This is a genomic window from Pandoraea sp. NE5 (genome assembly GCF_024363545.1).
Taxonomy (GTDB): Bacteria; Pseudomonadota; Gammaproteobacteria; order Burkholderiales; family Burkholderiaceae; genus Pandoraea; species Pandoraea cepalis.
Window position 1 is genome coordinate 4,632,244 of record NZ_AP025517.1, and the last position, 228,015, is coordinate 4,860,258.

General features: G+C 64.2%; 211 protein-coding genes, 2 tRNA genes and 3 pseudogenes (1 of these 216 only partly in view). 68 read left to right on the top strand and 148 right to left on the bottom strand.

The window, feature by feature from the left end; translation table 11 throughout:
* Positions 1 to 2: 2 nt before the first annotated feature.
* Positions 3 to 1,058 (bottom strand): extracellular solute-binding protein, encoded by a 1,056-nt coding sequence (locus PanNE5_RS20955; protein ID WP_410007549.1) that lies wholly within the window; start codon positions 1,056 to 1,058, stop codon positions 3 to 5.
* A gap of 596 nt (positions 1,059 to 1,654) precedes the next feature.
* Between PanNE5_RS20955 and PanNE5_RS20960 the strand changes: the two genes are divergently transcribed.
* Positions 1,655 to 2,605, top strand: a complete 951-nt coding sequence (locus PanNE5_RS20960; RefSeq protein ID WP_017234715.1) for a patatin-like phospholipase family protein — start codon at positions 1,655 to 1,657, stop codon at positions 2,603 to 2,605.
* Positions 2,606 to 2,743: 138 nt separating this feature from the next.
* Here the strand turns inward: PanNE5_RS20960 and PanNE5_RS20965 are convergent, their stop codons facing one another.
* From PanNE5_RS20965 to PanNE5_RS20985, 5 genes are all read right to left on the bottom strand, one after another.
* Complete coding sequence (locus tag PanNE5_RS20965) at positions 2,744 to 3,451, bottom strand: C40 family peptidase (protein WP_017234714.1); 708 nt, start codon at positions 3,449 to 3,451, stop codon at positions 2,744 to 2,746.
* A gap of 311 nt (positions 3,452 to 3,762) precedes the next feature.
* Positions 3,763 to 5,358, bottom strand: a complete 1,596-nt coding sequence (locus PanNE5_RS20970) for an ABC transporter ATP-binding protein (RefSeq protein ID WP_261938750.1) — start codon at positions 5,356 to 5,358, stop codon at positions 3,763 to 3,765.
* Positions 5,355 to 6,449 (bottom strand): ABC transporter permease, encoded by a 1,095-nt coding sequence (locus tag PanNE5_RS20975; RefSeq protein WP_261938751.1) that lies wholly within the window; start codon positions 6,447 to 6,449, stop codon positions 5,355 to 5,357. The genes PanNE5_RS20970 and PanNE5_RS20975 overlap by 4 nt, the downstream gene beginning before the upstream one ends.
* Position 6,450: 1 nt before the next feature.
* The gene (locus PanNE5_RS20980) at positions 6,451 to 7,506 is read right to left on the bottom strand and encodes a microcin C ABC transporter permease YejB (protein WP_017234711.1); all 1,056 of its coding nucleotides are present in this window, start codon (positions 7,504 to 7,506) and stop codon (positions 6,451 to 6,453) included.
* A gap of 41 nt (positions 7,507 to 7,547) precedes the next feature.
* Positions 7,548 to 9,503 (bottom strand): extracellular solute-binding protein, encoded by a 1,956-nt coding sequence (locus tag PanNE5_RS20985; protein ID WP_261938752.1) that lies wholly within the window; start codon positions 9,501 to 9,503, stop codon positions 7,548 to 7,550.
* Positions 9,504 to 9,779: 276 nt separating this feature from the next.
* Here PanNE5_RS20985 and PanNE5_RS20990 point away from each other — a divergent pair, with 276 nt between their 5' ends.
* Positions 9,780 to 10,628, top strand: a complete 849-nt coding sequence (locus PanNE5_RS20990; RefSeq protein WP_261938753.1) for an aspartyl/asparaginyl beta-hydroxylase domain-containing protein — start codon at positions 9,780 to 9,782, stop codon at positions 10,626 to 10,628.
* A gap of 61 nt (positions 10,629 to 10,689) precedes the next feature.
* On the opposite strand, the gene PanNE5_RS20995 is transcribed toward PanNE5_RS20990, so the two are convergent.
* The 8 genes from PanNE5_RS20995 to cysS form a co-directional block, all read right to left on the bottom strand.
* On the bottom strand, positions 10,690 to 11,922 hold the full coding sequence (locus tag PanNE5_RS20995) for an MFS transporter (RefSeq protein ID WP_150563017.1): 1,233 nt from the start codon (positions 11,920 to 11,922) through the stop codon (positions 10,690 to 10,692).
* A 133-nt stretch (positions 11,923 to 12,055) separates the two neighbouring features.
* Positions 12,056 to 12,397, bottom strand: a complete 342-nt coding sequence (locus PanNE5_RS21000) for an FKBP-type peptidyl-prolyl cis-trans isomerase (protein WP_017234707.1) — start codon at positions 12,395 to 12,397, stop codon at positions 12,056 to 12,058.
* 121 nt (positions 12,398 to 12,518) lie between these two features.
* Positions 12,519 to 12,612, bottom strand: a tRNA-Ser gene (locus tag PanNE5_RS21005).
* Positions 12,613 to 12,835: 223 nt separating this feature from the next.
* Positions 12,836 to 14,086, bottom strand: coding sequence for an aspartate kinase (locus tag PanNE5_RS21010; protein ID WP_130025635.1), 1,251 nt, complete (start codon positions 14,084 to 14,086; stop codon positions 12,836 to 12,838).
* 197 nt (positions 14,087 to 14,283) lie between these two features.
* A complete protein-coding gene (gene tilS / locus PanNE5_RS21015) occupies positions 14,284 to 15,798 on the bottom strand; it encodes a tRNA lysidine(34) synthetase TilS (protein WP_261938754.1) in 1,515 nt (504 codons plus the stop codon).
* 49 nt (positions 15,799 to 15,847) lie between these two features.
* Positions 15,848 to 16,816, bottom strand: a complete 969-nt coding sequence (locus tag PanNE5_RS21020) for an acetyl-CoA carboxylase carboxyltransferase subunit alpha (RefSeq protein WP_017234704.1) — start codon at positions 16,814 to 16,816, stop codon at positions 15,848 to 15,850.
* A gap of 155 nt (positions 16,817 to 16,971) precedes the next feature.
* Positions 16,972 to 17,847 carry a DNA-3-methyladenine glycosylase gene (locus PanNE5_RS21025; RefSeq protein ID WP_315973497.1) on the bottom strand — a complete coding sequence of 292 codons (876 nt, stop codon included), beginning with the start codon at positions 17,845 to 17,847 and terminating at the stop codon, positions 16,972 to 16,974.
* Positions 17,848 to 18,201: 354 nt separating this feature from the next.
* The gene (gene cysS / locus PanNE5_RS21030) at positions 18,202 to 19,605 is read right to left on the bottom strand and encodes a cysteine--tRNA ligase (RefSeq protein ID WP_017234702.1); all 1,404 of its coding nucleotides are present in this window, start codon (positions 19,603 to 19,605) and stop codon (positions 18,202 to 18,204) included.
* Positions 19,606 to 19,875: 270 nt separating this feature from the next.
* Between cysS and PanNE5_RS21035 the strand changes: the two genes are divergently transcribed.
* The 4 genes from PanNE5_RS21035 (at position 19,876) to PanNE5_RS21050 (ending at position 22,652) form a co-directional block, all read left to right on the top strand.
* A complete protein-coding gene (locus PanNE5_RS21035) occupies positions 19,876 to 20,580 on the top strand; it encodes a tetratricopeptide repeat protein (protein WP_261938756.1) in 705 nt (234 codons plus the stop codon).
* A 71-nt stretch (positions 20,581 to 20,651) separates the two neighbouring features.
* On the top strand, positions 20,652 to 21,230 hold the full coding sequence (locus tag PanNE5_RS21040; protein ID WP_026132098.1) for a peptidylprolyl isomerase: 579 nt from the start codon (positions 20,652 to 20,654) through the stop codon (positions 21,228 to 21,230).
* A gap of 44 nt (positions 21,231 to 21,274) precedes the next feature.
* Positions 21,275 to 21,769: a peptidylprolyl isomerase gene (locus PanNE5_RS21045; protein WP_017234700.1), complete on the top strand. Its 495-nt coding sequence runs from the start codon at positions 21,275 to 21,277 to the stop codon at positions 21,767 to 21,769.
* A 64-nt stretch (positions 21,770 to 21,833) separates the two neighbouring features.
* Entirely contained in the window at positions 21,834 to 22,652 is an 819-nt protein-coding gene (locus tag PanNE5_RS21050; RefSeq protein WP_017234699.1) for a UDP-2,3-diacylglucosamine diphosphatase, read from the top strand.
* Between the two features lie 83 nt (positions 22,653 to 22,735).
* Here the strand turns inward: PanNE5_RS21050 and cysE are convergent, their stop codons facing one another.
* Both cysE and PanNE5_RS21060 read right to left on the bottom strand, forming a co-directional pair.
* Entirely contained in the window at positions 22,736 to 23,515 is a 780-nt protein-coding gene (cysE, locus tag PanNE5_RS21055; protein ID WP_017234698.1) for a serine O-acetyltransferase, read from the bottom strand.
* A gap of 147 nt (positions 23,516 to 23,662) precedes the next feature.
* Positions 23,663 to 24,481 (bottom strand): RNA methyltransferase, encoded by an 819-nt coding sequence (locus PanNE5_RS21060; RefSeq protein ID WP_051060230.1) that lies wholly within the window; start codon positions 24,479 to 24,481, stop codon positions 23,663 to 23,665.
* Positions 24,482 to 24,913: 432 nt separating this feature from the next.
* On the opposite strand from PanNE5_RS21060, the gene PanNE5_RS21065 reads away from it, so the two are divergent.
* Positions 24,914 to 25,780 carry an inositol monophosphatase family protein gene (locus PanNE5_RS21065; RefSeq protein ID WP_017234696.1) on the top strand — a complete coding sequence of 289 codons (867 nt, stop codon included), beginning with the start codon at positions 24,914 to 24,916 and terminating at the stop codon, positions 25,778 to 25,780.
* Between the two features lie 131 nt (positions 25,781 to 25,911).
* Here PanNE5_RS21065 and gltX read toward each other — a convergent pair whose 3' ends face one another.
* Positions 25,912 to 27,306, bottom strand: coding sequence for a glutamate--tRNA ligase (gene gltX / locus PanNE5_RS21070; RefSeq protein WP_150563115.1), 1,395 nt, complete (start codon positions 27,304 to 27,306; stop codon positions 25,912 to 25,914).
* A gap of 221 nt (positions 27,307 to 27,527) precedes the next feature.
* Between gltX and PanNE5_RS21075 the strand changes: the two genes are divergently transcribed.
* Positions 27,528 to 28,304, top strand: a complete 777-nt coding sequence (locus tag PanNE5_RS21075) for an AraC family transcriptional regulator (protein ID WP_261938757.1) — start codon at positions 27,528 to 27,530, stop codon at positions 28,302 to 28,304.
* A 228-nt stretch (positions 28,305 to 28,532) separates the two neighbouring features.
* Positions 28,533 to 30,197, top strand: a complete 1,665-nt coding sequence (locus tag PanNE5_RS21080) for a phosphoethanolamine transferase (protein ID WP_261938758.1) — start codon at positions 28,533 to 28,535, stop codon at positions 30,195 to 30,197.
* Positions 30,198 to 30,263: 66 nt separating this feature from the next.
* Here PanNE5_RS21080 and PanNE5_RS21085 read toward each other — a convergent pair whose 3' ends face one another.
* From PanNE5_RS21085 to PanNE5_RS21210, 26 genes are all read right to left on the bottom strand, one after another.
* Complete coding sequence (locus tag PanNE5_RS21085) at positions 30,264 to 31,697, bottom strand: NAD-dependent succinate-semialdehyde dehydrogenase (protein ID WP_026132096.1); 1,434 nt, start codon at positions 31,695 to 31,697, stop codon at positions 30,264 to 30,266.
* A 236-nt stretch (positions 31,698 to 31,933) separates the two neighbouring features.
* Complete coding sequence (hisC, locus tag PanNE5_RS21090) at positions 31,934 to 33,004, bottom strand: histidinol-phosphate transaminase (protein WP_017234691.1); 1,071 nt, start codon at positions 33,002 to 33,004, stop codon at positions 31,934 to 31,936.
* Between the two features lie 14 nt (positions 33,005 to 33,018).
* A complete protein-coding gene (locus PanNE5_RS21095) occupies positions 33,019 to 34,206 on the bottom strand; it encodes an O-succinylhomoserine sulfhydrylase (protein WP_130025622.1) in 1,188 nt (395 codons plus the stop codon).
* A gap of 225 nt (positions 34,207 to 34,431) precedes the next feature.
* On the bottom strand, positions 34,432 to 35,952 hold the full coding sequence (gene purF, locus PanNE5_RS21100) for an amidophosphoribosyltransferase (RefSeq protein WP_017234689.1): 1,521 nt from the start codon (positions 35,950 to 35,952) through the stop codon (positions 34,432 to 34,434).
* A gap of 55 nt (positions 35,953 to 36,007) precedes the next feature.
* Positions 36,008 to 36,889 (bottom strand): CvpA family protein, encoded by an 882-nt coding sequence (locus PanNE5_RS21105; protein WP_261938759.1) that lies wholly within the window; start codon positions 36,887 to 36,889, stop codon positions 36,008 to 36,010.
* A 1-nt stretch (position 36,890) separates the two neighbouring features.
* Positions 36,891 to 37,916, bottom strand: coding sequence for an SPOR domain-containing protein (locus PanNE5_RS21110; RefSeq protein ID WP_261938760.1), 1,026 nt, complete (start codon positions 37,914 to 37,916; stop codon positions 36,891 to 36,893).
* A gap of 45 nt (positions 37,917 to 37,961) precedes the next feature.
* Positions 37,962 to 39,260, bottom strand: coding sequence for a bifunctional tetrahydrofolate synthase/dihydrofolate synthase (folC, locus tag PanNE5_RS21115; protein ID WP_026132093.1), 1,299 nt, complete (start codon positions 39,258 to 39,260; stop codon positions 37,962 to 37,964).
* Positions 39,261 to 39,449: 189 nt separating this feature from the next.
* Positions 39,450 to 40,325 (bottom strand): acetyl-CoA carboxylase, carboxyltransferase subunit beta, encoded by an 876-nt coding sequence (gene accD / locus PanNE5_RS21120; RefSeq protein WP_017234685.1) that lies wholly within the window; start codon positions 40,323 to 40,325, stop codon positions 39,450 to 39,452.
* 129 nt (positions 40,326 to 40,454) lie between these two features.
* Positions 40,455 to 41,279: a tryptophan synthase subunit alpha gene (gene trpA, locus PanNE5_RS21125; protein WP_017234684.1), complete on the bottom strand. Its 825-nt coding sequence runs from the start codon at positions 41,277 to 41,279 to the stop codon at positions 40,455 to 40,457.
* A complete protein-coding gene (locus PanNE5_RS21130; RefSeq protein ID WP_051060234.1) occupies positions 41,233 to 42,105 on the bottom strand; it encodes a DNA-methyltransferase in 873 nt (290 codons plus the stop codon). Before PanNE5_RS21130 ends, trpA begins: the two co-directional genes overlap by 47 nt.
* Positions 42,106 to 42,276: 171 nt before the next feature.
* A complete protein-coding gene (gene trpB, locus PanNE5_RS21135) occupies positions 42,277 to 43,479 on the bottom strand; it encodes a tryptophan synthase subunit beta (RefSeq protein WP_017234682.1) in 1,203 nt (400 codons plus the stop codon).
* A 57-nt stretch (positions 43,480 to 43,536) separates the two neighbouring features.
* Positions 43,537 to 44,193: a phosphoribosylanthranilate isomerase gene (locus PanNE5_RS21140; RefSeq protein WP_039830481.1), complete on the bottom strand. Its 657-nt coding sequence runs from the start codon at positions 44,191 to 44,193 to the stop codon at positions 43,537 to 43,539.
* Positions 44,190 to 44,990, bottom strand: a complete 801-nt coding sequence (gene truA / locus PanNE5_RS21145; RefSeq protein WP_017234680.1) for a tRNA pseudouridine(38-40) synthase TruA — start codon at positions 44,988 to 44,990, stop codon at positions 44,190 to 44,192. Before truA ends, PanNE5_RS21140 begins: the two co-directional genes overlap by 4 nt.
* A gap of 97 nt (positions 44,991 to 45,087) precedes the next feature.
* The gene (locus PanNE5_RS21150) at positions 45,088 to 48,144 is read right to left on the bottom strand and encodes a FimV/HubP family polar landmark protein (protein WP_261938761.1); all 3,057 of its coding nucleotides are present in this window, start codon (positions 48,142 to 48,144) and stop codon (positions 45,088 to 45,090) included.
* Positions 48,145 to 48,269: 125 nt separating this feature from the next.
* On the bottom strand, positions 48,270 to 49,400 hold the full coding sequence (gene asd, locus PanNE5_RS21155) for an aspartate-semialdehyde dehydrogenase (RefSeq protein ID WP_083902239.1): 1,131 nt from the start codon (positions 49,398 to 49,400) through the stop codon (positions 48,270 to 48,272).
* A gap of 60 nt (positions 49,401 to 49,460) precedes the next feature.
* On the bottom strand, positions 49,461 to 50,528 hold the full coding sequence (gene leuB, locus PanNE5_RS21160; RefSeq protein WP_017233063.1) for a 3-isopropylmalate dehydrogenase: 1,068 nt from the start codon (positions 50,526 to 50,528) through the stop codon (positions 49,461 to 49,463).
* A gap of 24 nt (positions 50,529 to 50,552) precedes the next feature.
* Positions 50,553 to 51,203, bottom strand: a complete 651-nt coding sequence (gene leuD, locus PanNE5_RS21165; RefSeq protein ID WP_026131785.1) for a 3-isopropylmalate dehydratase small subunit — start codon at positions 51,201 to 51,203, stop codon at positions 50,553 to 50,555.
* A gap of 121 nt (positions 51,204 to 51,324) precedes the next feature.
* A complete protein-coding gene (locus PanNE5_RS21170; protein ID WP_017233060.1) occupies positions 51,325 to 51,453 on the bottom strand; it encodes an entericidin A/B family lipoprotein in 129 nt (42 codons plus the stop codon).
* A 55-nt stretch (positions 51,454 to 51,508) separates the two neighbouring features.
* Positions 51,509 to 52,918, bottom strand: coding sequence for a 3-isopropylmalate dehydratase large subunit (gene leuC / locus PanNE5_RS21175; RefSeq protein WP_150563034.1), 1,410 nt, complete (start codon positions 52,916 to 52,918; stop codon positions 51,509 to 51,511).
* Positions 52,919 to 53,199: 281 nt separating this feature from the next.
* Entirely contained in the window at positions 53,200 to 54,501 is a 1,302-nt protein-coding gene (gene gltA / locus PanNE5_RS21180) for a citrate synthase (protein WP_026131784.1), read from the bottom strand.
* A 29-nt stretch (positions 54,502 to 54,530) separates the two neighbouring features.
* On the bottom strand, positions 54,531 to 54,803 hold the full coding sequence (locus PanNE5_RS21185) for a succinate dehydrogenase assembly factor 2 (RefSeq protein ID WP_150563035.1): 273 nt from the start codon (positions 54,801 to 54,803) through the stop codon (positions 54,531 to 54,533).
* 10 nt (positions 54,804 to 54,813) lie between these two features.
* Positions 54,814 to 55,518, bottom strand: coding sequence for a succinate dehydrogenase iron-sulfur subunit (locus tag PanNE5_RS21190; protein WP_026131782.1), 705 nt, complete (start codon positions 55,516 to 55,518; stop codon positions 54,814 to 54,816).
* A gap of 12 nt (positions 55,519 to 55,530) precedes the next feature.
* Positions 55,531 to 57,306, bottom strand: a complete 1,776-nt coding sequence (gene sdhA, locus PanNE5_RS21195) for a succinate dehydrogenase flavoprotein subunit (RefSeq protein WP_017233055.1) — start codon at positions 57,304 to 57,306, stop codon at positions 55,531 to 55,533.
* A gap of 3 nt (positions 57,307 to 57,309) precedes the next feature.
* Positions 57,310 to 57,675, bottom strand: a complete 366-nt coding sequence (sdhD, locus tag PanNE5_RS21200) for a succinate dehydrogenase, hydrophobic membrane anchor protein (protein WP_017233054.1) — start codon at positions 57,673 to 57,675, stop codon at positions 57,310 to 57,312.
* Between the two features lies 1 nt (position 57,676).
* Positions 57,677 to 58,090, bottom strand: a complete 414-nt coding sequence (sdhC, locus tag PanNE5_RS21205; RefSeq protein WP_026131781.1) for a succinate dehydrogenase, cytochrome b556 subunit — start codon at positions 58,088 to 58,090, stop codon at positions 57,677 to 57,679.
* Between the two features lie 190 nt (positions 58,091 to 58,280).
* A complete protein-coding gene (locus PanNE5_RS21210; RefSeq protein ID WP_017233052.1) occupies positions 58,281 to 59,123 on the bottom strand; it encodes a UTRA domain-containing protein in 843 nt (280 codons plus the stop codon).
* Positions 59,124 to 59,463: 340 nt separating this feature from the next.
* Here PanNE5_RS21210 and PanNE5_RS21215 point away from each other — a divergent pair, with 340 nt between their 5' ends.
* From PanNE5_RS21215 to PanNE5_RS21245, 7 genes are all read left to right on the top strand, one after another.
* A complete protein-coding gene (locus tag PanNE5_RS21215; protein WP_026131780.1) occupies positions 59,464 to 60,447 on the top strand; it encodes a malate dehydrogenase in 984 nt (327 codons plus the stop codon).
* 346 nt (positions 60,448 to 60,793) lie between these two features.
* Complete coding sequence (locus PanNE5_RS21220) at positions 60,794 to 60,976, top strand: hypothetical protein (protein ID WP_261938762.1); 183 nt, start codon at positions 60,794 to 60,796, stop codon at positions 60,974 to 60,976.
* Between the two features lie 43 nt (positions 60,977 to 61,019).
* Positions 61,020 to 61,517, top strand: coding sequence for a hypothetical protein (locus PanNE5_RS21225; protein ID WP_017233049.1), 498 nt, complete (start codon positions 61,020 to 61,022; stop codon positions 61,515 to 61,517).
* A gap of 210 nt (positions 61,518 to 61,727) precedes the next feature.
* Positions 61,728 to 64,436, top strand: coding sequence for an aconitate hydratase AcnA (gene acnA, locus PanNE5_RS21230; protein ID WP_261938763.1), 2,709 nt, complete (start codon positions 61,728 to 61,730; stop codon positions 64,434 to 64,436).
* 206 nt (positions 64,437 to 64,642) lie between these two features.
* Positions 64,643 to 66,130, top strand: coding sequence for a DNA-3-methyladenine glycosylase 2 family protein (locus PanNE5_RS21235; RefSeq protein ID WP_261939885.1), 1,488 nt, complete (start codon positions 64,643 to 64,645; stop codon positions 66,128 to 66,130).
* Entirely contained in the window at positions 66,127 to 66,690 is a 564-nt protein-coding gene (locus tag PanNE5_RS21240) for a methylated-DNA--[protein]-cysteine S-methyltransferase (RefSeq protein WP_017233046.1), read from the top strand. The genes PanNE5_RS21235 and PanNE5_RS21240 overlap by 4 nt, the downstream gene beginning before the upstream one ends.
* A gap of 135 nt (positions 66,691 to 66,825) precedes the next feature.
* On the top strand, positions 66,826 to 68,004 hold the full coding sequence (locus tag PanNE5_RS21245; protein WP_017233045.1) for a DUF2863 family protein: 1,179 nt from the start codon (positions 66,826 to 66,828) through the stop codon (positions 68,002 to 68,004).
* A 101-nt stretch (positions 68,005 to 68,105) separates the two neighbouring features.
* Here the strand turns inward: PanNE5_RS21245 and PanNE5_RS21250 are convergent, their stop codons facing one another.
* The gene (locus tag PanNE5_RS21250) at positions 68,106 to 68,819 is read right to left on the bottom strand and encodes a tRNA (guanine(46)-N(7))-methyltransferase TrmB (protein ID WP_261938764.1); all 714 of its coding nucleotides are present in this window, start codon (positions 68,817 to 68,819) and stop codon (positions 68,106 to 68,108) included.
* Positions 68,820 to 69,133: 314 nt separating this feature from the next.
* Here PanNE5_RS21250 and PanNE5_RS21255 point away from each other — a divergent pair, with 314 nt between their 5' ends.
* Positions 69,134 to 69,796 carry a BspC domain-containing protein gene (locus tag PanNE5_RS21255; protein WP_017233043.1) on the top strand — a complete coding sequence of 221 codons (663 nt, stop codon included), beginning with the start codon at positions 69,134 to 69,136 and terminating at the stop codon, positions 69,794 to 69,796.
* A gap of 44 nt (positions 69,797 to 69,840) precedes the next feature.
* Here the strand turns inward: PanNE5_RS21255 and PanNE5_RS21260 are convergent, their stop codons facing one another.
* Positions 69,841 to 70,989 carry a M14-type cytosolic carboxypeptidase gene (locus PanNE5_RS21260; RefSeq protein WP_017233042.1) on the bottom strand — a complete coding sequence of 383 codons (1,149 nt, stop codon included), beginning with the start codon at positions 70,987 to 70,989 and terminating at the stop codon, positions 69,841 to 69,843.
* A gap of 65 nt (positions 70,990 to 71,054) precedes the next feature.
* Positions 71,055 to 71,834 carry a peroxide stress protein YaaA gene (yaaA, locus tag PanNE5_RS21265; protein ID WP_261938765.1) on the bottom strand — a complete coding sequence of 260 codons (780 nt, stop codon included), beginning with the start codon at positions 71,832 to 71,834 and terminating at the stop codon, positions 71,055 to 71,057.
* A gap of 47 nt (positions 71,835 to 71,881) precedes the next feature.
* Between yaaA and PanNE5_RS21270 the strand changes: the two genes are divergently transcribed.
* Positions 71,882 to 72,394 carry a putative toxin-antitoxin system toxin component, PIN family gene (locus PanNE5_RS21270; RefSeq protein ID WP_261938766.1) on the top strand — a complete coding sequence of 171 codons (513 nt, stop codon included), beginning with the start codon at positions 71,882 to 71,884 and terminating at the stop codon, positions 72,392 to 72,394.
* A gap of 139 nt (positions 72,395 to 72,533) precedes the next feature.
* Entirely contained in the window at positions 72,534 to 73,730 is a 1,197-nt protein-coding gene (locus PanNE5_RS21275) for a pyridoxal phosphate-dependent aminotransferase (RefSeq protein WP_017233039.1), read from the top strand.
* A gap of 108 nt (positions 73,731 to 73,838) precedes the next feature.
* Here the strand turns inward: PanNE5_RS21275 and PanNE5_RS21280 are convergent, their stop codons facing one another.
* Positions 73,839 to 74,495, bottom strand: a complete 657-nt coding sequence (locus PanNE5_RS21280) for a glutathione S-transferase (RefSeq protein WP_017233038.1) — start codon at positions 74,493 to 74,495, stop codon at positions 73,839 to 73,841.
* Between the two features lie 600 nt (positions 74,496 to 75,095).
* Between PanNE5_RS21280 and PanNE5_RS21285 the strand changes: the two genes are divergently transcribed.
* From PanNE5_RS21285 to PanNE5_RS21315, 7 genes are all read left to right on the top strand, one after another.
* Positions 75,096 to 76,652, top strand: coding sequence for a 3-hydroxyacyl-CoA dehydrogenase (locus PanNE5_RS21285; RefSeq protein WP_017233037.1), 1,557 nt, complete (start codon positions 75,096 to 75,098; stop codon positions 76,650 to 76,652).
* Positions 76,653 to 76,668: 16 nt separating this feature from the next.
* Positions 76,669 to 77,448, top strand: coding sequence for an oxepin-CoA hydrolase, alternative type (locus PanNE5_RS21290; protein ID WP_017233036.1), 780 nt, complete (start codon positions 76,669 to 76,671; stop codon positions 77,446 to 77,448).
* Between the two features lie 103 nt (positions 77,449 to 77,551).
* A complete protein-coding gene (locus PanNE5_RS21295; protein WP_150563043.1) occupies positions 77,552 to 78,310 on the top strand; it encodes a histidine phosphatase family protein in 759 nt (252 codons plus the stop codon).
* A gap of 124 nt (positions 78,311 to 78,434) precedes the next feature.
* Positions 78,435 to 79,583, top strand: a complete 1,149-nt coding sequence (locus tag PanNE5_RS21300) for a phosphotransferase (RefSeq protein WP_017233034.1) — start codon at positions 78,435 to 78,437, stop codon at positions 79,581 to 79,583.
* Positions 79,580 to 80,854, top strand: coding sequence for an acyl-CoA dehydrogenase family protein (locus PanNE5_RS21305; protein ID WP_017233033.1), 1,275 nt, complete (start codon positions 79,580 to 79,582; stop codon positions 80,852 to 80,854). Before PanNE5_RS21300 ends, PanNE5_RS21305 begins: the two co-directional genes overlap by 4 nt.
* Complete coding sequence (locus PanNE5_RS21310) at positions 80,851 to 81,543, top strand: glutathione S-transferase C-terminal domain-containing protein (protein ID WP_261938767.1); 693 nt, start codon at positions 80,851 to 80,853, stop codon at positions 81,541 to 81,543. Before PanNE5_RS21305 ends, PanNE5_RS21310 begins: the two co-directional genes overlap by 4 nt.
* A gap of 253 nt (positions 81,544 to 81,796) precedes the next feature.
* The gene (locus PanNE5_RS21315; protein ID WP_017233030.1) at positions 81,797 to 82,132 is read left to right on the top strand and encodes a YegP family protein; all 336 of its coding nucleotides are present in this window, start codon (positions 81,797 to 81,799) and stop codon (positions 82,130 to 82,132) included.
* Between the two features lie 52 nt (positions 82,133 to 82,184).
* Here PanNE5_RS21315 and PanNE5_RS21320 read toward each other — a convergent pair whose 3' ends face one another.
* The 22 genes from PanNE5_RS21320 to PanNE5_RS21425 form a co-directional block, all read right to left on the bottom strand.
* Entirely contained in the window at positions 82,185 to 82,640 is a 456-nt protein-coding gene (locus PanNE5_RS21320; protein ID WP_017233029.1) for a MaoC family dehydratase, read from the bottom strand.
* Positions 82,641 to 82,692: 52 nt separating this feature from the next.
* Entirely contained in the window at positions 82,693 to 83,166 is a 474-nt protein-coding gene (locus tag PanNE5_RS21325) for a DUF1178 family protein (protein ID WP_261938768.1), read from the bottom strand.
* Between the two features lie 65 nt (positions 83,167 to 83,231).
* Positions 83,232 to 83,825 carry an NUDIX domain-containing protein gene (locus PanNE5_RS21330; RefSeq protein WP_017233027.1) on the bottom strand — a complete coding sequence of 198 codons (594 nt, stop codon included), beginning with the start codon at positions 83,823 to 83,825 and terminating at the stop codon, positions 83,232 to 83,234.
* 76 nt (positions 83,826 to 83,901) lie between these two features.
* On the bottom strand, positions 83,902 to 84,216 hold the full coding sequence (locus PanNE5_RS21335) for a DUF2818 family protein (protein WP_017233026.1): 315 nt from the start codon (positions 84,214 to 84,216) through the stop codon (positions 83,902 to 83,904).
* Between the two features lie 90 nt (positions 84,217 to 84,306).
* The gene (gene nuoN, locus PanNE5_RS21340) at positions 84,307 to 85,776 is read right to left on the bottom strand and encodes an NADH-quinone oxidoreductase subunit NuoN (RefSeq protein ID WP_017233025.1); all 1,470 of its coding nucleotides are present in this window, start codon (positions 85,774 to 85,776) and stop codon (positions 84,307 to 84,309) included.
* Positions 85,777 to 85,796: 20 nt separating this feature from the next.
* A complete protein-coding gene (locus tag PanNE5_RS21345; protein ID WP_017233024.1) occupies positions 85,797 to 87,278 on the bottom strand; it encodes an NADH-quinone oxidoreductase subunit M in 1,482 nt (493 codons plus the stop codon).
* A gap of 18 nt (positions 87,279 to 87,296) precedes the next feature.
* Positions 87,297 to 89,342 (bottom strand): NADH-quinone oxidoreductase subunit L, encoded by a 2,046-nt coding sequence (nuoL, locus tag PanNE5_RS21350; protein WP_017233023.1) that lies wholly within the window; start codon positions 89,340 to 89,342, stop codon positions 87,297 to 87,299.
* A gap of 17 nt (positions 89,343 to 89,359) precedes the next feature.
* Positions 89,360 to 89,671 carry an NADH-quinone oxidoreductase subunit NuoK gene (nuoK, locus tag PanNE5_RS21355; RefSeq protein WP_017233022.1) on the bottom strand — a complete coding sequence of 104 codons (312 nt, stop codon included), beginning with the start codon at positions 89,669 to 89,671 and terminating at the stop codon, positions 89,360 to 89,362.
* A gap of 9 nt (positions 89,672 to 89,680) precedes the next feature.
* The gene (locus PanNE5_RS21360) at positions 89,681 to 90,316 is read right to left on the bottom strand and encodes an NADH-quinone oxidoreductase subunit J (protein WP_017233021.1); all 636 of its coding nucleotides are present in this window, start codon (positions 90,314 to 90,316) and stop codon (positions 89,681 to 89,683) included.
* Positions 90,317 to 90,395: 79 nt separating this feature from the next.
* Positions 90,396 to 90,887, bottom strand: coding sequence for an NADH-quinone oxidoreductase subunit NuoI (nuoI, locus tag PanNE5_RS21365; RefSeq protein ID WP_017233020.1), 492 nt, complete (start codon positions 90,885 to 90,887; stop codon positions 90,396 to 90,398).
* A 23-nt stretch (positions 90,888 to 90,910) separates the two neighbouring features.
* Positions 90,911 to 91,975 carry an NADH-quinone oxidoreductase subunit NuoH gene (nuoH, locus tag PanNE5_RS21370; RefSeq protein WP_017233019.1) on the bottom strand — a complete coding sequence of 355 codons (1,065 nt, stop codon included), beginning with the start codon at positions 91,973 to 91,975 and terminating at the stop codon, positions 90,911 to 90,913.
* Positions 91,976 to 94,288, bottom strand: a complete 2,313-nt coding sequence (gene nuoG / locus PanNE5_RS21375) for an NADH-quinone oxidoreductase subunit NuoG (RefSeq protein WP_261938769.1) — start codon at positions 94,286 to 94,288, stop codon at positions 91,976 to 91,978.
* 29 nt (positions 94,289 to 94,317) lie between these two features.
* On the bottom strand, positions 94,318 to 95,610 hold the full coding sequence (gene nuoF / locus PanNE5_RS21380) for an NADH-quinone oxidoreductase subunit NuoF (RefSeq protein ID WP_017233017.1): 1,293 nt from the start codon (positions 95,608 to 95,610) through the stop codon (positions 94,318 to 94,320).
* Complete coding sequence (nuoE, locus tag PanNE5_RS21385; RefSeq protein ID WP_017233016.1) at positions 95,607 to 96,107, bottom strand: NADH-quinone oxidoreductase subunit NuoE; 501 nt, start codon at positions 96,105 to 96,107, stop codon at positions 95,607 to 95,609. The genes nuoF and nuoE overlap by 4 nt, the downstream gene beginning before the upstream one ends.
* A gap of 171 nt (positions 96,108 to 96,278) precedes the next feature.
* Positions 96,279 to 97,532 carry an NADH-quinone oxidoreductase subunit D gene (locus tag PanNE5_RS21390; RefSeq protein ID WP_017233015.1) on the bottom strand — a complete coding sequence of 418 codons (1,254 nt, stop codon included), beginning with the start codon at positions 97,530 to 97,532 and terminating at the stop codon, positions 96,279 to 96,281.
* 9 nt (positions 97,533 to 97,541) lie between these two features.
* Entirely contained in the window at positions 97,542 to 98,141 is a 600-nt protein-coding gene (locus PanNE5_RS21395) for an NADH-quinone oxidoreductase subunit C (RefSeq protein ID WP_017233014.1), read from the bottom strand.
* A gap of 12 nt (positions 98,142 to 98,153) precedes the next feature.
* The gene (locus PanNE5_RS21400; protein WP_010807413.1) at positions 98,154 to 98,633 is read right to left on the bottom strand and encodes a NuoB/complex I 20 kDa subunit family protein; all 480 of its coding nucleotides are present in this window, start codon (positions 98,631 to 98,633) and stop codon (positions 98,154 to 98,156) included.
* Between the two features lie 47 nt (positions 98,634 to 98,680).
* Complete coding sequence (locus PanNE5_RS21405; RefSeq protein WP_017233013.1) at positions 98,681 to 99,040, bottom strand: NADH-quinone oxidoreductase subunit A; 360 nt, start codon at positions 99,038 to 99,040, stop codon at positions 98,681 to 98,683.
* A 130-nt stretch (positions 99,041 to 99,170) separates the two neighbouring features.
* A tRNA-Leu gene (locus PanNE5_RS21410) sits at positions 99,171 to 99,255 on the bottom strand.
* Between the two features lie 143 nt (positions 99,256 to 99,398).
* Positions 99,399 to 99,767, bottom strand: a complete 369-nt coding sequence (secG, locus tag PanNE5_RS21415) for a preprotein translocase subunit SecG (RefSeq protein WP_026131777.1) — start codon at positions 99,765 to 99,767, stop codon at positions 99,399 to 99,401.
* Positions 99,768 to 99,860: 93 nt separating this feature from the next.
* Complete coding sequence (tpiA, locus tag PanNE5_RS21420) at positions 99,861 to 100,670, bottom strand: triose-phosphate isomerase (protein ID WP_017233011.1); 810 nt, start codon at positions 100,668 to 100,670, stop codon at positions 99,861 to 99,863.
* A 148-nt stretch (positions 100,671 to 100,818) separates the two neighbouring features.
* Complete coding sequence (locus PanNE5_RS21425; RefSeq protein ID WP_261938770.1) at positions 100,819 to 101,823, bottom strand: NAD(P)H-quinone oxidoreductase; 1,005 nt, start codon at positions 101,821 to 101,823, stop codon at positions 100,819 to 100,821.
* 128 nt (positions 101,824 to 101,951) lie between these two features.
* Here PanNE5_RS21425 and PanNE5_RS21430 point away from each other — a divergent pair, with 128 nt between their 5' ends.
* A complete protein-coding gene (locus PanNE5_RS21430; protein ID WP_261938771.1) occupies positions 101,952 to 102,182 on the top strand; it encodes a hypothetical protein in 231 nt (76 codons plus the stop codon).
* Between the two features lie 63 nt (positions 102,183 to 102,245).
* Here the strand turns inward: PanNE5_RS21430 and PanNE5_RS21435 are convergent, their stop codons facing one another.
* A complete protein-coding gene (locus PanNE5_RS21435) occupies positions 102,246 to 102,617 on the bottom strand; it encodes a response regulator transcription factor (protein WP_150563050.1) in 372 nt (123 codons plus the stop codon).
* A gap of 146 nt (positions 102,618 to 102,763) precedes the next feature.
* Positions 102,764 to 104,734: a diguanylate cyclase domain-containing protein gene (locus tag PanNE5_RS21440; protein ID WP_261938772.1), complete on the bottom strand. Its 1,971-nt coding sequence runs from the start codon at positions 104,732 to 104,734 to the stop codon at positions 102,764 to 102,766.
* A gap of 308 nt (positions 104,735 to 105,042) precedes the next feature.
* On the opposite strand from PanNE5_RS21440, the gene mutS reads away from it, so the two are divergent.
* Both mutS and PanNE5_RS21450 read left to right on the top strand, forming a co-directional pair.
* Positions 105,043 to 107,766 (top strand): DNA mismatch repair protein MutS, encoded by a 2,724-nt coding sequence (gene mutS / locus PanNE5_RS21445; protein ID WP_261938773.1) that lies wholly within the window; start codon positions 105,043 to 105,045, stop codon positions 107,764 to 107,766.
* An 11-nt stretch (positions 107,767 to 107,777) separates the two neighbouring features.
* Complete coding sequence (locus PanNE5_RS21450; protein ID WP_261938774.1) at positions 107,778 to 109,154, top strand: hypothetical protein; 1,377 nt, start codon at positions 107,778 to 107,780, stop codon at positions 109,152 to 109,154.
* A gap of 151 nt (positions 109,155 to 109,305) precedes the next feature.
* On the opposite strand, the gene PanNE5_RS21455 is transcribed toward PanNE5_RS21450, so the two are convergent.
* Complete coding sequence (locus PanNE5_RS21455; protein ID WP_017233004.1) at positions 109,306 to 109,839, bottom strand: peptidylprolyl isomerase; 534 nt, start codon at positions 109,837 to 109,839, stop codon at positions 109,306 to 109,308.
* A 130-nt stretch (positions 109,840 to 109,969) separates the two neighbouring features.
* Between PanNE5_RS21455 and PanNE5_RS21460 the strand changes: the two genes are divergently transcribed.
* Entirely contained in the window at positions 109,970 to 111,193 is a 1,224-nt protein-coding gene (locus PanNE5_RS21460; protein ID WP_410007550.1) for a JmjC domain-containing protein, read from the top strand.
* A 175-nt stretch (positions 111,194 to 111,368) separates the two neighbouring features.
* Entirely contained in the window at positions 111,369 to 111,605 is a 237-nt protein-coding gene (locus PanNE5_RS21465) for a hypothetical protein (RefSeq protein ID WP_083902237.1), read from the top strand.
* 120 nt (positions 111,606 to 111,725) lie between these two features.
* On the opposite strand, the gene PanNE5_RS21470 is transcribed toward PanNE5_RS21465, so the two are convergent.
* The 10 genes from PanNE5_RS21470 to PanNE5_RS21515 all read right to left on the bottom strand — a co-directional run bounded on the left by PanNE5_RS21470 (position 111,726) and on the right by PanNE5_RS21515 (position 120,756).
* Entirely contained in the window at positions 111,726 to 112,517 is a 792-nt protein-coding gene (locus tag PanNE5_RS21470; RefSeq protein WP_017233001.1) for an MBL fold metallo-hydrolase, read from the bottom strand.
* A gap of 8 nt (positions 112,518 to 112,525) precedes the next feature.
* Complete coding sequence (gene bamC / locus PanNE5_RS21475) at positions 112,526 to 113,668, bottom strand: outer membrane protein assembly factor BamC (protein ID WP_026131774.1); 1,143 nt, start codon at positions 113,666 to 113,668, stop codon at positions 112,526 to 112,528.
* A gap of 51 nt (positions 113,669 to 113,719) precedes the next feature.
* Entirely contained in the window at positions 113,720 to 114,637 is a 918-nt protein-coding gene (dapA, locus tag PanNE5_RS21480; protein WP_150551442.1) for a 4-hydroxy-tetrahydrodipicolinate synthase, read from the bottom strand.
* 15 nt (positions 114,638 to 114,652) lie between these two features.
* Positions 114,653 to 115,291 (bottom strand): class I SAM-dependent methyltransferase, encoded by a 639-nt coding sequence (locus PanNE5_RS21485; protein ID WP_017232998.1) that lies wholly within the window; start codon positions 115,289 to 115,291, stop codon positions 114,653 to 114,655.
* A complete protein-coding gene (locus PanNE5_RS21490; RefSeq protein ID WP_017232997.1) occupies positions 115,288 to 116,490 on the bottom strand; it encodes a tryptophan--tRNA ligase in 1,203 nt (400 codons plus the stop codon). Before PanNE5_RS21490 ends, PanNE5_RS21485 begins: the two co-directional genes overlap by 4 nt.
* 25 nt (positions 116,491 to 116,515) lie before the next feature.
* Entirely contained in the window at positions 116,516 to 117,181 is a 666-nt protein-coding gene (locus PanNE5_RS21495; RefSeq protein WP_017232996.1) for a site-2 protease family protein, read from the bottom strand.
* 73 nt (positions 117,182 to 117,254) lie between these two features.
* Positions 117,255 to 117,881, bottom strand: coding sequence for an L-threonylcarbamoyladenylate synthase (locus PanNE5_RS21500; RefSeq protein ID WP_017232995.1), 627 nt, complete (start codon positions 117,879 to 117,881; stop codon positions 117,255 to 117,257).
* A gap of 12 nt (positions 117,882 to 117,893) precedes the next feature.
* Positions 117,894 to 118,727: a 3',5'-nucleoside bisphosphate phosphatase gene (locus PanNE5_RS21505; protein ID WP_026131773.1), complete on the bottom strand. Its 834-nt coding sequence runs from the start codon at positions 118,725 to 118,727 to the stop codon at positions 117,894 to 117,896.
* 112 nt (positions 118,728 to 118,839) lie between these two features.
* Positions 118,840 to 119,730 (bottom strand): alpha/beta fold hydrolase, encoded by an 891-nt coding sequence (locus PanNE5_RS21510; protein WP_261938775.1) that lies wholly within the window; start codon positions 119,728 to 119,730, stop codon positions 118,840 to 118,842.
* An 81-nt stretch (positions 119,731 to 119,811) separates the two neighbouring features.
* Positions 119,812 to 120,756 (bottom strand): ferritin-like domain-containing protein, encoded by a 945-nt coding sequence (locus PanNE5_RS21515; protein ID WP_261938776.1) that lies wholly within the window; start codon positions 120,754 to 120,756, stop codon positions 119,812 to 119,814.
* 49 nt (positions 120,757 to 120,805) lie between these two features.
* Between PanNE5_RS21515 and PanNE5_RS21520 the strand changes: the two genes are divergently transcribed.
* The 3 genes from PanNE5_RS21520 to PanNE5_RS21530 all read left to right on the top strand — a co-directional run bounded on the left by PanNE5_RS21520 (position 120,806) and on the right by PanNE5_RS21530 (position 122,991).
* Positions 120,806 to 121,330 carry a gamma carbonic anhydrase family protein gene (locus PanNE5_RS21520; protein ID WP_017233773.1) on the top strand — a complete coding sequence of 175 codons (525 nt, stop codon included), beginning with the start codon at positions 120,806 to 120,808 and terminating at the stop codon, positions 121,328 to 121,330.
* A gap of 168 nt (positions 121,331 to 121,498) precedes the next feature.
* Entirely contained in the window at positions 121,499 to 122,434 is a 936-nt protein-coding gene (gene hslO, locus PanNE5_RS21525) for an Hsp33 family molecular chaperone HslO (protein WP_017233774.1), read from the top strand.
* 20 nt (positions 122,435 to 122,454) lie between these two features.
* Positions 122,455 to 122,991: a hypothetical protein gene (locus PanNE5_RS21530; protein ID WP_261938777.1), complete on the top strand. Its 537-nt coding sequence runs from the start codon at positions 122,455 to 122,457 to the stop codon at positions 122,989 to 122,991.
* A gap of 88 nt (positions 122,992 to 123,079) precedes the next feature.
* Here the strand turns inward: PanNE5_RS21530 and ftsB are convergent, their stop codons facing one another.
* The 9 genes and pseudogenes from ftsB to PanNE5_RS21575 all read right to left on the bottom strand — a co-directional run bounded on the left by ftsB (position 123,080) and on the right by PanNE5_RS21575 (position 135,160).
* Positions 123,080 to 123,511: a cell division protein FtsB gene (gene ftsB / locus PanNE5_RS22995; RefSeq protein ID WP_315973446.1), complete on the bottom strand. Its 432-nt coding sequence runs from the start codon at positions 123,509 to 123,511 to the stop codon at positions 123,080 to 123,082.
* A gap of 72 nt (positions 123,512 to 123,583) precedes the next feature.
* The gene (gene eno, locus PanNE5_RS21540; protein ID WP_017233777.1) at positions 123,584 to 124,867 is read right to left on the bottom strand and encodes a phosphopyruvate hydratase; all 1,284 of its coding nucleotides are present in this window, start codon (positions 124,865 to 124,867) and stop codon (positions 123,584 to 123,586) included.
* 390 nt (positions 124,868 to 125,257) lie between these two features.
* Positions 125,258 to 126,112, bottom strand: a complete 855-nt coding sequence (kdsA, locus tag PanNE5_RS21545) for a 3-deoxy-8-phosphooctulonate synthase (protein ID WP_261938778.1) — start codon at positions 126,110 to 126,112, stop codon at positions 125,258 to 125,260.
* Between the two features lie 37 nt (positions 126,113 to 126,149).
* Entirely contained in the window at positions 126,150 to 127,808 is a 1,659-nt protein-coding gene (locus PanNE5_RS21550) for a CTP synthase (protein WP_261938779.1), read from the bottom strand.
* Between the two features lie 186 nt (positions 127,809 to 127,994).
* Complete coding sequence (locus PanNE5_RS21555) at positions 127,995 to 128,825, bottom strand: alpha/beta fold hydrolase (protein ID WP_150563060.1); 831 nt, start codon at positions 128,823 to 128,825, stop codon at positions 127,995 to 127,997.
* A gap of 304 nt (positions 128,826 to 129,129) precedes the next feature.
* Complete coding sequence (locus PanNE5_RS21560; protein ID WP_261938780.1) at positions 129,130 to 132,066, bottom strand: DNA internalization-related competence protein ComEC/Rec2; 2,937 nt, start codon at positions 132,064 to 132,066, stop codon at positions 129,130 to 129,132.
* A 44-nt stretch (positions 132,067 to 132,110) separates the two neighbouring features.
* Positions 132,111 to 132,968 (bottom strand): TatD family hydrolase, encoded by an 858-nt coding sequence (locus PanNE5_RS21565; RefSeq protein ID WP_261938781.1) that lies wholly within the window; start codon positions 132,966 to 132,968, stop codon positions 132,111 to 132,113.
* Positions 132,969 to 133,177: 209 nt separating this feature from the next.
* Positions 133,178 to 133,914: pseudogene (gene lolD, locus PanNE5_RS21570) on the bottom strand (lipoprotein-releasing ABC transporter ATP-binding protein LolD).
* Positions 133,907 to 135,160: a lipoprotein-releasing ABC transporter permease subunit gene (locus tag PanNE5_RS21575; RefSeq protein ID WP_130025562.1), complete on the bottom strand. Its 1,254-nt coding sequence runs from the start codon at positions 135,158 to 135,160 to the stop codon at positions 133,907 to 133,909. Before PanNE5_RS21575 ends, lolD begins: the two are co-directional and overlap by 8 nt.
* Positions 135,161 to 135,376: 216 nt before the next feature.
* Here PanNE5_RS21575 and PanNE5_RS21580 point away from each other — a divergent pair, with 216 nt between their 5' ends.
* From PanNE5_RS21580 to lysS, 5 genes are all read left to right on the top strand, one after another.
* The gene (locus PanNE5_RS21580; protein WP_261938782.1) at positions 135,377 to 136,456 is read left to right on the top strand and encodes a regulator; all 1,080 of its coding nucleotides are present in this window, start codon (positions 135,377 to 135,379) and stop codon (positions 136,454 to 136,456) included.
* Entirely contained in the window at positions 136,453 to 138,150 is a 1,698-nt protein-coding gene (gene recJ, locus PanNE5_RS21585; RefSeq protein WP_261938783.1) for a single-stranded-DNA-specific exonuclease RecJ, read from the top strand. Before PanNE5_RS21580 ends, recJ begins: the two co-directional genes overlap by 4 nt.
* 148 nt (positions 138,151 to 138,298) lie before the next feature.
* Positions 138,299 to 139,403 (top strand): peptide chain release factor 2 gene (prfB, locus tag PanNE5_RS21590; RefSeq protein WP_174975058.1). Its coding sequence is split into 2 segments (ribosomal slippage): positions 138,299 to 138,370 and positions 138,372 to 139,403, totalling 1,104 coding nucleotides; the frame shifts between segments, so codons are not numbered across the junction.
* Positions 139,404 to 139,406: 3 nt separating this feature from the next.
* Positions 139,407 to 139,886, top strand: coding sequence for an Ivy family c-type lysozyme inhibitor (locus PanNE5_RS21595; RefSeq protein ID WP_017234973.1), 480 nt, complete (start codon positions 139,407 to 139,409; stop codon positions 139,884 to 139,886).
* Positions 139,887 to 139,902: 16 nt separating this feature from the next.
* Positions 139,903 to 141,447: a lysine--tRNA ligase gene (gene lysS / locus PanNE5_RS21600; protein WP_261938784.1), complete on the top strand. Its 1,545-nt coding sequence runs from the start codon at positions 139,903 to 139,905 to the stop codon at positions 141,445 to 141,447.
* 23 nt (positions 141,448 to 141,470) lie between these two features.
* Here lysS and PanNE5_RS21605 read toward each other — a convergent pair whose 3' ends face one another.
* Positions 141,471 to 142,073 carry a hypothetical protein gene (locus tag PanNE5_RS21605; RefSeq protein ID WP_261938785.1) on the bottom strand — a complete coding sequence of 201 codons (603 nt, stop codon included), beginning with the start codon at positions 142,071 to 142,073 and terminating at the stop codon, positions 141,471 to 141,473.
* Between the two features lie 328 nt (positions 142,074 to 142,401).
* On the opposite strand from PanNE5_RS21605, the gene PanNE5_RS21610 reads away from it, so the two are divergent.
* A complete protein-coding gene (locus PanNE5_RS21610) occupies positions 142,402 to 143,109 on the top strand; it encodes a glycine zipper 2TM domain-containing protein (RefSeq protein ID WP_261938786.1) in 708 nt (235 codons plus the stop codon).
* A 121-nt stretch (positions 143,110 to 143,230) separates the two neighbouring features.
* Here PanNE5_RS21610 and iscX read toward each other — a convergent pair whose 3' ends face one another.
* The 12 genes from iscX to uvrB all read right to left on the bottom strand — a co-directional run bounded on the left by iscX (position 143,231) and on the right by uvrB (position 154,171).
* Positions 143,231 to 143,422 carry a Fe-S cluster assembly protein IscX gene (iscX, locus tag PanNE5_RS21615; protein ID WP_017234969.1) on the bottom strand — a complete coding sequence of 64 codons (192 nt, stop codon included), beginning with the start codon at positions 143,420 to 143,422 and terminating at the stop codon, positions 143,231 to 143,233.
* Positions 143,423 to 143,475: 53 nt separating this feature from the next.
* Positions 143,476 to 143,817, bottom strand: a complete 342-nt coding sequence (gene fdx, locus PanNE5_RS21620; RefSeq protein ID WP_017234968.1) for an ISC system 2Fe-2S type ferredoxin — start codon at positions 143,815 to 143,817, stop codon at positions 143,476 to 143,478.
* Positions 143,818 to 143,840: 23 nt separating this feature from the next.
* Positions 143,841 to 145,718 carry a Fe-S protein assembly chaperone HscA gene (gene hscA / locus PanNE5_RS21625; RefSeq protein WP_261938787.1) on the bottom strand — a complete coding sequence of 626 codons (1,878 nt, stop codon included), beginning with the start codon at positions 145,716 to 145,718 and terminating at the stop codon, positions 143,841 to 143,843.
* A gap of 86 nt (positions 145,719 to 145,804) precedes the next feature.
* Positions 145,805 to 146,335 carry a Fe-S protein assembly co-chaperone HscB gene (gene hscB / locus PanNE5_RS21630; RefSeq protein ID WP_017234966.1) on the bottom strand — a complete coding sequence of 177 codons (531 nt, stop codon included), beginning with the start codon at positions 146,333 to 146,335 and terminating at the stop codon, positions 145,805 to 145,807.
* A 198-nt stretch (positions 146,336 to 146,533) separates the two neighbouring features.
* The gene (locus PanNE5_RS21635) at positions 146,534 to 146,779 is read right to left on the bottom strand and encodes a DUF3565 domain-containing protein (protein WP_150563069.1); all 246 of its coding nucleotides are present in this window, start codon (positions 146,777 to 146,779) and stop codon (positions 146,534 to 146,536) included.
* Positions 146,745 to 147,068, bottom strand: a complete 324-nt coding sequence (gene iscA / locus PanNE5_RS21640; RefSeq protein WP_017234965.1) for an iron-sulfur cluster assembly protein IscA — start codon at positions 147,066 to 147,068, stop codon at positions 146,745 to 146,747. The genes PanNE5_RS21635 and iscA overlap by 35 nt, the downstream gene beginning before the upstream one ends.
* 31 nt (positions 147,069 to 147,099) lie before the next feature.
* Entirely contained in the window at positions 147,100 to 147,507 is a 408-nt protein-coding gene (iscU, locus tag PanNE5_RS21645) for a Fe-S cluster assembly scaffold IscU (RefSeq protein ID WP_017234964.1), read from the bottom strand.
* Between the two features lie 18 nt (positions 147,508 to 147,525).
* Entirely contained in the window at positions 147,526 to 148,749 is a 1,224-nt protein-coding gene (locus PanNE5_RS21650; RefSeq protein ID WP_017234963.1) for an IscS subfamily cysteine desulfurase, read from the bottom strand.
* Positions 148,750 to 148,779: 30 nt separating this feature from the next.
* Positions 148,780 to 149,307 (bottom strand): Fe-S cluster assembly transcriptional regulator IscR, encoded by a 528-nt coding sequence (gene iscR, locus PanNE5_RS21655; RefSeq protein WP_017234962.1) that lies wholly within the window; start codon positions 149,305 to 149,307, stop codon positions 148,780 to 148,782.
* Positions 149,308 to 149,423: 116 nt separating this feature from the next.
* On the bottom strand, positions 149,424 to 151,532 hold the full coding sequence (locus PanNE5_RS21660; RefSeq protein ID WP_261938788.1) for a site-specific recombinase: 2,109 nt from the start codon (positions 151,530 to 151,532) through the stop codon (positions 149,424 to 149,426).
* Between the two features lie 78 nt (positions 151,533 to 151,610).
* A complete protein-coding gene (locus PanNE5_RS21665) occupies positions 151,611 to 152,087 on the bottom strand; it encodes a low molecular weight protein-tyrosine-phosphatase (RefSeq protein ID WP_261938789.1) in 477 nt (158 codons plus the stop codon).
* Positions 152,084 to 154,171 (bottom strand): excinuclease ABC subunit UvrB, encoded by a 2,088-nt coding sequence (uvrB, locus tag PanNE5_RS21670; RefSeq protein ID WP_261938790.1) that lies wholly within the window; start codon positions 154,169 to 154,171, stop codon positions 152,084 to 152,086. The genes PanNE5_RS21665 and uvrB overlap by 4 nt, the downstream gene beginning before the upstream one ends.
* Positions 154,172 to 154,490: 319 nt before the next feature.
* On the opposite strand from uvrB, the gene PanNE5_RS21675 reads away from it, so the two are divergent.
* Together PanNE5_RS21675 and PanNE5_RS21680 are read left to right on the top strand one after the other, a co-directional pair.
* Positions 154,491 to 155,690, top strand: coding sequence for an amino acid aminotransferase (locus tag PanNE5_RS21675; protein ID WP_261938791.1), 1,200 nt, complete (start codon positions 154,491 to 154,493; stop codon positions 155,688 to 155,690).
* Between the two features lie 218 nt (positions 155,691 to 155,908).
* Positions 155,909 to 157,150, top strand: coding sequence for a polyhydroxyalkanoate depolymerase (locus PanNE5_RS21680; RefSeq protein WP_051060260.1), 1,242 nt, complete (start codon positions 155,909 to 155,911; stop codon positions 157,148 to 157,150).
* 107 nt (positions 157,151 to 157,257) lie between these two features.
* Here PanNE5_RS21680 and PanNE5_RS21685 read toward each other — a convergent pair whose 3' ends face one another.
* A complete protein-coding gene (locus PanNE5_RS21685) occupies positions 157,258 to 157,896 on the bottom strand; it encodes a TetR/AcrR family transcriptional regulator (RefSeq protein ID WP_017234934.1) in 639 nt (212 codons plus the stop codon).
* 104 nt (positions 157,897 to 158,000) lie between these two features.
* Here PanNE5_RS21685 and rsxB point away from each other — a divergent pair, with 104 nt between their 5' ends.
* Complete coding sequence (rsxB, locus tag PanNE5_RS21690; RefSeq protein ID WP_261938792.1) at positions 158,001 to 158,894, top strand: electron transport complex subunit RsxB; 894 nt, start codon at positions 158,001 to 158,003, stop codon at positions 158,892 to 158,894.
* 65 nt (positions 158,895 to 158,959) lie between these two features.
* Positions 158,960 to 159,604: an endonuclease III gene (nth, locus tag PanNE5_RS21695; RefSeq protein ID WP_017234932.1), complete on the top strand. Its 645-nt coding sequence runs from the start codon at positions 158,960 to 158,962 to the stop codon at positions 159,602 to 159,604.
* 130 nt (positions 159,605 to 159,734) lie between these two features.
* Here nth and PanNE5_RS21700 read toward each other — a convergent pair whose 3' ends face one another.
* Together PanNE5_RS21700 and PanNE5_RS21705 are read right to left on the bottom strand one after the other, a co-directional pair.
* The gene (locus PanNE5_RS21700; RefSeq protein WP_261938793.1) at positions 159,735 to 160,328 is read right to left on the bottom strand and encodes a malonic semialdehyde reductase; all 594 of its coding nucleotides are present in this window, start codon (positions 160,326 to 160,328) and stop codon (positions 159,735 to 159,737) included.
* A 91-nt stretch (positions 160,329 to 160,419) separates the two neighbouring features.
* Positions 160,420 to 161,316: a DMT family transporter gene (locus PanNE5_RS21705; RefSeq protein WP_261939887.1), complete on the bottom strand. Its 897-nt coding sequence runs from the start codon at positions 161,314 to 161,316 to the stop codon at positions 160,420 to 160,422.
* Positions 161,317 to 161,519: 203 nt separating this feature from the next.
* On the opposite strand from PanNE5_RS21705, the gene PanNE5_RS21710 reads away from it, so the two are divergent.
* Positions 161,520 to 161,951: a DUF1841 family protein gene (locus PanNE5_RS21710; RefSeq protein ID WP_017234930.1), complete on the top strand. Its 432-nt coding sequence runs from the start codon at positions 161,520 to 161,522 to the stop codon at positions 161,949 to 161,951.
* Between the two features lie 74 nt (positions 161,952 to 162,025).
* On the opposite strand, the gene PanNE5_RS21715 is transcribed toward PanNE5_RS21710, so the two are convergent.
* Positions 162,026 to 162,439: a c-type cytochrome gene (locus PanNE5_RS21715; RefSeq protein WP_017234929.1), complete on the bottom strand. Its 414-nt coding sequence runs from the start codon at positions 162,437 to 162,439 to the stop codon at positions 162,026 to 162,028.
* A 25-nt stretch (positions 162,440 to 162,464) separates the two neighbouring features.
* The gene (locus PanNE5_RS21720; protein ID WP_017234928.1) at positions 162,465 to 162,830 is read right to left on the bottom strand and encodes a c-type cytochrome; all 366 of its coding nucleotides are present in this window, start codon (positions 162,828 to 162,830) and stop codon (positions 162,465 to 162,467) included.
* A 281-nt stretch (positions 162,831 to 163,111) separates the two neighbouring features.
* Here PanNE5_RS21720 and PanNE5_RS21725 point away from each other — a divergent pair, with 281 nt between their 5' ends.
* The 4 genes from PanNE5_RS21725 (at position 163,112) to PanNE5_RS21740 (ending at position 166,852) form a co-directional block, all read left to right on the top strand.
* A complete protein-coding gene (locus tag PanNE5_RS21725; RefSeq protein WP_130025543.1) occupies positions 163,112 to 163,954 on the top strand; it encodes an AAA family ATPase in 843 nt (280 codons plus the stop codon).
* Positions 163,955 to 163,967: 13 nt separating this feature from the next.
* Positions 163,968 to 165,143 (top strand): vWA domain-containing protein, encoded by a 1,176-nt coding sequence (locus tag PanNE5_RS21730; RefSeq protein ID WP_150563072.1) that lies wholly within the window; start codon positions 163,968 to 163,970, stop codon positions 165,141 to 165,143.
* 79 nt (positions 165,144 to 165,222) lie between these two features.
* Positions 165,223 to 166,419 (top strand): benzoate/H(+) symporter BenE family transporter, encoded by a 1,197-nt coding sequence (locus PanNE5_RS21735; RefSeq protein WP_261938794.1) that lies wholly within the window; start codon positions 165,223 to 165,225, stop codon positions 166,417 to 166,419.
* A 94-nt stretch (positions 166,420 to 166,513) separates the two neighbouring features.
* Positions 166,514 to 166,852, top strand: coding sequence for a DUF2322 family protein (locus PanNE5_RS21740; RefSeq protein ID WP_261939888.1), 339 nt, complete (start codon positions 166,514 to 166,516; stop codon positions 166,850 to 166,852).
* A gap of 102 nt (positions 166,853 to 166,954) precedes the next feature.
* Here the strand turns inward: PanNE5_RS21740 and PanNE5_RS21745 are convergent, their stop codons facing one another.
* Positions 166,955 to 167,797 (bottom strand): hypothetical protein, encoded by an 843-nt coding sequence (locus PanNE5_RS21745; RefSeq protein ID WP_017234923.1) that lies wholly within the window; start codon positions 167,795 to 167,797, stop codon positions 166,955 to 166,957.
* Between the two features lie 409 nt (positions 167,798 to 168,206).
* Between PanNE5_RS21745 and PanNE5_RS21750 the strand changes: the two genes are divergently transcribed.
* Positions 168,207 to 168,887, top strand: coding sequence for a methyl-accepting chemotaxis protein (locus PanNE5_RS21750; protein WP_261939889.1), 681 nt, complete (start codon positions 168,207 to 168,209; stop codon positions 168,885 to 168,887).
* A gap of 103 nt (positions 168,888 to 168,990) precedes the next feature.
* On the opposite strand, the gene PanNE5_RS21755 is transcribed toward PanNE5_RS21750, so the two are convergent.
* The 4 genes from PanNE5_RS21755 to PanNE5_RS21770 all read right to left on the bottom strand — a co-directional run bounded on the left by PanNE5_RS21755 (position 168,991) and on the right by PanNE5_RS21770 (position 173,897).
* A complete protein-coding gene (locus PanNE5_RS21755) occupies positions 168,991 to 169,503 on the bottom strand; it encodes a DNA-deoxyinosine glycosylase (protein WP_261938795.1) in 513 nt (170 codons plus the stop codon).
* The gene (locus PanNE5_RS21760; RefSeq protein WP_017234920.1) at positions 169,491 to 170,099 is read right to left on the bottom strand and encodes a chorismate--pyruvate lyase family protein; all 609 of its coding nucleotides are present in this window, start codon (positions 170,097 to 170,099) and stop codon (positions 169,491 to 169,493) included. Before PanNE5_RS21760 ends, PanNE5_RS21755 begins: the two co-directional genes overlap by 13 nt.
* 211 nt (positions 170,100 to 170,310) lie before the next feature.
* Positions 170,311 to 172,197, bottom strand: coding sequence for a molecular chaperone HtpG (htpG, locus tag PanNE5_RS21765; RefSeq protein WP_261938796.1), 1,887 nt, complete (start codon positions 172,195 to 172,197; stop codon positions 170,311 to 170,313).
* 254 nt (positions 172,198 to 172,451) lie between these two features.
* A complete protein-coding gene (locus PanNE5_RS21770) occupies positions 172,452 to 173,897 on the bottom strand; it encodes a PLP-dependent aminotransferase family protein (RefSeq protein WP_130025537.1) in 1,446 nt (481 codons plus the stop codon).
* Between the two features lie 211 nt (positions 173,898 to 174,108).
* Here PanNE5_RS21770 and PanNE5_RS21775 point away from each other — a divergent pair, with 211 nt between their 5' ends.
* The 5 genes from PanNE5_RS21775 to PanNE5_RS21795 all read left to right on the top strand — a co-directional run bounded on the left by PanNE5_RS21775 (position 174,109) and on the right by PanNE5_RS21795 (position 178,093).
* Positions 174,109 to 174,462 carry a DUF2917 domain-containing protein gene (locus PanNE5_RS21775; protein ID WP_017234917.1) on the top strand — a complete coding sequence of 118 codons (354 nt, stop codon included), beginning with the start codon at positions 174,109 to 174,111 and terminating at the stop codon, positions 174,460 to 174,462.
* A gap of 54 nt (positions 174,463 to 174,516) precedes the next feature.
* Positions 174,517 to 175,203, top strand: a complete 687-nt coding sequence (locus PanNE5_RS21780; RefSeq protein WP_261938797.1) for a VOC family protein — start codon at positions 174,517 to 174,519, stop codon at positions 175,201 to 175,203.
* 73 nt (positions 175,204 to 175,276) lie between these two features.
* Entirely contained in the window at positions 175,277 to 176,173 is an 897-nt protein-coding gene (locus PanNE5_RS21785; RefSeq protein ID WP_150563076.1) for a DMT family transporter, read from the top strand.
* A 141-nt stretch (positions 176,174 to 176,314) separates the two neighbouring features.
* A complete protein-coding gene (locus PanNE5_RS21790) occupies positions 176,315 to 177,505 on the top strand; it encodes a PLP-dependent aminotransferase family protein (RefSeq protein WP_261938798.1) in 1,191 nt (396 codons plus the stop codon).
* A 132-nt stretch (positions 177,506 to 177,637) separates the two neighbouring features.
* Positions 177,638 to 178,093, top strand: coding sequence for a RidA family protein (locus tag PanNE5_RS21795; RefSeq protein ID WP_261938799.1), 456 nt, complete (start codon positions 177,638 to 177,640; stop codon positions 178,091 to 178,093).
* 152 nt (positions 178,094 to 178,245) lie between these two features.
* Here PanNE5_RS21795 and PanNE5_RS21800 read toward each other — a convergent pair whose 3' ends face one another.
* Both PanNE5_RS21800 and PanNE5_RS21805 read right to left on the bottom strand, forming a co-directional pair.
* Positions 178,246 to 179,037, bottom strand: a complete 792-nt coding sequence (locus PanNE5_RS21800) for an SDR family NAD(P)-dependent oxidoreductase (RefSeq protein ID WP_261938800.1) — start codon at positions 179,035 to 179,037, stop codon at positions 178,246 to 178,248.
* 35 nt (positions 179,038 to 179,072) lie between these two features.
* Positions 179,073 to 179,276 (bottom strand): annotated as a pseudogene (locus tag PanNE5_RS21805) (SDR family oxidoreductase); the annotation flags it as partial.
* A gap of 1 nt (position 179,277) precedes the next feature.
* Here PanNE5_RS21805 and PanNE5_RS21810 point away from each other — a divergent pair.
* Positions 179,278 to 179,703, top strand: a pseudogene (locus PanNE5_RS21810) (LysR substrate-binding domain-containing protein); the annotation flags it as partial.
* Positions 179,704 to 179,797: 94 nt separating this feature from the next.
* Here PanNE5_RS21810 and PanNE5_RS21815 read toward each other — a convergent pair.
* A complete protein-coding gene (locus PanNE5_RS21815) occupies positions 179,798 to 181,066 on the bottom strand; it encodes an MFS transporter (protein ID WP_017234910.1) in 1,269 nt (422 codons plus the stop codon).
* Positions 181,067 to 181,198: 132 nt separating this feature from the next.
* On the opposite strand from PanNE5_RS21815, the gene PanNE5_RS21820 reads away from it, so the two are divergent.
* Complete coding sequence (locus PanNE5_RS21820; protein WP_017234909.1) at positions 181,199 to 182,122, top strand: LysR substrate-binding domain-containing protein; 924 nt, start codon at positions 181,199 to 181,201, stop codon at positions 182,120 to 182,122.
* Between the two features lie 19 nt (positions 182,123 to 182,141).
* Here PanNE5_RS21820 and PanNE5_RS21825 read toward each other — a convergent pair whose 3' ends face one another.
* From PanNE5_RS21825 to PanNE5_RS21865, 9 genes are all read right to left on the bottom strand, one after another.
* On the bottom strand, positions 182,142 to 182,594 hold the full coding sequence (locus PanNE5_RS21825) for a CopD family protein (RefSeq protein ID WP_017234908.1): 453 nt from the start codon (positions 182,592 to 182,594) through the stop codon (positions 182,142 to 182,144).
* Between the two features lie 12 nt (positions 182,595 to 182,606).
* A complete protein-coding gene (gene parC, locus PanNE5_RS21830) occupies positions 182,607 to 184,943 on the bottom strand; it encodes a DNA topoisomerase IV subunit A (protein ID WP_261938801.1) in 2,337 nt (778 codons plus the stop codon).
* 262 nt (positions 184,944 to 185,205) lie between these two features.
* Positions 185,206 to 186,168 (bottom strand): lytic transglycosylase domain-containing protein, encoded by a 963-nt coding sequence (locus tag PanNE5_RS21835; RefSeq protein ID WP_017234906.1) that lies wholly within the window; start codon positions 186,166 to 186,168, stop codon positions 185,206 to 185,208.
* A complete protein-coding gene (locus PanNE5_RS21840) occupies positions 186,152 to 186,568 on the bottom strand; it encodes a DUF4399 domain-containing protein (RefSeq protein ID WP_017234905.1) in 417 nt (138 codons plus the stop codon). The genes PanNE5_RS21835 and PanNE5_RS21840 overlap by 17 nt, the downstream gene beginning before the upstream one ends.
* A 108-nt stretch (positions 186,569 to 186,676) precedes the next feature.
* Positions 186,677 to 188,656 carry a DNA topoisomerase IV subunit B gene (locus PanNE5_RS21845; RefSeq protein WP_017234904.1) on the bottom strand — a complete coding sequence of 660 codons (1,980 nt, stop codon included), beginning with the start codon at positions 188,654 to 188,656 and terminating at the stop codon, positions 186,677 to 186,679.
* A 310-nt stretch (positions 188,657 to 188,966) separates the two neighbouring features.
* Positions 188,967 to 190,898 (bottom strand): ATP-binding cassette domain-containing protein, encoded by a 1,932-nt coding sequence (locus PanNE5_RS21850; protein WP_261938802.1) that lies wholly within the window; start codon positions 190,896 to 190,898, stop codon positions 188,967 to 188,969.
* Between the two features lie 86 nt (positions 190,899 to 190,984).
* Entirely contained in the window at positions 190,985 to 191,473 is a 489-nt protein-coding gene (locus PanNE5_RS21855; RefSeq protein WP_261938803.1) for a GNAT family N-acetyltransferase, read from the bottom strand.
* 101 nt (positions 191,474 to 191,574) lie between these two features.
* Positions 191,575 to 191,808, bottom strand: coding sequence for a hypothetical protein (locus tag PanNE5_RS21860; RefSeq protein ID WP_017234901.1), 234 nt, complete (start codon positions 191,806 to 191,808; stop codon positions 191,575 to 191,577).
* Between the two features lie 558 nt (positions 191,809 to 192,366).
* Positions 192,367 to 192,882: a hypothetical protein gene (locus PanNE5_RS21865; protein WP_150563082.1), complete on the bottom strand. Its 516-nt coding sequence runs from the start codon at positions 192,880 to 192,882 to the stop codon at positions 192,367 to 192,369.
* A 154-nt stretch (positions 192,883 to 193,036) separates the two neighbouring features.
* Between PanNE5_RS21865 and PanNE5_RS21870 the strand changes: the two genes are divergently transcribed.
* From PanNE5_RS21870 to PanNE5_RS21880, 3 genes are all read left to right on the top strand, one after another.
* Positions 193,037 to 193,234: a hypothetical protein gene (locus PanNE5_RS21870; protein WP_017234899.1), complete on the top strand. Its 198-nt coding sequence runs from the start codon at positions 193,037 to 193,039 to the stop codon at positions 193,232 to 193,234.
* A gap of 109 nt (positions 193,235 to 193,343) precedes the next feature.
* On the top strand, positions 193,344 to 195,062 hold the full coding sequence (locus PanNE5_RS21875) for a glutamine--tRNA ligase/YqeY domain fusion protein (RefSeq protein ID WP_261938804.1): 1,719 nt from the start codon (positions 193,344 to 193,346) through the stop codon (positions 195,060 to 195,062).
* 276 nt (positions 195,063 to 195,338) lie between these two features.
* Positions 195,339 to 196,277, top strand: a complete 939-nt coding sequence (locus PanNE5_RS21880; protein ID WP_083902364.1) for an urea transporter — start codon at positions 195,339 to 195,341, stop codon at positions 196,275 to 196,277.
* Between the two features lie 290 nt (positions 196,278 to 196,567).
* Here PanNE5_RS21880 and PanNE5_RS21885 read toward each other — a convergent pair whose 3' ends face one another.
* Positions 196,568 to 198,064 (bottom strand): cryptochrome/photolyase family protein, encoded by a 1,497-nt coding sequence (locus tag PanNE5_RS21885; protein WP_017234896.1) that lies wholly within the window; start codon positions 198,062 to 198,064, stop codon positions 196,568 to 196,570.
* A 97-nt stretch (positions 198,065 to 198,161) separates the two neighbouring features.
* Here PanNE5_RS21885 and PanNE5_RS21890 point away from each other — a divergent pair, with 97 nt between their 5' ends.
* Positions 198,162 to 198,617, top strand: coding sequence for a hypothetical protein (locus PanNE5_RS21890; protein WP_261938805.1), 456 nt, complete (start codon positions 198,162 to 198,164; stop codon positions 198,615 to 198,617).
* Between the two features lie 251 nt (positions 198,618 to 198,868).
* On the opposite strand, the gene PanNE5_RS21895 is transcribed toward PanNE5_RS21890, so the two are convergent.
* From PanNE5_RS21895 to PanNE5_RS21940, 10 genes are all read right to left on the bottom strand, one after another.
* Positions 198,869 to 199,378 carry an MgtC/SapB family protein gene (locus PanNE5_RS21895; protein ID WP_261938806.1) on the bottom strand — a complete coding sequence of 170 codons (510 nt, stop codon included), beginning with the start codon at positions 199,376 to 199,378 and terminating at the stop codon, positions 198,869 to 198,871.
* 71 nt (positions 199,379 to 199,449) lie between these two features.
* Positions 199,450 to 200,556 (bottom strand): DNA polymerase IV, encoded by a 1,107-nt coding sequence (gene dinB / locus PanNE5_RS21900; RefSeq protein ID WP_261938807.1) that lies wholly within the window; start codon positions 200,554 to 200,556, stop codon positions 199,450 to 199,452.
* Positions 200,557 to 200,635: 79 nt separating this feature from the next.
* The gene (locus PanNE5_RS21905; RefSeq protein WP_157211515.1) at positions 200,636 to 201,349 is read right to left on the bottom strand and encodes a hypothetical protein; all 714 of its coding nucleotides are present in this window, start codon (positions 201,347 to 201,349) and stop codon (positions 200,636 to 200,638) included.
* Positions 201,350 to 201,545: 196 nt separating this feature from the next.
* Positions 201,546 to 202,628 carry a CaiB/BaiF CoA transferase family protein gene (locus PanNE5_RS21910; RefSeq protein WP_017234891.1) on the bottom strand — a complete coding sequence of 361 codons (1,083 nt, stop codon included), beginning with the start codon at positions 202,626 to 202,628 and terminating at the stop codon, positions 201,546 to 201,548.
* Between the two features lie 102 nt (positions 202,629 to 202,730).
* On the bottom strand, positions 202,731 to 204,014 hold the full coding sequence (locus PanNE5_RS21915) for a CaiB/BaiF CoA transferase family protein (RefSeq protein ID WP_150563089.1): 1,284 nt from the start codon (positions 204,012 to 204,014) through the stop codon (positions 202,731 to 202,733).
* A gap of 12 nt (positions 204,015 to 204,026) precedes the next feature.
* Entirely contained in the window at positions 204,027 to 206,045 is a 2,019-nt protein-coding gene (locus tag PanNE5_RS21920) for an aconitase family protein (protein ID WP_261938808.1), read from the bottom strand.
* A gap of 129 nt (positions 206,046 to 206,174) precedes the next feature.
* Positions 206,175 to 207,251 (bottom strand): ABC transporter substrate-binding protein, encoded by a 1,077-nt coding sequence (locus tag PanNE5_RS21925; protein WP_017234889.1) that lies wholly within the window; start codon positions 207,249 to 207,251, stop codon positions 206,175 to 206,177.
* A 180-nt stretch (positions 207,252 to 207,431) separates the two neighbouring features.
* Complete coding sequence (locus tag PanNE5_RS21930; protein ID WP_017234888.1) at positions 207,432 to 208,343, bottom strand: LysR substrate-binding domain-containing protein; 912 nt, start codon at positions 208,341 to 208,343, stop codon at positions 207,432 to 207,434.
* Between the two features lie 365 nt (positions 208,344 to 208,708).
* Positions 208,709 to 208,864, bottom strand: a complete 156-nt coding sequence (locus PanNE5_RS21935; protein WP_157211514.1) for a hypothetical protein — start codon at positions 208,862 to 208,864, stop codon at positions 208,709 to 208,711.
* Positions 208,865 to 208,929: 65 nt separating this feature from the next.
* A complete protein-coding gene (locus PanNE5_RS21940) occupies positions 208,930 to 210,651 on the bottom strand; it encodes an ABC transporter permease (RefSeq protein ID WP_261938809.1) in 1,722 nt (573 codons plus the stop codon).
* A 299-nt stretch (positions 210,652 to 210,950) separates the two neighbouring features.
* On the opposite strand from PanNE5_RS21940, the gene PanNE5_RS21945 reads away from it, so the two are divergent.
* The 3 genes from PanNE5_RS21945 to PanNE5_RS21955 are packed head-to-tail and all read left to right on the top strand — an operon-like array spanning position 210,951 to position 213,399.
* Positions 210,951 to 212,060 carry an ABC transporter ATP-binding protein gene (locus PanNE5_RS21945; protein WP_261938810.1) on the top strand — a complete coding sequence of 370 codons (1,110 nt, stop codon included), beginning with the start codon at positions 210,951 to 210,953 and terminating at the stop codon, positions 212,058 to 212,060.
* A 59-nt stretch (positions 212,061 to 212,119) separates the two neighbouring features.
* Positions 212,120 to 212,914: a thymidylate synthase gene (locus PanNE5_RS21950; RefSeq protein WP_017234884.1), complete on the top strand. Its 795-nt coding sequence runs from the start codon at positions 212,120 to 212,122 to the stop codon at positions 212,912 to 212,914.
* Positions 212,911 to 213,399 carry a dihydrofolate reductase gene (locus PanNE5_RS21955; RefSeq protein WP_017234883.1) on the top strand — a complete coding sequence of 163 codons (489 nt, stop codon included), beginning with the start codon at positions 212,911 to 212,913 and terminating at the stop codon, positions 213,397 to 213,399. The genes PanNE5_RS21950 and PanNE5_RS21955 overlap by 4 nt, the downstream gene beginning before the upstream one ends.
* 46 nt (positions 213,400 to 213,445) lie before the next feature.
* Here PanNE5_RS21955 and PanNE5_RS21960 read toward each other — a convergent pair whose 3' ends face one another.
* From PanNE5_RS21960 to pmbA, 7 genes are all read right to left on the bottom strand, one after another.
* Positions 213,446 to 214,885 (bottom strand): GGDEF domain-containing protein, encoded by a 1,440-nt coding sequence (locus PanNE5_RS21960; RefSeq protein ID WP_017234882.1) that lies wholly within the window; start codon positions 214,883 to 214,885, stop codon positions 213,446 to 213,448.
* A 204-nt stretch (positions 214,886 to 215,089) separates the two neighbouring features.
* On the bottom strand, positions 215,090 to 215,803 hold the full coding sequence (locus tag PanNE5_RS21965) for an ABC transporter ATP-binding protein (RefSeq protein ID WP_017234881.1): 714 nt from the start codon (positions 215,801 to 215,803) through the stop codon (positions 215,090 to 215,092).
* Positions 215,800 to 216,603, bottom strand: a complete 804-nt coding sequence (locus tag PanNE5_RS21970; protein ID WP_017234880.1) for an ABC transporter ATP-binding protein — start codon at positions 216,601 to 216,603, stop codon at positions 215,800 to 215,802. The genes PanNE5_RS21965 and PanNE5_RS21970 overlap by 4 nt, the downstream gene beginning before the upstream one ends.
* An 18-nt stretch (positions 216,604 to 216,621) precedes the next feature.
* Positions 216,622 to 217,497 carry a branched-chain amino acid ABC transporter permease gene (locus PanNE5_RS21975; RefSeq protein ID WP_017234879.1) on the bottom strand — a complete coding sequence of 292 codons (876 nt, stop codon included), beginning with the start codon at positions 217,495 to 217,497 and terminating at the stop codon, positions 216,622 to 216,624.
* Positions 217,498 to 217,510: 13 nt separating this feature from the next.
* The gene (locus tag PanNE5_RS21980) at positions 217,511 to 218,392 is read right to left on the bottom strand and encodes a branched-chain amino acid ABC transporter permease (RefSeq protein WP_017234878.1); all 882 of its coding nucleotides are present in this window, start codon (positions 218,390 to 218,392) and stop codon (positions 217,511 to 217,513) included.
* Between the two features lie 130 nt (positions 218,393 to 218,522).
* Positions 218,523 to 219,674, bottom strand: a complete 1,152-nt coding sequence (locus PanNE5_RS21985) for an ABC transporter substrate-binding protein (RefSeq protein WP_017234877.1) — start codon at positions 219,672 to 219,674, stop codon at positions 218,523 to 218,525.
* A gap of 218 nt (positions 219,675 to 219,892) precedes the next feature.
* Positions 219,893 to 221,251 (bottom strand): metalloprotease PmbA, encoded by a 1,359-nt coding sequence (pmbA, locus tag PanNE5_RS21990; RefSeq protein ID WP_017234876.1) that lies wholly within the window; start codon positions 221,249 to 221,251, stop codon positions 219,893 to 219,895.
* A gap of 115 nt (positions 221,252 to 221,366) precedes the next feature.
* Here pmbA and yjgA point away from each other — a divergent pair, with 115 nt between their 5' ends.
* Both yjgA and mog read left to right on the top strand, forming a co-directional pair.
* Complete coding sequence (gene yjgA / locus PanNE5_RS21995; protein ID WP_017234875.1) at positions 221,367 to 221,972, top strand: ribosome biogenesis factor YjgA; 606 nt, start codon at positions 221,367 to 221,369, stop codon at positions 221,970 to 221,972.
* The gene (gene mog, locus PanNE5_RS22000; protein WP_017234874.1) at positions 221,972 to 222,592 is read left to right on the top strand and encodes a molybdopterin adenylyltransferase; all 621 of its coding nucleotides are present in this window, start codon (positions 221,972 to 221,974) and stop codon (positions 222,590 to 222,592) included. Before yjgA ends, mog begins: the two co-directional genes overlap by 1 nt.
* Positions 222,593 to 222,688: 96 nt before the next feature.
* Here mog and orn read toward each other — a convergent pair whose 3' ends face one another.
* A complete protein-coding gene (gene orn / locus PanNE5_RS22005; RefSeq protein ID WP_017234873.1) occupies positions 222,689 to 223,327 on the bottom strand; it encodes an oligoribonuclease in 639 nt (212 codons plus the stop codon).
* Between the two features lie 103 nt (positions 223,328 to 223,430).
* Between orn and PanNE5_RS22010 the strand changes: the two genes are divergently transcribed.
* Both PanNE5_RS22010 and rsgA read left to right on the top strand, forming a co-directional pair.
* On the top strand, positions 223,431 to 224,678 hold the full coding sequence (locus tag PanNE5_RS22010) for a M48 family metallopeptidase (RefSeq protein WP_130025503.1): 1,248 nt from the start codon (positions 223,431 to 223,433) through the stop codon (positions 224,676 to 224,678).
* Positions 224,675 to 225,616: a ribosome small subunit-dependent GTPase A gene (rsgA, locus tag PanNE5_RS22015; RefSeq protein ID WP_261938811.1), complete on the top strand. Its 942-nt coding sequence runs from the start codon at positions 224,675 to 224,677 to the stop codon at positions 225,614 to 225,616. Before PanNE5_RS22010 ends, rsgA begins: the two co-directional genes overlap by 4 nt.
* Before the next feature lie 88 nt (positions 225,617 to 225,704).
* Here the strand turns inward: rsgA and PanNE5_RS22020 are convergent, their stop codons facing one another.
* The 3 genes from PanNE5_RS22020 to rplS form a co-directional block, all read right to left on the bottom strand.
* A complete protein-coding gene (locus PanNE5_RS22020; protein ID WP_261938812.1) occupies positions 225,705 to 226,643 on the bottom strand; it encodes a CobD/CbiB family protein in 939 nt (312 codons plus the stop codon).
* Between the two features lie 135 nt (positions 226,644 to 226,778).
* Complete coding sequence (locus PanNE5_RS22025) at positions 226,779 to 227,465, bottom strand: CoA pyrophosphatase (RefSeq protein WP_026132134.1); 687 nt, start codon at positions 227,463 to 227,465, stop codon at positions 226,779 to 226,781.
* 232 nt (positions 227,466 to 227,697) lie between these two features.
* On the bottom strand, positions 227,698 to 228,015 hold the 3' portion of the coding sequence (gene rplS / locus PanNE5_RS22030; RefSeq protein WP_017234868.1) for a 50S ribosomal protein L19. Its footprint extends 69 nt past the window's final position; 318 of the gene's 387 nt are visible here — the last part of the coding sequence; its start codon lies beyond the right edge, outside the window; its stop codon occupies positions 227,698 to 227,700.

Here is a 228,015-nt window from a genome sequence, read left to right on the forward strand (position 1 = left end):
GTTTATTTATAGCCCGCTCGATCGAGAATACGCTGCGCTTCCGGCAGGCTTTTCGCGATGGTGCCGATGGGCACGTCTTCCGCCTTGAATGAGCCCAGCGCGGCGAGTGCGGGGTTGTCGACGCGAGTCGTCGGCACGGCGGGCCACTCGTTGTTGCCGTTCGCGAAGTACCGCTGCGCGTCGTCGCTCGCGAGATATTCCAGGAACTTCACGGCGTTGGCATGGTTCGGTGCATGCTTGGCAATGCCCGCCCCCGCCACATTCACGTGGGTGCCCTTGCCCGCCTGATCCGGCCAGATCAACCCCACCTTGGTCATCAGCGCTTTGTCCTCAGGCTTCTCCGAACGCGCCATGCGCACGTAATAGTAAGAGTTCGCGAGCGCCACGCTGCACTCCCCTGTCGCCACCGCCTTGATCTGGTCGGTATCTCCCCCGCGCGGTGCACGCGCAAAGTTCGCCACCATGCCTTCGGCCCATTTCTGCGTCGCCGGCGCGCCTTCACGCGCGATCAGCGCGCCCACCAGCGAGAGCATGTACGGATGCGAGCCCGACCGGGTGCAGACTTGCCCCTTGTGCGACGGATCGGCCAGCGAGGTGTAGGTCTGCACCGTCTTCGGGTCGACCTTGTCCTTGTTGTAGACAATCACGCGCGCCCGCGTCGAAAAGCCGTACCAGTCCGTGCCGACCGTCGTGCCCGCGGCGTGCAGCTTGGCTGGAATGCGCGCATCGAGCGTCGTCGACCGGGTCGGCTGGAACAGCCCTGCCTCGTCGGCCTTCGCCAGACGCGCCGCGTCGACCATCAGAATGACGTCCGCCGGACTCTTCGCTCCCTCGCTCTTCAACCGCTCCAGTAGCGCCGCGTCGTCCGCTTCGATCCGATTGATCTTGATGCCGGTCTGTCGTGTGAACTCACCGAAAAGCTGTTCGTCGGTCTGGTAATGACGCGCCGAATACAGGTTCAGCACGCCACCGGTGTCGGCCTGCGCGCCGAGTGTCGCGCCCATCAACGTGCCGAGTACCGTCAGTCGCGCCAGTTTGCCGATCGTCTTCGCCTTCATGGGCCATTCCCCCGCTGTCGTGGTTTCGTAGAGAGGAACAGGATAATGAATGATGCCCAATATTGCAAATGATTCCCATTATCATTAATTCACATCTTCATTATGGGAAACGTGCAGGGGGATGCGCGGAGGGGCGCTGGTGCGGTCGGCGAATCGCCAAGGCCGCCGCGACTGGGAACAGAAGGCACCCGAACCTGGTGCGCTCCGTCGGTTGCGGCTGATAAGACGAAGCACCCCGTCAAAGGTTCCGGTCAGGTGCGCGCCTCTCGACGATCTCCTCGAAAAGTGAACCGAATTGCGCCCGGGCGGCTCCAACCGCCGTAAAATTGCGCGTCGACGCGCGCCAGTCGCCTGCCATCCCCCTCTGATCGAAGGCGCCACGCGCGTTTGTCCTGCCCTGCCGGAGTTTCCCTTTGTTGTCGTCGATTCGAAAACTACGCCGCCCTGTCACACCGACAGCCCACGGCGCCCCCGCCCTTGCGCGGCCCCACTCGCACTCGCTTTTGCATCCTCTTTTGCGTCCCTTCCTGCCCTTCCTCGCCAGCGCGCGCGTCCCGCTCGCCGCCTCATCCCGCACGGCCTTGAGCGCACTCGCCATGGCCGCCGTGTTGGCCGGGTGCGCGAGCGCGCCAGGGGGCAATGCGCCCGTGACCTCTGCCGACAGCACGTCGTCGACCGCGCAGACACCGACGGTACCCGCCACCCCGGCGGCGCCGCCGAAGGTGGTCCGGCCGCTGAAGATCGGGCTTGCGCTCGGCGGCGGCGCGGCGCGCGGGTTCGCGCATGTGGGCGTCATCAAGGCGCTGGAGGCCCGCGGCATACACGCGGACATCGTGGTCGGCACCAGTGCGGGGAGCGTCGTCGGCGCGATGTACGCCTCCGGTCTGAACGGCTTCCAGCTCAACCGCCTGGCGTCGACGATGGATGAAGCATCCATCAGCGACTGGACGATGCCATTCCGCTCTCGCGGCATGCTGCGCGGCGAAGCCCTGCAGTCCTACGTCAACAAGATCCTCAAGGATCGCCCGATCGAGCAGATGCCGCGCCAGTTGGGCATCGTGGCCACCGACTTGCAGAGCGGCGCACCGATCCTTTTCCGTCGCGGCAATACCGGACAGGCCGTACGCGCGTCGAGCAGCGTGCCAGGCGTGTTCGAGCCCGTGCATATCGGCACGCGCGATTACGTCGATGGCGGCCTGGTCGCGCCGGTGCCCGCCGAATACGCCCGCCAGATGGGGGCCGACTTTGTGATTGCCGTCGACATTTCGGCCAACCCGACCGCACAGGCCACGCAAGGCCAGTTCGACATCCTCATGCAGACGTTCACGATCATGGGGCAGTCGATCAAGCAGTACGAGTTGGAAAAGAATGCGGACGTGGTGATTCGTCCGTCGCTGGCAAAGATGGGGGCCTCGGACTTCCAGGGCCGCAATCGCGCCATCCTGGCTGGCGAAGAAGCGGTTGCCGCGATGTGGCCGCAGATCCAGCGCAAGCTGGCCGAAGCGCAGACGGACGCCACGCGCGGCATGCCGCAAGCCTCGCGCTGAGCGAAGCCGCACCGGGCACGCCAAGCGCTCTGACGAGCGCCGTAATCCACCCCCTGAAATACGAAATGCCGCCCACTGGGCGGCATTTCGTTTTGTTGTCTCGTCTAGTTATCCGCCAACGCCGCGGACATCAAACGCCTACATCGGGTGGTCGTTCTTGAAGAGCTGCTCAACGCGCGTCAGTTCGGCGCTGGCCTTGAGCGTTTCGACACGGCGGGCGCCGTTGTAGCGGGCCGACCAGTATGACTCGCGCAGGTCCTCCACACGAATCTTGCCGCCGGTGGCCGGGGCATGCACGAACTTGTCGCCGCCAATATAGATGCCGACGTGCGAGAAGCTTCTCCGCATCGTATTGAAGAACACCAGATCGCCCGGCTTCAGATCGGTCTTGGCGATACGCTCGCCCACCTGGCTCATTTCTTCCGAGCGGCGCGGCAGCATGAAGTTAAGCGTGTCTTGGAACACGTAACGCACGAAGCCGCTGCAATCCAGACCGCTGTCCGGCGTATTGCCACCGTACTTGTAGCGCACGCCGATGTAGTTCAACGCACCCAGCACCACGTCCGAGGCCTTGTCCGTCACGTTCGAGAGCAGCTTCTGCGCACGTTGCACACGCGATTCTTCGACAGGCGCTTGCGGCACATCAGATGCCGCGGCAGTGGTCGCCGCGCTCTGGGCAGCGCTGAAACTACCGCCGGCCTGGAGGGTGGCAGCGGCCGCTCGGGCGGCGGCGGTCGGACCGTTATTGTAGTCGTCAGCCTGCGCCGACAACGAGGCGGTAACGAGGCCAGCGGCAGTGAACGCGAGAAGGAGTGTCTTGCGGATGCGCGGAGGGATCGTCTGCATTAGTCGCCGGGTTGAGTGTGTCGGATGGCCGATGAGTAGCTCGTCAGGTGCAACAGGATGCTGCCGTGTCGAACGCCTTCGAGTTACGCCCGGCTGACCCACCGCCGAACCTGTCGTCTTGACTGACTGTTAACTCGTTGAATATTCAACTTAATTGGTACGCGATAGTAATGTGAACGTCACATGATGTCAAAAGGTAATAGAAAAAAACAATCAGTGCAATCGGAAAATTTTTATTAACAATCAAGCCTTTGCGATTTAGACGATGTTCCGCGACGTTGCGTGATATTTCACCGGGGCGTCATGAGGCCCTACCCCATGGCCGCCGCGATCAGCGTTCTCGTGTAATCGTTTTGCGGATCGAAAAATACCGACTCCGTGTCCCCCTGCTCGACCAGTCGCCCGTCCTTGAAGACCAGAACACGATGTGCCATCGCACGCATGACGGCCAGATCGTGACTGATGAAGAGGTAGCTCAGGTTGTACTTGATCTGCAACTGCGCGAGCAAATGGAGCACTTGCTGTTGAATGGACACGTCGAGCGCGCTGGTCGGTTCGTCGAGCACGATCACCTGCGGATCGACCACGAGCGCGCGCGCAATCGCAATGCGCTGACGTTGACCGCCCGAGAACTCGTGCGGATAGCGCGACATGGCACGCGCATCGATTCCCACCTCGCGCAACACGTCCGCCACACGGGCTCGTCGCTCGTCTTCCGTCTGTTGCGGCCGATGCAGCGCGAGCCCCTCGCCCACGATCTCCTCGATCGTCATGCGCGGCGACAACGAGCCGAACGGGTCCTGGAACACGATCTGCATGCGAGAGCGCAGCGTGCGCTGCGCCTTGCCACGATAGGCGGCGAGCGGCTCGCCCTGGAATTCAACCTGCCCGGCACTCGTGCGCTGAAGTCCCAGCAACGCCATCGCGAGCGTCGATTTGCCGGAGCCCGACTCGCCCACCACGCCCAACGTCTCGCCCTGGCGCAATGCCAGATCGACCGGATGCACCGCGCGGAATCGTCCGCGTTGAAACCAGCCGCGCATGCCGGGCTGCGAGGTCGGGTAGTCGACCGCGATCCCGCGCGCCTCGAGCAACACCGGCGCAATGGGCAACACCGGATGAATCTCGCGCTGCGGACGACTATCGAGCAGCTTGCGCGTGTACGGATGTTGCGGATCGGTGAAGAGCGTCTCGGTGTCCGCACATTCGACGAGAACGCCTTTCTCCATCACCGCGACGCGTTGCGCGAAACGCCGCACCAGATTCAGATCGTGCGTGATGAGCAGCACCGCCATGCCACGCGTCTCGGCGGCTTCGCGTTGCAGCGCCAGCAACAGTTCAACGATCTGGGCACGAATGGTGACGTCGAGCGCCGTGGTCGGCTCGTCGGCCAGCAGCAACTTGGGCCGGCACGCGAGCGCCATGGCGATCATGGCACGCTGGCGTTGCCCGCCTGACAGCTCGTGCGGGAAGTGCGACACACGGCGCTCCGGCTCGGGAATGCCCGTGCGGCGCAGCAGCTCCACCGCGCGCGCCTTCGCCTCCTTGGCAAAAAGCCCTTCGTGCAGCTCAAGCGCCTCGGCAATCTGGTCGCCGATCGAATAAAGCGGATTGAGCGCGGTCATCGGCTCCTGAAAAATCATGGCGACGTCGTTGCCGCGGATACCTCGCATCTCGCGCTCGCTCATGCTGGCCAGGTCGACGCCGTCGAGCATGATCCGTCCCTGTACCTGCGCGTCCTGCAGCAGGCGCAGGATGGCCAATGCCGTCACGCTCTTGCCGGAGCCCGACTCGCCGACCAGCGCGACGCGCTCGCCCCGCCCAATGGCAAGACTCACGTCCTTCACGGCTTCGGTGTCGCCGAAGTACACCGACAGGTTTTCGATACTGAGTAGCGGCGCGCTCACATTGCCCCCCCGGCGGCGGCCTGCTTGTCCGCGACACGCGTGTCGAGCGCATTGCGCAAGGCGTCGCCCATGAACGTGAGCAGCAACAGCGTGAGCACGAGCACCACGAACGTGGCCAGCGAAATCCACCATGCATCGAGATTCGCCTTGCCTTGATTGAGCAACTCGCCCAGGCTGGGCGTCGGCGGCGGCACGCCGAGGCCCAGGAAGTCGAGACTCGTCAGCGCAAGAATCGCGCCGCTCATGCGGAACGGCAGGAACGTGATGACCGGCGTCATGCTGTTGGGCAGCACGTGACGCCGGATGATCTGCCAGTTCGAGAGTCCCATCGCCCGCGCAGCGCGAACGTAATCGAGCTGACGATTGCGCAGGAACTCGGCGCGCACGTAGTCGGACAAGCCGATCCAGCCGAACAGCGAGAGCAGCACGAAAAGCAGCCACAGATGAGGCTCGAAGATCGACGCAAAAATGATGAGCAGGTACAGCTCCGGCAACGAGCCCCAGATTTCGATCAGGCGCTGCAGCGTCAGGTCGATGCGCCCGCCGTAGAAACCCTGCACGGCGCCGGCCAGCACGCCGAGCAGCGTGCCGGAGACCGTCAGCGCCAGCGCGAAGATCACCGACAACCGGAACCCGTAGAGCAACCGTGAGAACACGTCTCTGCCGCGATCGTCCGTGCCCAGCCAGTTCTCCGACGACGGCGGCGCGGGATTGGGCGTGGTCGAGAAATAGTTGATGGTGTCGTAGTGGTAACGCACCGGCGGATAGATCGCGAAGTTATCGCCCGCGCGGATGCGCTTCTCGATGAACGGGTCGAGGTAATCGGTCGGCGTCGGAAAATCGCCGCCGAAGGTCAACTCGGGATAGGTCTCCACAAGTGGGAAATACCAGTGCCCGTCGTAGCGAACGACCCACGGCTTGTCGTTGGCGATCACCTCGGCAAAGAGACTGATGCCGAACAACACGACGAACACGATGAGACTCCAATACCCCAGTCGCTGATTGCGAAAGCGCCGCCAGACACGCCAACGCGGCGAACGCGATGGGGCGAACGACGACGGGCGTGGCGATGGCGTGGCGGATCGGGTCACGTCAGTGCTCCAGTCGATCGAATTGAATACGCGGGTCGACCAGGACGTAGCACAGGTCGGAGATGAGCTTGGTCACCAGGCCAATGAGCGTGAACAGATACAACGAGCCGAGCACGACCGGATAGTCGCGCCGCTGCACCGATTCGTACGAGAGACGCCCCAGCCCATCGAGCGAGAACAGCGTCTCGATCAGCAGGCTGCCCGCGAAGAACGCGCCAATGAAGGCCGATGGGAAACCAGTGATCAGCGGAATCAACGCGTTGCGAAAGATGTGCTTGAACAGCACCTTGCGCTCGGAGAGTCCCTTGGCGCGCGCGGTGAGCACGTACTGGCGGCGAATTTCGTCGAGGAACGCGTTCTTCGTGAGCATCGTGACGACCGCGAAACTCCCCACGACCGACGCCGTCACCGGCAGCGTGATGTGCCACAGGTAGTCGGTGATCTTCGCCGGCCACGATAAATCGCTCCAATTATCGGAGACGAGTTCGCGCAACGGGAACAACTGCCAGAACGTGCCGCCGCCGAAGAGCACCAGCAGCAACACCCCGAGCACGAAGCCCGGGATCGCGTAGCCGACGAGCACCACCAGACTCGTGAGCGTGTCGAATCGGGAGCCGTTGCGCACCGCCTTGGCGATACCCAACGGCACCGATATCAGGTATGTGAGGAAAAACGTCCACAGGCCCAGGGAGATCGATACGGGCAACTTCGAGACGATCAGCGACCACACGCTCTGGTGATGGAAGTAACTCTGGCCGAGATCGAATTTCGCGAAGCGCTTGAGCATGAGCCAGTAACGCTGCGCCGGCGTCTTGTCGAACCCGTACAACGCCTTGATCTGGGCCAGTTGTTGCGGGTCGATGCCGCGCCGTCCGCGATAGTCGCTCGCGGCGCCGCCACCGCTCGCTTCCCCGCCGCCACCGCGCCCCTTGAGTTCGAGCATGACCTGCTCGACCGGACCGCCGGGCACAAATTGGATGACCACGAAGGTCAGCGTGATCACACCGAGCAGCGTCGGGATCATGATCAGCAGGCGTTTGAGAATGTAGGACCACATGGTTGGGGGCAGCTCCTGTCGGTTCCTGACTCGGTGACGTGCTATCGGGACGCGGCGGACGCCGGAGACGGCGCAGCGGACATCGACGCCCCGGGCGTCGCCGCCTGCGTCTGCCCCACACGCGAATCCCACCACGTCGACACGAGCCAGCCTTCGGCGGTGTAGTACTTCGGCAACTTGTCCGGGAAGTGCAGATATTGCTTGTAGGCCATGCGGTGCGTCGACGAGAACCAGTGCGGCACGATGTAGTAGCCATGCATCAGCACGCGGTCGAGCGCGCGCGCCGCGGCCACGAGGTCGTCGTAGGTATGCGCACGCACGAGATCGGCCATGAGCGCATCGACGGCCGGATCTTTCAGACCGATGGCGTTATCGGAGCCTTCCACGTCGGCCGAGTGGCTGCCAAAGCGGTCGAGCAATTCGGTGCCGGGAATCTGCGAGTCGGGATAGCGCAGCGAAATCATGTCGAAGTCGAACGCCTCCAGACGCTTCTGATACAACGCGAAGTCGCTCGTGCGAAAGTTCAGCGTAATACCCAGCTTGGCGAGGTTGCGTGCGTAAGCCGAGGCGACCGGCCCCATCGCACCGCCATCATCTAGAAACTCGAAGACGAACGGCTCGCCTTTCGCGTTACGCAGTGCACCGTCGCGATAAGTCCAGCCGGCCTGCGCCAACAGCTCGCGCGCCTGGCGCAGGTTCTCACGCAGACTGGCGGGCGGGGTCGTCGTCGGCTGCACGACCATCGGCCCGAACACGGCCGGATCGAGCGATTTGCGCAGCGGTTCGAGCAGCTTGCGCTCCGCCTCGCTCGGCAGGCCGCGTGCGGCGAGATCGCTGTTGGTGAAATAGCTGTCGATGCGCTGATACTGGTTGTAGAACAGCTGACGGTTAAGCCACTGATAATCGAGCGCAAGATCCAGCGCCCGGCGCACGCGCACATCGCGAAATTTGTCGCGTCGCAGGTTCAGGATGAAGCCCTGCATGCCCGCCGTGTTGTGGTGCGCGAACTCACGCTTGATCAGTTCGCCATCGCGAAAGCGCTTCCCCACATAGCTGCGCACCCAGCTTCTCGCACGGTATTCGGTAATGGCGTCGAACTCGCCCGCCTTGAAGCCTTCGAGCCGCACGATGTCGTCGGAGTACAGCTTGTAGACGATGCGCTCGAAGTTATAGGTGCCGCGTCGCACGGGCAACGCGTTGCCCCAGTACTCAGGGTTGCGCCGGAAGGTGATGCGCCTTCCGCCGTCATACGACTCGATGAGATACGGACCACTGGCGATGGGCGTCTCGAACGTCAGCGCGTCGAAGGCCTTGCGCTTGCCGTTCGCGCCGGCCCCCCACTTGGGCGAAAACACCGGCACCGTTGCCACGAGCAGCGGCAGGTCGGGACTCTCGCGACGGAAGTCGAAGCGCACACGACGCGCGTCGAGCACGCTCACACTTTTCACGTCCGCGAACATCACCTTAAAGCCCGGCGAGGCCTGCGGGCTCATCAGCGTATCGAACGAATACTTGACGTCTTGCGCCGTCACCGCGTCGCCGTTGTTGAAGCGTGCGGCCGGATTGAGGTGGAACGTGACCGACGCGCCATCGGGGGCCACCGCGATGTCGTCGGCGAGCAGGCCATAGACGGTGGCAGGTTCGTCGGCGCTGCCAATGCCGAGCGTCTCGAACATGAGGCCGAGCACGCCCGGGGCCGACGTGCCGCGCAGCGTGAATGGATTGAACTTGTCGAAGCTGGTGCGGCGGTCGGGGTTCGCCAGCGTCAGCGTGCCGCCACGCGGCGCATCGGGATTGACGTAGTCGAAGTGTGTGAACCCTTGCGGATACTTCGGTTCGCCGTATTGGGCAATGGCGTACTTCGCCTGCGCCGACGGCGCCAGCAACAGGGCGACGGCGAGGGCGGGAACGACGGTCAGCACGCGGACCAGAGAAGTCACGAAGCGGCTGAGCGGGCCGCGTGTCGTGTATGGGTGCCGTGAAGTGGGCGCTTTCATGCGTCTCCTGTGTTGGTCGGCCAGCACCAGCCTGCCGGGGCCCGGACGCATCCAGCCCCCCTCCCCTTCGCCCCGCCACCGTGTTTGGCGACGTGGCATAACGGCGCGTAACATCTCGTCATGGCGCATCCCTGTGCCGTCACGCACAATTCCCGCACGAGGCTTGGCGACATGGCCGGACCGCGCGACAATTGTACCCAAAAGCCCGGCGGTTACCGCACTGAAAGACACAATCTCGCCGGCCCGGTTCCCCTGTTTCCGCCCTGGAGGCCGACGTTGAGTGCTACACGATCGCCCGCGCAGAACCCCAACCGTACCCTGCCTCGCTGGCTCGCCCGATTTTTCTTTCAATGCGTGGAAGCGGCGCAACGTCGTATTGCGCGTGGGTCATTGGTCGGCGACCGACCCATTTTCGACAACGCGCAGTTCCCGTGGGTCGAAGCCCTCGAAGCGCAGGCGCCGGCCATCGCCGCGGAACTCGACGCCGTCCTCGCCACGCCCGGGCGTTTGCCGGCGTTTCACGAAATCTCGCCCGACGTCGCCACCATCACGCAGGATCATCAGTGGCAGACCTTCGTGTTTCTCGGCTACGGCATGCGCGCCGAGCGCAATCTCGCGCGCTGCCCGGCCACCGCGGCCGCCCTCGACGGCATTCCCGGGTTGCGCACCGCGTTCTTCTCGATCCTCGCGCCGGGCAAGCAGATCCCGCTGCATCGAGGTCCTTACAACGGGGTGCTGCGCCTGCATCTTGCACTGAAGGTGCCGCGCGAGCGGGAGCACTGCTGGATCGAAGTCGACGCTCAGCGTTACGCCTGGCAAGCGAACCGCGCCGTGATCTTCGACGACGCCTATCCCCATCAGGTGCACAACGATACGCCCGAGACACGCGTGGTGCTGTTCGTCGACTTCGAGCGCCCATGCAAAGTCCCGGAATCGTGGCTCAACAAGTTGCTGCTGGCCTTCGCACCGCTCACGCCGGAGTTGCAGCAGGCGAAGGCAAATCACGAACAGTGGGAGCGCGATTATTACGCGGCGCCCGCGCCGGCCGCCAACCCGGCAACGCCCCCTGAGAATGCGGACTCGCCGACCACGAAGGCCGTGGCCGACGACCACGCACACGGCTGACGCGACGCATAAAAAAAACGCCAGCGACGTTTTCGCTGGCGTTTCAGTGGGGTAGCCGGACCTACGAAGGCCGGCCGGGCTGCGCGAGCGCGTCCTGCGCGGGCGGTGGGACGAAGTTCGCCGCAAGCACCGCGACCAGCGCCGCCGCCATCATCGCGCCGATGCCGAGCGCGGCATCGCCGAAGTGGAGGTACGCCACCTTCATCGTCTCGATCACGGCCACGGCCACAACGATGGTGATCATGCTGAGCATGCCGGCCACCGTCGCACGATTGGGACTCTCGACAGCGAACAACGACTGCCGATACACCACCCCGTAACACAGGCCCATGCCGAACGCATGCAACGACGTGCCAACAAGCAGGGCCGGATAGCCCGGCGCTAGAATCGCCGTACCGATGAGCGACACCGCCGCGCCAATCAGCATCGCCGCCACGCCCGTCGCCAGCAATCGGCCATTCGACCAGCGCCCGACCTGACGCGCGAGCAACACATTGCCGAGAATCAGCGCCGCGAAGACCGGCACTTGCAGCAACGCGTATTGCATCTGCGACAAACCGGCGCGCTCGATCAGGAACACCGGGCCGAGGGCGATCCATGTCAGCAGCGGCGTGATGGCAAGCCCCGTGAGCACGGCACCGCGCCAGAACCGCGCGCTCGAGAGCGGCAGCTTGTAGCCCGTCCAGAGCTGCTTCGCGTTCAGCGCCGTGCGGTCATGGCGCGACAGTTCCGGCATGGTGCGATACAGCCCCACGAACGAAAACACCGCCACGATGGCGATGAGCCAGAAGATGCTGCGCCATGGCCAGTACGACACCACGGCCGCACCCGCGAGCGGACCGAACAACGGCGAGAGCAGCGAAACGTTCGCCATGAGCGCCATCACGCGCACCGCCGTCTTCTCGTCGAACGCTTCGTGCACGGTCGGATAGCCCACCGTCAGCACGAAGCAGCACCCCATGCCCTGGAGGAAGCGCAGCGCAATGAACTGCGGCATCGTCTGCACGTAGTGCGTGGCCAGACAGGCGACGATGAACATCACGAGACCGCCGAGCAGCACGCGACGGCGTCCGAAGCGATCGGCGAGCGGTCCGAGCAGCCATTGCAGGCTGGCGTTGCCGAGCATGGCCGCAGTGAGCGCCAGCGTGGTCATGTCCGCCGACGCCCCGAATTCGCGCGTGACCATCGGCATGCCGGGCATGATCATGTCATTCGAGATATAGACGGCAAACTCGAAGAGCACGAGCGAGAACGGAAACCAGAATCGGGAAACAGACAGGGTGGGGTGAGACACCTAAAGAAGGCTCCTTTGTTCAGCCATCGCGCATGGCGAAGGCCCACGTAAAAAGACAACACCCCCGGTACCTGCGAGGCACCGGGGGTGTCGTTTGCATCGATGATGCCGCTTGGTGACGGCTTTCGATCGCTCAGACGTCCAGAAGTTCGACCTCGAAGACCAGCGTGGCGTTGGGCGGAATCACACCGCCGGCGCCGCGTGCGCCATAGCCTAGTTCGGGCGGAATGACCAGCTTGCGCTTGCCGCCGACCTTCATGCCGGCAACGCCTTCATCCCAGCCGCGAATGACCATGCCACCGCCGAGCACGAAGGCGAACGGGTCGTTGCGGTCCTTGCTGGAATCGAATTTCTTGCCATCGGTCAGCCAGCCCGTGTAGTGCACGGTGACGGTCTGACCCGGCGTGGCTTCGGCGCCATCGCCCACTTGCAGATCGTCGTATTGCAGGCCGGAATCGGTAGTGATGATCGACATCGTTGTCCTCGCTCGAAACAGAAAGAGTATCGACGCGCGAGGTATCGCCAACGCGCGAACTCGGGAAAGAAAAAACCCCCGGCTCTCCGCGAAGAGCCGGGGGTGTTCCGCCAAGGCGACTTGGCGGAGACGGAGGGATTCGAACCCTCGATCCAGGTTTTGGCCCAGATGCTCCCTTAGCAGGGGAGTGCCTTCGACCTCTCGGCCACGTCTCCCAAACTTGCCGTCACATCAGGGAGGTGATGTAACGAAGGCGTGATATTACCTACTGTTCGCGATGTCGTCAAACATTATGCGCATCGAAAACCAACAAAATTTGCGCATGTGTCATGCCTTCGACACGCTTGGGGAACATTCCCCGCACTGCCGCGCGAAAATCGCGCGTCGCGCCGCATGCCTCTTGCGCGCATGCGGCACACCGGGTGCCGTCAACGACGCTCAGGCCTGGTCGAGTTCGAACGCCTTGTGCAGCGCGCGCACGGCCAGTTCCATGTACTTCTCGTCGATCAGCACGGAGATCTTGATTTCGGACGTCGAGATCAACTGAATGTTGATGCCCTCTTCCGACAGCGTGCGGAACGCCTTGCTGGCGATACCGACGTGCGAGCGCATGCCCACGCCCACGATCGACACCTTCGAGACCTTCGGGTCGCCCACGACTTCGGCGGCACCGATGTGGCCCTGCACGTCCTTTTGCAGCAGCGTCATGGCGCGCTGGTAGTCGCCGCGCGGCACGGTGAACGTGAAGTCGGTCTTCCCCTCGATGCTCAGGTTCTGGATGATCATGTCGACATCGATGTTCGCGTCGGCGATCGGACCAAGGATCTGGTAGGCGATGCCCGGACGATCCGGCACGCCGCGCACAGTGATCTTGGCCTCGTCGCGCTGGAATGCGATACCCGAGATGATGGCCTTTTCCATTTGTTCGTCTTCCTCAAAAGTAATCAGCGTGCCCGAGCGCGCTTCTTCGTCGAGCGCGATCATCGGGTCGGTCAAGCTCGAGAGCACGCGCGTCTTGACCTGGTACTTGCCGGCAAATTCCACCGAACGGATCTGCAGCACCTTCGAGCCGAGACTGGCCATTTCCAGCATCTCTTCGAAGGTGACCTTGTCGAGGCGACGCGCGTCGTCGACCACGCGCGGGTCGGTCGTGTACACGCCATCGACGTCGGTGTAGATCAGGCACTCATCGGCCTTGAGCGCAGCGGCCACCGCCACCGCCGACGTGTCCGAGCCACCGCGACCCAGCGTGGTCACGTTGCCGTTCGGATCGATCCCCTGGAAACCCGTGATGACGACCACGCGGCCGGCATTGAGATCGGCCATCACGCGCGTGTCGTCGATCTCCGAAATACGAGCTTTGGTGAAGGCGCTGTCGGTCTTGATCGGTACTTGCCAGCCCGCATAGCTCACGGCATCGACGCCCGCTTCCTTGAGCGCCATCGCCAGCAGGGCAACGCTCACTTGCTCGCCCGTGGCGGCAATGGCGTCGAGTTCGCGCGGATCGGGATGGGCCGAAATCTCCTTGGCCAACCCCAGCAGACGATTGGTCTCGCCAGACATGGCCGACGGCACCACCACCATCTTGTAACCGGCCTTGTGCCACTTGGCCACGCGCTTGGCGACATTCTTGATGCGCTCCACCGAGCCCATCGACGTGCCGCCGTATTTGTGTACGATCAGAGCCATAACATTGCTAACACATTGATTTGAAACCGTTTATGAATCACGCACGGAGACCCGCCGAAGGGTATCGGTAGCGTTTCGATTCGCGGAACTTTTGATTATCGCACGAATGTATCGCGCCTGAGCCAGTCTGGCGCAGATTGCACTGCCCAGGACGCAGCGCGCCGCATTCGACAGCAGATTGTGCTGTTTTCGGTCGCTTACGCTTCGTCGCGCCACATCATCCGCCAGCGCACACCGCGATACTCACCGGTTTGTGCCGCCCCGTCGATCCCCAGGCGCGGCACGAACACGATGTCGCGTCCCTGCCAGACGATCGGCACATGACGCAACCACGCCGCGACGCCGCGGCTTTGATACCAGTGCTTCAGCGAACGCGAATGACCCTGCGCGTGTTCGCGCCATCGCTCCCCACCTGCGCGCGCCCTCGCCACGAGCGGCCGCGCGCGTAGCAAGCGCTCGTCGATGGATGCCTCGCCCCCCTCGTCCGCCTCGCCCTCGGCGACCGGCACGAACACAATGCTTCCCTGCCATTGCGGCAACGACCATTCGCGCTCGCCCGACCATCGCAATACGACATCGGAGGCCCCTTCGTCGTGGTGGGCCACGTCGTACGCCGCGGTCCATTGCAAGGCGTCGCGATACAGACGCAAGACCGCGCCGCCATGCGGCAATTCGAGCGATGCGTCGTCGTGCGCGTCGCGAATCTGTCGCACCCATTCGTCCAGCCGCGCTTCGGGCGGCATCGCCAATCCGCGACGCGCCGCCCAATACCGCAGAAGGTTCGCCAGTCGTGGCGTGTCCAGCGCCTGCAATCGACTGCGCTGCAAACACTCGTCGCCAGACGCCTGGCTCACGCAGGCCATGTCGAAATCCGTCTGCGCGAGCTGATAAAGCAGCGATTGCGCTTGCGCGGCATGACGCGCAAACCGCGCCAATGTTTCCCGATACGCAGGCACGTGGGCCGCGATGGCGGGCATGACATCGTGACGCAGTGCGTTGCGCAAGTAGTGGCGATCGTCGTTCGACGGATCCTCGACCCACGACAGCGAGCGCGCCCTTGCATACGCCAGCAACGTCTCACGCGAGACGTCGAGCAACGGCCGCAGCAGCCGTGCACGACTCGGCTCGCCTGCCGCGACCGGCAACACCCCCTCCACGCCCATTGCCGCCACGCCGGGCAACCCCGCACCGCGCAGCATCTGCAACAGCACGGTCTCGGCCTGATCGTTCGCGTGGTGAGCGCTCAACAGCCAGCCCACACCATGTGCGTCGCAGCACGCCGCCAGCGCTTGATAGCGCGCCGCACGCGCCGCGCCCTCGATGCCCTGCCGGGCGTCGCGCTGCACACTCACCCGTTGCGCCTCGAACCCAAAACCGCGCAGACGCGCCTCGCGCTCGCACGCGGCGAGCCACGCGTCGGCGTGCGTGGACAGTCCGTGATGGATGTGGATGGCCAGCGGTGGTGCGATCGCCTCGCCCGCGTCTCGACGCGCCTGAACCCAATACGCCAGCGCATCGAGCAGCACCATCGAGTCGAGTCCGCCGCTCAGCGCGACGGCCAGAGGCGTGGTGCCGTGGGAGGGAGGGGCTGACGCGAGGTGCGGCGTCGCGTGCGTCGCCAGGGCGAGGCGCAGCGCGACGTCCACATGGACAACTGCCGCGTCGCTTCGGGCAGAAGCGCACGCGGCAGCGGAAGCATCGTGATGAGGCATGGGATCAGGTGTCATCGCCACCACGGGCGACGACGCCGTGGCAGCCGCGTTACTTCGCGACCGCTTCCTTGTACTTGCCATAGCTCATCAGGCGCTCGAAGCGGCGCTCGAGCAGTTCCTTGTGGCTGTTGCCCTGGAACTGGCGCAGCGAATCGGCCAGCGCACGCTTGAGCATGCCGGCCATACCGAGCGGGTCGCGATGCGCGCCGCCCAGCGGTTCGTTGATGATCTTGTCGATCAGGCCCAGCGCCTTGAGGCGGTGCGCCGTCAGACCCAGCGCCTCGGCCGCCTCGGGCGCCTTGGCCGCGCTCTTCCACAGGATCGACGCGCAACCTTCCGGCGAAATCACCGAATACGTCGAGAACTGCAGCATCATGACCGTGTCGGCCACCGCCACGGCGAGTGCGCCGCCCGAGCCGCCCTCACCGATGATCGTGGTGATGATCGGCGTCTTGAGTTCGGCCATGACGAACAGGTTGTGACCGATGGCTTCGGACTGGCCGCGCTCTTCGGCGTCGATGCCCGGGTAGGCGCCCGGCGTGTCGACGAACGTGAAGATCGGCAGACCGAATTTCTCGGCGAGCTTCATCAGGCGCATGGCCTTGCGATAGCCCTCGGGACGCGGCATGCCGAAGTTGCGCAGCGCACGCTCCTTCGTGTCACGCCCCTTCTGATGACCGATCACCATGCAGGCCTGGCCGTTGAAACGCGCCATGCCCCCCACGATGGCCAGATCGTCCGAGAACGAGCGATCGCCATGCAATTCATGGAAATCGGTAAAGATGTCGCGAACGTAGTCGAGCGTGTAGGGCCGCTGCGGATGACGCGAAATTTGCGAAACCTGCCACGGCGACAGGTTCGTATAGATGTCCTTGGTGAGCTGCTGGCTCTTCTTCGAGAGGCGCTCGATCTCTTCGGAAATGTCGACGGCTGAATCGTCTTGCACGAAGCGCAGCTCTTCAATCTTCGCTTCGAGTTCGGCGATGGGCTGTTCAAAATCCAAAAAGGTGTTCTTCATCAGGCTTCCCCCGGAAATGCGGCAGCGTATTGTACCGCCGGCAACGTCTACCCGGTCGAGATAGACAACTTTCATTGCCACTCAATCCATAATAGACGTCAATAATGACTGGATGCGATGGGATGGACGCGGATTATACGTCTTTGACTGAACTTTCAGTATTCGACGGGCACCGGTTCGAGGCTTCTCCACATATACCAGGTGGCGACGGAGCGCCACGGCTCCCAATTGGCGGCCACTTCACGCGCTTCGCTGCGTGTGACGGGCTCCCCGCTGAAATAATTGACGCTGATGGCGTTGATCAGCCCGACATCGTCGAGCGGCAGGACGTCGGGGCGCAACAGGTTGAACATCAGGAACATTTCGGCGGTCCAGCGACCGATGCCGCGAATGCCGGTCAACTCCGCAATGACCGCCTCGTCGTCCATGCTGGCCCAGGCGTCGACGTGTAGCGCGCCGGATTTGAAGTGCGTTGCCAGGTCGAGAATGTACTCGGCCTTGCGGCGCGACAGCCCGCAACCGGCGAGCGCATCGTGCCCTACCTTGATGAACTGCGCTGGCGTGAGCTTCGGACAGGTGGCCTGCACGCGATCCCACACGGCCTGCGCGGCCTTCACCGAAATCTGCTGACCGACGATCGAGCGCGCCAGCGTAACGAACGGCTCGCCGCGCCCGGTCAGATGGGCCGGACCAAATTGAGGGATCAACTTCTTGAGAATACGGTCGCGCTTCATGAGGTCGGCGCAGGCCTGATCCCAGTAGAGCGGGCGCGTCGCCCCCGCCGCGACCGGTAGCGGCACCACGCCTGTCACGACCTGCTCGACGATGTCGTGGTCGATGCGCTCGATCTCGGGCGTCACGATACGCGTCTCGCCATCGCGCTTGGCGATGACCCGGCGCGCGTCGTCGGGCGTCGACGGCGCGGCCTTCACCGGCGCCTTGCGCGCGACCTTCGTTCCAGCCTTCGGTGCGGCCTTTTTTGCGACCTTGTCGGTGACCGGCGTTGCAGACTTTTCCGCGCTTTTTTGCACGCGCTTTTGTACGCGCTTTTCTACGCCCTTCTCTGCGACTTTTCTGGCGACCTTTTGCGCAACCTGCTTTGCGGTTTTTTGCGCCGGCGGCGGCGCGGCCTTGCGGGCGGCGCCGGCCTGCGTTGGCTTCGCCGCCGTGTTCCCCGTCGCGGTCTTGCGACCCGACTTGACGTTCGTCGTCGCGCGCTTGCCGGCCACCTTGGCCGGCGCACGGCGTTCGCCATCGTCGGTCGGCGCGACCGATCTGGTGGCCTTCACGGCCCCCTTCGCGCCCTTCGCTGCGGCAGTTTTGGTCGCCACCTTAGCGGCCACGGAGTTACGAGTCACCATGAAATTTGCCTCGATGCGTCGCGCTCAGGCACGACGCCATTCGGTGGCGCCTCCGGGACGGTCTTCCAGCACGATCCCTTCGGCCAGCAGTTCGGCGCGAATACGATCGGCCTCGGCGAAATTGCGTTCGCGCTTGGCTTGCGCACGGGCTTCGATGCGCGCCTCGACCGACGTGCGCAAGGCGTCGTCGTCGCCGGCCGAGTCGCTCCCCGCCGCCCCTTGCAGGAACGATTGCGGATCGCGGCCAAGCAGGCCAAGCGTAGCGGCGAGCCCCTGCAACTGACGCACGAGCACCGGATCGCGCTGCTTGTTGATTTCTCCAGCGAGATCGAACAGCACGGCGATCGCCACGGCCGTATTGAAGTCGTCGTTCATCGCCGCGGCGAAACGCTGCGCGAACGGCTCGTTCCAGTCGAGTGGCGCGCCGTCGCCCGTCGCATCCTTGAGCGCTGTATACAGTCGCGTCAGACCGCCACGCGCGTCGTCGAGATGCGCATCGCTGTAATTGAGCGGGCTGCGGTATTGCGCGCGCAGAATGAAAAAGCGCACGACTTCCGCGTCGAACTTCGCGAGCACTTCGCGAATCGTGAAGAAGTTGCCAAGCGACTTGGACATCTTCTCGTTGTCCACACGCACGAAACCGTTGTGCATCCAGTAGTTCACGAACGTTTCGCCCGTCGCGCCCTCGCTCTGGGCGATTTCGTTCTCGTGGTGCGGGAACTGCAGATCCGCCCCGCCGCCGTGAAGGTCGAAGTGATTGCCGAGCAACTGGCAGCTCATCGCCGAGCACTCGATGTGCCAGCCCGGACGGCCCGCGCCCCACGGCGAGGCCCACTTCGACTCGTCGGGCTCGGTCTCCTTAGCGCGCTTCCACAGCACGAAATCGAGCGGATCCTGCTTCGCGGCATTGGCGGCAACCCGCTCGCCAGCGCGCAGATCTTCGATGGACTTGCCCGAGAGTTGTCCGTAGCTGGCGAACTTGCGCACGGCATAATTCACGTCGCCGTCGTCGGCCTGATAGGCGTAACCGTTGCGTTGCAGCGTGCCGATCATGTCGACCATCTGTGGAATGAAGTCGGTGGCACGCGGCTCGTGATCGGGACGCTGCACACCAAGCGCATCGGCATCTTCGTGCATGGCGGCAATGAAGCGCGTCGTCAATTCGCGCATCGTTTCACCGTTCTCGACAGCACGCTTGATGATCTTGTCGTCGATATCGGTAATGTTGCGCACGTAGGTCACGCGGTAGCCGAGCGTTCGCAGCCAACGTTGCACCATATCGAACACCACCATGACGCGCGCATGGCCGATGTGACAGTAGTCGTACACCGTCATCCCGCAAACATACATGCGGACTTCGCCGGGAACGAGAGATACGAACGGCTGTTTGTCTCGCGCGAGCGAGTTGTAGACACGCAGTGAATCCATAGATAAGCGCTTGACCGGGCGGCACCAGCGCCGGGCGCTGCGACGATGTCTCCGGCGCCATCACACACGACGTGACGGGGGCGACATCGCGAGGCGGGCTGCGCGCCGTGCGGTAGAAAAAACGAACCTGCGAACCGTATCCACCGCCATAACAATAAATGGCGCGGGCCGGGCGCAGGTGTTTTGTTAGAATGCGGCCGAGTATAGCATCTCTTGCGCACCTCTCAGGTATCCCAAGCACCCACTATGACGCAACGAAGCCGGTCACTTTTGTCTCCCGCAACGCGCCTGCTCCGCGCACACCGCCCGGTCGCCGCTGCCGCTCGCAGCGCCCGCGCGCTGGCGCTTGCCGGCGTTACCCTCGGCCTCGCGGGCACGTTGTTCTCGCTCCCCGCCGGGGCACAGGCCATCATCGATCCGCCGCCGCCCGCACCGCTGCAAACACCGCAGCAGGCCAGCGAGTCGGCCATCGACAAACTGGTCGCCGCAGGCAAGTTCAACGACGCGCTCGCGAAAGCCGACGAACACCTCAAGCAATATCCGCGCGACGCGCAGGTGCGCTTCACACGCGGGCGCGTGCTCATGGAAATGGGCCGCAACGCCGAAGCCATCGACGCCTTCACCGCGCTCACGCAAGACTTCCCGGAACTGCCCGAGCCGTTCAACAACCTCGCGGCGCTCTACGCGCAGGTCGGTGAGTACGACAAGGCACGCGCGGCCCTCGAGAGCGCGATTCGCAACAACCCGAGTTTCGCCGTGGCGTATGCGAATCTCGGCGACATCTACGCCAAGCTCGCGCAGCAGGCGTATCAGAAATCGCTCAAGCTCGCACCGACCGCGCGCGTGTCGAACCGCGAAAAAATCCTGTCCAACATGCTCGCCCCGCAGCGCGCCGCGCCCGTGAGCCAGACCCCGTCAGCGCCCAAGTCTGGCGACGACGCCGCGCTCAAGAGCGTCGGCAAGTCGGGCAACTAAACCCCGCCCCCGTCGTCCCAAGAATCGATCCCTCATTGCCTACGGAGACATGCATGAATTTTCCGAATCGCCTGCGTCGCGCGCTGCTCGGCGGCGCACTCGCTGCGGCCGCCCTGTCGGGGACGAGCCTGAGTGCGTTCGCGCAGGACGTCCAGCCGCAAGTGTTGTTCAAAACGTCGGCCGGCAACTTCGTCGTCGAACTCAACCCGAAGGCCGCGCCGAAAACGGTCGAGAACTTCCTTCAGTACGTCAACAGCGGTTTCTATAACGGCACGATCTTCCATCGCGTGATTGGCAACTTCATGATCCAGGGCGGCGGTTTCACGCCGGAGATGAATGAAAAGCCCACTCGCGCGCCGATCCCCATCGAATCGCAGAACGGCCTGAAGAACGTGACCGGCGCCATCGCGATGGCCCGGACGTCGAACCCGAACTCCGCGACCGCGCAATTCTTCATCAATGTGAAGGATAATGCGTCACTGGACTACCCCAACCCGGACGGCTACGGCTACGCGGTCTTCGGCAAGGTGGTATCCGGCATGGATACCGTCGAGAAAATCAAGGGCGTTGCCACGACCCGCAAGGGCATGTACCAAGACGTGCCGGCCACGCCCGTCGTGATCGAATCGGCCAGCGTCGTCAAGCGCTGACATTCTCCGGCCCAACGGGACCATTTCATCTGAAGGAAAGCATCATGGTTGAACTGCACACGAATCACGGCGTCATTCGCATCGAACTCGACGCCGACAAGGCGCCGAAGTCGGTCGAGAACTTCCTGAACTACGTCAAGAACGGCTTCTATGACAACACGGTGTTCCACCGCGTGATCAATGGCTTCATGATCCAGGGCGGCGGCTTCGAGCCGGGCATGAAGCAAAAGCCCACCGAGGCGCCGATCGAGAACGAAGCCAACAACGGCCTGAAGAATGTCAAGTACACGCTGGCCATGGCCCGCACGAACGATCCGCATTCGGCCACGGCGCAGTTCTTCATCAACGTCAGCGATAACGACTTTCTGAACCACAGCGCACCGACGCCGCAAGGCTGGGGCTACGCCGTGTTCGGCAAGGTCGTCGAAGGCCAGGACATCGTCGATCAGATCAAGGGCGTGAAAACCGGCTCGAAGGGCTTCCACCAGGACGTGCCGGTGGACGACGTCGTCATCGAGAAGGCCGTGATCGTCGCGTAAGCGCGTCCACCGCCAACGCAGCCTCTCGATGCCAGCATCGACTGCGCGGTGCTCGCCATGCCCTGTGACACCACGGGGCGACGGGCCCGCGCTTTTCATTTCCGATCTTCACCTCTCGCCGGCGCTGCCGCGCACGGTGCAAGTCTTCGAGGACTTCCTGCGCGGCCCCGCGCGTGAAGCGTCCGTCCTGTTCATTCTCGGCGACCTGTTCGAATACTGGATCGGCGACGACATGCTCGACGTCGCCACGCTGACCGACACCCGCACCGAAGCCTCCACGCGCCCCCCCGAACCCCTCGGCGCGTTCGCACGTCGCATGACGGCCGCCATGGCGGAACTGTCCGCGAGCGGCGTGCCGATTGCCGTGATGCGCGGCAATCGGGACTTCCTCCTCGGCAAGCGCTTCGCACGCGCGGCCGGTGCGATCCTGCTCGACGATCCGTGCGTGTTCTCGTTTCTCGGGCAGGCGCTGGTACTCAGTCACGGCGATCAGTTGTGCACCGACGACGTGGGCTATCAGCGCTTTCGACGCGTCGCCCATTCGCCGCTCGGCAAGGCGCTCTTCCTGACGCTGCCGCTGCGCTTGCGCATGGCCATCGCGAATCGCATCCGGCGGCGCAGTGCCGCCAAGGGTGCGCATCGCATGGCCTACGCCGATGCCAACGCGCAAGCCATCGCCGCCCTGCTCGACGCCGCCGGTGAGCGCACGCTTGTGCATGGGCATACGCATCGTCCGGCACGCCATGCCGACGGCCGCCGCGTGCGCTGGGTGTTGCCCGACTGGGAGTTCGATGTGGCGACGCCGCGTGGCGGCTATCTGCAATGGGACAGCCACGGCTTACGGGCGATCGATCTTGCGGACTCCGCCCCCGGCAACCGCTAAGGCGTTGCCCCCCAAAGCAAGGCGGCCCGTGCGGATGACGGGCCGTTTTCGCAAGCACAAGCGCGACCTCGCGCCATGGCGCGTTACATGTCCTGGATTTCCTTGCCCAGCTTGCGCAGCTCCGCGGTATCGATCTTGCTCGCGCCCAACGCTTCGAGATGCGCGCCAAGCTGGTTGAGCGCCGCCACCATCACATCGATCTTGTGCGCCTGATCGGTCGCGTTCTCGATCAGTCCGTGAATGGCAAGCGAGACGGGATCGTCGGCGTTCGGCGTAATGCCATAAGCGGAGAATTCCGGCTTGCGCTCGTGGTCGTTCGGCTTGGCTTGCGTGTCCTCGCGAGGCGCGTCGGGGCGAATGATGCGCGCGGGATTGCCCACCGCCGTGCCGCCGGCGGGCACCGCCTTCACCACCACCGCGTTCGAGCCGATCTTCGCGCCCTCGCCCACGGTGAAACCGCCGAGCACTTTGGCGCCCGCGCCCACGATCACGCCGGGTGCCAGCGTCGGGTGGCGCTTCGCGCCGCGCGCAAGCGACGTGCCGCCGAGAGTGACGCCCTGGTAAATCGTGCAGTCATCGCCAATGACGGCCGTCTCGCCGATCACCACACCCATGCCGTGATCGATGAAGACGCGGCGGCCAAGCGTCGCCCCCGGGTGGATTTCGATGCCGGTGAGGAAGCGCGCATATTGCGACACGTAGCGGCCAAGCCATTTGAAGCCGGAGGTCCAGCATCCGTGGGCAACGCGATGCAGCATCACGGCATGCAGGCCCGGGTAGCACGTGAAAACTTCCCAGTTGCTGCGGGCAGCCGGGTCTTTCTGTCGAATGGCGGCGATATCTTCGCGAAGACGGGTGAACATGAGTCTGAATTCGATCCTGTGGTGGGTGTCCGGCCGTTCTGGCGCGGATCATCGCGGCGTTACCGGGGCCCGCGCCCTTCGTGAAGGTCGCGCATGGCGGGCACACTGGGTACGGTGGGTGCAAAAAGCGCGGCGAGCGGTGACCGGTCACCGCCGGTGCTTGCGCTCCAGAATGTGCTTCGCGATGCCGCGCAGGATGTTGACCTCCTCACGCTCCAGATGGCTCTTTGCGAAAAGTCTGCGCAGGCGCGTCATGAGCTTCTTCGGATTCTCGGGGTCGAGAAAATCGAGTTCGACGAGCGCACGCTCCAGATGCACGAGCATGCCTTCGACGTCATCGCGTGTCGCCAGCGACGCATGCGCGGTGGCATCGAGTTCCGAGGGCAACACGGCCACCGTCGCGGCATGCGGTCCTTCGCCGCGCTCGCGCGCCAGACAGCCCATGCGCACTTCGTAAGCGATGAGTTGCACCGCCTGCGAGAGATTGAGCGAGCTGTACACCGGGTTGGCGGGGATATGGACAAGCGCATTGCAGCGCTCGACATCGTCATTGGACAAACCCGTGCGCTCGCTACCGAACACGAACGCCACCGCCTCGCCCTGCCCCGCGTGCTGCACTGCGATTGCGGCGCTCTCGCGCGGCTCGGCATTGGGCGGCCCGTATTCACGCGAACGCGCCGACAAGGCGACGGCCCAGCTCACGCCCTGCAAGGCCGAATCGAGATCGGGCACGACCCACGCATTCGCCAGCACGTCGTCGGCGCCGCTCGCGAGCGCCACGGCTTCCGGATCGCGCAGCACGTCGGCCCCCGCGCGCGGTGCGGCCAGGACCAGCCGGCCAAACCCCATCGTCTTGATTGCACGGGCGGCCGACCCGACGTTGCCGGGATGGCTCGTCTCGTTGAGCACGAAACGCACTTGATCGAACAACGACGACGCGGGATGGGCAACAGCAGACTGTGACATGAGGCAGTGATGAGGAGTGGAAACAGAGGCATGCGAAAACACGACGCGCCGTCACCGGGATCGGAACCGGTCCCTGCTTGTCATTCGGCTCGGCCGGCCGTTCAACGGCAAACGTTGCTATTTTGCCCTGAATCGCGAACGCTGCGGGCGGTCATGGTGGCCCCGATCGCCGGACCTCGCCGGTACTGCCATGAAACCGCCGAACCCCGAAAAAGGGTCAGAAGCAGGCGCGAAACCCGAAGACGTCTCAGCGCAGGCGCCGCGTTTTTGCTAAAATGCGCGTTTTCGTCCTTGCAAACGAGCCGCCACCCGGTGCGCGGCGCTTGCGGGGCATCGCTCTTGCTCAATTTGTTCGCTTTGTCTGCCATGCCTGACGGCCGGCCCAGAGGGGGTCGCGCGTACCGACGGCAATGGCCTTAACAGGAATCTGTCATGCAGCATCCCATGCTCAATATCGCGGTGAAGGCCGCGCGCCGCGCCGGCAACATCATCAGCCGCGCCTCTCTCGACATCGACACTGTCAAGGTCACCAAAAAGCAGCACAACGACTTCGTGACGGAAGTGGACAAAGCGGCTGAGCAAGCGATCATCGAAACCCTTCTGCAAGCCTATCCGGACCACGCCATCCTCGCCGAAGAATCGGGTGAGGAACATGGCAAGTCGGGTTCCGAATACCAGTGGATCATCGATCCGCTCGACGGCACCACCAACTTCATTCACGGCCTGCAATACTACTGCACGTCGGTCGCGCTCGCCCACAAGGGTATCGTCTCGCAAGCCGTGATCTACGATCCGACCCGCAACGAACTGTTTACCGCATCGCGTGGCCGTGGCGCCTTTCTCGACGGCAAGCGCATTCGCGTGTCGCGCCGCGATCGTCTGGCCGATGGCCTGATCGGCACCGGCTTCCCGTTCCGCGACCTGCAAGGCGTTGAGAACTATCTGAAGATGTTCGGCACGATGACCGAGCATTGCGCGGGCATCCGCCGTCCGGGCGCGGCGGCACTCGATCTGGCCAACGTCGCGGCCGGCCGCATGGACGGCTTCTTCGAGCAGGGACTGAACGCGTGGGACATGGCGGCCGGCAGCCTGCTGATTACCGAAGCCGGCGGTCTGGTCGGCAACTACACCGGCGAATCGGACTTCCTGTTCGAAGGCGAAGTCCTCGCGGGCAACCCGAAGATCTACGCGCAGATGGTCAAGCTGCTCGAAGGCTATTCGCGCGCCAAGCGTCCGGTGTCGCCGGCCAGGGCCAGCGCCGCCAGCGCGGTTGCCTCGGAAGGCAACCTGCCGTCGTAAGGCGTGCGCAGGGGCGCTGGATGTGATGGCGCCCCCCTCGCAAAAAACCCCGGCGATGCTCGCGCATCCCGGGGTTTTGTGTTTCCGGCGCCGCCGCTGGCGGCCCGGAAAGCGCTCGCACGCTGTGCTCCTCAGGCGCCCAGACGCGCCAGCACCGTATCGCGGCCAAGCAGTTCGAGCACGGCGTCGATGGCCGGCGTGTGCGTCGTGCCAACCACGAGCAGACGCACCGGCATCGCGAGCTGCGGCATCTTCATGCCATGCTGGGCGAGCGTGGCCTTGAATGCCGGCGAGATGGCCGCCTTCGTCCACTCGGGCAACGCCGCCAGCGCCACGCCAAGATCCTTCACGGCCGCGCGCGCGGTATCCGTCATGTGCTGGGCCAGATCGTCGTTCGACGGTGCCGGCTTGCGATAGAACATTTCGGCGCTCGCCGCGATGTCCTTGATCGTGTTCGCCCGGTCCTTGAACAGCCCGACCACACCTGCGAGCGACGGACCGCCTTCGATCGACACGCCCGCCTTCTGCAGGAACGGCTCGGTCAGCCCGGCCAGGCGCTCGTTATCCGCCTGCTTGAGGTACTGGTTGTTCATCCACAGCAGCTTTTCGGGATTGTGCTGTGCGGGCGACTTGCCCAGATGATCGAGGTCGAACCACGTCACGAACTGCTCGCGCGAGAACACTTCGGCATCGCCGTGCGCCCAGCCCAGCCGTGCCAGATAGTTCACCACCGCCTCGGGCAGGAACCCTTCCTCGCGATACTGGACCACGCTCATGGCGCCGTTGCGCTTGGACATCTTTTCGCCCTGGTCGTTAAGCACCGTGGGCAGATGGGCGTAGATCGGCGGCTGCTTGCCGAGTGCTTCGAAGATGTTGATCTGACGCGGCGTGTTGTTCACATGGTCGTCGCCACGAATCACGTGCGTAATGTCCATGTCGATGTCATCGACAACCACACAGAAGTTGTAGGTCGGCGTGCCGTCCGGACGCGCGATCACAAGGTCGTCGAGCTCGTCGTTCGAGATTTCGATGCGGCCCTTGACGGCGTCTTCCCACACCACGCTGCCGGCGAGCGGGTTCTTGAAGCGCAACACCGGCTGCACACCGGCCGGCGGCTCGGGCAGCACCTTGCCCGGCTCCGGACGCCAGCGACCGTCGTAACGTGGCTTCTCACCGCGCTCGCGCTGCTGCTCGCGCAGCTCGTCGAGGGCTTCCATGCTCATGTAGCACGGATAGACGTGACCGGCGGCCTTCAGTTGCTCGAGCACTTCGCGATAGCGGTCCATGCGCTGCATCTGGTAGAACGGACCTTCGTCGTAATCGAGGCCGAGCCATTCCATGCCTTCGAGAATGACCTGCACGGCTTCCGGGGTCGAACGCTCGAGATCGGTGTCTTCAATGCGCAACACGAACGCGCCGTGATTGTGACGCGCGAAGGCCCACGGATAAAGAGCGGAACGGATGTTGCCCAGATGGATGAAACCGGTCGGGCTAGGCGCAAAGCGGGTGCGGACAGTGGTCATGATTTGGCGTGGGTGCATCGCGTCGGCGACAAACAAAAACGCCCGCGGCGGAGGGTCTCGCGCAGGCGGGTCGCCAACATTCGGAAGCTGGCATTATATCAGCCACGTGCGCGCACTCACCGAGAACGTGAGGTCGCCCCCCCCTTGTGCGCCTTACTTCGTCGATCGGTGATAACGTCGGATACTTCGCCATTCGATCACGGTCGTATTCTTCTTCTCCTGCCATGTCCATCCCGATCCTCGCGCTCCGCGAATACTGCCCGACCGATCGCACCGACACGCATGACTTTCATCAGGTCGTGATCGGACTGTCCGGGCGCATGTCGATGTCGCTGGACGGCAATGCAACGCAATACGGGCGTGTGGGCACGCGCAACGGCGTGGTGATTCCAGCCGGCGTGCGGCATGAGTACCGGGGCGACGGCCCCAACCGACAAGTCGTGCTGGATGTGCCGTCGCGTCTGGCGACGGCGACAGGCTCGCAGCGCGCGTTTGCGCACGAGGCTTTTTTCACGCTCGACGCGAACCTGCTGGCAATGGCCCGGCGCGTGAGCGCGCGCATGGACGGCGAGTGTCCCCTGAGCGCGAACGACCCTGTCGTGCGTGCTTGGCTGGGCGCCCTCACGGCGCGGCTGGCGTCGTCCCGCCCCGCACAGCGCCCCGTTCGGCTGGACCTGGCGTGCATCGACGCCCGACTGCGCACTGCGCTGGCAACGCCACCAGGTACGGGAACGCTGGCACGGGAAGCCGGCATGAGCGTGCGTCATTTTCACGATGCCTTTGTCGCGATCACCGGCGAGACGCCTCACCAGCATCTGATGCGCCTGCGGCTCGCACGTGCGGCCACATTGCTGAGCACTGGCGACGCAACGCTCGCCGACATCGCCCTGGAGGTCGGCTTCAACGACCAAAGCGCCTTGTCCCACGCGTTTCGCCAGCACTACGGCCAGCCCCCCGCCGCGTGGCGGCGCCAGCGCCTCGCCCGCGGCCCTTCAGGCTAAGTCGATTGGTCGGATACAGGCATATTGGTCGGAATACGCCGAATAACGAATAGAATTCGCCTAAAAATATTCGCATTCACGACACCAATCTCCCAATTTCTGGTCGAATTGCGGCGCTGACCGGTGCCAGGCGCCACGCCGCATGCCAACCGGAACTGGCCCGGCGCCGGACAAGCGGCCATCGACAGGCACGCAACGACGTGCGCGACGCATTGGGAGACACGCACCTTGAAACCACTTCTCTACCGCCTGCTCATCGGACTGGGCGGCCTGGCCCTGTTCTGGGCGTTCGGCATGCTCAGCGCCAAAGAGTACGGCAAGAGCGCGGCGCTCATGGCAACCGCCCTACCCGGGCTTACGGGCTTGTGCCTGATGCTGCGCACGCGCCCGGCATGGCTGAGCGCGACAACGCTGGGCATCGTTGCCGTCTTCTTTCTCGACGCAGCCACCAAAGGGTTTCTGCGCGACTACTTCGGTCTGCGCCCGAACCATCTGCTGGTCCTGCAAGCGGTGTTCAACACGAACCCTTCGGAAGCCAGCGAGTTCTTCCGCCACCACTGGCGCGACCTCGCCGAGGCAAGCGGGGTCTTCGCCGTGCTGATGTCGGCGGTCGTCGTGCTCGAGCGCCGCCTGTCGCGGGCGGAGGCCGCGAACGCTCTACCGCCAATGCGGCGCCGCAGCCAAATCGCCGTGACCAGCCTGCTCCTGGGCTTTTTCGCGCTGCATCTGAATCCGACGATGGCCAAGGAAAACCCGCTGCTCTACTGGCCGATCCGCTATCTCGACTACCAGCGACAACTCGCGCATGCCGACACGCTTCAACGCGAACTCGACCGCAACATGGCCCAGCGCAACGACTGGCGCGTGCAGTATCGGGGGCCCGCGCGCAAGACCGTTGTGTGGGTGATCGGCGAGAGCCTGAACCGCAACAACATGTCGCTCTACGGCTATGCGCGCAACACCACGCCGATGCTCGACGCATTGCGGCGCGAACTCACCGTCTTCCGTGACGTGGTGTCGTCCGAGCCCGCGACCATGGCCTCCCTCATCAAGATGCTCACTCCCGCAAGCCTCGCCGATCCCGACGCCTGGACGCATCAGCCCGATCTCGTCATGCTCGCCAAGGAAGCGGGATATCGCACCTACTGGATCTCGAATCAGGCGCCCAACGACGGCTGGCTGGGACTCGTCGCCAATCGCGCCGACGAGCGGGTCTTCATCAACAAGGGCTTGGGGCGCGGCGAGAACAATTACGACGGCAACCTGTTGCCGGAGGTCGAAGCCGCACTCGCGAGCGACGCCCCCCGCAAGCTTATCGTCGTGCATCTGCTCGGCGCGCATCCGACCTACGATATGCGTTACCCGGAGGCCTTTGCACGCTTCGACAACACGGACGATGCCGTCGTGCGCCAACTCGCGACGCAAGGTCGGTCGCTCTGGGTGCGTCGCTTGCGCAACGAATATGACAACGCCATCGCCTACAACGATTACGTGGTCGCCAGTCTGATCCGCAAGACTATGGCGGCCACGGCGACGTCCGACGCCAGCCTGCTGTTCAGCTCAGACCACGCCCAGGAGGTTGGTCACACCCGCAATCACACCGGACAGTCTGTCGCCGATGCCTCCGGCTACGAGATCCCGATGCTCGTCTGGACGCGAGGCAGGATCGATGCGAAGCGGCGCGCAACGCTGGAATCCCGGCCCTATCAAACCGATCAGCTCGACCACACCATGCTCGGCCTGCTCGACATCGACACGACTTACTACAATGCGTCGCACGACGTGATGAGCGACGCGTTTGCCCCGGCAGCGCGCAGCATCAACGCACGCCCGTATCGAGCATCCATGGATATGGCGTCGGCCGACGGGGCAACAAAAAAGCCGATGCGATAGCTCGCATCGGCTTGCGACCCGACCGTTATCTGCCGACTTGTCGCAGATAACCCGGGCCAGCCCGCGTCAGGCCTCCAGCCGCGACACGAACTTCGGCTGCAGGTACGCTTCGAGCGCTTCCGGGCCGCCTTCCGAACCGTAGCCGCTGTCCTTCACACCGCCGAACGGCACTTCCGGCAGGGCCAGCCCCGAATGGTTGATCGTCAGCATACCGGTCTCGACGCGCGCCGACAGGCGATGCGCCGTGCCCTGCGACGTCGTGTACGCATATGCTGCCAGGCCGTACGGCAGACGGTTCGCCTCGGCAATGGCTTCCTCTTCCGTATCGAACGGATTGACGATCGCGACGGGGCCGAACGGCTCTTCGTGCATGATCTTCGCGCTCAACGGCACGTTGCACAGCACCGTCGGCGCGTAGAAGTGACCGCCTTCAGCCGCACGCTTACCGCCGGTTTTGAGCTGAGCGCCTTGGGCCACCGCATCGTCGACGATCGCGCTGATCGCCTCGAAACGCTTGCCATTGACCAGCGGCCCCATCGTCGTTTCCGGATCCAGCCCGTTACCCACGCGCACCGCTTCGGCGGCCTTCACGAAGGCGTCGACGAACTGATCGTACACGCCGCGCTGCACGAGGAAACGAGTCGGTGCGATACACACCTGACCGGCGTTGCGGAACTTGCCGGCAGCAAGATTGCGCACGGCGGCAGCGATATCGGCATCGTTGAAAATCAGCACCGGCGCATGCCCGCCGAGTTCCATCGTCACACGCTTCATGTGCAGACCGGCCATCGCCGCCAGTTGCTTGCCCACCGGCGTGGAACCCGTGAACGACACTTTGCGGATCGTCGGATGCGGGATCAAATACGACGAAATTTCGGCAGGCACCCCATACACCAGGTTCAGAACACCGTCGGGCAGTCCGGCGTCGGCGAAGGCGCGAATCAGCCCGGCCGGCGAGGCGGGCGTTTCTTCCGGTGCCTTGACGATCACCGAGCAACCGGCGGCCAGCGCAGCCGAGACCTTGCGCACCACCTGATTGACCGGGAAGTTCCACGGCGTGAATGCCGCCACCGGACCGACCGGCGTCGGGATCACCATCTGGTAGACATTCGGCACACGGGCCGGCACCAGACGGCCGTAGGCGCGCTTGCCCTCTTCCGCGAAGAATTCGATGATGTCGGCCGCCGAGAGCAGTTCGCCCTTGGCTTCGCCGATCGGCTTGCCCTGCTCCATCGTCATCTGACGTGCGATGTCGCCGACGCGCTCGCGCAGCAGACCGGCGGCCTTGCGCATGAGCTTGGCGCGCTCGAACGGTGCGATTTCGCGCCACTTGGCAAAGCCCGCTTCCGCCGCCGCGAGGGCGGCGTCGAGATCCGGCTGGGTCGCTCGCGCGACAGTTCCGATGGTTTCGCCAGTGGCCGGGTTTTCGATCGGCAGCGTGAGACCTTCCGCGCCTCCCTTCCACTGCCCGTTAATGAAAAGCTCTACGTTGTGCGACATGCTGAAGTCTCCGGTTGGCAACACGCCCAACAGCATAACGCAGGCGGCGGATTCCTGTTGCCCTGCCAGCGCGCTCAGGCCGGTGCGTTTCCCGGCGCCCCCGGAGACATCTCATCACATGAAACAAAAGGGCCGACAGTGCTGGCAACGTTCCACGTTGCCGCACTGCCGGCCCTCAGGGGGAATGATCGTCCCCCCGCGTCGTCTTGCGCGACGTCGAGACGTCCCAAGCCTCGTCAGCCCGCCAGAATTTCCTTCAACGCGTCCGTGAACGCAACGCACTCCGCTTCCGTGCCGACCGTGATGCGAAGGAACTGCGCCACGCGCGCCTGCTTGAAGTGGCGCACGATGATCGAGCGCTCCCGCAGCGCCGACGCCAGTTGGGCTGCGTCGTGCAACGGGTGACGCGCGAACACGAAGTTCGCCGTCGACGGCAGCACCTCGAAACCCAGCGCCGACAAGCGCGTCACGAGGGCCTCACGGCTTGCGATTACCGCCCGACGCGTTGCGTCGAAATATGCCTCGTCTTCAAGGGCGGCCACGCCGGCTGCCTGCGCGAGACGGTCGAGCGGGTACGAGTTGAAGCTGTTCTTGACGCGCTCGAGCGCTTCGATCAGATCCGGATGCCCGATGGCGAAGCCCAGACGCAGCCCCGCCAGCGAGCGCGACTTCGAGAGGGTCTGAACCACGAGCAGGTTCGGATACTTCGCGATCAATTTCGCTGCGCTCTCGCCGCCGAAGTCAATGTAGGCCTCGTCGATGATGACCACCGAATCCGGATTTCCCGCCAGCAAACGCTCGATCTCGCCACCGGCCAGCAGGCGACCTGTCGGCGCGTTCGGATTCGGGAAGATGATGCCGCCGTTGGGCTTGAGGTAGTCGTCGACGCGAATCTCGAACGTGTCCGTCAGCGGCACGTTCTCGAACGCCACGCCGTACAGCCCGCAGTACACCGGGTAGAAGCTGTAGGTGATGTCCGGAAACAGAATCGGCTTGTCGTGCTTCAACAATCCCTGAAACACGTTCGCCAGCACTTCGTCGGACCCATTGCCCACATGCACGTTGGCCACTTCCAGGCCGAACCGTGTGGCGATGGCCTGCTTGAAGCGGCGGGCGTCGGGGTCCGGGTACCGCTTGAGCGCGTCCGCATCGCCGCCGAGCGCCTCGCGAATCGCGGCGAGCACGCGCGGCGACGGACCGTACGGGTTCTCATTGGTATTGAGTTTGATGAGACGCTGCATCTGCGGCTGCTCACCGGGCACATAGGGCGTCAGATCGGCAACGCCCGCGCTCCAGAATCGACTCATGACGGCCACTCCGCTCAGCTCACGAAACCGCGAGCCAAATCGGCCCGAATGTCGGCCGGCGACTCCAGACCGACCGCCAGGCGGATCAGGCCTTCGGTGATGCCCGCCGCGGCGCGCGCTTGCGGCGTGATGCGACCGTGCGTCGTGCTCGCGGGATGCGTAATCGTCGTTCGCGTATCGCCGAGGTTGCCGGTGATCGAGCACACCCGCGTGTTGTCGATCACGCGCCAAGCGTTCTCACGCTGCTCGGCCGGGGTTGCCCCCTTGAGTTCGAACGCGACGATCGCGCCGCCTGCCTTCTGCTGGCGCTGCGCGAGTTCGTATTGCGGGTGTGACGGCAGTCCCGGGTAATACACACGGGCGACCTGCGGCTGCTGCTCCAGCCACTGCGCGATCGCCAGCGCGTTCTCCGATTGCTTCTCGACACGCAGCGACAGCGTCTCCAAGCCCTTGAGCAACACCCAGGCGTTGAACGCGGACAGCGTCGGACCGGCGCTGCGCACGTACGTAAACACCTTGCCCATGATGAATTCCTTCGTGCCGACAATCGCCCCGCCCAGCACGCGGCCCTGACCGTCGAGGAACTTTGTCGCGGAATGCACGACGACGTCTGCGCCGTACTCGATGGGCCGTTGCAACGCCGGCGTACAGAAGCAATTGTCGACGACGAACAAGGCACCCGCTTCCTTCGCAATCTGGCCGATGGCGGTAATGTCGGCAATATCGGTGAGCGGGTTGGACGGCGTCTCGAGGAAGAACATCTTCGTGTTCGGACGGATCGCGGCACGCCAGGCGTCGAGATCGGTCGGGTCGACGAACGTCGTCTCGACACCGAAGCGATTGAAGATCGTGGAGAAGACGTTGAGCGTGGAGCCGAAAATGCTTTGCGAACTGACGAGGTGGTCGCCGCCCGAGAGCGCCGACATCACGACCGAGACGATGGCACTCATGCCCGACGCGGTCGCCATGCACGCCTCACCGCCTTCGAGCGCGGCCAGACGGTCCTGAAACATCGACACGGTCGGATTGGTAAAGCGCGAGTAGGTGAAGCCCTCCTCCGAATGCGCGAAGCGTTCGGCGGCCTCGGCCGCGCTCTTGAATACAAAGCTCGAGGTCAGGTAAAGCGCCTCGGAATGCTCACCAAATTCGGAGCGCTGCGTGCCAGCGCGCACCGCCAGGGTATCGAAGTCGAAGGAGTCCATCGTGTGTCTCGTCATTAGGTTGGCCCGCCCGCCGGCCGAAAAAAGAAAAGCCCGTTTCGCTGTTCAGCAAAACGGGCTCGAAATCCATCTGTCTAGGCCTCGCTTTAGCTGTTTCGGGGAAGTTCCCCCACGTCCGCAAGCTGAATTCAAATCGACGTGAAAACGAGTGTAGCACGTTGCCGACGGGGAGGGAAAATCCCCGCCGCCCGCTGCGCCAGGGTCGGCTCAGAGGCCGAGCTGCGCCCCGCGCGGCTCGTTGTCGTCGCCGTCACCGGACTCCACCACCGGGGCCTTCGGCGCCTTGCGCTGCTGCTCCAGACGCGTCAGATACTCCGGCGTGACGTCACCGGTGATGTAGTTGCCGTCGAAGCACGAGGCGTCGAAGTCGGCCAGCGCCGGGTTGATGTCACGCACGGCCGCCTTCATGTCTTCGACGTCCTGATAGATCAGGGCGTCGGCGCCGATGATGCGCGCCACTTCCTGATCGCTGCGGTCATGTGCCACCAGCTCGCTACGCGTGGGCATGTCGATGCCGTACACGTTCGGGAACTTCACGGGCGGCGCGGCCGACGCGAAGATCACCTTGCGCGCGCCGGCGTCACGTGCCATCTGCACGATTTCCTGACTGGTCGTGCCGCGCACGATCGAATCGTCGACGATCAGCACGTTCTTGTCCTTGAACTCGACCCGCATGGCGTTGAGCTTCTGGCGCACCGACTTCTTGCGCATCGCCTGACCGGGCATGATGAAGGTACGGCCGACGTAGCGGTTCTTGAAGAAGCCTTCGCGATAATTCAGGCCCAGTCGCTTGGCGACCTGCATCGCGGCCGGACGACTGGAGTCCGGAATCGGCATGACGACGTCGATGTCCTGATAGTCGATCTCGCGCCGGATCTTCTCGGCGAGGTAGTCGCCCATGCGCAGGCGCGCATCGTAGACCGGCACGCCGTCGAGCACGGAATCCGGACGCGCCAGATACACGAGTTCGAAAATGCACGGATGCAACGAGGCGGCGACGGCGCACAACTGCGACGTCAGCTCACCGTCGTTGCTGATGAAGACCGCCTCGCCCGGCTTGACGTCGCGATCGAACACGAAGCCCATGCCCTCAAGCGCCACGGACTCCGACGCCACCATCCACTCCGTGCCGTTCGGGCCATCGAAGCGTCCGATGCAAAGGGGCCGAATGCCGTGCGGGTCGCGGAAGGCGAGCAGACCGAAACCGGAGATGATGGACACGATGGCGTACGAGCCGCGCAAACGACCATGCACCTTGCCCACCGCCTCGAACAGCGACCCGACGCTCAGGCCGCTGCGCGAGCTTTCCTGCAGCTCGTGCGCGAGCACGTTGAGCAGCACTTCGGAATCGGACGTGGTGTTGATGTGGCGGCGGTCGACACGGAACATCTCGTCCTTGAGCTGTTCCCAGTTCGTCAGGTTGCCGTTGTGGGCAAGCACGATGCCGTAGGGTGCATTCACGTAGAACGGCTGGGCTTGTGCGGCGCTCGACGAGCCGGCCGTCGGGTAGCGCACCTGGCCAATACCGACGTTGCCCGGCAAGTCGCGCATGTTGCGCGTGCGGAACACGTCGCGCACCATGCCGTTGCCCTTGTGCATGTAGAAGGACTGGCCATCCGTCGTCGCGATACCGGCGGCATCCTGGCCGCGGTGCTGCAGCAGCAGCAAACTATCGTAGATGAACTGGTTGACCGGGGATTTGGAAACTACACCGACGATGCCACACATGGCATGAATCCTTCAAAAAACATCGAAATCTGCAACTAACGGACCGTATTATCCGTCATTCGGAAACCTTGTGCAGGCCGGTCGACGGCGTGGCCGATCCGCCCGCCCCGCCTGCCCCGCCGCTGCGCATGCCCCACCCCTGCGATTGACCGAGCGCGCCTTGGCCGCTCAGGCCATCGCCCGTCAGCCCCGTGCCGAGGCTACCGCCGCTACCGCCGCGAAGGGCGCCACCGCCCATTGGGGCGGACGTCCCCGAGGTCTCCGCAGCGCCGGAAGTCCCCTCGGCGCGCTCACCGTCCGAATGGCGCGGCGAACCATGCCCGCCCTGCCCGCCCGTATCCGGCGTGCCACGATACGGCGCCAACTGCGGCAACGGAATCGGCGTTCCCAGCGGATTGACGCTCGGCACCGCCGCCTCGGGATTGTGCAGATAGTGCTGCACCGGTTCGGGCAGATACGGCATGAGCCGCGACAACCCCGCCTCGACCCACGGACGCACCAGCGACTGCTGCCACACCGGTTGTTGCGGCAATGACGTTAACTTGGCGGCGACCATCAACAACATCAAGAGCAACATGCCGCGCACGATGCCGAACATCATGCCCAATCCGCGATCGGCAGGACGCAACCCGATCAGATCGGTCATGCGCCCGACGAGCGCGCTGACGATACCGGCGCCAAAAACCACCGCGACCAGCACCAGCAGGAAGCCAAGGGCGCCTTGCGTCATCTCGCCGCCGGGCAGATCGGCGGGCAACCAATGCGCTAGCGCCGGGCCGAAGGCGCGCGCCACGAAGAACGCCACGACCCAGCCCACCAGATTGAACAACTCGCGCACCAGACCGCGCAACATGCCCAGCAGCATCGAGCCGAGCAGGATGGCAATGGCCCCGTAATCCACCACGGTCAGCAGACCGCCATGCACCGGATCGCTCAACTCAGCCTGCCTCGGCGACCTGCGCCGTCAGTCCGGCGTCGCGAATCTTCTTGCCCGCCGCTTCCGCACTCGCGCGATCGGCGAACGGTCCTGCGCGCAGCAGGTAAAGTTCACGGCCCCCCACCTTGCTCTTCACCATGTAGCTCGGCACATTCACGAGCTTGAGCTTGACGAGCCAGGCCTGCGCCCGGTCTTGCGTCGAAAATGCGCCAATGCGCACCTGGTACTTGCCGCTCGATGCCGCCGGCTTCTGCGCACTGTCGTGGCTATCCGCCGATTTGGCGGGTTTGGCCGTCGTGTTGTTCTGGGCGAACTGTGCAATGGGATCGGCGACGTTGTTGTTCGGCTGCGCCTTGGCTTGCGCCTTGGCCGTGTCGTGCGACTCCGGCTTCACGGCCGGCTTCACGTCCGCGTGCTGCTCGGGTTTCTTGACTTCCGGCTTGCTCTCCGGCTTCGCTTGCGCCACCGCCGGTTCCGGCACTGTGCTCGGCACGGGGGTCATCGCGGCGGCAGGCGGCACGGCCGTCGGTGCCGGGGCGGGCGTCGAGACCGCCGGCTTGGCGGCGTTCGCGCCGGCCAGTGCATTGCTGTCGAGCGCGACTTCGCCCTTGTCGAGCGACGCGTCGGTCGGCAGCGTGGCTGCCTTCGGCTTCACGCGCACGGGCGGCGAGTTGGTGTCCTTTCCGGGAATCTGGATCGCGATGTCGTCAGCCGACGGTTTCGGCTCGGGGGCCAGCACCATCGGCAGAATGATGACGGCGGCGAGCACCAGCGCCAATGCCCCCACCAGACGGCGGCGCGCGCGTTGCTTCTCGGGCAGCAGCGGATCGAGTTGCTCGTGCTCGCTGTATTCGCCCGCTCCCGCCGCACGGGCGCCGGTTCGGCCGCTCCGGCGGCTACCGCGCTTGGGGGGAACGGCTTCGGCGTCTTTCTTGCGGAAGGAAAACAATCCCATAGGCCCTTGGCTCTGGTCGTAACTCGCGTCGTTGGACGGATGATGATCGCGCATCGGGGGCGAACCGCGCATGACATTTCTCGTAAGCAATTGTCACGGCCAACGTCCCGTCATGCCTTAATGGCGCTGTAATTTGCGGTGCGACATGACGCCGGACACCGTAAAGAACGATCCAAAAACCACAATTCTATCATTCTCCCCGCACTGCTCGAGCGCGGCGGCATAGGCTTTCTCGGGAGAGTCAAAGGTCTCGACCGAATGATCGGCATCCGGCGCGAACCCCACCGCCCGCAGACTCGCTTCCAGCTTCTGTGGACTCGCGGCACGTTCGGTCGGCAGCGCGCACAGGCGCCAGTGATCCACTTTGTCGACGAGATGCCGCAGCACCCCCTCGATATCCTTGTCGGCCATCGCCCCGAACACGGCGTATGTGTAAGGAAAGTAGCCCATGCCGTCGAGATTGTGGCCAAGCGCGGCAGCGGCGTGCGGGTTGTGCGCCACATCGAGCACCACGGCCGGACGCCCGGGGAGCACCTGGAACCGCCCCGGCAACTCGACCGACGAGAGCCCCAGCCGAATGTCCTGCGCCGACACCGGGAGCGTGTCGCGCATCGATTCGAGCGCGGCCAGCGCCGCCGACGCGTTGAGCAACTGGTTCGCGCCCCGCAAGGCTGGATACGCAAGCGACGGGCGGCGCATCTGGCGTCCGCCATAGCTCCACTGCTGCTTGTCGCCCTGATAGTTGAAATCGCGACCGAACAGCCACAGGTCCGCGCCAATGCGCTCCGCCTCGGCCAGCAACGAGGCCGGCGGCACGGGATCGCCACAGATCGCCGGCTTTCCCGTGCGGAAGATGCCCGCCTTCTCGATGGCAATCGCCTCGCGGGTGTCGCCGAGATACTGGGCGTGATCGATGTCGATGCTGGTCACGACGGCACAATCGGGGTCGATGATGTTCACCGCATCGAGACGCCCGCCCAGGCCGACTTCCAGAATCACGGCATCGAGCCCGGCGGTGGCGAACAAGTGCATGATCGCCAGCGTGGTGAACTCGAAATACGTGAGCGAGACCGGCGTTTCGAAGCTCGTGCGTGCGGCCTCGACCGCCTCGAAATGCTTCAGCAGCGTCGCGTCGTCGACGTTCTCGCCATTCAGGCGGGCGCGTTCGTTGAACGAGATCAGATGCGGCGACGTGTGACAGCCCACGCGATAACCCGCCGAGAGCAGAATGGCTTCGATGATCGCGCAGGTCGATCCCTTGCCGTTGGTACCGCCCACCGTGAAGACGGGGCACGGGAATTGCAGTCCGAGCGCCTCTTTCACGCGACCAATGCGCGTGAGGCCCATATCGATGCCCACAGGGTGAGCGGTTTCCAGATGGGCGAGCCAGGCGTCGAGAGTGGAGTAGGTCGGCATGGATGGTCGGGCAGAAAAACAAAAACGCGGACGTCACGTAACGTCCGCGCTTTCTATCCTGCTGAGTGATGCGTTCAAGCGCCGCATGAGCGGCACGGCGTGGCGTTGCGACATTCTACGCCGTTGCACCGCCCTTTGGGGCACCGCGGCAGTGCGCGCGACGCCATCGCGCCCGTGAATTTTCCGTGCTCAGGCGACGGCGTCCGCCGGCTGGCATTGCATCAGGGCGATCAGGCGAGCAATCTCCTCACGCATCTTGCGACGGTCGACGATCATGTCGATCGCGCCCTTCTGCAGCAGGAACTCCGAACGCTGGAAGCCTTCCGGCAGTTTTTCACGCACGGTCTGCTCGATCACACGCGGGCCGGCAAAGCCGATCAGCGCCTTGGGTTCGGCGATCACCACATCGCCGAGGAAGGCGAAGCTGGCCGACACACCACCCATCGTCGGATCGGTCAGTACGGAAATGAACGGCAGCTTGGCATTGGCCAGCTTGGTGAGCATGGCCGTGGTCTTGGCCATCTGCATGAGCGAGAGCAGGCTTTCCTGCATGCGCGCACCGCCCGAAGCGGTCACGCAGACGAACGGCACCCCCTGCTCCAGCGCGTTCTGCGCGCCACGCACGAAGCGCTCGCCGACCACCGACCCCATCGAGCCGCCCATGAAGGCGAACTCGAAGCAGGCGACCACGACCGGCAGCGTATGGATCGCGCCGCCCATGACCACCATTGCGTCGGTCTCGCCGGTGTCGTCCATCGCTTCCTTGATGCGGTCCGGGTACTTGCGGCTGTCCTTGAACTTCAGCGCGTCGACCGGCACGATCTCCTGGCCCAGTTCGTAACGGCCTTCCGGATCGAGCAGCGCGTCGAGACGTGCACGGGCACCGATACGCATGTGGTGATCGCACTTCGGGCAAACGTGCAGATTCGCTTCCACGTCGTTGCGATACAGCACCGCCTCACACGACGGGCACTTGATCCACAGCCCTTCCGGGATGCTCTTGTTGCGCTGCGTCGGATCGGTTTGCTTGATCTTCGGGGGCAGCAGCTTATCGAGCCAGCTCATAGTTTCTCCTTGGCAAACGCCCGCACCAGGCGGGGCGGGCGTTTCTGGCGACCGTGCAACACGGCCGTGTCAATTCAGCGTTTCACCGGGCGGTTCGACGAATCGACCCCGCGAACAAACGCCGCAAATCTACGCCGATTTGGCGCCCTCGTCGAGCGCCTGGCGAATACCGCCGATGAATTCAGCGAGCGATTTTACCGCGTTATGGCCTTCCAGATCACGCGGCGTGTTTTCCAGGCGCTGAACGATGGCGCTGCCGATGACCACGGCGTCGGCTACGCTCGCGATGGCGCGCGCCGTCGCGGCGTCGCGAATACCGAAGCCCACCCCCACGGGCAGGGGTGCGACGGCCTTGATTTCAGGAATCTTCGCGGCCACGCTTTCCAGATCCAGGCTCGCCGCCCCCGTCACGCCCTTGAGCGAGACGTAATAGAGATAACCGCTGGCCTGACGCGCCACAGCGGCAATCCGCGCTTCGGTCGAGGTCGGTGCGAGCAGGAAGATCGGATCGATGCCATGCGCACGCACGGCCCCGGCGTAGGTCTCGGCTTCCTCCGGCGGATAGTCGACGACCAGCACGCCGTCGACACCGGCCTTGGCGGCCCGCTCGGCGAAGGTGTCGAGACCCATCGCCTCGATCGGATTGGCATAGCCCATGAGCACGACCGGCGTGCGGTCGTTGGTCTGACGGAACACCGCCACGTAGCCGAGCACCTCCGCCAGGCTCACGCCGCGGGCCAGCGCACGCTCGGAGGCGCGTTGAATCACCGGGCCGTCGGCCATCGGGTCGGAGAACGGCACGCCGAGTTCGATGACGTCGGCGCCGTTGTCGGCCAGCGCATGCATCAGCTTCACCGTCCAGCCCGGTTCGGGATCGCCGGCGGTGATGAACGGGATGAGGCCCTTTTTACCCTGCGCTTGCAAGGCTTGGAACGTCGCTTGAATGCGGGACATGATCGGAAAGTCTCTGAAGTCTTTGGTGGGCGAGCGCGTGGTAATGCGCGTTCAGCTCGAAGCCGACGAAACGCCGGCCGTGCAACGCGCATGCCACGGCCGTCGTGCCGCTGCCCATGAACGGGTCGAGCACGAGACCGCCGGGCGGGCAACTGGCCAGCACCATGCGCTCGATGATATGCAGCGGTTTCTGCGTCGGATGATCGACGCGTTCGGGGTCTTGCCGGTGCAATCGCGAGATCGACCACAGATCCTTGGGGTTGTAACCCAGTTCCAGCCACTTGCTGCCCTCGAAGATACGGCGCGAGCGCGCCTTCTTCGTCGCGGCGTCGTACGGCACCCGCACCGCATCGAGGTCGAAGTAGTAATCCTTCGAGACCGCGAAAAAGCCGACGTTGTCGTGTACCGACGAGAACCGCCGGGTGCTGCCGCCCATGCTGGGCACGCGGCGATCCCAAATGATCTCGTTGATCATCAGCATGCGCCGCTTCAGGAACACGAACAGCTCGGGGGCGTACTGCCACGTACAGAACAGGTACAGCGAGCCGCGCGGCGCGAGCTTCGGTATCGCCGCTTCGAGCCAGCCATATGTCCAGTCGAGGAAATCCTCGCCGGAGCGCTTGTCGGAGTCGTTGCCGTAATCCTTGCCGAGCCCGTAAGGCGGGTCGGCCAGGATCAGATCGACGCTGCCGTCGTCCAGCTCGTGCAAGTGCTCCAGGAAGTCGGCATGACGCAAGGTGATGTCGCCCGGCGCCCAACGCGCACGCAGCTCGCCGGCCGCTTCCCTGGCCTCGAGACGCGCGGCGGCAGCTTCGGTGGCGTCCATGGGGCGCTCGGCCCCGAGGACGTCAAGTGGCGCCTTGCGATCAGTCAGATCGGTCATGCTGGTTCGGGTGTCCTTGATGGATCTTGGAATCTGAGGATTTTAGGATCTGCCATCGATGGCGTCTCGCGACGCCGCCGATCTCGCTTATGTCGCTTATGTCGCCTATGTCGCCTATGCCCCGCCCGACGCCGGCCTGGGCAGCGCCATCACGGTGTGCATGTCCTTGTCGCCGCGCCCCGAGAGATTGACCAGCACGATCTGATCGCTCGGCAGCGTCGGCGCCAGCTTGCACGCATAAGCCAGCGCGTGGCTCGACTCCAGCGCCGGAATGATGCCTTCGATCCGGCAGCAGTCATGAAACGCGCGCAGCGCCTCGGTATCGGTCACGCCCACGTACTCGGCACGCTTGATGTCATGCAGCCACGCGTGCTCCGGGCCCACCCCCGGGTAGTCCAGGCCTGCCGAGATCGAATGCGTTTCGGTGATTTGACCGTTGGCGTCCTGCAGCAGATAGGTGCGGTTGCCATGGAGCACGCCGGGCGTGCCACCGATGATCGACGCCGCATGACGGCCGGTCTCGATGCCGTCGCCCGCCGCTTCCACGCCCACCAGCTTGACGTCCGGCACATCGATATACGGGTAGAAAATACCCATGGCGTTCGAGCCGCCACCGACGCAGGCGAGCACATAATCCGGCTGACGGCCGGCCAGCTCGGGCATCTGCACCTTGCACTCCTCGCCGATCACACTCTGGAAATCGCGCACGAGCATCGGATACGGATGCGGCCCGGCCACGGTGCCGATGATGTAAAACGTGCTCTCGACGTTGGTCACCCAGTCGCGCATGGCTTCGTTGAGCGCGTCCTTGAGGGTCTTCGAGCCCGACTCCACCGGCACGACGGTCGCGCCCAACAGTTGCATGCGATAGACGTTGGCCGCCTGACGCTTGACGTCTTCCGAGCCCATGTAGACCACACACTCCATGCCGAAGCGCGCGGCAATGGTCGCCGTTGCCACGCCATGCTGACCGGCGCCGGTCTCCGCAATCACGCGGCGTTTGCCCATGCGACGCGCGAGCAGCGCCTGCCCGATCACGTTGTTCACCTTGTGCGCGCCGGTGTGATTCAGGTCTTCACGCTTGAGGTACACCTGTGCGCCGCCCAGTTCCTGGCTCCAGCGCTTGGCGTGATAGATCGGCGACGGGCGCCCGACGTAGTGCTTCAGTTCGTAATGAAATTCTTCGAGGAAGGCCGGATCGTGCTGATACTTCGCATAGGCCTCGCGCAACTCGTCGAGCGCGTGAATCAGCGTCTCGGCCACAAAGACACCGCCGTACGGACCGAAATGGCCGCGGGCGTCAGGGAAATCGTACATGGTTGTCACTCTTCGCAGTACCGGCGCGCGGCTCAGGCGGGCGTTCCGGCGGGTTGCTCATTCGGCGTCGGCGGCACGCACTGCGTGCACGAACGCCGTCATGCGGGCGTGATCCTTCACGCCACGCGACGCCTCTACACCGCTCGACACGTCGACGGCGTAAGGCGTCACCCGGCCGATGGCTTCAGCAACGTTGTGTGCGTTCAAGCCACCACTCAAAACGGCCCGACGCGCGATGTCTTTTGGAATAAGTGACCAATCGAAAACCTTTCCCCCACCGCCGTAGCCTTCGACCAGGGCATCGAGCAAGATGCCTTGCGCAGCGGTGTATGCATTGGCGAATTGTAGCAAATCGCCACTGTCTTTCGTCTCCGGGCCGATACGCATGGCGCGCATGTAAGGACGATTGCCCGCCGCGGCGGCCAACACCGCGCATTGCGCCGGCGTTTCGTCGCCATGGAACTGCAGCGTGGTCAGCGGCACAGCCTCGACCGTCCGGGCAATCTCGTCGGCCGTCGCGTTCACGAACAGGCCGACCAGACTCACATACGGCGGCACCCGGCGGGCCAGCTCGGCCGCACGCGCCAGATCCACGTAGCGCGGGCTCGGCGGGTAAAAGACGAGACCGATGGCGTCGGCGCCCAGCGCCACCGCGTGATCGATGTCGGCCGGCTGCGACAGGCCGCAGATCTTGATTCGGGTACGGGATTTCATGAACTTGCCCACGGCATCGGGAACGGCCACGCCGCCCAGTTGGGCTCGGGGACCGCGAAACGCTCAGGATACCCCACCCGCGCCAGATACAGCCCGTCCGGCATGAACGTCGGTGCCGCCTGACGACGGTCGAGACTCGCGAGCACATCCGTCATCCAGCTCGCCGGCTGGCGGCCTCGGCCCACGGCGACCAGACAGCCCATGATATTTCGCACCATGTGATGCAGGAACGCGCTCGCCCGGAAGCGGAACACAAAGAAGTGCCCATGCTGCTCGATGTCGATGGCATACAGATGTTTCACCGGCGTCTTGGCCTGACACTCGGACGAGCGGAACGCCGAGAAGTCGTGCTCGCCGACCAGCACTCGACTCGCGGCGCGCATGGCGTCGATATCGAGCGGCGTGTGCAGCCAGCCGCATCGGCCCTCGAGCAACGGTGAGCGCACGGGATGCACGTACAGCACATAGAAATACGTGCGCTCGAAGGCGGTAAATCGGGCGTGGAAATCGTCCGGCATGGCCTGCGCCCATTGCACCGCAACCGTCTTGGGCAGAAACGCGTTGACGCCGCGCACCCACGAGAACATGGCGCGGTCCAGGTCGGTGTCGAAATGTGCCACCTGACCGATGCCGTGCACACCGGTATCGGTGCGGCCCGCGACGGTCGTGGGCAGCGCAACGCCGCCGAAGTCCCGCAACGCGGCTTCGAGCGTCTGTTGCACGGTGTTGCCATGCGGCTGCGATTGCCAGCCGGAGAACGCCGTGCCGTCGTAATGGATGCCCAGTGCGATTCGCATATGAAAAAGAAAAATGGGCGCTCAACCTACGAGCGCCCCAAACTACGGTCAATCTGTGGTGGCTTCGTCAGCCTGTCGTGGCGTCAACTTCTCGGCGTCACTTGCCAAGCTCGGCGAGCCGTGTGCGGGCGACGGACTGCTGCGCGGCGTCGCCACCGGCAATCACCTCTTCGAGCAGTTCGCGTGCGCCTTCGTCGTCACCGATGGTCTGATACGCAGTGGCCAGCTCCAGCTTCGTATGGAATTCATCCGGCACGCCCGGCTCGACGGACGCAGCGGCGACGGGTGACGCCGGCACGGCGGGCACCGGCGCAACCGTTTGCGGCACTTGCGGCGCCGCAGGTTCGGCCGCATACGGCGTTTCCGGGGCCGGTGCATGCAGCACCTCGTGCTCGATCAGGGCTTCCGTTCCGATGTCGGTTGCCAGCGTCGGCGCGCTCACGAACGCCGGGCTCGCCTGCGCGTCGTCGCCCTTCAGATCGAGGCTGAAGTCCGATAGATCGAACGACAACGGCTTGAGCGAGGGTGCCTCGTGCGCGGTGTCCGTATAGCTGCGCGACGCGACCGGCGAGTGGCTGGCCTGCTGCATCGCGGCGTCGAAGTCGGCATCGCTCAGTTCGCCGTCCGGCTCGTCGAACGCTTCCTCGTCCGCGCTCGCATGCGAGCGCAGCGGATCGTCCATCGGCGCCATCTTGAACTGCACCGAACCCATCCCCTTCGAGAGCGACGGCAAGGCATCGCTCGAAATCGTGCCCACATGCGCCGCCTGTCCCGGGATCGCCAGATCCAGATCGCCCAGCATGCCGGCTACGCTGCCGTCGAGCGAAGCGTCGGCGGGCTCGGCCGGCGCGGAAATGTTTGACTCAGGCGCAGGCACCGACGTAGCGGCAGCACCGCCGACAGCGGCGGCGGCACCCAGCGCTTCCAGCGCCGACAACGTGGCAGCCGCCGAGTCGCCATGGGCGGCGGGCGCCTCGTGGGCGTCCCCGGCAGCCTTGCCAGCTTCCTCGGCAAACGCAGCACCCCAATCGATTTCCGGCTCGCTGGCGGCTTCGGCCGGCGTTTCCTGCGCAGGGGCCGCCGCATCGCCCACGAGCGGCTCAGCCACCGCTTCAGACGACGCCACGGAGGCCGACGCCACCGGCAATACATCGTGACCTTCGCCGGTTTCGTCGACGGACTCGTCGTTCAAGGGCACTGGCTCAGCGTTCCACGCATCGGGTCCACCGGCGTCGTCCACCGCGGACTCGTGCTGAATCGCGTGAACGGCGGCAACGCCTTCGTCCGACGCCGACCAGGCATCGTCGGCCGCTGGCTGCCGCGCTTCGGCTTGCGCTTGATTGGCCGCGTACAGTGCCGCGGCGCCTGCGGCACCCGCAGCCGCCACCACACCCGCCGTGGCCATGCCGTCCGACGCCGACGCAGCACCCGGTGCACCGTCATGCGGCTCATCGTGGCCCTCGTGGCCCACGTGGTCTTCGGGCATATCACGCCCGTCGTCATACGGCCCGGGCTGCCCCACCGATGCCGCCGCGCGACGGCGACGCAACAGTGCCCACAGACCGAGCAGCACCACCAGCGCGCCAGCGCCCGGCAGCACATAAGGATTCTGGCTCACGACACGCCAATTCATCGCGCCATTCGGCGCCGGCTTCGCTGGCGCAACCGCGGCGCTGGCTGCCGCCGTCGCGGCGACATCGCTTGCGGGTACTGCCACCGCAGCCGCCGCCTCCGATGCCGCCGTGCCCGCCGATGCGGCGGAGGCAGCCACCGCGGCCTCGGCCACGGCAGCCTCAGAAGCGACGCCCTTCGCAGCCGCACTGTCAGCGCGCGCAGCGGCGTCGGTTTCGTTCGTGCCATTGCCGTTGGAGGTATTCGGTGCCGTCTTGGCCGCTGCCGCCGCGGCCGTCGTCGTGCTGGCGGCCGGTTTCGCCGTCTTTTCCTGCGCAGTCGCCCCGGAAGCGGTGGCGGCCTGCTGCTCCAGGTTGGCGACGGCCTGATTCTTCATCGCCAACAACTTCTGGAGATCTGCAACGTTCTTCTGCAACTCGTTCACCCTGCCCTGAGCCTCGGCCTGCGCCTTGCCCTGGGCGATTTGTGCTTCTTCGCTGCCGCCGGTTCGACCGGCCGTGCCGCCCGCCCCTCCCTTACCGGGTCGCGACAGCTTCAATTCATCGCGTGTTGCGGGCGTGGCAGCTTCCGGTGCCTTGCCCGCTTCGATCGCGCCCTGTGCACTGCGGCCACCGGCCGGTGCTGCCTGCTGCGCCGTCGATTCGGCCAGCCGCGCGCGATACGCGTCGAACTGTTCCCGTGCAGCCGACACGAACTTGCGTGCTTGCGCGGGAGGAATACCTTGCACTTGTGCGTCGGACGGACGCGTGAGCGTCGCCCCCTGACGCAGCCGATTCGGATCGTCGCCGATGAACGCCGAGCGGTTTGCCTCGAACAGCGCGCTCATCATCTGCGCCAGCGTCACCCCGCCTTCGCCGCCCGTGAATTCACGGGCAATCGACGACAGCGATTCGCCATGCCCCACCTTGCGCTCGCCCCCAACGCCGACGGTAGACGCCTTGCCCGGCTGGGCAGATGTCGCGGACGCGGAGGTGGAGCTGGCGGTGGACGAGGGGGACGCGGTGGACGTCGCGGGCGGGGTCTGACTCGCCGCCGCTGCGGGCACGACGGCCTGGGCCTGGGCCGCGCTCGCTTCCGGGATGGCGGACAGCGTCACGGCATTGGACTGACGGCCGGTGCGCCACTCGAGCACCAGCAACAGGTCGAGGAACGACGTGCTGACCGGCTCGGCCGAATCGACATGCACGAGATACGTGCCGCTGTAACCGGGCGCGCGTCCGGCCGTCGGCGAGACCGACACGGAAAGCTTCTCGAGTGTGGGGTCGTAGCGCAGACCGGCCTGCTTGAAGGCGTCGCGCGGCGCGAGCTTCACCGACAATCCGTCGGCTTCCGCCTGCGACACGTTGCCCAGCACGATGACAGCACGCAATGGCTGGCCCGGGCCCGAGCGCACCTGCTGCGGGCCGAACTCCGCCGCACCGGCGTTGAGCAGCCCGAGGCTCCACAAGACGGCCGCTGCCGCGCTCAGGCGGAACGAATTACGGGACGAGTTTGCACGCTTGCCGATCGAGTATTTCCGCACTGTGTCTTGTCAGGCCTGTCAGTCGTTTGTCACTGGCCGCCCCGGCTACAAGGGGTGCCTCCCAAAGCGCGGACGGCGGCCTCGCGGGCCGCCGTTCTTCACGCCTTACCGATGCGCTGCGACGCTCAAGCGTCGAGCAGGATGCGCAGCATGCGGCGCAGCGGTTCCGCCGCGCCCCACAACAGTTGATCGCCGACCGTGAATGCCGACAGGTACTCCGGCCCCATCGACATCTTGCGCAGGCGACCGACCGGAATCGTCATCGTGCCGGTCACCGCCGCAGGCGTCAAATCGGTCATCGACGCTTCACGCGTGTTCGGCACCACCTTCACCCAGTCATTCGCCTGGCCGATGATGTCCGTCAGCTCGTCTAACGGCACATCTTTCGTCAACTTGATGGTCAGCGCCTGGCTGTGGCAACGCATCGCACCGATGCGCACGCACAGACCGTCCACCGGAATGGCGCGGGTGTTCGGGAAACCGTCGCCCAGCCCCAGGATCTTGTTGGTCTCGGCGCCGCCCTTCCACTCTTCCTTCGACTGACCGTTGCCCAGATCCTTGTCGATCCAGGGAATCAGGTTGCCGCCCAGCGGCACGCCGAATTGCTTGGTCTCGTCGGCCGTGAGCGCGTGCTGCTTCGCGAGCACCTTGCGGTCGATCTCGAGAATGGCCGAGTGCGGATCGTCCAGCAGCGCCTTGACTTCGGCGTTGATGCTACCGAACTGCGTGAGCAACTCGCGCATGTGCTGTGCGCCGCCGCCCGATGCCGCTTGATACGTCATCGACGTGAGCCAGTCGACCAGACCATGCTGGAACAGACCGCCCAGCCCCATCAGCATGCAGCTCACCGTGCAGTTGCCGCCGACGAAGTTCTTGGTGCCCTTGCTGAGCGAGTGCTTGATCACGTCGAGGTTGACCGGATCGAGAACGATGATCGCATCGTCCTTCATGCGCAGCGTCGAGGCCGCGTCGATCCAATAGCCGCTCCAGCCCGCCGCGCGCAGCTTCGGGAAGATCTCGGTCGTGTAATCACCGCCCTGGCAGGTAATGATGATGTCGCACTTTTTCAGCTCGTTGACATCATTGGCGTCTTTCAGCGAAGTCTCGTTCTTCGCCATCGACGGGGCTTTTCCGCCCGCGTTGCTGGTGCTGAAAAACACCGGCTCGATCAAGGCGAAGTCGTTCTCCTGTTGCATGCGCTGCATCAGAACCGAACCGACCATGCCCCGCCAACCTACCAGACCTACGGTTTTCATTTATCCACTCTCTTATCGTTGCAATTGCGCCGAGGGGCGTCTCTCGACGCCCCGTCAACGTTATAGCGCGGCAACCACTGCCGCACCCATCTCGCGCGTACCGACCTTGGTCGCGCCTTCCTGCCAGATGTCGGGCGTGCGCAGACCTTGCGCCAGCACCTTCTTCACCGCATTCTCCACGCGATCGGCCTGTTCCGCACGGCCCAGCGTGTAACGCAGCATCATGGCCGCCGACAGGATCGTGGCCAACGGATTGGCGACACCCTTGCCGGCGATATCGGGCGCCGAACCGTGCGACGGCTCGTACAGCCCCTTGTTATTCGCATCCAGCGACGCCGACGGCAGCATGCCGATCGATCCCGTGAGCATCGCGGCCTCATCCGACAGAATATCGCCGAACATGTTGCCGGTCACCACCACGTCGAAGTTCTTCGGCGCCTTGACCAGTTGCATCGCGGCGTTGTCGACGTACATGTGCGAGAGTTCGACCTCCGGATACTGCTTGGCGACCTCGATCATGGTGTCGCGCCACAGTTGCGACGTCTCGAGCACATTGGCCTTGTCCACCGAACACAAGCGCTTGTCGCGCTTGGCTGCGGCCTGAAATGCGACGTGCGCGATGCGCTCCACTTCCGGCACGCTATACCGCATGGTATCAAAACCTTCGCGCGCCCCTTCGAAAGCGCCATCGGGCGACTGGCGGAAGCCCTTCGGCTGGCCGAAGTAGATGTCGCCGTTCAGCTCACGAATGATCAGGATATCGAGCCCTGCCACGATTTCCGGCTTCAGGCTCGATGCATCGGCCAGTTCCTTGTACAGGATGGCCGGACGGAAGTTGGCGAACAGCTGCAGATGCTTGCGCAGCCCCAGAATCGCCTGCTCGGGACGCAGTGCGCGCTCGAGCGAATCGTATTTCCAGTCGCCCACGGCGCCGAACAGAATGGCATCCGCTTCCTTGGCGAGCTTGAGCGTGGCGTCCGGCAGCGGATGACCCGCCGCCTCATAGCCGGCGCCGCCCACGGGCGCTTCTTCCAGTTCAAACGTCTCGCCAAGTGCGTTCAGCACATTGACGGCTTCCGTCACGATTTCCGGACCAATGCCGTCACCCGGCAACACTGCAATTTTCATGCGATCTCCTTGTGTGCGCGGGCCTCAGCCCGGCAGGCGCGTTGCGAGCCACGGCTGCTTGGCGAGCCGCTCGGCCTCGTAGGCGCGAATCTTGTCGGCGTGACGCAGCGTCAGGCCAATGTCGTCGAAACCGTTCAACATGCAGTACTTGCGGAACGGCGCGATGTCGAACTCGTAAGCGCGACCGTCGGGCGTCATCACCGCTTGCTTGTCCAGATCGATGGTCACCTGAAAGCCGTTGAACGCGGCGGTCTCGTTGAACAGGTGATCGACCTGCATCTCCGACAACGCGATCGGCAACAGCCCGTTCTTGTAGCAGTTGTTGAAGAAGATGTCGGCGAAGCTCGGCGCGATGACCGCGCGGAAGCCGAATTGCTGCAACGCCCACGGGGCGTGCTCACGCGAGCTGCCGCAGCCGAAGTTCTTGCGTGCGAGCAGCACCGTGGCGCCCTGATAACGCGGCTGATTGAGCACGAAGTTCGGGTTGAGCGGACGCGCGCTGCAATCCTGGCCCGGCTGGCCGACATCGAGATAACGCCACTCGTCGAACAGGTTCGGACCAAAGCCCGTGCGCTTGATCGACTTCAGGAATTGCTTGGGGATGATCGCGTCGGTATCGACGTTTTCGCGATCCAGCGGCGCCACCAACCCCGTATGGACGGTAAATTTTTCCATCACGAACCACCTGATCAAAACAGTTCGGCTGCGGCCGCGCCCGGAGAGCCCTGGCCGTCAAAACCGGAAATTTCGTAGGTGCGCACGCGCGGCGATTGCCCGCGCGATACGCACCGTCGCATCACTTCTTCGCGGCGTTCTCGAGGGCCGAGCCAGCGGCTTGCGTATCCTTGCCGAGGCCCGCCATCGTGTTGCAGCCTGCCACGCCCAGCACCAGCATCGCACCGATCAGCATCCACAGTTTCTTCATGGTTTTTTCTCTGTCAAAGACGATGTCAAACGACGGTTATATCGATGCGAGCGCGTCAGACCAGACGACGCACGTCGACGAAATGGCCTTCGATGGCGGCGGCCGCGGCCATCGCCGGACTCACGAGGTGCGTACGCCCGCCCGCGCCCTGACGGCCTTCGAAGTTACGATTCGAGGTCGAGGCGCAACGCTCGCCCGGCTCCAGACGGTCGGCATTCATCGCCAGACACATCGAGCAGCCCGGCTCGCGCCATTCGAAGCCGGCGGCCTTGAAGACCTGATCCAGCCCTTCCTGCTCGGCCTGATGCTTCACCAGCCCCGACCCGGGCACGACCATCGCCAGCCGCACGTTCGGCGCCACACGGCGACCGAGCGTCTTCACAACGTATGCCGCCGCGCGGATATCTTCGATACGCGAGTTGGTGCACGAGCCAATGAACACCTTGTCGACGTTGACACTGGCCATCGGCGTGTTCGGCGTCAGCGCCATGTATTCGAGCGCGCGCTCCATGGCACTGCGCTTGACCGGGTCTTTTTCCTTCTCGGGATCCGGCACACGGTCTTCGATACTCACGACCATCTCCGGCGACGTGCCCCAGCTCACTTGCGGGCGCAACGTGTTCGCGTCGATCTCGACCACGTGGTCGAACGCGGCGCCCGGATCGGTGTGGAACGTACGCCAGTAGGCTTCGGCCTGCTGGAATTCCACGCCCGAGGGTGCGAACGGACGGCCCTTCACGTACTGGATCGTCGTGTCGTCCACCGCCACCAGACCGGCACGCGCACCGGCCTCGATGGCCATGTTGCACACGGTCATCCGGCCTTCCATCGTGAGCGAGCGGATCGCCGAGCCGGCGAATTCGATCGTGTAGCCCGTGCCGCCGGCCGTGCCGATCTTGCCGATGACGGCCAGCACGATGTCCTTGGCGGAACACCCGCGCGGCAGCGTGCCTTCGACCTTCACGAGCATGTTCTTGCTCTTCTTCATGAGGAGCGTCTGCGTGGCGAGCGTGTGCTCGACTTCAGACGTGCCGATGCCGAACGCCAGTGCACCGAACGCGCCGTGCGTGGACGTGTGCGAATCGCCGCAGACCACCGTCATGCCGGGCAGCGTGGCGCCCTGCTCCGGGCCGATCACGTGCACGATGCCCTGACGCAGGTCGTTCATCTTGAATTGGGTGATGCCGAAGCTGTCGCAGTTGTTGTCGAGCGTGTCGACCTGCAGACGCGAAATCGGATCGGCGATACCTTGCGTGCGGTCGGTGGTCGGCACATTGTGATCCGACACCGCGAGGTTGGCAGACAGTCGCCAGACCGGACGCTGCGCGAGTTTTAGCCCCTCAAACGCCTGCGGACTGGTCACCTCGTGCAACAGATGACGGTCGATGTAGAGCAACGTAGTGCCATCGTCCTCGGTATGCACGACATGTGCATCCCACAATTTGTCATACAGCGTCTTGGCCATGATAAAAACGCGGGGCTAAATATCGTTGTAGGAACAAACGTCGTTCCGTGAACTTTTGATTATGCCATAGCGCTTTCGCGCCGGCGGAATACGAAATCCCCGGGAAACCGGGCGGTAAACGCACGATCAACCGGGGATTTGTGCGAATCACGGCAGCTTGTGCCGTGGCTTCGAATATAGCGCAACGAGGGCTCGTTGCGGCGCCGCACCGCCTTGCCGTTTCGGCAAGGTTGCGGTGCCGGCACGGCAAGGAGGCGCCGTGCCGAACGCCTCCGACAGGCTTAGCGCTTGTCGATGGTCGCGACTTCGCGCGGCGTGTGGCCGATGAACAGCTGACGCGGACGACCAATCTTCTGGTCCGGCTCACCGATCATTTCGTTCCACTGCGCGATCCAGCCCACGGTACGGGCCAGTGCGAAGATGCAGGTGAACATCGACGTCGGGATGCCCAGCGCGCGCTGAACGATACCCGAATAGAAGTCGACGTTCGGATACAGCTTGCGCGACACGAAGTATTCGTCTTCCAGGGCGATTTTCTCGAGCTGCATGGCCAGCTTGAACAGCGGGTCGTCGTGCAGGCCCAGTTCGTTGAGCACTTCGTAGCACGTCTCGCGCATGAGCTTGGCGCGCGGGTCGTAGTTCTTGTACACGCGGTGACCGAAGCCCATGAGCTTTACGCCCGAGTTCTTGTCCTTCACCTGCTTGATGAATTCGGGGATCTTGTCCGGCGAACCGATCTGCTCGAGCATGTTCAGCGCGGCTTCGTTCGCACCGCCGTGTGCCGGGCCCCACAGACACGCGATACCGGCAGCGATACAGGCGAACGGGTTGGCACCCGACGAACCGGCCAGACGCACGGTCGACGTGGAGGCGTTCTGCTCGTGATCGGCGTGCAGGATCAGGATGCGGTCGAGGGCGCGCACCAGCACGTCGTTGACCTCGTACTCTTCGCACGGGTTCGCGAACATCATGCGCATGAAGTTCGCGCTGTACGACAAGTCGTTGCGCGGATACACGAACGGCTGGCCGATGCTGTACTTGTACGCCATCGCGACGAGCGTCGGCAGCTTGGCCATCAGGCGGATGGCCGAGACTTCGCGGTGCGTCGGATTGTTGATGTCCAGCGAGTCGTGATAGAACGCCGACAAGGCGCCGACCGAACCGGTCAGCACAGCCATCGGGTGCGCGTCACGACGGAAACCGCGGAAGAAGAAGTTCATCTGCTCGTGCACCATCGTGTGACGGGTCACGGTCTTGACGAATTCGTCCTTCTGCTGGGCGTTCGGCAGTTCGCCCTTGAGCAGCAGATAGGAGGTCTCGAGGAAGTCGCAGTGGGTGGCCAACTGCTCGATCGGGTAGCCGCGATACAGCAGCTCGCCCTTGTCGCCATCGATGTACGTGATGGCGGAATTGCACGACGCCGTCGACATGAAGCCCGGGTCATACGTAAACTTGCCGGTCTGGCCGTACAGCTTGCGGATATCGATTACATCCGGGCCCATCGTTCCCTGATAGATCGGCAGTTCGACGCTGGGCGAACCGTCAGAGAAAGATAGGGTGGCTTTAACATCAGACGGAGTCATATCGCTTCCTCAAAAAAATACTTAAACCCCTACACGGCACGCAAAAGCGCCAGCAGGCGCTGCACGTCCGGCCCGTCCAGATCCGCGTCGGGCTCTTTACGCGCTAGCAGCAGATCCATCAAATCGTTGTCGCTCAAATCGAGCAACCTGGTGAGGGCGCCCACATCCTCGTCGGTCATCGAGGCTTCGTACTTCGCGAAGAAGCGTTCGAGAATGAGGTCGTTTTCCAGCAAACCGCGGCGTGCCCGCCAACGCAGGCGGGCACGTTTGACCGGATCGGACTGGTGATTGGTATCCGGCATGATCGCTAGGTCAGACGGCGCGACGCACCATCAGCTCCTTGATCTTGCCGATGGCCTTCGTCGGGTTCAAACCCTTCGGGCACACATCCACGCAGTTCATGATCGTGTGGCAGCGGAACAGGCGGTACGGATCTTCCAGGTTGTCCAGACGCTCGCCGGTGGCCGTGTCGCGGCTATCCGCAATAAAGCGGTACGCCTGCAGAAGACCGGCCGGACCGACGAACTTGTCCGGGTTCCACCAGAAGCTCGGGCACGACGTGGAGCACGACGCGCACAGAATGCATTCGTACAGACCATCGAGCTCATCGCGCTGTTCGGGCGACTGCAGACGCTCTTTCTCCGGTGCCGGCTCAGGGTTGATCAGGTACGGCTTGATCGAGTGGTACTGGTTGAAGAAGTGCGTCATGTCGACGATCAGATCGCGAATGACGGGCAGCCCCGGCAGCGGCTTCAGCACGATCTTGTTCGGCAGATCGTTCATGTTGGTCAGGCAGGCCAGACCGTTCTTGCCGTTGATGTTCATCGCATCCGAACCGCACACGCCTTCGCGGCACGAGCGGCGGAACGCGATGCCTTCATCGAGCTTCTTGAGCTTGACCAGGGCGTCGAGCAGCATGCGCTCATGACCGTCGAGTTCGACCTCGTAGGTCTGCATGTACGGTGCGGCATCCTTGTCCGGATCGTAGCGGTAGACTTCAAAAATACGTTTCATGATCTTGCGAATCCCTTAGAACGTCCGCGCCTTGGGCGGAACCGAGTCGACGGTCAGCGGCTTCAACTGCACCGGCTTGTAATCCAGACGGTTGCCTTCGCTGAAGAACAGCGAGTGGCGCATCCAGTTGGCGTCGTCACGCTCCGGATAATCGCTGTGCGCGTGCGCGCCACGGCTTTCCTTGCGGGCTTCGGCTGCGATCATGGTGGCCTTGGCCACTTCGATCAGGTTGTCCACTTCCAGCGCTTCCATGCGCGCCGTGTTGAACACCTTCGACTTGTCCTTCAGGTGAACGTGCGACACGCGCTCGGCCACTTGCTTGATCTCGTCCACGCCTTCCTTGAGCAGGTCGGACGTACGGAACACGCCGGCGTGCTTCTGCATCGTCGCGCGGATGTCGTTGGCGATGTCCTGTGCGTACTCGCCCGTGCTGGAGGCTTCCAGACGGCCCAGACGCGCCATGGCGTTGTCGCCGGCATCGGCGGGCAGCGGCTTGTGCTCGCCGTGGTTCTTCACGAAGTCGACGATGTGGTTACCGGCCGCGCGGCCGAACACCACGAGGTCGAGCAGCGAGTTCGTGCCCAGACGGTTGGCACCGTGGACAGACACGCAGGAGCACTCGCCCACGGCGTAGAAGCCGTTGACCGGGGTCGATTCGCCGTTCTGCTGCACGACAACCTGGCCGTTGTAGTTCGTCGGAATGCCACCCATCTGGTAGTGGATGGTCGGCACGACGGGGATCGGTTCCTTGATCGCGTCGACGTTAGCGAACTTCAGGGCGATTTCGCGAATCGACGGCAGGCGCTTCATGATCGTCTCGGCACCGATGTGCGAGAGGTCGAGCAGCACGTAGTCGCCGTTCGGGCCGCAGCCACGGCCTTCCTTGATTTCCTGGTCCATCGAGCGCGACACGAAGTCACGCGGCGCCAGATCCTTCAGCGTCGGGGCATAGCGCTCCATGAAGCGCTCGCCGTTCGAGTTGCGCAGAATACCGCCCTCACCGCGCACGCCTTCGGTAATCAGCACGCCCGCACCGGCCACGCCAGTCGGGTGGAATTGCCAGAATTCCATGTCTTCGAGCGGAATGCCCGCACGCGCGGCCATGCCAAGACCATCACCGGTGTTGATGAACGCGTTGGTCGAGGCGGCGTACACACGGCCGGCACCGCCGGTCGCGAACAGCGTGCACTTGGCTTCGAGCAGGTAGACTTCGCCGGTTTCGAGTTCGAGCGCCGACACACCGAGCACGTCGCCGTCTTCGTTGCGAATCAGGTCGAGCGCCATCCACTCCACGAAGAAGTGCGTCTTGGCGGCCACGTTCTGTTGATACAGCGTGTGCAGCAGCGCGTGACCGGTACGGTCGGCGGCCGCGCAAGCGCGCTGGACCGGCTTCTCGCCGTAATTGGCCGTGTGACCGCCGAACGGGCGCTGGTAGATCGTGCCGTCCGCGTTACGGTCGAACGGCATGCCGAAGTGTTCCAATTCGTAGACGGCGTTCGGCGCCTGACGGCACATGAACTCGATCGCATCCTGGTCGCCGAGCCAGTCGGAGCCCTTGATGGTGTCGTAGAAGTGGTAGTGCCAGTTATCTTCGCTCATGTTGCCGAGCGAGGCGCCAATGCCGCCCTGAGCGGCCACGGTATGCGAACGGGTGGGGAACACCTTGGACAGCACGGCGACCGACAGACCGGCCTTGGCCAGTTGCAGCGACGCGCGCATGCCCGAACCACCTGCGCCCACGATGACAACGTCAAAGCGGCGGCGCGGCAGCGAATTTTTAATTGCAGCCATTCTTTACACTCTCCACAGAATCTGCGCGGCATAGCCAGCACACGCCAGCAGCCAGACGATCGTCAACGTGTACAGCGCCAGTCGCACACCGACCGGCTTGACGTAGTCCATCCAGATGTCGCGCACACCGACCCACGCGTGATAGAACACCGCGAGCAGCGTGACGAACGTCGCCAGCTTCATCCACTGATGCGAGAAGATGCTTGCCCAGCCTTCGTAGGAGAAATCCTTGGCGGTGAAGAACCACACCAGCAGGATCACGGTGTACACGGCCATGATGACCGCGGTCAGACGCTGCGCCATCCAGTCGCGCAGGCCGTAGTGGGCGCCGACGACCAGACGCTTCGAACCGATATTGTTCTGTGCCATCTTAGAACGCTCCGAACAGCTTGAGGGCGACGGCCAGCGTCAGCACCAGCGACACGACCAGCACGACCACGGCCGAATTCTTGCCGCCTTCCTTGCTCACGGCGTCGTGATTGAAGTCCATGCGCAGATGGCGCACGCCGGCGCAGAAGTGCTGCAGGAAGCCCCACGACAGTGCCAGGATGACAAGTTTGACAAACCAGTTGGAGGCGATGCTTCGCAGAACGTCGAAGCTGAGTTCCGACGTGAGGCTCTGTTCGAACAAATAAAGCGCGAACGGCAACAGAAGGAACAAGATCACACCGCTAATACGGTGCAGAATGGACACGATCCCAGCCAGCGGGAGACGGTACGAGACAATCTGTCCAATACCGATATTCCTGTAGACTGGCCGCTCTTTTTTTACCACTTCAGCCATGCTAGACCCCATGTAGTTACATCAGCCCCAGATTTTAGCGCCGATTCTAGTGCGTTGCACCATACCGGTTCCAATGCTCCGGAAATTCCTGCCGGCAGCACGCACTCCGCCGCCTCTCATGCTCGACTTTCAGGCACTCACCGGCCACGACGCCAGCTCGCCCCCGGGAAGTCACCACCCTCTCAATGCGTCAACTCAATTCGTTCTGGTAATGATGTTCCGTCGTCACGTACCAGCCCCGGCGCACTTCCACCGGCTTGTCCCCATAAGTGTAGGAAACGCGCTCGACGCTCAACAGCGGGAACCCCTTCGGCACCTTGAGCAGATCGGCGGTCATGTCGTCCGCGGCCACGGCGCGAACTTTTTCCACGGCGCGAATCATGCGTGTGCCGAATTCATCTTCGAACAGGCCGTACATCGGCCCCTTGTATTCATTCAGCCTTTCCGCCGTCAAGCCGCGGAAAAGTGCGCCCGGCAACCAGATTTCGTCGAGCACCGTGGGACGGTCCGAGAAATCCATCATGCGGCGGATCAGAATGACGCCATCGCCTGCGCGCAAATCGAGCTGGCGCGCGATTTCCGCCGGTGCACGCATACGGCGGCACTCGATCAGGCGGCTGGGCGGGTGATGGGGTTCGCCCGAATCGGGCGCGAGTCGCAGAAACCGGAACTGCACCCGGTCCTCGTGATGGGTCGCGACGAACGTGCCGCGCCCCTGACGGCGCACAAGCAGGTTTTCTGCAGCCAGCTCGTCGATGGCTTTGCGCACCGTTCCCTGGCTCACCTTGAAACGGGCGGCCAGCTCGACTTCGCTGGGAATGATTTCGCCGGGCTTCCATTCGCCGGCTTGCAGACCCTGGGTAATGAGCCCCTTGATCTGCTGGTACAGCGGGCTGAAGGTCGGCGACGCCCCTGCCGAAGCCGCACTCTGCGGGGCCTGGGAGGCCGGTGCGGCGTCACGCGCGCTGTCCGGTCGCTGCGGAGCATCGACAGGCGTCGTGGGGTTGGATGTGTCGCGAACATTCGCATTCATGGCGGCGATTTGACCACAAATCAAGACCTTCGTCTATCGAATAACAGCAATAATCCTATGTCTTATATAAGACATAAGATACAGTTGACATTCGTTGTGGTGACTCCTACACTGGCGCGGGCTAACAGGGGCCTGCAGACGCAGCACAGCTATCTTATAAGAGAGTTCGTCGCTTCGCACTTATTCACGGCAGTCGACCCCGCAGCCCGCAAGCTTCCGTAGGTCAAGGAATTTTAGGGGCTTTGTGTGACGCGGCGCTGTCAGCCTGGCGAAAATGCCACCCGGACGGCGAGCTTACTCCGAGCTTCGCAGGAATTTGTACACGTCTGGAGAGATTCTCATGGCAAAACCCGCAATGCGTGTCGCCGTCACCGGCGCCGCTGGCCAAATCGGCTACTCCCTGCTGTTCCGCATCGCCAATGGCGACATGCTCGGCAAGGATCAGCCCGTCATCCTGCAACTGCTCGACCTCCCGCAAGCTCAAGCCGCCGTCAAGGGCGTTGTGATGGAGCTGGAAGATTGCGCATTCCCGCTGCTCGCCGGCGTGGTTGTGACCGACGACCCCAAGGTCGCCTTCAAGGATGCCGACGTCGCCCTGCTGGTGGGTGCCCGTCCGCGCTCGAAGGGCATGGAGCGCAAGGATCTGCTCGAAGCCAATGGCGCAATCTTCACGGTGCAGGGCAAGGCCCTGGATGAAGTCGCCAAGCGTGACGTCAAGGTGCTGGTCGTCGGCAACCCGGCCAACACCAACGCCTATATCGCCATGAAGTCGGCACCGAACCTGCCGAAGGAAAACTTCACCGCGATGCTGCGCCTGGACCACAATCGCGCCCTCTCGCAACTCGCCGCCAAGACCGGCAAGCCGGTCGCGAGCATCGAGAAGCTGGCCGTGTGGGGCAACCACTCGCCGACGATGTACGCCGACTACCGCTTCGCCACGATCGACGGCCAGAGCGTCAAGTCGATGATCAACGACGACGTGTGGAACAACGACGTGTTCCTGCCCACGGTCGGCAAGCGCGGCGCCGCCATCATCGAAGCCCGTGGCCTGTCGTCGGCCGCTTCGGCAGCCAACGCGGCCATCGACCACATCCATGACTGGGTGCTGGGCTCGAACGGCAAGTGGGTCACGATGGGTATCCCGTCGGACGGCTCGTACGGCATTCCGCAAGACGTGATCTACGGCGTGCCGGTGATCTGCGAAAACGGCAAGTACAAGCGCGTGGAAGGCCTCGAGATCGACGCCTATTCGCGCGAAAAGATGAACTTCACGCTCAACGAACTCGAAGAAGAGCGCGCTGGCGTGGCACATCTGCTGGGCTAATCCCCCAGGGACTCGACCCCGGACGCCGTCATAAGCGTCGTCGGGGGCCGAAACTGCGCCGGCGGCTTACCCCCACTGCCGGCGCAACTCCCGCGATCGACGGAACGGCTTTAACGTCCGCAGCCCAGTGACGACATTTTGCGCAACGGTCCGCGCCATCTATCGCGCTATGACCCCGGCACGACGTCACGCAACACCGAGCGATTTCTTGGCCAAGCCAATGCCACGCCTGACTGCCGCACCCCGCGCGCCACACCGGACGACCGGTGAGCGCGCAATGCCCGCAGCGAGCGCGCCGCATGATTCCCGGCGTTGGCTTCGCCAAGCATCCCGCCCGACACCCGTCATGTCCTCGCTCGACAACGGCTTCACGCGCGAGCGCCGTCCGGCGCCGCACCCTCTCGAATTCCGCACTGCAACACCCCGTTCAACGACGCCGGTCCCTACCGCCGACGCCGATGGCGCGTGGCAGGAAGGAATTGAAAAAATTTGTATGGTGACGCCGACCAACGCAAACTTCGTACGATAATCTGCGTTTTTGTCGCACCTTACCTATTGTTTGGAGATTCACCATGAAGAAGCTTTGCCTGACCGTGTTGGTCGCCCTTTGCTCTGCCGCCATCGTGCCCGCCGCGTTTGCCACTGAACCGGCCAGCAAGACGACGGCCAAGAAGGCCGCACCGAAGAAGAAGCTCAAGCACGCGCCGGCCAAGAAGAAGGCGACCGTTGCCGCTGCGCCGGTGCAACCGGTGGACGGTTCGGAACTGTGGAGCTGCAAGGAAAACGAGAAGCTCTTTATCAAGGGCGACATGAAGCGCGACCAGGTGCTCACCATGTTCTGGGAAGGTCGCAACTACAAGCTGCCGCGTCAGCAGACGACGACCGGCGCAGACCGTTTTTACGACGCCGCCAGCGGTTTGGATCTGGTGGTGATTCCGGCCAAGGCCATGCTGTTCACGCACCGTGATGGCGGCAGCCGACTGGCCGACGAGTGTTTGACGCGCGAAATGGCGGAGCACGACAAGCTCGCCCCGACGCAATCGGTTCAACTGATCAATGTGACCAACTGAGCCACGCTCGGTTGACATCGATCGCTCGAGGCGCCGGCCGCTTTCCTGTTGCCGCCTCGGCATGACATGCAGTCCCCGGCGTACCGGTTACGCCGGTCGCTCGCCGTACCGGCATCGACACGGGCGCCCACGCCGGCGCCCCTGCGATGCCGGGTTTCATCGAATGGCATTACCACCGCTTCGTTTTTCTGTATCACTCAAGGAAAGATCATGGCCCACAACCTCCACAAAACGCTTAAAGAGTTCAAGCTCGGCGGCGACAAGAAAGGCAAGTTCTACTCGCTGCCCCAACTGGGTAAAGCCCTGGGTGTGAACGTCGAACGCCTGCCGGTGTCGATCCGCATCGTGCTCGAGTCGGTGCTGCGCAATTGCGACGGCAAGAAGGTCACCGAGGCGCACGTCCAGCAACTGGCCAACTGGAAGCCGAATGCCGAGCGCGTCGACGAAATCCCGTTCGTCGTGGCACGCGTTGTGCTGCAGGATTTCACGGGTGTACCGCTGCTGGCCGACCTGGCCGCGATGCGTAACGTTGCCGAGCGCCAGGGCAAGAACCCGAAGCGCATCGAGCCGCTCGTGCCCGTGGATCTGGTGGTTGACCACTCGGTCACGATCGATCACTTCCGCGAGAAGAAGGCGCTCGACCTGAACATGAAGCTGGAATTCCAGCGCAACAACGAACGCTATCAGTTCATGAAGTGGGGGATGCAGGCGTTCGACACATTCGGCGTCGTGCAACCGGGCTATGGCATCGTGCACCAGGTGAACCTGGAGTACCTCGCCCGTGGCGTGCACAAGAAGGACCACGTGTTCTACCCGGACACCCTGGTCGGTACCGACAGCCACACGACCATGATCAACGGTATCGGCGTGGTGGGCTGGGGCGTGGGCGGCATCGAAGCCGAAGCCGGCATGCTGGGTCAACCGGTGTACTTCCTCACGCCTGACGTTGTCGGTGTGGAGCTGACGGGCCGTCTGCGCGAAGGCGTGACCGCCACCGATCTGGTGCTGACGATCACGGAAATGCTGCGCCGCGAGAAGGTCGTCGGCAAGTTCGTCGAATTCTTCGGCGAAGGCACGACGAGCCTGGCGCTGCCGGACCGCGCCACCATCGCCAATATGGCACCGGAATATGGCGCCACGATGGGCTTCTTCCCGGTCGACGAAAAGACGATCGACTACTTCAAGGGCACGGGTCGCACGAAGTCGGAAATCGACGCCTTCGAATCGTACTTCAAGGCCCAGAAGCTGTTCGGCGTTCCGAAGAAGAACGACATCGACTACACGAAGACGCTGTCGCTGGATCTGGGCACGGTGGCACCGTCGCTGGCCGGTCCGAAGCGTCCGCAGGACCGCATCGAAATCGGCAACGTGAAGTCGACGTTCAAGGACCTGTTCACGAAGCCGGTCGCCGAGAACGGTTTCAACAAGACCGAAGCGCAGTTCGATACGACCTACAAGACCGCTGGCGGCATCGACGTGAACAACGGCGACGTGCTGATCGCGGCGATCACGTCATGCACGAACACGTCGAACCCGAGCGTGCTGCTCGCGGCCGGCCTGCTGGCCAAGAAGGCGGTGGAAGCCGGCCTGAAGGTCGCACCGCACATCAAGACGTCGCTCGCCCCGGGAAGCCGCGTGGTGACCGAGTACCTCGAAGCGGCCGGCCTGCTGCCGTACCTCGAGAAGTTGGGTTTTGGCGTGACGGCCTACGGCTGCACGACCTGTATCGGTAACGCTGGCGATCTGACGGCCGAGCTGAACGACGTGATCGTGAAGAACGACATGGTTGCCGCCGCCGTACTGTCGGGCAACCGTAACTTCGAAGCGCGCATTCACCCGAACATCCGCGCCAACTTCCTGGCGTCGCCGCCGCTGGTCGTGGCCTACGCCATCGCCGGCAACGTCACGCGCGACCTGATGACCGAGCCGGTCGGCAAGGGCCGTGGCGGAAAGGAGATCTTCCTGGGCGACATTTGGCCGACCAGCGAAGAAGTCCAGAAGCTGATGAAGTTCGCGATGAACGCGAAGACCTTCAAGGCGAACTACGACACGGTGAAGGATCCGAGCCCGCTGTGGGCCAAGGTCAAGGGTTCGAAGGGCCAGGTCTACGATTGGCCGGGTTCGACGTACATCGCCGAGCCGCCGTTCTTCGAAGGCTTCACGATGGAGCCGAACGCCGACATCAAGCCGATCCATGGCGCGCGCGCGCTGGGCGTGTTCGGCGACTCGGTCACGACCGACCACATCAGCCCGGCCGGCTCCATCAAGGAAAGCTCGCCGGCAGGCAAGTGGCTGCTCGAAAACGGCGTGCTCAAGGCCGATTTCAACAGCTACGGCTCGCGTCGTGGTAACCACGAAGTGATGATGCGCGGCACGTTCGCCAACGTGCGCATCAAGAACCTGATGATCCCGGTGCAGGCCGACGGCTCGCGCGTGGAAGGCGGCCTGACGATTCACCAGCCGAGCGGCGAACAGTTGTCGATCTACGACGCTGCGATGAAGTATGTCGGCGAGAACACCCCGACGGTGGTGTTCGGTGGCGAAGAGTACGGTACGGGTTCGTCGCGTGACTGGGCGGCCAAGGGCACGCAACTGCTGGGCGTGAAGGCGGTCATCGCGCGCTCGTTCGAGCGTATCCATCGCTCGAACCTGGTCGGCATGGGCGTGCTGCCTCTGCAGTTCAAGGGGTCGGACAGCGCCCAGTCGCTGGGCATCACGGGCGAAGAAACGTATGACATCGAAGGTCTGTCGGCCGATATCAAGCCGCAACAGGACGTCACGCTGGTGATCCATCGCAAGAACGGCGACACGCAAAAGGTGCAAGTCCTGCTGCGTATCGACACGCCGATCGAAGTGGATTACTACAAGCATGGCGGCATTCTGCCGTTCGTGCTGCGTCAGTTGTTGGCCGCTGCCTGATCAGCCACGCTGTCATGACCCACGCTGCCGGGTAACGATTCGTTGCCCGGCAGACTGCAAAACCCGGCCTCGTGCCGGGTTTTGTCTTGTTGGGAGGATGTGTGGCTGTCATGTCCGAAAATGACTGGCGCCTCATGCGCCTCGCGCGTAGAGTGGCGGGCATAGTCTCTGCCCTCTTGCCGCCGGACCCACGCCGCCCCATGTCCATGCCCCTCGATCCCGAAGTCTGCTACAAGGCCGTCAGCGCTCGCGACCGGCGCTTCGACGGCTGGTTCTTCGTCGGCGTGTCGTCGACCGGCATCTACTGCCGGCCGGTGTGCAACGTGCGCACACCCCGCTTTGAAAATTGCTCGTTCCATGGCAGCGCCGCCGCCGCAGAGAAGGCTGGCTTTCGTCCGTGCCTGAAATGCCGTCCCGAACTCGCGCCTGGCCTCGCGCGTTTCGACGCCACCCGCGAACTCGCCGACGCCGCAGCCGCCATGATCGACGAAGGCTTCCTCAATCACGCCAGCCTCCCCGCCCTCGCGGCCCGAATCGGCATCACGGAACGCCATCTGCGCCGCATCTTTGCGGACGAATTCGGCGTCTCCCCAGTCGAGTACGCGCAGACGCAACGACTTCTGCTGGCCAAGCGCCTGCTCACCGATACGGCCATGCCCGTGACCGACGTCGCCCTCGCCGCCGGCTTCGGCAGCGTTCGACGCTTCAACGGTCTCTTCAAGACCCGCTACGGCTTCGCCCCCGGCCGGCTGCGCCTGAACGCGCGCCACGATGCCCTTCCCGACAGCGATCTCGTGTTCCAGCTCGCTTATCGACCGCCCTTTGCCTGGCACGCCCTGCTCGATTTTCTCGGCAACCGTGCCATCGAAGGCGTCGAGCGGCGCGAGGGCGACGTCTATACCCGCACGCTGAGCCTCGAACGCCAGGACGGGCAGACGGCCACGGGCTGGTGTCGCGTCACCCCGCTACCGGATCGCCATGCGCTTCAGGTGACATTGCCGCCCACGCTGGCCGGCAGCGTGCCGCAGGTGCTGGCCAAGCTTCGACATTTGTTCGATCTCGGCGCGCGCCCGGACGTAATCGACGCTCACCTCGGCCCACTCGCCGCGGCGACGCCCGGCCTGCGCGTCCCGGGGGCGGTCGATGGTTTCGAGATCGCCGTGCGCGCCATCGTCGGCCAGCAGATCACCGTCAAAGGCGCCCGACGCCTGCTCGGCCGGCTCGCGCAACGCTTCGGCACGCCCCTGCCCACCCCAGCGCACGGTCTGACGCACACGTTCCCGAGCGCCGCGCAACTCCTCGCCGTGCGCCCCGACGCCCTCGGCGAAGCCGGTATCATTCGGAGTCGCATCGCCGCCATTCACGGGGTGGCGCAGGTGATCGTCGATGGCCGCTTGCGGCTGGATCCCCTCGCGCCCCTGGACGCCACAATGGCGGCTCTGCTCGCGATCAAGGGCATCGGCCCCTGGACAGCGCAATACATCGCCATGCGTGCGCTGGGCTCTCCCGATGCAATGCCCGTCGACGATCTGGTGCTGCGTCAGGCGCTTGGCGCGGCCGACGGGCGCGCCGTCGCCGCGCGGGCGGCACAATGGGCGCCATGGCGAGCGTATGCCGCGCTGCACGTCTGGCGCGCGGCAGCACAGGGACCGGCGGGCCAGCCGGTCGAGACTTTGCAGGAGGTGTGCGCATGACCCACTACGAAACGTATTACGACAGCCCGCTGGGCGACATGCTGCTCGTCGCCAACGGCGACGCCCTCACCGGCGTGTATTTCTCGCATCAGAAGTATTTTCCGCCAGCGGGCGACACGCGCCGCGATGGCGCCGACGTCGCGGTCCTGCGTGACGCGAAGCGCCAGCTCGACGAGTATTTTCACGAAGGACGACGCACCTTCGATCTGGCGCTGGCGGCGCAGGGCACGCCGTTTCAGCAAGGCGTCTGGGCCGAACTGCAACGCATTCCGTTTGGCGAGACACGCAGCTACGGCGACCTCGCGCACGCGTTGGGCGACCTCAACAAATCGCGCGCGGTCGGTGCCGCGAACGGCCGAAATCCGATTGCGATCATCGTGCCCTGCCACCGCGTGATCGGCGCAGACGGCACCCTCACCGGCTACGCCAGCGGCGTCGAGCGCAAGCTCGCCTTGCTCTCGCTGGAAGGGGCCGCGCTCGCCCCGGTAACAGGTGCCACGCTGGCGGCCACGCGTCGAACCCGACTCTCGGCGCCCGCCAATCTCGCGTTCGATTTCTGACGGCCCCGGGGCGGCAAGGCCGCGCCATGTCGTCATTTTCAGGGCCGGCACGATGCAATCGGTGCGCACGTCCCATCAATCGCGTTCACGCATGCCGTACAATCGTGAGTCCATGTATTTCTGCTTTGCACGACTATGCGCTCACGCACCGCCAAACGACTGACCCCCGACGCTGAAAAGCTGGTCGGCCACGCGCTCGCGCTCGCTGCCTCCGGCAGCCGTATCGAAGACCGCTTCTGGGAAGCCCAGCTCGACACGTTGCTCACGCGCGTGCTGCGCACCGGTAACCAACCGGCCATCGACGCCGCCCTTGACCATCTCCAGGCCAACCACAGCGAGGCCTATGGCGCGCTCGCCGATCTGATCGAGTCGCAAAGCGAATCCGCCGAACCGGAAGCCGAAGGTCAGGTGTGGGACGGTCTGCTCGTCGCCATCCCTATCCTCGCCTGGACCCGTTACGCGATTCCCTCGGGGCCGGTGAAAGCCGATGCGCTCATGCCCGTTCGCGCGCACCTGCACGCTCACGTGCTGGCCGAACCGGCGCGCGTGACCATTTCGCCGTATCTCTACAGCATCGACCAACTGCCGCGCACGCACTGCGAGTCGTGGAAGGTCACGCAGCAATTGGTACGCGCGGCGGTCGAGAACACCGAAGTCAAACAACCCGGCAGCGACCTGCCGGAAACGGCCCCGATTCTCGCCGACCCGCGCTTCCTGCTGGCGGCCGTCAGCGTACCCAAGGGCGCGCCGATGTTCCGTTGGCAGGAAGAAGGGGCGCGCCACGCCGAACGCGGTCAATGCCAGGAGGCATGGTCGACGCAGGGCGGCCCTAACCTCAATGCGCTGCTGCCTGGCTGCGAAATCGAGTGCCTGCTGCCCGACGCCTATTACGCGAGCTGCCGCGAAGCCGACGAGCGCATCCGGCCCCACACGATCCGCACGGCGCTGCGCTATCTCGAAGACGTGCTCACCCTCACGCCGGCCGAGCTGCGCGCCGTGGTGGCGGGCTTCGGCGAGCAGAACATTGACGAGTACCGCATCGGCTTCACGCAGCGGGGCAGCAACGACGTCATCTATGGGGTCGTGTGGCCGCTGTACGGTCGCGAGAATGGCGAGATCGAAGGCGGCGCGCTCGAGGAAGTCGCCGATCTGCTCAAGGCCTGCGGTGTGACCGAGATTCGCAAGCACCCTGGGCGCTTCGATCCTGAGTATTGCGACGATTGCGGCGTGCCACTGTATCCGGATCCGGTGGGCGAAATCGTGCATGCGGAAATGCCGGAGGACGCCGAACCGAGCCGTCCGCATTTCCACTGATCGGCCGCGCGTCGAAGCGACGCGCGACGACAGCAAGACAATGGCCGTGCGTGATCAGCGCACGGCCATTTTATTTGGGCGACGCGTTCGGCGTGCTCCGCCTAATCACCCGGTGCCGATGGCAATGGCAATGGCGATGGCAACGTCACGACACATCGATGCAGCCCATGTCCCGATGCAAGATACTTGCGCTCGAACGGCGTCATCGGGATGACGCCCCCCTCAGGCGCCCAGACCTCGACGACCGGCCGCACACCGCAGAGCCACTCGACGGCCAACGCCATTTCCTCGATGTAGAGATCCCAGTTGCTGCGGCACTCCAGCACGCCGCCGAGCGCCACCACCGTGGGGAACACCGCGTGCGCATGCCAGCGTCGGGCGAGTTGGCCGATCTTCGGCCACGGGTTCGGATAGAGAAGGTAATGACGTGCCGGGCGAATGCCGGCCTCGAACAGTTGCCGCCAGAAGTCGACCAGATCGGCCCGCACCCATACGAAGTTCTCGGGCCACGCACCGCCCCACCAATCCTTGCCGCGCACGATGCGGCTCTCCGATTGATCGATGCCAATGACGAAGTGATCGGGAAACTGCGTGGCCAGGCGCAACGTGCTTTCGCCGACACCGCATCCCGCATCGATGATCAGCGGTGCGGCGCCGGCGCTGCGCCACGCGACGATGGCGGCCTCGAATGCCCCCGCGCTGTAGGCGGCGAGCGGCTTGCGAAAGACCGCGTCGCGATGACGACTGACGAGCGCCGCCAGTCTGTCGTGCGGGCCGGTTTGAGCACTGGCCACGGTGCGTGAATTTGCGAACATGCTGAAATGAAGAAACGCGGGGCGAACGAAAGGCGTGCCTGCCGCATGCACGAGGTTTTCTGCGCGGCGACGCGTCGGTCAGGCCCGCATTGTAGCGCTCTGTAACTTTCGCGCTCAGTCCTGTTACGTCTGAGGACTTGCCCGGCGGGCGTCGGCGACTTTTTTTCGGTTAAGATGGGAGCCGCTTTGCCGTTGTCTATCATAATGCGGTCAAGCCTCTTCGCGAGCGGCGCGTGCCGAAGACGCCTACGATGGGTCGTCGCATGCCCGCATTGCTCTGCAATGCCTTAGCGCCCCCGAGAATACTTCAAGCAATGTCGAATCGATTTTTTCAACGCGCCGCCGGCGTCGTAATGCGCGCCGCGCGACAGGTCGTCGCAGCCGCACAGGCAGCACCCATCGCATCCGTCGTGTCCGTCGCTGTTCCGCTCTGCCTGTGCGCCGTGGCGGCCCCGGCACAGGCCTTCACCCTCGAACAACATCGCGCGCTGGTCGAGCAGTTCGTCAACACGCGTCACGCCGATCCGCTGGTGGCCGATTGCGCCGCGCACGCGAGTTTCGTCGTTGCCACGCTGCCCGGATACGAGAGCGTCGAGTATGCCGACAACGCGCTCGATTCGGAGCACGCCAAGGTCTTGCCGTGGTCAGGGCCATTTGACGAGCACAAGCAACGTGTGGACGTCACGCAGATGGTCGAACTCGACGGCATCGGCAAGCGCACCAGCGGCCAGACGGACAACATCCATATTCGCTGCGGCTACGCCGACGGTCGCATGATGGGCTTCAACTATACGTCGCCGCTATCACAGGTCGAACAGCCGGTGAAGCGCGCCAAACGCGGCAGCACACACGGCAAGGTGAAGCACGCGGCCGCGAAATCGGGCAGGCATGGCGCCTCGTCCAAGGCGTCGCGCGGCAAGTCGTCGGCAAAGTCGAGCAACACCAAGAAGACCGCGACGAAAAAGAAATCGCACTGAGCGCCGGGTGACGGCCAGCGCTCGCGCTGACCGTCCGTCCCCTCTCACGCGTTATCGGCCTGCATCTGTGCCCAGATCGCGGCAAGCATCGACGCGCCCAACGCGGCGCTTCGCGCGCCGCTCCACCCGACGTGCGGATCGGGACGGTTCGCGTTGTCCTTGAACGGCATTTCGAGCGTGAGCGACAGGCAGCCGAAGCGATGGGCGACCCACTTCGACGCGAGCTTGAGCGAGTCCGGCCCGTGTTTGCCCGGCGGATAGCCGAACTTGTCCTGGAAATCGAGGCTCGCCGCCTTCAGGCGCTCGCCGAACGCCTTCTCGCGCGCGAGTGTCTCGTCGGTCGCCCACTCCACGCCGTCGTTGCCCGCCAGGAATACGTAGGGCAGCGCCTCGTCGCCGTGAATATCGAAGAACATGTCGCAGCCGAGCGTCTCGATGGCTGCGCGCACGTGATACACCTCGGGGCTGCGCATCGGGTCCGGCGCCAGCCACTCGCGATTGAGATTCGCGCCCACCGCATTGGTACGCAGATGGCCGCGCGCCGAGCCGTCCGGATTCATGTTCGGCACGATATGCAGCACCGCTTCGTCGAGCACCGCCGTGGCGAGCGGATCGCCCGCCCAGTCGCCCGCCCCGAGCAGGCGGCGCAACAGTCCTTCCACGAACCACTCCGCCATCGTTTCGCCGGGATGCTGACGCGCGATCACCCAGAGATTGCGCTTGCCCGCGCGCGGTTCACCCACGGTGAGCAAGGTCATATCCCGCCCGTCGACGGTCTGCCCCAACGAGCGCGAACTCACCCTCTGCGAGTTCTGCGCCGTGCCGAGCAGTGCCAGGTGACGCTCCTCGGCATACGGCTCGAAATACGCGAGATACACGCTGTCGTGCGCCGGCGTGAACGACACCGTCATGACCTTCGCGTCGTACGAGGTCGGCACGCGAAACCAGTTCACGCGATCGTACGACGCCACCGCGCGGTAGTTCTCCCAGCCGCGCGGATACGACGTTTGCGCCGCGTTATCGAACATGATCCGGCACGGCGTACCGCCCACCCCCTGCACACGGAAATGGAACCACTGCGCAAATTCTGCGGCACCGTCCCGGGCAATGCGGACGTGAATGTCGTCGGCACGCTCGGCACTCACCACTTCGATGGCGCCGCTATCGAACTTGCTGCTGATCTGGACAGTCATGACTTGTCTCGCTGGCGGAAATCAAAAACCCCGGGCACTTGCCCAGGGTCGAAGGCTCACGAACGTCAGGCCACGCGACGGCGGAAGACCCAGAGCGCGTCGTTCGAGACCGTGTCGTCGAACGCGTAGCCTTCGCTGTCGAAGGCCTTGAGCTGCTGCACGTCGGTCACGCCGCGCTCGATGGCGTAACGCGCCATCAGACCGCGCGCGCGCTTGGCATAGAAGCTGATGATCTTGTACTTGCCGCTCTTCCAGTCCTCGAACACCGGCGTGATCACCGGCGCGGCCACCAGACGGCGCTTGATGACCTTGAAATACTCTTCGGACGCCAGGTTCACGAGCACGCGACGCGTCTCGGTGTGCTCCGCGAGCGACGCGTTGATCGTCTGCGTCACACGCTCGCCCCAGAACGCGTACAGATCACGCCCGCGCTTATTGGCAAAGCGAGTGCCCATCTCCAGACGATAGGGCTGCAGCAGATCGAGCGGGCGCAGCACGCCGTACAGGCCGGACAGAATGCGCAGATGTTTCTGGGCGAAGTCGAGCTGCGTGGCGCTCAGGGTGCGGGCCGCGAGGCCCTCGTAGACGTCGCCGTTGAAGGCAAGCACGGCCTGCTTCGCATTGCTCGTGTCGAAGCGGGCGTTCCAGTCGGCGTAGCGGGTAACGTTGAGCGCGGCAAGTTGATCGGAAATGCTCATGAGCGAGCCCACCTGTGCCGGACTCAGTTCGCGCAGACCGTCGATCAGTTCGGCCGCGTCGTCGACGAACTGTGGCACGGTGTGCGTGCTCACGTGCGGCGGCGTTTCGTAGTCGAGTGATTTGGCCGGCGAGAGAACAATTATCATATCGGGTGCAGCGTCCCTGCGAAAACGAGAAACCCACATTCTATCCAATGCTTCAGAACGCTGTTGCCACGCCCGCCGAACGGGCCTTCGCCGACCATCTCGATACGCTCGCCACACCACCGCGCGTGGTGCTCGACACCAATGTCTGGATCGACTTGCTCGTCTTCGACGACCCCATTGTGCGTCCGGTCCGCGATGCCCTCGTCGAGCGTCGCCTCACGGCGCTCATGGCGTCGCGCTGTCGTGACGAACTCGCCGTGGTGCTTACTTACCCGCAATTCGCGTCGCTCGAAATCGACAACGACGCCGCGCTCGCCTGGGTCGACGCCAACACGCATCGCATCGTCGTGCCGGAAGACGCCGCGCCGGGCGCCCCGCTGCCGTTGTGCCGCGACCGCGACGATCAGAAATTCCTCGAGGCCGCACGCGACGGTCATGCACACTGGCTCGTCAGCAAGGACAAAGCGGTGCTTAAGCTGCGCAGCCGGGTGGCACGCCAGTTCGGCTTTCGCATCGTGACGGCGAGCGCGTTCGCGTCGCTGCTCAACGCGAACGGGTAATGTCCGAAAGTCCGATCGGAATCGGCGAACGCATGGCCGCGGCATGTCCGAAAACGCAACCCAACCTCCGGCATCGCCCGCAGGCCGGGCGCAGCGGCGGTAGAATGGCGGCCTGATCACTGCATCGTCCACTGCCTACATGAACGCGCCCCACACCGCATCTGTCGCGCCCGCCGCTCAGGCGTTGGTCGCCCCGCCGCTTGCGTCACGTCTGCCGAACGTCGGCACCACCATTTTCACCGTGATGTCGGCGCTCGCCGCCGAGAAGCAGGCGGTGAACCTCGGGCAGGGCTTCCCCGATTTCGCGTGCGATCCGAAGATCGTCGATGCCGTCTCGCGCGCGATGCGCGACGGCCATAACCAGTACCCGCCGATGGCCGGCGTGCCGGCATTGCGCCAGGCGATCGCCGACAAGATCGGCCGGCTTTACGGGCAGCCTTACGACTGGAACACTGAAATCACGGTGACGGCCGGTGCCACGCAGGCCCTGCTCACGGCCATTCTCGCGTGCGTGCATCCGGGCGACGAGGTGATCGTGTTCGAGCCGACGTATGACAGTTACGTCCCCTCGATCGAGCTGGCCGGTGGCAAGCCTGTGTTCATCACGCTCGACGCGCCCGAGTTCCGCATTCCGTTCGACAAGCTGGCGGCGGCGATCACGCCGCGCACGCGTCTCATCCTGTTCAACACGCCGCACAATCCCAGCGGCACCGTGTGGCACGAGCAGGATCTCGCGAAGCTCGCCGAGATCGTGGCCGGCACCGACATCCTGCTGATCTCCGACGAGGTCTACGAACACATGGTGTACGACGGCAAGCGGCACGAGAGTGTGGCGCGCCATCCCGAACTCGCGCGCCGCAGCTTCATCGTGTCGAGCTTCGGCAAGACATATCACGTGACGGGCTGGAAGGTCGGATTCGTGGCGGCGCCGGCGTCACTCTCGGCCGAATTCCGCAAGGTGCATCAGTTCAACGTGTTCACGGTCAACACGCCAATGCAGGTCGGTCTGGCCGACTACATGCGCGATCCCGCCCCGTACCTCGAACTCGCAGGCTTCTACCAGAAGAAGCGCGACCTGTTCCGCGAGGGGCTTGCGGGCACGCGCTTCAAGTTGCTGCCGTGTGAAGGCACTTACTTCCAGTGCGTGGATTACAGCGCGATCAGCGACATGAGCGAAGCCGACTTCGCGCTGTGGCTGACCGGCGAGATCGGCGTGGCGGCCATTCCCGTCTCGGCGTTCTATCATGAGCCGCATGAATCCGGTGTGGTGCGCTTCTGCTTCGCCAAGCGGGACGACACGCTGCGCGAGGCGCTGGCACGACTCGCAAAGATCTGACGCGAACCGCTTCAGCAAGACGCAAAAAGGGCCGCGATCTTTTTCCAATCGCGGCCCTTTCGCTTTTGCCTCGGCGCGTGATGCGCGGCGGTGGCAGGCGCGTCGGAATTACCCCGCCTTCTTCGCCTGCTGGGCCTGCTGGTACGCCTTCTGCTCAGCGCGCATGCGCTGGAACGATTCGCGTTCGGCGAGCCCCTTGCCATACGCCTTCCAGTCGATGCCGGCCGCTTGCAGGAAATCCTCCCCATACACCGCTTGTGTGGCCATCCCCAAGATCGGCAGATGGATGCCCGCGGCGACGTCGGCCATCGAGAAGCTATCGCCGGCAAGGTAAGGCGCAAACTTCGCCAGCCGCTTGAACGCCACGATGTTCCGGCGCAGCAGCTTCTCGGTGCGTTGACGCGTGCCATCCGAGGCCGTCGCGCCAAAGAACGCCTGCCCGTAGATGTCGCGCACAACCAGCTCCAGGTGCAACTCCACCATCGTGAGCAGTTCGCGCTCCTTCGCCTGCCGCCACGGGTCTTTCGAGAAAAGCGCGGGCGACGGATGCGTCGCTTCGAGGAAATCGCAGATCACCTGTGACTCGGACAGGAACCCTTGTTCCGTCTCCAGATACGGCACCTTGCCGAGCGGCGAGCATTGCAGCAGCGACTCATCCTGGCAGGGAATCGACTCCGACTCCTCGAATGCCAAGCCCTTCTCGTACAGTACTACCTTGACCTTGTTGTAATAGTTGCTGATGGGAAAACCGTACAGCTTCAACATGATGTCTCCGATGCGTCACGGCTAGCGCCTCGGTTGTCGTCGAGGCAGCGGCGCGTGCGCAGTGTCATGATGCGTCCCTGGTGCGCTGCCGCCGATGGAGCGGTAGCGCGTCGTTGTCGGCCGATCGCGCGACGGTGGTGCGACGGTGGTGCGATGGTTGCGGCATCGTTGTCGATCCACACGCTCACTGCGTCATGCAGCGAGCGCCACGGGGTCAACCTTGGCGATGTGTGCAACCGACGCGACTGGCGGCCACCCGCAGTGTAACGGCATCGCACGATCGGTCGTGAGACGCGCACACGGGAAGATGTCCCGAAATCTGCCTCCCGGCCCAACGGCAGGTCCACGAACGGTCCGATGGACTACGCCCCCGGCCGACCGCCCAGCGGAACAAGCGCTGGCAGCCGCCGCAAGATCGGCGACAATAGCGCCAACGCGTGATGGGCACCGGTTTGCATTGCTCGGCGAGTCATCAGGAAATTCATTTCCAGACCGACCGGTCGGACGATAGAATGTTGCATCCCCTCCGTGCCAGCGCCGGGCGCGCCCACCGCGCGACTCCGATCGACGACCATCGACCCCCATTTCGAGACACTCCGAATGACTGCATCCTCCTCCCAGGCCTGCGCGAACGCCCCCGGCAAGACTATCGACGTGCTGGGCATCGTCGGCGCCGGTGCCATGGGCCGTGGCATCGCCCAGATCGCCGCGCAGGCTGGCCTGCGCGTGAAACTTTACGACACCAACGCCAGCGCCGTGCAAGCCGCACTGGGCACCCTGCGCGACACGCTGGACAAGCTCGCCGCGAAGGGCAAGATCGAAGCGTCGAGTGTCGAGGCGACGATGGGCCGTCTGCAGGCATGCGGCGTCCTTGAGGATCTGGCCGATTGCCAGCTCGTGGTCGAAGCCATTATCGAAAAACTCGACGTCAAGCGCGATCTGTTCCGCTCGCTGGAGGGCATCGTTGCGGCAGACGCGATTCTCGCGTCGAACACGTCGTCGCTATCAATCACGGCGATCGCCGCCGCGTGCGAGCGTCCAGAGCGCGTGGCCGGCTACCACTTCTTCAACCCGGTGCCGCTCATGAAGGTGGTGGAGGTGATCGACGGCCTGCGTACCGCCCCCGAGGTCGGCGATGCGCTGCTCGCGCTGGGTCAGCGCATGGGGCACACGGCCGTGCGCTGCAAGGACATGCCGGGCTTCATCGTCAACCACGCCGGGCGCGGGATGAACACCGAAGGCCTGCGCGTGGCGAGCGAAGGTGTGGCGAGTTTTGCTGACATCGACCGTATCCTGCGCGAGCAGGCGGGCTTTCGTCTTGGCACGTTCGAACTGCTCGATCTCACGGCACTCGACGTCTCGCACCCGGTGATGGAATCGATCTACCACCAGTTCTACGAAGAAGCCCGCTTCCGTCCGTCGCCGATCACGGCCGTACGCTTCGCGGGCGGCCTGCTGGGCCGCAAGGTCGGCGAAGGCTTCTATCGCTATGTCGACGGCAAACAGCAAGTGCCGCCTGAAGCCCCGGCGCCCGACACCCTGCCCGCCAGCGTCTGGGTGAGCCGCGCCGATACGCGCGGCTTCGCGGCCGTGGTCGAACTGCTCGGCGCGACGGGCGTGCCCCTCGAAAGCGGCGACAAGCCGTCAGCAACGGCGCTGATCGTTGTCACGCCGCTCGGTCTCGACGCCACGACCTGCGCCGTCGAACAGGGACTCGACGCGGCGCGCACGGTGGCCGTCGACACGCTGCTGCCGCTCGCCGGCGCGAAGCGCCACACGCTGATGACCACGCCGATCACGACGCCCGAAGCACGCAACGCCGCACACGCCCTGTTTGCGCACGGCGGCACACCCGTGACGGTGATTCGCGACTCGGCGGGCTTTGTCGCCCAGCGCGTGATCGCCACCATCGTGAACATCGGCGCCGACATCGCGCAGCAACGCATCGCAGCACCCGGCGACATCGATCGCGCCGTGACGCTGGGCCTGGGCTACGCCAAAGGGCCGCTCGCACTCGGCGATGCCGTCGGCGCTCGCCAACTGCTCACCGTGCTGCGCAATCTGCAATCGTTCTATGGCGATCAGCGCTATCGTCCGTCGCCGTGGCTCACGCGCCGCGCGCAACTGGGCGTGTCGCTGCTGACCGAAGAACAGTGATCTGGAGACTCGCCCCATGAGCGCCGAACTGCTTGCCGAACGCGTTGACCACACGCTGGTGCTGACGCTGTCGAACCCGGGGGCGCGCAATGCGCTGCACCCCGACATGTACGCCGCCGGGGTCGAAGCGCTGACCACGGCCGAGCGCGACCCGTCCGTGCGCGCCGTGGTGCTCACCGGCGCCGACAACTTCTTTTGCGCGGGCGGCAACCTGAACCGGCTGCTGGAGAATCGTCAGAAGGACCCATCGGTACAGGCGGCAAGCATCGACGCGCTCGCTGAATGGATCGAAGCGCTGCGTGCGTGTCCGAAGCCGGTCATCGCGGCCGTCGAGGGCGCCGCCGCCGGGGCGGGCTTCTCGCTCGCGCTCGCGTGCGACCTGCTCGTCGCGGCCGACAACGCCAAGTTCGTGATGGCCTACGTCAAGGTCGGCCTCACGCCCGATGGCGGCGGCTCATGGTTCCTCTCGCAAGCCCTGCCCCGCCCGCTCGCCACCGAGATCCTGCTCGAAGGCAAGCCGGTCGCGGCGGCGCGCCTGGCCGCGGCCGGTCTCGTCAACCGCGTGGTCGCGCCGGGACAAGCCCGGGCCGAGGCGCTGAACTGGGCGACCGATCTCGCGCAGCTCTCGCCGAACGCCGTCGGCCGGATCAAGTCGCTCATCGAAAGCGGTGCCAGCGAGACGCTCACCTCGCAGTTGGGCGCCGAGCGCGATAGTTTCGTCGCATCGCTTCACCATGCTGACGGTCTGGAAGGAATCAGTGCCTTCCTTGAGAAACGTCCGGCAAAATACGCCTGATGGCTTGACCGACCGCGCACGAACTTTGGACACGCGCGGTCGGTCAATGCCTTGCCGCAGCGCCCCGTTAGACTGCCGGCGCCCCTCTCAGGAGAGTTACCGCATGCGCGACTCACTCGGCCAATCCGGCTCCGCCGCCGGTCCCTTGGTATTCACGCCACCACAGCGCCGCCGCATCTATCTGATGCGTCATGGCGACGTCACGTACTTCGACGACAGCGGCAAGCCTATCGACGCCGACGCGGTCGCACTCAACGAGCTGGGGCGCTCGCAAGCCAGCGCCGCCGGACGCGCCTTTGCCGCCGAGAACATCCGCTTCGATCGCGTGATCGTGAGCGGCCTGCCGCGCACCCGCGAGACGGCCGAGCGCGTGCTGGCCGAGACCGGGCAACAGATCGACATCGAGACGTGGACGTGCTGGCGGGAAATTCGCGCCGGCAACATTGCCGACCTGCCGCCGGGCGAGATCGCGCAGGCGTTTCTCGGCGCGTTCGACGGCCTCGTGCCCGAGAGCACCCGCTTCATGAACGGCGAGTCGGTGCGCGAGTTGCTCGACCGCGTGGTGCCGCCGCTGGCGGAGCTGCGCGCCGATACGTCGTGGGATACGGTACTACTGGTGTTGCACGGCGGCGTGAATCGGGCGATTCTCTCGCATGCCATGCATCCGCTCGGACGCCTCTTCCTGGGCCAGCTCGCTCAGACCCCCGCCTGCATCAACGCGCTCGACGTGGGCGACAAGCCCGAAGACTGGGTCGTGCGCCTGATGAACTTTGCGCCGCCGCAACTGCTGCATCGCGATAACCGGCTGACCGTCATGGAAAAGATCTTCGCATCGTTTGTGCGCACGCGAGCGCGAGGATAAGCGCGTCGGGCCATCGCACGACGTGAAGCGTCCGCACACGCAATAAGTAACAAGCAAAAAGCAACGCAGTCGAAACGGTCGAAATCGTCACGAACAACGTAGCACCGGGAATGCAGGAGACAGCATGGCCGAGGAGCTCGCGCAAGACTATTCCACATTTGCCGGCGAACGCGCACTGGACGCGCGCGCGCCGTTCGATACCGCTGCGCTCGAAGGCTGGCTCGCCGCGCATGTCGACGGCTTTGCCGGGCCGCTGACGATCACGCAGTTCAACGGCGGTCAATCCAATCCGACTTATCGCCTGACGACCCCCAACGCCGCCTACGTGCTGCGCACCAAGCCCGCACCGGCCGCCAAACTGCTCCCGTCCGCCCACGCCATCGAGCGCGAATATCGTGTGATGGATGCCCTCGCCGGCACCGATGTCCCCGTCGCCCGCATGCGGGGACTGTGCGTGGACGAAAGCGTGATCGGGCTGGCGTTCTATGTCATGGACTTCGTGCCGGGGCGCGTGTTGTGGGACCCCTCGCTGCCCGGCATGACGCCGGCCGAGCGCGGCGCCATCTACGACGAGATGAACCGCGTCATCTCGGCCCTGCACCGGGTCGACTACGCGGCCATCGGCCTTACGTCCTACGGCAAGCCTGGCGGCTACATCGCGCGCCAGATCGCCCGGTGGAGCCAGCAATACCGCGCCTCACAGACGCAGACGATCGACGCGATGGACCGTCTCATCGAGTGGCTGCCCGCGCATTTGCCGTCTGGCGTGCCCGAGCGCACCAGCATCGTGCACGGCGACTTCCGCCTCGACAATCTGATCTTCCATCCGAGCGAGCCGCGCGTACTCGCCGTGCTCGACTGGGAACTGTCGACGCTCGGCGACCCGCTCGCCGACTTCAGTTATCACTGCATGGCATGGCACGTCACCCCCGGAGTGTTTCGCGGGATTGCCGGCCTCGATTGGGCCGCCCTCGGCATACCGGACGAAAACGCCTACGTCGCCCGCTACAGCGAGCGCACGGGGATTGCCCGGCCCGCGCAGTGGTATTTCTATCTCGCGTATAACATGTTCCGTATCGCCGCAATTCTGCAAGGCATCATGAAGCGCGTCGCCGACGGCACGGCCGTCAGCCAGCAGGCACTCGATGCCGGCCAGCGCGCGCGGCCGATGGCGGAACTCGCCTGGATGTACGCGCAGCGCAGCACAGCCCCCGCGCAGTGCGGGTCCCGGGATCTCGATCACGCAGGCAGTCAAGGAACGCAGACCTCATGAATTTCACCTACAGCCCGAAAGTCGAGGCATTGCGCGAGCGCCTCACCGCGTTCTTCGACGAGCACATTTTCCCGAACGAGCGTCACTATCTCGAAGCGATCGAGGTGGCGCGGCGCCAAGGCGACGCATGGCAGCCGTCGCCGGTCATCGAGCGCCTCAAGCCGCTCGCGCAGCAGGCCGGGCTGTGGAACCTGTTCCTGCCCGACTCGGGGCGCGGCGCGGGCCTGACCAACGTCGAATACGCACCGCTGTGCGAGATCATGGGACAAGTCCCGTGGGCGCCGGAAGTCTTCAATTGCAACGCCCCCGACACCGGCAACATGGAAACGCTCGAGCGCTACGCGACCGACGCGCAAAAGGCGCAATGGCTCGAACCGCTGCTGCGCGGCGAGATCCGTTCCGCCTTTCTGATGACGGAGCCGGACGTGGCGTCGTCCGACGCCACCAACGTCCAGTGCCGCATTCGCCGCGACGGCGACGACTACGTCATCAATGGCCGCAAGTGGTGGTCGACCGGCGCGGGCGACCCACGTTGCGCCGTCTACATCGTGATGGGCAAGACCGATCCGGACGCGCCGAAGCATGCCCAACAGTCGATGATTCTCGTGCCGGCCGACGCCAAGGGCGTAACGCGCGTGCGCCCGCTCACCGTCTTCGGCTACGACGACGCCCCACACGGCCATATGGAAATCGTGCTCGATGACGTTCGTGTGCCGGCCAGCAGTCTCCTGCTCGGCGAGGGACGCGGCTTCGAGATCGCGCAGGGGCGTCTCGGCCCGGGGCGTATCCACCACTGCATGCGGCTCATCGGGCTGGCCGAGCGTGCGCTTTCGCTGATGTGCCAGCGCACGCTCTCGCGGGTGGCGTTCGGCAAGCCGATCGCGGCGCAGGGCGTCACGCGCGAGCGCATCGCCGAAGCCCGGTGTTTGATCGAACAGGCGCGCCTGCTCACGCTCAAGGCCGCCTATATGATGGATACCGTCGGCAACAAGGCGGCGCGGGCCGAGATCGCCATGATCAAGGTCGTGGCGCCGACCATGGCGTGTCAGGTGCTCGACTGGGCGATGCAGGCGCATGGCGCGGCGGGGCTCTCGGGAGACTTCCCGCTGGCCTACGCGTATGCGAGCGCGCGCACGTTGCGCTTCGCGGACGGCCCCGACGAAGTCCATCGCAACGCCATCGCCAAGCTGGAACTGGCGCGCTACGCGAGCGCGCCGAGCGCCCCCGGCGCCCCGTCGTCAACTGACACCCCAACAAGGAGCCACAATTGATTCAGCTCTATTCCTGGGCCACGCCCAACGGCCACAAGGTCCAGATCATGCTCGAAGAGTGCGGGTTGCCCTACCACGCACATGCCGTCGATATCGGGGCGGGCGACCAGTTCAAGGACGCCTTCCTCGCCATCTCGCCGAACAACAAGATTCCGGCCATCGTCGACGAGGACGGGCCGGACGGCAAGCCAATCTCGCTGTTCGAGTCGGGAGCGATCCTGCTGTATCTGGCGGGCAAGACCGGGCGCTTCCTGCCCGAGGATGTGCGCGGCAAGTACGAGACGCTCGAATGGCTGATGTTCCAGATGGGGGGCGTGGGACCGATGCTCGGTCAGGCGCACCATTTTCGGATCTACGCGCCCGAGAAAATCGATTACGCGATCAAGCGCTACACCAATGAGGCCCGGCGCCTGTACGGCGTGCTCGACAAGCAGCTCGGTCATCACCCCTACGTATCGGGCAACATGTACACCATTGCGGATATTGCGATCTGGCCGTGGCTGCGCTCGTGGAAGAATCAAGGTGTGGTGATGTCGGACTTCCCCAATGTGCAACGCTGGTTCGACGCCATCGAGGCCCGTCCGGCCGTGCAGCGCGGCATCAAGGTGCTGGCCGACGCGCGCAAGCCGCTTCAGGATGCCAAGGCCCGCGAGATACTGTTCGGCGCGACGCAATACGCGCGCCATTAGGCCACGGGCGAGCGGTGACGGTCCGGCGGGGCGTAGAGCGAAGTGGTTGACACTTCGCAACAGACTGCGGTTTCGCCGCGACGCTGGCGGTGCTAATCTAGGTGAATTACGCTCGATGCGTAGGCGCGTCGAACACGCCGAACACGTACCTGCAGACGTTTTTCAAACGTCTGCGACGCGGCTGGCCGCCGTCGTCCCCTTGCAGTTCGCAGTCCCTCGCCGCTGGCTTTTGGAAGATCCGGGAGATCCACATATGTCAGGCAAGTTCGAACTCAAGCGCAGTCCCAACGGTGAATTCCACTTTCACCTGATGGCCGACAGCGGGCACATTATCCTTTCGTCCGAGACATACAAGGCGCGGGCCTCTGCGCAGAACGGTATCGAGTCCGTTCGCAAGAATTCGGCCGAGGACCACCGTTTCGAGCGCAAGACGTCGACGTCCGGCCGCCCGTATTTCGTGCTCAAGGCGCGCAATGGCGAGATCATCGGCCAAAGCCAGATGTTTTCGAGCGCCGAGCAGATGGAAGACGGCATCACGCAGGTCAAACGCGATGCCCCGGCGGCCTCGGTGAGCGATCTGTCACATTGAGACCGCCGCGGCAGGCCGACGCGAGCGCGGGTGAGTCCGACGCTCGCGTGACTCAGTCACCGCGCTTCAAATAGAGCCCGGTTCCGCGGAACCGGCACACTTCTTCGCCGTGCTGATTCGTCGCCGTCCAGAGCTGGCGCACGATGCCCCGATCGGGACGGCTTTTCGACGCGCGCACTTCCAGCGTGCTGCTCGTGACCGTGATCGTGTCTCCCGGACGCACCGGTTTGAGCCACTCGATCTGCTCGACGCCCGGCGACCCCATGCTCGACGAGCGCGAGAGCAGTTGGTCGACGTTCATCCGCATCATGATGCTGCACGTGTGCCAGCCGCTGGCCACCAGCCCACCGAAATGCGACTCGCGCCCGGCCGCTTCATCGATGTGAAACGGCTGGGGATCGAATTGCCGCGCAAAATGCACGATCTCGTCCGCCGTGAACGTGTATTCGCCCAGATCGAAGGTGTCACCGACCGTGAAGTCTTCGAAGTAGTACTCGAGAGTTGCCATCGCTAGCTCCTGCATGCGGCGTGCTGGCGTCATCCGCCAGACGGTTACGGGCTTACTGCAACGTATCCTTGAAGCCGTCGGGAATCGGCAGCGGCATGACGTCGATGCCCTCTTCCGCCAGTGCTTCGCTCTCTTCGCGCGACACCGTGCCGCGAATATTGCGCTCCGGGGCTTCCGCATAGTGAATCTTGCGGGCTTCCTCGGCAAACTGGCTACCCACGTCTTCCGTGTTCGCCATGACGTGACGCACCGCCTTCATCCAGAGCGTCTGCAGCTCGCCTTTCGCTTTGGCGACGTCCCGCGAGGCCGAGTCGCCGGGCGGTCGCGCGGCCGGCGCGCCTTCGGCACGCAACGTCGCCCCCGACAGATTCAGGCGCGGCGCAGACGGCATGCGGGCAATCTTCGCGTCGCCGCAGACGGGGCATGTCACCAGCCCCCGCGCTTGCTGCGACAGGTAATCGTCCTCCGAGCCGAACCAGCCCTCGAAGGTGTGCTCGTGTGCACAACGCAAGTCAAAAACCTTCATGACGCAATGGATGTATCCCGACCCCGTGGGTCACGAGACCGGGGATCGAAAAAAATGACGATGGATCAGCGTTGTGGCGACCGCTCGTTCGGCTGCCACACGCCCGATAATATCTTTTCCAGCCAGAACGCGCCGATGATCGATTTGACGTCCGTGATACGCCCGTCCCGCACCCATTGCAGCAGTTCGGTCGCGGGCATCTTGAACACGTCGAGAAACTCGCCCTCGTCGAGGCGTTGTTCGCCAAGCGTGAGGTCGCGCGCAAGCCAGATGTCAATGAATTCCGTCGAGTACGAAATCACCGGGTGAATACGCGTGAGGTAATCCCAGCGCTCGGCGCGATACCCCGTCTCTTCCAGCAACTCACGCTGGCCGCACGCGAGACCGCCCTCCGCGTCGTCGAGCTTGCCGGCGGGCAGCTCCGTCATCACGCGCTCGAGCGGATACCGATACTGACGCTCCATGAGCACCTGGCCGTCGTCGAAGAGCGGGATCACCATGACGGCCCCCGGATGGGTGGTGTATTCGCGCGTTGCCGTCTTGCCGTCGGGTAGACGCACGCGGTCGCGCTTGATGGTCAGGAACGAACCGTCATAGACCGTATCGCTCTCAAGACGCGTCTCAATCAGATGTCGATCGTCGAATTGACGCTGGGTCATAAGCCCTCCACGGCTGAAAATTGGCGAACCCAAAACAAAACGCCGCCCAAGGGCGGCGTCTTGCGAAGCAAACATCTCAGGCCACAACGGCAGCCGGTCGATGGCGCCACAAATACCGGTACACGAAGCCCGGAAACGCGAACACGACGAAAAGACTGGCCGTGACCGCATAGAACTGCCAGCCCTGCGAAAACACGTTGCCGATGCCCGACTCGATCAGATAACCGAGCGCCCCCACCACGAAGTAAGCCACCGCCATCTCGACCAGCCGGCACCACAGCGGCTTGACCGCTCGCTTGAGCGCGATGACGCCAAACAGGCGCTGGTTCACGAACGGCAGATTCGCGCCCAACAGGGACAGCACAATCACCAGCATACCGCCTGCCGACATACCCATCGATCATCCCTCCGCCGGTTCGTCTGTCGTGCGCCGGGCCGGTCATTTCGACCCGCCCGGCCGCCTTCGTGTAGTCTAACGCGCTCAGCTGGCGAGCGTCAGCTTGATGGTGCGCAGGCACCAGTCCATCAGCGGGCCAGGCATCAAGCCCAGGTACAGCAGGACCAAACCGTTGAGCGACAGCACGAAACGCATCGTGCCGCTGCCCTGCAGCGCATTGTGGTCATCGGCCTTGTCGAAGTACATCAGCTTGACGACACGCAGGTAGTAGAACGCACCGATCAGCGAGGCCAACACCGCCACCACCGCCAACCACACCATGCCCGCGTTCACCACGGCTTGCAGCACGGCCAGCTTGGCGTAGAAGCCTGCCAGCGGCGGAATGCCGGCCAGCGAGAACATCAGCATCAGCATCACGAACGCGAACCACGGGCTACGCTGGTTCAGGCCCTTCAGATCGGAGAGATTCTCGGCCTCGAAGCCTTGGCGCGAGAGCAGCAGCACGATACCGAACGTGCCCAGCGTCGTGAGCAGGTAGATCACGCTGTAGAACATCGACGAACCGTAGGCGTCGGCGATCCCGTCGATCTTGCCGCCCACCACGCCCGAGAGCATGCCCAGCAGCACGAAGCCCATGTGCGAGATGGTCGAGTAGGCCAGCAGGCGCTTGACGTTGGTCTGCACGATCGCCGTCAGGTTACCGATCACCAGCGAGAGCACCGCCATGATGATCAGCATCTGCTGCCAGTCGATCGCCAGCGGCAGCATGCCTTCGACGAGCAAGCGCAGCAGCAGCGCGAAGGCGCCCAGCTTCGGCGCGCCACCGATGAGCAGCGTGACCGGGGTCGGCGCGCCCTGGTAGACGTCGGGCACCCACATGTGGAACGGCGCAGCGCCGAGCTTGAACGCCAGACCGGCCACCACGAACACAACGCCGAACACCAGCACGACCTTGTTCACAGCACCCGAAGCGATGACTTCGAAGACCTTGGACAGTTCGAGCGAGCCGGTCGCGCCGTACATCATCGACATGCCGTACAGCAGGAAGCCCGAGGCGAGCGCCCCCAGCACGTAATACTTCATGGCCGACTCGGTCGCGTTCGTCGAATCGCGCCAGACGGCGGCAAGGGCGTACAGCGACAGCGACATCAGTTCCAGACCCAGGTACAAGGTCAGGAAGTTGTTGCCCGAGATCATCACCGACAGGCCCAGCAGCGAGAACAGGCTGAGAACGTAGAAGTCGCCGCGGGCGAGACCGCGGGCTTCCAGATACTTTTGACCGTAGACGAACGTGACGAACGTAGCGAGGCCGCCAAAGGCCTTGAGCAGGTTCGACATCGGATCGGCGACGAACACATTACCGAACAGGTAGTGCGACGCCGGATCACTGGCGTTGCATGCCCACAGCACGGACACGACTGCGGACGTGATGAGCGCCAGCACGTAGTTGAGCTTGCGCGTCTGGCCGAGGAACGCGTCGCACATCATGATCACGAGGATCATGAGCAGCAGGATGGCCTCCGGCAACGCAGGCAGCAGATTGATGTTTTGCATGATCTGGATATCCTCCCCGATTAAGGCAGCTTGGTCTGCGCCACGTGGGCGAGGAGGTTAACGACGGAGGTGTGCATCAGGTCGGTGAAGGGCTTCGGATAGATACCCATGAACAGCGTGAGCGCCGCCAGCACGGCCAGCATGAAGAATTCGCGCTTGTTGATGTCGACCAGCTCGCGCACGTGATCGTTGGCGATCGCGCCGAAAATCACGCGCTTGTACATCCACAGCGAATACGCCGCACCGGTGATCAGCGAGGTCGCAGCGAGCAGACCCACCCAGAAATTCAGCTTCACGGCGCCCAGGATCACCAGGAATTCGCCCACGAAGCCCGACGTCGCCGGCAGACCGCTGTTGGCCATCGTGAACAGCATGAACAGCGCTGCGAACTTCGGCATCGTGTTCACCACACCGCCGTAGTCGGCGATGTTGCGCGAGTGCATGCGGTCGTACAGCACACCGATACACAGGAACATGGCGCCCGAGACGAAGCCGTGCGAGATCATCTGGACCAGCGCACCCTGCATGCCGATTTCGCTGAACATGAAGAAGCCGAGAATCGCGAAGCCCATGTGAGCGATCGACGAATACGCCACCAGCTTCTTCATGTCGGTCTGCACCAGGGCCACGAGGCCGATGTAGACGACGGCGATCAGCGCGAGCGTGATCATGAAGCCCGACAGGTAGTGACTGGCGTCCGGGGCGATCGGCAGCGAGAAGCGCAGGAAACCGTAGGCCCCAAGCTTGAGCATGATCGCGGCCAGCACGACCGAGCCGCCGGTCGGCGCTTCCACGTGGGCGTCCGGCAACCAGGTATGCACCGGCCACATCGGCACCTTCACGGCGAAGGCCATGAAGAACGCCACGAACAGCAGTATCTGCACGTTCATCGGCAGCTTCGCGGCGTACCAGTCGGTCAGCGTGAACGAGTGCGTCACGTTGTAGAGGTAGATCAGCGCGACCAGCATGAGCAGCGAGCCGAGCAGCGTGTACAGGAAGAACTTGAACGCGGCATACACCCGGTTCGGGCCGCCCCACACACCGATGATCAGGTACATCGGGATCAGCGTGGCCTCGAAGAAGACGTAGAACAGCAGGCCGTCTTGCGCCGAGAACACCCCGATCATCAGACCCGAGAGGATCAGAAACGCGGCCATGTACTGGGCGACGCGCTCCGTGATCACTTCCCAACCCGCGATCACCACGATCACCGTGATAAGCGAAGTCAGCACGATCAGCCACAGCGAGATGCCGTCGATGCCGAGGAAGTAGTTGATGTGGAAGCGGTCGATCCAGCTCGATTTCTCGACAAACTGGAACGCCGCCGTATTGGCGTCGAAGTTCGAGATCAACGGCAGCGTGACCAGGAAGCTCATCAGCGACCCGATGAGCGACAGCGCACGTGCGCCGCCCGGGTTGCGGTCATTCCCCACCGCGAGGACAACGATCCCCGAGATGATGGGTAGCCAGATGGCCAGACTCAGAAGCGGTAGCGATTGCATTATTGTTGGCTCCCCCTATTACTTGCCGTTCAACGTCACAAACAGCGTCAGGAGCCCGAGCATGCCGAGGATCATGGCGAACGCGTAGTGGTAGATGTAACCGGATTGAACGAAGCGGATGACACCGGCGAACCAGCCCACCAGACGCGCGCTGCCGTTCACGACTGCGCCATCGATGAGACCTTGATCGCCAGCCTTCCACAGGCCGCGACCGATCTTGAGCGCGCCCTTGGCGAAGACCACTTCGTTGATCTTGTCCATGTAGTACTTGTTATCGAGCAGGTTGTAGATGCCCGAGAACCGATTTTTCAGCGCTTCCGGAATATCCGGGCGCTTCAGGTAGAAGAACGCCGCGAGCACGATGCCCAGCGCCGACAGGGCGATCGGGAGCGTGCCGAACGAGTGCAACGCCATCGCCAGCCAGCCGTGGAAATCGTGGCTCAGCTCTTCCATCGCCGGATGGTTTTCGCCAACGTAGATCACGTCCTTGAACGCCACGCCTTGCTTGAAGAAGCTGCCGAACAGCATCGGGGCAATCGCGATGGCGCCGATGATGACCGACGGAATCGCCAGCAGAATCAACGGGATCGTGACCACCGCCGGCGACTCGTGCGGCTTCTGACCCGGGGCCAGACCGTGGTGGTGATCGGCGGTTTCCTCTTCTTCCTCGTGATGCTCGTCATGGTCGTGATGCACCTGACCGAAACGCTCCTTGCCGTGGAAGACCATGAAGTACATGCGGAACGAGTAGAACGCCGTGACGAAGACGCTGGCGACCACGGCGAAATACGCGAAGCCCGAGCCCGGCAGATGCGAGGCGGCCACGGCTTCGATGATCGAGTCCTTCGAGTAGAACCCGGCGAAGAACGGTGTCCCGATCAGCGCGAGCGAGCCCAGCAGCGACGTGATCCATGTGATCGGCATGTACTTCCACAGGCCGCCCATGTTGCGCATGTCCTGATCGTGATGCATGCCCATGATGACCGAGCCCGCACCGAGGAACAGCAGCGCCTTGAAGAACGCGTGCGTCATCAGGTGGAAGATGGCGACCGGGTAGGCCGACACGCCGAGCGCGACCGTCATGTAACCGAGCTGCGAGAGCGTCGAGTAGGCCACGACACGCTTGATGTCGTTCTGGATCATGCCCAGGAAGCCCATGAACAACGCGGTGATCGCGCCGATGATCGTGATGAACGACAGCGCCGTGTCCGAGAGTTCGAACAGCGGCGACATGCGGCTCACCATGAAGATCCCCGCGGTCACCATCGTGGCCGCGTGAATCAGTGCCGAAATCGGGGTCGGGCCTTCCATCGAGTCCGGCAGCCACACGTGCAGCGGGAACTGCGCCGACTTACCCATCGCACCGATGAACAGGCAGATACAGGCCACGGTGATCAGGCGCCAGTCGGTGCCCGGAAACGACAGGGCCGCGACCTCGTTGGCCTTGGCGAACACTTCGCCGTAGTTCAGCGTACCGGTGAAGGCCAGCAGCAGGCCGATACCGAGCAGGAAGCCAAAGTCGCCGACGCGGTTGACCAGGAACGCCTTCATGTTGGCGTAGATCGCGGTCGGACGCGTGTACCAGAAACCGATCAGCAGGTACGAAACCAGGCCCACCGCTTCCCAGCCGAAGAACAGTTGCAGGAAGTTGTTGCTCATCACGAGCATCAACATCGAGAACGTGAACAGCGAGATGTACGAGAAGAAGCGCTGGTAGCCAGGATCTTCCGCCATGTAGCCGATGGTGTAGATGTGCACCATGAGCGAGACGGAAGTGACCACGCACATCATCGTGACGGTGAGCGTGTCGACGAGGAAGCCGATCTCGAGCTTGAGCTCGCCGATGCGGGCCCATTCGTAGACGGTGGCGTTGAAGCTCGCCCCGTTCATGACGTCGATGAACGTCATGACCGACAGGACAAACGCGACCAGTACGCCGAGGATCGTGACCGTGTGGGCGCCCGCGCGTCCGACTTGCTTGCCGAACAGGCCGGCAATCAAGGAGCCGACGAGCGGCGCCAGCGGGATCGCGAGCAGCAGGTTGGGATTCAATGTGGATGCCATAACAGCGTTCGCTTTGTTTAACCCTTGAGGCGGTCGAGATCTTCGACGTTGACCGTTTCGAGCTTACGGAACAGCGTGACCAGAATGGCCAGCCCGATCGCGGCTTCCGCCGCGGCCACCGTAAGAATGAAGAACACGAATACCTGACCGGCAATGTCGCCCAGGTAATGCGAAAACGCGACGAAGTTCAGATTGACCGCGAGCAACATCAGCTCGATGGCCATGAGCAGCACAATCACATTTCTGCGGTTGAGGAAGATACCGGTAATGCTGATCGCGAAGAGAATCGCGCCCAACACCAGGTAATGCGCTAGCGACAACGAGATCATGCTGTCTCCTTATTCCGCCGCCGGCGCGTCGGTGCCGGTGGACTGCTGCCGGGCTTCGGCGGGCATCGACACCAGACGCACGCGGTCGCGCGCCTTCACGCGCACCTGCTGGCTCGGGTCGGTCTGTTTGTGGTCCTTACGGGTACGCATGGTCAGCGCAACTGCCGCCACGACCGCCACCAGCAGGATCAGACCTGCCACTTCGAAGGCAAAGATATAGTCGGTGTACAGCGCGATACCAAGCGCCTTGGTGTTCGCCACGTCCGGGGCCGAGACCGCCTTGACCGGCGAGCGCGTGGCGCCGTAGCCGCGCATGAGCACCAGTGCCGATTCGACGATCATGATCGCGCCGACAGCGCTCGCCAGCGGGATGAACTTGCCGAAACCGCGCCGCAGTTCGTCGAGATTGATGTCGATCATCATCACCACGAACAGGAACAGCACCATCACCGCGCCGACATACACGAGCACCAGCATGATGGCGAGGAACTCGGCCTCGAGCAGCATCCAGATCGCCGCGGCGTTGAAGAAGGCGAGCACCAGGAACAGTGCCGACTGTACGGGGTTGCGCGCGGTCACGACCTTCAGGCCGGAGATCACGAGGATCAGCGCAAACACGTAGAAAAGAAAGGTTGTGAATTCCATAATCACCGGGTGTTGCGAGAATTAGCCAACGTCAATTGCCGTACCGGGCGCACCGTCGCTGCGCTGCGCCCTGCCCTGCTTAACGGTACGGCGCATCGGCCGCCTTGGCCGCCGCGATCTCGTTTTCGTAACGATCGCCCACCGCGAGCAACATCTCCTTGGTGAAGTACAGATCGCCACGCTTCTCGCCGTGGTACTCGAGAATGTGCGTCTCGACGATCGAGTCCACCGGGCAGCTTTCTTCGCAGAAGCCGCAGAAAATGCACTTGGTCAGATCGATGTCGTAGCGCGTGGTACGGCGGGTGCCGTCGTCGCGCACATCCGACTCGATCGTGATGGCCATTGCCGGGCACACCGCTTCGCACAGCTTGCAGGCGATGCAGCGCTCTTCACCATTCGGATAACGGCGCAGCGCATGCAGACCGCGAAACCGCGGCGACATCGGCGTCTTCTCTTCCGGAAACTGCACCGTCACCTTGCGTGCGAACGTATAGCGCCCTGTGAGCGCCATGCCCTTGAGCAGTTCCAACAACAGGAAACTGCCGAAAAAGTCTTTGATTGCCCTTACCATGGGATTCCTCTACTCCGTTCGCCTCAGCCCCAGATGTTCCAGGGGGACATGATCCAGACACCCACCACGATCACCCAGATGATCGTCAGCGGCAGGAATACCTTCCAGCCCAGACGCATGATCTGGTCGTAGCGGTAGCGCGGGAACGTCGCACGCACCCAGATGAACACCGACAGCAGCAGGAACACCTTGAACGCCAGCCAGAACACACCCGGGATGAACGACAGGAAGCCGAACGGCGCACTCCAGCCCCCCAGGAACAGCACCGAGGCCAGCGCCGAGATGATGATCATGTTGATGTACTCGGCCAGGAAGAACAGGGCGAAGCCCATGCCCGAGTATTCGATCATGTGACCGGCCACGATTTCCGATTCGCCTTCCACCACGTCGAACGGGTGGCGGTTCGTTTCGGCAATGCCCGAGACGAAGTAGACGACGAACATCGGCAGCAGCGGCAGCCAGTTCCACGACAGCAGGTTCAGCCCCAGACCCGCGAACATGCCGTGCTCTTGCGAACGCACGATGTCCGACAGGTTGAGCGAGCCGGCCGTCATCAGCACCGTGACCAGCGCGAAGCCCATGGCGATTTCGTACGAAATCATCTGGGCCGACGCGCGCATGGCGCCGAGGAAAGCGTATTTCGAGTTCGATGCCCAGCCGGCGAGAATCACGCCGTACACGCCGATCGACGAAATCGCGATGGCATAGAGCAGCCCGGCGTTCACGTCGGCCAGCACGGCGCCCGGCTGGAACGGAATCACCGCCCAGATCGCGAAGGCGGGCAGCACGGCCATCACCGGCGCGATGGCGTAAATGCCCTTGCTCACCTGCGACGGCGTAATGACTTCCTTGAGCAGGAGCTTCAACACGTCGGCGATCGGCTGGAGCAGACCGGCCGGGCCCACGCGGTTCGGGCCCAGACGCACGTGCATCCAGCCGATGAGCTTGCGCTCCCACAGAATCAGGTACGCCACGCACAGCAGCAGGATCACGGCCACGACGAGGATGCGGACCAGCGCCCACACCGTCGGCCAGGCCACGCCCAGCAGTTGCGTGCCGTATTGATTGATGACTTCGTTCAGGCTCATTTACGCCTTCTCCACCGAAATTTCACCGAACATCGCGCCAAGCGCGGCGGATGCCGGCGTGGCCGCCGGCACGCGCACCACATTGGCAGGCAACGTTTCCGAACGCGCAGCCGGCAGCGTGACCACCGCATCGCCCTGACGCACGCGCACGGCGTCGCCCGCGGCGAGGCCCAGGCGATCGAACAGCGCCGCCGGGAGCGTGGCACGCAGCGCGGCCTTGGCGTCGTTGGTCAGTTGCAGCGACGGGGCACGGCGTACCAGCGCGTCGGCCGAGTAGATCGGCACGTCGGCCAGACGCTCCAGGCCCTGCCCGGCTGCCGTCGGTGCAGCCAGCGCAGCCTTGGCGCGGTTGTCGAGCGAGGCGGCCGAGAATCCGGCGAGCGCTTCGTCGCGCACCTGTTCCGCGGTGTCCTGCGCGAAGCCTTGCAGCTTGAGCAGATTGCCCAGCACGCGCAGCACCTTCCAGCCCGGACGCGTCTCGCCCAGCGCACGCACCACACCGTTGAAGTGTTGCGGCAGCCCTTCGGCGTTGACGAACGTACCGGCCGTCTCCGTGAACGGGGCGATCGGCAGCAGCACGTCGGCGTACTCGAGGCCGTGCTTGAACGGCGAGAGCGAGACCACCATCTTCGCGGCGTTCAATGCCGTGAGCGCTTGCTTCGCATCGCCCGAGTCGTACTCCGGCTCGGCGTTCAGCAGCAGATACGCCTGGCGCGGTTGCGCGAACAGCGCAGCGGCGCCCTTGGCGTTCGTGGCCTTCACCGCGTAGGCACCGACAGTGTTGGCGCCTTCGGTGAGGAAGCCCAGCGTGGCGCCGGTGATATCGGCGATCACTTGCGCGATGGCGTGCAGTTGTGCGAATTGCGGATGCTGCACCACGGCGTTGCCCAGCAGGATGGCACGACGCTCGCCGTTCACCAGCGAGGCGGCGATGGCGTTGGCCGTGTCGCTGACGTTCACGCCGGCGAGCTCAGTCGGGGCGGCAACGCCCTTGGCCGCCGCCGCGGCGAGCGCGATACCGGCCAGCTCGCTCACCCATGCGCTCGGTGCGGCGATGATCTTGTTGGCGAGCTTCACCAGCAGATCGTCGTCCGAGCCGTGCAGCACGTGCAATTGGCCACCGGCCTTCACCGCGGAGCGCAGACGCGAAGCGAACAGCGGATGATCCTTGCGCAGGAACGAGCCGACGACCAGCGCGCTTTGCAGCGTGTCGAGGTCCGCGATCGGCAGGCCGAGCCACGGAGCCCCCTGGGTGCCGCCCGACACGTCCGTCTGACGCAGACGGAAGTCGACGTTATCGCTGCCCAAGGCGCGCACGAACTTTTGCAGCAGGTGCAGTTCTTCGATCGTGGCGTGCGGCGAGGCCAGCCCGGCGACGGCATCGGCGCCGTGGTCGCGGATGATGTCCGTCAGACCATGCCCGACATATTCGAGCGCCGTCTGCCAGTCGACTTCGTGCCACTCGCCGCCTTGCTTGAGCATAGGCTTGGTGAGGCGCTCGTCGCTGTTCAGACCTTCGTACGAGAAACGATCCTTGTCCGAGATCCAGCATTCGTTGAGCGCTTCGTTTTCGAGCGGCACAACGCGCATGACCTGGCTGTTCTTCACTTGCACCACGAGGTTCGCACCCACGCCGTCGTGAGGGCTCACCGACTTGCGGCGCGACAGCTCCCACGTCCGGGCGCTGTAGCGGAACGGCTTCGAGGTCAGGGCACCGACTGGGCACAGGTCGATCATATTGCCCGAGAGTTCGGAGTCGACCGTCTTGCCGACGAACGACGTGATTTCCGAGTGCTCGCCGCGCCCCAGCATGCCGAACTCCATCACGCCGGCCACTTCCTGGCCGAAACGCACGCAACGGGTGCAGTGAATGCAGCGCGACATCTCTTCCATCGAGATGAGCGGGCCGACATTCTTGTGGAACACCACGCGCTTCTCTTCCTGATAGCGCGACGCCGACTTGCCGTAACCGACGGCCAGGTCCTGCAGTTGGCACTCGCCCCCCTGATCGCAGATCGGGCAATCGAGCGGGTGGTTGATCAGCAGGAACTCCATCACCGATTGCTGCGCCTTCACAGCCTTCTCGGAGTTGGTGCGCACGATCATGCCGTTGGCCACCGGTGTGGCACAGGCCGGCACCGCCTTCGGGGCCTTCTCGACCTCGACCAGGCACATGCGGCAGTTCGCGGCGATGGACAGCTTCTTGTGGTAACAGAAGTGGGGAATATAGGTGCCGTTCTTCTTGGCAGCCTGGATCACCATGCTGCCTTCGGGCACCTCGACCTTTTGGCCGTCAATTTCGATTTCAACCATAGCGGTTCAATGCCAAGCGTCAAAAGGGATTAGTGAGCGCCGACCAAGCAATGCTTGTGCTCGACGTGGTAGGCGAACTCGTCCCAGAAGTGTTTGAGCATGCCGCGCACTGGCATCGCTGCGGCGTCGCCCAGCGCGCAAATGGTGCGGCCCATGATGTTCTCGGCCACCGAGTTGAGCAGGTCCAGATCTTCCTGGCGACCTTCGCCATGCTCGATTCGATTGACCACGCGCCACAGCCAGCCAGTGCCCTCACGGCACGGCGTGCACTGACCGCACGATTCTTCGTAGTAGAAGTAAGACAGGCGCAACAGCGAGCGCACCATGCAGCGTGTCTCGTCCATGACGATCACGGCGCCCGAGCCCAGCATCGATCCAGCCTTGGCGATGCTGTCGTAGTCCATCGTCGTTTCCATCATCAGCCCGGCCGGCACGACCGGTGCCGACGAGCCGCCCGGAATCACGGCCTTGAGCTTCTTGCCACCGCGCATGCCACCGGCCAGTTCCAGCAACTCGCCGAACGGCGTGCCCAGGGGCACTTCGTAGTTACCCGGCAGCTCGACGTCGCCCGACACCGAGAAGATCTTGGTGCCGCCGTTGTTCGGCTTGCCCATTTCCAGGTACTGCTGCGGGCCAGTGGCCAGCAAGAACGGAACCGCAGCGAACGTCTCGGTGTTGTTGATGGTCGTCGGCTTGCCGTACAGACCGAAGCTCGCCGGGAAAGGCGGCTTGAAACGCGGCTGGCCTTTCTTGCCTTCAAGCGATTCGAGCAGCGCAGTCTCTTCGCCGCAGATGTACGCGCCATAGCCATGGTGCGCATGCAGCTCGAACGAGAAGTCAGTGCCGAGAATGTTGTCGCCCAGATAACCGGCAGCGCGCGCTTCCTCGAGCGCCTCTTCGAAGCGTTCGTACACTTCGTAGATTTCGCCGTGGATGTAGTTGTAACCGACGGTGATGCCCATGGCGAAACCGCCGATGGCCATGCCTTCGATCAACGCATGCGGGTTGTAGCGCAGGATGTCGCGATCCTTGAACGTACCGGGTTCGCCTTCGTCCGAGTTACAGACAAGGTACTTCTGCCCCGGGAACGCGCGCGGCATGAAGCTCCACTTGAGCCCCGTCGGGAAGCCTGCGCCTCCGCGGCCACGCAGGCCCGATGCCTTGACGTCGGCAATGACCTGCTCCGGCGTGAGGCCTTCCTTCAGGATACGGGCAAGCTGCTGGTACCCCCCGCGCTTGACGTAATCTTCGAGGTGCCAGTTCTCGCCATTGAGGTCGGCGAGGATCAGCGGCTTGATGTGACGGTTGTGCAGCGACGTCATGCTTTCTCTCCCGCGGCGCCCGTGGCCTTGAGCTCGTCGAGGAGCGCGTCGACCTTGGCTTCGTTCATGAAGCCGCACATGCGATGGTTGTTCACCAGCAGGACGGGTGCGTCGCCGCAAGCGCCCATGCACTCGCCTTCCTTGACCGTGAAGAGACCGTCCGGCGTGATGTCGTTGTAGTCGACACCCAGCTTCTCTTTCAGGTACTTCGCCATCTCTTCGCCACGCGTAAGCTGGCAAGGCAGGTTCGTGCACACGGTCAACTTGAACTTGCCCACGGGGCGCGTGTTGAACATGGTGTAGAAGGTTGCGACCTCTTGCACCGCGACTGCGGGCATCTCGAGGTAGTCCGCCACGAATTGCATCACTTCGGGCGACAACCAGCCTTTCTCGACCTGCGCTACGGCAAGGGCGTGCATCACCGCCGACTGTTTCTGGTCGGCAGGGTATTTGGCAACGGCACGGTCGATTTTCTTCAGGGCTTCGGGAGAAAGCATTTCCGATCCGACGGTTCTTTAAAACGTTATCCCCGCTCGCGCCAGCGCTGGCAGACCGGTTTTTTCGGCCACCCGCGACTCACAGGCACGGCAACTGGAACGGCAATGGCATCGACCTGCGAAACCCTGCCGAATTAAAACTTAAGGGCGCCAGAGGCGCCCACTGCGCGTTTAGCGATCGATCTCGCCGAACACGATGTCCTGGGTCCCGATGATCGCCACAGCATCGGCAATCATGTGGCCCTTCGCCATCTCGTCGAGCGCGGAAAGATGGGCAAAGCCCGGCGCACGAATCTTCAGGCGGTACGGCTTGTTCGCGCCGTCCGACACCAGGTAGATGCCGAACTCGCCCTTCGGGTGCTCGACGGCGGCATACGTTTCGCCGGCGGGCACGTGGAAGCCTTCGGTGAAGAGCTTGAAATGGTGAATCAGCTCTTCCATGTTCGACTTCATTTCGACCCGCGAGGGCGGCGCCACCTTGTGATTGTCCGTAATCACCGGACCTTCATTGGCACGCAGCCACGTCACGCACTGGCGGATCAGGCGGACAGACTGGCGCATTTCTTCCACGCGCACCAGATAGCGGTCGTAGCAATCGCCTTCCTTGCCCACAGGAATGTCGAAATCGAGACGATCGTACACTTCGTACGGCTGCTTTTTGCGCAGATCCCAGGCAATGCCCGAGCCGCGCAGCATAGCGCCGGAGAAGCCGAGCTGCATGGCACGCTCGGGCGACACGACGCCGATCCCCACCAGGCGCTGCTTCCAGATACGGTTGTCGGTGAGCAGCGTTTCGTACTCGTCGACACACTTCGGGAAGCGGTTGGTGAAGTCTTCGATGAAGTCGAGCAGCGAGCCTTCGCGTGCTTCGTTCATCTTCTTGATGGCGCGCTCGTTGTGGAACTTCGATGCGCGATATTGCGGCATCGCGTCCGGCAGGTCGCGATACACGCCGCCCGGACGGTAGTAGGCCGCGTGCATACGGGCACCCGAGACGGCTTCGTACACGTCGAACAGGTCTTCGCGTTCACGGAAGGCATACAGGAATACCGCCATCGCGCCCACGTCGAGTGCGTGGGAACCAATCCACATCAGGTGATTCAGAATCCGCGTGATTTCGTCGAACATCACACGGATGTATTGCGCGCGAATCGGCACGTCGACGCCGAGCAGCTTCTCGATCGCCATCACGTAGGCGTGCTCGTTGCACATCATCGAGACGTAGTCCAGACGATCCATGTACGGCACGGATTGCAGGAACGTCTTCGACTCGGCGAGCTTTTCCGTCGCGCGGTGCAACAGGCCGATGTGCGGATCGGCGCGCTGGATCACTTCGCCATCCAGCTCGAGCACCAGGCGCAGCACGCCGTGCGCTGCCGGGTGCTGCGGACCGAAGTTCAGAGTGTAGTTCTTGATGTCTGCCACAAGGCCACCTTAATGTTTCAGACCGGCGTAATGTTCTTCGCGGATGATGCGCGGCGTAATTTCGCGCGGCTCGATCGTCACCGGCTGATAGATCACCCGCTTCTGCTCGGGGTCGTAACGCATTTCGACATAGCCCGAGGTCGGGAAGTCCTTGCGGAACGGGTGACCGATAAAGCCGTAGTCCGTCAGAATGCGGCGCAGATCCGGGTGCCCTTCGAACACGATACCGACCAGATCGAAGGCCTCGCGCTCGAACCAGTTGGCCGAACTCCACAGATCGATCAACGACGCCACGACCGGCAGATCGTCGTCCGGGGCGAACACGCGCACGCGCAGACGCCAGTTGTGGGTCAGCGAGAGCAGATGCGAGACGGCGGCGTAGCGCGGGCCGTCGTAGGCACCGTCGCCGTAGGCCGAGTAGTCCAGGCCGGCAACGTCCATCAACTGCTCGAACTTGAGCTCGGGATGATCGCGCAGCGTGCGCGCGACCTCGAGATAGTCGCTCGCCTTGACGGTCAGCGTCAGCTCGTCGAGGGCTTCCACCAACTGCTCGGCGCGGGCGCCAAGCACGTTTTGCAGGGTGGTCTTGAGTTGTTCTAGTTTAGACATGGGCGGGAGCGGTTATTTACGCGCGATCGTCGCAGTCCGCTTGATCTTCGACTGCAACTGGATGATGCCGTAGACGAGCGCCTCGGCCGTCGGCGGACAGCCCGGCACGTAGACGTCGACCGGCACGATGCGATCGCAACCGCGCACCACCGAGTAGGAGTAATGATAGTAGCCGCCGCCATTGGCGCACGACCCCATCGAGATCACCCAACGCGGCTCGGCCATCTGGTCGTACACCTTGCGCAGCGCGGGTGCCATCTTGTTGCACAGCGTGCCGGCCACGATCATCACGTCCGACTGACGCGGGCTCGGGCGGAACACCACGCCAAACCGGTCCAGATCGTAACGCGCCGCGCCGGCGTGCATCATTTCGACGGCACAGCAGGCCAGGCCGAACGTCATCGGCCACAGCGAACCCGTGCGCGTCCAGTTGATGAGTTTGTCAGCCGTGGTGGTGACGAACCCTTCGCGCAAAACCCCTTCGATGCTCATATGCTTACCCTGAATCCTTCTGCAATGCGGCCAATACGATGCCGGCCTTATTCCCAGTCGAGCGCACCGCGCTTCCAGAGGAACACGAAACCGATCAGCAGCTCAAGCAGGAAACCCATCATGGAGATAAAGCCCACCCAGCCGATATCGCGCAGGGCGACGCCCCACGGAAACAGAAATGCCGTTTCGAGATCGAACAGGATGAAAAGGATGGCGACGAGATAGTAGCGCACATCGAACTTCATGCGCGCGTCTTCGAATGCCTCGAAGCCACACTCGTACGGAGAGAGTTTTGCGCTGTCGGGTTTGTTGGGGCCGAGGAATTTACCGACCCCAATCAGTAGCGCCCCAAGACCGCCACCTACCAGAATGAACAGCAGGACGGGATAATAGGTTCCGAGGTTCAACTCTACCCTCTTTTTGGTTAGTCCAAAAACCGCTTTCGTCATTGGCGTGGGGGCCAAAAAGCGGATGAACAGTGAGCACAAAATAAAATGCCAGCCAAAGCATAAACGCAAGGCTGGCATCGGAGAACTGTGGTGCCGACGGCGAGACTCGAACTCGCACAGCTTTCGCCACTACCCCCTCAAGATAGCGTGTCTACCAATTTCACCACGTCGGCATTCAAATTCTGCAATCCGCTGTCACTTACGAATCGCTTCAAGACCGCTATATTAGCGCTCTTCAGCATTTTGTTCAACGCACAAATCGATTTTTTTTCGATTTTCTTTACGGCTTATTACACGTTGCAAACCGCGCTGCGACTTACTTCGGCACGTCCTGCGGATTGGCTGCGGAAGCACTCACCGGCGCACTTGCCGCGACCGCGCCCGACGCCGTCATCGGCGACGTTGCGGCCGGCAAATTACCAAGGACACCGATGTTTGCCGCCGGCTTGTACGAACCGAGATACGTGAGACCCAGCGTGGTTACGAAGAACACGGCCGCCAGCACTGCCGTGGTCCGCGACAGGAAGTTTGCGGAACCCGACGCACCGAAGAGACTGCCCGACGAACCGCTACCGAATGCAGCGCCCATATCGGCACCCTTGCCATGCTGGAGCAACACCAGACCGATGATGCCCAGCGCGGAAAGCACCTGCACCACGATCAACAACGTTTTCAACAACCCCATCTCATCACCCGTATAGAAGAATCCGACTTGCCGTGCATTTTTGATGCACCGCATCATGACCATTTCGTGCCGTTACGAAATCCGGCATCAGCGTCAGCGCGACAGACCCGCCTCGCAAATCGCCAGAAAATCGACCGCCTTCAACGCCGCCCCGCCGATCAACCCACCATCGACATCCGCCATCGAAAACAGCTCGGCCGCGTTATCCGGCTTCACACTGCCGCCGTACAACACCGCCACATCCATCACCGCCTCGCCCTTCGCACGCAGCAGCGAGCGCAAATGCGCATGCACTTCCTGCGCCTCGGCCGACGTTGCCGTCTTGCCCGTGCCAATCGCCCAGACCGGCTCATAGGCCACAACAATCTGGACCGCCTGCGCCGCCGTCAGCGCCGCGAGCACCGTATCGAGCTGACGCGTCACGACAGACATCGTTTCGCCGGCTTCACGCTCGGCGAGCGTCTCGCCGACGCACACGATCGGCGTCATGCCCGCGTCGAGCACACGCAAGGTCTTTGCCGCGACGCCCGCATCGGTCTCGCCGTGGTACGTACGACGCTCCGAATGCCCCACAATCACGAACTGTGCGCCGAACTCGGCAATCATCGGCGCGGAGACTTCGCCCGTGTAGGCACCACTCACCTGCGCCGACACCTCCTGCGCACCGAAGCCCAGCACCTGCCCCGAGAGGCGGGCCTGACATTGCGCGAGATAGGGGAACGGCACACACACGGCCGCCGTCACGCCCGGGGCGCTCAACACCGGTGACGCCAGCAGGTCGCCCAGCAGCGCCTCGTTGCCGGCCAGACTGCCATGCAGTTTCCAATTGCCCACGACGAGCTTGCCCGCCTTGCGGCCTAGGGTGCGAGCCGAAGCCGCAGTACCCGCAGTACCGATTGTCACGCGTGATCCCCCAATGCGTAAGGACGAAAAACCTCTCATTCTAGTGCGTCAGGGGCATGGGGGTCAATTTCGCCGACTTTCAAACGTGAGAATCCGCATGAAATGGGGCTTTCACGCGGATTCGCCTCGTGCGCCGACGCGAGATGACTTACCAGGTCAGCACGATCTTCCCGACATGCGTACTCGTTTCCATCAATGCGTGGGCTTTGTCTGCTTGGTCGGCCGGGAACGTCTGATAAATCACCGGCCGGATCTTGCCAGCCGCGAACAACGGCCAGACCTTCTCGTAGAGGTTCTGTGCAATCGCCGCCTTGAACGCCACCGAGCGCGGACGCAGCGTCGAGCCGGTCACCGTCAGGCGGCGGCGCAGCAGCGCCCCCATATCCAGCGTGGCCTTGCTGCCGCCGAGCAGCGCGATGATCGCGATGCGCCCATCGAATGCCAGCGCCTGCACTTCACGCGGCAGATAGTCGCCCCCCACCATGTCGAGCACGACGTCCACGCCGCGATCGCTGGTGAGCGCCTTCGTCACGGCGACGAAATCTTCGGTTTTGTAATTGATGCCCCGCTCCGCGCCGAGCGCTTCGCACGCGCGAGCCTTTTCATCGGAACCGGCGGTCGCGAACACGCGATGGCCCATGGCCACGCCGAGCTGGATCGCCGTCACGCCGATACCGCTCGTGCCGCCCTGCACCAACAACGTCTCCTTTTCGCCCGACTCGGTCTCGCCGAGGTGAGCGCGATCGAACACATTGCTCCACACGGTGAAGAACGTTTCGGGCAGCGACGCCGCCTCGACGTCCGAGAGCCCTTGCGGCACCGGCAGCACCTGCGAGAGCGGCGCGGCGCAGTACTCGGCATAGCCCCCGCCCTGCACCAGCGCACAGACGCGCGAGCCGACTTTCAATCCCCAGCGGTTATCCGGGCCGTCGAGCTTGCCATCGACGATCTCGCCCGCCACTTCGAGCCCCGGCAGGTCAGAAGCGCCCGGCGGCACGGGATACTGCCCGATGCGCTGGAGCACGTCGGGACGGTTCACGCCCGACGCGGTGACCTTGATGAGCACTTCGCCCGGCTTGAGTTCGGGGCGCGGCCGCTCAGTGAGCTTGAGCACTTCCGGTGCGCCGTATTGGGTGATCTCGATCGCCTTCATCGTGTCGTTCCTCGGTTGTCTGGACGACGCGCCGCATCAACGCCGGCCGTCCGTCTCGTTTCGTGGGATCGCGAGTCGTGCGGCCGCCCGCGAGTCAAACGCCGCGCGCGCCATGCCACAGACCTCGCATGAAAAATGGTGTCGAGCCGTACCTTATCACCGACGGCGCGATCGCGTCGGCCGTCGACGCAGGTCTCGGCGGCATTCTGAATCAAACAGGATTATTCGGGACAACTGAGGGACAACTGAGGGACTACGGCCAGACAGGGGAGCACGCGGATGCCGGGGCACTGGCACGCGCGCCGTTTGACGAGCGCGTCGCGTGCGATCTCGAGACCGCGCACGACGCGCCGGGTTAGCCCCAAAAGCGGGGCGCCGGCTGCCCGAAGGCCGCTCGGCGCCACCACCTCGCCCTGGCGCCGTCAGGCGACGCCTTCCGACCCTTCGTCGATCAGCCCGTGACGTATGGCGTAGTCGGCCAGCTCCGCACGATCGTCAAGCGCGAGTTTGTGCAGAATTTGTGCAACGTGTGATGCAATCGTCCGCTCGCTCAAATGCAACGCATGCGCGACTTCATTGACGGCCAGGCCGTCGACCAGCATATGAAACACTTCATTTTCGCGAATCGACAAGCTCAGGTGCCTAGACTTGTCGTCGTGTGCATCGGCGTCGTGCCGCGCGCGCGGCCCCCGATGCGAAGCCTGCGGTGGCTCACGGCGCGCCCCGGGTTCGCGCCACCCTGCGTCGGAAGCCGCCCGCGATGCTGCCCGGCTTCGTCCGCCTTCGAGTTTCATGCCCGCCTCCTGTAAAGAAACGTCCCACGCCCGAACCGCCGGCCGCACGTCGAGGCGAACGGAGGGCGTCGCCTATTGTGCGTCAGACAATTCACGCTCGTATCTTCGGGGAAGCTGATCGCTGTCGCGCATTCGATTGGTTGTGCCTAATCCGCCACGCATGCACCGTCGCCGAGCACGAAGCGTCCGCGGCCACCATGCTTGGCGTCGTACAGCGCGCGGTCCGCCGCGTCGAACATCATGTCGGGCGTCTTGACTTCACCGCTCGCGACCATCGCAACGCCCACGCACGCCCCCACCGTAACGGCCCCGACGGACAGCGACATCGGCCGCGACGTTGCATCGAGAATCGACATGGCCGTGCGCTCCACATCGAGAATATCCTGCACGTCACGCATGATGACGGCGAATTCGTCGCCACCGAAGCGGGCAATGACGTCGCCCTCGCGCACGCTCGCGACCAGCTGTTTGGCCAGACGCCGCAGCAACTCGTCGCCGAGCGCATGCCCCCACGTATCGTTGACGAGCTTGAAGCGATCCAGATCGACGAACAGCAGCGCCTGCGCGCCGCCCCCCTCGCGCGCCACGCGCAACGCACCCGCCAGCGCCTGATCGAAGCCCTTGCGATTGAGCAGCCCCGTCAGGTGATCGGTGTGCGATTCGCGCCGCCAGCGCCGCTCGTTCGAGCGCTCGACGGTGATATCGCGGACAAACACATGAACGCCGGCAAGGACATCGTGCATGGCCCATTCCGGCTGATAGCTCACCTCGAAGCAGCGGAACGCCGCGTCGTCGCCAAAATCCCAGATGAACGTGGCGGCTTCGCCCGCGAATGCCCGGGCGAGATGCGGCGCGAACTCGCGATAGAGCGATGGGCCGAGCAGCTCGCTCGCCGTCGCCCCGAGAATGCGTTCACGCGGCCGCCGCAACCGCAGTTCACAGGCCCGATTCACGAACGCAAAGCGCTCGTTGCTGTCGAGAAACGCGACGAGATAGGGCACCCGATCCGCAATTTCCTGCATGTGGCGCACACTCGCCCGCGCCGCCTCGCGCGAGCCCTCGAGCGCCTCGGTACGATCGCGCAGTTGCTCCATCATGTCGCGAAACGCGTTCGCGAGCGCCCCGATCTCGTCGGCACGCTGGACAGGCAGCGACTGCACTGCGCGCATGTCGCCGGCGCTGCGCTGCACGAGGTCGCGCAGTGTATCGAGCGGACGCAGCATGTGCCGCGCCATCCACCACATCGCGAACGCGGCCAGCCCGATCGCCGCGATCGCGAGCAGGATCACGCGACGCCGCACGCGCGCTAGTGGATCGAACGCTTCAGCCCCGGGCAACACTGCGACAACCGACCAGCCGGTCGTGGCCATGGTCGCGCGCGCCACCAGCGGATGCATGCGCAAGAGAGGGTTCGGCCCCGGATCACGCACGCCGCAGAGCGTCTGCGCCGGGCCGACGGGCGAGAGAATTTTCGTCACGTCCGCCTGAATGACATAGCGCGCGGGATTTTCATTCGTCGTCACGCAGTAGCGGCCGGTCGCGCCGATCGCATTGCTCGCCAGATCGACCATGAAGTTTTGCCGCAGCAGATTGATCGCGCCGCCGATCACGGCAATCGTCTTGCCCTGCGCGTCCACGACGGGTACCGCGAGGATAATGCCCGGCGAACGGGTGATCCTGCCCGCGATCAGTCCGGACGCCGCCTGCGGCGCGCCCGCGAGCACCTGCCGGAAATAGTCGCGATCGGCAATGTTGATCGCCGTGGCGGGGAACGTCGAGTCGTAGCGCATACGGCCGTCGGGCGCGGCGACGAAAATCGTGTTGAAGGTCTCGGGCATCGACACCGACATGTTGGCGAAGGCGTCGAACTGGGCGAGCGTCATCGCGTCCGGATGGCCAAGGTGGCGCGCCATGCGATGCAGGGCGAGAAACTTCCCGCGCATCTTGTCATCGAGCTGTTCGGCCACGAGCTGGACCTGTGTGTCGAGCTGCGCCTGCATCGAGCTTCGCAACTCCCCATAGACGAAGAATTCGATGCCGACGGCGACGCCGACGATCAATATCATCGAGACCAGGGCCGTCGTGGCCGCGACCCGTCCCTTCAACGACTTCACCATACTGGCCCGTGCGAAAGTAGCTTGCGATGCTTTTTGTTCATTTTTGCGGGTGCTTACCCCCGAAACGGCACATTTTCTGGAAACTTGAGCAAAATTTGCCGCCTTCGTGTAACAAACTCATCGACACTCACTTGCGACATTGCCGGACGACGGCTAACGATGTTCGCCGAACCCGTCGTAAAATTGCGCATCCAACGCGCCACGAGGGGGCGACGCGGCGCGCGCCACGCTGAATCGGCGCGGTATCGCACGCCGGCAGGGTCTCCCCGCCCCCCTCGTGACCCGATCTGCCCGACCCGACCGAATTCATGACGAGCACCCAAGCCCAAGCCACCCCCGCCGCCGCTGCACCGATGACGCCGATGATGCAGCAGTACACGCGCATCAAGGCCGACCATCCGAACATGCTCGTCTTCTATCGCATGGGCGATTTCTACGAGCTGTTCCACGACGACGCAGCCAAAGCGGCACGACTGCTCGACCTGACGCTCACCTCGCGGGGCCAGTCGGGCGGACAACCGATTCGCATGGCCGGTGTGCCGCATCACGCCGTGGAGCAATACCTCGGCAAGCTCGTCAAGCTCGGCGAGTCGGTGGCCATCTGCGAGCAGATCGGCGATCCCGCCACCGCCAAGGGGCCGGTCGAGCGCAAGGTCGTGCGCATCGTCACGCCCGGCACGCTGACCGACGCCGCCTTGCTCAGCGACAAGGTCGACCAGTATCTGCTGGCCGTACACATGCCGCCGGCGCGACGCGCCAGCGAACGCGTCGCCGGCCTCGCCTGGCTCTCGCTCGCCAGTGGCGAGCTGCGCCTGATGGAAGTCGCCGCTGACAAGCTGCCGCGCGAGCTGGAGCGCATCCGCCCGGCCGAGACGCTGGTGCCCGACAGCGCCCTCGAAGCCTTCGAGGGCTTCTCCCTCGGCACCACGACGCGCGTGCCCGACTGGCACTTCGACACGGCCGCCGGCACGCAACGCCTGCGCGATCAACTGGGTGTCGCGAGCCTGACGGCCTTCGGCTGCGACGGCCTGAACCCGGCGCTCGGCGCAGCCGGCGCATTGCTGCAGTACGCAGCGGCCACGCAGGGCCAGTCCTTGCGCCATGTGCAAAGTCTGAACGTGGAGCGGGAAGCCGCCTATATTGGCCTCGACGCGGCCACGCGGCGCAACCTGGAACTCACCGAAACGCTGCGGGGCACCGAATCGCCCACGCTGCTCTCGCTGCTCGACACTTGCGGCACCACGATGGGCAGCCGGCTGATGCGCCACTGGCTGCATCATCCGATGCGCGATCAGCAGGTGCCGCAGTCGCGCCAACTGGCCATTGCGACGCTGCTCGAAGGCCCGGGCACGTGGCGCGCGCTGCACAGCGAATTGCGGCATGTGGCGGACGTCGAGCGAATCACGGCCCGCCTGGCGCTGCTCACCGCGCGGCCACGCGATTTATCGAGTCTGCGCGACGCGTTGCGCCGCCTGCCCGAACTGCACACCACGCTGCGTGCCGTCGAAACGCGTTCGCCGCTGCTTGCGATGCTGCACGAAGACCTCGCGATTCCCGAGGCCGCGCTGGCCATGCTCTCGGGCGCCATCGCCGAAGAACCGGCGGCCATGCTGCGCGACGGCGGCGTCATCGCGCGCGGTCACGATGCCGATCTCGACGAACTGCGCGATATCTCGGAGAACTGCGGCCAGTTCCTCATCGATCTGGAAACGCGCGAGCGTGCGCGCACCGGCATCAACAATTTGCGGGTCGAGTTCAACAAGGTGCATGGCTTCTACATCGAAGTCACGCGCGGCCAGACCGACAAGGTGCCCGACGACTATCGCCGCCGCCAGACGCTAAAAAATGCCGAGCGCTATATTACGCCGGAGCTCAAGACGTTCGAGGACAAGGCCTTGTCCGCGCAGGAGCGCTCGCTCGCGCGGGAGAAACTGCTGTACGACGCGCTGATGCAAGCCCTGCTACCGCATATCACCGAGTTCAAACGCATCGCGCAGGCGCTCGCCCAGTTGGACGTTCTCGCCGCGCTGGCCGAGCGTGCCGAAACGCTCGGCTGGGTCAAGCCCGAGCTGGTGGAGGATCGCGTGGTCGACATTCGCCAGGGTCGCCACCCGGTCGTCGAACGACAAGTGGAGCGCTTCATCGCCAACGACTGCTCGCTGGGCGACGCGCGCCGCCTGCTGCTCATCACCGGCCCGAACATGGGCGGCAAGTCGACCTTCATGCGTCAGACCGCCCTCATCGCCCTGCTCGCTTACGTCGGCGGCTACGTGCCCGCCGAGGCGGTGCGACTTGGCCCGCTCGACGCCATCTTTACGCGAATTGGCGCGTCGGACGACCTCGCGGGCGGGCGTTCGACGTTCATGGTCGAGATGACCGAGTCGGCTGCGATTCTGCACACGGCGACCGACCAGAGTCTGGTACTGATGGACGAGATCGGGCGCGGCACGTCAACGTTCGACGGTCTCGCGCTGGCCTGGGCGATTGCGCGGCATCTGCTTGGGCACAATCGCAGCTACACGCTGTTCGCTACCCACTACTTCGAACTGACCCAACTGCCCGATGAGTTTGCGCAATGCGCGAACGTGCATCTGTCCGCCGTGGAGCACGGCGAAGGGATTGTGTTTCTACACGCGGTGCAGGACGGTCCAGCCAGTCAGAGCTACGGATTGCAGGTCGCGCAACTTGCCGGGGTGCCGATGCCAGTCATTCGCGCGGCGCGCAAGCATCTCGCGTTACTCGAACAGCAGGCGCTCGATCCTGCCGCCCCACAACTCGATCTGTTTGCGCCACGAGCGCCGGTCGATGCCGGCGTCGATGACCCGTCGGAGGACGCCTTGGATAGCGCGTCGAACGGCCCGCTCGTGACGCAGGGCAGCCGTGGCTCGACGCACAGTGCCGCCGCCCTCGATCCCGCCGCCGAGGCGACGTTGGCACGTCTGTCGCAGATCGATCCCGACGAGTTGCGCCCGCGCGAAGCGCTCGACCTGCTGTATGAACTGCGCGGCCTGATGGACGGCCGCAAGCACTGACGTCGCCCCTCATGCCGAGCCTGCCTCGCCTGCGCGCCCCTCGTCACACTAGCCACGGCCTGCGCGCCGTGTGCCTCTTGGCGCTCGCGTTCGCGCTCGTCACGGGCACCGCACCGACGACGGCCGCATCGGCAAACGCCAGGATGGCCACGACGTCCAGGGGGAAGACAGCGGCAAAGCCCGGCGCCAAAGGCCCGCGCAAGCCGCCACCGTTCGAATTCGCGGTGCTGGGCAACACCCCCTTCGGCAACACGGAGGTGCCGGTGGTGCGCAACGTGCTCGCGAGCATTGGTGACAGTCAGGCCGTGTTCGTCGTCCATGCGGGCAATCTCAAAAGCGTGACAGAGTCGTGTCGCGACGAACTCGTCACGCAGCGCCTGAGACTTCTCGCCAGTTCGCCCAAGCCGCTCATCTACGTACCTGGGGCGAACGACTGGGCCGATTGCCAGCGCGCCACTGAGGGCGGCTACAACCCCGTGGAGCGGCTCGACTTCCTGCGCGATCAAGCGTTCAGCGACGATGCGTTGCTCGGCCCCGGCCCCGTGGGTCACGCGCCACTCGATCTCACGCGTCAAAGCGACATGGCACGCTTTCGCCAGTATCACGAAAATGTGCGATGGTTCTATAACGGCGTGGTATTCGTCGGCCTGAATCTGCCCGGCAACAACAACAATTACCGCTCGGCGGGGGGACGTAACGGCGAATTCGAGGATCGGGCCGTGGCGACGCGCGTCTGGCTGCAGCATGCGCTCGTCTACGCGAAGCAGAAGGATGCGGTCGGCATGGTCATCATTGCGCAGGCCGATCCCGCGTTCGAACCGGCGCGACGCGCAGGGCTGGGAAGTCTTTTCTCGGATCGCGTGGGACGCCACGGCGTCGACGGCTTCAAGGAATTCCGGACGCAGTTGCTACGGCTCACGAATCGCTTCAAAGGACCGGTGCTGCTCATCGACAGCGGCAAGACAATGCGCCACGTGCAACCGCTGCGCGATGCCCACGGCGCACCGGTGAAGTCGTTCACCCAACTGAGCACCTACGGCTCGCCAACCGCGAATCGATGGGTGCGCGTGCAGGTCGATCCGGGAGCGTCGCCGCTCTTCCGTTTCGAGGGGGTGACACTACCGTCCAATAGCACCGCGGCACCTAACACTCCGCGCGGCGGCGCAACACCGGCGCCCGGCGGAACCCCTGCCGGTGCGGCAGCGCCGACATCCGGCAGCTTGCCCCACGCACTGCCCTACGCAGCGCCCTATTCGGCACTCTACCCGTCGTCCGGCATGTCGAACGACCTGGGCCCGGCCGCGTCGGATCCCAATCAAGGGGTCATGCCCATCGGGCCGGCGCTCCATCCGAACACGGGGACGCGCACCCCCGGGCGCGGCAACTGAATGCTCGCCTGAAAACGCAAACGCCGAACCAGGCGCATTGCATGTCGCAATACGCCTGATTCGGCGTAAGCCCGCGTACGGCGTGTGCGTCTTGCGTCACTTGCCCGGCCATGCGCCATCCGGCGGCAGCGGGCAGCGCGACGCGTCAGCCTCAATGCAGCGTGGGCGCGTCGTCCTGATCTTCGTCTTCGTCGACAACTTCAAGCCCCGACGCGCCATGGGCGTGCTGGTGCTCGATTTCTTCTTCCGTCGCCTGACGCACGTCGGCCACCTTCAGCTCGAAACGCAGTGCCATGCCCGCGAGCGGGTGATTGCCATCGAGCACGACCTTGTCTTCGGCAACGTCGGTCACCGTGTAGATCAGCGTGTCGGCCTCCTCGTCGCCATCTTCCGGCGAGCCTTCGAACTGCATGCCGACTTCGAGCGGATCCGGGAAACGACCACGCGCTTCGATCTTGATCATCTCGGGATCGTAGTCGCCGAACGCGTCGGACGGTTCCAGTTGCAGCTGCGTTTCATAGCCCACGTCCTGCCCGTCGAGCGCTTCCTCGATCTTGGGGAACGTGCCATCATATCCGCCGTGCAGGTAAACCATCGGCTCGGCGCCGCTTTCTTCGATCAGGTTGCCCTGAGCGTCCGACAACTTGTAAGTTACCGAGACGACGGTATTCTTTTCGATCTTCATCAAACTCTCCGAAAAACAGCCCGCATTATACGCGCAGCTGCATGACATCGCCCCGCGCGCAAGCCGACGCCACCTTGAATCGTACAACGGCGTGCATGGCGCAGCCCTCTCTTGATGCATTGATCCACCCATGACGACATCCCGCACCCCCTCGCCTCTGCTCGGCGGCCTCGCGCCGGACGCATTCATGAAGCGCTACTGGCACAAGCGTCCGCTCCTCATCCGCCAGGCCATTCCCGGCTTCACGGCGCCGCTCTCGCGCGACGCGCTGTTCGCGCTGGCGGCGCGGGACGACGTTGAATCCCGATTGATCAGCCATGCCCGCAAACGTTGGCAACTCCAACATGGGCCGTTCGATGCCGATGATCTGCCCCCGTTGAGTCGCAAGCAATGGACGCTGCTCGTACAGGGGGCGAATCTCCACTCGCCGGCGGTCGACGCGCTCATGCAACAGTTTCGCTTCGTTCCCGACGCGCGTCTGGACGACGTAATGATCAGCTACGCCACCGACGGCGGCGGCGTCGGCCCGCACCTCGATTCCTACGACGTTTTTTTGCTGCAGGCGCATGGCAAGCGACGCTGGCGTATCGGACCGCAGCGCGACACCACGTGGCTCGATGGCGTGCCGTTGCGCATCCTGAAGCACTTCGAGGCCGAAGAGGAGTGGGTACTGGAACCGGGCGACATGCTGTATCTGCCGCCGGGCTATGCGCACGATGGCGTAGCGCAAGGCGAGTGCATGACCTACTCAATCGGCTTTCGCGCGCCGCTGGAGCAGGAAATGCTTCAGAACTTTCTGTACTACCTCGCGGAAAACGCGCCCGCACTACCGTTCGCCCGCCATTTTGCGGGCCGTTACGCCGACCCGGGACAATCGGCCGTCAAACATCCGGCTGCGCTACCCGATGCCATGATCGAGACGCTTGTAGCGCAGCTCGAAAAAGTACGCTGGGGACAAAAAGAGGTCGAAGATTTCCTTGGGCGTTGGCTGAGTGAGCCCAAGTCGCATGTGTTTTTCGATCCGCCGGAAACCCCGCTTTCGGCAACAAGATTCGTGCGCGAAGCGGCCGCGCGCGGCTTGACCCTCTCGCCCAAGACGCAATTGTTGTATCGACGCAACCGATATTACGTCAACGGCGAGCCGCTCGACGTCCCTGTCGATGCGCGCGCGACCTTGCGGCGCCTCGCTGACCGTCGTCAGTTAAATGCAGGCGAATGTGCGAATTTGGGGCAAAAAGACCAAGAAATCGTCGAAATTCTGTACGATTGGTATGCTTCCGGGTGGCTGCAGGTGGAAAGTGACCGGAAGACCCCGCTAAAGTTGCGCGCCGTAAGGAAAAAAGCGGAGAAATGACGCGAGATTGACGTGACGGGTTGGGGAAAACCCAATATAATTTCTCGCCAAGCAGCTTGCATGACCAAGGGTAATCCTCAATTGCCAATGTCTCGCAATCGGCTTTGCGCTGGCAAGAGCGTATTACCGTAATTAATATTCATTCGCTTGTCTTCTACCATAAAAGGACGTGATCATGAAGAAGTCTCTCCTCGTCGCTTCGTTGTTGGCTATCGCCCTGACCGCCTGCGGCAAGAAGGAAGAAGCCGCTGCACCGGCCGCTGACACGGCTTCGGCTGCTGCCGCTGCTGTTGCGGATTCGGCTGCTTCGGCCGCTTCGGCTGTCGGCGCTGCTGCTGACTCGGCTGCTTCGGCTGCCGGTGCTGCTGCTGATGCCGTTGCTTCGGCTGCTGACGCTGCTGCCAGCAAGTAAGCGCTCGCTGCCGCAAGGCAGTTGAGAAAAAAGCCGGTCGAAAGACCGGCTTTTTTGTTTGTCGCAACGCTTCGCGCTCAACTCAGGCACCCTGCCTGCATCAAGTCACGTCCTGTATCGCTAGCACGTCAGCCAATCGAAGCCCCCCGCCTGCGTCGCCACGAGGATCTCGGTGCCCGCCGAGCCGATGACTGACGACATCGCCGCCATCGCCAGCTCGGGCGTATTGTTCTGCTCGCTCAAATGCGCACCGATCACGCGCTGCAGCTTCCTCCGGTCGATCGCTCCCAGAATCTCCGCCGCCGCGTCGTTCGCCAAATGGCCATAGGTGCCGCCAATGCGCGCCTTGAGCGATGCCGGATACTTGCTGTTCGCCAGCATGTCTCGGTCGTGGTTGCATTCGAGCACCAGCGCATCGCAGCCACCCAGTGCCGCGACCAGATGCGCCGTCGCGCACCCCGCATCCGTGAGCACACCCAAACGGCGTGCGCCGTCGGAAAACACGAACTGCAGCGGCTCGCGCGCGTCGTGAGGCACCGTGTAAGGATGAAGCTCGATAGCGCCCACGGCGAGCCGCTCATCGGCGCGGCACCAGCGCACGAGGGCCGCGTCGCCCTCGCCCTTGAGCGTGGCGTGAACCTTGACGGCCTGCCCCGTTCCCCAGCTCATGATGAGGGGAATCCGGTACTTGCGAGTGAGGGAAAGTGCGCTGCCGATGTGGTCGGCATGCTCGTGGGTGATGACAATGGCGTCGAGCGACGCCACGTCGATCGCGCGTGCCGTCAGGCGCCGCTCGACCTCCCGCATCGAGAAACCGCAATCGAGGAGAATGCGTGTCGTGGAGGCGCCTTCCGACGCCTCCACCAGCAGGGCATTGCCTTCGCTGCCACTGCCAAGACTGGCGAACCGCACGCCCCGCCTTAACGGAGTTGGTTGCCGATCACACTGATGATCGTCTGTGCGATCTGCGAGTTATCGACGTTACCCTTATCGTCGAGCACCTGCACACGGGTCTGGCTATCGCCGCGCCCCTGCACGTTCACGCTAAGCTTTTTGGCCTTCTTGCTGTCCTGCACTTCCTTCGCATGGAACAAGCTGTAGAAGAAACCGTTGTCCTTCGCCAGCGATGCCGGATCCACGTAGCTCACGAAGTAAATGCCCTTCGCTCGGTCGCGATCGTCCACGGTGAAGTTACCGCGATCAAGCGCCACGCCGACACGGCGCCAGGCCCGATCGAACGGCTCGTTGATGTCGAGATACGCGGCGTCGGCCGTCTTCACGATCTGGCTCGACGGGCCGCCCGCCTTGGCACCTTCGACTTGCTCCTTGGCCTGATCGGCCTGCACGCCAAAGCGCTGCATCAACTTGGTCAGGAAGATCGCCTCGAGACCCGGATCGTTCGGCGCCGGCTCCCACTTGGTCGTGTCCTTCTGCGCGTTCGTGAACACTTCCACCATGCGGCGGTGCGTGATGTAGACGTCCGTACCGCCATTCGGATCACGTTCCACGCGCGTGCGGAAGCGATCGCGTTCGCCGGTCGAATACAGGCTGTCGAGCACCTTGCCGAGCAGATCGCGGATGATGTCCTGATTCAGCTTGGCGCGGTTTTCCGCCCAATCGGTTTCCATCACGCCCGTGTCCGGCGAATCGATCGTCAGCACAAAGCCGTTCTCTTGCCAGAATTCACGCAACGTCGGCCACAGGTCGCTCGGTGCCTTCTGAATCACCAGCCAGCGCTCGTTGCCGTCGCGCACGACCTTCATACCGGGCACCGCCGGCAGCACCGTGTCCGTCGGGTTGGCCGCGACGACCTTCTGCTGGTTCTCGTAGGTCGACAGCGTGGCGATGCCGGCCGGCGACACGTACTTCCGGTCGGTCGCCTGGACGTTCGTCAGATCCGGCGGGACGTCGAGCGAGGGGCCGGTCTTCGAGCTCTTGTAATCGACCTTGTCCGAGGACAAGGCGCTCGAGAGCGAACTGCATCCGGCGACGAGGGCCAACGAGGCAATAGCGGCCCATGCCAGCACGGGACGAGCTACGGAATTACTGACGATTCGTTTCATGAGTCGCAAAAAAAGGGGTGGGCAATCGAACCCGGGTGCCGGAACGACCGGTTAGACAACGGCGATGTTGGCCGACTTGAGGGCACCAAGCACCGTGTCGTGGTAAGGCTGCGCCAGCGGCGTGAGCGGCAGGCGGATGCCCGACGCGATCATGCCCATCTGTTGCAGCGCCCACTTCACGGGGATCGGATTGGCTTCGACGAACATGGCGCGGTGCAGTTCGAACAACTGGAATTGCAGTTCCCGCGCCTTGGCCACATTGCCGGCCAGCGCAGCCACGCACAACTCGTGCATCGCACGCGGTGCCACGTTGGCAGTGACCGAGATATTACCCTGACCGCCCATGAGCATGAGCGCAACAGCCGTCAGGTCGTCGCCGCTGTACACGGCGAAGCTCTTCGGGGCACGCCGGATCAGGTCGATGCCGCGATCCAGATTGCCCGTGGCGTCTTTCACGCCAACGATGCCAGGCACTTGCGCCAGACGCAGCAGCGTGTCGTTGCTGGCATCCGCCACGGTGCGGCCGGGCACATTATAAAGAATGACCGGCAGCTCGACGGCTTCGGCAATGGCGCGGAAGTGCTGGTACTGGCCTTCCTGCGTGGGCTTGTTGTAGTACGGCACGACCTGCAGCGACGCGTCGGCGCCCACCTGCTTTGCATGTTTCGTAAGTTCGATGGCTTCCGCCGTCGAGTTGCCGCCCGTGCCGGCAATCACCGGCAGTTTGCGACCGCGCGACTCGCCGGCTTGTGCGGCTTGCTGCACGGCGATCTCGATGAGTTCGCAGTGCTCCTCGACGTTGACCGTCGGCGATTCGCCCGACGTGCCGACGATCACGATGCCGTCGGTGCCTTCGTCGGCGTGCCAGTTGATCAGGTTACGCAGTGCTTCACGGTCAAGGCTGCCGTCCTCTGCCATCGGGGTGACGATCGCGACGATACTGCCTTGCATCGGAGTTTGGGTAGTCATGGTTGATCGAACAATTCAGCGATAAGGGTGGATTGTAGCGGATTCCGCCGCCGGCTCGTACAGGGCGGCATTGCCGGGGTTTTCCCCGGGGGCGGCACGCGTGGCGCACACGCGCTGCACGCACGCCGCACGCGGCGCCGCCAACGTGACATCCTCGAACCCCGCCACACGCAAACCGGCCTCGCGCGCCACGTCGAACAATTCACCGGGAGCCAACAGAAACTGCGGATTGGACGGCTTTCCGTACCGTTCGTTTCCCTGCGCAAAGGTTTCGTAAATCAGCACGCCGCCCGGCGCGACACTGGCCGCGATACGCGAGAAGAGCGGTCGATGCAAATAGTTCGTTACGATGACGGCATCGAAGCGCTCGCCCTCGGCCAACGGCCACGGCGCGCCTTCCAGGTCGGCCGTCAGCGTCGTCACGTTCGCCAGCATTGACATCGTGGCAAGCGCCGCCTCGTCGCGATCCACGGCGATGACATGCATGCCGCGCGACGCGAGCCAACGCGCGTGGCGTCCTTGACCGCAGGCCAGATCGAGTGCGCGGCCGCCCGACGGCATCAGATGCGCCCAGCGCACCAGCCACGGCGACGGCGCGCCAGTACCGTGCGCACTACCGCCGTGCAACACGCCGGGAGCGAGCGCGTTCGTCATGAATATTGCAGCCCCATCGCTTCACGCACGTCGCGCATGATCTCCTGCGCGGACCGTCGCGCCTTCTCACATCCATCGGCCACGATGGCGCGCAGCAGCGACGGATCGTCGACGTACTTCTGGGCGCGTTCGAGCATCGGTTGCTGCTCGCGCAGAATGCCTTCGATGACCGGCTGCTTGCACTCGATACACCCGATCCCTGCGCTGCGGCAGCCCTTCTGCACCCAGTCGCGCGTGTCGCTGTCGCAATAGACCTGATGCAGTTGCCACACCGGACACTTCTCCGGGTCGCCCGGATCGGTTCGACGCACGCGCGCGGGATCGGTCGGCATTGTGCGCACCTTCTTGGTGATCGATTCCGCGTCTTCGCGCAAGCCAATGGTGTTGTTATACGACTTCGACATCTTCTGACCGTCGAGTCCCGGCATGCGCGACGCCGGCGTGAGCAACGCCTGCGGCTCGACCAGAATCAGCTTGCGTGCGCCTTCGAGATAGCCGAAGAGTCGCTCGCGGTCGCCCATGGACAGCGACTGCGACTCGGAGAGCATCGCGCGTGCCTGTTCCAGCGCTTCGTCGTCGCCCTGCTCCTGGTACGCCGTACGGAGCTCGAGATACAGCTTCGCGCGCTTGCCGCCGAGCTTGCGTGCGGCGGCCAGCGCCTTTTCCTCGAAGCCGGTTTCACGGCCGTAGAGATAGTTGAAGCGGCGCGCAATTTCGCGCGTCATTTCGACGTGCGGCACCTGGTCCTCCCCCACCGGCACGTGCAGCGCGCGGTAGAGCAGAATGTCGGCCGCCATCAGCACCGGATACCCGAGGAAGCCGTATGTCGAGAGATCCTTCTCCCTGAGCTTCTCGATCTGTTCCTTGTACGTCGGCACGCGCTCGAGCCAGCCCAGCGGCGTGCTCATGCCGATGAGCAGCGCCAGCTCGGCATGCTCGGGCACCTTGCTCTGGATGAAGAGCGTGGCCTGATTCGGATCGATCCCTGCGGCAAGCCAGTCGATCAGCACGTCCCATACGTTCTGTTCGATGACTTCCGGCGTCTCGTAGTGCGTGGTGAGCGCGTGCCAGTCGACCACACAGAAGTAGCACGGGTATTCCGACTGAAGCTGAATCCAGTTCTTGAGCACGCCATGATAATGGCCGAGGTGGAGACGACCGGTCGGTCGCATGCCGGAGAAAACGCGTTCGGGATACATGGTCTCGTTATATTCTGCAAAAACTTCAGGAAATCAGCGACAACAGCGGCGTGAGCATCCAGACGATGAAGTCACGCCCCCACTGAATCAGCGGCCACAGCCAGACACGGCCGAGCACACCGCTCACCACCAGGGCCATCACGATGAAGAACCCATAGGGCTCGACGCGGGAGAGGCGATAGGCTGCGCGCGCCGGCAGCAGCGACACGAGCACGCGGCCGCCATCGAGCGGCGGTACCGGAAACAGGTTGAACATGCACATCACGAGGTTCACCAGGAGACCGGCCTGCGCCATCATCATGAAGAACGGCTCGTGAACGCCGGCGATTTGCAGCCCTACACCGAACACAGCCCACAGTATTGCCTGGACGAAGTTGCACAACGGACCGGCCAGCGCCACCCAGATCGTATCGACGCGCGGATTGCGCAGGCTGCCGAACGCCACAGGCACTGGCTTGGCATAGCCGAACAGAAACGCCCCGCTCGTCATGAAGTAGAGGGCAAGCGGCACGAGCACCGTGCCGATCGGATCAATGTGCTTGAGGGGATTGAGCGTCACGCGCCCCATCAGATAGGCCGTGGGGTCGCCAAAATACTTTGCGACATAGCCGTGCGCGGCCTCATGCAGCGTAATCGCGAAGAGGACGGGGAGCGCGTAGACCGCAACGGTCTGGATCAGGTCTGCATTCATAGCCGCGTATTGTAGCAAGCCGACCTGCGCGCCAGTATTACCGCGTATTGCAAGTCGGGCGACACGCGCCCGTTCACGACAGGCCGAACGGCGCCAGCGAGCCGCGACCGCGACGCAGCACCTCGGGCGGCGTCACCGTCAGGTCGACCACCGTGGACGGTTCTTTAGGACAGGCCCCGCCGTCGATCACCAGATCCAGTTGCTTTTCCAGGCGCTCACGAATCTCGTCGGGGTCGTTCAGCGGCTCGCTTTCGCCCGGCAGAATCAGGGTGGTGGCGAGCAACGGCTGCCCCAGCGCCTCGAGCAGCGCCAGCGTGATGGCATGATCCGGCACCCGCAGACCGATCGTCTTTCGCGAAGGATGCGAGAGCCGGCGCGGCACCTCCTTCGTCGCTTCGAGAATGAACACGTAGGGCCCCGGCGTCGTCGCCTTGATCAACCGGTATTGCCGGTTATCCACCATGGCGAACTCGGCCAGCTCCGACAGATCGCGGACCAGGAGCGAGAGCAGTTGCTTGTCGTCGAGACCGCGAATACGACGCAGGCGTTCGACGGCCTGCCGGTCGTCGATATGACAGGCGATCGCGTAGCTGGAGTCGGTCGGCAACGCCACGATGCCGCCCTTATCGATGATCTGGGCGGCCTGCTTGATGAGTCGTGACTGAGGATTTTCCGGATGGATCTGGAAGAATTGCGACATAGCGTCGAAAAGTTACTGCCAGCGGCTCCAGACCGGGGTGAGATCGTCGGGCAGCGCAGGCAGCTTGCCGAGCAGCGCACGGCTCTCGGTCGGTCCATGGAAATCCGAGCCACGCGACGCCAGAAAATCGTAGCGGCGTGCGACGTCGGCATACTCGCGGTACTGATCCGGCGTATGGCTGCCGGTCACCACTTCGATGGCCTCTCCGCCCAGTTCGCGGAACTGATCGAACAGTACCCCGAACTCGAGCGGCGTGAATTTGTAGCGTCCCGGGTGTGCCACAACGGCAATGCCCCCCGCCCCGCGGATCCAGCTCACGGCATTCTCCAGCGTGGCCCAGCGGTGCGGCACATAACCCGGCCGCCCCTCCGCGAGATATTTCGAGAACACATCGGAAACCGACGTGCATTTGCCGATTGCCACGAGATATCGGGCGAAGTGCGTACGCGAAATCAGATCGGGATTCCCGACGAAACGCAGCGCCCCCTCGTACGCATGCGGAATGCCCGCGGCCGCCAATTGCTCGCTCATCTGCTGGGCTCGCAACGCCCGGCCACCGCGCGTGGCCGCCAGTCCATCGATCAGCGCGGGATTATCGGGATCGAGATTCAGCCCGACGATATGCACCGTGCGGTTCGCCCACGTAATGGAGATCTCCACACCGCTCACGTACCCCATGCCGAGCGCTTCGGCCGCCGCGCGCGCTTCGCGCTGGCCACCGATCTCGTCGTGGTCGGTCAGCGACCAGAGGTCGACACCGGCCTCAAACGCCACCTGCGCCACCTCGGACGGCGCCAGCGTGCCGTCGGACACTCGGGAATGACAATGAAGATCCGCATTAAGCATGATGAGCCGCCGGGGGGGTGACATATTGCGTCCGCCCGGCACCGCCGTATGACGTGGTTGTGACGCCCTCATTCTACCGCTCAAGTGCCCGCGGCGCGAGTGACCCGCGGCCTCACTCCCGGCAGAAGTCGTCAATCAACCGGGCCACGACGTCGGGTTGGTCGTGATGCAGCATATGACCGGTATCCCCCACGAAAGCCTCCGTCAAATTCGGAAAGACCTCGAAGCGCTCCCGGAACGCCGCCGTCCCCTGCGCCCCGACGAAATGTCGCAGCACGTCCGAGTCCGTGGCTTCCACATGCAGGACGGGCGCGCTCACGTTGCCCCATACCGCCATCGCTTCATCGAGCCGGTACGGGTACGGATTGGCGACCTTGTGCGCCGCATCGGCAAGCAAATGCCATTGTCCGTCGGCGTCCTGGCGTGCCCATCGTTGTGCCAGCCAGTCCGCCCGCGCCTGCGTGAGGCGCGGATTGGTCTTGCGCAGCCGCGCCACCACCGCGTCGAGCGTGGCATAAGGACGCAACGTCGGCGCATGCCGCAAATCGTCGAGCCAACGGCCGAGCTGACGGATCGCCGCGATCGGCTGCGACGGCGGCAGACCGAAGCCCTCCAGATTCACGAGACGCCGAACCCGCGAGGGCCGCACCCCGGCATACAGACACGCGACGTTGCCGCCCATGCTGTGGCCAATCAGGCGGACCGCTTCGCCGGGCTCCGTGTAGACGTCGAGCAGGGCGTCGAGATCGGCGAGGTAGTCTGGAAACCAGTAGCTGCCGCAGCGGCCTTGCGCCACCGGCCAGTCGGTAAGGCCGAAGCCGCGCCAGTCCGGGGCGAGCACATGCCAGCGCTGCGCCAGCGTTTGCGCGACGAAATGGAACGACGCCGACACGTCCATCCAGCCGTGCAGCGCGAACAGCTTCGGCGCGCCGGGCGTGCCCCACTGCCGGACATGGTGGCGCAGGCCGCGCACCGTCAGAAATTCGGATCGCGAATCGGTCATGGCGCAAGCAGAAAGTGAAGATCGAAACGATTGAGGAACGCCGAGTCTATCAGCGTCAAAAATGACGAATCGGCCGCGCCGTTACGCGAGCGCCTGCAGCGCAGCCAGTTCGTCGTCGTCGAAGCCCGCCGCCCGGCGGGCCTCCAGGTTGAACGGCCCGCGCAGACGCGGCGCACCGTATTGCGCCGCGAGCCGGGCATAGGTCTCGATGGGATCGCATCCGGCGCGCTCGCAGCCCCAGCGATACCAACGGTTCCCGATGGCGACATGCCCGATCTCGTCGCGCAGGATGATATCGAGAATGGCGGCCCCGGCGGCATCGCCCGCGCTCGCCAGCTTGGCCTTGATCGGTGGGCTGGCGTCGAGCCCGCGCGCCTCCAGGGTGCGTGGCACCAGCGCGAGGCGAGCGAGCCAGTCGCCCGACGTCCTGCGCGCCATCTCCCATAAGCCGTCGTGCGCCGGGAAATAGCCGTAGCGGTAAGGCTCACCGAGCGTGTTCAAGTGCTGGGCAAGCAGAGAGAAGTGATATGCCTCCTCCGCCGCGACCTGAAGCCAGTCATCGTAATAATCGGTGGGCAGGCCGTCGAAGCGCCACAGGGCGTCGAGCGCAAGATTGATCGCGTTGAATTCGATGTGGGTGAGCGCGTGCAGCAAGGCGGCGCGGCCCTCGACGGACGTCGCGGCGCGGTGCTTCAACTCGCGCGGCGACACCAGCCGAGGCGCGGCGGGACGACCGGGAATGCCGGCCTCCCCCGCGCGCGTCGGCGTCGCCGGCCCGGCCACCTCGAAGCAACGCTCGGGGTGCCAGCGCGCGCGGCCGTCTCGCACTGCGTCGCGAAGTGCCGTCACGCCGTGCGCCTTCTCATACGGATCGCACAGGCGCAGGAGCGCAAGCGTGTGCTCGCGGGCACACAACGCACCGGCGAATCCGGGATGCGCGTTGCCGGACGGGCAAGCTTCGCTGGAATGGCCGGGGTCGGCGTTGCGCGCGGCACCGCCGCTGGGCGCGGGAGTGAAATCGGTCATGACGTTACAATAGCTAATTCATCGATTTTAACCGCGAACCGAAGCCGCCATGCCGATCTACAAACTTGGAGACAAGACCCCCCAGATCCACGAGAGTGCTTTCGTGGCCGACACCGCCAGCATCATCGGAGACGTGATCCTCGCCGAGAACAGCAGCGTGTGGCCGGGGGTCGCGATTCGCGGCGACAACGAGCCGATCAAGGTCGGCGTGGGGACCAACGTGCAGGAAGGTGCCGTTCTGCATGCCGATCCGGGGTACCCGCTCACGCTGGCCAGCGGCGTGAGTATCGGCCATCAGGCGATGCTGCACGGCTGCTCTGTGGGCGAAAACTCGCTCATCGGCATTCAGGCGGTGCTGCTCAATGGCGCGGTCATCGGCCGCGACTGTCTGGTCGGTGCGGGCGCGCTGGTCACCGAGCGCAAGACGTTCCCTGACCGCTCCCTGATTCTGGGTGTGCCCGCCAAGGTCGTGCGCGAACTGACCGACGAGGAAGTCGCGAACCTCAAGCGCAACGCCGAGGGCTATGCGGCACGCCGTCAGGTCTTCAAGGAACAGTTGGTGCGCATCGGCTGATCGCCCCGCCGGCGTGTTGAAAATGCGGTACGCGCCCCCAGATTACGCAGTATTGACGCGCCAACCACCGGCGTTCGTGCAGCATCCGGCGCGTATCTGCGCGGTCGTTACCGCGCAACGCGGCCCGCCACGACAACCGCCGTTGCCGCATTTTTCAGGAATTCAACCGTGTCCGATCAACTTCAGAAATTCATGTTCGACGCCGCCCCGGTGCGCGGCGAATACGTCAGCCTCGACGCGACGTGGCGCGCCGTGCTCGAGCGTCACGACTACCCGGCGCCGGTACGTCATCTGCTCGGTGAAATGATGGCCGCGGCCGCGCTGCTCACGGCCAACGTCAAATTCGACGGCGCCCTGATCCTGCAACTGCACGGCGATGGACCGGTCGCCATGATCGTCGTCGAATGCAACGCCGACCTGACGATGCGCGCCACGGCAAAGTACAGCGGCGAGATCCCCGACGACGCGACCCTCAAAGCGCTCGTGAACGTCGACGGCCGCGCACGCTTCGCCATTACGCTCGACCCGCGCGTGAAGCAACCGGGCCAACAGCCTTACCAGGGCGTGGTGCCGCTGTCGGATGAGCACGGCCCCTTGCCCGATCTGGCGTCGGTGCTCGAACACTACATGCATCATTCGGAGCAGCTCGACACACGCCTGTGGCTCGCGTCGGACGACCGCCACGCAGTGGGCATGCTGCTGCAGAAGCTGCCCGGCCATGGCGGCACGGCCGGCACCGGTGCCGAGCGTGCGCCCGAGCAGGACGAGGACATGTGGAATCGCGTCTGCCAGCTCGGCAATACGCTCAAGCGAGACGAAATGCTGAGCGTCGATCGGGAAACGCTGTTGCAGCGCTTGTTTTGGGAAGAAACGGTGCGCGTGTTCGAGCCGGCGGTCACGGCGTTTCGCTGCACGTGCTCGCACGAGCGGGTCACCAACATGCTGCGCACGCTCGGCGAAGCAGAAGTCATGAGCGTATTCGACGAGCGTCCCGATCTTGAAGTGGCGTGTGAGTTCTGCCGCCAGACCTATCGTTTCGACAAGGTGGATGCGGCGCAGCTCTTTACGGAGCAACTGCACGCCGCGCCGTCCGCGCAACATTGAGCGACGCGGAGATCGCGGGCATGCGCCGGACCGACCTCACCAGACACCGCATGCAGGATGTGGCGTGCGGTCGTTCGGCTCGCCACCCCGCTAGCTCGCTCGGCGCATCGCTCATGCCGCGACTCGCGTTCAACGCCAGCGCTACACGCTCCACGCGTGAACGCCCCCCTCGGCTTGTCGTCGGCGCCCTCGGTGTCCTCGGCGCGCTGCTCCTGATGCTCGCCGCAGGCTGTGCGCAACTGCCACCGCCCGACGCGCCTGCGGCACGTCTGCCGCAGACGCAAGACATCCCGGCAATGACCGATGCCCAGAAGCAGGACCTGACACGCTTGAACAAGCGCATCTACGACGAGCAGGAAGCGACCATCGAACACGAACGCGCACAGCGCGCCATCGAGGCTGCGCTGCGCAGCAACGCCAACAACGCGTATTTCTACGGTGGTTGGGGTGGCCCTGCGTGGTATGGGCCGGGATGGTACGGACCTGGATGGTACGGACCGGGCGGATATGGCGGATATGGCCCACGCGCATCGGTGGGTGTTGGCATCGGCTTCTAGTGGGCGGCACCGCGAGATGACATAAAAAATGGCGTTCCCATGGGAACGCCATTTTGTCGTACTGTCTGCGCGCCGTACCGGCGACGCATCAGTGATGCTGAGCCTTGTGCGCCGCCTGCGCCCCGCGCTTTGCTGGGGACGAAGTCGGCGGTGCCGGCGGCGCCGCCGCGACCGACTTGTGTGCCGGCTCGGTCGACGAGACCAGTGGAGCAGCCGCGGCGGAAGCGGCCTGCGGACCGCCCGAGCCGTCCGGCGCCACGAACTGAACGAACACTTCGCCGTCCTTGACCATACCCAGCTCGAAACGCGCGCGCTCCTCGATCGCCGACGTGCCGTCCTGCAGATCCTGCACTTCGCCGGCAAGACGATCGTTACGTTCTTTCAACTGCTCGTTCTTCTGCTGTTCGGCGCTCAACTCGTCGCGCAGTTCGTGCACGTAAAGCCAACCACCGTGGCCGAACCAGAGCGGATACTGGATCACCGCCAGCAGCAGCACCAGCAGCAAGGTCACCATTCGCATGCTTTCGCCTGGCAAGAATGCCGAGAAGCGCGCCTCGACAGCCGTCGGGGCGCAACCTCCCGGGAAACGGAATTAGCGCAGATTGTAGAACGCTTCCTTGCCCGGATACGAGGCGATATCGCCGAGATCCTCTTCGATGCGCAGAAGCTGGTTGTACTTGGCGATACGATCGCTGCGCGAGAGCGAGCCCGTCTTGATCTGGCCCGCGTTCGTGCCAACGGCGATGTCGGCAATCGTCGAGTCTTCGGTTTCGCCCGAACGGTGCGACACGACGGCCGTGTAGCCGGCGCGCTTGGCCATTTCGATGGCGGCGAACGTTTCGGTGAGCGTACCGATCTGATTGATCTTGATGAGGATCGAGTTGGCGACGCCCTGCTCGATGCCTTGCTTCAGGATCTTGGTGTTGGTCACGAACAGATCGTCACCGACCAGTTGCACCTTGTGGCCGAGCTTTTCGGTCAGGACCTTCCAGCCGGCCCAGTCGTCTTCCGACATGCCGTCTTCGATCGACACGATCGGGAACTTGTCGCACAGGTTGGCGAGGTAGTCGGCGAACGCTTCCGAGGTCAGCGACAGGCCTTCGCCAGCCAGCTCGTACTTGCCATTCTTGAAGAATTCGGTCGAGGCGCAGTCCAGCGCCAGGAGCACGTCGTCGCCCATGCGGTAGCCGGCGTTCTCAACCGCCTGCTGAATGGTCGTCAGGCACTCTTCGTTCGACGCGAAGTTCGGTGCGAAGCCGCCTTCGTCGCCCACGGCCGTGCTCATCCCCTTCTCGGCGATGAGTTTCTTCAGCGCGTGGAAGATTTCGGCGCCGCAACGCAGGGCTTCGCGGAAGCTCGACTGGCCCACGGGCATCACCATGAATTCCTGGATGTCCAGGCTGTTGTTGGCGTGCGCGCCGCCGTTGACGATGTTCATCATCGGCACCGGCATTTGCATGGCGCCCGAACCGCCGAAGTAGCGGTACAGCGGCAGGCCGGCTTCTTCCGCCGCGGCCTTGGCCACGGCCATCGACACGGCCAGCATGGCGTTTGCACCGAGGCGCGACTTGTTGTCCGTGCCGTCGAGTTCGATCAGCGTCTTGTCCAGGAAGGCTTGTTCCGCCGCATCCAGACCCATGATCGCTTCCGAAATCTCGGTATTGATGTGCTCGACTGCCTTCTGCACCCCCTTGCCGAGATAGCGACCCTTGTCGCCATCACGCAATTCGATCGCTTCGCGCGAACCGGTCGATGCGCCCGACGGCACTGCCGCACGGCCCATCACGCCCGACTCCAGCAGCACGTCGCACTCGACCGTCGGGTTGCCGCGCGAGTCCAGCACTTCGCGCCCGATGATATCTACGATTGCACTCATGTATTCCTCGGTATCTGTATGACAAAAACGCTAAAGGGAACCTGCTTCGCGCCGCGGCCCGTCACCTGCCCTGTTCACGTCGGGCGCTCGCGCCGAACCCTGACGTGGACGCCGGTGCGGCGCTCAAGCGCGCAACGACGGGGTACTGCATGGACGGGGAAACAACGGCACCTCGAAATAAGGTACGGCGGCCTGCGGGATGACATCGATGTCGACGGTGCGCTCGGCGTACCGCACGCGGGCATCTCCTTGTGGGCTTGCCCTCGCGGCGACTTCCGACGACCGCTGCGCGACAAGCTTAACGACTCGACGCCACGCTGCCAAGGCATCCGAGCGCTATACCCGTCCTGTGGGCGTGCTGATAGTGGCCCCAGGACGGCGTGTCTCATTTCAATTGAAATTATTTTCCAGGAACTCGCCCTGCTTCACCGCCGCATCGATCGTCTTGAGCGTGGTGAGCAGTTCGCGCATGCGCCCGAGCGGCACGGCGTTGGGGCCGTCCGAAAGCGCACAGGCCGGATCCGGGTGCGTCTCCATGAACAGGCCCGACACGCCCACGGCCACGGCGGCACGCGAGAGGACCGGCACGAACTCGCGCTGACCGCCCGAGCTGGTGCCCTGGCCGCCGGGCAACTGCACCGAGTGCGTCGCGTCGAAAACAACCGGCGCCCGGGTCTCGCGCATGATCGCCAACGAGCGCATGTCCGAGACCAGATTGTTATAGCCAAACGAAACGCCACGCTCGCAAGCCATGAACACGTCATCGGGCAGGCCGGCCTCGCGCGCGGCGTCGCGGGCCTTGTCGATGACGTTGATCATGTCGTGCGGGGCAAGAAACTGCCCCTTCTTGATGTTCACCGGCTTGCCCGACTGGGCGCAAGCACGAATGAAATCGGTCTGGCGGCACAGGAACGCCGGCGTTTGCAGCACATCGACGATAGGCGCGGCCACGGCCACATCCTCCTCGGTATGCACGTCGGTGAGCACCGGCACGCCGAGTTGGCGGCGCACTTCCTCGAGGATCTTCAGGCCCGCCTCGCGCCCAGGGCCGCGAAACGACTTGCCGGAGCTGCGATTCGCCTTGTCGAACGACGACTTGTAAATGAACGGAATGCCCAGCGCGCTCGTTATTTCCTTGAGCTGTCCCGCGACGTCGATCGTCATTTGCTCCGATTCGACGACGCAGGTACCCGCGATCAGGAAAAACGGCTGGTCCAGGCCAACCTCGAAACCGCACAGTTTCATGAGAACTCCTTATGTCTCGCTCGCGGCGGGCGGGGCCTCAGGCGGCCTTCTTGCGCGACTGCTGACCCGCCAGCGCCGCCTCGACATACGCCTTGAACAGCGGATGGCCATCGCGCGGCGTCGAGGTGAACTCGGGGTGGAACTGAACGCCCACAAACCACGGGTGCACCTGCTGCGGCAACTCCATCATCTCCGGCAGGTTCTCGCTCGGCGTGCGCGCCGAGATCACCAGACCGGCGGCTTCGAGCTGCGGAACATAATGATTGTTGACTTCGTAACGGTGGCGGTGACGCTCATTGACCGAATCGCCATAGATGCGCGACGCGAGCGTTTCCGTCTTGACGGGCACGCGCTGCGAGCCCAGGCGCATGGTGCCGCCCAGATCCGAATTTTCGGTACGCTGCTCGATCTTGCCATCGCGGTCCTGCCACTCGGTGATGAGGGCGACGACCGGATGCGGCGTCGACGGCTCGAATTCCGTGCTGTTGGCGTCGGACAGCTTGGCCACGTCACGCGCGAATTCGATCACGGCGAGCTGCATACCCAGGCAGATGCCGAGATACGGCACGCGGTTCTCACGTGCATAACGAATCGCCTTGATCTTGCCTTCGGTACCGCGTCGGCCGAAACCGCCCGGCACGAGAATGGCGTCCAGATGTTTGAGCGCGTCCGTGCCGTCCTTCTCGATTTGTTCCGAATCGATGTACTCGATGTTCACACGCGTTTCCGTGTGGATCGAGGCGTGACGCAGCGCTTCGATAAGCGACTTGTACGACTCGGTCAAATCGACGTACTTGCCGACCATACCGACAGTGACCTCGTGCTTCGGGTTCTCGACGGCTTGCACCAGATGCGTCCACATGGACAGGTCGGCCGGCTTGGCTTCGATCTTCAGTTCGTCGCAGATGATCTTGTCCATGCCCTGGTCATGGAGCATCTGCGGGATCTTGTAGATCGTGTCGACGTCCCAGACCGAAATCACGGCGTCCTGCGGAATGTTCGCGAACAGCGAAATCTTGGCGCACTCGTCTTCCGGAATCTGACGGTCGGCACGGCACAGCAGCACGTCCGGCGAAATGCCGATCTCGCGCAGCTTCTGCACACTGTGTTGCGTCGGCTTGGTCTTCAGTTCGCCAGCCGTCGCAATGTACGGCACGAGCGTCAGGTGCACGAAGGCCACGCTGTTGCGGCCCAGGCGCAGGTTCATCTGACGCGCGGCTTCGAGGAACGGCAGCGATTCGATATCGCCGACCGTGCCGCCGATTTCTACGATGGCGACGTCGGGATGGCCGTCCCACGTCGAACGCGCACCGCGCTCGACGAAAGCCTGAATTTCGTTGGTGATGTGCGGAATGACCTGAACGGTCTTGCCGAGATACTCGCCACGGCGCTCCTTACGGATCACCGATTCGTAGATCTGGCCCGTCGTGAAGTTGTTCGCACGACGCATCTTGGCGCTGATGAAGCGCTCATAATGGCCCAGATCGAGGTCGGTTTCCGCACCGTCCTCGGTGACAAACACCTCGCCGTGCTGAAACGGGCTCATCGTGCCCGGGTCGACGTTGATGTAGGGATCAAGCTTGAGGAGGGTGACTTTGAGGCCACGCGATTCGAGAATCGCGGCCAGAGATGCGGCAGCAATTCCCTTACCAAGAGAGGAAACCACGCCGCCCGTGACAAAAACAAATTTGGTCATCGCAGTAATTGCTCGCGGGAAAGCCGGATTATACCCGAAAGCGGCCCCGCCCTCGACGTGCGGCGCGGCAAATTTTGACCTTGACAGGCGCCCTGCGCGCCGCTCCGCACGACCGGCGTATCCCTCGCGCCCGGCAAGCAGGCGCCCGGATCGGACACCCCGCGACGCAAGCCCCGTCCGTGTGTCTCAGGCGGCCAGCGAACGCCGGCGCTCACCGCGCAGTTCCGCGAGCATGTCGCGCACGGCGACGGCCGTCTCCAACGGACGCTCCATCGGAAATAGGTGGGTGCCCTGCACGTAACGCAGATGGGTGCCGACGATACGACGCGTCGCCCCGATCCCGGCTTGCCGTAGCTCGCGTGACTCCGTGCCCGCGAGAAAGCCGACCGGCACCGGCACGCCACGCATCGCACGCACGGCGAGCAGCGGCGGCAGCGTCAGATAGATCCGATATTCGATGTCGCGCGCAAACGCCAGGCGCCGTGCCTCGCCCTCGCCGGTCGGCATCGTGCCGCAGTCGATGTAGTCACGCAGCACGTCCGAATCCCAGCCGGCGAACACCGGCTTGCTCGCGAAATGCTGCCAGGCCGTTTCCCAGTCGGGCCAGTGATCGCGACGCCGCTTGGTCACGCCCGCAGGCGACATTCGCTCGTACAGTCCGGTGAGCATGCCCAAGCGGAGCATCTGCGTGCGCCAGCCGGGCGTAACGATGGGCGAATCGATCATGACCACCCCGCGCACGCACTGCGGTGCCTTGAGCGCGGCCATCAAGCTCAGGAAGCCGCCGAGCGAATGTCCGACGAGCCAGACCGGCTCACCGCGGTATTCGCGCATGAGGGTGTCGACCAGTTCGTTGCGCAGATAGCGCCAGCCCGGCGTGACGGGATAGTGCGGGTCGTGACCGATGCGGTCGATGGCGCGAACGTCGTATTCGTCGGCCAGCGCGCCCAGTAGCTTGCGATAGACGCCAGCGGGAAAGCCGTTGCCGTGCGAAAAATGAAGGATGTCTCTTGTCATGGCATTCGTTGTCGTGGCGGGCCGGCCTTGGGCGAAATGTGCTGAAATGGGCCGCCCGGCGGCCACTGAACACCAGGGACGGCAGCCTGCGGCAATCGGTGCCGATCGACGGGAATCACTGTGTGGGTCAGGCCCAGCCGGTGCATGCACGAGCGGAGCGCAATCCGGCGCATCGGGCCATTCTAGCGAACCGCTCGTGAAGTACCGGTAGAGGTTTCCGTCGAATCGCGACGCCCGGACACACCCCGTGAGCACGTGGTGAAACGGCAGAATGCCCTTGTCGGCCGGTCACATGACATCGATGTCATGACGTATCCGGCACTTCCGCGTGCCAGTACCGCCGATATTGCTCGCGGTAAGACTGCGCCTCGATCCCGTCCTTCGTGAACGAAAACCGGACGCCCCCGTGCGTCACGCTCTGCCAAATCCGCACGCCGGCGGCCTGATAACGGGCCACGACCTCGGGCCTAGGATGTCCGAAGCGATTGCGGTAGCCCGCCTGAAACACCACATGGGCTGGCGATACGGCCTCGATGAACACGGCCGTCGACGACGTCAGGCTGCCGTGATGCGGTGCCAATAGGACGTCCGAACGCAAACCGGCACCGAAGCGTGCCAGCATGGCCCGCTCCTGCGGCGCTTCGGCATCCGCCGCGAGCAGCGCACTGTGCTGGGCGTTCGATACGCGCAGCACACAACTGACGCTGTTCGGTCCCACGCGCCCCGCCCAGCCCTCGCGCAACGCCCCTTTATCAGGGTGCAGGAAGCGAAACGTGACGCCGTCCCACATCCATTGCTGCCCAGCCAGGCAAGTGCGATGAGCCGCTGCGGCGCTTCGCACGCCATGCGTCGCCGGCAGCGACGACAGTACTTGCGCCGACGGATACGCCCGCAGCACGCTCAGTGCGCCGCCGAAATGATCGTCATGCGCGTGGCTGATCACGAGCCGATCCAGCCGCCGGATGCCGTGCGCGCGCAGATAGGGAACGATCACGCGGCGCCCGGCATCGCTGTGTCGCCCCAGCGGCGGCCCGGCGTCGAACAAAAGCGTACGCGACGCGGTCTCGACGAGCACCGCGTTGCCCTGCCCGATATCGAGCAGGGTGACCCGAAACTCTCCGGTGCCCGGCCGCGGCGACGACGCGAGCAACGCCGGCCCCAGCAACGCGAAACCGGCAATACGCACACCAACGCGCCACACCCTCAGCCGACGCATCGCGGCCGGCCAAGGCATCAGACAGAGCAGCACGCCGCCGACAGCGGCCGCCTGCGCCCAGGCCGGCGCAACGGCCGCTCGCCACACCGCCCAGGGCCACGCTGCCAGCATGCCAAGCCAATCGGCCAGCCAGACGACCACCGCGTGCGCTACCGCCAACGCCCAATGGGCCATCGTCGCGGGCAGCATCAGGCTCGCCAACGCCAGCGGTGTCACGATCAACGTCATCACCGGTATGGCAATCGCATTGGCCAGCGGCCCAAGCAGTGGCACCGACCCGAACCATGCCAACGTCAATGGCACCAGTCCTATCGTGACCGCATATTGTGCCCGCGCCGCAGGCCCCAGACGGGCCAGGGCCGCCGCTGGCCAGCGGCGGATCGCGCCCTCCTGAGGGTCAGCGTCCTGACGGTCAGCGCCACGACGTTTGCCTGCCTGACGCCTCCCATCCCAACCCCGACAGTCGCCCGCCCGACGCTCATCGCCCTGACGGTCGCCGCCGTGACGCCGAACGTCCTGAGATTCACCTGGTCGACGCACATCCGCCAACGCGTGCCCCCTCGTGCTCGCTGTTGACGGCGACCACGCCCCCTCCGGGATGCCGCGTCGACGTGCCGCCCGCAGTGTCTGCGTTCGCCCAGCGCCCAGGACCAGTGCCGCGACCGCGCCAAACGAGAGCCACAGGCCAGGCGTCACGACGGCCCACGGATCGAGCGCGACGACGGTGGCCAACGCCCACGCCAGCACGTACGACGGCGCCGCCATACGGCCATTGAGCAAGGCGAACACCAGAATCGCCACCATGCCGACGGCGCGCCGCACCGGAACGCCCCACCCCGCCACCGCCCCGTACGCCACCGCCGCGAGCAGGCCGGAGACGGCCGCCGCCTTGGGCGCAGGCCACCATAGCGGCAAACTGAAGCGCCGTGTGCAAGCGCGCCGCCAGAGCGTGCCAACCAGTGTCGCGAGCACACCCGCCACGAGCGACACATGCAATCCGGAAATCGCCAGCAAGTGACTTACACCGGTATCCGCAAAAACCTGCCAGTCGTCGGCCGCGATATCCCCCCGCTCCCCCAGCGCCAGCGCGATCAAGACACCGCCGTATCGCGCCGACGGCCCGAGTCCGGCACGAAGTTTGTCGCGCAGCTGTTCCCGCCAGGCTACGAATCGATACCCGGGCACAGTCTCGGCTTGCAGACGAACCGAGCCCTTTGTCCTTGTTGCTTCGCCTCTGCCGCTCAACGCCCGCACGTATCCCGTCGCGCGAATGCCGCGCACCAGCGCCGTCAACTCGGCATCGGCCCCATGCCAATTCGCAAAACCTCTCGGCGCTTTGAGCCGCACCGGCAATCGCCACCGCTCACCCGCGTGCGGACTTCCCGCCACCGCCCCACCCGGGCCCCATTTGCCGCCGAACCGCGAGCGCCCCGGCCACACCAACTCAATGGCCTTCGGCACGCGCACCTCCCGGCACAGCGCTGCGCGGGTATCGGCGTCGCTTCGATCGCCGCGCATATCCGACATTGAGCGCACCGTCGCGGACACCGGCATCTCACATCGTTCGTCCAAGACGTACGCGCGCTCCGCATTGAACGCGAACCGCTGCCCATCATCCGTCGGCGCAGGCAGTCCGGCCACGACACCGACGACCATCAAGTCGCGCCCCTCCAGTTCGACGGGCAGCCGATCGTTCAATCGCGCCTCCGCCCGAAGCGCTGCCCACGAATAACCGAAAACACCCGCGCAAAGCGCCAGTACGGCCACCACGCTCCGGTGACGCCAGCGCTCGCCGGCGTGCGCGCCGCTTCGTGCGAAGCGTGCGCCACCGTCCCGCGTCGTCAGGCTGGCGCGCGCAGCACCGCGATCGCGCCCCACGACGCCCCGGATCGCCCACACCGCCCACAGGGCAAACACGCCCGCGGCAACGCCGAGCGCGGCACCGAACGCTCGCCCCTGAGGCAACACGGACGCCTGCTGCAGCCACCAGACGCCGGCGACCCACGCAAGCAGCACAAGTCTCATGACGTCACCACGTCATGTATTCGCGACCGCGCAACGCCGCAGCGTCAGCGCGCCAAGCCGTCGGAGATGTCGGCGATCAGAGAAACGCCGGTAACCGGCCCGTCGCCCGGCGCCATAGCCATGGCGCCAGCCAGACGCGGCAGCACGCGCCAAGCATTGCGGCAAGTCGCCTGCGCCAGGGCTGCAGTCGTCACCCCGCGCAGGTCCGCCAGCACTTGCGCAATGCGCGGCAACTCGACCGGGCTATTACGCTGCTTGTAGCGCCATTGCGGCGCAATATCGGGCGCGTCGGTCTCCAGCACGAGCGCATCGAGCGGCAGATCCGACGCGAGACGCCGGATCTGCAGGGCGCGCTCGAAGGTCATCTGCCCGCCAAACCCCAGGCAGAAGCCACGCTCGACGAACGTGTCTGCTTGCTGCCGGCTGCCGTTGAACGCGTGCGCGATGCCGCCGCGCGGGGTGAAGATGCGCAGTTGCTTGAGCAAGGCATCCTGCGAGCGACGCACGTGAAGGATGACGGGCAAATCGAAGTCGCGCGCGATCTTCAACTGCTCGACATAAAAGAATTGCTGACGCTCGGGGTCCAGCGTCGTCACGAAGAAATCGAGACCGATCTCGCCGATACCGACGAAGCGCGGATCGCCCATCGCCCGCGCGACGGCACGGCGCAACGTGGCGATGTCCGCGTCGCGCGCGCGTGGCGTGTAGAGCGGATGAATCCCCAGCGCGTAAGCGCCCCCGGGGATTGCGCGAGCCGCGGCCCGCGCCGCGTCGAACGTTGCGCATTCGACGGCGGGCACCACGAGCCCCACCACGCCGGCAGCAGCGGCGTCGGCGATCACGGTCGCACGGTCGGCGTCGAACTCGGCCGCATCGAGATGGCAATGGGTATCGATCCACATGGTCAAAGGTCCTTGAACGTCAATTCTACGGGTCGTTGACAAGGCTCGCACACCGTTCTCGCGATGACCATCGGACGACGCCGCGTTACGGTCTAGGACGTTGCCGAAATCGACGGCGGCCGCCGCCTCGCGAAATGCGAAACGCCGGGGAGAACCCCGGCGTTTCGCGCACGTCAGCCGCCGCTCGCGCTAATGCGCTTGCACCACGGTCATGCCGGTTCCAGCACCCCATCGCGCAGTCGCAGGGCACGATCGCAGCGCTTCGCCAGATCGATGTCGTGCGTCACGATCACGAAGCTGGTCTTCAGGGTCTCCGACAACTCGAGCATCAGTTCGAACACGGTCTCGGCGGTATGCCCGTCGAGGTTGCCGGTCGGCTCGTCAGCCAGCACGCAAGCCGGCTGCGTGACCAGCGCGCGCGCCATTGCCACGCGCTGACGCTCCCCCCCGACAACTCCGACGGACGGTGCTTCACACGCGAGCCGAGCCCGACACGCTCGAGCATGGCCTGCGCCACCGCTTGCGCCTGCTCGGTCGGCAAGCGGCGAATGCGCAGCGGCATCGCCACGTTATCGAGCGCCGAAAACTCGGCCAACAGGTGGTGGAACTGATAGACGAAGCCGAGCGATTGATTGCGCTGCGACGTCTTTTCGCGCTCGCGCAACGACGAAAACGGCTTGCCGAGCAGCGACACCTCGCCGCGCGACGGATCGTCGAGCCCGCCCAACACGTGCAGCAATGTGCTCTTGCCCGATCCCGACGCGCCCACGATGGCCACCTTCTCGCCGGGGGCCACGTCGAGACTCGCGCCGTTGAGCACCGTCACATTGAGCTGGCCTTGACGGAACGTCTTGTGCAGATCGCGCGCGCGCAGCACCGGTCCGTCATAGGCAAGGTTCGGCACACCGGCCAACGATGCATTCGCTTGATTCTTGGCGTTACTCATAGCGCAGGGCCTCCGCCGGTTTGACGCGCGAGGCGCGCCAGCTCGGGTAGATCGTCGCCAGCGCCGAGAGGATGAACGAAATCACCCCGATGCGGATCACGTCCGACGACTGCAGATCCGAGGGCAATTCGGAGATGAAATAGATGTCTTGCGGCAGGAAGTGGATACCCAGCAAGTGCTCGATGAATGGCACGATGGTGCCGATATTCACCGAGATCAGGCAGCCCAGCGCCACGCCGAGCAGCGCTCCGGCAAAACCGATCGTCACGCCCTGCACAATGAAGATCTTCATGATCGAGCCGGGCTGTGCGCCCAGCGTGCGCAGAATGGCGATGTCCGCATATTTGTCGGTCACCGTCATCACCAGCGAGGACACCAGATTGAAGGCCGCCACGGCGATGATGAGCGTCAGGATGATGAACATCATGCGCTTTTCGGTCTGCACCGCGATGAACCAGTTCTTGTTCTGCTGCGTCCAGTCGCGCACCCACATATTGCCGGACAGGGTTTTGGCCAGCTCGCGCGCCACGAGCGGCGCCCGCTCCATGTCATGGATCTTCAGCCGCACGCCGGTCGGGCCGTCGAGTCGGAAGAGCGTCTCGGCATCGTGCAGATCGATGAGCGCCAGCGAGCTGTCGTATTCGTAGTGCCCCGCCGTGAAAACGGCCACCACCGTGAACTGTTTCACGCGCGGCAACACGCCCGCGGGCGTGATCGTCCCTTGCGGGGCGACGAGCGTGATCTTGTCGCCGATGCTCACGCCCAGCGCCCGCGCCAGTTCGCGACCGAGCACGATACCGAAGCTGCCCGGCGTGAGGTTGGCGAGCGAGCCCTCGGTAATCTGCTTGCCGAGATCGGACACCTTGGCTTCCTCGCTCGGAACAATGCCGCGCAACACCACGCCGCGCACGTTGTCCTCGCGCGTGAGCATCGCCTGCTCGCCCACGTAGGGCGCCGCCGCAATCACATTCTTGTTCTGCAACGCTTCAGCCGCCGTGCGGTGCCAGTCGGGCAGATTGCCGTCGACCGCGAAGACTTCGATGTGCGCAAGCACGGAGAGCATGCGGTCCCGCACTTCCTTCTGAAAACCGTTCATCACCGACAGCACCACGATGAGTGCCGCCACGCCGAGCGCAATGCCGGCCATGGAGATGAATGAAATGAAGGAAATGAAACCGTTGCCGGATGATCGCTTGCCGGTGCGCGTATAGCGCCAGCCGATCTGCCATTCGTATGGGAATTTCAAACGGATTCCTGATTCTTGATAAGGATAGATCGGAGCGTTCCAGCGCCAGTCCGCACCGGTGCCCAGCCCCCATGTATCTGACCGCCACGTGGCCCCATGTCGTCGCGGCCCGGCGGCCACCCGACCTGAACCCGGCTCGACACATGGCTCGTTCAGCCCCTGACGTGAGGGTCAGCCAACTGCCAGCGCGAAGTTTGCCATACAATTCGCCTCGATATGGATACACCTGCCCTGCACTTTCTCTTGCCGTTCGCGTTGCCCGCGTCGGCCCATTTGCCCGCACTGCTGGCCAACTTGGAGTTGCCTGCGCTCGAAAAGTTGCTCGCGCGCGGCGTCCAGGCAGCGCAGGACGTGCCGGCCGACCCGTTCGTCCCCACGCTGCCCCATGAACGCTGGCTGACCGAAGCCTTCGGCCTGCCCGGCGGGCCGTCGCGCGCGCCGCTCGCGCCTTTCATGCTGTTCGAGGACAGCGGCATGCTCGACACCCGGTTCTGGTACTGCGCGCAGCCGGCGCACATCCACATCGCCACCGACCATCTGGTACTGACCGATCCCGCCGAACTCGCGTTGAGCCACGAGGATTCAGCCGCCCTGTTCGCCACCGCACACGCCCTGTTCGCTGAGGTCGGCGGCGACCTCGTCGCCCCGCGCCCGGACCGGTGGTACCTGAGCGCGCCGGCGCTGGGCGACCTGCTCACCGCGTCGCCCGCGCGCGCGGCCGGCCGCAACGTCGACATCTGGCTGCCGCAAGGCAAGGCCGAACTGACGTGGCGCAAATGGCAGAACGAAGTCCAGATGGCCTGGTACGACCATCCGGCCAATCAGGCGCGCGAAGCCCGCGGCCTGCCGCCGGTCAATGCCATCTGGCTGTATGGCGGCGGTCAGCGCATTGCCGCGCCGCGCCTGAACCGGCCCTGCGTGACGATCCTGGCAGACGCCCCCGCCACCCGCGGCCTGGCGAACCATCTGCAAATCGCCTTGCACGGCACCGACGCCGGCCTTGCTGCCGCGAACGGCAGAACCGTCGTGCAACTCGACACGCTCACGCCGTATTTCCTGACGGAAGACTGGGCGCGCTGGCGCGATGCCCTCGTCGACATCGACCGCCACTGGCTCGCGCCGGCGCTCGCGCGTGTCGCCCAGGGCCAGGCCCGCGAAGTCTCGCTCACGTTGTGCGGCGACAGTCACAGCGTGACGATGCGCTCGCGCGGCGGCGACTTGCGCAAGTTCTGGCGCCGTCAGGCGCTCACCACCCGCATGGTGCCGCTCGCGCGGCTTGGCGAGGAAGTCGCATGACCGACATCGTCACCCGTCATGTCGACGACGCGACGGCCAACGCCCTCGCGCGCGACGGCGTCCACCCGGTGCTCGCCCGCCTGTTCGCGTCGCGCGGCGTGGCCGAGACCGCCGAGACCGAAACGGCGCTGGCCCGGTTGATCCCCCCGACCCAGCTCAAGGGCGCGCAAGAGGCCGCCGCCTTCCTTGCCGACGCCATCGCCGCCGGCAAGCGCATGCTCGTGGTGGCCGACTACGATTGCGACGGTGCGACCGCCTGCGCCGTGGCCGTGCGCGGCTTGCGCATGTTCGGGGCGAAGGTCGAGTACCTGGTGCCGAACCGCTTCGAATACGGCTATGGCCTGACGCCCGAAATCGTGGCACTGGCCGCGCAAGGCAAGGCGGGACCGCCCGACGTGTTGATCACCGTCGACAACGGCATCGCCAGCCTCGACGGCGTGGCCGCCGCGCAGGCGCTCGGCATCGAAGTCGTGGTGACCGATCACCATCTGCCGGGCAGCGAATTACCCAACGCGCGTTGTATCGTCAATCCCAACCAGCCGGGCTGCGCATTCCCGAGCAAGAACCTCGCCGGTGTCGGTGTGATGTTCTACGTTCTGCTCGCGCTGCGCGCCGAGTTGCGCACGCGCGGGGCGTTCGAGGCGCGCGAACAACCCCGGCTCGATACGTTGCTCGACCTGGTCGCGCTGGGCACCGTCGCTGACGTGGTCAAGCTCGACGCCAACAACCGCATCCTCGTGGCGCAAGGGCTGTCGCGCATGCGCGCCGGGCGCATGCATCCGGGCATCAATGCGCTTTTTCGCGCGGCCGCCCGCAATGCGCGTCAGGCGGGCAGTTTCGATCTGGGCTTCGGCCTAGGGCCGCGTCTGAACGCCGCCGGGCGCCTCGCCGACATGTCGCTCGGCATCGAGTGTCTGCTGACGGACGACGACGCCCGCGCCTGGACGCTCGCGCAGGAACTCGACGCGATGAATCGCGAGCGCCGTGAGATCGAGGCAGGGATGCAGCAGGAAGCCCTGGCCGATCTGGCGCGCTTCGACCCTCGTGCCGCCACGACGCTGTGCGCGTTCAACGAGACCTGGCACCAGGGCGTGATCGGGATCGTGGCCGCGCGGCTCAAAGAAAAGTTCTACCGTCCGACCATCGTGTTCGCCCCCGGCGACGACGGCCAGATCAAGGGGTCCGGCCGCTCGATTCCGGGTTTTCACTTGCGCGACGCGCTCGATCTCGTCACCAAGCGCGAACCGGGTCTCATCGGCAAGTTCGGTGGTCACGCGATGGCCGCGGGCCTCACGATCGCCGCCGACGCCCTGCCGCGCTTCCAGTCGGCATTCGAAGCCGTGGGGCAGGCGTGGCTCGACGAGACGGCGCTCTCGCGCGTGATCGAGACCGACGGCGACATCGGCGACGAGTGCTTCGTGCCGCCCTTTGTCGCCCTGCTCGACGCACAGGTGTGGGGACAGGGTTTCCCGCCGCCCGTGTTCTCGGGCGAGTTCGATGTGCTCTCGCAGGCCATCCTCAAGGACAAGCACCTGAAGTTGCAACTCGGTCGCGGGCGCATGCGCTTCAACGCCATCTGGTTCAATCACGCCGATACCTTGCCGAGCCGGGCGCGATTTGCCTATCGCTTGGCCGCCGACACCTTCAACGGCGTCTCGCGCGTACAGATGATCGTCGAGCACGCTCAGGGCTGACCGTCGGCGGCGCCAGGACCGCCTGTATTGCGCGCGGACGGCGGTGGCCAGCCGTCCGGAACGCGTCATCCGCCCGGGAAAAGTGGGGAAACGGGGGCTTCGCTGCGCTATAATCCTCGTTTCCCCGAATTCGCCCCTGTCAAAGCTCATGGAAGCCGAACGCCTAAACGCACTTGAATCCCTGCTCGCCGACCTGCGCACCCGCGTCGGCGAGCTCAGGGGGTATCTTTGACTTCGATGTCAAGCAAGCTCGCCTGATTGAAGTCAACAAAGAACTCGAAGACCCCAACATCTGGAACGATTCCAAGCGTGCTCAGGCACTGGGCAAGGAAAAGAAGGCGCTCGACAGCATCGTCAGCAACCTGACCGAACTCGACGCCAGCCTTTCCGATACGCAGGAACTGTTCGAAATGTCGCGCGACGAGGGCGATGAAGACTCGTTGCTGGCGCTTGAGCATGACACGCAGGGTCTCGCCGCTCGTGTGGGCGAGATGGAGTTCCGCCGGATGTTCAACACCCCGGCCGACCCGAACAACTGCTTCATCGATATCCAGGCCGGCGCCGGCGGCACCGAGGCCAACGACTGGGCCGGCATGCTGCTGCGCCAATATCTGCGCTACTGCGAACGCAAGGGCTTCAAGGCCGAAGTGCTCGAAGTGTCGGACGGCGATGTCGCGGGCATCAAGAGCGCCTCGCTGAAGGTCACCGGCGACTACGCTTACGGCTATCTGCGTACGGAAACCGGCGTGCATCGTTTGGTGCGCAAGTCGCCGTTCGACTCGTCGGGCGGTCGCCATACGTCGTTCGCCAGCCTGTTCGTGTACCCGGAAGTGGATGATTCGATCGACATCGAAATCAATCCGGCCGACGTGCGTACCGACACGTATCGCGCCTCCGGTGCAGGCGGCCAGCACATCAACAAGACCGATTCCGCCGTTCGCCTGACACACATCCCGACCGGCATTGTCGTCGCCTGCCAGAACGACCGTTCGCAGCACCGCAACCGCGCCGAAGCGTGGGACATGCTCCGCTCGCGCCTGTTCGAACATGAAATGCGCAAGCGTCGTGCCGAGCAGGACAAGCTGGAGTCGAGCAAGACCGATGTGGGCTGGGGCCATCAGATTCGCTCGTACGTGCTCGACCAGTCACGCGTCAAGGACCTGCGCACCGGCGTGGAAACCGGTAATACCGGCAAGGTACTCGACGGCGACCTGGACGACTTCATCTCCGCGAGTCTCAAGCAGGGAGTGTAAGGAATGGCGTTTGTCCGCACGCTAGCCGTGTGGGGGGTGAGCGCGCTGTGTCTGCAGTGCGCCGCCGTTGCTGCCCCGGCCAGTACACCGGGCGCACCGGGAGCCAATCCCGAGACGGGACCGTACCTGCATGAATTGCTCAAGCGCCCGGACTTCTCGGGGGCCTATGCGCGCATCACCACGCCACGCAACGTTCCCGCGTGGGTGCGTCAGGGTGGCACATCGACGCCGTCGCAACGCGTGAGCGTCGCCGGCAAGCCCTGGTTGCTGGTGCAGAGCTGCAAGCCGCACGATTGCCCGAGCGAGTATGTCCACATTTTGTATGAGCCGCGCTCACAGGCGATCGCGGCGCTGTTCGTGCGGGACCCGAGTGCGGCGGCCAATGCCGGACCGCATCAGGACCGCACCGAATTGATCTGGCTGGGCACGCCCGACGGCTTGCTCAAGAATGCCCTGCTGCACACGCTGCGTTTTACCGAATAACTTCATCGCTCGCACCATGACCGATCACAATACTCCGGCCCACACGGGCACCCCGGCGGGCGACCTGCCGCACGACGACAACAAGCTCATCGCGGAGCGTCGCGAGAAACTGCAGGCGCTGCGTGCCAACGGCGTGGCGTTCCCGAACGACTTCCGTCCCGAACAGCACGCCGGCGACCTGCAGGCGCGCTATCAGGACGTGAACAACGAGGTGCTCGAAGCCGAGCCCGTCCCCGTGTCGGTGGCCGGTCGCATGATGCTCAAGCGCGTGATGGGCAAGGCCGCCTTCGCCACCGTGCAGGACGGCAGCGGTCAGATCCAGTTCTTCATCGGCCGCGACGACGTCGGCGCCGATGCCATGACCGCCTTCAAGGGCTGGGACATCGGCGATATCGTCGCCGCGACCGGCACGCTGTTCCGCACGCGCACCGGCGAACTGTCGGTCAAGGTGAAGGCACTGCGTCTGCTCGCCAAGGCGCTGCGCCCGCTGCCGGACAAGTTCCACGGCCTGTCCGACCAGGAGACGAAGTACCGTCAGCGCTACGTCGACCTGATCACCTCGCCCGAGACGCGCAGCACGTTCCGCGCCCGCGCGAAGGCCATCGCGTCGATGCGCAAGTACATGACCGACGCCGACTTCATGGAAGTCGAAACGCCGATGCTGCACCCGATTCCGGGCGGCGCCGCGGCCAAGCCGTTCATCACGCACCACAACGCGCTCGACATGCAGATGTATCTGCGTATCGCGCCGGAGCTGTATCTGAAGCGCCTGATCGTTGGCGGCTTCGAGCGTGTGTTCGAGATCAACCGTAACTTCCGCAATGAAGGCGTATCGCCGCGCCACAACCCGGAATTCACGATGATGGAGTTCTACGCGGCCTACACGGACTACCGTTGGCTGATGGACTTCACCGAAGCGCTGATCCGCAACGCCGCACTCGACGCGCGCGGCACCGCGACCATCGAGTACCAGGGCCGCGAACTCGATTTGTCCAAGCCGTTCCACCGCCTGACGATCGTCGAAGCGATTCGCAAGTACGCGCCCGAGTTCACCGAAGCGCAACTGGCCGACATCGAATTCGTGCGTGGCGCGCTGGGCAAGTATGGCGTGAAGGTCGATGCGCCGCAGTTCAAGAACGCGGGCCTCGGTGCGCTGCAACTGGCCCTGTTCGAAGAGACGGCCGAGAGCCAGTTGTGGGAGCCGACTTTCATCGTCGACTATCCGGTGGAAGTCTCGCCGCTCGCGCGCGAGTCCGATACCGTGCCAGGCATCACCGAGCGCTTCGAACTGTTCATCACGGGCCGCGAGATCGCCAACGGCTTCTCCGAGTTGAACGACCCGGAAGATCAGGCCGCACGCTTTCGTGCGCAGGTCGAGCAGAAGGACGCGGGCGACGAAGAGGCCATGTATTACGACGCGGATTACATTCGCGCGCTCGAGTACGGCATGCCCCCGACGGGCGGCTGCGGCATCGGCATCGACCGTCTGATCATGCTGCTCACCGACAGTCCGAACATTCGCGACGTGCTGCTCTTCCCGCACCTGCGCCGCGAAGACTGAGTCGCTTGGAACGGTTGGAGCGCTTAGAAGGCCGGAACGCCGCGATAGGCGGACGGCCACTCCCCATCGAGCCGCAACCAGGTGCGCGCGATGGGGAGAATCGCACCGCTCGCCGCCCCTTCCACCAATTGCCGTAACGCCAGCGACGACAGCGTTTTGGCATCGGTCGGAAACGCGAGAAGCAATGTGCGATTGACGGGGACGGCCGCAAAGTCCGTCACCTCGAAATGCTCGACCATCGACTGGTAGAGATTGCCCAGCACCAGGCCGCCAGCCGGTGCCATCCAATTGCCGCGACAGCCGGCAATCGGCGTGCCGTCGTCAAGTCGCGCAATGCCGAACTCGAAATGCCCCGCCTTCCATGCGCGCGCGAGATTCGACGCGGCTTGCGCAAATGCCGCCTCGAACGTCAGACCGGCCGCGCGCAAATCCTCGCCCTGCAGCCGGCGTAGTCCAGCCGTGCCATCGAGCACGAGCGTCACGAAAACGTCGTCCGAAAACGGTTCGCTGACCTCCCCTTGCGGATCGTGGACGTCGACCCACGCGCGTTGTACCACGTACGGATAGAGGTGCGCGTGGCTTGCGGCGTCGAGCGGGGTATCCAGCAGCGGCAGCGTATCGATCATGGCGTTGGGACGAATCGGCAAGAAGGACGTTGACGGACAATGCGTGCCATTATGCGCGCGGCGCGACTTGTTTCAATTGTGATGACAACCGCGCACGATGACGACGAAGCGCCCCGTCAACCGAGAAAAAACTTCATATTTTTCAATGAATTAGCAGTCAGTCGAAGGGCACTCGCCTGGGACTGCCGCGATGCACATCTTACATCGCGTTACAAAATGAAACGGATGCCGCGCCTGCCATGACGGAGACTTTTCTCATGCGAAGCCTCCCGTGCCTGTCAGCACGAAGAATGGGGTTCGCCACAACCGCACGATGGAGAAAAACCACATGAATAACGAACTTCAACCGCGCCGCATGCATCCGCTGGTCGCTGCCGCAGCCGGCAGTATCGTGGTCGTCAGCCTGCTCGGCGTTGCCGCCATCACGGGCGTGCTCCCTGTCGCCAAAAGCACCGACGGCCCCGCAACGACCGTCGATCATTCGCAGTACGCGCTGACGTCGGCCCAACAGCCGTCTTCGAACGCGATGCGCAGCTCGCCGTTGACGGAGCAGCCGACGCAGCAGCAGGCCCAGCAGACGCAATACGCGCCGCAGCAAGCTCAGTACGCGCCGCAGCGGGCACCGGCACAACGGGCCCCGGCGCCGCAGCCGTCATATGCCCAATCCTCGGCCGCCCCCGCACAGCGTCAGGCGGCGACATGCTCGACGTGCGGCACGGTGCAGTCGGTGGAACCAATCAGCACGCAAGGTCAGGCCTCGGGCCTGGGCGCCGTCGGCGGTGCCGTTGCTGGCGGCCTGCTCGGCAACCAGTTTGGCGCGGGTAACGGCCGCACGGCGATGACCGTGGTCGGCGCGCTGGGCGGCGGTCTGGCCGGCAACGAAGTCGAGAAGCGCGTTCGCTCCGAAACCGTGTATCGCGTGTACGTGCGCATGGATACCGGCAAGACGCGCTACTGGACCTATCAGTCCGCCCCTGGCGTGCAGCCGGGGGATCGCGTGCGGCTCGAAAACAACGGGCTGGTGCGCGCGGGCTAAGGGCGTGGGATCCGCGTGACCCCGTTCGTGCCGCAACGGAGCTCGCGTTAACGCAAAAGCCGCTCGTCATGAGCGGCTTTTGTCTCTGCGGCAGCGTCGCGCGCCCTGCGCGATCGTCGGGTCAGACCTCGTCGATCCACGCCATCTGAATCGCTTCGAGCACCTTCTCACCGGCACGGTCAGGCGCGTCGTCAAAGCCGTCGAGCGCCATCACCCACTGATGCAGGTCGGTAAAGCGCACGTATTGCGGGTCGATGTCGGGATGCGCCTCGGTAAGCGCAATCGCGATGTCCTGAATGTCGGTCCATTTCATGGGCAGGGTCCTCTTCTTCTGACGTGTCGCCACGCAACGCCAAACGGCGTCGATCAGTGGCTTTCCTTGGCGTGATTGATCGTGTACTTCGGAATCTCGACGACCAGATCGGTGTCGGCGGGCATCTTCGTCTGGCACGACAGGCGCGATGTCGGCTCCAGGCCCCAGGCTTTGTCGAGCAGATCCTCTTCCTCGTCTTCGGCCGGCTCCAACGCCTCGAAACCCTCGCGCACGATTACGTGGCACGTGGTGCACGCGCACGACAACTCGCACGCGTGTTCGATTTCAATGCCGTTGTCCAACAACGCTCTGCACACGGTGGTGCCGGTCGGAACGTCCAGCACCGCGCCCTCGGGGCACAGCTCGACGTGAGGCAATACAACAATTTGAGGCATGGCTTTGGCTTTCCGTGTGTGTCTTACAGTTTGTCGATGTCCGCCACGCGCCGGCCAGCCAGCGCCGCGCGGATGCTCTTGTCCATGCGGCGCGCGGCAAACGCGTCGGTCGCATGCGAGAGCGTTTCGGTCGCCGTCTTGATGGCAATCTGATCGTCGCCGGACGCCTTCTGGCGCAACTCGGCCAGCAAGCCGTCGATCTGTGCGCGCTCGTCGGCGTCGAGCAGTTCCGGGTCCGCCTGCAAGGCGCTGTCGATCGCGACCAGCAGACGCTCGGCTTCCACTTGCTGCTCGCGCAGCGCACGGGCGCGCATATCCGCTTCGGCCGAACCGAAGCTGTCTTGCAGCATGCGCGAGATATCGTCGTCCGCCAGACCGTACGACGGCTTGACCTCGATAGAGGCCGCCACGCCCGAGTGCAACTCCTGGGCGGAGACGGAGAGCAGCCCATCGGCGTCGACCTGATACGTCACGCGAATACGTGCCGCGCCGGCCGTCATCGGCGGAATGCCGCGCAATTCGAACCGGGCCAGCGAGCGGCAATCGGACGCCAGCTCACGCTCGCCTTGCAGCACGTGAACGGCCATCGCCGTCTGGCCGTCCTTGAACGTGGTGAATTCCTGCGCACGCGCCACGGGAATCGTGGCGTTACGCGGAATGATCTTCTCGACGAGGCCCCCCATCGTCTCGACACCGAGCGACAGCGGAATCACGTCGAGCAGCAGCCAGTCGTCACCTTCCGCCTGATTGCCGGCCAGCAGATTGGCCTGCACGGCAGCGCCGAGCGCCACCACCTGATCCGGATCGAGATCGATCAGCGGTTCGCGTCCGAAGAAGGTCGCAACCGCGGCACGCACTTGCGGCATGCGCGTGGCGCCGCCGACGAGCACGACGCCCTTGACGTCGTCCGGGCCCATGCCGGCGTCGCGCAGCGCCTTGCGCATCGGGCCGATCGTGCGTTGCACGAGCGGCGCGCCCAGCGCCGTGAATTGGTCGCGCGTGAGCGTCAACGCGAGGTTGCGCTCGCCAGACAGCGTCAGGGCGATCGTCGTTTGCGCGGCGTCGGTCAACGCTTCCTTGGCGGTGCGCGCGTGATCGAGCAAGCCGCGCACATCCTCAGGCGTGAGCGAAGCCGCGTCGAGACCGGCCTCCGCCACCGCCCAGCGGTAGATCGCCTGATCGAAGTCGTCGCCGCCAAGCGCGGAATCGCCGCCCGCCGCGAGCACTTCGAACACGCCCTTCGTCAGTCGCAGAATCGAGATGTCGAACGTGCCGCCACCCAGGTCGTAGACCGCGTAAAGGCCTTCGGCCGCATTGTCGAGACCGTAGGCGATCGCGGCCGCCGTGGGCTCATTGAGCAGACGCAACACATTCAGGCCGGCCAGACGCGCGGCATCCTTGGTGGCCTGACGCTGCGCGTCGTCGAAGTACGCGGGCACGGTGATCACGGCGCCCACCAGATCGTCGCCGAGCGTGTCTTCGGCGCGCTGACGCAACGTGGCGAGAATTTCGGCAGACACTTCCACCGGGCTCTTGACGCCGCCGGCCGTCGTCATCTGCACCATGCCCGGCGCGTCGACGAAATCGTACGGCGCGTTGTCGGCATGGGCAACATCGGCCAGACCCCGGCCCATGAATCGCTTGACCGAGACGATGGTGTTGCGCGGATCGCTGGCGGCAGCCGCACGGGCGTCGTAGCCGATCTGGGTACGGGGACCGCCCAGATAGCGCACGACGGACGGCAGCAGCACGCGGCCCTGTTCGTCCGGGAGCACTTCGGCCACCCCGCTACGTACAGAGGCCACGAGCGAATGCGTCGTGCCCAGGTCGATGCCCACGGCGAGTCGCCGCTGATGCGGCGCGGGGGACATGCCGGGTTCGGAAATTTGCAGAAGGGCCATGACTTTGCAATGCGGGCGGCGCGCTCGCGCGGCCGCCCTGTTCTCAAGCAGTTCTCAATGACATGTGACGGCGCCGCACCGGGCCGTCACGCGTTTTCCAGCATTTCGATGCGCTGCGCGATGTCTTCGTCGGCGCGCGCAATGAACATCAGTTGCCGCACGGCTTCGGCGGCCGGTTGCCAGGCCTGGCTCTCGAGCCAGTCGCCCAACTTGGCGAGCCGCACGCGACGATCCTCGCGCAACGATTTGGCAAGGGTTTCCAGAGCGCCGATATTGCGCGCGTCCACGGCGTCGTCGATGGCTTCGCGCCACTCCATCTGCTGCATCAGGAAATCGGGGGCCATCGCGGTGTTGTTCTCCGCGCCCACATCGATGCCCTGCAGCGTGAGCAGATACGTCGCGCGTTGCAGCGGGTCGCGCAGCGTGCGGTAGGCGGCGTTCGCCTGCGCGGCCCATTGCATGGCCACGCGGCGTTCGGCATCGCTCGCACTCGCGAATCGATCTGGATGCACGCGCGATTGCACGGCTCGGTAGGCCGCGTCGAGCGCGTCTGCGTCGAGCGCAAAGCGCTGCGGCAGATCGAACAGCGTGAAGTAGTTGTCAGTCAATGCACTCATCGCGCACTCATCATCCATCCAGGGCGCCCATGCGAGGGGACGTCGCGCCATGCGCGCCATGCCACCCACCGTCGGCCCGTAAAAAAAGCGGCTCGCGCCGCCTCGTTGCCTACGCTGCTGCTTCGGCGCCGAACCGTCCGACGGTCCGGCGACCTATTTCGCTGCCATGGCGACCGCCGCCAGGCGAGGCCCACCGCCTCACGCGTCGGGCGGCTCGCCGCGCTCACATTTGCGGCAGCGCAACCGGCTACCGAGCATCGCGTCGCGGCCTGCCGCGCTTTGCGTCCATGTCCGGATCTGCCACGGGGGAAGATGCCGGACATGTTGCCCATGCCCGCACGCCAGACGCGCGACCCATTGGCCTTCGTCGTCCTGCCGGAACCCGACGATCTCGCGCAACGGCGCAGTGTCAGATCCGGAACGACTCGCCGCAGCCGCACTCATCCTTGACGTTCGGATTGTTGAAGCGAAACCCTTCGTTCAAGCCTTCGCGCGCGAAGTCCAGCTCGGTGCCATCGATATACGGCAGACTCTTCGGATCGACGATCACCTTCACGCCGTGGCTCTCGAAGACCGTGTCCTCGCCCGCCACGTCGTCGGCGTATTCCAGCTTGTAGGCCAGGCCCGAGCAGCCGGTCGTCTTCACGCCCAGCCGCAGGCCCACGCCCTTGCCGCGCCGCGTCAGATAACGCGAAACGTGCTGCGCGGCCTTCTCGGTCAATGTAATGGCCATGGTTGCCTGATTCCTTTATCCGTCGTGCCGCTTACGCAGCCTTGGCCGGCTCGGCCGTCTGGCCGTGCTTCTGCTTGTAGTCGGCCACGGCCGCCTTGATGGCGTCTTCGGCCAGAATCGAGCAGTGAATCTTCACCGGCGGCAGCGCCAGCTCCTGCGCGATCTGGGTGTTCTTGATATCGAGCGCCTGATCGAGCGTCTTGCCCTTGACCCACTCGGTGACCAGCGACGACGACGCAATCGCCGAGCCGCAGCCGTAGGTCTTGAACTTGGCGTCTTCGATCACGCCGGCTTCGTTCACGCGAATCTGCAGCTTCATCACGTCGCCGCACGCCGGTGCGCCGACCATGCCCGTGCCGACGGCGTCATCGCCCTTTTCGAACGAACCGACGTTGCGCGGGTTTTCGTAGTGATCCAGAACTTCCTTGCTGTAAGACATGGCTAACTCCTTGAATGCTCAGTGTGCGGCCCACTGGATCGAATTCAGATCGACCCCGTCCTTGTACATTTCCCACAGCGGCGACAGATCGCGCAGCTTGCCGATCTTGGCCTTGAGCAGATCGACCACATAGTCGACTTCCTGCTCGGTCGTAAAGCGACCCACCGTGAAGCGAATCGAGCTGTGCGCCAGTTCGTCGTTGCGACCCAGCGCACGCAACACGTACGACGGCTCCAGCGAGGCCGACGTGCACGCCGAACCCGACGACACCGCAACGTCCTTGATCGCCATGATCAGCGACTCGCCTTCGACAAAATTGAAGCTGATGTTCAGGTTGTGCGGCACACGCTTTTCCATGTCGCCGTTCACATACACTTCTTCCATTTCCGTCAGACCGCGCAGCAGACGATCGCGCAGCATGCGCACGCGCTCGTTCTCCGTCGCCATCTCTTCACGCGCCAGACGGAACGCCTCGCCCATGCCCACGATCTGGTGCGTGGCGAGCGTGCCCGAACGCATGCCGCGTTCGTGACCGCCGCCGTGAATCTGTGCCTCGATGCGCACACGCGGCTTGCGACGCACGTACAGCGCGCCGATGCCCTTCGGGCCATACGTCTTGTGCGCCGAGAACGACATCAGGTCGACCTTCAGCTTGGCCAGGTCGATGGGCATCTTGCCCGTGGCCTGTGCGGCGTCGACGTGGAAGATGATGCCCTTCTCGCGGCAGATCTCTCCGAGCGTCTCGATGTCCTGGATGACGCCGATTTCGTTGTTCACCGCCATGATCGACACGAGAATCGTGTCCGGACGCAGCGCGGCCTTGAAGACGTCGAGATCGAGCAGACCGTCGTCCTTGACATCCAGATACGTGACTTCGAAGCCTTCGCGCTCCAGCTCGCGCGTTGTGTCGAGCACGGCCTTGTGTTCGGTCTTCACCGTGACGAGGTGCTTGCCCTTGCCTTGGTAGAAGTGCGCCGCGCCCTTGATGGCGAGGTTGTTCGACTCGGTGGCGCCCGACGTCCAGACGATCTCGCGCGGATCGGCGTTCACCAGCTTGGCGACTTCCTCGCGTGCCTCTTCCACGGCCTGCTCGGCGGCCCAGCCGAACGAGTGGCTGCGCGATGCCGGGTTGCCGAACTGCTCGCGCAGGTACGGCAACATCTTGTCCACGACGCGCGGGTCAATCGGCGTCGTGGCGCTGTAATCCATGTAAATGGGGAGGTTGAGGGTGTCGTTTTTCATGGGTGCTCCAGGATCGTGCCGTGGCGCCAGTTAAGAACGGGCCATATCGAAGACCGAATTGGGAATGCGCGTGGCAATGGTCTGGCTGGGTGTGCCGGACTCGCGCGTGTCGTGCAGCACGGCCTGTTGGGCCTGCTTGCTGCGCTGCTGCTCGACGAGGTCGCGCAGCGAAACCGAATCGAGATACTCGACCATCTTCTGGTTGAGCGTTGCCCACAGCTCGTGCGTCATGCAGTGGCCGCGATGGCCGTCCTGGCCCTTCTCGCAATTGCCCTTGCTGCCGCACTGCGTGGCGTCGAGCGGTTCGTCGACCGCGATGATGATGTCCGCGACCGTCACCTCTTCCGCGCGACGCGCCAGACTGTATCCGCCGCCCGGCCCACGCACGCTCTCCACGATCTCGTGGCGGCGCAGCTTGCCGAACAACTGTTCCAGGTAAGAGAGGGAAATCCGTTGACGCTGACTAATGCCCGCAAGCGTCACGGGACCCGCGTCCTGGCGCATGGCCAGGTCGATCATCGCCGTGACGGCGAAACGGCCTTTCGTGGTAAGTCTCATGAGGATGCAGGGGATTAATCTCGACTATTTTCGTCAAGTATAAATTCCCTACGAAATCAGTCAAGTACTTCTGGCCCATTTTTTGCAAAAGTTCCGCCGCCCATTTGGGAAATTTGCTAGTTTTCGGGACGCGCGTTCGCCTGGGGGGCGCGCAGGGGGAACAGCAGCACCAGCGGATTGCATAGCACGGCGCGCCAGAGGGCACGGTAAATGTGCCGGCGGTCGCCCATTGGCAGGGGACGCGATCTGAGCGCCATGTGGAATGCTAACGCGAAACTCACACCGACGTTGAGCAGCGCCATCGACCCGACACCGGCAACGGCCAGCCAGAGCGCCGGATCGCGCAGCACCGGCATTCCCAGCACGCCGATCGACGTCGCGATCGCGCCGGTCGACAACGTGACGTGGCGCACCTCGAACGGCAGCGCGAACGCCGTCAGCACCGCCGGCACGAGACCCAGCATGAAGCCGAGCGTCAGATTCCCGAGCACCGGGGCAATGTGACGGCGGCACGCGTCTGCCAGCCGCGCCGCCCCGTTCCGTCCGAAGACGAAGCGCAGACGTCGGTTGTAGGCCAGCACATCCCCGATGCCGTGCAGCGCAAACCAATTGTCGGCCCAGCCTGAAATCAGACTGGAGAACCACAACAGCACCGCCGTCATGGCCGCGAACAGCGGCGTGATACCCAATATCGAGAACGAACTCAGCGTCGCATGGGCTTTTTCGGGCGGAATCGTGTTCATGCCAAGCACCGCCGACACCGTCCATTGCACCAGCAGGCAGAACGGGAACACCACCGCCAGGTTGCCGAAGATAGCGGCCGCTTGCGTACGCACGAGAGCGATGACCTCGCCCACGAAGGCGTCCATACCGGCGGGCGTGTCGACATCGTCGAGCTTGCGGGCGATGGCCGGCGCGGTCATGGCCGGCTGCTTGGTCGCGAGCGTGAAATGGCAGAAGTGCATGAACAGGAAGCAGAGCGCGTAGTTGGCCCCGGCGAGGAAGCCTTCGACGACCGTCGGCAGGTGCGCGCTCGCAATCAGGAACTTGACGTAGACAGTCACCACCGTCACCAGACCGCCGCCGCACGCCATCTTCAGCATGGTGAAGTACTCGCTGCGATTGCGGGCGATGTAATGCTCGCCCGTCTCGGCGCTGCGCTCGACGACCTTGCGCGCCAACAGCCCGAACGACGTGCGCGCCAATTCGCCCACGCTCTGGCTCGCCCGGTTCGCGCGCACCAGATCGGCGAGGAGTTGCACCCGCGCGACGGCGCGATCGCCGCTCTCGCCGTGCGTGAGCCAGGCTTCGAGCAGACGCTCGAGCCGACGGATCCGCGCCTTGGTGCGTTCGACCTGAAACACGATGTCCACGCTCACGCCGTTTTCGTCCAGATGGGCATAGACCTGACGCGCCGCGCGCGCGCAGTCGTCGATCAGCGCGCGGAACACGTTGATCTGCTGCACGAAGTGCTGCGACGGCGGCGCGCCATGGGCGAACGCCTGCCCAGCCGATTCGAGCGCCTGCATGGCGCGTCCGATCTGGTAGAACGGCGATTCGGTGGCGCGCGGATACGCCAGGCGCGAGCGCACCGCCTGCGACAGACCGGTCGACCCAATCTGGTCGACGAGGTGGTGCATCGCGACGAGCAAGTCCTCGCCGAAAGGGTTCCAGTCGGTGTTGTCATCATCGTCCTCGCCTTCATGCAAGAGCGCGATGAGGTCGGCCAGCAATGCCGGCGGCATGGCGGCGATCCAGTCGGCGGCGTCGCCATCGGGAAACATCAGCGAGCACAGTGCCGAGAGATCGCGCCGCGTCGGCGGTGGTGGAATCAGCGCCTTCTCAACGCGCTCGACCAGCGCCCCCCAAAACCCCGGGCGCACCGGCATGCCGGTATCGCACAGCAGCGAAATGGCGTCGCTCTCGGCAACGACGCTGCGCAGCGTGCGCGCCACAGGGAGTCGCCATGCGGGGTTTCGCTCGAGCATCTGCAGCAGATAGCGCAGCCGCGTGTGCGGGCGATAGCGCGCCGCCTCCCCTTCCCCGCGCGCCTCGTTGACGAGGGCGCCGCGCTTTTGCACCCAGTGCGCCAATTCGATCAGCCATTGGTTGCGGACCGCCAGCGGTGCAGACGGATCGGCGTGCGCAAGCAGTTCGTCGAGCTGATGACCGGCGTGACGCGAGGCACGCCATTTACGCCAGTACGAAGTGAGCGAAGTGAGCATCGATGGGAGACGAGGTGAAGGGGGAGGAGAAAAGCACAGTACTACAGGACAGACCGCGCCACGCAACGTCGCCGACGCTCAGAGGTGCGTTTCCAGATGGGCGAGCAGGCCGTCGAGCCCGTCTTCGATGTAGTCGAGCACCGTCTCGAAGCCCTTTGCACCGCCGTAATACGGATCAGGCACTTCGGTGGCGTCGTGCCGCGTGGCAAAGTCCATCAGACGCACGATCTTGTGACGATACTCAGCCGGACAGCGCGCCACGAGTTCGGCGACGTTGGCGTTGTCCATCGCCACGATCCATTCGAAGCGCACGAAGTCATCGGCATCGACGCGGCGCGCACGCAGTGCGCTCAGGTCATAGCCTCGCCGCTCGGCAGCGGCCTGCGTGCGTTCGTCGGGCGCGTGACCGAGGTGATAACTGTGCGTGCCCGCCGAATCGACGGCGATCACGTCGGTGAGCCCAGCGGTGGCCAGCCGGTGACGAAAGATGCCGTCGGCGCTGGGGGAGCGGCAAATGTTGCCCATGCAGACGAAGAGAACGGAGGTCGTTTTCATGCCTTCGGCCCCAACTCCGCCTCGCTCGCCCCATCGGTGCCGAAGACCAGTGCCTTGACGTGCAACAACTGGTCGCGCGCCTTGGCGGCCTTCTCGAACTCCAGGTTGCGCGCATGCTCCTGCATCTGCTTTTCGAGCTTCTTGATCTCGCGCGCCAACTGCTTTTCCGACATGTCCTGGTAGTGCGCCTGCTCCTTGGCTTCGGCCAGTTCCGCCTTGGCGTCCTGCGGGTCGTAGACACCGTCGATGATGTCCTTGATGCGCTTCTTCACCCCCTGCGGCACGATGCCGTGTGCCTCGTTGTGCGCCATCTGCTTGGCACGGCGACGCTCCGTCTCCCCGATCGCGCGCGTCATCGAATCGGTCATCTTGTCGCCATAGAGGATGGCCGTTCCATTAACGTTACGCGCCGCCCGCCCGATCGTCTGAATCAATGACCGCTCGGAACGCAGGAACCCCTCCTTGTCCGCATCGAGAATCGCCACCAGCGACACCTCCGGAATATCCAGCCCCTCGCGCAGCAAGTTGATCCCGACCAGCACGTCGAACGCGCCCAGACGCAAATCGCGAATGATCTCCACGCGCTCGACCGTATCGATGTCGCTGTGCAGATAGCGAACCTTCACCCCGTTATCCGACAGATAATCGGTGAGCTGCTCTGACATGCGCTTGGTGAGCGTGGTCACGAGCACGCGCTCGCCCACGGCCACGCGCTTGTTGATCTCACTCAGCACATCGTCGACCTGTGTCTGCGCCGGACGCACGATGATGATCGGGTCGATCAAGCCGGTCGGACGCACCACCTGCTCCACCACCTGCCCGGTGCGCTTTGCCTCGTAATCGGCCGGGGTCGCCGACACGAAGATGGCCTGACGCATCTTGCGCTCATATTCGGCAAACTTGAGCGGACGGTTGTCGAGCGCCGACGGCAGCCGGAAGCCGTAGTTGACGAGGTTCTCCTTGCGCGCCCGGTCGCCGTTGTACATGCCGTTGAACTGCCCAATGAGGACGTGCGATTCGTCGAGGAACATCAACGCATCGGGCGGCAGGTAGTCGACGAGGGTCGGCGGCGGCTCGCCCGGCGCCGCGCCGGACAGATGCCTCGAATAGTTCTCGATGCCCTTGCAAAAGCCCAGCTCCTGCAACATCTCCAGATCGAAACGGGTGCGCTGCTCAAGGCGCTGCGCCTCGACCAGCTTGCCTTCCTTGTAGAAGAAGTCGAGGCGCTCGCGCAGTTCGTCCTTGATCGTCTCGATGGCGCGCAGCACCGTATCGCGCGGCGTCACGTAGTGAGAGGACGGGTACACCGTGAAGCGCGGCACTTTCTGCCGCACGCGCCCCGTGAGCGGATCGAACAGTTGCAGCGTATCGACTTCGTCGTCGAACAGGTCGACGCGCAACGCCAGTTCGGCGTGCTCCGCCGGGAAGATGTCGATGGTGTCGCCGCGCACTCGGAACGTGCCGCGACCGAAGTCGGTCTCGTTGCGGGTGTACTGCATGGCGATCAGGCGCGCGATGATCTCGCGCTGCCCCAGCTTGTCGCCCTGCCGAATCGTCAGAATCATCCGATGGTATTCGCTCGGATTGCCGATACCGTAAATCGCCGAGACCGTCGCCACGATGACCACGTCGCGCCGCTCCAGCAGGCTCTTCGTTGCCGAGAGACGCATCTGCTCGATGTGTTCGTTGACGGACGAATCCTTCTCAATGAAGAGATCGCGCTGCGGAACGTAGGCTTCCGGCTGGTAATAGTCGTAGTACGAGACGAAGTACTCCACCGCATTTCGCGGGAAGAACTCGCGGAATTCCGAGTAGAGCTGCGCGGCGAGGGTCTTGTTCGGTGCGAACACAATGGCCGGCCGCCCAAGCCGCGCCAAGACGTTCGCCATGGTGAACGTCTTGCCGGAGCCGGTGACGCCGAGCAAGGTCTGGAAGGCGAGCCCGTCCTCCACGCCCTCGGTCAACTGAGCGATAGCCGCCGGCTGATCGCCGGCCGCGGCAAATGGGCAGTAGAGCTGATAAGGCGAATCCGGAAACGTCAGGAACTTGCTTTCGTCGAGATCGTTGTCTGCCGCAGGAGTCATGGCGAGGGCGCAAGCGTGAGGGACGTAATCCGGCATTTTAGCGCGTCGGACGATTCCCTGAGGCCCATGGGTGACAACCGATCTGTCTGCGGCGCGAGGCCGGGCCGACGATGTCGCCCCCTGACCCATGGCACGTCAATGTCGTCAATTTCTGGCAATACGTGGCAGTTTTCGTGTCAAAGGGAGGCGATTTCGCGCGCGCACGCCTGTGTTTCCCACAAGCGTGGGGAATCTTCGTTAAAATGTCGCGTTGAGCTGATCGCGCGTCTGATACCGCCGACCCGCCGCGTTTTCCTACTACCTGCCTCGAGCCGTCGAAATGACCCTGTTCTCCGCTGTCGAACTCGCCCCGCGCGACCCCATCCTTGGCCTGAACGAAGCCTACAACGCCGATCACCGCACCGAGAAGGTGAACCTGGGCGTGGGCGTGTATTTCAATGCGGAAGGCAAGCTCCCCCTGCTCAAGGCCGTGAAGGCCGCCGAAGAACAACGCGTGGCCGCCGGTCTGCCGCGCGGCTACCTGCCGATCGAAGGCATTGCCGCCTACGACAAGGCCGTGCAGGAAATGCTGTTCGGCAAGGAATCGCCCGTGCTGGCCGAAGGCCGCGTGGTTACCGCGCAAGCCCTGGGCGGCACCGGCGCCCTCAAGATCGGCGCTGACTTCCTCAAGCAACTGAACCCGAATGCCACCGTCGCCATCAGCGATCCGAGCTGGGAAAACCACCGCGCGCTGTTCAGCCAAGCCGGCTTCAACGTCGTCTCGTACCCGTACTACGACGCCGACTCGCATGGCGTGAACCTGGCGGGCATGCTCGACATGCTCGGCAAGGAACCCGAAGGCACCATCGTCGTACTGCACGCCTGCTGTCACAACCCGACCGGCGTCGACCTGTCGATGGACCAGTGGGCGCAAGTCGTCGAGATCGTGAAGGCTCGCAAACTGGTGCCGTTCCTCGACATCGCCTATCAAGGTTTCGGTGACGGCATCGATGCCGACGCCGCCGTGGTGCGCCTGTTCGCCTCCACCGGCCTGGACTTCTTCGTTTCCAGCTCGTTCTCGAAGTCGTTCTCGCTGTATGGCGAACGCGTGGGTGCCCTGTCGATCGTGACGGGCAGCAAGGACGAATCGGCCCGTGTGCTCTCGCAACTCAAGCGCGTGATCCGCACCAACTACTCGAACCCGCCGACGCATGGCGGCTCGGTCGTCGCCGCCGTGCTGGGCAGCCCCGAGCTGCGCGCGCTGTGGGAAGAGGAACTGGCCGAAATGCGTGAGCGCATCCGCGCGATGCGTCTCGCCCTGGTCGAGAAGCTGCGTGCGCATGGCGTGGAACGCGATTTCTCGTTCGTGATCAAACAACGCGGCATGTTCTCGTACTCGGGCCTCACCGCCGACCAGGTCGAACGCCTGCGTGAAGAGTTCGGCATCTATGCCGTGAGCACGGGCCGTATCTGCGTGGCCGCGCTCAACGACAAGAACATCGACCGCGTCGCCTCGGCCATCGCCCAAGTGCTGCGCTAAGCCCATCGGGCATCGTCGAAGTCGAAGCCCGCCACCCGGCGGGCTTTTTTTGCACCCCAATTTGTTGCAGCGCAGCAACGATAATTGAAAACAATTGTCAAAATAGTCAAAAACTATCGCAATGATGCAGAAATGCCATATATCAGGGTTATGCTGCGTTGCACAGCCGCGATAAACGGTTGCATAATTCGCTCACCATCCGCCTCTGGGCACACAACATGCTGTATCAGATTCACGAATACAACCGTGCGTGGTTGAACCCCCTGACCACCTGGGCCAAGGCAGCGGCGACCACGTTCGTCAATCCGGGCAGCCCGTTGGCCATGATGCCGGGCGCGCCCCGCATCGCCGCGGGATACGAGTTGCTCTACCGGCTCGGCAAGGATTACGAAAAGCCCGAATTCAATATCAAGGCCGTCGAAGTCGGCGGTCACAATATTCCGGTCGTGGAAGTCACCGCGATGGAAAAGCCGTTCTGCCGCCTGCTGCGCTTCAAGCGGTACGCCGACGACGCCAGTGCCGTCGGGCAGCTCAAGGACGACCCGGTCGTGCTCGTGGTCGCGCCGCTCTCCGGCCACCACGCCACGCTGCTGCGCGACACCGTCAAAACGCTGCTCAAGGACCATAAGGTCTACATCACCGACTGGATCGATGCGCGCATGGTGCCGCTCGAAGCCGGCGCGTTCCATCTTGACGACTACGTCGCGTACATCCAGGCGTTCATTCGCCACATCGGCGCGGAGAACCTGCACGTCATTTCGGTGTGCCAACCCACCGTGCCGGTGCTCGGCGCCATCTCGCTCATGGCATCGAACGGCGAAACGACGCCCAAGACCATGACGATGATGGGCGGCCCGATCGACGCGAGCAAGAGTCCGACGTCGGTCAACTCGCTGGCGACGAACAAGTCGTACGAGTGGTTCGAGAATCACGTGATCCATCCGGTGCCCGCCAATTATCCGGGCTCGGGCCGGCTGGTCTATCCGGGCTTCCTTCAGCACGCCGGGTTCGTGGCGATGAACCCTGACCGTCACCTGACGTCGCACTGGGATTTCTATCTGGACCTGGTACGCGGCGACAACGACGACGCCGACTCGCATCGTCGCTTCTACGACGAGTACAACGCGGTGCTCGACATGGCTGCCGAGTACTATCTCGACACGATCAAGACCGTTTTCCAGGACTTCAGCCTCGCGCGCGGTACGTGGGACGTGGCTGGCCAGCGGGTTCGTCCGCAAGACATCAAGACCACGGCGCTCTTCACCATCGAAGGCGAGCTGGACGACATTTCGGGCAGCGGACAGACCCAGGCCGCGCATGAGCTGTGCATCGGCATCCCCGCCAAACGGCGGGCGCATTTTACCGCCCCGGCTTGCGGCCATTACGGCATTTTCTCGGGCAGTCGTTGGCGCAACGTGATTTATCCGCAGATTCGCGACTTCATCGCCAAGCACGCCTGAACCGTCACCGGTTCGCCGAGCGGCCATGACAAAACCGCCGCGGGGCTTCGGCCCTCGCGGCGGTTTTGTTTTGACGAGCCTACGGCAAGCGCCACATGCTCAATCGGTCATCGCGTACGCAATGAATCCAGCAGCATTTGCGTATTGAAGGACGAATACGACGTGCGCGCGTCGCCGGCCATGAAATCACGCCCCATCACGATGGACAGCGTGTGGCGGTTCGACATCACGTAGTAGCCCATCGCCGAGATCGTCACGTACAGATCGACCGGATCGACGCCCGGCCGGATTTCGCCGCTGGCTTCGCCGCGCTTGAGCGTCTGCGCGAGCAGCTCGACAATCGGTGAGACCTGTTGGCGAATCTCGGTCGACTGACGCATCGACTTCGCGTCGTGCAGATTCTCGTTGTTGATGAGCCGAATCAGTTCCGGATGGTCGGCGTAATAGTCCCACACGAAGTGGGCCAGTTCGGCCACGGCATCGAGCGGCGCCAGCACATCCAGCCTGAGCGCGTGTTCGGCTCGGTTGAACTCGCCATAGACTTCCTCGAGCACCGCCAGATAGAGCTGGTCCTTGTTGCCGAAGTAGTAATACAACATGCGCTCGTTGATGTCGGCTCGGCGTGCAATGCTGTCCACGCGCGCACCGCTTGAACCCCGCTCCGCAAACTCCTCGATCGCCGCAGCAAGAATGCGCTGACGCGTGCGTTCGGGGTCGCGTTTGATCTTGGTTTGAGGTGTAGTCATGATCGGCCGGTCGTTCTCATCGGGCGGAATTATGGCACATCGGTTTCAGTGTTTCCGGAAAATGCAGGATAATTCGACTTTCCGCCGAATCCCCCTCAAACGACGTGTCCGAAGTTAGCGCGCTCGCGCAGCGCATCGATGCCCTTTTGCCCCAGACGCAGTGCACCAAGTGCGGTTACGCCGGGTGCCGCCCGTATGCCGATGCCATCGCCAGCGGTCAGGCCAGCTACAACCAGTGCCCGCCCGGCGGCGCCGAGGGCGTGGCGCGTCTGGCCAAGCTGCTGGATCGCCCCATCATCGCGCTGAATCCGGACAACGGCGCAGAGCGTCCCCGGCCGCGCGCGGTCATCGACGAATCGCTGTGTATCGGTTGCACGCTCTGCCTGCAGGCCTGCCCGGTCGACGCCATCGTCGGCGCCGCCAAACTGATGCACACCGTGATCGAGGACCGTTGCACCGGCTGCGATCTCTGCGTGCCGCCCTGCCCCGTCGACTGCATCGACATGGTGCCGGTCACCGGCGAGCGCACCGGCTGGGACGCCTGGTCGCAAACGCAAGCCGACGACGCGCGCTCGCATTTCGAGGTGAATCAGGCCCGTCTCGCGAAGGATCGGGCGGCGCGGGAAGCGCGGCTGGCCGCGCGCGCGGCGCGGGTTGCTCCCGCAGCGCCCGGCACGCCTTCGGCGCCCGCCTCCGGGCAAGAGGCGTCGCCGGTAGCGCAAACGGGCGACGTGGCGCCGGCGCCGTCCCCCGTAGCCGATGAAGCCGCTGCGGCGGCGGCTCGCAAGCAGGCCATCATTCAAGCGGCTTTGGCGCGCGCGAGAGAGAAAAAGGCCGCGCTGGCGGCCGAAGGCCTCGCGCCGAAGAACACCACGCACGTTTCGGCCGCCGTGCAGGCACAGATCGACGAAGCGGAAGCCCGTCGCAAACGCCTGGGCCTCAGCCCAGACGACGATGCGGCCCCCTCGGGGGCCGACAGCGCCCCGCAAAAGGTCTAGGCGGGCAGCCGCACACACCGTCACCTGATAACAAGACAGACGCTCCAACCCACGCGCCACCCGCCATGAACGACGCCAAACGACGCGCCCTGTTCGAAACGTTGCAGCAATTGAATCCGCACCCGACGACGGAGCTGGAGTACACGTCGCCATTCGAGTTGTTGATCGCCGTGCTGCTTTCGGCCCAGGCGACCGACGTCTCCGTCAACAAGGCCACACGCAAGCTCTACGCGGTGGCGAACACCCCGGCGAAGATGCTTGCGCTGGGCGAGGCCGGGGTTGCCGATTACATCAAGACAATCGGGCTGTACCGCACCAAGGCCAAGAACGTCATCGCCACCTGCCAGTTGCTGCTCGACGCGCACGGCGGCGAAGTGCCCCGCTCGCGCGAAGCCCTCGAAACGCTGCCGGGCGTCGGTCGCAAGACGGCCAATGTGGTGCTCAATACCGCGTTTGGCGAAGACACCATTGCCGTCGATACGCACATCTTCCGCGTGGCGAACCGCACGGGTCTCGCACCTGGCAAGGATCCGCTGGCCGTGGAACTGGCGCTGGAGCGCGTCATCCCGCGCGAGTTCAAGCACGATGCCCACCACTGGCTCATTTTGCACGGCCGCTATGTGTGCAAGGCGCGCAAGCCGGAATGCTGGCATTGCGCCATCGAGCCGTTGTGCGACTTCCGTCCCAAGACGCCCGCGCCGAAGGGCTGACCGGCTCTTCCCCGGCAACGCCGTCGCAATCGACGCAGACGACACAAACGACAACGGGCGGTCCCGACATCGGGACCGCCCGTTTGTTCTGTACGCGCCGAAAATGCGCGCGGCGCGCGACAAATCCTGCTTAGATGATGCGCGCCGCCTCGTCGAACGACAAGCGCGGATTGCGCGGGAACAGCTTGCCGTGATCGCCGTAGCCCAGATTGCAGATGAAATTCACACGCCACTCGGTACCGCCGAAGAAGGTGTCGTTGACCTTCTGTGCGTCGAAACCGGCCATCGGGCCGCAGTCGAGGCCCAGCGCGCGGGCGGCGAGGATGAAGTAGCCGCCTTGCAGCGAACTGTTCATGTGCGCGGCACCGGCAGCCTTGGCGGGGTCGCCCGAGAACATCGGCACCATCTTGTCGGCCCCGTTCGGGAACAGCTTGGGCAGGTGCTCGTAGAACTTCAGGTCGTACGCGATGATGGCCGTCACGGGCGCCGTGCGGGTCTTGTCCACGTTGCCCGGCGCCATGCATTCAAGCAGCTTGTTCTTCGCTTCCGGGCTCTTCACGAAGACCACGCGCGCGGGCGTGGTGTTGGCCGACGTCGGGCCCCATTTGACGAGGTCGTACAGCTCACGCAGCGTTTCATCGCTGACCGTTCTGTCGAGCCACACATTGTGCGTGCGGGCATCGGTGAATAGTTGGGCGATGGCTTCTTTGGCGATGATGCTCATGACAATGGACCTCGGTAGATGAGTGGCGAATGACCGGCGATTGTACCGTTGCCGCGCGACACGCGCTGACGTGGCAAAAATGCCCGCGACATCAGGGGGATGCGGCGGCGCCACGCGCCGACAGCCAGACCACGCCCGCCAGAATCAGCACGCCGCCGCCCAGTTGTGCCGCCGTGAGCGTTTCGCCCAGCAGCATGGCCGCGAGCAGCACCGTGACGACCGGCTCCAGCGTCGAGAGCATGGAGGCGCGTCCCGCCCCCAGTCGTTGCAAACCAGCGAAGAAGGTCAGAATGGCGACGACCGTCGAACACACGGCAATGGCCGCGAGCGCCGCCCAGCCCCCGGCGCCTGCGGGCCATTGCAGCGGCAGCCCTTGCGTGGTTCGCACCGCCGCCATCGCCCCGAAGGAAACGGTGGCCGCCAGGCAGACGAGCGTTGCCGTGGCGCGGGCATCGACACCGCGTGTCAACCGCGCGCCGATCACGATGTAGCCCGAATAGATCAACGCCGCCGCCACGGCCAGCGCCATGCCCAGCGGCTGCCCCTGCCCACCCCCGACGGTGAGCGCCGTGCCCAGCGAGCAGAGCGCGAGCGCGCCGAGCGTCACGGGCGTGAGGCGTTCATGGAGGAAAATGGCCGCCAAAATCGTCACAAAGACCGGGTAGAGATAGAGCAGCAGCGCGACGAGCGACGCCTGCGCATATTGCAGTGCGCCGAAATAGCAAAGCGACTGGCCGACGTAGCCGATGCCGCCCATCAGCGCAATGCCGAGCGCCTGACGGCGCGACGGGAAGCGCACCCGCTGCAACCGACACCAGGCCAGCAGCAGGACCGCGGCGACGAAAAAGCGAAACAGCAGCATCGCGAAGATGTCCGCGCCGGACGCCGCCGCGGCCCGCGCGAAGATGGCCATGGCGCCGAACGCGGACGCCGACACGGCGATCAGCGCGACGCCGGTCCAGGCCGAGGGACGGGGGGCCTGCGGCATGACGGCGGCGTTGCCGGTGGGCGCGTGCGCGCGAGGGCTTTGCGACATGACTGGATAAATTGAGCGACAATACGGCGAGATTTTCAGGCGTTGGCGGCGCGTTTCCCCTGCGCCTGGCACGATGCACGGCAGCGATCGATCCGCCATTGTAGTCAAGGGGCGGCGCGCCGCAAGCGGCGACATCAGAACCCCACGGAGTCCCCATGTTCAATCCGAGCCGCGATGAAGTCCGGCAATTCTTCTGCACCACCTGGCAAAAGCAGCGCAGCGGCAGCATTCTCACGCCGCTCGAGACCATGGCCGCCGACTGGATCCAAGCCCATCCCGAGTATCACGACGCGCTGTCCGACACCGAAGACGCCAACGAGCGCGACTACTCACCCGAGGCCGGGCAGACCAACCCGTTCCTGCATCTGTCGATGCACCTGGCGATCAGCGAGCAGGTCTCGATCGACCAGCCGCCGGGCATTCGTGCCGCCTACGAGAAACTGAGCCAACGGCTCGATTCGCCCCATGAGGCGCAGCACCGCATCATGGAGTGCCTGGGACAAACGCTCTGGGAAGCCCAACGCAGCGGCCAGCCGCCCGACTCGGACGCCTACCTGCAGCGTATCGAGCAGCAAGCGTCGCGCTGAGCGCTGACGACGACGGTCCCCCTGAGGGTCACCGTCGTGCCTGATGCCGATGCCGGATATCGCGGCCGGACCGCTTACTTCTTCGTGACGAGATCGCCGGGCAGCGATTCGACATAGGCCGAAATATCACGCAACTCCTGCGAGGTGAACGGACGCGGCTTGCCGTCCTTACCGACCGTGGCGGGATTGGACATGACCTGCGTCTTCATGATCGCATTGCTGCGACCGTAAATCAGGCTGGTTTCGTTCTGATACGCCCGCAGCGCGTTATAAACGTAGTCTGCGTACTGACCAGCCAGCTTCGGGTACTCGGGGCTGATCGGCGCGTTCAGATTGGCGCCGTGGCAGCTCACGCACATGCCTTTCTCGACGAGCGCGCGTCCATTGGCGACGTTGCCGGCGGCAAACGCCGAGCCGACCCCACCCGCGAGCACGGCGCCGAGCGCCAGGGATGCCGCCGCTGCGGCCTTTACCATCGAATGCTTCATCGTGTTCTCCTCAGCCACGCACGTTTTACTTCTGGGGATTGACCGGCGTCGACGCCGTCTGCGCCGCGTAGTAGGCGGCAATGTCGACGATGTCCTGCTCGGTCAACGTGGCTGCGATGCCATGCATCGTCTGGAACTTGCGGTCGCCCTTGGCGTACTCCTTCAGGGCGTTTTCAAGGTACTTCGCATTCTGTCCGCCGAGCCGGGGCACGTGATAGACCTCGGGAAACGCGGTGCGATAGTCGGGAATGCCGTGACAGCCAATACACATGGCGACCTTGTCCTTCGCCGCGTCGAGATTGGGCTTGAGATCGGCCGCATGCGCCGCGCCGAGCGACATGAACGACGTGCTGCCGAGCGCCAGCGCCATCATCGTGAGGAACTTTTTCATGGTCTTCTTGGGAACGTTTTTGGTTGGAATACCGGCCCGCAACACGCAGGGCGACGGCCCGACTCCAAGGCCACCGTCCTGTGAAAAAAGCAATCGATTGTAACCCACAGCCTTCGGTCCGCAAACTCGGGGCTGACCCGCACAGTTCTCCGAAGTTTTCCCGCAAACCTTTGATGTCACAGCCAATTTCCACTGCCCGAGCGAGCCGTATGCGCAATGTCTTATACTGAACTTTTTCCCTGCCCGGCCGGTAGGCCGGCTGTTTGCGGACGGCTCAGACAATGCGCTTCGAAGGCTCTTCCCAGTACGTCGCGACCGACGACCTCAAGCTCGCCGTGAACGCGGCGGCCACGCTGCAACGACCGCTGCTCATCAAGGGCGAACCCGGCACCGGCAAGACAATGCTCGCGGAGGAAGTCGCCGCCGCGCTCGACATGCCGCTGCTGCAATGGCACGTGAAGTCCACCACCAAGGCCCAGCAAGGCCTTTACGAATACGACGCCGTCTCGCGACTGCGCGATTCGCAGCTGGGCGACGAGCGGGTGCGCGATATCGCCAACTACATCGTCAAGGGCGTGCTCTGGCAGGCCTTCGAGGCCGACCAGCCCGTCGTGCTGCTGATCGACGAAATCGACAAGGCCGACATCGAATTCCCCAACGATCTGCTGCGCGAACTCGACCGCATGGAGTTCTATGTGTACGAGACGCGCCAGCTCGTGAAGGCACGCCACCGCCCGCTGGTCATCATCACGTCGAACAACGAAAAGGAGCTGCCCGACGCTTTCCTGCGCCGCTGCTTCTTCCACTACATCAAGTTCCCCGAGCCGTCGACGATGCAGTCGATCATCGACGTGCATTTCCCGAACATTCGCCGCGAGCTGGTGAACGCCGCGATGGCGACCTTCTTCGAGGTACGCGATATTCCCGGACTCAAGAAGAAGCCGTCGACCTCGGAGCTGATCGACTGGCTCAAGCTGCTGATGGCCGAGGAGATCGGCCCGGAAGCACTGCGCAGCGCCGACAACAAGCTCGCAATTCCGCCGCTGGCCGGCGCCCTGCTCAAGAACGAACAGGACATGCACCTGTTCGAGCGCCTCGTTTTCATGAATCGCGCCAATCGGTAAGCGCGCCGCCGTTATGCTGATCGACTTCTTCTATACCTTGCGCGCGGCGAAGCTGCCGGTCTCGGTCAAGGAATACCTGACGCTGCTCGAAGCGCTGCAGCGTCAGGTCATCGCGCCCTCGCTCGACGAGTTCTACTATCTGGCGCGTCTATCGCTCATCAAGGACGAGAAGCACTACGACAAGTTCGATCAGGCCTTCGGTGCGTACTTCAAAGGCGTGCAACACATCGTCGACGCCTCGGGCGAGGTGCCGCTCGAATGGCTCAAGAAGCGCATGCAACGCGAATTGTCGCCGGAAGACAAGGCGCGCATTCAGGCTTTGGGGGGGATCGACAAGCTCATGGAGCGCCTGAAGCAACTGTTCGACGAGCAGAAAGGCCGCCACGAAGGCGGCAACAAGTGGATCGGCACCGGCGGCACCTCGCCGTTCGGCAATGGCGGCTTCAACCCCGAAGGCATCCGCATCGGCGGCGAGAGCAACGGCAATCGCACGGCGGTGAAGGTATGGGACCAGCGCACTTACCGCGACTACGACGACGCCGTCGAACTCGGCACGCGCAACATCAAGGTGGCGTTGCGGCGTCTGCGCAAGTTCGCGCGCGAGGGAGCCGCGGAGGAGCTGGACCTCGACGACACCATTCGCTCGACGGCGGCCAACGCCGGCTGGCTCGACCTGAAGCTCGTGCCGGAGCGTCATAACAACGTGAAGGTGTTGATGCTGCTCGACGTGGGCGGTTCGATGGACGACCACATCGCGCGTACCGAAGAGCTGTTCTCCGCGGCGAAGTCCGAATTCAAGCATCTCGAGTTCTACTACTTCCACAACTGCGTCTACGATTATTTGTGGCGGCAGAACCGACGCCGCCACAACGAACGCTTCGACACATGGGACGTGCTGCGCAAATACCCGCCCGACTACAAACTGATCTTCGTGGGCGACGCGACGATGAGTCCTTACGAAGTGCTGCAGGCGGGCGGCTCGGTCGAGTACAACAACGCGGAAGCCGGGGCGGTGTGGCTACGCCGCTTCATCGACCGCTACCCGCGTCACGCCTGGCTCAATCCGGAGCCCGAGGCGATATGGCAATATCGCCAGTCGATCTCGGTCATTCGTCAGCTATTCGCGGGCCGCATGTATCCGATCACGCTCGCCGGACTGGAGTCGGCCATGCGCGCGCTGAGCAAGTAAGGCTCGCCGCCCGGCGTCGCAGGGCGCGGCAAGGCAACGCACCAACAACGTAACAAGAACCCAGAGACCGCTTCCCATCATGACGTCCAGCACGACTCCCCTGCCACCGCTCCGGCCGTTGGCGGACACGTCGCCGTCGGCCATCGTCGCCGGCTTCGTTGCCATGATGACGGGCTACACCAGCTCGCTCGTCCTGATGTTCCAGGCCGGACAGGCCGCCCATCTCACCCCCGCGCAGATTTCGTCGTGGATCTGGGCGCTCTCCATCGGCATGGGCGTGACGACCATCGGGCTATCGCTGCGCTATCGCACGCCGGTGGTCGTGGCGTGGTCCACGCCGGGCGCCGCGCTACTGATTACTTCGCTACCGGGCGTGCCCTATGGCGAGGCCATCGGCGCGTTCATCGTCTGCAATGCCCTCATCGCCCTGTGTGGGCTGACCGGGGGCTTCGAGACGATCATGCGCCGCGTACCGCCAGCGCTGGCGTCTGCGCTGCTCGCGGGGATCCTGTTTCGCATCGGGCTGGAGATCTTCGTCGCGGCGCAGCACCAGACGACGCTCGTGCTTGCGATGTTCTTCACGTATCTCGTCGTCAAACGCTTTGCGTCGCGTTACGCCATTCTGCTGGCGCTGATCGTAGGCACTTCGGTCGCGGGCGGCGCAGGCTTGCTCGATTTCAGCCACTTCCACATCGCGCTTGCGAAGCCCGTGTGGACTACGCCCTCGTTCTCGCTGTCGGCCACGATCAGCATCGCGATCCCGTTGTTCGTGGTGGCGATGGCCTCGCAAAATGTGCCCGGGCTCGCCGTGCTGCGTGCCGACGGTTACACCGTGCCGGCCTCTCCCCTCATTTCGACGACGGGGATCGCCTCGGTGCTGCTCGCGCCGTTCGGCTCGCACGGTATCCATCTGGCGGCCATCACGGCAGCCATCTGCACCGGACGCGAAGCCCACGAGGACCCGGCCAAGCGTTACACGGCCGCCGTATGGTCCGGCGCGTTCTATCTGATCGCGGGCACGTTCGGGGCGACCATCGCCGCCTTGTTCGCGGCGTTTCCGAAGGCCCTCGTGGTCTCGATTGCCGCGCTCGCCCTGTTCGGCTCGATCATGAACGGCCTGGCCAACGCCATGCACGACATGCGCCAGCGCGAAGCGGCGCTCATCACGTTCATGGTGACGGCGTCGGGCCTGACGCTGTTGTCCATCGGCTCGGCGTTCTGGGGCCTGATCGCAGGCGTGCTGACGCTGACGATCCTGCAATGGCGACGTGCGTGAGCGTTGTGTGAAGCCGCGCGGGCCGGAGTGATACCATTCGGCCCGCAACATTTTTCGAACGCAACGTAACCGCAGGAGCCGCACCCCCATGGCAATGATCGAACCGACCCCGGTCTTCAAGGACAACCTCGCACAGATAGCCGCCGTCGGCAGCATCGAGGGCATCGCGCGCATTGCGCTACGCGACGGCACGGGCGCAGTCGTGGCGACCATCGAGAACGCACCGGGCAAGCAAGGCTCGCTCGCCGTGTACCACTATCTGAAGCAGGCCTTTGGCACGCTTGACGCCAAAGCGGCCGAGCACGGGCTGGCGGTCTTCGGCGAACACACGGCGGATGCGCGCAATCGTCCGGGCGCGCACCCGAACGTCGACCGCCTGCTGGCGATCGTGGCCGGCGGCGAGGCGCTGAGCATCGAGGAAGTCGCAGCCTGAGAAGGCCACGTCCGTCGCACCCAATGAAAAGCCAGCCTCGCGGCTGGCTTTTTTACATCCACGACAGGCATCGCCGCGCAGAGGTGCGCCGACGCTCTGACGTCAGATCGTCAGCACCGGACCACCGTCGCCGTTGGCCGAGCGAAGCTGCTTGACCCAACGCTTGGCCGGCAGGCCCGTGGCGGCTTCCACCACCTTCGCGCGGGCTTCCACATCCTTCCACTCCACCGAGAGCAGCGGACCGTTGAAGGCCAGCACGATCACGTTGCCGTCGTGCACTTCAGGGAATTCGATCACGCGATTATCGAAAGCTTGACGCAGGCGACGGATGTTCTTCGGATAGCTGTCGTGATCGCCGAACAGGTTCGTCGTCAGCATGCCGGGTGCGCTCAGCGTGGCGCGGCAGGCCTTGTAGAACGCGGGCGTGTCATGCACCGGGCCACGTGCGGTCGCGTCGTAGAGATCGACTTGCAACACGTCGACCGTGCCATGCCTCGCCGGGTCGGTGACGAAATCCCAGGCATCCGCTTCCAGCACCTTCAATCGGCGCGAGTCATCGGGCAGGCTGAACATGGTGCGCGCGGCCACGACCACGGCCGGGTTCAGCTCCACGGCGGTGACCTGTGTACGCGGGAACTGGCGATGCGAGAACTTGGTGAGCGACCCAGTGCCGAGACCCAGTTGCACCACGTGCTTGGGCGCACGCATGAACAGCAGCCACGCCATCATCTGTTGCGCGTATTCCAGCTCGATCCGGTCAGGCTTGGACAGACGCATTGCCCCTTGCACCCACGGGGTGCCGAAGTGCAGGTAACGCACGCCCCCCATTTCGGAAAACGTCACCGGCGCGAAACGCGGCTTGTACGCCGGACGGGAGGAACGGACGGTGCGCTCGTCGCTGACGAATGCTTCGGCTTCGATGGATTTGCGTTTGATGAGGGTCATGTGTCCTTCAATGAAACTCGGGAGATTCCGATGGGAACGCATTGTACCGGGTTCGCTTCCCGCCCCGTCGAGACGCCGCAACGCACGCGTCGCGATGACGCATCCGGCACAAGATCAGTGCCCCGGGCAGGATCCGCCGCACCATTTCGCTGCGCCCCGACGCCCAGGGCCGCTGTAATGAGCGATGGCATGGATATTGCAGAAGACACGCACAGGCCAACGGCGGCCTGAAAACAAGCTGGCAAGTCGCGATGACATGCTCCGAAAAGGAGCGTCCCGGGCAATGGCGCCCCGAAGCGAGATGACCACGCACCGGGCAACCGGTTCGCAGGCATCTCGCTTCGGGGCGCTTTTGCTTTGCCGCTCAGCACGGCGCGCCTCTGCGTCGACACTCTCTGTAAGGCATGGCATGAACGCTTTTTCTACGCAATCAACCGAGGCCGAAGTGTCCGCCGAAACCCTCGGCACATTGATCAACCTCTCCGGCAGGCAGCGCATGCTGTCGCAACGGATCATCCTTCAGTTGTTGCTCGCTTCGCGTGGGGACACGGCCGCGCTCGATATCGCACGCCAGTGTCTGTCGATGTTCGAGTCGGCGCATTCGGATCTCGCGACGGGCAATGAGCGTTTCCCTGGCGCGTTCTCCAGCGCCTTGCAGCAGCTTTATTTCGGCAGTCCGCGCGCCGACGCTCGTATCCGTGATTTCATCGCTCAGGTCAGCGCCGCGATAGACGCCCCTTTGGCGGACACCCATCGGCAAGCGTCATCCCTCGATGCCCTGGTCGCACAGGCCACCCCGCTACTTGACCTGCTACAGACCGTCACCCAGGCCTATCAGGAGGAAATGCACCGTTGCGAAGTTGCCGTGCGCAAACGCCAGACCGACCTCGTGGAGCGCCTCAGCGGTATTTCGATGCAAGCCAACATCGTTGCGCTCAATGCGCGCATCTCGGCGGCTCGGGCGGGGGAGCATGGCAGGGAGTTTGCGGTGATCACGCAGGTGCTTGCAGACATCATCAAGGAGATGGATCAGTTGATCCGCAACGTCGTCGGCTCGAACGACAAGTCCAAAGGTTCAGCCAGGGTTTGATGCGCCGACACCCGTGGATCGCTACGAATCGCGCCTCGCACAGTTGCGTGCAGCCACGCGCGGGCATGACCGAGCTAACCCGGCCGCGCCGCTCGACAGACCGTCACGCGGTCAATGCCTGCCACGTGCGCAGCTTTTCCGCGTAGGCCAATGTGTAGGCCGGGCTGCTGGACGGAAGCATCACGATCCGGTACCGATCCGCGTGGTGTGCGAGCGCTTTCATGCCCAGCCGGGCCGCCGTGCCGCCATTGAATGCGATCACCTCGAGATCCGGCAGCGTCTCGATGAGCCCGATCAGGTCATTGCCCGTATGGTCGCGGATATTGCTGTCGAGGCTGCCGTTGCGCCGGGCCTCGGCGACTACGTCCCACAACCCGATGCGATGGGCGAGCAGCGCCTGCAGCTTCGCATCGTAGGCGAGCGACGGCAGGTCGACGCGGATCGTATCTCCCACCAGATGCCAGAAGCGATTCTGTGGATGCGCGTAATACTGCTGATGCGCGAGCGAGACGTCGCCGGGCAGGCTGCCGAGAATCAGCACGCGCGTTTGCGCGTCCACCACCGGCGGAAAGTTGCGTTTGCGCTCAGGGATGAGGTCCGTCGTCATGACACGCATCCGTCGTGAGCCAGCGCACCGTGCGTTGCTTCCAAACGCCGCCAGAAACGCGGCAGAAACGCTTCGGTGACAAGCAACGGCGCGCCACGGCGTACGAAGACCGACCGACGCGCCCACAACCGCGCACGTGGGTTCGCACCGACGAGCGGGTCGCGCGCATCATGACGCGCACGGCCGTGCAACAGATGACGCGGCGCAAGCGGGCACGACACCAGCATGGACCGCGTGACGGTGGGATCGTGATAGAGCAGATCGGCCAGCGGTCGCGTACGCAAGCGACGCATAGCCTGCCAGATCGAGCGGCTATAGGCGAGCGGCGTGACGCTGTGCGCCACGACCACTGGCTCGCCGTCGACCAGCAGGATGACATCGCGGGCCCACATCGGCGTGCGCAATGGCACACCGATGGCGCGGCACTGGTCCGCGTCGGCGGGCATCACTCGCTCCGCCACGACGCGCACGCTCACGCGCCCCAGGGTCGACAGATGGCGCGTGAGCGCGCCGCCCCGGGTAAGCCAATCTTTATGACGACGCGAAAGCGCCGGCGCCGGGACAGCCTGCCAGCGCCGCCCCCCCACATCAAATCGGAAAGTCATGGCTCGGCATTATAAAGGCGCAAGGCGACGGCGCACCGCCCACACGTCACGCAGCGGCGGCATTGGAGCCGGTCTGCGGACACCGGTCCGACACCCTTGATCCGCCGCCCCGTAACGCTCGCACCCAAAAACAAAAGGCCCCCGCGACATATCGACGCGGGGGCCCATCGGCAACGCCATGGTCAGCGCTGCGCGGTCTGCACTGGCGCGCTCACTGCGCGGCGAGCAGCAACGCGTTCGTACGCTTCACATACGCCGCCGGATCTTCCAGGCTGCCGCCTTCGGCCAGCAGCGCCTGATCGAACAGCAGTTGCGCCCAGTCCGCCAGATCGGCACGCTCTGCCGTCAGACGCTGGATCAACGCATGCTCCGGGTTGATTTCGAGAATCGGACGGAATTCCGGCATCTTCTGCCCCGCCGCCTTCATCAAGCGCTGGAGCGTGCCGCTCATGTCGTTCTCATCCGACACCAGGCACGACGGCGAATCGGTCAGACGGAACGTCACACGCACGTCCTTGGCCTTGTCGCCTAGCACTTCCTTCATCTTCTCGATGAGCGGCTTGAGGTCGCCGCTGGTCTTCTCCTGGGCAGCCTTTTCCCCCGCATCTTCCAGCGCGCCCAGATCCAGATCGCCACGCGCCACGCTCACGAGCGCCTTGCCGTCGAAGTCGTGCACGTACGAGAGCATCCACTCGTCGACGCGATCGGTCAGCAGCAACACTTCCACGCCCTTCTTGCGGAATACTTCCAGGTGCGGACTATGGCTTGCCGCCACCCAGCTCTCGGCCGTGACGTAGTAAATCTTGTCCTGACCGTCCTTCATGCGGCCGATGTAGTCGGCCAGCGACACGTTCTGCTCGGCCGAATCGTTGTGCGTGCTAGCAAAGCGCAACAGCTTGGCAATGCGCTCGCGATTCGCCTGATCCTCGCCCGTGCCTTCCTTGAGCACCTGCCCGAACGCGCCCCAGAACTGCGTGTACTTGTCCTTCTGGTTCTCGGCCAGATCTTCCAGCAGTCCCAACACACGCTTTGCGCAGCCTTCGCGGATCGCCTTCACATCGCGGCTTTCCTGCAGGATTTCACGCGACACATTGAGCGGCAGATCGGCGGAGTCGACCACCCCGCGCACGAAGCGCAGGTAGTTCGGCAGCAGTTGTTCCGCGTCGTCCATGATGAACACGCGCTTGACGTACAACTTCAGCCCGCCCTGCGAATTGCGATCCCAGAGATCGTACGGCGCATGGCCCGGCACGTACAGCAGTTGCGTATATTCGCTGCGTCCTTCGACGCGGTTGTGCGTCCATGCCAGCGGCGCCTGCATATCGTGCGCGATGTGCTGATAGAACTGCGTGTACTGCTCGTCCGTGATCTCGCTCTTGCTGCGGGTCCACAGCGCGCTCGCCTGGTTGACGGTCTCGTCGGACTCGGCGGGCACCATCGCCTGCTTTTCTTCGTCCCATGTTTCGCCGCGCATGACGATCGGCAGCGAGATGTGATCCGAATACTTGCGGATGATCGACTGGAGTTGCCACGACGAGAGCAGTTCGTCTTCGCCGTCGCGCAGATGCAGCGTGATGGCGGTGCCGCGCGGGGCGCGCTCGATGGTCTCGACCGTGAAGTCGCCCTCGCCCGCCGACGACCAGCGCACGCCCTCCGAAGCCGGCAGCCCGGCTCGGCGAGACTCGACCGTCATGCGATCGGCCACGATGAAGCCCGAGTAGAAGCCCACGCCGAACTGGCCGATGAGCGCGGCGTCCTTCTGCTGATCGCCCGACAGGCGCGAGAAGAACTCCTTGGTGCCGGACTTGGCGATCGTGCCGAGATGCGCAATGGCTTCCTCGCGGCTCATGCCGATGCCGTTGTCCTCGATGGTGACGGTGCGGGCGTCCTTGTCGAACGACACGCGAATCTTGAGTTCCGGATCCTGCTCGTACAGCGCGGCGTCGTTGATCGCCTCGAAGCGCAGCTTGTCGGCGGCATCCGAAGCGTTGGAGATCAGTTCGCGCAGGAAGATTTCCTTGTTGCTGTACAGCGAATGAATCATCAGTTGCAGAAGCTGTTTGACTTCTGCCTGAAAGCTCATGGTGTCTTGCGCCATGGTCGGGAATCCTCGTGAATCGGTGAGATGGATGGAATATCGACACTGACCGCCGGCCGGCGCACTTGCGCGCGCGCTGCCGGAGCGGCGGTACCCGATGAAAATAGGGACGGCGGGCCGGCATTTCAAGGCCGGCAGAAGGGTTATTTCGCGGCAGCTTGCGCGACGATACGGGAAATTGCGGCAAAACCTGGCGAAGCGCCGTGTCGGCGAGACGGTCGAACCGCCACCATCGGGCTCGCGCCCACGCCCGCTCAGGCGGCCAGTTCGAGCTGCCGCGAGAGGAAGGTCAGCATGGCGGGATCGCTGGAACAGGCGATATTCATGCGCATCCAGGTACTCGGCGCCTGACGCGGCGAGAACAACGCCCCCGGCGCAAACAGGAAGCCCGCTTCGTGCCCCGCGGCGGCGACCGCGCTGGTATCGACGCCGGTGTCGACCCAGAAAAACATGCCCGACGTCGGTTCGCCGAACATGCGCAGGCCGATGCGCTCCAGGCGCCGGCGCGTGGTGTCGCGCACCTCGTCGAGACGCGTACGCAAGCGCTCTACGTGACGGCGGTAATGCCCCTCGGTCAGCGCCTTGTAGACGATCCGCTCGTTGATCTCCGGCGTCGTCGAGCCCGACAGCATCTTGTGATCGACGAAGGTCTTCGCCAGCGCCGGCGAACACGCCACGAACGCCACCCGCAGGTTCGCGGCGAGCGTCTTCGAGAAGCTGCCCATGTAGATCACGCGCTTGAGCTGATCGAGACTCGCCAGTCGCGCCACCGGCTGGTGCGACGGGCACAGGTCGCAGTAGATGTCGTCTTCGAGCACCATGAAGTCGTACTGCTCGGCCAGACGCAGGATCTGGAAGGCGCGCGCCGCCGTCAGCGACGTTCCGGTCGGATTCTGCAGGATCGAATTGAGGATCAGCAACTTGGGCCGATGCTGCTGCACCAGGCGCTCCAGCGCCGGCATGTCGAGTCCGTCCGGGGTGTACGGTACGCCAATGGTGTGGGCGCCTTGCGACGCGATGCGGCCGAACATGACAAACCACGCCGGGTCCCCCACCAGCACCGTATCGCCCGCGCGCACGTACAGACGCAGCAGGAAGTCCACCGCTTGCGTAATGCCCGATGTCAACACGATTTGCTCGGGGCGCGCGCCGATTTCGAGTTCCGCGAGTTGCGTCTGAAGTTGCACGCGCAGTGGCAGGAAGCCATGCGGGTTACCGCTTTGGAGCAGATGCGCGCTCGACTGACGGCTCATCGAGCGCATGGCCGACGTCATCATGTCGGCATCGAGCCAGCTCGGCGGAAGATAGCCCATGCCCGGACCGCGCTCCGGCGCGACCGAGTGAAGCATGCTGCGCACGAGCCAGGCCACGTCGATCGGCCCCTGCGCGACCATCGGCGCCGCCGCGTTCTGCGCGGGCATCACAGGCCGCTCGCGCACGTAAAAGCCCGAGCCGCGCCGCGCCTCGAGATAGCCCTGCGCGACCAGCCGCTCGTACGCCTCGACGACGGAAAAGCGCGACACACGCTTGTCTTCCGCCAGCGAGCGAATCGACGGCATGCGCATGCCGGGCAGGAAGACTCGCTCCTCGATGCGCAGGCTCGCCCAATGCACGAGCTGATCGACAAGCGTCATGCGCGACGTGTCGAGCGCAGCGTTGTCGGCCAGCACCAGCGGAGAAATGGGGGTCGTTGTCGTCATCGTCTATCCACCTGGGCAAAGCTGACCGCCGCTTCGCGGTCAAAGTGTCTGCTGCGCGTCGGCCCGGTATTGCGGGGATTGTCCATCGGTCGCCACTCTACGCGCGCCAAATTCTCTGTCAATCCTTAACTGTACCGAAGATTACTTTGCTATCTGTACCGGTACTGTACCGGAGTTAACCGATAAAGTGTCTTCTCAACTGGAGACCGCCATGCGTGAAATCCGACTCTTCGAATTGGACCGGGAACAGACCGTCTTCTGGCAGGCCCCGGCTGCCGACCTGCCGCAATCGCTTCAGGTGCTGCAAGGTGTCCTGTGGCTGACCGTGGAAGGTGAGCCCGCCGACCATTGGCTGCACGCCGGCGAGAGTTTTGAGATTCGGGCCGGTCAGCGCGTGTGGCTGGGCACATGGCAAGACGGCGTGCGTCTGCGCGTGAGCCATCCCGCGGCCACACTCACCGCGTCTGCCGGCAAGCGCCTCGTGCGCGCCGGGTGGCGACTGGCGTGGCGCGATCTCGCCGTGCGCATGGCCAATCGGACGATGACGCGACTCTCGCGTGGATGACCCGAGGAAGGAGCGAGGCGGAGTAAGCTATCGATTTTGCCGCCCGAACCCGCCATGACCGCACCCCAAGCCCTGAAACTGGATCATCTCGTCGTTGCCGCGCAAACGCTTGAGGCGGGCGAAGCCCATGTCATCGAGCAGCTCGGCCTCACCGAGGTCGTACCGCAGCGCGGCGGCAAGCACGCCCGCATGGGCACGCACAACAGTTTGCTGGGACTGTGGGGTGGCGCTTACCTCGAGATCATCGCCATCGACCCGGAAGCCCCGCCGCCAGACCGGCCGCGCTGGTTCTGTCTCGATGACGAGGCCGTTCAGGCGCGCCTCGAGCGCGGCCCCTACCTCGCGCACTGGGTGGCGCGCGTGGAGCGTCCGCGCTCGCTGCCACGCTGGCAGGCGCAGTATCCGCAGCGGTTGGCGCCAGTCATGGCGATGCAGCGCGGCGCGCTGTCGTGGCGGATCGGCGTGCCCGACGACGGCAGCCTGCCCGCTTGGCAAGGCGCCGGACAAGGTCTGCTGCCGACGCTGATCCAATGGGATTCGGCGCAGCACCCGAGCGATGCGCTGCCGAGCGCCGATTGTGCCGTTACCGCGTTGCGCGGCTTCCATCCGCAGGCGGCGGCGATCCAGGCGCAATTGCAGTGGCTTGGGGCCGACGCACTCGTCAACGTCGAAGCCACGCTGGTCGAGCCGTCGCTCACCGCCGAAATCGAAACCCCCGACGGGCCGCGCACGTTGCGCTAGGCCCACCGCACCGAACGCCCGGCACACCGCATGACGGGCGGATGACGCAGAACCAGACATACGAGGCGACACCATGAATTCGCGTGAATCCCGGGGCATGCTGATCGGACTGATCGGTGTGCTGATCTTCAGCCTGACGTTGCCGATGACACGCATTGTCGTCGCGGAAGTCAACCCGTTGCTCAATGGGCTGGGGCGCGCGCTGGTCGCCTCCGTGTTTGCGGGCGCCCTGCTCTGGTGGCGTCGCGAGGCGTGGCCCACGCCACGCCAGATCAAGAGTCTCGCCATCACCTCGTTGGGCGTGATCATTGCGTTCCCGGTGTTTTCCGCATGGGCGATGAAGACGATTCCGGCGTCGCACGGCGCAGTCGTCAACGGCTTGCAGCCGTTCTGTGTCGCGATCTACGCCTATTGGCTCGGCGGCGAACGTCCGTCGCGCGGGTTCTGGGGCTGCGCCCTCGCCGGCAGCGTGCTGGTGATGGCCTTCGCGCTGCGCGCCGGGGGCGGCAGCCTGCATGCGGCCGATGGGCTGATGCTGCTGGCGGTGGTCATCGGTGCGCTCGGCTATGCCGAGGGTGGCAAGCTCGCTCGCGAGATGGGGGGCTGGCAGGTGATCTGCTGGGCGCTCGTAGTGTCGGCGCCGGTGCTGGTACTGCCGGTGGGCTGGCTGGCGTGGCATCAGCCGTGGCCGGTCAGCGGCAAGGCATGGGGTGCGTTCGCCTACGTGACGCTCTTCTCGCAGTTCATCGGCTTCTTCGCGTGGTATGCGGGTCTGGCCATGGGCGGCATCGCACGCGTGGGCCAAGTACAATTGCTTCAGATTTTCTTTACGATTGCGCTGTCCGCCCTCTTTTTCGGCGAACACGTCGACACGGCAACGTGGCTCTTCGCCGCGGGCGTCGTCCTGACTATCGCACTCGGCAAGCACATGAAGATCGGCGCCTCGCGACTCACGGGCAAACCGGTCTGAAGGCACGTCGCGGCGCATGCGATCCCTGCCCCGCGACGCGTCTCCCCCCAGGCGTTTGCGCCAGCCCCCACGCGCTCGGCACGCGCAACGCCCGATATCAGCGGCCGGTCGATCCGGCCGCCCTCTCAAAGCGAGACCCTCATGCATGATTGGCAATATTCCGAACGTGCCCGCCATCTGACCAGCTCGGCGATTCGCGAAATCCTCAAGGTCACGGAACGCCCGGACGTCATTTCGTTCGCCGGCGGCCTGCCGTCGCCCGCGACCTTCCCCATCGAGCGCATGCGCGCGGCCGCCGAGCGCGTGTTGACCGACTCGCCGCAGGCCGCACTGCAATACAGCGCCACCGAAGGGTTCGCCCCGCTGCGCGAATGGATCGCGAAGCGCTACTCGCGCGACGGCCTGACGCTCGCGCCCGAGAACGTGCTGGTCACCACCGGGTCGCAGCAGGGCCTGGACCTGATCGGCAAGATATTTATCGACGAAGGCAGCCGCGTGCTGGTCGAAGCGCCGAGCTATCTGGGCGCGCTGCAATCGTTCTCGCTGTTCGCCCCGACGTATGTGCCGGTGCCGACCGACGACCACGGTCTGCTGCCCGAGGCGCTCACGCCCGAGCAAACGAAGGGTGCGCGCTTCCTGTATGCCATGCCGAACTTCCAGAACCCGACCGGACGCCGCCTGCCGATGGCGCGCCGCGAAGCGCTGGCCGCCGTTGCCAAGCGCGACGGCCTGGCGATCATCGAAGACGATCCGTATGGCGAACTCGACTACGAAGGCCAGCGCCTGCCGAGCCTCATGTCGCTCGCCCCGGCGCATGTGCTTTACATGGGATCGTTCTCGAAGGTGCTCGCGCCGGGGCTGCGCCTCGGCTTCATCATCGGCCCACAGGCAGTCATCGCCAAGCTGGTGCAGGCCAAACAGGCCGCCGACCTGCACACACCGAGTCTCACGCAGCGCATTGCCTACGAGGTCGTGAAGGACGGTTTCCTGGACACGCACATCCCGTCGATCCGCACGCTCTACGCCGCGCAGGCGAAGGCGATGCTCGCGTCACTGGCGAAGCACATGCCGACGGGCACCACCTGGACCCCGCCGGCCGGCGGCATGTTCATTTGGTTGACATTGCCCGCCGGCATCGACACCATGCAGTTGCTGGATAAAGCGATTGCGCAGAATGTCGCCTTCGTGCCCGGCGCGCCGTTCTATGTCGGCACGCCGCCCTCGAATACGCTGCGGCTGTCGTTCGTCACCGTGCCGCCCGAGAAAATCGAGGTAGGCGTTGCGCGCCTCGGGGCGCTCGTCGCCGAAGCGCTCGCGCGGCGCGCGGCCTGATCCGTTTGTCGCCCCTGCCGGCCTGAAGCGATTCAGGCCGGTCGCCGACGGACGCGGTCATCGGCCCACTTTCAACCCACCTGTCGGGCCGATGTCTCGGTCCGGCCCAACGTATCTGCAAGGAAGCCGTACATGTCCGTCTACGACAAACTGAAGCAACTGGGTATTGAACTGCCGACCGCTGGCGCGCCCGCCGCCGCCTACGTGATGAGTGCGCAGACCGGCAACACCGTGTTCCTCTCGGGCCACCTGCCCAAGAAAGACGGCAAGATCTGGACGGGCAAGCTCGGCCAGGACGTGAGCGTCGACGAAGGCAAAGCCGCGGCACGCGCCGTGGCCATCGAGTTGATCGCCACGCTGCACGCGCACACGGGTGACCTGAACAAGGTCAAGCGTGTCGTGAAACTAATGAGCCTCGTCAACTCGACGCTGGACTTCACCGATCAGCATCTGGTGACGAACGGCGCGTCGGAACTGATCGCGGAAGTCTTCGGCGATGCCGGCAAGCACGCGCGTTCGGCTTTCGGCGTCGCACAGATCCCGCTGGGCGCCTGCGTCGAGATCGAGCTGATCGCCGAACTCGCCTGACCCTCGTTCGATGACCGCCTGACGCTCGACGCATGGCGTTGTGATGGGAGGCGTGCCGCCTTACGGCCGTCTCCCTCCTCTAACTACAACCACCCCCGTCGCCCCTTCATCGAGCCAGCACTGGGCAGCGCCGGCCCAACGCTCGTGTGGGTCTAGAAGGCGCTCTTGATCACGCCCCCATCGGCTCGCAACGCGGCGCCTGTCGTCGCCGACGACAGCGGACTGGCGACGTATGCGACGAGGGACGCAATTTCCTGCGGCGAACCGAATCGCTTGATGAGCGATGTGGGACGTACGGTTTCGAAGAATTCCTTTTCGAACGCTTCGAACGATTTGCCGTCGGCCTTTGCGAGCGTCTCCACGAATTCCCCCACGCCCCGCGATTTAGTCGGCCCCGGCAGCACGCTATTGACGGTAATGCCCGTGCCGGCAACCGCTTCCGCGAGCCCACGCGAGACCGCAAGCTGCGCGGTCTTCGTCATCCCGTAGTGGATCATTTCAGCGGGAATCTGTACGGCGCTTTCGCTCGAAATGAAAATAATGCGCCCCCAGTTTGCCTGCCGCATCGCCGGCAGGAACAGACGCGCCAAACGCACTCCACTCAGCACGTTGACGTCGAAGAAACGCCGCCAGTCCTCGTCGGGAATGGCTTCAAACGGCTTGGGCTCGAAGATGCCCAGGTTATTGACCAGAATCTCCACGTTCGGAAAGCGCCGCGCGAGTTCGTCCGCTGACGCAGCCGTACTGAGATCCCCCGCAAATCCGTACACCTCGCCGCCGGTGTCCGCTTTGAGTTGCGCAACGACGTCGTCAACCGATGACTGGGCGCGACCATTGACGATCACACGCGCGCCTTCCTGCGCCAGTGTGCTGGCAATGGCGAGACCGATGCCGGCCGTGCTTCCGCTGACCAGCGCGAGTTTGCCCTTCAATTGCAGGTCCATGAGAGATTTCCTTTTCAGTGAATGCATTGAGATGGCGACGCGTCGGTGTCGTTCATGTCGCGATACATCTCCGTGTCCACGGCGCCGGGCAACACGGCGTTGACGCGCACACCCTGCGCACCGTACTCGGCGGCAAGCGCCTGCGTCAACCCGATCAGCCCCGCCTTGCTCACCGCGTAGGCTGCCGTGCCGGGAAACGCGAACGAGTAACCCACGAACGTCGACGTGAAGATGATCGACCGCGACGGACATCCAACCGTGCCGGCGGACCTGATCACGCATCGCTGTATCGGGTACACGTATGCGGCCACCGGCGACGAGTGGCAACTGATCGACGGTGGCGGCAAGACCCACGCCGTGCGGGTCGACTGCCACATGCATACCAATAACGGCGATACCGCGCGCGCGGCGGCGTTGGCCGGACGAGGCATCATCTGGCAACCCACGTTCCTGATCGGCAACGATCTGCGTGCGGGCAAGCTCGTTCAGGTGCTGCCCGACTATCGTCTGCCTGAAATCGACATACTCGCCATGTACCCGAGCCGCCGACACCTCAGCGCGCGCGTGCGCGTCATGATCGACTTCCTGGTCGGTGCGTTCGGCGGTGTGCCCCCATGGGATCGGGGTGACGGAAACGAGGTGGGCATCGCGCCGGCGACGCGCTGATCGCGCGTCACGCGCCTATGTTCGGCGTGCTCGGACGTTCCGGCTCAGGGACCGGGGAATCGTTCTGCGCGTTGGCGCGCGTTGCCGGTGACGATCAGCGCGGCTTGCCGCTGCCGTATGCGCGCCGCATGGCTATCGCGACAGCGAGCGACAGCACGACCGCCACCGCCAGCAGGGCAATCACGCCGTGCCAGCCGTGCGCCTTGAGCATGACACCCGAGTAGCTGCCGAGCAGGCTGGAGCCCATGTAGTAGAAAAACAGGTACAGCGCCGAGGCGATCGCCCGCCCTTCGGTCGCGCGGCGCCCCACCCAACTGCTGGCGACGGTATGCGCCCCAAAGAAGCCGAACGTAAAAATCGCGAGACCGATCACCACGCCCAGCACTTGCGACGCCAGCAGGGTCACCAGTCCCACGAACGCCAACGCCACCAGCACCCACAGCAGTCGAGGACGTCCCACGCGATCCGACAGCGGTCCCGCGATGAACGAGCCAATCACGCCGATCAGATACATCGCAAAGATCGCCCCAATGGCGGCGTGCGGCAGATGGAACGGCGGCGCCGACAGGTGAAAGCCCAGATAGTTGTAGACGCTCACGAAGCTGCCCATCATCAGGCCGGCGAACAGGTACAGGCCGAGCAGCGCCGGATCACCGAGGTGCCGCCGCGCATGTCCGATCGCTTCGCGAACCGTCATGTCGCGCGGCGAAAAACGACGCGAATGCGGCAGGCTGCGGGCGAACTCCAGCCCCATCGCCAGACAGACCAGCCCGATCACCGCCACCGACACGCGCCACGAGAACAGGTCGGCAATCAACGCAGACAGCACGCGTCCGGCCATGCCACCGAGAATGTTCCCGCCAATGTAGAGCCCCATCGACATTCCGAGCGAGCGCTGATCGATTTCCTCGCTCAGGTATGCCATTGCGATGGCGGGCAGTCCGGAGAGCGCCAAGCCCTTGAGGGCGCCAAGGATGACGATCGTCTCGAAGTTGGTAGAGAACGCACTCGCAAGCGTGAGCACCGACGAACTGAGCAGCGCAATGGTCATCATGCGCTTGCGGCTCACACGATCTGCGGCGACACAGGTCACGAGCAGACCCAGCGCCATCATCATCGTGGCTGCCGAGACCGACCAACTCGCCTGTGCCGGCGTGATGCCGAACGTCGTGGTCAGCAGCGGCAACAGCGACTGCATGCAGTACAGCTGGGCAAACGTCGAGAACCCGCCGAAAAAGAGGGCTCGGCTGATGACGGCATATTCACGAGTGCCGCGCGCGACACCCGCCGGAAGCTTGGATGCCGGCGTGCCGACGCCTGCGGCGGCGCCATTGGGAAGAGAAAGGGAGTTCGTTGATGCCATGACGCTGGAGCGACTCACGCGAGACTTGGGGGGAAATGTATACGTCGAATCATAGGTTTGCCGTTACCCCACGTCCAATATATATTTACGCGATATTTCCATATATAAAACAGATCAATCGAGGACTGAAGCATGGAACTGCGTCATCTGCGCTACTTCGTGGCCGTCGCTGAAGCGTTGCATTTCAGCCGTGCGGCGCAGAAGCTCAATATCGGCCAGCCGCCGCTCTCGATGCAGATCCGTGCGTTGGAGGACGAATTGGGCGTGGCGCTCTTCGAGCGCGCACAGCGACGCGTTTTCCTGACCACCGCCGGGCGGGCGTTCCTCGTGCGGGCGCGTCAGATCCTCGCCGACGCGGAAGCCGCCCGTCAGGAAGTGCAACAGATTGCGGGACTCGACGCCGGGGAATTGCGCATCGCGTTCACGACGTCCGCACCGATGACGAACCTGATGAAACGGGTCCTCACCGGCTATCGCCTGCGATATCCGCGCGTGACGCTGACGTTGATCGAATCGCCTTCGGAGCGGCAACGGGACGCGCTCACCGAGCGCACGCTGGACATTGGCCTGGTGCGTCAGGCGGACGACGCGCCGCCAATCGCGGGGCTCAGTTTCGAGACATTGATCGACGAAGCGCTGGTCGTGGTCTTGCACCAGGGTCATGCGCTGTCAGGGCGCGCAAGCTTGTCCATGGCCGACCTCGCCCATGAGGCGTTCATCATGCATCCGCACGATGTGGGCACGGCGATCGATGGAAAAATACGGCGGATGTGCGAGCGGGCTGGTTTTTCGCCGCGCGTCGTACAGGAAGCACGCGAGTCGACCACCATCGTGGCACTCGCGGCGAGCGGGCTGGGCGTGGCGATACTCCCGGCCGCCGTGCGATGCATCCAGATCGAGGGCGCATGCTTCATGGACCTTAGCGAGCCCGACGCGCACACGCCCCTGCTGCTGGCCAAGCGTCGCGACGACGCGAGCCCATTGGTGCAGGCGTTCGTCGCGATTTGCCGCGAAGTGGCGGGCCGCCTTCATGAGACGACGCCGCCTGGCGCATGAGGTCCCGCGAGGCCCGCAATCAGCCGCGCAGCGACGCTGCCAGACCGATGACGACGACGCCCAATACTAGATTCAGGATCACGAGCCGCCGGATCCCATTGACCGCGGCAGCGCCGTCCGGCCACGACTGCGCCTGCACCGCGCGTTGCAGACGCGGAAACAGCGCAAAGCGAATGTGACCGAAGACGAGCATCATCACCACGCCAATGCCGGCCATCGCATGCACGGGCCAACGGGCGTGCATGCCGCCCATCCCGAGCATCATGTGTCCGCCCGACAGCAGGATCAGAACGATGGCCACGCCGACCCAGGTGAAAAAGCGCGAGAGCGCCGCCTCCCATAACGGCAGACGTTGCTGCGGCGACAATTCGGAGGACGCCGGACGCAGGCAGGCGAGCGCAAAGAACATCCCCCCGATCCAGACCGCCACACTCACCAGATGCAAGAACAAACTCAAGGCATAAACGTTCATGCGTGACTCCCGTCAGGATGCCGAAGGGGCGGCCGGCAGTACCGGCTCGAGCGAACGCGGCTTGAACGTCGCGAACTTGACTGCGGGCGCACGTCCCTTGCGGGCGCGCTTGCCGATGTTCGGGGCGAGCGACGGCCCAGCGAGCGTCTCGGCCTGAAGCTTGCCTCCGCGCACTTCGCCATACACGGTAACGCCCGCTTCGCCGATCGGCACGACCGACACCAGCGTCTGCTTGTCATCGAGACCGATCAGCGTGACACCGCGTCCGCCGCCCGTGAGCGACTTCATTTCGTCCATGCCGAACACGAGCAGACGACCGTCGCTCGACAGGCACGCCACCGCGCTGGCACCCTGCCAAATCGGCGTGGGGGCCAGCGGTGCCGCACCTTCGTCGATGGTCATGAACGACTTGCCGGCCTTCACTCGGCTGACCATATCGCCCAGCTTCGTCGTGAAACCGAAGCCCGTCGACGTTGCCAGCAGCAGCGGTTGCTCGCCCGACGCCGCGTAGTAATGCAGCAAGCGCGAGCCCGACTCCAGTTCGATCAACGACGTGAGCGGTACGCCGTCGCCCCGCCCGCCCGGCAATAGCGCCACGGCCACCGAATAGACGCGGCCATTACTGCCCCACGCGATCAGCGGATCCACGGTGCGGCATTCGAACGCGCCATACAGCGCGTCGCCCTGCTTGAATGAGAAGCCTTGTGCATCGAGGCCATGGCCCTTGAGCGCGCGCACCCACCCCTTGGCGGACACCACGACCGTTACCGGCTCGTCGACCACACGCGCTTCGGCCACGGCTCGCTTCTCTTCCTGAATCAGCGTGCGGCGATCGTCACCGAACTGCTTCGCGTCGGTTTCGATTTCCTTGATGATCAAACGCTTCATCGTGCTGTCGTTGGCGAGCAATTCTTCGAGCTTCGCCTTCTCGTCGCGCAACGACGCCAGCTCCTGCTCGATCTTGATCGCTTCCAGACGCGCCAGCTGACGCAGACGGATTTCCAGAATGTCTTCCGCCTGACGCTCGCTCAACCCGAACGCGCTCATCAGCGCGGCTTTCGGCTCGTCGGACTCGCGAATGATGCGGATGACTTCGTCGATATTCAGGAAGACGATCATCCGGCCTTCGAGGATGTGAATCCGGTCGTCGACCTTGCCCAGACGGTGGCGCGAACGACGTGTGACCGTCTCGAAGCGGAATCCAATCCACTCGGACAGAATGTCGCGCAGCGACTTCTGCGTCGGGCGGCCGTCGGCGCCGACCATCACGAGGTTGACCGACGCGCTCGACTCAAGGCTCGTGTGCGCGAGCAGCATCGTGATGAATTCCTGCTGGTCGATGCGACTCGACTTCGGCTCGAACACCAGTCGCACGGGGGCGTCCTTGCCCGATTCGTCGCGAACCGCATCGAGCATGCCGAGCATCGACTGCTTGAGATTCTGCTGCTCGGGCGTGAGCGTCTTCTTGCCGAGCTTGACCTTTGGGTTGGTGATTTCCTCGATTTCCTCGAGCACCTTCTGACCCGACGTGTTCGGCGGCAGCTCATAGACCACCGCCTGCCACTGACCTCGCGCCATCTCCTCAATCTTCCAGCGCGCGCGCATCTTGAGGCTGCCACGGCCGCTTTCGTAGGCCGCGCGAATTTCCGCCGCACTCGAAATCAACTGGCCTCCGCCGGGGAAGTCCGGTCCCTGCACGAGCGTCATCAATTCGGCGTCGTCGAGCTTCGGGTTACGAATCAGGGCAACCGCCGCCGACGCAACTTCGCGCAGATTGTGCGACGGAATTTCCGTCGCGAGCCCCACCGCAATCCCCGACGCTCCGTTGAGCAGCACGAACGGCAGCCGCGCCGGCAATAGTCTCGGCTCCTGCGTCGAGCCGTCGTAGTTCGGCACGAAGTCCACGGTGCCCGCGTCGATCTCGTCGAGCAACAGCTTCGCGATCGGCGTCAGACGCGCTTCGGTGTAACGCATGGCCGCCGCGCCGTCACCGTCGCGCGAGCCGAAATTACCCTGGCCGTCGATGAGCGGATAGCGCATGGAGAAGTCCTGCGCGAGACGCACCAGCGCGTCATAGGCGGACTGGTCGCCGTGCGGGTGAAACTTGCCGAGCACATCGCCGACCACGCGCGCCGACTTCACCGGCTTGGCGTCGGCCGCGAGGCCCATTTCATTCATTGCAAACAGAATCCGGCGCTGCACCGGCTTCTGGCCGTCGCACACATCCGGCAGTGCACGGCCTTTGACAACACTGATCGCATAGTCCAGATAGGCACGCTCGGCATATGCGCCAAGCGTCAGCGTGTCGTCATCCGACGGTTGCGTAAAGAGATCTTCTACTTGTTCCATAAAACCTATGGGTTTGCTGCGAACGTTTGACGAGAGTTCGGGGAGACGTTGACCGCGAGATCATACCAAGCTCGTCGGCACATTTCGGCAAAAACACGTCCGATTGGCAAAGCGAGACGTGTTTTCGGATCGGAGGACGCGGGAATCGGCGGGATTGCGCACGCATTTCGGACAAATCCGAGCGTCAGACCGTGGGGATCGACAGGCGACAGCGCCGCTGGCGCCTTCGTGACGCCGCCCCTGGCGGCGTTGCTGGGGTGCCTCAATCGATCGTTGGCGAAGACGACAGCGCCCCTTGCGCCGATGCTCGTACCGACGCATTCGGCATAGCAGCCGGCACGACGGGCAGTCCGGCCGGCGCACCCAGAATGACGTGGATGCGACCGTCGCGCGAGCCGCTCACGCGCGCACCGCCAACGCGCCCCACGTGAGCGCCGCCCGGGCTCGCCCCGCTCATACGTATCGCCCCGCCGCCCTGCCCCAGCGCGGGCGCATCGGGATCGAAGCGTCGATAAAGGGCGAGCACGGTCGCCACGTAGTCGCGCGTTTCGGCATACGGCGGGATCTGGTCGGCGTGACGCGCCACCGCCCCCTCGCCCGCGTTGTACGACGCGAGCACCAGTTCGAGACGGTCGGGATAACGCGTTTGCAGATCACGCAGATAGCGGGCTCCGGTCAGCACATTCGTCCGCGGATCGGCGAGCTTGTCGGCGACCGTGCGTCGCGCGTCTGCGCGCACGCCGTAGCGCTCGCCCGTTGACGGAAGCACTTGCATCAAGCCAACGGCGCCTTTGGGTGACACTGCGGCGCTATCAAATCCCGACTCCGCCGCAATGACCGCTTTGAGCAACGCCACATCGACGTGATAACGCTGCGCAGCCTGCGCGATCACGGGCGCCAGCGTCTTCAGATTGGGATGTCGGGCGAGGGCATCGTACAGGCGCGAGCGATCCACGCCACTGGCCGTATCGCCGTGCGACGCACGCAGGTCGACGTTGCCGCCCGCCCCGACGACCGGACGATAACGCGCGTCGAGCTTGCGTGCCGCGAGATGGGCGACGCCGTTCTCATCGACATAACCATAGAGTTCGGCGTGTGCGAATGGCGTCGCGACAAGCAGCGCGGCGGCCAGCGCGGGCCCGACGAAACGTCGCGGCGCGCAATGTCGGCTGATCGCTCGAATGCGGCGCGCCATCGAAACGGTGAAGTTACCGACCTTTGACATGCACCTTGATGGTCTGGCTCATGGCGGGACCGTACGATTGGTGAGCACCGTTGGCGAACTGCAACGTCAACGTGTGATCGCCGGGCGTCAGATTGACGCTCGTTTCGGTCTGGCCTTTACCAAAATGCAGGTGCGTGTCGTCCGTGGGGACAACCTGACCTGCGGGAATGGAATCGCCGTCGATGATGAGATGGTGATGACCGGTGTTGGGCGTCATGTCGCCTGCCGGTTTGATCGCCATGCCCTCGACGCCGAAATGGACCGCGACCGGGTTCGACACCGTTGCGCCGTCCGCCGGCGCCACAAAGAAGACGCGCGGCTGAGCCGACTGTGCCAGCGCGGTGGCGCTTGCGCCGGCAACCAACAGCGACACAAAAAGGCAACGCATGGAACGCAACATAACGCGACTCCCGGAAGGGTGAAGGGTGGATTATCCCACGATGTGAGCGCTCACGCTGGCCTGCCGGCGCGTGAGGCACCCGCCACTGCACCGATGCCGGGAATCCGCTCAGATGTCGGCTTCCACCTCATTGCCCTTGGCTTCGAGCCAGCTGCGACGCTGCGCCGCCTCGCCCTTGCCCATGAGCATGTTCATGCGCGCCACGGTCGCATCGAAATCGAGGCCGCCAAGCGCCACTGGGCTCAACCGGCGGGTGTCGGGATTCATGGTGGTTTCCCACAACTGCGCGGCACTCATTTCGCCCAGCCCCTTGAAACGACTGATCGACCATGCGGTGTCACGTACGCCATCCTTGCGCAGCTTGTCGAGGATCGCTTCCAGTTCGCCTTCGTCGAGTGCGTAGAGCTTCTGTGCGGGCTTCTTGCCACGGGCCGGCGCATCCACGCGATAGAGCGGCGGGCGGGCCACATACACATGACCCTTCGCAATCAGTTGCGGGAAATGGCGGAAGAACAGCGTGAGCAGCAGCACCTGAATATGCGAGCCGTCGACGTCGGCATCCGAGAGAATGCAGATCTTGCCGTAGCGCAGATTCGACAGGTCAGGCGTGTCGTTCGCGCCATGCGGGTCGACACCGACGGCCACGGCGATGTCGTGCACTTCGTTGTTCGCGAAGAGTCGGTCGCGCTCGGTCTCCCACGTGTTGAGGACCTTGCCGCGCAGCGGCAGAATCGCCTGAAACTCCTTGTCCCGCCCCATCTTCGCCGAGCCGCCCGCCGAGTCGCCCTCGACCAGGAACAGTTCGTTGCGCGTGATGTCTTCGGTCTCGCAATCCGTCAGCTTGCCCGGAAGCACCGCTACGCCGGAACTCTTCTTCTTCTCGATCTTCTGGCCCGCGCGCGTGCGCGCCTGCGCCTGACGAATCACGAGTTCGGCCAGCTTCTTGCCATGCTCGACATGATGGTTGAGCCACAACTCGAGCGCTGGACGCGTGAAGGACGACACCAGACGCACGGCGTCGCGGCTGTTCAGGCGCTCCTTGATCTGCCCCTGAAACTGCGGATCGAGCACCTTCGCGGACAACACGAACGACACGCGCGAAAAGACGTCTTCCGGCAGCAGCTTCACGCCCTTGGGCTGCAGATTGTGCAGTTCGATGAAACCACGCACCGCCTGGAACAGCCCCTCGCGCAGACCCGATTCGTGGGTGCCGCCAGCCGGTGTCGGAATCAGGTTGACATACGACTCACGCACCGGCGCGCCGTCTTCGGTCCATGCCACGACCCAGGCCGCGCCCTCGCCTTCGGCGAAGCTGTCCTCGTTGCCATCGGCAAAGCGCTCGTCCTCGAACAGCGGAATCAGCGGCTCGGCGCCGCCCAGCGATTCGACAAGATAGCCGCGCAAGCCATGCTCATAGCACCACGTCTGCTCGTCGCCGGTCTTCTCCTGACGCAACGTGACGCGCACGCCCGGCAGCAGCACCGCCTTCGAGCGCAGCAACCGTTGCAGCTCGCTCAGCGGCAGCGTGGGATTATCGAAGTACTTCAAATCGGGCCAGACGGTGACGCGCGTGCCGCTCTTCTTCTCGCCGCGTTGTGCGGCGCGCGAGTGCAATGCCACGTCGACGTTGCCGCCATCGGCGAATTCCAGCTCGGAGACCTGGCCGTCGCGCCAGACCGTGACGGCCAGTCGCGTGGCCAGGGCGTTCGTCACCGACACGCCAACCCCATGCAAGCCGCCCGAAAAGGTGTAGGCGCCACCGGCCGCCTTGTCGAACTTGCCGCCCGCATGCAATCGCGTAAAGACGATCTCGACGACCGGCACACCCTCTTCCGGGTGGATGCCGACGGGAATACCCCGGCCGTCGTCCTCGACGCTCACCGAACCATCCTTGTTCAGCGTGACGAGGATCTGCTTGCCGTAACCGCCAAGCGCTTCGTCAGAGGCGTTGTCGATGACTTCCTGAATGATGTGCAGCGGATTTTCGGTGCGGGTGTACATGCCCGGGCGCTGCTTGACCGGTTCAAGGCCCTTCAGGACCTTGATGGACGCTTCGCTGTATTGGGCAGGCGTATTTTTTTTCGACATAGCGTGACTGAATTAGGGTACGACGCCCGGCGATTATCCACAGTTCCTGTGGACAACCACGGGGAAAACCCATGAACACATGACAAAAGTGACGCCGTATCAACGACTTGAGTTGCGGCGCCCACCGAATGGGCACGCTGAGCACGCCCAGCGCCCGGCCGGTGTTGTCCGGAGGCGAGCCGCGCCCGATGCATCGCGGCCTATTGTACTGTCACTCGCGACGTGATCGGGTGACAACGCCAACGGCACCATGCAACGCGGCCGGGCCACGGCCACGGCCGCTCGCCGCTCGCTGACCGGATGCCGACGCTTACGCGCCATCGCCGCGCTGCTTGGCTTCGAGCAGTTCCCAGCGTTCGAGCGCATCGAGCAACGCCAGTTCAATCGCTTCGAAACGTTCGGACAACGCCGCACCGGCAGCCGGATCTTTCGCATAGATCGAACCGTCTTCGAGCTTTGCCCCCACTTCCTGTTGCTCGGTTTCCAACGCGGCGATGCGCGCCGGCAGGCCGTCGAGTTCGCGCTGCTCCTTGTAGCTGAGTTTGGCGGTGCGGCTCGTAGGGCGCTTTGATGCGGTTGCCGTGTCCTTCGCGGCGACTTCGACGGGGGCGCGTTGCGCGGCGAGCGCAGCGGACCGATGGCTCTGTACCTGCCAATCGGTAAACCCGCCAACGTACTCGCGCCAGTTGCCGTCGCCTTCGGCCGCGATGACCGAGGTCACGACGTTGTCCAGGAACGTGCGATCGTGGCTCACGAGGAACACCGTGCCGCTGTATTCCTCGAGCAGCTCTTCGAGCAGTTCGAGCGTCGGGATGTCCAGATCGTTGGTCGGTTCGTCGAGCACGAGCACGTTGGCCGGACGCGCGAACAGGCGCGCGAGCAGCAGACGATTGCGCTCGCCGCCCGAGAGCGACTTCACCGGTGAGCGCGCGCGCTCCGGCGAGAACAGGAAGTCGCCGAGATAGCTCATGACGTGCTTGCGCGCGCCATTGATCTCGATCCAGTCGCTGCCCGGGCTGATCGTATCGAGCAGACTCTTCTCGGGATCGAGTTGCGCACGCATCTGGTCGAAGTACGCCACCTGAAGATTGGTACCGACACGAATCTGTCCGCTGTCCGGCGCGATCTCGCCGAGAATGAGCTTGAGCATCGTCGTCTTGCCCACGCCATTCGAGCCCACCAGACCGACCTTGTCGCCGCGCATGAGCGTCGCCGTAAAGTCGCGCACGATGACACGCTCGCCGTAAGCCTTCGTGACATGGGTCAGCTCGGCCACGATCTTGCCGGACTTCTCGGTCTGCGCCACATCCATGCGCACATTGCCCTGAATCTCGCGGCGATCGGCACGTTCGCTACGCATCGTCTTCAGGCGCTCGATGCGCGACACGCTGCGCGTACGGCGTGCTTCAACACCTTTGCGAATCCACACTTCTTCCTGCGCGAGCAGCTTGTCGAACTTCTCGTTCTCCACGCGCTCGATCTCGAGCTGCGCAGCCTTGCGCTCTTGAAACTGGGTGAAGTTGCCCGGATAGGAGAGCAGACGCCCACGATCCAGTTCGACGATACGCGTGGCCACACGATCCAGGAAACTACGGTCGTGAGTGATGAACAATAGCGCGCCACGATAGCCGATGAGCAAATCCTCCAACCAGCGAATCGCTTCGAAATCGAGGTGATTGGTCGGTTCGTCGAGCAGCAGCACGTCGGGTTTGGCCACCCAGGCCTGCCCGAGCGAGACACGCTTTTGCATACCGCCGGAGAGCGACCCGACGCGCGCGTGTCCATCGAGCCCGAGTTGCGCAACCGTCGTTTCCACCCGTGTCTTGAATTGCCACGCATCCGCATTGTCGAGCGACGCCTGCAACGTATTCAACCGCGCGAGCAGCGCGTCGTGCTCGGCGCCCTCAGGGGCATCGGCAAGCGCGTCCACCGTGCGTTCGTAGTCGGAGAGCAGCCCATGCAATTCGCCGAGGCCAAGCGCGACGGCGTCGAAGACCGTCAGTTCGGGATCGAACTCAGGCTCCTGCGGCACGTAGACGGTATTGAGTGAGGCCTGCCGTGCCACAAGGCCGTCGTCGGGAACCATCTGGCCCGCCACGATCTTGAGCAGCGACGACTTACCGGCGCCGTTGCGGCCGATAAGTCCAACGCGCTCACCGGCTTCGAGCGAAAAATCGGCATTGTCGAGCAATGCCACGTGACCGAACGCCAATTGGGCGCCCGAAATGGAATACAAGGCCATGTGTCGGGGGAACGGGAGAACTACGATGGGAGATATTGTAGTGCCGGGCGCGAGGGCCCGGCCGATAATGCACGGCTACGGCTTGGCTATGGCTTTAGGGTTGTGCTGTTGAACGCCGCCGGCGGACGCAGCATTTCGATATGCAGAATGCCGTCTTCGTCATACGGCTCACTGGCCTTGACGAAACCGAAGGCGCCATAGAACGCTTCGAGATGCGCCTGAGCCCCGATGCGCAGCGACGCCAACGGCCATGCCTCATCGGCGATCGCCACGGCCCGCGTCAGCAATTCGCGCCCGAGCCCGGTGCCTCGATGCGACGCCGCCGTGATCACACGCCCGATCGACGCTTCGTCGTAGGCCACTCCGGGCGGCAACAGCCGCAAATACGCCGCAATCTGCAGCGCATCCGCCGCATCGCGCACTTGCGCGACGAGATGCAGGCTGTGAGGGTCGCGTCCGTCGATGTCCTGATACGGGCATTGCTGCTCGACCACGAACACGGCATTTCGCGCGGCCAGAATACGGTAAAGCAGGGAACTGCCCAGCGCATCGAACGACTCGCACATCCATTCCATTCCCGACTCTCCGGCCATACGTTGCGAAAGGCGGGACTATAGCACCGTCGCCACACAACGATGCCGGCATCGCGCACAGGGAATGAATGGGGGAGATCGACTTACTGGAAGTAGACGATGCCCTGCTCGATGTCGGCACGGGCATTACGCTCGGCGTCGTCGAGGGCGTTGCCTTGCGTGGCAAAGCCGTAGGCGGTCTGGACCTGATAGGCCCCGACTTTTTCCAACCCGCCATGGGTCGGGCGGTGAATCTCGTAGAACGCGTCCCAACGAGCGTTGTCGCGCTCGACGGCACGCACGCTGTACTGAAATTCTTGAAATTGTGTTGTTTTCATTTTTGAATCCTTCTTACTGCAAAAAATATGACTGATAACTATCCCTCTCGAATCGGCTTACGGTGATGAGAGTGCAAATCTGCACAAATGTTTCCGTGAAGTGCACGCAGCCTATCTGCTCAACATGACAAACACACGACATTCGCGTGACTGACATACGACAGGCGGTGCAGGTGAACGCGTCACGTAGCGCAAGGCCACATGCGCACCGGCATTGCGCAATGCGGGCGCAATGAGGGCGTTCTGTACGACTTCCATCCAGTTTCGGGGAACGATGCGCTGTCGCCCAGTCGAGGGCGACGGCAAGAACGTTGGACGCGTGAATTCACGCCAAGCGTTCAGCGTGACATGCGGTAACAAAGTCGTGCGGCACATTTGTAGTGATAATCGTGCCACACGCGGGCCACCTCGGGACAGGCGCTCAGCCGGCCCCGCTATGCATGCCTCGCTTGACTGCTATCCGTTCAATTCGAAATTGACGAAAAAAACGGTGCAGATAGCGAATGATAACAGAAAATTGCTGTCTCGACACCAAAGCAGACCGGCGCCCAAGTCAGGTCAAGGCGTGGCGGCGCGGTCGTCAATTTGGGCGAGCACCCAATACATATAGCCCGCGAACGCGCCGAAGATCACGTGTCCCGCCACCATCGTCCAGCCGCGCGAGGCGACGAACCATGGGAACCACTGCGTCATGACGTAAAAATTGACGGCGTACACGGCCAGCCCGAAGATCGCCCCCGCCACCGACACCGTCACCACATCCGAATCCAGCCGGAAGGGGGCGACGATCGCACCAAGCACCACACCCAGAACGACACCGATGACCGCGTGGACAATGAGCGCCATGGCCACAATGGACAGGTCGAACGTAGCAGGCTGCGTCAGGATGCCAGGCCCCAGCGCGATGGCGGCGACCATGCGGGGTGGCACCCATGGGCTCTGGCCGGAGACCAGCAGCACCATCAGCATTTCCACCGCCGAGAAGAAGGCGCAGGCGACAAAACCGGAAACGGCGGCCGCGGCCCAGTCGGGCGAGCGGTGCGTGTAGCGATGCGAGTGGAGGTGCAGTTCCATGATGTTCTCCCTTGAGGGTGACTCTTGGAGCCGCCGGCAGGACCGGCAGTGCTTTCAGGATAGAACAATCCAGGCGCGGCGACGGCGTAGCCGCGCGATATACTTGGATCTGGCGCCATGCCCCGCCGCCGGCGGGACTATCGGGAGATTACGTATGTCCAGTCTCATTGGCTTGCTCGTCGCTATCGTGCTCGTGGGTGTTCCCGTCTGGCGGATTCTGACCCGCCTCGGCCTGTCCCCCTGGTTCACGGTGCTGGCCTTCATCCCGGTCGTCAACATCATCTCCCTCTGGCTGTTGTCCTACGCCGCTTGGCCGGGCCAGCGGACATCGGTCCAAGCGTCCAACGGGTAACGCCTGCGGGCCGAGATCACTTGCCTTTGTCGACAGGGCGTGTCGACGCCTGCCCGTGGTGCAGTGCGGTACGGTAGAATATTCGCCAAACTCCGAACACTGGACTGGCATGAGCACAGAGCTGAACGCGGCATCCAATTTCATCCGCAACATCATTGACGACGACAATCGCTCGGGCAAATGGGGCCAACGCGTCGAAACGCGCTTCCCGCCGGAGCCGAACGGTTATCTGCACATCGGCCACGCCAAGGCCATCTGCCTGAACTTCGGCGTGGCGCGCGACTACGATGGCGTGTGCCATCTGCGCTTTGACGACACCAACCCCGAGAAGGAAGAGACCGAATACGTCGATTCGATCATCGACATGGTCAAGTGGCTCGGCTTCAGCTACCAGACGCCGCAAAAGGAACACCTTTACTTTGCGAGCGACTACTTCGAACAGCTTTATCAGGGCGCCGAGATCCTGATCCAGCGCGGCAAGGCGTACGTTGACAGCCAGAGCGCCGACGACATGCGCGCCAGCCGCGGCAATCTCACCGAGCCGGGCAAGGATTCGCCGTTCCGCAACCGCTCGGTTGAGGAGAACCTCGATCTGTTCCGTCGCATGCGCGCGGGCGAGTTCGCCGACGGCACGCATGTGCTTCGCGCCAAGATCGACATGGCTTCGCCGAACATCAATCTGCGCGACCCGGCGATCTATCGGATCCGTCATGCGCACCACCACCGAACCGGCGACGCGTGGTGCCTCTACCCGATGTACACCTATGCGCATCCGCTGGAGGATGCCATCGAGAACATCACGCACAGCCTGTGCACGCTGGAATTCGAAGATCAGCGTCCGTTCTACGACTGGGTACTCGGCGAGCTGGCCGACGCGGGCATGTTCAAGCGGCCGATGCCGCAGCAGATCGAATTTGCGCGCCTGCAACTGACTTACGCCATTACGAGCAAGCGCAAGCTGCGCCAGCTGGTCGACGAAAAGCACGTCGACGGCTGGGATGACCCGCGCATGCCCACGCTCGTCGGCCTGCGCCGTCGCGGCTTCTCGCCGGAGAGCCTGCAGTTGTTCTGCGAGCGCATCGGCGTAGCCAAGTCGGCATCGTGGATCGACATGAGCGTTCTCGAGCAAGCCCTGCGCGACGACCTCGACCCGAAGGCACCGCGTGCGACGGCGGTGCTCGACCCGCTCAAGCTGATCATCGACAACTATCCGGAAGGCAAGCAGGAAGACTGCCAGGCGCCGGTGCATCCTCACGCGCCGGAGCGAGGCATGCGCACGTTCCCGATCTCGCGCGAGCTTTGGATCGAGCGCGAAGACTTCCAGGCCGAGCCGGTCAAGGGCTTCTTCCGCCTGTTCCCCGGCAACAAGGTGCGACTGCGCTACGGTTACGTGGTGGAGTGCACGGGCTTCGATACCGATGCCGATGGCAACGTCACTGCCGTGCATTGCCAGTATTTCGAGGACAGCCGATCAGGTACGCCGGGCGCCGACAACTACAAGGTCAAGGGCAACATCCACTGGGTGAGCGCGCCGCACGCGCTCGCGGCGGAGGTGCGCATTTACGACCGTCTGTTCGTCGACCCGAATCCGGATACGGGAGACAAAAATTTCCTCGACGCCATCAATCCGAACGCCAAGCGCGTCACGCAGGCCTACGTCGAACCGGGCCTGATGAGTGTTGCGCCGGAAGATCGCGTGCAGTTCGAGCGCCACGGCTACTTCGTAGCCGACCGTCAGGACTCGGCACCGGGCAAGCCGGTGTTCAATCGCATCGTCTCGCTTAAGGACAGTTGGGCGGTCAAGCCGGCCAAGGGCGGTGGCAAGTAAACGCTTTGCGGCAATTCTCCGCGTAGCACTCAACCCGCGCCCTCGTGCGCGGGTTTTGTTTTTTGGGGCGCCAGTCAGACACAGCCCCGCCGCCATACCTGTGCGCTGTCGGAGCACTACCGACCCAATGCCAACGCTATACCTAATATAAGGCGCCGACGCGCCCGAAACCGCCAGTTCGGCGTAAGCTCGCGCCCATTGCTCGCCCACCGCTCAGCCGCTGTGCACCGGATGCCGCGAGCCCCCCCCGATTCGCGCGATTCTCCACGATTGCCCATGTCAATCCCTCACCTTTCGCCGCCCCCTGCTTCGCCCGCGACCTTGGCCCTGCCGCGTGCCGCTGCCAAGCGCCGAGGGTGGATCGATGCGTTGCCCGGCATGGCGGCGAATTTTGCGCAGATTTATTTTGTCCCTTCGGCAAGGGTCGGATTGTTGCTGTTCGTCCTACTCGCCCTCGCCAACCTCTCGGCTGCGATCACAGGACTGGCGGCGAGTATCGCCGCGTCGTGCCTCGCGGTCGCGCTGCGACTGCCACACGCACTGCTTCGTAACGGGCGATTGGGATACAACGCGACCCTCACCGGTATTGCATTCGGCGCGTTATGGCAACCCGACGCCACGTTCGTCGCATGGCTGGCGGTCTGTGTCTGCCTGACCGTGATCGCAACCGCGACCCTCTCGCGTTATGCACTACCTGCCCTCACCGGCCCATTCGTGGGTGTGATGGCACTCACCTGGGCGATGCAGCGGTGGCTGCATTGGTTGCCGCAGGCCAGGGCACTCGCCTGCGACACCGGCACGCCGGGTTTCGTCTTCTGCTCGGTCGGTCAGGTCGTTTTCGTCGCCCCACTGGTGCTGGGCCTGCTGACCTGGTACGTCCTGGCCCTCTGGAACCCCCGCGCCACGCTGTGGGCGCTCGCGGCGGGCGTCACTGTCTGGTCGGGCCTCGCCGCACTGGCGACACTTTGGCCGCCAATGACCACGCAGGCAGGGGGCATTGGCATCAACGCGTTTCTCGCTGCACTCGGCCTAGGAATGTTCGGACATCGCCCAACCGTACGCTTCGCGGGCGCCTTTCTGGCCTGCATCATTTGCGTTGCGCTCGGCACCGTGTTCGGTCCGTTCGGCTGGCCGTACTTTACGTTGCCGTTCAATCTGGCGGTATGGACCATGCTTCGCGCGACGGCCCGGCCAAGGCCACCGATCTCCGCATAAAAAAATGCCCGAAACGCTAACGTTCCGGGCACTCGCTCATCGTTCACCCCGTATTGCGAGACTGCCGTCTGCGCGGCGAAGCATCCGCTCGCTGTCCCGTGTGGTTTTGGCTTGCCCTTGCTCGTTCCCGAGCCGTGCGGTCGTTATTTATTGTGTGGCTTCTCCCCCGACACCCGCAAACGCCCCCCGACGTTCCTGATGCACCACCGAAGCCCGGCCCTCTCGCGTGCCTTACCTCTATCAACGGTGAGACGCGTGAAAAGTTGACGGGGGTATACACCGATCGTTGCTCAGTCCGCATCCAAGCCGTCATCGCGCTTGCCGGAAACCGCCGGCGTCTTCACGACCGCATATCGTGCCAGCGTTTCCTTGCGCGCCACGTCGTGCGCCACCCGCGGCGGCGGATAGTCGCGTCCCAGCGCCACGTGGGCATCGAGCAGCGTCTGCGCGTCGGCCCGCCAGGGAGCATGCAGCGCCTTGTCGGGCAGATTGGCCAGCTCCGGCACGTACTTCCGAATGAAGCGCCCTTGCGGATCGAACTTCTCAGACTGCGTCACCGGATTGAAGATGCGGAAATACGGTTGCGCGTCGCATCCGGTCGACGCCGCCCACTGCCAGCCGCCGTTGTTCGCCGCGAGGTCGAAGTCGTTGAGCGCGTGCGCAAAGTAGGCTTCCCCGCGCCGCCAATCGATACCGAGATCCTTGACCAGGAAGCTCGCCGTCACCATGCGCAGGCGGTTGTGCATATAGCCAGTCTGGTTGATCTGGCGCATGGCGGCATCGACGAGCGGATACCCCGTGCGTCCCTCGCACCAGGCCTGAAAATCGGCATCGGCCGCTTGGCCGGCAGCCCATTCGATGGCATCGTAGGCAGGTTTGAACGCCTGTGCCACGACGCGCGGATGATGGTGCAGGATCATGAAATAGAACTCGCGCCAGATAAGCTCGCTGAGCCATGTTTGCGCGCCGCGACCGTCGTCCCCCCCTCGCAACATGGCGGCGTGCGCCTCGCGGGCGAGCGTGCGTATCGAAATCGTGCCGAAACGCAGATGTACCGACAGATAGCTCGGCCCGCGTATGGCAGGGTAGTCGCGTCGCTCATGGTAATGCGCCATGCGCGGCAGAAAATCGTCCAGCAATTGACGGGCGCCAGACTCCCCGGCAGGGATGGCCATACGGCGCGCGTCGGACACCTCGAAGCCCAACGACGCCAGTGACGGGAGTGCACCGCTGCCCGTCGGTGGCACAGCCAATCGCCGCCGATCGGCGTCGCGGCCGTGCGGCGCCAAATCCACCGGTCTCACCTGCTTCAACCAAGCGCGCTGATACGGGGTGAACACGCTGTACGGCTCGCCCTGCGCCGTGAGAATCTCACTCGCCTCGAAAATCACCTGATCCTTGACGACCTCGAAGGCAATGCCGCGTTCGTCGAGCGAGCGAGCCACCGAGCGATCGCGTGCCACGGCGGCGGGCTCGTAATCGCGCCCGGCAAACACGGCCTGTACGCCGAGCGACTTCGCCAGCGACGGAATCTCCGCCACCGGATCCCCGTGGCGCACAATCAATGCCCCGCCGGCATGCGTCAGCGTGGTGGCCAATTCGCTCACGCTGTCGTGGATGAATGCGACACGACGATCGTCGCGCGGCAAGACGTCGAGAATCGTTGTGTCGAACACAAACACGACATACACCGCTTGGCACGTGGCAAGCGCGTGCGCGAGCGTTGCGTTGTCCGTGCAGCGCAAGTCGCGCCGGATCCAAACCAACCCCTTATGGAAATCGCTCATGTCAGATTGGCGCCACACGTGCGCGCCATTGTAGGTTCCGCCCAATCCCGTACCATAGCGATATCGCGGACTTTACGCCATCGGCCTCGATTACCTTATGACTCAGAAGCTTCCGATTTTGGCTCACATGCGCGGGGTGGTGCCGGCCGTGTTCTGCCTCGCTGCCGCGTTGCTCATGACCGGCTGCGCCACCTCGACAGCGCCGCGCGGCGCATTGACTTCGGCACGTTCTGGCGCGCCCGATGCCGCCCAGTTGCGCGAGCATCATCTGGCGGCCGCCGACACCGCTGCCGACCAGTACCGCACATGCCTGTACGGCCACGTTGCTCGCTATGTCGATCTCGTGCCGGACCCGATCCGGCTGGCAGACGAAGCCGCCGCCGAGTGCGCCCCGATCACCGGGCGTTTCAGACGTGAGCGACAGGCCGCGGTTGTGACGTACACCTCAGCAACCGACGCCTCGCAGCAAGCCGATGCCGCCACACTCGCGCTTCAAGCCGACGGCCTGCGGGTGGCGCGCGCACGTGCCAGGGAGTTGCGCGCGCTGCGGTGAGCGTCTCGCCGGTCTCACGTCGAACCGACAAAGTCGCATGCGCGTGCTTTCCCTAATCGGGCAAGCCCCGATTGGCGAACGACCGGCCGCTGACCAAAATGCAATCGCCCTCTTACGTCCTTTTGGGGGTACTGCGACAACGTCATTTGCCCGCCTCGGCGGGCATTTTCTTTGGTATCCGCAAGATCTTCCGGTGACGTCCACCGGGGAGCGACGTCGACGTGCCGCGTCCCCGTTGCGCCGGATGGCACTTACTTGTCGTCGGGCTCGCGCGGCGCCGGCGTGTCCGTGCCGGACGGCAGCCCCGGCAGCTCGTCGTGTCCCAGCCATCGATGCGCGATGTCTTCGATACGCCCGCCGATCGCCAATACGACGAGCAGCAGGACCATCGCGGCCAGCGCGATATGCCAACGGCCCAAGCCGCAGATAATGCCGATCCCCGTGGTACTCCAGAGCGCCGCCGCCGTGGTGAATCCGTGCACCGACGCGCTACGGTTCGGCCGAACGATACAGCCCGCGCCCAGAAAACCGATCCCGGCCACAATGCCCTGCACCACCCGGCTGACCGACGACGTGTCATAGACCAGCGCCGACCCGGGAAACGGCACGACCGCCAGCACGAACAACGCCGAGCCGAACGACACGATCGCCAGTGTGCGCAAGCCGACAGATTTGTGATGGAGATTTCGATTGAGCCCGACGAGTCCGCCCAGCACCAGCGCTGCCATCAGCCGCAATGTGACTTCGATGATCTCCGCCATCCCTCACCTCGCTCGTTTCTCGCGTCTCGCTCGCCCGGCTGCTCCGAGCGATCTATGCCTGTGGCGATGCATTATCGCCCGTCCCGGGCAGAGTGAGTCGGGTCGACCTCGTCGTCGAACAAGCGCAACTGGCGCGCGGCCTGGGCTTCGAGCAGTCGCACCCCCACGCCCATCAGGCGCACCGGTCGGCGTTTCCGGCCGACGGCGTCGGCCAGCAATTCACGACATTGCGCGGCATCGACACTCAGCGCGCCGGCTTCTGCCGTCGTCCGTGAAAAGTCGGCGAAACGAATCTTGACGAACACCTTGGCGATCGCCAGCGGCTCGCTGCGGCGCGCCCGCTCGATCCGCTCGGATAACTGACGAAGCAGCGGCTCAAGCGCCGCCTCGCAGTCAGCCAGCGTGCGCAGATCGCGCGTGTAGGTGGTCTCGACACTGATCGACTTGCGTTCCCGGTCCGGGCTGACGTCGCGCGTGTCGATGCCGCGGCAGCGCTCATACAATCGCTGACCGAACACGCCGAAACGCTCGGCAAGATCGGCCATCGAATGACTGCGCAGATCGCCGCAGGACTGCACTCCCAGCGCCCGGAGCTTCTCCGCCGTGACCTTCCCCACGCCGAACAGGCGCTCGACGGGGAGCGCGGCCACGAAGGCGTCGATTTCTGCCGGTCTCACGACGAACATGCCGTCGGGCTTGCGCCAGTCGCTGGCAATCTTGGCGATGAACTTGTTGGGGGCGACGCCGGCCGAGACGGTGAGCCCGACCTCCTCGGCGACCCGTGCGCGAATCTCGCGGGCGATCAGTGTGGCCGAGCCGTCGCAACGATCACTGTGCGTGACATCGAGATACGCCTCGTCGAGTGAAAGCGGTTCGACGAGATCCGTGTAATCGCGGTAGATCGCCATGATGCGCTGCGATGCCTCCTGATACCGGCGCATCGTCGGCGCAATGATGCGCAACTCGGGACAGAGCTTGAGCGCCTGTGCCGAGGGCATGGCCGAGCGCACCCCGAAGGCGCGCGCCTCGTAGTTGCACGTTGCGACCACACCTCGCTGATCGGGCTGGCCCCCGACGGCCAGCGGAATTCCCCGCAACGACGGGTCATCGCGCATCTCGACAGAGGCGTAGAAGCAATCGGCGTCGCAGTGAATGATCTTGCGCGTAGAGGAGGACATGGCTCGCAATGAAAACACTGTGCAAATATACAGCATTCACACCACATTTGCGCCCGACGCGTGACATTGCGTCAGCGCCTCATCGCACAGGCAGGAACTGGAGGAACTGTGCGCCGAGCACATTCTGGACGTACCCGATGCCGGCGCGCCGATACTTCTCGTCGAGCATCTCGGCGAGCAGATCGAGCCGACCGATGATCTTGCCAAACTCCCGTTCGAAGCTCACGTTGCGCACGTCGGTGAGTTCGTTCGCCAGCAGCAGCGGCTTGCCTGTCATGTCGTGACGACTCGACAGCAGCCACGCCGCGATCTCGACGTTGCGCGCCGCATTGTAGATTCGCTGTGCGTCGAGGCCATCGCTCAGATAGAAGACCGTCGTCCCGCCATGCGCCGCGACAATCGTGTCAGAAAGACTGTAGACGAACGCGGCCACGCGATCGCCACTGAAGGCCGGGTCGAGCGAGAGGGATAATGCCTTCACGTCGCGCAAATTCCGCAGCGCCGGCAGGCTTCGTCGCCCTTCGATGGCCGCGCGCAATTGCGTCATCGCCTGCGTCTGTGTCGCTGCCCCGCCCTTGCGCCATTCGCGCGGGTTGCGCTTGTAGAGCTTGTCGGCCAGCCGGTACAAGCCCTCGAGGTTGGCCCGCATGCCCAGCGTCGCCATGCGATTGATGTCCGTCTGTGCGAGATCGGCGGTCGTCATTGCCGTCGAGCGCACTTTGCCATGATCGGTGGGCGCGTCTTGGTAGGAGACGCATCCCGTACACATCGCCGCCATCACTACCGCAACCATGACAGCCACCGCCGTCAGTCGCCCTCCCGCGGCATGGGCTATCCCGTTTCGTGCTTGGCGCAAGGCGAGCCGTCGTGTCATGGCGGTATCAGGGTGGGCAAGCGATGACTCTACGCGAACAAAGGCCACACTTCGTGTCGTTATCTCCTGAAAAGTTGTGACATTCGGTAACGCACTCTCGCCCGGCGTCAGGGCGTCAGGGTGTCAACGCCTCGCGCGCCTGCGCGAAGAGCGCGTGCGTCACGGCCTCCTCCAGGCGAAGCACTGGCGTCACGCAGCAGTCGGCATCGGCAAAACGCAACGTCCAGTCGGCCTGCGACGCGCTAGCGAATACCGCCGCCAGTTCAGCCTGAAGCGCACGTGCGTCGTCGCCGCCAATCGCCTGTCCGAGCGACCAATGCCGCGCTTTCCATTCGCTGCGCCCCAGCACGTCACACAACGTTTGCCAGAATTTGAGTTCGAGCGCGCCCACGGCCATGTAACGTCCATCCCGCGTGCGATAGACCTGATAACAAGGCACGCCGCCGTTGAGCAAGTCCGCGCCCGCCCGCGGCGCATGCCCTTGCCGATGCAGAGCGACGGCCGGAATGAGATTCGCGCGGAACACCTCGTGGGTCATCGAGACGTCCAGCCACCGGCCGCGGCCGGTGCGCTGCGCCGCGACCAGCGCCGCCAGCACGGCTTGTACCGCCGCCTGCCCGCCGCCGTACAGGTCGCCAATCTGGAAATTCGGCACGATCGGCGCGTCGTTTGAATCACCCAGTTGGTCGAGCACGCCCGCGTAGCCGATGTAATTGATGTCGTGTCCGGCGGCCTGCGCCATCGGCCCATGCTGTCCGTACCCGGTGATCGATGCCATCACCAACGACGGCCTGAGGCGCGCCAGCGTCTCGTAATCGAAACCGAGCCGCGCCATCACCCCTGGGCGAAATCCCTCCAGCAACACGTCGGCGCGAACGACCCAGTCGAGGAACGCCGCGCGGTCGCTATCGCGTTTGAGATCGAGTCGCTCGACCGATTTGCCGCGATTGAGCAAACGCCAGAATGCACTTGGCGGCGCCTCGCCGTCGTTGAGCATCATCTCGCGGGCGTAGTCGCCGGCCCCGGTGTCTTCGATCTTGACGACATGCGCCCCCAGTTCCGCGAGGCGCAGTCCCGCGAGCGGACCGGGCAGCAAGCGCGTGAGATCCAGCACCGTGACGCCGGCCAGCGGTGCGTCGGCGACGACAGACGATTCACGGGCTTCGGGGCTTTCAGGCAAATCGAGCGATTCGGTCATGGCGAGCGAGCAAGGGATGAGGGTGGATGTCCACACCGTACCGCGCCGCACTGTCCGCGGGCAAGCGGACGACACGCCTTCTTTACTCAGACACTTCCGAAATCAGCCTCGATCCGTGCCGTCTTCCCGTAAAACGGGACCGGTGGCGTCACCGCGCCTCGGTGTCTCGCCCGCCGAACCATCGCCCAGCGGACCGGCCACCACCGCGTCCGTCAGCAGCCGCGCGATCTGGCCGTCGAGATACCCCAGATCCCGCAAGATTTCATACGTATGCTCGCCCGCCGCGGGCAACGGCCGGCGCGCGGGCAAGCGCTGCCCCGCCATCGCGATCGGCAGCAGCGGCACCTGCGTGTGCTCGCCTTGCTCGGTCACCAGATCGCCCAGTCCGCCGCTCGCGCGCAAATGCGGGTCGTCGAACAGCGCCTGGGGTGTGACGATCGGCGCGAACGGCAGACCGTGCCGCTCAAACGCGGCCGCGAGATAACTCGCATCGAACCCCAACATCATCTCGCGCAGCAAAGGCAGCAGCCAGTCACGGGCAAGCACCCGATCGTTGTTCGTCGCGAGTCGCGCGTCGTCGGCCAGATCCTGCCGGCCGAACACGTCGCAGAAGATGCGCCACTGGGTGTCGCTCACCACCGCGAGGAAGATTTGCACGCCGTCGCGCGCCGTAAACACATCGTAAATCCCCCAGGCCGACAAGCGGGCGGGCATCGGGTCGGGCGCCACGCCCGTCACCGCGAACTGCTGCATGTGTTGCGCCGCCAGCAACACGCAGTTCTCGAACAGCGCCCCCTGCACCTCCTGTCCGCGCCCGGTGCTCTTGCGCTCGTATAGCGCGGCCAGCGCGGCGAGCGCGCCGAACACGCCACCCATGATGTCGTTGACCGAGGCCCCCGCACGCAGCGGCTGACCGGGCGGTCCCGTCATATACGCGAGCCCCGCCATCATTTGCACGACTTCGTCGAGCGCGGTGCGTGCGGCGTACGGACCGGGCAGGAACCCCTTGAGCGAGACGTAGACAAGCGCCGGATTCAAGCGTGATAGCGTTGCATAATCCAGGCCGAACTGGCGCATGCGCCCGGGCTTGAAGTTCTCGGTCAGCACGTCCGCCGTGCTCACCAGGCGCAGAATCAGCTCACGCCCCTCCGGCCGTGTGACATCCACGGCAAGACTGCGCTTGTTGCGATTGAACGCGCGGAAGAAGCCCGCGCCCGTGCCCAGCAGGCACCGCGTGGGGTCGCCGCCGACCGGTTCCACCTTGATGACGTCGGCACCGAGATCGCCTAGCACCATGCCGCAGGTGGGGCCCATGACCATATGGGAAAACTCCACAACCCGAATGCCTTTCAACGGCATTGGCGTTGCGGCGGACACGTCCGGCATCGGCTATTCTCCTCAGCTCGCGCGCAACGCGTCGCCACGCCGCCGATCCGGCAGGCGCGCGGCAGGCGCCGCGAAGCCGTTGCGTCGTAATTGATCGAAGCCGACGATGTACCCCGCCAAGGCACTCGCGGCCACGGTGGCCGGGCTGCCCAGCCACATCTGCCCGGGTCCCGAACGGCCCGGGAAATTTCGGTTCTGCGCGCTGATGACCACCTCGTCGGGCGCACGCGATACGCCCGGCCCAGCGTTCACACACGCCCCGCACCCCGGCGCGAGCACCTTGACGCCGGCCGCCGCGAACACGTCCGCGTAGCCCTGCGCCTCGCACCACGCACGGACATCTTCGCTACCGTACTGCAGGTAGAAGCGCACGCCATCGGCGACCTTGTGCCCTTGCGACAGGCCCCATGCGAGCACTTCGTGGCATGCGCGCAGGTCCTCGCGCTTGCTGCCCGTACACGATCCCCCGTACGCGATATCGATCGGCACCTCCACCGACAACTGGGTGAGCGCCACGCCGTTGCCCGGATCACCGGGACTCGCCACCATCGCGCCGAGTCGGGCGCAATCGATCTCGATGACGTGGGCGTAAGCGGCCTGCGCATCGCTTGTCATCCACGGCGCCAACGCCGCGTCGACGCCGCGCCGTTCACGCAGGTATCTCACGGTCTCGGCATCGGGCACGATGAGCCCGGTCAGTCCACCGATTTCCGCCACCATGTTGGTCAGCGTCGCCCGCTCGTCGGTCGACAGGTGGGCCACCGCCTCGCCGGAAAATTCGATGATCTGACCGATGGCACGGCCGTCGCGGATGTACGGGAGATGCAGCAGGTGCAGCGCGAGATCCTTCGCCCCCACGCCCGCCGGCAAGCGCGAGCGCAGATGCACGAGACAGGTGCCCGGCACCGCCAGTCGCGCGTCGCCCGTCAACCAGGCGTTCGCCATCTCCGTGGCGCCCACGCCGAACGCAAACGCACCGACCGCGCCGCAATGCGGCGTATGCGAATCGGTGCCAACGATGACCTGCCCCGGCAGCGCGTAGCGCTCGAGCATCAAGGCATGGCAGATGCCTTCCGAGCCACCGCCCGCCGCGCGTCCATGCAGACGCAGATCGTGCTGCGCGCAGAACTCGCGCTGGGCCGAACCCAGACGCAGCGCCGCATCCACCAGCGGCGGCGGCCCGCCACTGCCGACGGACACCGTATCGAGATGGGTCAGGTGATCCTCAAAGCACAGCATCGACGCCGGGTCGTGCAGCGCCGGCACCGCGTCGCCGAAGGCGTGACGCAGGAAGCTCACGGCCATCGGCGTCACGTATTCGTGGGAAAAACGCCAGTCGGCGGGGACGAACACGGCGTCGCCTGCGCGCACACGAGGCACGCCGAGCGCCCTGGCAATGATCTTCTCGCCGTAGGTCATCGGTCCCGGCGCATGGGCGGGCCGCGGCGCCACGACGTCTCCCGCCAGCCGGCGCCGCGTGTAACCGAACAATCCCCCGCTGCGCACGATCTCCTCGCCCAATGGATCGCAGTCTTCGAGAAAGGCGTCGATGGCGACCGTCTCCCCCGCTTGCAGCCGCTCCGCGAGCGCCAAGTCGGTCGACATCAACAGCCCGAGGTTCTGGCAGTTCTGCGCATAAATGCGCTCGAAACTCTCGGCGATTACGATCCGGATGCCCGCGCACCATTCGGCGAACGGACTCGCCTCGCGCGACGACCCCTTGCCACGGCGCATTCCGGCGACCGACAACGCGAAGCCGCCTTCGCGCACCGCCTTCTGCCTAACGGGAAACACGCCGGCCGGATTCGTTGCGTCCGCACTGCATCGCAATCCGACATAGACGTAGTCGCCGAGCGTCTCATCGAACGCCAGACACGCCCATGCGGGCGTCATCTCGTCGGTGGAAATCTGGTCGCGCAACGGCCCGGCTTCGGTGCGCGTCAACGATTCGCCCGCCAGTTGCCGGGCCATGACATCGGCCCGGTCGCTCAACCACAGCACACGTCCGTGGAGTTGCACAGTGGCTTGCATGAGATCGCTCCTCGAATGTTCCCCAAGGGGTTCACCCGTTTTGATCGCACGTTCCGTACCGAGTCCGCGGGCGGCCGCGGGACGAAACGTGAGGTCACGACATCCAGGCGCGCGTTCGTCTGGACACCCTCAGGGATACTGTCGATTGGCCTGTGTCGCAAAAACGTTGGTCCACGTATCGCCGAGCCGGATCTGCGACGGCTTGACCTCGGGCGTGAACGACGCGAGCGCCTTGAGCGCCGTGGCCGGACCGCCGGCGGGCATCATGCCGTCTGGCGAGAACGCCTCGCGGCAGTTGGCGAACGCTTCCAGGTAAAGTGCCTTGTTGCCCAGCAGATAGGACTCCGGCACGGTCTTGATCAATTCTGCAGCGGTGGCGTGCTGAAGCCATTTGTCTGCCCGCACGATGGCGTTCGCGACGGCCTGCACGGTGCGCGGATTCTTCTCGATGAAGCTCTGCGGCGCGTACATCACGGCCGCCGGCATCGGCCCGCCAAACATGGCGCGGGTGCCCGCCTGCGTACGCGTGTCGACGAGTACCTTGATGTCGCCCGACGACTGCAGCAGCGTCATCATCGGATCGACGTTGGAGACGGCGTCGACCTGCCCGCCACGTGCGGCGGCGACGACCGTCGCATTGCTGCCGACGCCCACGATGGACACGTCGCTCGGTTTGAGCCCGGCTTTCGCGAGCGCCACGTTGACCAGCATATGCGTGCTCGACCCCGGCGCGCTCACGCCGATGCGCATTCCCTTCAGGTCCTTGACCGATTTCACCTCCGCGGCCTTGGCCTTGACCACGCCGAGCACCAGTTGGGGGGCCGCGCCGAGCACCACGAACGCTTGATAGGTCAATCCCTTGGTCTGCATGAGCAAGGTATGCTCGAAAGCCCCGGCGCCCACGTCGGCGCTACCGCCGACGACCGCCTGCAAGGCTTTGGAGCCGCCGGCGAAGTCGTCGATGGTGACGTCGAGCCCTTCGTCCTTGAAGTACCCGAGTTGTTCAGCGATGGTCAACGGCAGATAGTAGAGGCCGGGCTTGCCGCCCACGGCGATCGTGAGCTTCGGCTTTTCGAGCGCCTGTGCGGGCGCGGCGCAGGCCCCAGTGCTCAGCCCCAATGCTGCGAGGCCTGACGCCACCAGCGAGAAGACGAGAGCCCAACGTCCTACGGCAACGCGCACGCGGCGCGCTTCGGTATATGTCATCGCGTGTCTCCTCCCGCCCTATGCGGGAAATCGGCGCGCTCCGGCTCGTCGGCCGGAATCGCTATCGGCTCTGAGAGCATCCGCTGCCCCCGAAGCGCCGACAAGTTGTGTTTCGGCATGCCAGACATCGCCGTTCGCGACGCTTGCCGCCCTGGGGCGAACCTTTGGCGTTCCTATGCTTTACGCAATGTTGCGAGCGCACAGGTGATCGACGAGCATGCGCGAGGCGACGGGCAAGGCGTCGTAGCGTCGCACGCACACGATCAGCCGGCGCAGCGCCCACGGATCGGTCAGCGGCACGATGCGCAGCGCCTCCCCGTCAGTCGCTTGCGAGTAACTGCCGACGGCCTCGCGCGGCACCACGGCCAGCCCGAGGTTGGCGCGCACCATGCGGCACACCGCCTCGAACGTCGACACATGGATGCGGAATTTGACCGTCTTGCCCTGCTCGGCCGCCACGCGCCGCAGCACGGTGTACATGGCGCTGTCCGGATGCACGCCGATGTGGTCGAAATCGAGCGTGTCGACGAAGGCGACCTGTTCGCGGCCGGCCAGCGCGTGGTCGCGGTGCAGTACGGTCACGATCTGGTCGTTGCGATAGGGGAAGACCTCGACATCGCGGGTATCCACGGCGTCCCAGCAAATGCCGATGTCGGTGGCCCCGTCCGCCACCCCGCGCACGACCTGTGCGCTGGTGTGATCTTCCAGGTCGACCTTCACGCCGTCGTGGCGACGCAGGAACGCGCCGAGCTCATCGGGAAGGGTTTCGACGATCGAGGAAACGTTGGCGAAGATGCGAATATGGCCGCGCACACCGCTGGTGTACTCGGACAGATCGCCCTGCATCTTCTCGAGGCTGCGCAACACATTGCGCGCGTGGTGCAGGAGGGCCTCGCCTGCCGGGGTCGCCCGCACACCCCACTTATGACGTTGGAGCAACGCCGAACCGACCAGGGACTCCAGGTCGTTGATCCGTTTGCTGACGGCAGAGGGCGCGATGAATTCGCGCTCGGCCGCCCGTGCAATGCTGCTTTCTTCGCAAACGGCGACGAACAGTCGCAACGAGACTAGATCGATCCGCCATAGCGTCATGCCTAGTCTCCCAAAGGCACTGCATTGACAGCGATTTTGCGGCGCATGTGGCGAAAACGCCACTGTCGACCGCCCCCGACGACACAGCAAAGCACCCGAAGCGCCAACGTGCGACAGGCCCCCTGCTGAACGACGGCAAACGACTACGACATTCGGGGAAGCGGCGAGTCGACTCAGGGGGAAGCGACTCGTCAAGCGCGGGAGGCGGCGAACCCGACGTCAAGCCCCGGGAATACACGTTCCCATCGGACGTCGCGCATCCGTCTCGAAGTGTCGGTGCCGGTCCCTCCCGGGACACCCGCTAGCGCATCGCTCCCGCCAGCAGCACGGCGCTCCAGCCGCCGTCTGCCGTGTTCAGCGGTGCCTCAGGTGGCGGTACCGACGCCAAGGCCATGAACAGCCAACATTTGCAAATGACGATCGCAATCATTTTGTTGACGCTCGATCATCCCGGCATCGTTGCCGGGCCTGCTTTGACTATAGTGCGGCGCTATCGGCGCGGCAACCAGGAAACGTTTCAAACGGGAATTCGATCGGGGTTCCCGCCACAAGTCGCGCGCGGCCTCGATGCCGCCACCCCATCCATTCAGGCGCGCTTCGCGATGGCGCGCGCCAGCACCAGCACCGGTAACAGGCCCACCAGCACAAGCGTCAATGCCGGCACGGCCGCCTCGGCGAGGCGTTCGTCGGCGGCCAGATGACTGGCAACGACCGCCAGCGTGTCCATGTTGAACGGCCGCAGCGCGAGCGTGGCGGGGAGCTCCTTCATCACGTCGACGAACACCAGCAGCGCGGCCGTCAACACGCTGCCGCGCAGCAGCGGCAGATGCACCCGGCGTAGCATCGCCCAGCCGCCCACGCCGAGGCTGCGGGCGCTGGCATCAAGATTTGGCGGGATGCGGGCGAAGCCGGCGTCCACGCTCTGCAGCGCCGCCGGCAGGAATCGCACGAGATAGGCATAGATCAACACGCCGCTCGTGCCTGCAAGCACCAGTCCGTCGGCGCCGAACACATGACCCAGCCACGTGTCGAGTCGGAGCACCGGCGTGAGAATGCCCAGCGCGATGACCGCGCCCGGGATGGCGTAACCCACGCCCACGAGCCGGATGGCGATACGCGTAACGCGTCCCGGGGCCAGTCGCTGTGCGTACCCGAGCACCACGGCGAAGACGCTGGCAACGAGCGCCGCCAGTGCCGCGAGGCGCACCGTATTGAAGACCCACTCGCCGTACCGATGCCAAGGCACCTGATCGAGCTCGGCGACCGCCAGCCGCAGCATGATGAGCACGGGCAGCACGAAGCCGATGATGAGCGGCAGTGCGCACGCGAGGGTTGCCAGGGCGGCGCGCGCCCCTGACAAGCGCGCACGCCGCGACGTCGACGGCGCCCGCCCCGGCGCCCCATAGAACCGAAGGCGCGTCCGGCTGCGCGCTTCCGCGATCAGCAGGACGAGGACGGCGAACAGCAGACAGGCGGAGAGTTGCGCGGCCGCCACCCGATCGCCCATCGACAACCACGCGCGATAGATGCCGGTCGTGAGCGTCGGCACGCCGAAGTAGGCCACCGCGCCGTAATCGGCGAGTGTCTCCATCAGCACCAGCGCCAGCCCCGCGACCAAGGCCGGTCGCGCCAGCGGTAACGCCACGCGCCAAAACCCCTGCGCAGGCGTACACCCCAACGTGCGTGCGGCTTCGAGGTACCGTTGGCTGTGTTCCAGAAAGGCCGCTCGCGCCAGCAGATAGACATAGGGATAGAAGGCGCCCGCGAAGACCCAGGCAGCGCCGTACCAGCTGCGAACTTCAGGGAAGCCGGCGAGACGTTCGACCGCGAGCAGCGTGCGCAACGCGCTCTGCACCGGCCCGGCGAACTGCAGGAAATCGGTATAGGCGTAAGCGGTAACGTAAGCGGGCATCGCCAGCGGCAGAATCAGTGCCCACTCCAGCACACGGCGCCCGGGAAAGGCGCAGTGCACGACCAGCCATGCGCTGGCCACGCCCATCACCAGCACGCCGGCGCTCACGGCCACCGAGATACGAAGCGAGTTGAGCAGGTACTCGGGCAGCACCGTATCGAGCATATGCGCCAGCACGGCATGCGTATCCGCGTCGCCCGCGCCAAGCGCCGCCACGATGCCGAACATCGGCACGAGCACAACCAGTGCGGGAACCGATGCGACCAGCCGCCACGCCCAGGCGCCGGAAAGACGGCCAGCGCGCCTGCGGCGGGCGACGGGAGGCGAACGCTCGGCCAAAACGGGATCGATGACGGCAGAATCGGCGGCGGCGCGGGACGGGGGCGTCGATGACATCGGCAAATGGTAACGGGTAGCGGAAATGGGGCGGACGAGCGAGCGGCGGGAAAACCCCGGGCGACGGCGCACAGCCGTTGCCCGTCGCGTGACTTCGGGGAACCGGTAGGCACTTGCCGGTCTAAAGCGTTGTAAATTATACGCATTCGCGATTGCGACTCTGACGCGCACGGCCGCAGAAAGTGCCCGGCCTCCCGCGAAAATGCCACCTTGCGGGCATTCGTGTCGATTCGCGTCGGCTCGTTTCCATGACTACGCTTCGTTGACGTGCTTGCGTCGACTCACACTTATCCACGCCGATGCCCCTGCCCTACCTGCTGCTCGACCATCTCTGTGTAAATTACGAGACTGCCGGCCACGTCCACACCGCGGTATGCGACTTGTCGCTGTCGCTGGCGCGTGGCGAGATCGGCTGTCTGCTCGGCCCGTCCGGCTGCGGCAAGACGACGGTGCTGCGCGCCGTGTGCGGGTTCGAGCCGTTGGCGGGCGGGCGCATCGTGCTCGATGGTCACGAAGTCGCCAACGCGCAGTTCAGCGAGCCGCCGGAGCGTCGCCACGTCGGTGTTGTGTTCCAGGACTACGCGCTGTTCCCCCATCTGGACGTTGCGCGCAACATCGGCTTCGGCATCGGGCGCATGGCGCGGGGCGAGCGTCAGGCGCGGGTGGAGGGGCTCGCCGAGCGCGTGGGGCTGGCGGGGGCGTTGAAGAAGTACCCTCACGAACTCTCTGGCGGACAGCAGCAACGCGTAGCGCTCGCGCGCGCCCTGGCCCCCGCCCCGGCACTGCTGTTGCTCGACGAACCGTTCTCGAACCTCGATCTCGATTTGCGCGAGCGTCTGGCGGTCGAGGTGCGGGAGATCATCCAGGCGAGCGGCGCGACGGCGATCCTTGTCACCCACGACCAGCATGAAGCGTTCGCAATGGCCGATCGCATCGGGGTCATGCATGCGGGGGCCATCGCTCAGTGGTCGCCCGCGCACGAGTTGTGGCGCATGCCCGCCAATCGCGTGGTGGCGGATTTCATCGGACGCGGCGCGTTGATACCCGGCACCTTCCGGGGCAATGCCAACGGTGGCGGCATCTCGCTCGAACTTGGGGAACTGGCCGTCTCGCCCATGCTGGCCGACAAGCTGCTGCGCAGCGCCGCCAGGGACACGTATCCCGTGAGCGTCGACGTTTTGCTGCGCGCAGATGACATTGCCCACGACCCGGCGAGCCCATTCGAAGCGACGCTGGTACGGCGTGCGTTTCGCGGGGCCGATCAGCTTTACACGCTTCGTCTGGCGTCGGGTCGCGAAGTGATCGCTCGCGTGGATAGTGAACTGGCCCACGAGGCGGGCGAGCGCGTGGGCGTACGCCTGACGGTCGAGCATCCGGTGGTTTTCGCGGCGAGTGTCGCCGACGTCTGACCCTCGCGCAGCACGGCGTTGCCCGGAGGCTGGTAAAATCCGGCAAAACGGATGGGCCTATGAAACAGTACCTAGACTTCATGCGCCATGTACTTGAACATGGCACAGACAAGACCGACCGAACCGGCACGGGCACGCGCTCGGTGTTCGGCTACCAGATGCGCTTCGACCTGCAGGAAGGTTTCCCGCTCGTCACCACCAAGAAAGTGCACATCAAGTCCATCGTGCACGAACTCCTGTGGTTCCTGCAGGGCAGCACCAACGTGCGCTATCTGCAGGAAAACGGCGTGTCCATCTGGAACGAATGGGCCGATGCCGAGGGTGAGCTCGGCCCTGTCTACGGCGCACAGTGGCGCTCGTGGCCGACGCCCGATGGCGGCCATATCGACCAGATCACACAGCTCGTCGAGCAAATCCGCACGACGCCCGACTCGCGCCGTCTGATCGTGTCCGCCTGGAATGTCGGAGAGATTCCGCGCATGGCGCTGCCGCCGTGTCATGCGTTCTTCCAGTTCTATGTGGCCGACGGCAAGTTATCGTGCCAGCTCTACCAGCGCAGCGCGGATATTTTCCTGGGTGTGCCGTTCAACATCGCGAGCTACGCGATGCTCACGCACATGATGGCGCAGCAGACCGGGCTCGAGGTGGGGGATTTCGTCTGGACGGGCGGCGACTGCCATCTGTACAACAACCATCTCGAGCAGGTTCGCACGCAGCTTGCGCGCGAGCCGTTGGCGCTGCCGACGCTCGAGATCTCGCGCAAGCCCGATTCGATCTTCGATTACCGTTTCGAAGACTTCCATATCACGGGATACGAAGCGCATCCGCATATCAAGGCGCCGGTGGCCGTATGACGATACTGACGCTGGTGGTCGCACGCGCCGAGAATGGCGTGATCGGGCGGGACAATCAATTGCCGTGGCGTCTGCCGGAAGATCTTGCTCATTTCAAGCGCGCGACGCTGGGCAAGCCAATCGTGATGGGACGCAAGACGTTCGATTCGATCGGTCGTCCGTTGCCGGGTCGGCGCAATATTGTGGTGTCACGCAATCCCGATTTGAAGATCGATGGCTGCGACGTGGCCGGGTCGCTCGTCGACGCGATGCGGCTGTGCGTGGGTGTCGAGGAAATCTGCCTGATTGGCGGGGCGCAGTTGTACGCGGAGGCGCTGGCAAGCGCGGACAAGGTGATCGTCACGGAGATCGCCAAGGCGTTCGAAGGCGACGCGCATTTCCCGGATCTGCCTGCCGCCCAATGGCGCGAAGCCGCACGCGAGACCCATCACTCGCCCGCGCCCAATGACTTCGACTACGCGTTTGTGACTTACGAACGGATTTGATGTGATGGGGCGCGTGCAGACGTCGTCCTTGAACTTTGCCTCCGACTCACGCGCTCAGGTTTTCGCGCGGCGCCTGCGCGAGCGCGCCGGGTCGCTCGCCGCCATTTATCGGCGCGCCCTCCGAGACATGTACACGGTCACGACCAAGGCGCTTGGCAGCGTATAACGCGTCGTCCGCCAATGCGATCAGCCCCTCCGGCGTATCGCTCGCGACGCCCTGCTGCGGCACATGCGTTGCGCAGCCGACGCTGACCGTCACGTAACCCTGTCCGCCAGGCCCCGGTTTCGCCAGCGCCCGAACGCATTCCGTCACGCGCGACGCGACGAACCAGGCGCCGTTCGCGTCGGTCTCCGGCAGGACGACCACGAATTCCTCGCCGCCGTATCGCGCCACGAGATCCGTCGGTCGATGCGTCGCGCGCATGATGGCGAGCGCCACATGTGCCAGGCATTCGTCGCCAAGCGGATGCCCATAGGCGTCGTTGTAGCGCTTGAAGTGATCGACGTCGACCATCAGCAACGATAACGGATGGCCCGAGCGGCGGACCTGATCGAAGTCGCTCGGGAACCGATCGTTGAAGTAGCGGCGGTTGAAGATGCCGGTGAGCGCATCGCGGTTGGAGTATTCGATCAGACGCAGATGCGCGCGCGACAGCTCGCGGTATAGCCGCGTGATTTCCCACACCAGCACGCAGACAAGCAACCCCGGCGCCGACATGCTGAACAGCCGCGCCAGGTACCACCCCAGCGTGAATCGTACGGTGCTTATCAGACTAAGCACCGTATCCGTCACACACGCAAGAATGGCAAGCGCCACCCACACGTCGAGCACCGTGCGCAGACGACCGATCGCCAGCACCGCGCTCAGCGCCACGAGGTTCAATAAGAGCAGTACGATGCCGGTCCCGCCGACGGACAATTCACCCGGCACGCTCGCCGGTGACAACGCGGGCGGCAGCGGCACGGCCAACACCGTCAGGCAAAGCAGCACCCCCACGCCAATTGGCAGACCAATGAACAGCCACATCGCACGATCGGCAGGCGGCAACTGCGTCACGGACTGCGGGGTGAAGCGGCGTCGCTCCATCATGGCGATGAGCACGAGGGTGGGGAACCCCGCATGCCAGATGACCCAGATCCAGCCGGATGTCGTCGGGAGCGCCCCGAGCAGCCCGTGCGGCGCGAAAAGGCCGGGGAACGTCAGCAGTTGCATCGCGACGGTCAATGCAGTAAAGGCATAAGCACCGGACAGCAGCCCGAACACCGGCAGCCGACTCACCCGAAACTGTGCCGCCAACAGGAACGACGCGATCGTCGCCGTCGTGAAGACCGTCAGGCCGCACATGGGCAGGAAAGCCGCAACCGCCGGGAGTGCAGCGCTCGCCTGCGGCGCCGCCAGTATCAGGGCAGCGAGAATGACAATCGCCAGACAGCCTGCAAAAGCCCGCTGACCAGGCGTTGCACGCTCCATCAGAAAGGCGTCCATACGATACCCTTTGATTTTCGGTGTCCGATGCCGGCCCAACGACTCATGGCGTTGAGCACACATCTCCCCCGCCCACGACCGGTTAGCCGCAGCATGCACCAATTCCGCATGTCTGCCAACGGGTGTGCTCAACCGTCCGTCTTACACCGCACTCCAGCCGGATCGGGGCGGCACCCACGCCCCCCCCCGCTCCACGGCCGAACCTCAACCGCCCAGATACGCTTCGAGCACACGGGGATTGCCCAGCAGATTGCGCCCCGTGTCTTCGAGCACCACCTTGCCGGTCTCGAGCACGTAGCCGTGTTGCGCAATCTTCAGCGCCTGGCGCACGTTCTGCTCGACCAGGAAGATGGTCAGCCCCTCAGCGTTGATTTCCTTGAGGGTGCTGAAGATGCCCTGCACGATGATCGGCGCGAGACCCATCGACGGTTCATCGAGCAGCAACAGACGCGGCCGCGCCATCAACGCACGACCAATCGCCAACATCTGCTGTTCGCCCCCCGACAAGTTACCGGCCATCTGCTCGATACGCTCGGCAAGCCGTGGGAAACGCCCCAGCACCTTGTCCAGATCCGCCTTCACGTTCTGCTTGTCGCGACGCGTGTAAGCGCCAAGCTCCAGGTTCTCGCGCACGGACATCGTCGTGAGCGTGGCACGCCCCTCGGCCACCTGCACCAGCCCGCGCTGCACGATCTTGTTCGGTGCCAGACCGCCGACATCCTCGCCTTCGAAGAGAATCGTGCCCGCCTGCTTCTTGATGAGCCCCGACAAGGCGAGCAGCGTCGTGGACTTACCCGCGCCATTGGCGCCAACGAGCGAGGTGATCTCATGCTCGCGCAACGAAAAATCGACGCCCTTCACGGCCTCGATATGCCCATAGGCCACCTTCAGGCCCTTCACTTCGAGCAGCGCGCTCATGCCTTGTCCTCCGCGCCGGCCGCGAGGGCAGCCGCATCGTCGTCATCGTCATCGCGGCCGAGATAGGCCTCGATGACCTGCGGGTTGTGCTTGATCTCGTCCGGACTGCCTTCGGCGATGATGCGTCCGAAGTTCAGCACGGCGATGCGCTCGCACAAGCCCATCACAAAACGCATGTCGTGCTCGATCATGAAGATCGTGTAACCGCGCGCCTTGATGTTCTCGATCTCGCTCATGAGATCGACCTTCTCGCCCGTGTTCATGCCGGCCACCGGCTCGTCGAGCAGCAACAGCTTGGGCTCGGTCGCCAGGGCCCGGGCCAGTTCGAGCTTGCGCTGATCGCCATAAGACAGGTTGTCGGCGATGTCATGCGCCTTGTGATCGAGCTTGACCCAAGAGAGCAACTCATGCGCGCGTTCGCGCGAGCGCTTCTCCATCTCTCGATACCCTGGCAGCGAGAACAGCAGGCCCGCCGGGCCATACGAGAGATGCCGGTGCATGCCGACCACCACGTTCTCGATCAGCGTCATCTCCTTGAACACACGAATGTTCTGGAACGTGCGGGCAATGCCGCGCTGCGTAATCTTGTGCGGCTTCTGCCCCACGAGACTCTCGCCGTCGAACGTAATGCTGCCGCCCGTGGGCTGCAACAGTCCGGTGATCAGATTGAAGACGGTCGTCTTACCCGCCCCGTTCGGGCCGATCAGGCCGAAGATCGTGCCTTGCGGCACCTCGATGTTCACGTCCTGGAGAACGTGCAGGCCACCGAATCGTTTGGAAATATTGGAAAGCTTGAGCATGTCGTATCCCTCGTCCGCTTACGTGGAAGAGGCCGAGCGCGTCTTGCCGGCACGGAACCAACGGCGAAAACGCACCGGATCCCAAATGCCCTTGGGCAGGAACAGCACGATCAGCACCAGAATCAGGCCGTTGACCACCAGACGGAAGGCGTCGAACGCGCGCAGCAATTCGGGCAGCAGCGTAAGAATCGTGCTGCCGAGCACCGGCCCCACGAGCCCGTTGATACCACCAAGAATCGCCATGGTGAGAATCTCCACGCCACGGTCGAAGCCGAATTCGTTCGGTCCGATGAAGAACGTCAGATGCGCATTGAGTGCCCCGGCCAGCCCGGCGAGCACCGCCCCCAGCACGAACGCCAGCATCTTGTAGCCCGTGACGTTGATGCCCATGAGGCCCGCCGCCGTCTCGTCTTCCTTGATGGCTTCGAAGGCACGGCCCACTTTGGAGCGGCGCAGGCGCCACAACACGGCGAGCGAGATCACCACGGCCCCCGCCACGTGCCACCACTGCGTGAGTTGAGGAATGCCGTTCAGGCCCAGCGCACCGCCGGTCAGACCCTCGGCGTTGAGCGTCAGCACACGCACAACTTCGCCGAAGCCCAGCGTCGCCATCGCGAGATACACGCCCGACAGACGCAGCGTCGGCTTGCCGATGATGAACGCGATGAGCGCCGGCGCTGCCATGCCACCTGCCAACGACACCGCAAACGGCGTGTCGTAGTTCATCGTGAGCAACGCCGCCGTGTACGCACCGATGCCCATGAACGCGGCATTGGCCATGGCCAGCATGCCGCACGAGAGCGTGAGGTAAATCGACAGGGCCAGCAGCGCATTGGTGCCGAATGTCAGCACCAGATTGCTATAAACCGCCCAGAAATTGTTAAACCAGTCCATTGCGCCCCCGTGATTACGCTTTGCGTTCGAGCACTTTGCCGAACAATCCCTGCGGACGCACCAGCAGGATCAGGAACAACAGGCCGAATGCCACGGCGTCGCGCATGTTCGAGCCGATATACGCGACCGACAACACTTCCGCGAAGCCGAGGAAGAGGCCGCCGATCATCGCGCCGCGAATGTCGCCCATGCCGCCGAGAATGATGACCGCGATCCCCTTGTGCAGCATCGGCTGCCCCATCAGTGGGAAGACGGCGTTGGAGTAAAGCCCGATCAGCACCCCCGCCATGCCGCCCAGCCCCGCCGCGGCAAACGACGTGGCCAGGAACAGGCCCTCGACGTTGATCCCGAGCAGGTAGGCTGCCTTCGGCGACTCGGCAATGGCGCGCAGCGCGCGCCCGAGTTGCGTCTTCTTGATCGTGGCAATGAGCACGGCCATGAGCGCAAACGAGATGAAGATGATCGCGAGTTCCAGTACCGTCATGTGCACGCCGGCCACCGTCAGGGTGTCCTGCGGCACGAGTTCGTACGGGAATCGCAGGTTCTCCGCGCCGAAAATACCTTGCACACCGTTGTTGAGCAGAATGCCCACGCCAATGGTGGCAATCATCGGAATCAGGTGAGGCGCACCGCGTTTGCGCAGCGGTTTGAGCACCAGCACGTCGATGAGCAGGCCGACCAGGCCAGCCACCACGACCGCCGTGACGATAGCCGCCCACAGCGGCAGATGAAGACGCACGACGGCTTGCAGCGCCGCATAGGCGCCGACCATGAAGACCGCGCCGTGCGAGAGATTGATAACGCCGAGGATGCCGAACACGAGGGTGAACCCGAGCGCGAACAAGGCGTACACGCACCCTAGGGAGAGTGCGTTGACGAGTTGCTGTTCCAGCATGGTGTCTATTCCAGCCTGAGGGACGGGGACACGCGCCGCACGGGGGTACGGCGTGCGCCAGAAACGCCGATGGGCGTAGCGCCTTTCAGCTCTACGCCCATGCGGACTTCTTCAAGTACTGCCGGGCTGCTTACTTCTCGATGACGTACTTGGTACCCTTCGTCACGCTGACGATAGGCGCCTGTTGTGCATCGTAGCCGGCCGGCTTGCCGTTCTTGCCCATGGCCTGACGGAACGCAAACTTGCCCGTAGCGCCGTCGTGTGTGACCTTCGGCAGCGCGTCGCGCAGCGCCTTGCGGTCGGCATCCAGGTTGCCCGAGATCTTCACGCTCTTGATTGCGCCCGCCGCGATATACATCGCGTCATAGGCTTGCGCCGCGAACTGGTCCGGGGCCACGTTGTACTTCGCCTTGTAGGCGCTGATGAACTTCGTGTTGGCCGGCGTGCTGTTCTCGATCGACCACGGGCTCCCCACCCACAGGCCATCCGAGCTGCCCTTGGCCAGATCGAACACCTTGACCGAGTTCATGCCGTTACCGCCGATGAACGGCACGTTGATGCCCAACTGACGGGCCTGCACCATGATCGGCGCGCCTTCGGCGATCAGTGCCGACAGCACGATGGCGTCCGGGTTGCTCGCCTTGATCTTCGTGAGCTGTGCCTTGAAGTCCACGTCACCCTTGGCAAACGTCTCGGTCGTCGTGACCGGGATCTTCAGATCGGCCAGCGCCTTCTTGAAGTTGTCGTAGCCGCTCTTGGTGAACACGTCGTCGTTGCCATACAGCACCGCGACTTTCTTGATGCCCGTGTGCTTGGTCGCGACCTTGATGGTCTCGGGCAGCACGTCGGCTTCCGTCACGGAGTTGCGGAAGATGTAGTCGCCGATGGACGTAATGCCGTCAGCCGTATTCGACGTGCCGAACGCCACGGTCTTGGCCGCTTGCGCGATCGGATCGGCCGCCTGCGCCGAGTTCGACAACGTCGGGCCGAAAACCATCAGCACCTTGTCCTGGAAGATCAGCTTCTTGAAGACGTTGATCGCCTCTTCTTTCTTGCCCTGCTCGTCTTCGACCTGCAGTACGAGCTTGTTGCCGTTGATGCCGCCGGCGGCGTTGATTTCGTCCGCCGCGAGCTGGAAACCGTTCTTGATGGCGGCGCCATATTGCGCCGCACCGCCCGACAGTGCCTCGGCCACGCCGATCTTCAGATCGGCTGCGTGGGCCGCAGCCACCATCCCAGTAGCGACAAGCGCGCTCAGCAACTTGGTCATGGTGCTTTTCATGAGTCTTCTTCCTCCGATTCCTGGTCTCTAGTTATGAGAAGGCGCGCCTTATGAGCGCGCCCATTACCCTAACTACCGCGTCTGTTCTTAAGCCACGGCTTAAGAAAACCCCTAAGCATAACGCAAACTACCTTTACCGGACACGGCAAATGGGGTTTTGCCCCGTTGCGGCGCACAAATGCAACGCGTTTATGGCGCCGCAACGGCGATTCGCAGCATCAATGACCGGCGATGGTCATTTGTTCAATCAGGATTGACCCGACCTCCTTGGTACCGCGCACCAGGGCATCGGCCCCAATCGCGACGATCTGGCGGAACATGTCGTTCAGGTTGCCGGCCAGCGTGATCTCCTCGACCGGATACTGAATTTCGCCGTTCTCCACCCAGAAGCCCGAGGCGCCGCGCGAATAATCGCCCGTCACATAGTTCACGCCCTGCCCCATCAGTTCGGTCACGAGCAGGCCGGTGCCGAGCTTGCGCAGCATCGCTCGAAAGTCGTCCGTCGGTGCGGTGAGCTTGCTGTACATGCGCAGGTTGTGCGAGCCGCCCGCGTTGCCGGTCGTCTGCATGCCGAGCTTTCGGGCCGAATAGGTCGACAGGAAGTAGCCCTGCACCACGCCATCGCTCACCACGTCACGGGCGCGCGTTCTCACGCCTTCTTCGTCGTACGGGGCGCTGCCCATGGCGCGCGGCACGTGCGGATCCTCGTAAATGCCGACATGATCGGCAAACACCGGCTTGCCGAGGGTGTCAACGAGGAACGTGGCCTTGCGATACAGTGCGCCACCGCTCACACCCTGCACGAACGCCCCCAGCAGACCGGCGGCGAGCGGTGCCTCGAACAGCACGGCGCACTTGCGCGTGGACAGCTTGCGCGCGTGCAGGCGGGCCAGCGCGCGCTCGGCGGCGTAGCGGCCGACCGTTTCGGGCGAGGCCAGGTCTTCGGCGGCGCGCTTGGACGAATACCAATCGTCGCGCTGCATATGGCGGCCAGATCCGGCAATCGGCGAGACCGAAAGATAGTGTCGCGAATACGGATATCCCGACAGGAAGCCGCGAGTCGTCCCCAGCATGAATTGCGAGTGCTGGGCCGACACGCCCGCGCCTTCGGAATTTCGGATGAGCGGACTCACCTCGAATGCCGCCGTCTCGGCGCGACGCGCCAATTCGACCGCGTCGTCGGCCGAAATGCGCCACGGGTGAAACAACGACAGGTCCTGCGGATGCATCTCCAGCAGTTCGGACTCGGCAAGCCCGGCGCAGTCGTCTTCGGCCGTAAAGCGGGCAATGTTATAGGCCGCATCGACCGTGTCGTGCAGCGCCTTGCGCGAGAAGTCGGACGTGCTGGCATTGCCGCGGCGCTGACCGATGAATACCGTCACGCCCACCAGCTTGTCGCGATTGCGCTCAATGGTCTCGACCTTGCCGCGACGCACCGAGACCGACAAGCCGTCGCCCTCGGAGATCTCAGCCGCGGCATCGGTGGCGCCGAGCGAACGGGCGTATTGCAGTACGTCGCTGACAATTTCCTTGAGTTGATCCTGGGTATGCGTGAAATGCTGGGTCGCTTGGGACATCGGCGCGATTCGGTCAGTGGCTGAATAGGAACCGCCATCTTAGCGCGACTTCCCCGCCGCCGTGCGTCGGCACGGCAACTATTTGGACGCCGCGCGCCGCGCTACAATAGCGCTCATGACGCACACTCAACGCTTTAACCAAATCGCCCACGCCGAGCTTCCCGACGAAGGCCCGAGCAAATCCCAACGCAAGCGCGAGTCGCATGCCTTGCAGGATCTTGGCGAAGAACTGGTCAATCTGGCCAAGGACGCGCTCGCCCGCGTGCCGATGCCCGAGAACCTCGAACGCGCCGTCAAGGACTGCCGCAAGATCACCGCACACGAAGGCCGCCGCCGCCAGATGCAGTACGTGGGCAAGCAAATGCGCACGCTGCATGAGTCGGAAGTCGAAGCGATTCGCCGCGCCCTCGACGTCATCAAAGGCGTCTCGAAGGCGGAAACGGCCAAGCTGCATGCGCTCGAGCGCTGGCGCGAGCGCCTGCTGGCCAAGGACGAGGCGCTCACCGAGCTGCTCGCCCAGCACCCGCAGGCCGATGCCCAGCAGCTGCGCACACTGATTCGCAATGCCCGCCGTGAGCAGGCCGCGCAAAAGCCGCCCAAAGCCTTCCGCGAGCTGTTCCAGGCGCTCAAGGATCTGCTGGGCACCGGATCGTCCCACGCCGAAACTTCAGACGACGTCGAGAACGAACTGCCGGAATTCCCAACGCGCGAGGAAGATTGATGGTCGCCCGCTCCCATCCGGACGAACTTCGCGTAGGCCTCGTCTCGATCAGCGATCGAGCGAGTCAGGGTACCTATGACGACCAGGGCATTCCGGCGCTCCAGGCCTGGCTTGGCGCCGCGCTCCGGTCCCCCTGGGTGGCGGAAACTCGCCTGATTCCCGACGATGCCGACGGCATTACCGCTACGCTTATCGATCTGGTCGACACGATGCAGTGCGATCTGGTGCTCACCACCGGCGGCACAGGCCCTGCACGACGCGACGTCACGCCGGAGGCCACATTGCGGGCCGGTACGAAGGAGATGCCCGGCTTCGGAGAGCAGATGCGTCAGATCAGCCTGCGCTTCGTACCGACGGCCATCCTGTCGCGTCAGGTCGCCGTGATCCGCGAGAACCCGGCGCGTGCCGCGCTCATCATCAACCTGCCCGGGCAGCCCAAGTCGATCAAGGAAACGCTCGAAGGGTTGCGCGATATGGACGGAACGTCGATCGTGCCCGGCATTTTTGCCGCCGTGCCGTATTGCATCGACCTGATCGGCGGACCTTACATCGAGACCGACGACGCCGTCTGCAAGGCCTTCCGTCCCAAGAGCGCCATTCGCGCCCCGAAACCCGCCTGATGGACTGACGACAGGACGTTCCGGGCCATTCGGTTCGAACATCCAAAGCACAACGCCAGCGATATGGCTGGCGTTGTGAAGCGTCTGTGGGGAAGATCAGGCCGAAGTGGGCGCGGCCGCCTCGGGCGCGCCGGGTACGGTCGTCTTCAGGAAATGCTCGCGGTAGTACACCAGTTCGTCGATCGACTCGTGAATGTCGGCCATCGCCGTGTGGGCGGCGCGCTTGGTGAAGCCCTTGTAGACCGTGGGTTCCCAGCGGCGGCACAGTTCCTTGAGCGTGCTGACATCCAGGTTCCGGTAGTGAAAGAACGCCTCGAGCCTGGGCATGTAACGCGCCATGAAACGGCGATCCTGACAGATCGAATTGCCGCACATCGGCGACTTGTTGGGCGGCACGTACTGCGAGAGGAACTCGATCAGTTGCGCTTCGGCAGACGCCTCGTCGACCGCCGATGCCTTCACGCGTTCGATCAGCCCCGAGCGCCCATGTGTCGACTTGTTCCAGTCGTCCATTGCGTCGAGCACGGCGTCCGTTTGATGGATCGCGAACACCGGCCCCTCGATGCGGCGCGTCAGCGCGGAATCCGTGACGACCACCGCCACCTCGATGATTCGGTCGCTGTCGGGCTGCAGGCCGGTCATTTCCATATCGAGCCAGACCAGATTGAACTCGGCGCGCGCAAGCGTCGTCTCGGCATCGGCAGACGTGGGATGTTGGGATGGAATGACAGACATGGTCGGAAGACTCTGGAAAACGCGTCGGTAGGCGACCGGCAAGGGCGTCCCACCGGTCGAAAGAACTTATAATTCTCGCATACTTCGGATTCTCCTTAAGCGCATGCTCACTTACCTCTTCGTGATCTTCCTGCTGGCGATGGTCATGACCAAGCTTTGGCTGGCCGCTCGTCAGATCCGCCATGTGGTCACCCATCGGGCGGCTGTTCCCGAGCGATTTGCCAGTACGATCACACTGACCGACCATCAGCGGGCCGCCGATTACACGGTCGCCCGCACCCGTCTGGGTATGGCCGAGATCTTTGCCCAGGCGGTGCTGCTCGTCGCTTTCACGCTGCTCGGCGGGCTGAACCTGCTGCATATCGGCGTGACCGAGTGGCTCGGCGAGGGCTATCTGGGTCAGATCGCATTGATCGCCGCCGTGCTGTTGATTTCCGGCCTCGTCGATCTGCCCTTTACTTACGTGCGGCAGTTCGTGATCGAACAGCGTTTCGGCTTCAACCGCATGTCGCTCGGGCTGTTCATTGCCGATATGATCAAGGCCACCGCCATCGGCGTCTTGCTCGGACTGCCGCTGCTGTTCGCCGTGCTGTGGCTCATGGAGCGCGCAGGACCGTTGTGGTGGCTGTACACGTGGGTGGTCTGGGTGGGCTTCAATCTGTTTGTGCAGTTCATCTTCCCGCACGTCATCGCGCCGATGTTCAATAAGTTCGAACCGCTCTCGGACGTGTCGCTGGCGCAGCGCATCGAGGGGCTGATGCAGCGCTGCGGCTTCGCGGCGCGCGGTTTGTTCGTGATGGATGGCTCGAAGCGGTCGGCACACGGCAATGCCTATTTCAGCGGCTTCGGCCGCACCAAGCGCATCGTGTTTTTCGATACGCTCATCGAGCGGCTCTCACCCGCCGAAATCGAAGCCGTGCTGGCCCACGAGCTGGGCCACTTCAAGCGTCGCCACATCACGAAGCGCCTGATCGTCGCCTTCGTGCTGTCGCTGGCATTCCTTGCCCTGCTCGGTTGGCTGATCGGCCGCACATGGTTCTACACCGACCTCGGCGTAATGCCGTCGTTGACCGGCAGCAACAACGCGTTGGCGCTGGTGCTGTTCTTCCTCGTGCTTCCAGTGTTCGGCTTTTTCGCCAGCCCGCTCGGCAGCCTGACATCTCGCAAGCACGAGTTCGAAGCCGACGCGTTCGCCGCCAGCCAGACGCAAGCCAGCGATCTGGTCAACGCTCTCGTCAAGCTTTATCAGGACAATGCGTCGACGCTCACGCCCGACCCCGTCTACACCGCGTTTTACTATTCGCATCCGCCCGCCTCCCAGCGCATCGACCGTTTGCTGGGGCACGCATGAAGCGCAGCCTCAAGGGAAAAGCCGCGCCGGCCGAAACCACCGCGCAGGAACGCCGTCACGGCCGAGTCACGGCGGCGCACGGCCGTCACTACGTCGTGGAAGCCGACGATGGCGAAACGGTGCTGTGCTTTCCTCGCGGCAAGAAGAGCGAAATTGCGGTCGGCGACGAAGTCGCCTGGGCGCGCACCGGCGATCAGGGCGTGATTGAAGAGATCCTGCCGCGCCGCAACCTGCTTTACCGCTCAGACCAGTTCAAGAGCAAGCTCTTCGCCGCCAACATCGACCAGTTGGTCATCATGTTGGGCACCGAGCCGTACTTCAGCGAGGATTTGCTGGGCCGAGCACTGGTCGCCTCGGAAGCCAATGCACTGAGACCGCTGATCGTGCTCAACAAGACCGATGTCGCCGAGGCCTTGCCGTCGGCGCGCGCGCGCTTGGCGCCGTATCGCGCCCTGGGCTACGACGTGCTGGAACTTTCCGTGCGGGCGGATCCGGAAGGGGCGAAGGCGCTGCTGCTGCCTCGCCTGGCACATCAAGCGTCGTTGCTGCTCGGGCAGTCGGGCATGGGCAAATCGAGCCTCGTGAACCTGCTCGTCCCCGATGCCGATGCCGCAACGCGCGAGATCTCCACGGTATTGAACTCAGGCAAGCACACGACGACCTTCACGCGAATCTTTCACCTGCCCGAAGGCGGACTGCTCATCGATTCGCCAGGCTTTCAGGAATTCGGTCTGCATCACCTCAAGGAAGGGGCACTGGAGCGCGCCTTCCCCGAGTTCCGTGCACGGCTCACCGGCTGCCGGTTCTACAATTGCCATCACCTGAAAGAACCCGGTTGCGCTATTCTCGCGGCCGTGTCCGACGGAAGCATCTCGCAACAGCGCCATATGCTCTATGCCCAGCTCGTTCACGAGTCGGAGCAACAGATTCCATACTGACGCATCAGTCAGCGGCGAAGCGATCCGCGCGAATCGGCCATAAAAAAACCCGCTTCCGCGGGTTTTTTTATGGGTTCTCGCTTGAACCTCAGCCCAACCACACGGCGAGGGTCAGCAGCAGCAACAGGAGCATCCAAAGCAAAACCGCGCGCCAGACCAGGCCGACGGCCGCCTGAAGCGTGCGCGGCGTGCATTCGCTGCCGACAGGCAGGACTGCGTCGTCGCCTTGATTCAGCGCATCGACGCTCGAGACTTCCGCCAGCGGGCCGGTCAATCGTGCGCCAAGGGCGCCGCTACCCGCTGCCAGCAGAATGCCTTCGTTCTCGTTCGGCCACTGCTTCGCATAGTGGCGCCACGCGTAAATGGCGTCTTCAAAGTTGCCGACAATGGCGAAACCGATGGCCGTCAAACGAGCCGGCACCCAATCGATGCCATAGAAAACCTTGCGCGCGAAGGCCCCGAACGCCGGGCTGCGATCGGGCGCGGGCTCCGTCCAGCGACGCGACAGATATTCGGCGAGACGGTACAACACCGCCCCCGCCGGACCGACCGGCATCAGGAACCAGAAAAACACGCCAAAAACGTGGCGATGCGAGGCAATGACCGCGTGCAACAGTGTGTGGCGCACGATCTCGTCCACCGGCATGTCGACCGTGTCGATGCCGATCCACTGGTGCAGGATTTCTCGCGCCTCGTTCACGTTATCGTTGTTCAGCGCAACGTGAATGTCCGTGAAGTAGTGACTGAACTGCCGGAATCCCATCGTCAGGTAGACGATGAGCACGTTCCATGCGAAGCCCAGGAAAATGTTGACCCGCATGAGCAGGTAGTAGATGACGCCGACCGCCAGCACAAACGGCAGCACCACGACCAGCCACGCAAGCACACCATGACGGGGTAGCCCGGCATCGAACGATTGCGACGTATGGGTCGCGTGGGAGCGAATCAGGTTGTAGATCGGGTTTTGCGTGGAGAGGGCACGCATCTGCTCGAGGATCAGCGCGAGGAGTACCGAAAAGAATGTCATGCGTGCGTTCAGATCACCAGACGGAATGGTGTAACGATAGCACAGCTTCTCGCAAATGCCCGCCCCAGGCGCCTGCACGACGCACTCACTTCACACTATAGGCAGACAACTCGCGAAAACGATCGGTCTCTCGCGTCAGGCCCGCAGGAGTTGATAGAAATTACGTAGCATGCCGGCCGTTGCGCCCCAAATGAAGTATTCACCTCCCGCGGGCTTCGGATACGGCATCGCGTAAAACCGGCGTTCGCCCACCTGATAGTGGAAGACGCGGATCTGATGATGTGCAGGGTCCATCAGGAAATCCAGCGGCACCTCGAAAATCTCGTCAACTTCACCGGCATCGGCGATGAGATCGAACGGCGGCTTGACCAGGCCCACGACCGGCGCAACACGAAAGCCGGTTCCGGTGACGTAGTCGGGCAAGCGTCCGATCACTTCCACCGCCCCCGAATCGAGACCTATTTCTTCACGCGACTCACGCAAGGCTGTGGCGATCGGCGACAGATCGTCGGGCTCGCGGCTACCGCCAGGAAAACTCACTTGCCCGGCGTGCGTGCTCAGATGTTGGGTTCGCTGCGTCAGCAGCACAGTCGTGCCATGCGCGCGCATCACCAACGGCACGAGCACGGCCGCCGCACGCGGCGTAAATTGTGCCGGCGGCGCGAGTTCGATCGCGCCAGCCTCCGGCGTCCAGATCGGCGGACTCGCGAGCCGGTCACGCAACGCGGCGGGCGTTAGCCGCTCCGCCGGCACCGCAGGCTCCCCCTCGCCCGTCGAGACGATGGGTAACGCTTCAGGATGCAGGATCAGAGGTGGCGCCACGTAGACCTTTGCTGGGTGGAGAACTTCGCTATTTTAGCGAGGAAGCCCTAAACACGTACACGCAAACAAAATGCCAATGGCACGGCAATTCGTGGCGTTCGATGACGAGGACACGCCGCAACATCGGCGTCGATGAAAGACAGCACAACGAAAAAAGCACCCCGAAGGGTGCTTTTCCATACGGCTTTGGCTGCGCCCGGCCACGAGGTCGCCAGGCGTAGCGGCGTCCGACTTACTGGGCGGCAGCGGGCTTGCTCTTGAACGAGAGCTTTTCCTTGATACGTGCCGACTTGCCCGAACGCTCACGCAGGTAGTACAGCTTGGCGCGACGAACGTCACCACGACGCTTGACTTCGATGCTGGCGATCAGCGGCGAGTACGTCTGGAACGTACGCTCAACGCCTTCACCCGACGAAATCTTGCGGACGATGAATGCCGAATTCAGGCCACGGTTACGCTTGGCGATGACGACGCCTTCGTATGCCTGAACGCGCTTGCGCGTACCTTCGACCACGTTCACGTTGACGATCACGGTGTCGCCCGGGGCGAA

Excerpts from the sequence above, each read along its gene's own strand:
- PanNE5_RS20955 (WP_410007549.1), bottom strand. The coding sequence starts at position 1,058 with ATGAAGGCGAAGACGATCGGCAAACTGGCGCGACTGACGGTACTCGGC.
- PanNE5_RS20960 (WP_017234715.1), top strand. The coding sequence starts at position 1,655 with ATGGCCGCCGTGTTGGCCGGGTGCGCGAGCGCGCCAGGGGGCAATGCG.
- PanNE5_RS20965 (WP_017234714.1), bottom strand. The coding sequence starts at position 3,451 with ATGCAGACGATCCCTCCGCGCATCCGCAAGACACTCCTTCTCGCGTTC.
- PanNE5_RS20980 (WP_017234711.1), bottom strand. The coding sequence starts at position 7,506 with ATGTGGTCCTACATTCTCAAACGCCTGCTGATCATGATCCCGACGCTG.
- PanNE5_RS20985 (WP_261938752.1), bottom strand. The coding sequence starts at position 9,503 with ATGAAAGCGCCCACTTCACGGCACCCATACACGACACGCGGCCCGCTC.
- PanNE5_RS21000 (WP_017234707.1), bottom strand. The coding sequence starts at position 12,397 with ATGTCGATCATCACTACCGATTCCGGCCTGCAATACGACGATCTGCAA.
- PanNE5_RS21010 (WP_130025635.1), bottom strand. The coding sequence starts at position 14,086 with ATGGCTCTGATCGTACACAAATACGGCGGCACGTCGATGGGCTCGGTG.
- tilS (WP_261938754.1), bottom strand. The coding sequence starts at position 15,798 with ATGCCTCATCACGATGCTTCCGCTGCCGCGTGCGCTTCTGCCCGAAGC.
- PanNE5_RS21020 (WP_017234704.1), bottom strand. The coding sequence starts at position 16,816 with ATGAAGAACACCTTTTTGGATTTTGAACAGCCCATCGCCGAACTCGAA.
- cysS (WP_017234702.1), bottom strand. The coding sequence starts at position 19,605 with ATGGATTCACTGCGTGTCTACAACTCGCTCGCGCGAGACAAACAGCCG.
- PanNE5_RS21045 (WP_017234700.1), top strand. The coding sequence starts at position 21,275 with ATGGTTGAACTGCACACGAATCACGGCGTCATTCGCATCGAACTCGAC.
- cysE (WP_017234698.1), bottom strand. The coding sequence starts at position 23,515 with ATGTTCACCCGTCTTCGCGAAGATATCGCCGCCATTCGACAGAAAGAC.
- PanNE5_RS21060 (WP_051060230.1), bottom strand. The coding sequence starts at position 24,481 with ATGTCACAGTCTGCTGTTGCCCATCCCGCGTCGTCGTTGTTCGATCAA.
- PanNE5_RS21065 (WP_017234696.1), top strand. The coding sequence starts at position 24,914 with ATGCAGCATCCCATGCTCAATATCGCGGTGAAGGCCGCGCGCCGCGCC.
- PanNE5_RS21075 (WP_261938757.1), top strand. The coding sequence starts at position 27,528 with ATGTCCATCCCGATCCTCGCGCTCCGCGAATACTGCCCGACCGATCGC.
- PanNE5_RS21085 (WP_026132096.1), bottom strand. The coding sequence starts at position 31,697 with ATGTCGCACAACGTAGAGCTTTTCATTAACGGGCAGTGGAAGGGAGGC.
- hisC (WP_017234691.1), bottom strand. The coding sequence starts at position 33,004 with ATGAGTCGATTCTGGAGCGCGGGCGTTGCCGATCTGACGCCCTATGTG.
- PanNE5_RS21095 (WP_130025622.1), bottom strand. The coding sequence starts at position 34,206 with ATGGACTCCTTCGACTTCGATACCCTGGCGGTGCGCGCTGGCACGCAG.
- purF (WP_017234689.1), bottom strand. The coding sequence starts at position 35,952 with ATGTGTGGCATCGTCGGTGTAGTTTCCAAATCCCCGGTCAACCAGTTC.
- PanNE5_RS21110 (WP_261938760.1), bottom strand. The coding sequence starts at position 37,916 with ATGCGCGGTTCGCCCCCGATGCGCGATCATCATCCGTCCAACGACGCG.
- folC (WP_026132093.1), bottom strand. The coding sequence starts at position 39,260 with ATGCCGACCTACTCCACTCTCGACGCCTGGCTCGCCCATCTGGAAACC.
- accD (WP_017234685.1), bottom strand. The coding sequence starts at position 40,325 with ATGAGCTGGCTCGATAAGCTGCTGCCCCCGAAGATCAAGCAAACCGAT.
- trpA (WP_017234684.1), bottom strand. The coding sequence starts at position 41,279 with ATGTCCCGCATTCAAGCGACGTTCCAAGCCTTGCAAGCGCAGGGTAAA.
- PanNE5_RS21130 (WP_051060234.1), bottom strand. The coding sequence starts at position 42,105 with ATGGACGCCACCGAAGCTGCCGCCGCGCGTCTCGAGGCCAGGGAAGCG.
- trpB (WP_017234682.1), bottom strand. The coding sequence starts at position 43,479 with ATGTACGATTTCCCTGACGCCCGCGGCCATTTCGGTCCGTACGGCGGT.
- PanNE5_RS21140 (WP_039830481.1), bottom strand. The coding sequence starts at position 44,193 with ATGAAATCCCGTACCCGAATCAAGATCTGCGGCCTGTCGCAGCCGGCC.
- truA (WP_017234680.1), bottom strand. The coding sequence starts at position 44,990 with ATGCGAATCGCACTGGGCATCCATTACGACGGCACGGCGTTCTCCGGC.
- asd (WP_083902239.1), bottom strand. The coding sequence starts at position 49,400 with ATGAAAACCGTAGGTCTGGTAGGTTGGCGGGGCATGGTCGGTTCGGTT.
- leuB (WP_017233063.1), bottom strand. The coding sequence starts at position 50,528 with ATGAAAATTGCAGTGTTGCCGGGTGACGGCATTGGTCCGGAAATCGTG.
- leuD (WP_026131785.1), bottom strand. The coding sequence starts at position 51,203 with ATGGAAAAATTTACCGTCCATACGGGGTTGGTGGCGCCGCTGGATCGC.
- PanNE5_RS21170 (WP_017233060.1), bottom strand. The coding sequence starts at position 51,453 with ATGAAGAAACTGTGGATGCTGATCGGTGCGATGCTGGTGCTGGGCGTG.
- leuC (WP_150563034.1), bottom strand. The coding sequence starts at position 52,918 with ATGGCCAAGACGCTGTATGACAAATTGTGGGATGCACATGTCGTGCAT.
- gltA (WP_026131784.1), bottom strand. The coding sequence starts at position 54,501 with ATGACTCCGTCTGATGTTAAAGCCACCCTATCTTTCTCTGACGGTTCG.
- PanNE5_RS21185 (WP_150563035.1), bottom strand. The coding sequence starts at position 54,803 with ATGCCGGATACCAATCACCAGTCCGATCCGGTCAAACGTGCCCGCCTG.
- sdhA (WP_017233055.1), bottom strand. The coding sequence starts at position 57,306 with ATGGCTGCAATTAAAAATTCGCTGCCGCGCCGCCGCTTTGACGTTGTC.
- sdhD (WP_017233054.1), bottom strand. The coding sequence starts at position 57,675 with ATGGCACAGAACAATATCGGTTCGAAGCGTCTGGTCGTCGGCGCCCAC.
- sdhC (WP_026131781.1), bottom strand. The coding sequence starts at position 58,090 with ATGGCTGAAGTGGTAAAAAAAGAGCGGCCAGTCTACAGGAATATCGGT.
- PanNE5_RS21210 (WP_017233052.1), bottom strand. The coding sequence starts at position 59,123 with ATGAATGCGAATGTTCGCGACACATCCAACCCCACGACGCCTGTCGAT.
- PanNE5_RS21215 (WP_026131780.1), top strand. The coding sequence starts at position 59,464 with ATGGCAAAACCCGCAATGCGTGTCGCCGTCACCGGCGCCGCTGGCCAA.
- PanNE5_RS21220 (WP_261938762.1), top strand. The coding sequence starts at position 60,794 with ATGTCCTCGCTCGACAACGGCTTCACGCGCGAGCGCCGTCCGGCGCCG.
- PanNE5_RS21225 (WP_017233049.1), top strand. The coding sequence starts at position 61,020 with ATGAAGAAGCTTTGCCTGACCGTGTTGGTCGCCCTTTGCTCTGCCGCC.
- acnA (WP_261938763.1), top strand. The coding sequence starts at position 61,728 with ATGGCCCACAACCTCCACAAAACGCTTAAAGAGTTCAAGCTCGGCGGC.
- PanNE5_RS21235 (WP_261939885.1), top strand. The coding sequence starts at position 64,643 with ATGCCCCTCGATCCCGAAGTCTGCTACAAGGCCGTCAGCGCTCGCGAC.
- PanNE5_RS21240 (WP_017233046.1), top strand. The coding sequence starts at position 66,127 with ATGACCCACTACGAAACGTATTACGACAGCCCGCTGGGCGACATGCTG.
- PanNE5_RS21245 (WP_017233045.1), top strand. The coding sequence starts at position 66,826 with ATGCGCTCACGCACCGCCAAACGACTGACCCCCGACGCTGAAAAGCTG.
- PanNE5_RS21250 (WP_261938764.1), bottom strand. The coding sequence starts at position 68,819 with ATGTTCGCAAATTCACGCACCGTGGCCAGTGCTCAAACCGGCCCGCAC.
- PanNE5_RS21255 (WP_017233043.1), top strand. The coding sequence starts at position 69,134 with ATGTCGAATCGATTTTTTCAACGCGCCGCCGGCGTCGTAATGCGCGCC.
- PanNE5_RS21260 (WP_017233042.1), bottom strand. The coding sequence starts at position 70,989 with ATGACTGTCCAGATCAGCAGCAAGTTCGATAGCGGCGCCATCGAAGTG.
- yaaA (WP_261938765.1), bottom strand. The coding sequence starts at position 71,834 with ATGATAATTGTTCTCTCGCCGGCCAAATCACTCGACTACGAAACGCCG.
- PanNE5_RS21270 (WP_261938766.1), top strand. The coding sequence starts at position 71,882 with ATGCTTCAGAACGCTGTTGCCACGCCCGCCGAACGGGCCTTCGCCGAC.
- PanNE5_RS21275 (WP_017233039.1), top strand. The coding sequence starts at position 72,534 with ATGAACGCGCCCCACACCGCATCTGTCGCGCCCGCCGCTCAGGCGTTG.
- PanNE5_RS21280 (WP_017233038.1), bottom strand. The coding sequence starts at position 74,495 with ATGTTGAAGCTGTACGGTTTTCCCATCAGCAACTATTACAACAAGGTC.
- PanNE5_RS21285 (WP_017233037.1), top strand. The coding sequence starts at position 75,096 with ATGACTGCATCCTCCTCCCAGGCCTGCGCGAACGCCCCCGGCAAGACT.
- PanNE5_RS21290 (WP_017233036.1), top strand. The coding sequence starts at position 76,669 with ATGAGCGCCGAACTGCTTGCCGAACGCGTTGACCACACGCTGGTGCTG.
- PanNE5_RS21295 (WP_150563043.1), top strand. The coding sequence starts at position 77,552 with ATGCGCGACTCACTCGGCCAATCCGGCTCCGCCGCCGGTCCCTTGGTA.
- PanNE5_RS21300 (WP_017233034.1), top strand. The coding sequence starts at position 78,435 with ATGGCCGAGGAGCTCGCGCAAGACTATTCCACATTTGCCGGCGAACGC.
- PanNE5_RS21305 (WP_017233033.1), top strand. The coding sequence starts at position 79,580 with ATGAATTTCACCTACAGCCCGAAAGTCGAGGCATTGCGCGAGCGCCTC.
- PanNE5_RS21315 (WP_017233030.1), top strand. The coding sequence starts at position 81,797 with ATGTCAGGCAAGTTCGAACTCAAGCGCAGTCCCAACGGTGAATTCCAC.
- PanNE5_RS21320 (WP_017233029.1), bottom strand. The coding sequence starts at position 82,640 with ATGGCAACTCTCGAGTACTACTTCGAAGACTTCACGGTCGGTGACACC.
- PanNE5_RS21325 (WP_261938768.1), bottom strand. The coding sequence starts at position 83,166 with ATGAAGGTTTTTGACTTGCGTTGTGCACACGAGCACACCTTCGAGGGC.
- PanNE5_RS21330 (WP_017233027.1), bottom strand. The coding sequence starts at position 83,825 with ATGACCCAGCGTCAATTCGACGATCGACATCTGATTGAGACGCGTCTT.
- PanNE5_RS21335 (WP_017233026.1), bottom strand. The coding sequence starts at position 84,216 with ATGTCGGCAGGCGGTATGCTGGTGATTGTGCTGTCCCTGTTGGGCGCG.
- nuoN (WP_017233025.1), bottom strand. The coding sequence starts at position 85,776 with ATGCAAAACATCAATCTGCTGCCTGCGTTGCCGGAGGCCATCCTGCTG.
- PanNE5_RS21345 (WP_017233024.1), bottom strand. The coding sequence starts at position 87,278 with ATGCAATCGCTACCGCTTCTGAGTCTGGCCATCTGGCTACCCATCATC.
- nuoL (WP_017233023.1), bottom strand. The coding sequence starts at position 89,342 with ATGGCATCCACATTGAATCCCAACCTGCTGCTCGCGATCCCGCTGGCG.
- nuoK (WP_017233022.1), bottom strand. The coding sequence starts at position 89,671 with ATGATCTCGTTGTCGCTAGCGCATTACCTGGTGTTGGGCGCGATTCTC.
- PanNE5_RS21360 (WP_017233021.1), bottom strand. The coding sequence starts at position 90,316 with ATGGAATTCACAACCTTTCTTTTCTACGTGTTTGCGCTGATCCTCGTG.
- nuoI (WP_017233020.1), bottom strand. The coding sequence starts at position 90,887 with ATGGTAAGGGCAATCAAAGACTTTTTCGGCAGTTTCCTGTTGTTGGAA.
- nuoH (WP_017233019.1), bottom strand. The coding sequence starts at position 91,975 with ATGAGCCTGAACGAAGTCATCAATCAATACGGCACGCAACTGCTGGGC.
- nuoG (WP_261938769.1), bottom strand. The coding sequence starts at position 94,288 with ATGGTTGAAATCGAAATTGACGGCCAAAAGGTCGAGGTGCCCGAAGGC.
- nuoF (WP_017233017.1), bottom strand. The coding sequence starts at position 95,610 with ATGACGTCGCTGCACAACCGTCACATCAAGCCGCTGATCCTCGCCGAC.
- nuoE (WP_017233016.1), bottom strand. The coding sequence starts at position 96,107 with ATGCTTTCTCCCGAAGCCCTGAAGAAAATCGACCGTGCCGTTGCCAAA.
- PanNE5_RS21395 (WP_017233014.1), bottom strand. The coding sequence starts at position 98,141 with ATGTCTAAACTAGAACAACTCAAGACCACCCTGCAAAACGTGCTTGGC.
- PanNE5_RS21400 (WP_010807413.1), bottom strand. The coding sequence starts at position 98,633 with ATGAGCATCGAAGGGGTTTTGCGCGAAGGGTTCGTCACCACCACGGCT.
- secG (WP_026131777.1), bottom strand. The coding sequence starts at position 99,767 with ATGGGGTTGTTGAAAACGTTGTTGATCGTGGTGCAGGTGCTTTCCGCG.
- PanNE5_RS21425 (WP_261938770.1), bottom strand. The coding sequence starts at position 101,823 with ATGAAGGCGATCGAGATCACCCAATACGGCGCACCGGAAGTGCTCAAG.
- PanNE5_RS21430 (WP_261938771.1), top strand. The coding sequence starts at position 101,952 with ATGAAAAATGGTGTCGAGCCGTACCTTATCACCGACGGCGCGATCGCG.
- PanNE5_RS21435 (WP_150563050.1), bottom strand. The coding sequence starts at position 102,617 with ATGAAACTCGAAGGCGGACGAAGCCGGGCAGCATCGCGGGCGGCTTCC.
- PanNE5_RS21440 (WP_261938772.1), bottom strand. The coding sequence starts at position 104,734 with ATGGTGAAGTCGTTGAAGGGACGGGTCGCGGCCACGACGGCCCTGGTC.
- mutS (WP_261938773.1), top strand. The coding sequence starts at position 105,043 with ATGACGAGCACCCAAGCCCAAGCCACCCCCGCCGCCGCTGCACCGATG.
- PanNE5_RS21450 (WP_261938774.1), top strand. The coding sequence starts at position 107,778 with ATGCCGAGCCTGCCTCGCCTGCGCGCCCCTCGTCACACTAGCCACGGC.
- PanNE5_RS21455 (WP_017233004.1), bottom strand. The coding sequence starts at position 109,839 with ATGAAGATCGAAAAGAATACCGTCGTCTCGGTAACTTACAAGTTGTCG.
- PanNE5_RS21460 (WP_410007550.1), top strand. The coding sequence starts at position 109,970 with ATGACGACATCCCGCACCCCCTCGCCTCTGCTCGGCGGCCTCGCGCCG.
- PanNE5_RS21465 (WP_083902237.1), top strand. The coding sequence starts at position 111,369 with ATGAAGAAGTCTCTCCTCGTCGCTTCGTTGTTGGCTATCGCCCTGACC.
- bamC (WP_026131774.1), bottom strand. The coding sequence starts at position 113,668 with ATGAAACGAATCGTCAGTAATTCCGTAGCTCGTCCCGTGCTGGCATGG.
- dapA (WP_150551442.1), bottom strand. The coding sequence starts at position 114,637 with ATGACTACCCAAACTCCGATGCAAGGCAGTATCGTCGCGATCGTCACC.
- PanNE5_RS21485 (WP_017232998.1), bottom strand. The coding sequence starts at position 115,291 with ATGACGAACGCGCTCGCTCCCGGCGTGTTGCACGGCGGTAGTGCGCAC.
- PanNE5_RS21490 (WP_017232997.1), bottom strand. The coding sequence starts at position 116,490 with ATGTATCCCGAACGCGTTTTCTCCGGCATGCGACCGACCGGTCGTCTC.
- PanNE5_RS21495 (WP_017232996.1), bottom strand. The coding sequence starts at position 117,181 with ATGAATGCAGACCTGATCCAGACCGTTGCGGTCTACGCGCTCCCCGTC.
- PanNE5_RS21500 (WP_017232995.1), bottom strand. The coding sequence starts at position 117,881 with ATGTCGCAATTCTTCCAGATCCATCCGGAAAATCCTCAGTCACGACTC.
- PanNE5_RS21505 (WP_026131773.1), bottom strand. The coding sequence starts at position 118,727 with ATGCTTAATGCGGATCTTCATTGTCATTCCCGAGTGTCCGACGGCACG.
- PanNE5_RS21510 (WP_261938775.1), bottom strand. The coding sequence starts at position 119,730 with ATGACCGATTCGCGATCCGAATTTCTGACGGTGCGCGGCCTGCGCCAC.
- PanNE5_RS21515 (WP_261938776.1), bottom strand. The coding sequence starts at position 120,756 with ATGACCGATTTCACTCCCGCGCCCAGCGGCGGTGCCGCGCGCAACGCC.
- PanNE5_RS21520 (WP_017233773.1), top strand. The coding sequence starts at position 120,806 with ATGCCGATCTACAAACTTGGAGACAAGACCCCCCAGATCCACGAGAGT.
- PanNE5_RS21530 (WP_261938777.1), top strand. The coding sequence starts at position 122,455 with ATGCGCCGGACCGACCTCACCAGACACCGCATGCAGGATGTGGCGTGC.
- ftsB (WP_315973446.1), bottom strand. The coding sequence starts at position 123,511 with ATGCGAATGGTGACCTTGCTGCTGGTGCTGCTGCTGGCGGTGATCCAG.
- eno (WP_017233777.1), bottom strand. The coding sequence starts at position 124,867 with ATGAGTGCAATCGTAGATATCATCGGGCGCGAAGTGCTGGACTCGCGC.
- kdsA (WP_261938778.1), bottom strand. The coding sequence starts at position 126,112 with ATGAAACTGTGCGGTTTCGAGGTTGGCCTGGACCAGCCGTTTTTCCTG.
- PanNE5_RS21550 (WP_261938779.1), bottom strand. The coding sequence starts at position 127,808 with ATGACCAAATTTGTTTTTGTCACGGGCGGCGTGGTTTCCTCTCTTGGT.
- PanNE5_RS21555 (WP_150563060.1), bottom strand. The coding sequence starts at position 128,825 with ATGACAAGAGACATCCTTCATTTTTCGCACGGCAACGGCTTTCCCGCT.
- PanNE5_RS21560 (WP_261938780.1), bottom strand. The coding sequence starts at position 132,066 with ATGAGACTTGTGCTGCTTGCGTGGGTCGCCGGCGTCTGGTGGCTGCAG.
- PanNE5_RS21565 (WP_261938781.1), bottom strand. The coding sequence starts at position 132,968 with ATGTGGATCGATACCCATTGCCATCTCGATGCGGCCGAGTTCGACGCC.
- PanNE5_RS21580 (WP_261938782.1), top strand. The coding sequence starts at position 135,377 with ATGGATACACCTGCCCTGCACTTTCTCTTGCCGTTCGCGTTGCCCGCG.
- recJ (WP_261938783.1), top strand. The coding sequence starts at position 136,453 with ATGACCGACATCGTCACCCGTCATGTCGACGACGCGACGGCCAACGCC.
- PanNE5_RS21595 (WP_017234973.1), top strand. The coding sequence starts at position 139,407 with ATGGCGTTTGTCCGCACGCTAGCCGTGTGGGGGGTGAGCGCGCTGTGT.
- lysS (WP_261938784.1), top strand. The coding sequence starts at position 139,903 with ATGACCGATCACAATACTCCGGCCCACACGGGCACCCCGGCGGGCGAC.
- PanNE5_RS21605 (WP_261938785.1), bottom strand. The coding sequence starts at position 142,073 with ATGATCGATACGCTGCCGCTGCTGGATACCCCGCTCGACGCCGCAAGC.
- PanNE5_RS21610 (WP_261938786.1), top strand. The coding sequence starts at position 142,402 with ATGAATAACGAACTTCAACCGCGCCGCATGCATCCGCTGGTCGCTGCC.
- iscX (WP_017234969.1), bottom strand. The coding sequence starts at position 143,422 with ATGAAATGGACCGACATTCAGGACATCGCGATTGCGCTTACCGAGGCG.
- fdx (WP_017234968.1), bottom strand. The coding sequence starts at position 143,817 with ATGCCTCAAATTGTTGTATTGCCTCACGTCGAGCTGTGCCCCGAGGGC.
- hscA (WP_261938787.1), bottom strand. The coding sequence starts at position 145,718 with ATGGCCCTTCTGCAAATTTCCGAACCCGGCATGTCCCCCGCGCCGCAT.
- hscB (WP_017234966.1), bottom strand. The coding sequence starts at position 146,335 with ATGAGTGCATTGACTGACAACTACTTCACGCTGTTCGATCTGCCGCAG.
- PanNE5_RS21635 (WP_150563069.1), bottom strand. The coding sequence starts at position 146,779 with ATGAGTGCGGCTGCGGCGAGTCGTTCCGGATCTGACACTGCGCCGTTG.
- iscA (WP_017234965.1), bottom strand. The coding sequence starts at position 147,068 with ATGGCCATTACATTGACCGAGAAGGCCGCGCAGCACGTTTCGCGTTAT.
- iscU (WP_017234964.1), bottom strand. The coding sequence starts at position 147,507 with ATGTCTTACAGCAAGGAAGTTCTGGATCACTACGAAAACCCGCGCAAC.
- PanNE5_RS21650 (WP_017234963.1), bottom strand. The coding sequence starts at position 148,749 with ATGAAAAACGACACCCTCAACCTCCCCATTTACATGGATTACAGCGCC.
- iscR (WP_017234962.1), bottom strand. The coding sequence starts at position 149,307 with ATGAGACTTACCACGAAAGGCCGTTTCGCCGTCACGGCGATGATCGAC.
- PanNE5_RS21660 (WP_261938788.1), bottom strand. The coding sequence starts at position 151,532 with ATGCTCACTTCGCTCACTTCGTACTGGCGTAAATGGCGTGCCTCGCGT.
- PanNE5_RS21665 (WP_261938789.1), bottom strand. The coding sequence starts at position 152,087 with ATGAAAACGACCTCCGTTCTCTTCGTCTGCATGGGCAACATTTGCCGC.
- uvrB (WP_261938790.1), bottom strand. The coding sequence starts at position 154,171 with ATGACTCCTGCGGCAGACAACGATCTCGACGAAAGCAAGTTCCTGACG.
- PanNE5_RS21675 (WP_261938791.1), top strand. The coding sequence starts at position 154,491 with ATGACCCTGTTCTCCGCTGTCGAACTCGCCCCGCGCGACCCCATCCTT.
- PanNE5_RS21680 (WP_051060260.1), top strand. The coding sequence starts at position 155,909 with ATGCTGTATCAGATTCACGAATACAACCGTGCGTGGTTGAACCCCCTG.
- PanNE5_RS21685 (WP_017234934.1), bottom strand. The coding sequence starts at position 157,896 with ATGACTACACCTCAAACCAAGATCAAACGCGACCCCGAACGCACGCGT.
- nth (WP_017234932.1), top strand. The coding sequence starts at position 158,960 with ATGAACGACGCCAAACGACGCGCCCTGTTCGAAACGTTGCAGCAATTG.
- PanNE5_RS21700 (WP_261938793.1), bottom strand. The coding sequence starts at position 160,328 with ATGAGCATCATCGCCAAAGAAGCCATCGCCCAACTATTCACCGATGCC.
- PanNE5_RS21705 (WP_261939887.1), bottom strand. The coding sequence starts at position 161,316 with ATGCCGCAGGCCCCCCGTCCCTCGGCCTGGACCGGCGTCGCGCTGATC.
- PanNE5_RS21710 (WP_017234930.1), top strand. The coding sequence starts at position 161,520 with ATGTTCAATCCGAGCCGCGATGAAGTCCGGCAATTCTTCTGCACCACC.
- PanNE5_RS21715 (WP_017234929.1), bottom strand. The coding sequence starts at position 162,439 with ATGAAGCATTCGATGGTAAAGGCCGCAGCGGCGGCATCCCTGGCGCTC.
- PanNE5_RS21720 (WP_017234928.1), bottom strand. The coding sequence starts at position 162,830 with ATGAAAAAGTTCCTCACGATGATGGCGCTGGCGCTCGGCAGCACGTCG.
- PanNE5_RS21725 (WP_130025543.1), top strand. The coding sequence starts at position 163,112 with ATGCGCTTCGAAGGCTCTTCCCAGTACGTCGCGACCGACGACCTCAAG.
- PanNE5_RS21730 (WP_150563072.1), top strand. The coding sequence starts at position 163,968 with ATGCTGATCGACTTCTTCTATACCTTGCGCGCGGCGAAGCTGCCGGTC.
- PanNE5_RS21735 (WP_261938794.1), top strand. The coding sequence starts at position 165,223 with ATGACGTCCAGCACGACTCCCCTGCCACCGCTCCGGCCGTTGGCGGAC.
- PanNE5_RS21740 (WP_261939888.1), top strand. The coding sequence starts at position 166,514 with ATGATCGAACCGACCCCGGTCTTCAAGGACAACCTCGCACAGATAGCC.
- PanNE5_RS21745 (WP_017234923.1), bottom strand. The coding sequence starts at position 167,797 with ATGACCCTCATCAAACGCAAATCCATCGAAGCCGAAGCATTCGTCAGC.
- PanNE5_RS21750 (WP_261939889.1), top strand. The coding sequence starts at position 168,207 with ATGAACGCTTTTTCTACGCAATCAACCGAGGCCGAAGTGTCCGCCGAA.
- PanNE5_RS21755 (WP_261938795.1), bottom strand. The coding sequence starts at position 169,503 with ATGCGTGTCATGACGACGGACCTCATCCCTGAGCGCAAACGCAACTTT.
- PanNE5_RS21760 (WP_017234920.1), bottom strand. The coding sequence starts at position 170,099 with ATGACTTTCCGATTTGATGTGGGGGGGCGGCGCTGGCAGGCTGTCCCG.
- htpG (WP_261938796.1), bottom strand. The coding sequence starts at position 172,197 with ATGGCGCAAGACACCATGAGCTTTCAGGCAGAAGTCAAACAGCTTCTG.
- PanNE5_RS21770 (WP_130025537.1), bottom strand. The coding sequence starts at position 173,897 with ATGACGACAACGACCCCCATTTCTCCGCTGGTGCTGGCCGACAACGCT.
- PanNE5_RS21775 (WP_017234917.1), top strand. The coding sequence starts at position 174,109 with ATGCGTGAAATCCGACTCTTCGAATTGGACCGGGAACAGACCGTCTTC.
- PanNE5_RS21780 (WP_261938797.1), top strand. The coding sequence starts at position 174,517 with ATGACCGCACCCCAAGCCCTGAAACTGGATCATCTCGTCGTTGCCGCG.
- PanNE5_RS21785 (WP_150563076.1), top strand. The coding sequence starts at position 175,277 with ATGAATTCGCGTGAATCCCGGGGCATGCTGATCGGACTGATCGGTGTG.
- PanNE5_RS21790 (WP_261938798.1), top strand. The coding sequence starts at position 176,315 with ATGCATGATTGGCAATATTCCGAACGTGCCCGCCATCTGACCAGCTCG.
- PanNE5_RS21795 (WP_261938799.1), top strand. The coding sequence starts at position 177,638 with ATGTCCGTCTACGACAAACTGAAGCAACTGGGTATTGAACTGCCGACC.
- PanNE5_RS21800 (WP_261938800.1), bottom strand. The coding sequence starts at position 179,037 with ATGGACCTGCAATTGAAGGGCAAACTCGCGCTGGTCAGCGGAAGCACG.
- PanNE5_RS21815 (WP_017234910.1), bottom strand. The coding sequence starts at position 181,066 with ATGGCATCAACGAACTCCCTTTCTCTTCCCAATGGCGCCGCCGCAGGC.
- PanNE5_RS21820 (WP_017234909.1), top strand. The coding sequence starts at position 181,199 with ATGGAACTGCGTCATCTGCGCTACTTCGTGGCCGTCGCTGAAGCGTTG.
- PanNE5_RS21825 (WP_017234908.1), bottom strand. The coding sequence starts at position 182,594 with ATGAACGTTTATGCCTTGAGTTTGTTCTTGCATCTGGTGAGTGTGGCG.
- parC (WP_261938801.1), bottom strand. The coding sequence starts at position 184,943 with ATGGAACAAGTAGAAGATCTCTTTACGCAACCGTCGGATGACGACACG.
- PanNE5_RS21835 (WP_017234906.1), bottom strand. The coding sequence starts at position 186,168 with ATGTCAAAGGTCGGTAACTTCACCGTTTCGATGGCGCGCCGCATTCGA.
- PanNE5_RS21840 (WP_017234905.1), bottom strand. The coding sequence starts at position 186,568 with ATGTTGCGTTCCATGCGTTGCCTTTTTGTGTCGCTGTTGGTTGCCGGC.
- PanNE5_RS21845 (WP_017234904.1), bottom strand. The coding sequence starts at position 188,656 with ATGTCGAAAAAAAATACGCCTGCCCAATACAGCGAAGCGTCCATCAAG.
- PanNE5_RS21850 (WP_261938802.1), bottom strand. The coding sequence starts at position 190,898 with ATGGCCTTGTATTCCATTTCGGGCGCCCAATTGGCGTTCGGTCACGTG.
- PanNE5_RS21855 (WP_261938803.1), bottom strand. The coding sequence starts at position 191,473 with ATGGAATGGATGTGCGAGTCGTTCGATGCGCTGGGCAGTTCCCTGCTT.
- PanNE5_RS21860 (WP_017234901.1), bottom strand. The coding sequence starts at position 191,808 with ATGAAAACAACACAATTTCAAGAATTTCAGTACAGCGTGCGTGCCGTC.
- PanNE5_RS21865 (WP_150563082.1), bottom strand. The coding sequence starts at position 192,882 with ATGGAACTGCACCTCCACTCGCATCGCTACACGCACCGCTCGCCCGAC.
- PanNE5_RS21870 (WP_017234899.1), top strand. The coding sequence starts at position 193,037 with ATGTCCAGTCTCATTGGCTTGCTCGTCGCTATCGTGCTCGTGGGTGTT.
- PanNE5_RS21875 (WP_261938804.1), top strand. The coding sequence starts at position 193,344 with ATGAGCACAGAGCTGAACGCGGCATCCAATTTCATCCGCAACATCATT.
- PanNE5_RS21880 (WP_083902364.1), top strand. The coding sequence starts at position 195,339 with ATGTCAATCCCTCACCTTTCGCCGCCCCCTGCTTCGCCCGCGACCTTG.
- PanNE5_RS21885 (WP_017234896.1), bottom strand. The coding sequence starts at position 198,064 with ATGAGCGATTTCCATAAGGGGTTGGTTTGGATCCGGCGCGACTTGCGC.
- PanNE5_RS21890 (WP_261938805.1), top strand. The coding sequence starts at position 198,162 with ATGACTCAGAAGCTTCCGATTTTGGCTCACATGCGCGGGGTGGTGCCG.
- PanNE5_RS21895 (WP_261938806.1), bottom strand. The coding sequence starts at position 199,378 with ATGGCGGAGATCATCGAAGTCACATTGCGGCTGATGGCAGCGCTGGTG.
- dinB (WP_261938807.1), bottom strand. The coding sequence starts at position 200,556 with ATGTCCTCCTCTACGCGCAAGATCATTCACTGCGACGCCGATTGCTTC.
- PanNE5_RS21905 (WP_157211515.1), bottom strand. The coding sequence starts at position 201,349 with ATGGTTGCGGTAGTGATGGCGGCGATGTGTACGGGATGCGTCTCCTAC.
- PanNE5_RS21910 (WP_017234891.1), bottom strand. The coding sequence starts at position 202,628 with ATGACCGAATCGCTCGATTTGCCTGAAAGCCCCGAAGCCCGTGAATCG.
- PanNE5_RS21915 (WP_150563089.1), bottom strand. The coding sequence starts at position 204,014 with ATGCCGGACGTGTCCGCCGCAACGCCAATGCCGTTGAAAGGCATTCGG.
- PanNE5_RS21920 (WP_261938808.1), bottom strand. The coding sequence starts at position 206,045 with ATGCAAGCCACTGTGCAACTCCACGGACGTGTGCTGTGGTTGAGCGAC.
- PanNE5_RS21925 (WP_017234889.1), bottom strand. The coding sequence starts at position 207,251 with ATGACATATACCGAAGCGCGCCGCGTGCGCGTTGCCGTAGGACGTTGG.
- PanNE5_RS21930 (WP_017234888.1), bottom strand. The coding sequence starts at position 208,343 with ATGACGCTATGGCGGATCGATCTAGTCTCGTTGCGACTGTTCGTCGCC.
- PanNE5_RS21940 (WP_261938809.1), bottom strand. The coding sequence starts at position 210,651 with ATGTCATCGACGCCCCCGTCCCGCGCCGCCGCCGATTCTGCCGTCATC.
- PanNE5_RS21945 (WP_261938810.1), top strand. The coding sequence starts at position 210,951 with ATGCCCCTGCCCTACCTGCTGCTCGACCATCTCTGTGTAAATTACGAG.
- PanNE5_RS21950 (WP_017234884.1), top strand. The coding sequence starts at position 212,120 with ATGAAACAGTACCTAGACTTCATGCGCCATGTACTTGAACATGGCACA.
- PanNE5_RS21955 (WP_017234883.1), top strand. The coding sequence starts at position 212,911 with ATGACGATACTGACGCTGGTGGTCGCACGCGCCGAGAATGGCGTGATC.
- PanNE5_RS21960 (WP_017234882.1), bottom strand. The coding sequence starts at position 214,885 with ATGGACGCCTTTCTGATGGAGCGTGCAACGCCTGGTCAGCGGGCTTTT.
- PanNE5_RS21965 (WP_017234881.1), bottom strand. The coding sequence starts at position 215,803 with ATGAGCGCGCTGCTCGAAGTGAAGGGCCTGAAGGTGGCCTATGGGCAT.
- PanNE5_RS21970 (WP_017234880.1), bottom strand. The coding sequence starts at position 216,603 with ATGCTCAAGCTTTCCAATATTTCCAAACGATTCGGTGGCCTGCACGTT.
- PanNE5_RS21975 (WP_017234879.1), bottom strand. The coding sequence starts at position 217,497 with ATGGACTGGTTTAACAATTTCTGGGCGGTTTATAGCAATCTGGTGCTG.
- PanNE5_RS21980 (WP_017234878.1), bottom strand. The coding sequence starts at position 218,392 with ATGCTGGAACAGCAACTCGTCAACGCACTCTCCCTAGGGTGCGTGTAC.
- PanNE5_RS21985 (WP_017234877.1), bottom strand. The coding sequence starts at position 219,674 with ATGAAAAGCACCATGACCAAGTTGCTGAGCGCGCTTGTCGCTACTGGG.
- pmbA (WP_017234876.1), bottom strand. The coding sequence starts at position 221,251 with ATGTCCCAAGCGACCCAGCATTTCACGCATACCCAGGATCAACTCAAG.
- yjgA (WP_017234875.1), top strand. The coding sequence starts at position 221,367 with ATGACGCACACTCAACGCTTTAACCAAATCGCCCACGCCGAGCTTCCC.
- mog (WP_017234874.1), top strand. The coding sequence starts at position 221,972 with ATGGTCGCCCGCTCCCATCCGGACGAACTTCGCGTAGGCCTCGTCTCG.
- orn (WP_017234873.1), bottom strand. The coding sequence starts at position 223,327 with ATGTCTGTCATTCCATCCCAACATCCCACGTCTGCCGATGCCGAGACG.
- PanNE5_RS22010 (WP_130025503.1), top strand. The coding sequence starts at position 223,431 with ATGCTCACTTACCTCTTCGTGATCTTCCTGCTGGCGATGGTCATGACC.
- rsgA (WP_261938811.1), top strand. The coding sequence starts at position 224,675 with ATGAAGCGCAGCCTCAAGGGAAAAGCCGCGCCGGCCGAAACCACCGCG.
- PanNE5_RS22020 (WP_261938812.1), bottom strand. The coding sequence starts at position 226,643 with ATGACATTCTTTTCGGTACTCCTCGCGCTGATCCTCGAGCAGATGCGT.